Source organism: Rossellomorea sp. NPDC071047, assembly GCF_050270195.1.
Classification (GTDB): Bacteria; Bacillota; Bacilli; order Bacillales; family Bacillaceae_B; genus Rossellomorea.
Genome location: NZ_JBNNJT010000003.1, coordinates 89,585 through 320,270, shown reverse-complemented (window position 1 = coordinate 320,270; position 230,686 = coordinate 89,585). Strand labels below are relative to the sequence as shown.

At 41.9% G+C, this 230,686-nt stretch carries 207 protein-coding genes, 1 tRNA gene, 1 other RNA gene and 3 riboswitches (1 of these 212 only partly in view); of the genes, 162 read left to right on the top strand and 47 right to left on the bottom strand.

Annotated features, from left to right (window positions below; genetic code table 11):
- The 28 genes from ACQKFO_RS13520 to trxB all read left to right on the top strand — a co-directional run.
- Positions 1–506: the 3' end of a TrkH family potassium uptake protein gene (locus ACQKFO_RS13520; RefSeq protein WP_427599288.1), read on the top strand. It extends 817 nt beyond the left edge of the window; the window shows 506 of its 1,323 coding nt (coding positions 818–1,323); the start codon falls outside the window, past its left edge; the stop codon is at positions 504–506.
- An 873-nt stretch (positions 507–1,379) separates the two neighbouring features.
- The gene (gene serC, locus ACQKFO_RS13515) at positions 1,380–2,459 is read left to right on the top strand and encodes a 3-phosphoserine/phosphohydroxythreonine transaminase (protein ID WP_427599286.1); all 1,080 of its coding nucleotides are present in this window, start codon (positions 1,380–1,382) and stop codon (positions 2,457–2,459) included.
- Between the two features lie 2 nt (positions 2,460–2,461).
- On the top strand, positions 2,462–3,637 hold the full coding sequence (locus ACQKFO_RS13510) for a phosphoglycerate dehydrogenase (RefSeq protein ID WP_427599284.1): 1,176 nt from the start codon (positions 2,462–2,464) through the stop codon (positions 3,635–3,637).
- A 70-nt stretch (positions 3,638–3,707) separates the two neighbouring features.
- Positions 3,708–4,478, top strand: a complete 771-nt coding sequence (locus ACQKFO_RS13505) for an alpha/beta fold hydrolase (RefSeq protein WP_427599283.1) — start codon at positions 3,708–3,710, stop codon at positions 4,476–4,478.
- A gap of 77 nt (positions 4,479–4,555) precedes the next feature.
- A complete protein-coding gene (locus ACQKFO_RS13500; RefSeq protein WP_427599281.1) occupies positions 4,556–5,197 on the top strand; it encodes an HD domain-containing protein in 642 nt (213 codons plus the stop codon).
- Between the two features lie 72 nt (positions 5,198–5,269).
- Entirely contained in the window at positions 5,270–5,500 is a 231-nt protein-coding gene (locus ACQKFO_RS13495) for a CsbA family protein (protein ID WP_148995393.1), read from the top strand.
- 596 nt (positions 5,501–6,096) lie between these two features.
- A complete protein-coding gene (gene uvrB, locus ACQKFO_RS13490; RefSeq protein ID WP_427599279.1) occupies positions 6,097–8,079 on the top strand; it encodes an excinuclease ABC subunit UvrB in 1,983 nt (660 codons plus the stop codon).
- A 7-nt stretch (positions 8,080–8,086) separates the two neighbouring features.
- On the top strand, positions 8,087–10,960 hold the full coding sequence (uvrA, locus tag ACQKFO_RS13485) for an excinuclease ABC subunit UvrA (RefSeq protein WP_427599277.1): 2,874 nt from the start codon (positions 8,087–8,089) through the stop codon (positions 10,958–10,960).
- A gap of 212 nt (positions 10,961–11,172) precedes the next feature.
- The gene (locus ACQKFO_RS13480; protein ID WP_427599276.1) at positions 11,173–11,487 is read left to right on the top strand and encodes a DUF4870 domain-containing protein; all 315 of its coding nucleotides are present in this window, start codon (positions 11,173–11,175) and stop codon (positions 11,485–11,487) included.
- Between the two features lie 22 nt (positions 11,488–11,509).
- On the top strand, positions 11,510–12,643 hold the full coding sequence (locus tag ACQKFO_RS13475) for a DUF4097 family beta strand repeat-containing protein (protein ID WP_427599274.1): 1,134 nt from the start codon (positions 11,510–11,512) through the stop codon (positions 12,641–12,643).
- Positions 12,644–12,664: 21 nt separating this feature from the next.
- Positions 12,665–12,868: a PspC domain-containing protein gene (locus tag ACQKFO_RS13470; protein ID WP_427599272.1), complete on the top strand. Its 204-nt coding sequence runs from the start codon at positions 12,665–12,667 to the stop codon at positions 12,866–12,868.
- On the top strand, positions 12,868–13,224 hold the full coding sequence (locus ACQKFO_RS13465) for a phage holin family protein (RefSeq protein ID WP_427599270.1): 357 nt from the start codon (positions 12,868–12,870) through the stop codon (positions 13,222–13,224). The genes ACQKFO_RS13470 and ACQKFO_RS13465 overlap by 1 nt, the downstream gene beginning before the upstream one ends.
- A 104-nt stretch (positions 13,225–13,328) precedes the next feature.
- Positions 13,329–13,982 (top strand): alpha/beta hydrolase, encoded by a 654-nt coding sequence (locus ACQKFO_RS13460; RefSeq protein ID WP_427599268.1) that lies wholly within the window; start codon positions 13,329–13,331, stop codon positions 13,980–13,982.
- 144 nt (positions 13,983–14,126) lie between these two features.
- Positions 14,127–15,062, top strand: a complete 936-nt coding sequence (gene hprK / locus ACQKFO_RS13455) for an HPr(Ser) kinase/phosphatase (protein WP_427599266.1) — start codon at positions 14,127–14,129, stop codon at positions 15,060–15,062.
- 48 nt (positions 15,063–15,110) lie between these two features.
- Positions 15,111–15,947, top strand: a complete 837-nt coding sequence (gene lgt / locus ACQKFO_RS13450) for a prolipoprotein diacylglyceryl transferase (protein ID WP_427599264.1) — start codon at positions 15,111–15,113, stop codon at positions 15,945–15,947.
- Between the two features lie 19 nt (positions 15,948–15,966).
- The gene (locus ACQKFO_RS13445; RefSeq protein ID WP_427599262.1) at positions 15,967–16,932 is read left to right on the top strand and encodes a nucleoside recognition domain-containing protein; all 966 of its coding nucleotides are present in this window, start codon (positions 15,967–15,969) and stop codon (positions 16,930–16,932) included.
- Positions 16,904–17,554, top strand: coding sequence for a pyrophosphatase PpaX (gene ppaX, locus ACQKFO_RS13440; protein ID WP_427599260.1), 651 nt, complete (start codon positions 16,904–16,906; stop codon positions 17,552–17,554). The genes ACQKFO_RS13445 and ppaX overlap by 29 nt, the downstream gene beginning before the upstream one ends.
- Positions 17,551–18,090, top strand: coding sequence for an acyltransferase (locus ACQKFO_RS13435; protein WP_427599258.1), 540 nt, complete (start codon positions 17,551–17,553; stop codon positions 18,088–18,090). Before ppaX ends, ACQKFO_RS13435 begins: the two co-directional genes overlap by 4 nt.
- A gap of 219 nt (positions 18,091–18,309) precedes the next feature.
- The gene (locus ACQKFO_RS13430) at positions 18,310–19,497 is read left to right on the top strand and encodes an ATP phosphoribosyltransferase regulatory subunit (RefSeq protein WP_427599256.1); all 1,188 of its coding nucleotides are present in this window, start codon (positions 18,310–18,312) and stop codon (positions 19,495–19,497) included.
- On the top strand, positions 19,494–20,117 hold the full coding sequence (hisG, locus tag ACQKFO_RS13425) for an ATP phosphoribosyltransferase (protein ID WP_148995379.1): 624 nt from the start codon (positions 19,494–19,496) through the stop codon (positions 20,115–20,117). The genes ACQKFO_RS13430 and hisG overlap by 4 nt, the downstream gene beginning before the upstream one ends.
- Positions 20,118–20,308: 191 nt before the next feature.
- Complete coding sequence (gene hisD / locus ACQKFO_RS13420; protein ID WP_427599254.1) at positions 20,309–21,583, top strand: histidinol dehydrogenase; 1,275 nt, start codon at positions 20,309–20,311, stop codon at positions 21,581–21,583.
- 52 nt (positions 21,584–21,635) lie between these two features.
- Positions 21,636–22,223, top strand: a complete 588-nt coding sequence (gene hisB / locus ACQKFO_RS13415) for an imidazoleglycerol-phosphate dehydratase HisB (RefSeq protein WP_148970205.1) — start codon at positions 21,636–21,638, stop codon at positions 22,221–22,223.
- 3 nt (positions 22,224–22,226) lie between these two features.
- A complete protein-coding gene (gene hisH, locus ACQKFO_RS13410) occupies positions 22,227–22,862 on the top strand; it encodes an imidazole glycerol phosphate synthase subunit HisH (protein WP_427599251.1) in 636 nt (211 codons plus the stop codon).
- Complete coding sequence (gene hisA / locus ACQKFO_RS13405) at positions 22,859–23,593, top strand: 1-(5-phosphoribosyl)-5-[(5-phosphoribosylamino)methylideneamino]imidazole-4-carboxamide isomerase (RefSeq protein WP_427599249.1); 735 nt, start codon at positions 22,859–22,861, stop codon at positions 23,591–23,593. Before hisH ends, hisA begins: the two co-directional genes overlap by 4 nt.
- Positions 23,587–24,345, top strand: a complete 759-nt coding sequence (hisF, locus tag ACQKFO_RS13400; RefSeq protein WP_427599247.1) for an imidazole glycerol phosphate synthase subunit HisF — start codon at positions 23,587–23,589, stop codon at positions 24,343–24,345. Before hisA ends, hisF begins: the two co-directional genes overlap by 7 nt.
- Positions 24,342–24,971, top strand: coding sequence for a bifunctional phosphoribosyl-AMP cyclohydrolase/phosphoribosyl-ATP diphosphatase HisIE (hisIE, locus tag ACQKFO_RS13395; RefSeq protein WP_427599245.1), 630 nt, complete (start codon positions 24,342–24,344; stop codon positions 24,969–24,971). The genes hisF and hisIE overlap by 4 nt, the downstream gene beginning before the upstream one ends.
- 123 nt (positions 24,972–25,094) lie before the next feature.
- On the top strand, positions 25,095–26,606 hold the full coding sequence (locus tag ACQKFO_RS13390) for a tetratricopeptide repeat protein (RefSeq protein ID WP_427599243.1): 1,512 nt from the start codon (positions 25,095–25,097) through the stop codon (positions 26,604–26,606).
- 151 nt (positions 26,607–26,757) lie between these two features.
- Positions 26,758–27,705, top strand: coding sequence for a thioredoxin-disulfide reductase (gene trxB, locus ACQKFO_RS13385; RefSeq protein WP_427599241.1), 948 nt, complete (start codon positions 26,758–26,760; stop codon positions 27,703–27,705).
- Positions 27,706–27,757: 52 nt separating this feature from the next.
- Here the strand turns inward: trxB and ACQKFO_RS13380 are convergent, their stop codons facing one another.
- Positions 27,758–27,910: a Fur-regulated basic protein FbpA gene (locus tag ACQKFO_RS13380; protein ID WP_082386330.1), complete on the bottom strand. Its 153-nt coding sequence runs from the start codon at positions 27,908–27,910 to the stop codon at positions 27,758–27,760.
- Positions 27,911–28,092: 182 nt separating this feature from the next.
- Between ACQKFO_RS13380 and ACQKFO_RS13375 the strand changes: the two genes are divergently transcribed.
- From ACQKFO_RS13375 to ACQKFO_RS13315, 13 genes are all read left to right on the top strand, one after another.
- Positions 28,093–28,407, top strand: coding sequence for a MerR family transcriptional regulator (locus ACQKFO_RS13375; protein ID WP_427599239.1), 315 nt, complete (start codon positions 28,093–28,095; stop codon positions 28,405–28,407).
- A 489-nt stretch (positions 28,408–28,896) separates the two neighbouring features.
- Positions 28,897–29,613, top strand: a complete 717-nt coding sequence (locus tag ACQKFO_RS13370) for a GDSL-type esterase/lipase family protein (protein WP_427599237.1) — start codon at positions 28,897–28,899, stop codon at positions 29,611–29,613.
- 421 nt (positions 29,614–30,034) lie between these two features.
- On the top strand, positions 30,035–30,493 hold the full coding sequence (locus ACQKFO_RS13365; RefSeq protein WP_113970858.1) for an 8-oxo-dGTP diphosphatase: 459 nt from the start codon (positions 30,035–30,037) through the stop codon (positions 30,491–30,493).
- Between the two features lie 48 nt (positions 30,494–30,541).
- Complete coding sequence (gene rapZ, locus ACQKFO_RS13360; RefSeq protein WP_113969146.1) at positions 30,542–31,435, top strand: RNase adapter RapZ; 894 nt, start codon at positions 30,542–30,544, stop codon at positions 31,433–31,435.
- Positions 31,432–32,394, top strand: a complete 963-nt coding sequence (locus ACQKFO_RS13355; RefSeq protein ID WP_113969145.1) for a gluconeogenesis factor YvcK family protein — start codon at positions 31,432–31,434, stop codon at positions 32,392–32,394. The genes rapZ and ACQKFO_RS13355 overlap by 4 nt, the downstream gene beginning before the upstream one ends.
- A 57-nt stretch (positions 32,395–32,451) precedes the next feature.
- A complete protein-coding gene (gene whiA / locus ACQKFO_RS13350; RefSeq protein WP_148995366.1) occupies positions 32,452–33,399 on the top strand; it encodes a DNA-binding protein WhiA in 948 nt (315 codons plus the stop codon).
- A gap of 27 nt (positions 33,400–33,426) precedes the next feature.
- A complete protein-coding gene (locus ACQKFO_RS13345) occupies positions 33,427–33,684 on the top strand; it encodes an HPr family phosphocarrier protein (protein WP_427599234.1) in 258 nt (85 codons plus the stop codon).
- A 1,018-nt stretch (positions 33,685–34,702) separates the two neighbouring features.
- On the top strand, positions 34,703–36,304 hold the full coding sequence (locus ACQKFO_RS13340; RefSeq protein ID WP_427599232.1) for a diguanylate cyclase: 1,602 nt from the start codon (positions 34,703–34,705) through the stop codon (positions 36,302–36,304).
- Between the two features lie 4 nt (positions 36,305–36,308).
- Positions 36,309–37,352, top strand: a complete 1,044-nt coding sequence (locus tag ACQKFO_RS13335) for a HEAT repeat domain-containing protein (RefSeq protein WP_427599230.1) — start codon at positions 36,309–36,311, stop codon at positions 37,350–37,352.
- Positions 37,349–38,761: a glycosyltransferase family 2 protein gene (locus tag ACQKFO_RS13330; protein ID WP_427599228.1), complete on the top strand. Its 1,413-nt coding sequence runs from the start codon at positions 37,349–37,351 to the stop codon at positions 38,759–38,761. The genes ACQKFO_RS13335 and ACQKFO_RS13330 overlap by 4 nt, the downstream gene beginning before the upstream one ends.
- Positions 38,758–41,991 carry a hypothetical protein gene (locus ACQKFO_RS13325; protein WP_427599226.1) on the top strand — a complete coding sequence of 1,078 codons (3,234 nt, stop codon included), beginning with the start codon at positions 38,758–38,760 and terminating at the stop codon, positions 41,989–41,991. Before ACQKFO_RS13330 ends, ACQKFO_RS13325 begins: the two co-directional genes overlap by 4 nt.
- A 2-nt stretch (positions 41,992–41,993) precedes the next feature.
- Entirely contained in the window at positions 41,994–42,365 is a 372-nt protein-coding gene (locus tag ACQKFO_RS13320; protein ID WP_427599224.1) for a response regulator transcription factor, read from the top strand.
- Positions 42,352–45,228: an ATP-binding protein gene (locus ACQKFO_RS13315; protein WP_427599222.1), complete on the top strand. Its 2,877-nt coding sequence runs from the start codon at positions 42,352–42,354 to the stop codon at positions 45,226–45,228. The genes ACQKFO_RS13320 and ACQKFO_RS13315 overlap by 14 nt, the downstream gene beginning before the upstream one ends.
- Positions 45,229–45,363: 135 nt before the next feature.
- On the opposite strand, the gene clpP is transcribed toward ACQKFO_RS13315, so the two are convergent.
- Entirely contained in the window at positions 45,364–45,960 is a 597-nt protein-coding gene (gene clpP / locus ACQKFO_RS13310) for an ATP-dependent Clp endopeptidase proteolytic subunit ClpP (RefSeq protein ID WP_113969137.1), read from the bottom strand.
- A 601-nt stretch (positions 45,961–46,561) separates the two neighbouring features.
- Between clpP and ACQKFO_RS13305 the strand changes: the two genes are divergently transcribed.
- The 15 genes from ACQKFO_RS13305 to ssrA all read left to right on the top strand — a co-directional run bounded on the left by ACQKFO_RS13305 (position 46,562) and on the right by ssrA (position 62,032).
- A tRNA-Arg gene (locus ACQKFO_RS13305) sits at positions 46,562–46,633 on the top strand.
- A 245-nt stretch (positions 46,634–46,878) separates the two neighbouring features.
- Complete coding sequence (locus ACQKFO_RS13300) at positions 46,879–47,478, top strand: 3'-5' exonuclease (protein WP_148995360.1); 600 nt, start codon at positions 46,879–46,881, stop codon at positions 47,476–47,478.
- Between the two features lie 331 nt (positions 47,479–47,809).
- On the top strand, positions 47,810–49,150 hold the full coding sequence (gene rpoN / locus ACQKFO_RS13295) for an RNA polymerase factor sigma-54 (RefSeq protein ID WP_427599219.1): 1,341 nt from the start codon (positions 47,810–47,812) through the stop codon (positions 49,148–49,150).
- A gap of 102 nt (positions 49,151–49,252) precedes the next feature.
- Positions 49,253–49,498, top strand: coding sequence for a glutaredoxin family protein (locus ACQKFO_RS13290; RefSeq protein WP_427599217.1), 246 nt, complete (start codon positions 49,253–49,255; stop codon positions 49,496–49,498).
- A gap of 149 nt (positions 49,499–49,647) precedes the next feature.
- A complete protein-coding gene (locus ACQKFO_RS13285) occupies positions 49,648–50,667 on the top strand; it encodes a sugar-binding transcriptional regulator (protein WP_427599216.1) in 1,020 nt (339 codons plus the stop codon).
- A gap of 55 nt (positions 50,668–50,722) precedes the next feature.
- Positions 50,723–51,730, top strand: a complete 1,008-nt coding sequence (gap, locus tag ACQKFO_RS13280) for a type I glyceraldehyde-3-phosphate dehydrogenase (protein ID WP_044338275.1) — start codon at positions 50,723–50,725, stop codon at positions 51,728–51,730.
- 182 nt (positions 51,731–51,912) lie between these two features.
- Positions 51,913–53,097 carry a phosphoglycerate kinase gene (locus ACQKFO_RS13275; RefSeq protein ID WP_427599214.1) on the top strand — a complete coding sequence of 395 codons (1,185 nt, stop codon included), beginning with the start codon at positions 51,913–51,915 and terminating at the stop codon, positions 53,095–53,097.
- Positions 53,098–53,156: 59 nt separating this feature from the next.
- A complete protein-coding gene (tpiA, locus tag ACQKFO_RS13270; RefSeq protein WP_427599212.1) occupies positions 53,157–53,921 on the top strand; it encodes a triose-phosphate isomerase in 765 nt (254 codons plus the stop codon).
- A complete protein-coding gene (gene gpmI, locus ACQKFO_RS13265) occupies positions 53,914–55,449 on the top strand; it encodes a 2,3-bisphosphoglycerate-independent phosphoglycerate mutase (RefSeq protein ID WP_427599210.1) in 1,536 nt (511 codons plus the stop codon). The genes tpiA and gpmI overlap by 8 nt, the downstream gene beginning before the upstream one ends.
- A gap of 13 nt (positions 55,450–55,462) precedes the next feature.
- On the top strand, positions 55,463–56,755 hold the full coding sequence (gene eno / locus ACQKFO_RS13260) for a phosphopyruvate hydratase (RefSeq protein WP_044338271.1): 1,293 nt from the start codon (positions 55,463–55,465) through the stop codon (positions 56,753–56,755).
- 517 nt (positions 56,756–57,272) lie between these two features.
- Entirely contained in the window at positions 57,273–57,500 is a 228-nt protein-coding gene (gene secG / locus ACQKFO_RS13255; protein ID WP_044338270.1) for a preprotein translocase subunit SecG, read from the top strand.
- A gap of 326 nt (positions 57,501–57,826) precedes the next feature.
- Entirely contained in the window at positions 57,827–58,573 is a 747-nt protein-coding gene (locus ACQKFO_RS13250) for an alpha/beta hydrolase (RefSeq protein WP_427599208.1), read from the top strand.
- A gap of 27 nt (positions 58,574–58,600) precedes the next feature.
- Entirely contained in the window at positions 58,601–60,943 is a 2,343-nt protein-coding gene (rnr, locus tag ACQKFO_RS13245; protein ID WP_427599206.1) for a ribonuclease R, read from the top strand.
- 119 nt (positions 60,944–61,062) lie between these two features.
- Positions 61,063–61,533 (top strand): SsrA-binding protein SmpB, encoded by a 471-nt coding sequence (smpB, locus tag ACQKFO_RS13240; protein ID WP_044338267.1) that lies wholly within the window; start codon positions 61,063–61,065, stop codon positions 61,531–61,533.
- A gap of 158 nt (positions 61,534–61,691) precedes the next feature.
- Positions 61,692–62,032, top strand: a transfer-messenger RNA (tmRNA) gene (gene ssrA, locus ACQKFO_RS13235).
- Between the two features lie 317 nt (positions 62,033–62,349).
- Here the strand turns inward: ssrA and ACQKFO_RS13230 are convergent.
- A complete protein-coding gene (locus tag ACQKFO_RS13230; RefSeq protein WP_427599204.1) occupies positions 62,350–62,757 on the bottom strand; it encodes an LAGLIDADG family homing endonuclease in 408 nt (135 codons plus the stop codon).
- A 414-nt stretch (positions 62,758–63,171) separates the two neighbouring features.
- Here ACQKFO_RS13230 and qoxA point away from each other — a divergent pair, with 414 nt between their 5' ends.
- From qoxA to ACQKFO_RS13200, 6 genes are all read left to right on the top strand, one after another.
- Positions 63,172–64,224 carry a cytochrome aa3 quinol oxidase subunit II gene (qoxA, locus tag ACQKFO_RS13225; protein WP_427599203.1) on the top strand — a complete coding sequence of 351 codons (1,053 nt, stop codon included), beginning with the start codon at positions 63,172–63,174 and terminating at the stop codon, positions 64,222–64,224.
- A gap of 16 nt (positions 64,225–64,240) precedes the next feature.
- Positions 64,241–66,205, top strand: coding sequence for a cytochrome aa3 quinol oxidase subunit I (gene qoxB, locus ACQKFO_RS13220; RefSeq protein WP_427599201.1), 1,965 nt, complete (start codon positions 64,241–64,243; stop codon positions 66,203–66,205).
- A 2-nt stretch (positions 66,206–66,207) separates the two neighbouring features.
- The gene (gene qoxC, locus ACQKFO_RS13215) at positions 66,208–66,819 is read left to right on the top strand and encodes a cytochrome aa3 quinol oxidase subunit III (RefSeq protein WP_148970166.1); all 612 of its coding nucleotides are present in this window, start codon (positions 66,208–66,210) and stop codon (positions 66,817–66,819) included.
- Positions 66,819–67,118, top strand: a complete 300-nt coding sequence (qoxD, locus tag ACQKFO_RS13210; RefSeq protein WP_427599199.1) for a cytochrome aa3 quinol oxidase subunit IV — start codon at positions 66,819–66,821, stop codon at positions 67,116–67,118. Before qoxC ends, qoxD begins: the two co-directional genes overlap by 1 nt.
- Before the next feature lie 197 nt (positions 67,119–67,315).
- Positions 67,316–67,954 (top strand): GNAT family N-acetyltransferase, encoded by a 639-nt coding sequence (locus ACQKFO_RS13205; protein WP_427599197.1) that lies wholly within the window; start codon positions 67,316–67,318, stop codon positions 67,952–67,954.
- The gene (locus ACQKFO_RS13200; protein WP_427599523.1) at positions 67,954–68,928 is read left to right on the top strand and encodes an alpha/beta hydrolase; all 975 of its coding nucleotides are present in this window, start codon (positions 67,954–67,956) and stop codon (positions 68,926–68,928) included. Before ACQKFO_RS13205 ends, ACQKFO_RS13200 begins: the two co-directional genes overlap by 1 nt.
- A gap of 65 nt (positions 68,929–68,993) precedes the next feature.
- Here the strand turns inward: ACQKFO_RS13200 and ACQKFO_RS13195 are convergent, their stop codons facing one another.
- A complete protein-coding gene (locus ACQKFO_RS13195; protein WP_148995345.1) occupies positions 68,994–69,416 on the bottom strand; it encodes a VOC family protein in 423 nt (140 codons plus the stop codon).
- 332 nt (positions 69,417–69,748) lie between these two features.
- On the opposite strand from ACQKFO_RS13195, the gene aspA reads away from it, so the two are divergent.
- The 4 genes from aspA to ACQKFO_RS13175 all read left to right on the top strand — a co-directional run bounded on the left by aspA (position 69,749) and on the right by ACQKFO_RS13175 (position 81,834).
- Positions 69,749–71,179 (top strand): aspartate ammonia-lyase, encoded by a 1,431-nt coding sequence (aspA, locus tag ACQKFO_RS13190; protein ID WP_427599195.1) that lies wholly within the window; start codon positions 69,749–69,751, stop codon positions 71,177–71,179.
- Positions 71,180–71,521: 342 nt separating this feature from the next.
- On the top strand, positions 71,522–75,583 hold the full coding sequence (locus tag ACQKFO_RS13185; RefSeq protein ID WP_427599193.1) for a S8 family serine peptidase: 4,062 nt from the start codon (positions 71,522–71,524) through the stop codon (positions 75,581–75,583).
- Between the two features lie 199 nt (positions 75,584–75,782).
- Positions 75,783–77,042: a helix-turn-helix domain-containing protein gene (locus tag ACQKFO_RS13180; protein WP_427599192.1), complete on the top strand. Its 1,260-nt coding sequence runs from the start codon at positions 75,783–75,785 to the stop codon at positions 77,040–77,042.
- A gap of 610 nt (positions 77,043–77,652) precedes the next feature.
- The gene (locus tag ACQKFO_RS13175; RefSeq protein ID WP_427599190.1) at positions 77,653–81,834 is read left to right on the top strand and encodes a S8 family serine peptidase; all 4,182 of its coding nucleotides are present in this window, start codon (positions 77,653–77,655) and stop codon (positions 81,832–81,834) included.
- Between the two features lie 263 nt (positions 81,835–82,097).
- Here the strand turns inward: ACQKFO_RS13175 and ACQKFO_RS13170 are convergent, their stop codons facing one another.
- Positions 82,098–82,754 (bottom strand): YdeI/OmpD-associated family protein, encoded by a 657-nt coding sequence (locus ACQKFO_RS13170; RefSeq protein WP_427599188.1) that lies wholly within the window; start codon positions 82,752–82,754, stop codon positions 82,098–82,100.
- A 600-nt stretch (positions 82,755–83,354) separates the two neighbouring features.
- Between ACQKFO_RS13170 and ACQKFO_RS13165 the strand changes: the two genes are divergently transcribed.
- The 3 genes from ACQKFO_RS13165 to ACQKFO_RS13155 all read left to right on the top strand — a co-directional run bounded on the left by ACQKFO_RS13165 (position 83,355) and on the right by ACQKFO_RS13155 (position 96,091).
- Entirely contained in the window at positions 83,355–86,810 is a 3,456-nt protein-coding gene (locus tag ACQKFO_RS13165) for a S8 family serine peptidase (protein ID WP_427599186.1), read from the top strand.
- 346 nt (positions 86,811–87,156) lie between these two features.
- Positions 87,157–91,302 (top strand): S8 family serine peptidase, encoded by a 4,146-nt coding sequence (locus ACQKFO_RS13160; protein WP_427599184.1) that lies wholly within the window; start codon positions 87,157–87,159, stop codon positions 91,300–91,302.
- A 625-nt stretch (positions 91,303–91,927) separates the two neighbouring features.
- Positions 91,928–96,091, top strand: a complete 4,164-nt coding sequence (locus ACQKFO_RS13155; protein ID WP_427599182.1) for a S8 family serine peptidase — start codon at positions 91,928–91,930, stop codon at positions 96,089–96,091.
- Positions 96,092–96,155: 64 nt separating this feature from the next.
- Here the strand turns inward: ACQKFO_RS13155 and ACQKFO_RS13150 are convergent, their stop codons facing one another.
- Positions 96,156–97,382 carry a helix-turn-helix domain-containing protein gene (locus ACQKFO_RS13150; RefSeq protein WP_427599180.1) on the bottom strand — a complete coding sequence of 409 codons (1,227 nt, stop codon included), beginning with the start codon at positions 97,380–97,382 and terminating at the stop codon, positions 96,156–96,158.
- Between the two features lie 235 nt (positions 97,383–97,617).
- Here ACQKFO_RS13150 and ACQKFO_RS13145 point away from each other — a divergent pair, with 235 nt between their 5' ends.
- A complete protein-coding gene (locus ACQKFO_RS13145) occupies positions 97,618–98,874 on the top strand; it encodes a helix-turn-helix domain-containing protein (protein ID WP_427599179.1) in 1,257 nt (418 codons plus the stop codon).
- Positions 98,875–99,074: 200 nt separating this feature from the next.
- On the opposite strand, the gene ACQKFO_RS13140 is transcribed toward ACQKFO_RS13145, so the two are convergent.
- On the bottom strand, positions 99,075–103,133 hold the full coding sequence (locus ACQKFO_RS13140; RefSeq protein WP_427599177.1) for a S8 family serine peptidase: 4,059 nt from the start codon (positions 103,131–103,133) through the stop codon (positions 99,075–99,077).
- Positions 103,134–103,667: 534 nt separating this feature from the next.
- Between ACQKFO_RS13140 and ACQKFO_RS13135 the strand changes: the two genes are divergently transcribed.
- The 7 genes from ACQKFO_RS13135 (at position 103,668) to ACQKFO_RS13105 (ending at position 113,582) form a co-directional block, all read left to right on the top strand.
- A complete protein-coding gene (locus ACQKFO_RS13135) occupies positions 103,668–107,765 on the top strand; it encodes a S8 family serine peptidase (protein WP_427599176.1) in 4,098 nt (1,365 codons plus the stop codon).
- A gap of 231 nt (positions 107,766–107,996) precedes the next feature.
- Complete coding sequence (locus tag ACQKFO_RS13130) at positions 107,997–109,235, top strand: helix-turn-helix domain-containing protein (RefSeq protein WP_427599174.1); 1,239 nt, start codon at positions 107,997–107,999, stop codon at positions 109,233–109,235.
- Between the two features lie 507 nt (positions 109,236–109,742).
- The gene (locus tag ACQKFO_RS13125) at positions 109,743–110,285 is read left to right on the top strand and encodes a signal peptidase I (protein ID WP_427599172.1); all 543 of its coding nucleotides are present in this window, start codon (positions 109,743–109,745) and stop codon (positions 110,283–110,285) included.
- Between the two features lie 19 nt (positions 110,286–110,304).
- Entirely contained in the window at positions 110,305–111,018 is a 714-nt protein-coding gene (locus ACQKFO_RS13120) for a hypothetical protein (protein WP_427599170.1), read from the top strand.
- A gap of 117 nt (positions 111,019–111,135) precedes the next feature.
- Positions 111,136–111,636, top strand: coding sequence for a protease inhibitor I9 family protein (locus ACQKFO_RS13115; protein WP_427599168.1), 501 nt, complete (start codon positions 111,136–111,138; stop codon positions 111,634–111,636).
- A 416-nt stretch (positions 111,637–112,052) separates the two neighbouring features.
- Positions 112,053–113,282 carry a hypothetical protein gene (locus ACQKFO_RS13110; RefSeq protein WP_427599167.1) on the top strand — a complete coding sequence of 410 codons (1,230 nt, stop codon included), beginning with the start codon at positions 112,053–112,055 and terminating at the stop codon, positions 113,280–113,282.
- A gap of 39 nt (positions 113,283–113,321) precedes the next feature.
- On the top strand, positions 113,322–113,582 hold the full coding sequence (locus tag ACQKFO_RS13105) for a hypothetical protein (protein ID WP_427599166.1): 261 nt from the start codon (positions 113,322–113,324) through the stop codon (positions 113,580–113,582).
- Between the two features lie 448 nt (positions 113,583–114,030).
- On the opposite strand, the gene ACQKFO_RS13100 is transcribed toward ACQKFO_RS13105, so the two are convergent.
- Complete coding sequence (locus ACQKFO_RS13100) at positions 114,031–115,416, bottom strand: DUF2254 domain-containing protein (RefSeq protein WP_427599165.1); 1,386 nt, start codon at positions 115,414–115,416, stop codon at positions 114,031–114,033.
- Positions 115,417–115,675: 259 nt separating this feature from the next.
- Positions 115,676–115,785: riboswitch (SAM riboswitch) on the top strand.
- Between the two features lie 150 nt (positions 115,786–115,935).
- Here ACQKFO_RS13100 and ACQKFO_RS13095 point away from each other — a divergent pair.
- Together ACQKFO_RS13095 and ACQKFO_RS13090 are read left to right on the top strand one after the other, a co-directional pair.
- Positions 115,936–117,183, top strand: coding sequence for a homoserine dehydrogenase (locus tag ACQKFO_RS13095; protein WP_427599164.1), 1,248 nt, complete (start codon positions 115,936–115,938; stop codon positions 117,181–117,183).
- A 45-nt stretch (positions 117,184–117,228) separates the two neighbouring features.
- Entirely contained in the window at positions 117,229–118,425 is a 1,197-nt protein-coding gene (locus ACQKFO_RS13090; RefSeq protein WP_427599163.1) for an aspartate kinase, read from the top strand.
- 38 nt (positions 118,426–118,463) lie between these two features.
- Here ACQKFO_RS13090 and ACQKFO_RS13085 read toward each other — a convergent pair whose 3' ends face one another.
- Together ACQKFO_RS13085 and ACQKFO_RS13080 are read right to left on the bottom strand one after the other, a co-directional pair.
- Positions 118,464–118,958, bottom strand: coding sequence for a L,D-transpeptidase family protein (locus ACQKFO_RS13085; RefSeq protein WP_427599522.1), 495 nt, complete (start codon positions 118,956–118,958; stop codon positions 118,464–118,466).
- 126 nt (positions 118,959–119,084) lie between these two features.
- A complete protein-coding gene (locus ACQKFO_RS13080; protein WP_427599162.1) occupies positions 119,085–119,723 on the bottom strand; it encodes a spore coat protein in 639 nt (212 codons plus the stop codon).
- Between the two features lie 129 nt (positions 119,724–119,852).
- Here ACQKFO_RS13080 and ACQKFO_RS13075 point away from each other — a divergent pair, with 129 nt between their 5' ends.
- On the top strand, positions 119,853–120,482 hold the full coding sequence (locus tag ACQKFO_RS13075; RefSeq protein WP_427599161.1) for a LysE family transporter: 630 nt from the start codon (positions 119,853–119,855) through the stop codon (positions 120,480–120,482).
- Positions 120,483–120,545: 63 nt separating this feature from the next.
- The gene (locus tag ACQKFO_RS13070) at positions 120,546–121,292 is read left to right on the top strand and encodes a YqcI/YcgG family protein (RefSeq protein WP_427599160.1); all 747 of its coding nucleotides are present in this window, start codon (positions 120,546–120,548) and stop codon (positions 121,290–121,292) included.
- Between the two features lie 12 nt (positions 121,293–121,304).
- Here ACQKFO_RS13070 and ACQKFO_RS13065 read toward each other — a convergent pair whose 3' ends face one another.
- Positions 121,305–122,609 carry an amino acid permease gene (locus ACQKFO_RS13065; protein WP_427599158.1) on the bottom strand — a complete coding sequence of 435 codons (1,305 nt, stop codon included), beginning with the start codon at positions 122,607–122,609 and terminating at the stop codon, positions 121,305–121,307.
- Between the two features lie 127 nt (positions 122,610–122,736).
- Here ACQKFO_RS13065 and ACQKFO_RS13060 point away from each other — a divergent pair, with 127 nt between their 5' ends.
- The 9 genes from ACQKFO_RS13060 to ACQKFO_RS13020 all read left to right on the top strand — a co-directional run bounded on the left by ACQKFO_RS13060 (position 122,737) and on the right by ACQKFO_RS13020 (position 134,008).
- Positions 122,737–123,681, top strand: a complete 945-nt coding sequence (locus ACQKFO_RS13060) for an arginine deiminase family protein (RefSeq protein WP_427599156.1) — start codon at positions 122,737–122,739, stop codon at positions 123,679–123,681.
- Between the two features lie 373 nt (positions 123,682–124,054).
- The gene (locus ACQKFO_RS13055; RefSeq protein WP_427599155.1) at positions 124,055–125,404 is read left to right on the top strand and encodes an aspartate aminotransferase family protein; all 1,350 of its coding nucleotides are present in this window, start codon (positions 124,055–124,057) and stop codon (positions 125,402–125,404) included.
- 4 nt (positions 125,405–125,408) lie between these two features.
- Complete coding sequence (locus ACQKFO_RS13050; RefSeq protein WP_427599154.1) at positions 125,409–126,932, top strand: pyridoxal phosphate-dependent decarboxylase family protein; 1,524 nt, start codon at positions 125,409–125,411, stop codon at positions 126,930–126,932.
- On the top strand, positions 126,929–128,722 hold the full coding sequence (locus ACQKFO_RS13045) for an IucA/IucC family protein (RefSeq protein WP_427599153.1): 1,794 nt from the start codon (positions 126,929–126,931) through the stop codon (positions 128,720–128,722). The genes ACQKFO_RS13050 and ACQKFO_RS13045 overlap by 4 nt, the downstream gene beginning before the upstream one ends.
- A gap of 22 nt (positions 128,723–128,744) precedes the next feature.
- Positions 128,745–129,299 carry a GNAT family N-acetyltransferase gene (locus tag ACQKFO_RS13040; RefSeq protein WP_427599520.1) on the top strand — a complete coding sequence of 185 codons (555 nt, stop codon included), beginning with the start codon at positions 128,745–128,747 and terminating at the stop codon, positions 129,297–129,299.
- On the top strand, positions 129,274–130,620 hold the full coding sequence (locus ACQKFO_RS13035) for a lysine N(6)-hydroxylase/L-ornithine N(5)-oxygenase family protein (RefSeq protein ID WP_427599518.1): 1,347 nt from the start codon (positions 129,274–129,276) through the stop codon (positions 130,618–130,620). The genes ACQKFO_RS13040 and ACQKFO_RS13035 overlap by 26 nt, the downstream gene beginning before the upstream one ends.
- Before the next feature lie 38 nt (positions 130,621–130,658).
- Positions 130,659–132,479, top strand: a complete 1,821-nt coding sequence (locus tag ACQKFO_RS13030; protein ID WP_427599152.1) for an IucA/IucC family protein — start codon at positions 130,659–130,661, stop codon at positions 132,477–132,479.
- 10 nt (positions 132,480–132,489) lie between these two features.
- Positions 132,490–133,743, top strand: a complete 1,254-nt coding sequence (locus ACQKFO_RS13025) for an aspartate kinase (protein WP_427599516.1) — start codon at positions 132,490–132,492, stop codon at positions 133,741–133,743.
- A gap of 22 nt (positions 133,744–133,765) precedes the next feature.
- Positions 133,766–134,008, top strand: a complete 243-nt coding sequence (locus ACQKFO_RS13020; RefSeq protein ID WP_427599150.1) for a zinc-binding dehydrogenase — start codon at positions 133,766–133,768, stop codon at positions 134,006–134,008.
- A 47-nt stretch (positions 134,009–134,055) separates the two neighbouring features.
- Here the strand turns inward: ACQKFO_RS13020 and ACQKFO_RS13015 are convergent, their stop codons facing one another.
- Positions 134,056–134,811: a sugar phosphate isomerase/epimerase family protein gene (locus tag ACQKFO_RS13015; RefSeq protein ID WP_427599148.1), complete on the bottom strand. Its 756-nt coding sequence runs from the start codon at positions 134,809–134,811 to the stop codon at positions 134,056–134,058.
- Positions 134,812–134,832: 21 nt separating this feature from the next.
- Entirely contained in the window at positions 134,833–135,267 is a 435-nt protein-coding gene (locus tag ACQKFO_RS13010) for a MarR family winged helix-turn-helix transcriptional regulator (protein WP_427599146.1), read from the bottom strand.
- Between the two features lie 172 nt (positions 135,268–135,439).
- Here ACQKFO_RS13010 and ACQKFO_RS13005 point away from each other — a divergent pair, with 172 nt between their 5' ends.
- The 3 genes from ACQKFO_RS13005 (at position 135,440) to ACQKFO_RS12995 (ending at position 138,052) form a co-directional block, all read left to right on the top strand.
- A complete protein-coding gene (locus ACQKFO_RS13005; protein WP_427599145.1) occupies positions 135,440–136,639 on the top strand; it encodes an MFS transporter in 1,200 nt (399 codons plus the stop codon).
- Between the two features lie 166 nt (positions 136,640–136,805).
- The gene (locus ACQKFO_RS13000; protein WP_427599144.1) at positions 136,806–137,273 is read left to right on the top strand and encodes a flavodoxin; all 468 of its coding nucleotides are present in this window, start codon (positions 136,806–136,808) and stop codon (positions 137,271–137,273) included.
- A 17-nt stretch (positions 137,274–137,290) separates the two neighbouring features.
- Positions 137,291–138,052, top strand: a complete 762-nt coding sequence (locus ACQKFO_RS12995) for a hypothetical protein (RefSeq protein WP_427599143.1) — start codon at positions 137,291–137,293, stop codon at positions 138,050–138,052.
- Positions 138,053–138,094: 42 nt separating this feature from the next.
- Here the strand turns inward: ACQKFO_RS12995 and ACQKFO_RS12990 are convergent, their stop codons facing one another.
- Positions 138,095–138,370: a hypothetical protein gene (locus ACQKFO_RS12990; protein WP_427599141.1), complete on the bottom strand. Its 276-nt coding sequence runs from the start codon at positions 138,368–138,370 to the stop codon at positions 138,095–138,097.
- A 143-nt stretch (positions 138,371–138,513) separates the two neighbouring features.
- On the opposite strand from ACQKFO_RS12990, the gene ACQKFO_RS12985 reads away from it, so the two are divergent.
- Complete coding sequence (locus tag ACQKFO_RS12985; protein ID WP_082051198.1) at positions 138,514–138,669, top strand: DUF1540 domain-containing protein; 156 nt, start codon at positions 138,514–138,516, stop codon at positions 138,667–138,669.
- 98 nt (positions 138,670–138,767) lie between these two features.
- On the opposite strand, the gene ACQKFO_RS12980 is transcribed toward ACQKFO_RS12985, so the two are convergent.
- Positions 138,768–139,970, bottom strand: coding sequence for an MFS transporter (locus tag ACQKFO_RS12980; protein ID WP_427599139.1), 1,203 nt, complete (start codon positions 139,968–139,970; stop codon positions 138,768–138,770).
- Positions 139,971–140,257: 287 nt separating this feature from the next.
- Here ACQKFO_RS12980 and ACQKFO_RS12975 point away from each other — a divergent pair, with 287 nt between their 5' ends.
- Positions 140,258–141,268 carry a nuclease-related domain-containing protein gene (locus ACQKFO_RS12975; protein ID WP_427599137.1) on the top strand — a complete coding sequence of 337 codons (1,011 nt, stop codon included), beginning with the start codon at positions 140,258–140,260 and terminating at the stop codon, positions 141,266–141,268.
- A 7-nt stretch (positions 141,269–141,275) separates the two neighbouring features.
- On the opposite strand, the gene ACQKFO_RS12970 is transcribed toward ACQKFO_RS12975, so the two are convergent.
- Complete coding sequence (locus ACQKFO_RS12970; RefSeq protein WP_148995318.1) at positions 141,276–141,590, bottom strand: winged helix-turn-helix transcriptional regulator; 315 nt, start codon at positions 141,588–141,590, stop codon at positions 141,276–141,278.
- A gap of 151 nt (positions 141,591–141,741) precedes the next feature.
- On the opposite strand from ACQKFO_RS12970, the gene ACQKFO_RS12965 reads away from it, so the two are divergent.
- The 3 genes from ACQKFO_RS12965 to ACQKFO_RS12955 all read left to right on the top strand — a co-directional run bounded on the left by ACQKFO_RS12965 (position 141,742) and on the right by ACQKFO_RS12955 (position 144,110).
- Positions 141,742–142,143, top strand: a complete 402-nt coding sequence (locus ACQKFO_RS12965) for a DoxX family protein (RefSeq protein WP_427599135.1) — start codon at positions 141,742–141,744, stop codon at positions 142,141–142,143.
- 15 nt (positions 142,144–142,158) lie between these two features.
- A complete protein-coding gene (locus tag ACQKFO_RS12960) occupies positions 142,159–143,007 on the top strand; it encodes a VOC family protein (RefSeq protein WP_427599133.1) in 849 nt (282 codons plus the stop codon).
- Between the two features lie 125 nt (positions 143,008–143,132).
- On the top strand, positions 143,133–144,110 hold the full coding sequence (locus ACQKFO_RS12955) for an LLM class flavin-dependent oxidoreductase (RefSeq protein WP_427599131.1): 978 nt from the start codon (positions 143,133–143,135) through the stop codon (positions 144,108–144,110).
- A 119-nt stretch (positions 144,111–144,229) separates the two neighbouring features.
- Here the strand turns inward: ACQKFO_RS12955 and ACQKFO_RS12950 are convergent, their stop codons facing one another.
- From ACQKFO_RS12950 to ACQKFO_RS12940, 3 genes are all read right to left on the bottom strand, one after another.
- Positions 144,230–144,490: a spore coat protein gene (locus ACQKFO_RS12950; protein ID WP_427599129.1), complete on the bottom strand. Its 261-nt coding sequence runs from the start codon at positions 144,488–144,490 to the stop codon at positions 144,230–144,232.
- 179 nt (positions 144,491–144,669) lie between these two features.
- Positions 144,670–145,212 (bottom strand): DUF6944 family repetitive protein, encoded by a 543-nt coding sequence (locus ACQKFO_RS12945; protein ID WP_427599127.1) that lies wholly within the window; start codon positions 145,210–145,212, stop codon positions 144,670–144,672.
- A gap of 58 nt (positions 145,213–145,270) precedes the next feature.
- Positions 145,271–146,353 carry an MBL fold metallo-hydrolase gene (locus tag ACQKFO_RS12940; protein WP_427599125.1) on the bottom strand — a complete coding sequence of 361 codons (1,083 nt, stop codon included), beginning with the start codon at positions 146,351–146,353 and terminating at the stop codon, positions 145,271–145,273.
- Between the two features lie 163 nt (positions 146,354–146,516).
- Between ACQKFO_RS12940 and ACQKFO_RS12935 the strand changes: the two genes are divergently transcribed.
- Genes ACQKFO_RS12935 through ACQKFO_RS12915 form a run of 5 tightly spaced genes read left to right on the top strand, consistent with a single transcriptional unit; the run spans position 146,517 to position 150,569 of the window.
- A complete protein-coding gene (locus ACQKFO_RS12935; protein ID WP_427599124.1) occupies positions 146,517–147,035 on the top strand; it encodes a DM13 domain-containing protein in 519 nt (172 codons plus the stop codon).
- A gap of 13 nt (positions 147,036–147,048) precedes the next feature.
- Positions 147,049–147,756: a response regulator transcription factor gene (locus ACQKFO_RS12930; RefSeq protein ID WP_427599123.1), complete on the top strand. Its 708-nt coding sequence runs from the start codon at positions 147,049–147,051 to the stop codon at positions 147,754–147,756.
- Entirely contained in the window at positions 147,746–148,795 is a 1,050-nt protein-coding gene (locus ACQKFO_RS12925; RefSeq protein WP_427599121.1) for a HAMP domain-containing sensor histidine kinase, read from the top strand. Before ACQKFO_RS12930 ends, ACQKFO_RS12925 begins: the two co-directional genes overlap by 11 nt.
- Positions 148,795–149,937 carry a peptide-methionine (R)-S-oxide reductase MsrB gene (gene msrB, locus ACQKFO_RS12920; RefSeq protein ID WP_427599120.1) on the top strand — a complete coding sequence of 381 codons (1,143 nt, stop codon included), beginning with the start codon at positions 148,795–148,797 and terminating at the stop codon, positions 149,935–149,937. Before ACQKFO_RS12925 ends, msrB begins: the two co-directional genes overlap by 1 nt.
- Entirely contained in the window at positions 149,934–150,569 is a 636-nt protein-coding gene (locus ACQKFO_RS12915) for a Crp/Fnr family transcriptional regulator (protein ID WP_427599119.1), read from the top strand. Before msrB ends, ACQKFO_RS12915 begins: the two co-directional genes overlap by 4 nt.
- A 17-nt stretch (positions 150,570–150,586) precedes the next feature.
- Here the strand turns inward: ACQKFO_RS12915 and ACQKFO_RS12910 are convergent, their stop codons facing one another.
- From ACQKFO_RS12910 to ACQKFO_RS12900, 3 genes are all read right to left on the bottom strand, one after another.
- A complete protein-coding gene (locus ACQKFO_RS12910; RefSeq protein WP_427599117.1) occupies positions 150,587–151,777 on the bottom strand; it encodes an NAD(P)/FAD-dependent oxidoreductase in 1,191 nt (396 codons plus the stop codon).
- A gap of 254 nt (positions 151,778–152,031) precedes the next feature.
- On the bottom strand, positions 152,032–152,442 hold the full coding sequence (locus ACQKFO_RS12905; protein ID WP_427599514.1) for a VOC family protein: 411 nt from the start codon (positions 152,440–152,442) through the stop codon (positions 152,032–152,034).
- Between the two features lie 133 nt (positions 152,443–152,575).
- Positions 152,576–152,998, bottom strand: coding sequence for an organic hydroperoxide resistance protein (locus ACQKFO_RS12900; RefSeq protein ID WP_427599116.1), 423 nt, complete (start codon positions 152,996–152,998; stop codon positions 152,576–152,578).
- A gap of 180 nt (positions 152,999–153,178) precedes the next feature.
- On the opposite strand from ACQKFO_RS12900, the gene ACQKFO_RS12895 reads away from it, so the two are divergent.
- On the top strand, positions 153,179–153,607 hold the full coding sequence (locus tag ACQKFO_RS12895; protein WP_427599115.1) for a MarR family winged helix-turn-helix transcriptional regulator: 429 nt from the start codon (positions 153,179–153,181) through the stop codon (positions 153,605–153,607).
- Positions 153,608–153,721: 114 nt separating this feature from the next.
- On the opposite strand, the gene ACQKFO_RS12890 is transcribed toward ACQKFO_RS12895, so the two are convergent.
- Positions 153,722–154,258 carry a flavodoxin family protein gene (locus ACQKFO_RS12890; RefSeq protein ID WP_427599114.1) on the bottom strand — a complete coding sequence of 179 codons (537 nt, stop codon included), beginning with the start codon at positions 154,256–154,258 and terminating at the stop codon, positions 153,722–153,724.
- A gap of 76 nt (positions 154,259–154,334) precedes the next feature.
- Entirely contained in the window at positions 154,335–154,790 is a 456-nt protein-coding gene (locus tag ACQKFO_RS12885) for a hypothetical protein (protein WP_427599113.1), read from the bottom strand.
- Positions 154,791–154,865: 75 nt separating this feature from the next.
- Between ACQKFO_RS12885 and ACQKFO_RS12880 the strand changes: the two genes are divergently transcribed.
- From ACQKFO_RS12880 to ACQKFO_RS12865, 4 genes are all read left to right on the top strand, one after another.
- On the top strand, positions 154,866–156,332 hold the full coding sequence (locus ACQKFO_RS12880) for a DEAD/DEAH box helicase (protein ID WP_427599112.1): 1,467 nt from the start codon (positions 154,866–154,868) through the stop codon (positions 156,330–156,332).
- A gap of 157 nt (positions 156,333–156,489) precedes the next feature.
- Positions 156,490–158,070 (top strand): long-chain-fatty-acid--CoA ligase, encoded by a 1,581-nt coding sequence (locus ACQKFO_RS12875; protein WP_427599111.1) that lies wholly within the window; start codon positions 156,490–156,492, stop codon positions 158,068–158,070.
- Positions 158,071–158,249: 179 nt separating this feature from the next.
- Complete coding sequence (locus ACQKFO_RS12870) at positions 158,250–159,107, top strand: dimethylarginine dimethylaminohydrolase family protein (RefSeq protein WP_427599110.1); 858 nt, start codon at positions 158,250–158,252, stop codon at positions 159,105–159,107.
- Positions 159,108–159,282: 175 nt separating this feature from the next.
- Positions 159,283–160,662: an alkaline phosphatase gene (locus ACQKFO_RS12865; protein ID WP_427599109.1), complete on the top strand. Its 1,380-nt coding sequence runs from the start codon at positions 159,283–159,285 to the stop codon at positions 160,660–160,662.
- Positions 160,663–160,728: 66 nt separating this feature from the next.
- On the opposite strand, the gene ACQKFO_RS12860 is transcribed toward ACQKFO_RS12865, so the two are convergent.
- Positions 160,729–160,908, bottom strand: coding sequence for an H-type small acid-soluble spore protein (locus tag ACQKFO_RS12860; RefSeq protein WP_427599108.1), 180 nt, complete (start codon positions 160,906–160,908; stop codon positions 160,729–160,731).
- A 117-nt stretch (positions 160,909–161,025) separates the two neighbouring features.
- Between ACQKFO_RS12860 and ACQKFO_RS12855 the strand changes: the two genes are divergently transcribed.
- A complete protein-coding gene (locus tag ACQKFO_RS12855; protein WP_427599106.1) occupies positions 161,026–161,181 on the top strand; it encodes a hypothetical protein in 156 nt (51 codons plus the stop codon).
- Between the two features lie 45 nt (positions 161,182–161,226).
- Here ACQKFO_RS12855 and ACQKFO_RS12850 read toward each other — a convergent pair whose 3' ends face one another.
- Positions 161,227–161,367 (bottom strand): hypothetical protein, encoded by a 141-nt coding sequence (locus ACQKFO_RS12850; RefSeq protein WP_187443387.1) that lies wholly within the window; start codon positions 161,365–161,367, stop codon positions 161,227–161,229.
- 188 nt (positions 161,368–161,555) lie between these two features.
- Here ACQKFO_RS12850 and ACQKFO_RS12845 point away from each other — a divergent pair, with 188 nt between their 5' ends.
- The 4 genes from ACQKFO_RS12845 (at position 161,556) to ACQKFO_RS12830 (ending at position 166,366) form a co-directional block, all read left to right on the top strand.
- The gene (locus tag ACQKFO_RS12845) at positions 161,556–162,554 is read left to right on the top strand and encodes a permease (protein WP_427599104.1); all 999 of its coding nucleotides are present in this window, start codon (positions 161,556–161,558) and stop codon (positions 162,552–162,554) included.
- A 14-nt stretch (positions 162,555–162,568) separates the two neighbouring features.
- A complete protein-coding gene (locus ACQKFO_RS12840) occupies positions 162,569–163,471 on the top strand; it encodes a TIGR03943 family putative permease subunit (RefSeq protein ID WP_427599103.1) in 903 nt (300 codons plus the stop codon).
- 90 nt (positions 163,472–163,561) lie between these two features.
- Positions 163,562–164,743, top strand: coding sequence for a GTP-binding protein (locus ACQKFO_RS12835; protein WP_427599102.1), 1,182 nt, complete (start codon positions 163,562–163,564; stop codon positions 164,741–164,743).
- Positions 164,744–164,941: 198 nt separating this feature from the next.
- Positions 164,942–166,366 (top strand): esterase/lipase family protein, encoded by a 1,425-nt coding sequence (locus tag ACQKFO_RS12830; protein ID WP_427599100.1) that lies wholly within the window; start codon positions 164,942–164,944, stop codon positions 166,364–166,366.
- An 80-nt stretch (positions 166,367–166,446) separates the two neighbouring features.
- Here ACQKFO_RS12830 and ACQKFO_RS12825 read toward each other — a convergent pair whose 3' ends face one another.
- A complete protein-coding gene (locus tag ACQKFO_RS12825; RefSeq protein WP_427599099.1) occupies positions 166,447–166,761 on the bottom strand; it encodes a thioredoxin family protein in 315 nt (104 codons plus the stop codon).
- Between the two features lie 655 nt (positions 166,762–167,416).
- Between ACQKFO_RS12825 and ACQKFO_RS12820 the strand changes: the two genes are divergently transcribed.
- Complete coding sequence (locus ACQKFO_RS12820) at positions 167,417–168,457, top strand: oxidoreductase (RefSeq protein WP_427599512.1); 1,041 nt, start codon at positions 167,417–167,419, stop codon at positions 168,455–168,457.
- Positions 168,458–168,499: 42 nt separating this feature from the next.
- Here the strand turns inward: ACQKFO_RS12820 and ACQKFO_RS12815 are convergent, their stop codons facing one another.
- The 4 genes from ACQKFO_RS12815 to ACQKFO_RS12800 all read right to left on the bottom strand — a co-directional run bounded on the left by ACQKFO_RS12815 (position 168,500) and on the right by ACQKFO_RS12800 (position 173,371).
- Positions 168,500–169,594 carry a Ger(x)C family spore germination protein gene (locus ACQKFO_RS12815; protein WP_427599098.1) on the bottom strand — a complete coding sequence of 365 codons (1,095 nt, stop codon included), beginning with the start codon at positions 169,592–169,594 and terminating at the stop codon, positions 168,500–168,502.
- The gene (locus ACQKFO_RS12810) at positions 169,591–170,679 is read right to left on the bottom strand and encodes a GerAB/ArcD/ProY family transporter (RefSeq protein ID WP_427599097.1); all 1,089 of its coding nucleotides are present in this window, start codon (positions 170,677–170,679) and stop codon (positions 169,591–169,593) included. The genes ACQKFO_RS12815 and ACQKFO_RS12810 overlap by 4 nt, the downstream gene beginning before the upstream one ends.
- Positions 170,680–170,696: 17 nt before the next feature.
- The gene (locus tag ACQKFO_RS12805; protein WP_148995294.1) at positions 170,697–172,202 is read right to left on the bottom strand and encodes a spore germination protein; all 1,506 of its coding nucleotides are present in this window, start codon (positions 172,200–172,202) and stop codon (positions 170,697–170,699) included.
- Between the two features lie 203 nt (positions 172,203–172,405).
- Positions 172,406–173,371 carry an ABC transporter substrate-binding protein gene (locus ACQKFO_RS12800; RefSeq protein WP_427599095.1) on the bottom strand — a complete coding sequence of 322 codons (966 nt, stop codon included), beginning with the start codon at positions 173,369–173,371 and terminating at the stop codon, positions 172,406–172,408.
- 229 nt (positions 173,372–173,600) lie between these two features.
- Here ACQKFO_RS12800 and ACQKFO_RS12795 point away from each other — a divergent pair, with 229 nt between their 5' ends.
- Genes ACQKFO_RS12795 through ACQKFO_RS12775 form a run of 5 tightly spaced genes read left to right on the top strand, consistent with a single transcriptional unit; the run spans position 173,601 to position 177,527 of the window.
- Positions 173,601–174,587, top strand: a complete 987-nt coding sequence (locus ACQKFO_RS12795; protein ID WP_427599093.1) for a FecCD family ABC transporter permease — start codon at positions 173,601–173,603, stop codon at positions 174,585–174,587.
- Between the two features lie 3 nt (positions 174,588–174,590).
- Complete coding sequence (locus tag ACQKFO_RS12790) at positions 174,591–175,646, top strand: FecCD family ABC transporter permease (RefSeq protein WP_148970084.1); 1,056 nt, start codon at positions 174,591–174,593, stop codon at positions 175,644–175,646.
- Positions 175,647–175,661: 15 nt separating this feature from the next.
- The gene (locus ACQKFO_RS12785) at positions 175,662–176,480 is read left to right on the top strand and encodes an ABC transporter ATP-binding protein (protein WP_427599092.1); all 819 of its coding nucleotides are present in this window, start codon (positions 175,662–175,664) and stop codon (positions 176,478–176,480) included.
- Positions 176,477–177,235, top strand: coding sequence for a siderophore-iron reductase FhuF (gene fhuF, locus ACQKFO_RS12780; protein WP_427599091.1), 759 nt, complete (start codon positions 176,477–176,479; stop codon positions 177,233–177,235). The genes ACQKFO_RS12785 and fhuF overlap by 4 nt, the downstream gene beginning before the upstream one ends.
- 25 nt (positions 177,236–177,260) lie before the next feature.
- On the top strand, positions 177,261–177,527 hold the full coding sequence (locus ACQKFO_RS12775) for a DUF2573 family protein (RefSeq protein WP_427599510.1): 267 nt from the start codon (positions 177,261–177,263) through the stop codon (positions 177,525–177,527).
- Positions 177,528–177,819: 292 nt separating this feature from the next.
- On the opposite strand, the gene ACQKFO_RS12770 is transcribed toward ACQKFO_RS12775, so the two are convergent.
- Complete coding sequence (locus tag ACQKFO_RS12770; protein WP_427599090.1) at positions 177,820–178,176, bottom strand: spore coat protein; 357 nt, start codon at positions 178,174–178,176, stop codon at positions 177,820–177,822.
- Between the two features lie 17 nt (positions 178,177–178,193).
- Entirely contained in the window at positions 178,194–178,457 is a 264-nt protein-coding gene (locus tag ACQKFO_RS12765; RefSeq protein ID WP_113969038.1) for a hypothetical protein, read from the bottom strand.
- 316 nt (positions 178,458–178,773) lie between these two features.
- On the opposite strand from ACQKFO_RS12765, the gene ACQKFO_RS12760 reads away from it, so the two are divergent.
- The 3 genes from ACQKFO_RS12760 to ACQKFO_RS12750 all read left to right on the top strand — a co-directional run bounded on the left by ACQKFO_RS12760 (position 178,774) and on the right by ACQKFO_RS12750 (position 181,920).
- On the top strand, positions 178,774–179,691 hold the full coding sequence (locus ACQKFO_RS12760; protein ID WP_427599089.1) for a proline dehydrogenase family protein: 918 nt from the start codon (positions 178,774–178,776) through the stop codon (positions 179,689–179,691).
- Between the two features lie 85 nt (positions 179,692–179,776).
- Positions 179,777–180,292 carry a GNAT family N-acetyltransferase gene (locus tag ACQKFO_RS12755; protein ID WP_427599088.1) on the top strand — a complete coding sequence of 172 codons (516 nt, stop codon included), beginning with the start codon at positions 179,777–179,779 and terminating at the stop codon, positions 180,290–180,292.
- Positions 180,293–180,456: 164 nt separating this feature from the next.
- Positions 180,457–181,920, top strand: coding sequence for a potassium/proton antiporter (locus ACQKFO_RS12750; protein ID WP_427599087.1), 1,464 nt, complete (start codon positions 180,457–180,459; stop codon positions 181,918–181,920).
- Between the two features lie 101 nt (positions 181,921–182,021).
- On the opposite strand, the gene ACQKFO_RS12745 is transcribed toward ACQKFO_RS12750, so the two are convergent.
- From ACQKFO_RS12745 to ACQKFO_RS12735, 3 genes are all read right to left on the bottom strand, one after another.
- On the bottom strand, positions 182,022–182,648 hold the full coding sequence (locus ACQKFO_RS12745) for a YczE/YyaS/YitT family protein (RefSeq protein WP_427599085.1): 627 nt from the start codon (positions 182,646–182,648) through the stop codon (positions 182,022–182,024).
- 438 nt (positions 182,649–183,086) lie between these two features.
- Entirely contained in the window at positions 183,087–183,224 is a 138-nt protein-coding gene (locus tag ACQKFO_RS12740; RefSeq protein ID WP_427599084.1) for a YuzL family protein, read from the bottom strand.
- Positions 183,225–183,291: 67 nt separating this feature from the next.
- Entirely contained in the window at positions 183,292–184,893 is a 1,602-nt protein-coding gene (locus ACQKFO_RS12735; RefSeq protein ID WP_427599083.1) for a bifunctional metallophosphatase/5'-nucleotidase, read from the bottom strand.
- Positions 184,894–185,138: 245 nt separating this feature from the next.
- On the opposite strand from ACQKFO_RS12735, the gene ACQKFO_RS12730 reads away from it, so the two are divergent.
- From ACQKFO_RS12730 to ACQKFO_RS12585, 30 genes are all read left to right on the top strand, one after another.
- Entirely contained in the window at positions 185,139–187,523 is a 2,385-nt protein-coding gene (locus ACQKFO_RS12730; protein WP_427599082.1) for a 3-hydroxyacyl-CoA dehydrogenase NAD-binding domain-containing protein, read from the top strand.
- Positions 187,524–187,560: 37 nt separating this feature from the next.
- Positions 187,561–188,739, top strand: coding sequence for an acetyl-CoA C-acetyltransferase (locus tag ACQKFO_RS12725; RefSeq protein WP_427599080.1), 1,179 nt, complete (start codon positions 187,561–187,563; stop codon positions 188,737–188,739).
- A gap of 70 nt (positions 188,740–188,809) precedes the next feature.
- Positions 188,810–190,594: an acyl-CoA dehydrogenase family protein gene (locus tag ACQKFO_RS12720; protein WP_427599078.1), complete on the top strand. Its 1,785-nt coding sequence runs from the start codon at positions 188,810–188,812 to the stop codon at positions 190,592–190,594.
- Positions 190,595–190,738: 144 nt separating this feature from the next.
- Positions 190,739–191,518, top strand: a complete 780-nt coding sequence (locus tag ACQKFO_RS12715; RefSeq protein WP_427599076.1) for an SDR family NAD(P)-dependent oxidoreductase — start codon at positions 190,739–190,741, stop codon at positions 191,516–191,518.
- A 32-nt stretch (positions 191,519–191,550) separates the two neighbouring features.
- A complete protein-coding gene (locus ACQKFO_RS12710; RefSeq protein WP_044338179.1) occupies positions 191,551–191,853 on the top strand; it encodes an ArsR/SmtB family transcription factor in 303 nt (100 codons plus the stop codon).
- Positions 191,854–191,970: 117 nt separating this feature from the next.
- A complete protein-coding gene (locus tag ACQKFO_RS12705) occupies positions 191,971–192,327 on the top strand; it encodes an arsenate reductase family protein (protein ID WP_427599074.1) in 357 nt (118 codons plus the stop codon).
- Between the two features lie 128 nt (positions 192,328–192,455).
- The gene (gene gcvH / locus ACQKFO_RS12700; protein ID WP_427599072.1) at positions 192,456–192,839 is read left to right on the top strand and encodes a glycine cleavage system protein GcvH; all 384 of its coding nucleotides are present in this window, start codon (positions 192,456–192,458) and stop codon (positions 192,837–192,839) included.
- A 460-nt stretch (positions 192,840–193,299) separates the two neighbouring features.
- On the top strand, positions 193,300–193,536 hold the full coding sequence (locus ACQKFO_RS12695) for a YusG family protein (protein ID WP_148970067.1): 237 nt from the start codon (positions 193,300–193,302) through the stop codon (positions 193,534–193,536).
- A gap of 182 nt (positions 193,537–193,718) precedes the next feature.
- Positions 193,719–194,078, top strand: coding sequence for a toprim domain-containing protein (locus tag ACQKFO_RS12690; protein WP_148970066.1), 360 nt, complete (start codon positions 193,719–193,721; stop codon positions 194,076–194,078).
- A 5-nt stretch (positions 194,079–194,083) separates the two neighbouring features.
- Entirely contained in the window at positions 194,084–194,398 is a 315-nt protein-coding gene (locus ACQKFO_RS12685; RefSeq protein ID WP_427599508.1) for a thioredoxin family protein, read from the top strand.
- Between the two features lie 278 nt (positions 194,399–194,676).
- Positions 194,677–195,027, top strand: coding sequence for an SCP2 sterol-binding domain-containing protein (locus tag ACQKFO_RS12680; RefSeq protein ID WP_427599069.1), 351 nt, complete (start codon positions 194,677–194,679; stop codon positions 195,025–195,027).
- 112 nt (positions 195,028–195,139) lie between these two features.
- Positions 195,140–195,246, top strand: a riboswitch (SAM riboswitch).
- Between the two features lie 149 nt (positions 195,247–195,395).
- Positions 195,396–196,418 (top strand): methionine ABC transporter ATP-binding protein, encoded by a 1,023-nt coding sequence (locus tag ACQKFO_RS12675; protein WP_427599067.1) that lies wholly within the window; start codon positions 195,396–195,398, stop codon positions 196,416–196,418.
- Entirely contained in the window at positions 196,415–197,083 is a 669-nt protein-coding gene (locus tag ACQKFO_RS12670; RefSeq protein ID WP_427599065.1) for a methionine ABC transporter permease, read from the top strand. The genes ACQKFO_RS12675 and ACQKFO_RS12670 overlap by 4 nt, the downstream gene beginning before the upstream one ends.
- A 15-nt stretch (positions 197,084–197,098) precedes the next feature.
- Positions 197,099–197,920 carry a MetQ/NlpA family ABC transporter substrate-binding protein gene (locus ACQKFO_RS12665; RefSeq protein ID WP_427599063.1) on the top strand — a complete coding sequence of 274 codons (822 nt, stop codon included), beginning with the start codon at positions 197,099–197,101 and terminating at the stop codon, positions 197,918–197,920.
- A gap of 139 nt (positions 197,921–198,059) precedes the next feature.
- The gene (locus tag ACQKFO_RS12660; protein WP_427599061.1) at positions 198,060–198,425 is read left to right on the top strand and encodes a carboxymuconolactone decarboxylase family protein; all 366 of its coding nucleotides are present in this window, start codon (positions 198,060–198,062) and stop codon (positions 198,423–198,425) included.
- Positions 198,426–199,144: 719 nt separating this feature from the next.
- Positions 199,145–199,303: a hypothetical protein gene (locus ACQKFO_RS12655; protein WP_427599059.1), complete on the top strand. Its 159-nt coding sequence runs from the start codon at positions 199,145–199,147 to the stop codon at positions 199,301–199,303.
- A gap of 350 nt (positions 199,304–199,653) precedes the next feature.
- Complete coding sequence (gene sufC, locus ACQKFO_RS12650; protein WP_044338171.1) at positions 199,654–200,439, top strand: Fe-S cluster assembly ATPase SufC; 786 nt, start codon at positions 199,654–199,656, stop codon at positions 200,437–200,439.
- 17 nt (positions 200,440–200,456) lie between these two features.
- Entirely contained in the window at positions 200,457–201,767 is a 1,311-nt protein-coding gene (gene sufD / locus ACQKFO_RS12645) for a Fe-S cluster assembly protein SufD (protein WP_427599057.1), read from the top strand.
- A complete protein-coding gene (locus ACQKFO_RS12640; RefSeq protein ID WP_427599055.1) occupies positions 201,767–202,996 on the top strand; it encodes a cysteine desulfurase in 1,230 nt (409 codons plus the stop codon). Before sufD ends, ACQKFO_RS12640 begins: the two co-directional genes overlap by 1 nt.
- The gene (sufU, locus tag ACQKFO_RS12635) at positions 202,986–203,426 is read left to right on the top strand and encodes a Fe-S cluster assembly sulfur transfer protein SufU (protein WP_148970816.1); all 441 of its coding nucleotides are present in this window, start codon (positions 202,986–202,988) and stop codon (positions 203,424–203,426) included. Before ACQKFO_RS12640 ends, sufU begins: the two co-directional genes overlap by 11 nt.
- Positions 203,427–203,465: 39 nt before the next feature.
- Positions 203,466–204,863: a Fe-S cluster assembly protein SufB gene (gene sufB / locus ACQKFO_RS12630; protein WP_148970815.1), complete on the top strand. Its 1,398-nt coding sequence runs from the start codon at positions 203,466–203,468 to the stop codon at positions 204,861–204,863.
- 151 nt (positions 204,864–205,014) lie between these two features.
- Complete coding sequence (locus ACQKFO_RS12625; protein ID WP_427599053.1) at positions 205,015–205,857, top strand: DUF72 domain-containing protein; 843 nt, start codon at positions 205,015–205,017, stop codon at positions 205,855–205,857.
- Positions 205,858–205,878: 21 nt separating this feature from the next.
- The gene (locus tag ACQKFO_RS12620; RefSeq protein ID WP_427599051.1) at positions 205,879–206,703 is read left to right on the top strand and encodes a sulfite exporter TauE/SafE family protein; all 825 of its coding nucleotides are present in this window, start codon (positions 205,879–205,881) and stop codon (positions 206,701–206,703) included.
- Between the two features lie 27 nt (positions 206,704–206,730).
- Positions 206,731–208,083 carry a bifunctional metallophosphatase/5'-nucleotidase gene (locus ACQKFO_RS12615; protein WP_427599049.1) on the top strand — a complete coding sequence of 451 codons (1,353 nt, stop codon included), beginning with the start codon at positions 206,731–206,733 and terminating at the stop codon, positions 208,081–208,083.
- Positions 208,084–208,139: 56 nt separating this feature from the next.
- The gene (locus ACQKFO_RS12610) at positions 208,140–208,442 is read left to right on the top strand and encodes a YunC family protein (protein WP_397552883.1); all 303 of its coding nucleotides are present in this window, start codon (positions 208,140–208,142) and stop codon (positions 208,440–208,442) included.
- Positions 208,443–208,635: 193 nt separating this feature from the next.
- On the top strand, positions 208,636–209,748 hold the full coding sequence (locus ACQKFO_RS12605) for an HD-GYP domain-containing protein (RefSeq protein ID WP_427599047.1): 1,113 nt from the start codon (positions 208,636–208,638) through the stop codon (positions 209,746–209,748).
- Between the two features lie 59 nt (positions 209,749–209,807).
- Positions 209,808–210,572: a sporulation protein YunB gene (gene yunB, locus ACQKFO_RS12600; protein ID WP_427599045.1), complete on the top strand. Its 765-nt coding sequence runs from the start codon at positions 209,808–209,810 to the stop codon at positions 210,570–210,572.
- Between the two features lie 79 nt (positions 210,573–210,651).
- Positions 210,652–210,834: riboswitch (Lysine riboswitch) on the top strand.
- A 115-nt stretch (positions 210,835–210,949) separates the two neighbouring features.
- Positions 210,950–212,515 carry a Na+/H+ antiporter NhaC family protein gene (locus tag ACQKFO_RS12595; protein ID WP_427599043.1) on the top strand — a complete coding sequence of 522 codons (1,566 nt, stop codon included), beginning with the start codon at positions 210,950–210,952 and terminating at the stop codon, positions 212,513–212,515.
- Positions 212,516–212,822: 307 nt separating this feature from the next.
- A complete protein-coding gene (locus ACQKFO_RS12590; protein ID WP_148970788.1) occupies positions 212,823–214,349 on the top strand; it encodes a sodium-dependent transporter in 1,527 nt (508 codons plus the stop codon).
- 1 nt (position 214,350) lies between these two features.
- Entirely contained in the window at positions 214,351–214,458 is a 108-nt protein-coding gene (locus tag ACQKFO_RS12585) for a methionine/alanine import family NSS transporter small subunit (RefSeq protein WP_148970787.1), read from the top strand.
- Between the two features lie 47 nt (positions 214,459–214,505).
- Here the strand turns inward: ACQKFO_RS12585 and ACQKFO_RS12580 are convergent, their stop codons facing one another.
- Complete coding sequence (locus tag ACQKFO_RS12580; RefSeq protein ID WP_427599506.1) at positions 214,506–215,465, bottom strand: M23 family metallopeptidase; 960 nt, start codon at positions 215,463–215,465, stop codon at positions 214,506–214,508.
- A 268-nt stretch (positions 215,466–215,733) separates the two neighbouring features.
- Here ACQKFO_RS12580 and lipA point away from each other — a divergent pair, with 268 nt between their 5' ends.
- Positions 215,734–216,651 (top strand): lipoyl synthase, encoded by a 918-nt coding sequence (gene lipA, locus ACQKFO_RS12575; protein ID WP_148970786.1) that lies wholly within the window; start codon positions 215,734–215,736, stop codon positions 216,649–216,651.
- Between the two features lie 124 nt (positions 216,652–216,775).
- Here the strand turns inward: lipA and ACQKFO_RS12570 are convergent, their stop codons facing one another.
- Positions 216,776–217,495 (bottom strand): YhcN/YlaJ family sporulation lipoprotein, encoded by a 720-nt coding sequence (locus tag ACQKFO_RS12570; protein WP_427599041.1) that lies wholly within the window; start codon positions 217,493–217,495, stop codon positions 216,776–216,778.
- Positions 217,496–217,606: 111 nt separating this feature from the next.
- Here ACQKFO_RS12570 and ACQKFO_RS12565 point away from each other — a divergent pair, with 111 nt between their 5' ends.
- The gene (locus ACQKFO_RS12565; RefSeq protein ID WP_113968994.1) at positions 217,607–217,882 is read left to right on the top strand and encodes a YutD family protein; all 276 of its coding nucleotides are present in this window, start codon (positions 217,607–217,609) and stop codon (positions 217,880–217,882) included.
- Positions 217,883–217,926: 44 nt separating this feature from the next.
- Here the strand turns inward: ACQKFO_RS12565 and ACQKFO_RS12560 are convergent, their stop codons facing one another.
- Together ACQKFO_RS12560 and ACQKFO_RS12555 are read right to left on the bottom strand one after the other, a co-directional pair.
- Complete coding sequence (locus tag ACQKFO_RS12560; protein ID WP_427599040.1) at positions 217,927–218,229, bottom strand: cytosolic protein; 303 nt, start codon at positions 218,227–218,229, stop codon at positions 217,927–217,929.
- 65 nt (positions 218,230–218,294) lie between these two features.
- Complete coding sequence (locus ACQKFO_RS12555; RefSeq protein ID WP_427599038.1) at positions 218,295–218,564, bottom strand: DUF3055 domain-containing protein; 270 nt, start codon at positions 218,562–218,564, stop codon at positions 218,295–218,297.
- A gap of 134 nt (positions 218,565–218,698) precedes the next feature.
- On the opposite strand from ACQKFO_RS12555, the gene ACQKFO_RS12550 reads away from it, so the two are divergent.
- The 3 genes from ACQKFO_RS12550 to ACQKFO_RS12540 all read left to right on the top strand — a co-directional run bounded on the left by ACQKFO_RS12550 (position 218,699) and on the right by ACQKFO_RS12540 (position 220,863).
- A complete protein-coding gene (locus tag ACQKFO_RS12550) occupies positions 218,699–219,136 on the top strand; it encodes a DUF86 domain-containing protein (protein WP_427599036.1) in 438 nt (145 codons plus the stop codon).
- 126 nt (positions 219,137–219,262) lie between these two features.
- On the top strand, positions 219,263–220,027 hold the full coding sequence (locus ACQKFO_RS12545; protein WP_427599034.1) for a TIGR01457 family HAD-type hydrolase: 765 nt from the start codon (positions 219,263–219,265) through the stop codon (positions 220,025–220,027).
- Between the two features lie 584 nt (positions 220,028–220,611).
- Positions 220,612–220,863: a helix-turn-helix domain-containing protein gene (locus tag ACQKFO_RS12540; RefSeq protein WP_427599032.1), complete on the top strand. Its 252-nt coding sequence runs from the start codon at positions 220,612–220,614 to the stop codon at positions 220,861–220,863.
- On the opposite strand, the gene sda is transcribed toward ACQKFO_RS12540, so the two are convergent.
- Positions 220,860–220,982 carry a sporulation histidine kinase inhibitor Sda gene (sda, locus tag ACQKFO_RS12535; protein ID WP_113969158.1) on the bottom strand — a complete coding sequence of 41 codons (123 nt, stop codon included), beginning with the start codon at positions 220,980–220,982 and terminating at the stop codon, positions 220,860–220,862. The genes ACQKFO_RS12540 and sda overlap by 4 nt on opposite strands.
- A gap of 318 nt (positions 220,983–221,300) precedes the next feature.
- The gene (locus ACQKFO_RS12530) at positions 221,301–221,801 is read right to left on the bottom strand and encodes a phosphatidylglycerophosphatase A family protein (protein WP_113968983.1); all 501 of its coding nucleotides are present in this window, start codon (positions 221,799–221,801) and stop codon (positions 221,301–221,303) included.
- 285 nt (positions 221,802–222,086) lie between these two features.
- Here ACQKFO_RS12530 and yutH point away from each other — a divergent pair, with 285 nt between their 5' ends.
- Together yutH and ACQKFO_RS12520 are read left to right on the top strand one after the other, a co-directional pair.
- Positions 222,087–223,088: a spore coat putative kinase YutH gene (gene yutH, locus ACQKFO_RS12525; RefSeq protein ID WP_427599030.1), complete on the top strand. Its 1,002-nt coding sequence runs from the start codon at positions 222,087–222,089 to the stop codon at positions 223,086–223,088.
- 89 nt (positions 223,089–223,177) lie between these two features.
- A complete protein-coding gene (locus tag ACQKFO_RS12520) occupies positions 223,178–224,137 on the top strand; it encodes a 2-hydroxyacid dehydrogenase (protein WP_427599028.1) in 960 nt (319 codons plus the stop codon).
- Between the two features lie 50 nt (positions 224,138–224,187).
- Here the strand turns inward: ACQKFO_RS12520 and ACQKFO_RS12515 are convergent, their stop codons facing one another.
- Positions 224,188–224,424, bottom strand: coding sequence for a NifU family protein (locus ACQKFO_RS12515; protein ID WP_034763763.1), 237 nt, complete (start codon positions 224,422–224,424; stop codon positions 224,188–224,190).
- Between the two features lie 198 nt (positions 224,425–224,622).
- Here ACQKFO_RS12515 and ACQKFO_RS12510 point away from each other — a divergent pair, with 198 nt between their 5' ends.
- Entirely contained in the window at positions 224,623–224,949 is a 327-nt protein-coding gene (locus tag ACQKFO_RS12510; RefSeq protein WP_427599026.1) for a YuzD family protein, read from the top strand.
- A gap of 104 nt (positions 224,950–225,053) precedes the next feature.
- Here the strand turns inward: ACQKFO_RS12510 and ACQKFO_RS12505 are convergent, their stop codons facing one another.
- Positions 225,054–226,121, bottom strand: coding sequence for an NAD(P)/FAD-dependent oxidoreductase (locus ACQKFO_RS12505; protein ID WP_427599024.1), 1,068 nt, complete (start codon positions 226,119–226,121; stop codon positions 225,054–225,056).
- A gap of 330 nt (positions 226,122–226,451) precedes the next feature.
- Here ACQKFO_RS12505 and ACQKFO_RS12500 point away from each other — a divergent pair, with 330 nt between their 5' ends.
- On the top strand, positions 226,452–226,688 hold the full coding sequence (locus tag ACQKFO_RS12500) for a YuzB family protein (protein WP_258549604.1): 237 nt from the start codon (positions 226,452–226,454) through the stop codon (positions 226,686–226,688).
- A gap of 89 nt (positions 226,689–226,777) precedes the next feature.
- Here the strand turns inward: ACQKFO_RS12500 and ACQKFO_RS12495 are convergent, their stop codons facing one another.
- Positions 226,778–227,485, bottom strand: a complete 708-nt coding sequence (locus ACQKFO_RS12495) for a DUF2225 domain-containing protein (protein WP_427599022.1) — start codon at positions 227,483–227,485, stop codon at positions 226,778–226,780.
- Positions 227,486–227,702: 217 nt separating this feature from the next.
- Between ACQKFO_RS12495 and ACQKFO_RS12490 the strand changes: the two genes are divergently transcribed.
- Positions 227,703–228,065 carry a HesB/IscA family protein gene (locus ACQKFO_RS12490; RefSeq protein ID WP_148995260.1) on the top strand — a complete coding sequence of 121 codons (363 nt, stop codon included), beginning with the start codon at positions 227,703–227,705 and terminating at the stop codon, positions 228,063–228,065.
- A 49-nt stretch (positions 228,066–228,114) separates the two neighbouring features.
- Here ACQKFO_RS12490 and ACQKFO_RS12485 read toward each other — a convergent pair whose 3' ends face one another.
- Complete coding sequence (locus tag ACQKFO_RS12485) at positions 228,115–228,759, bottom strand: SDR family oxidoreductase (protein ID WP_427599020.1); 645 nt, start codon at positions 228,757–228,759, stop codon at positions 228,115–228,117.
- A 681-nt stretch (positions 228,760–229,440) separates the two neighbouring features.
- On the bottom strand, positions 229,441–230,439 hold the full coding sequence (locus ACQKFO_RS12480) for an NAD(P)/FAD-dependent oxidoreductase (RefSeq protein ID WP_427599018.1): 999 nt from the start codon (positions 230,437–230,439) through the stop codon (positions 229,441–229,443).
- Between the last annotated feature and the right edge of the window lie 247 nt (positions 230,440–230,686).

Sequence of the window (230,686 nt, the reverse complement as noted above, 5' to 3'; positions counted from 1 at the left end):
CTGGTTTTAACTCGCTTGATTATGGCAGCATGGAACGCTCCACGTTGCTGTTCACTATTCTTCTGATGTTCATCGGGGCCGGAAGTGCTTCAACAGGTGGAGGAATCAAGCTGACCACCTTTGTCGTGATTTCATTGAGTGTGTTTGCTTTCTTAAAGGAGAAAAGAGAGATTCGTGTTTTCCGTCGTACGATCGATCAAAACTATATTTTTAAAGCTTTGGCAGTGTCGATGATTAGTGTGCTCCTTGTTTTTACGGCTCTGTTTTTCCTTGATATGACGGAAAAGAATGCTTCTTTCCTGTCTATTCTCTTCGAAGTGGTATCAGCTTTTGGGACGGTAGGGTTGTCCATGGGGATTACAGGATCTTTGACAGCGATAGGTAAATGGATCATCATCATCGTGATGTTTGTCGGGAAACTTGGTCCCCTCACACTTGCCTTCTCCCTATCCAGACCGGACAAAGAAAAGATCCGCTATCCAAAAGAAGATATTTTAACAGGCTAATACTCAACCAACCGGCTCTCTTCATTTTGCCCATCTCGGGTAAGTGGGGGAGCCGGTTGCTTTTTTAACGATCGATTTTGCATTAGTTAGTGGATGTCTTAAAGAAGAAAGTAGTAGTTGATTTCCGCTACAGGATGCTCGCTTTCCGCGGGTCTGGCGGTGAGCCTCCTCGGCTGCGCCTCCGGGGTCTCACCTGTCCAGCTACGGGGCTTAGGGGCTCGAGGTCATAAGCCAAGTCTGCCAAAAAGGCAAACAGCGCCTTTCCGGCAGACTCGTCTTATGCTTGTTGCCCCTGGGCAAAGCCCCTATGTTTTTCGTACTGTCCAGCACTTCCCGCAGGAGTCAATCATCCTGCAGCGAGAATCAACTTTCTGAGCATGAATCCTTAATCGAAAACAATTAAAACAAGCTTTTTAGCAAATACTCTCTTTTAAGGTAAGTAGAGATTGATTGTCTTAATGAAGCAGAATTATTTTTTCTAGTTATTTTGTTTTATGGTACACCTTGAAGCTCTGTCACAAAGATCCTATTAAAGATGGTGAGGGGAACTGCGCAGACTCCTGCGGAAGTACGGGCGTGCCGAGACCCCGGAAGCGAAGCTGAGGAGGCTCGGCCGAACGTCCGCGGAAAGCGGAGCAGTTCCCCTCACCATCCAGCACACACTAATTGACAGAGCCTTGCAGAACTTATGTTAAAAACAACAATCGTTACGAAAAGAGCATTTTTTAAAAAACGACAAAGAATCGATCCATAACCGCGCATGAGCCTAAAAACGGTTCTGTTAAGCGTTTTCATCATTGGTTTTTGTTATTGACTAAACCATTGTGCGCGATTATACTGTTGAAAAATTCTGAACTTTAGGCGGTGCTGTTGTTGAAGCGTGTGTATAATTTTTCTGCTGGTCCTGCGGTGTTACCTGAGCCTGTTCTGAAAAAGGTTCAAGGCGAATTATTGAACTATCAAGAAACGGGTATGTCTGTAATGGAATTGAGTCATCGATCTGCCCCTTTCCAAAATATAATAGAAGAAGCTCAAGGTTTATTGCGTGAGCTGCTCTCGATTCCGGATGATTACCATGTCGTATTTATGCAAGGTGGAGCATCCCTGCAATTTTCCATGATTCCTCTAAATTTATTGGGTTCACATCAAGAAGCTGATTATATCCTGACAGGCAGCTGGTCGAAGAAAGCTGTCAAAGAAGCGGAGAAGGCTGGGAATGTTCGAACCTTATCACCTCAAGAGAAGTTTGAGATCCCTGCATATACACCAGAAGACTTTTCAACACAGTCAAGCTACGTACATATTACCTCCAACAATACAATTGAAGGAACGCGTTACTATAAGTGGCCAGAAACGGGAGGCATTCCACTTATAGCTGATATGTCCTCTCATATCCTTTCTGAGAAAATAGACGTTTCCTCATTTGGGATGATCTATGCAGGAGCTCAAAAAAACCTGGGACCTTCGGGTGTAACGGTGGCGATCATCCATGAAAGTCTGGTCGGTCAAGCATCGAATATGTGTCCAACGATGCTGAATTACGAAACGTATGTAAAGCATGATTCACTCTTTAACACGCCACCGACCTTCTCTATTTATGTTTTGAAGCTTGTACTGGAGTGGGTGAAGGAGAATGGCGGAGTGGAAGGGATGCAGGCTGAAAATGAGAGGAAAGCCGGTCTTTTATACACCTGTATAGATGAATCATCTTTATTCCATAACCCTGTCCCGGAAAAAAATCGTTCTTTAATGAACATTCCTTTTTCAACACGGGATGAGGAGCTGGACGCCCAATTTCTAAAAGAAGCCAAAGCAGAAGGGTTTGAATTTTTAAAAGGGCATCGTTCCGTGGGTGGAATGCGCGCAAGTTTATATAATGCCATGCCGCTTGAAGGTGTGGAAGCACTGGTCGGTTTCATGAAAAAATTTGAGTCTGAGCAAGGAGGAGTATGAAAATGATTTCAATCAATACGTACAATGCCATTAGTCAAAGCGGATTATCACTAATAGAGGATGATCTGAACTACCATCTGAATGGGAATGGGGATCCCGATGGAATTCTGGTCAGATCAAAGAACTTACATGATTATTCTTTTCCGGCTTCAGTCAAAGCCATTGCCCGGGCAGGAGCGGGAGTCAATAATATCCCGATCGATCATTGTACGGAAAAAGGAATTGTTGTCTTTAATACGCCCGGCGCCAATGCAAACGCCGTGAAAGAGCTCGTACTGGCTAATTTGATCGCTTCTTCACGTAACCTATATTCTGCAGTCGGCTGGACGAACAAGCTAAAAGGAACTGAGGAGGACGTTCCGAGTGTCGTAGAAGCAAAGAAAAAAGAATTTGTAGGAAGTGAGATTAAAGGGAAGAAGCTTGGTGTTGTAGGCTTGGGAGCGATTGGGGTCCTTGTCGCAAATGATGCCCTGGCCCTTGGGATGGATGTGGTCGCCTATGATCCATTTATATCTGTGGACGCAGCGTGGCGTTTATCCCAGGATGTGAAGCGCGCTCATCATATTGAAGAAGTATGGGCAGAGTGTGATTTTGTGACGCTGCACATTCCATTAACAGACAAAACCGCAAGCTTTGTGAGTGAAGAAGGCTTCACGAAAATGAAAAGGGGTATGACGATCTTAAACTTTTCAAGAGGTGAGTTAGTAGAAGAAGATGCTCTGGAAAAGGCACTTGAAGCAGGAATTGTCCGTAAATATGTGACGGATTTTCCTAATAAAAAGGTGTTGAACATGAAAAACGTCGTCCCTGTTCCCCATTTGGGTGCATCTACCGTAGAATCTGAAGAAAACTGCGCCATCATGGCGACAAAGCAGCTGAAAACATATCTTGAAACGGGTAATATTAAGCATGCTGTGAACCTGCCAGATGTGGAGCTACCTTATAGTGGGAAAATGCGGGTGACGGTCATGCACCAAAACATCCCGAATATGGTCAGTCAAATCGCCAATGTTCTCTCCGGGTACGCAGTCAACATCGCAGATATGATCAACCGCAGTAAACATACGTGGGCCTATACCATGATTGATTTGGATCAGAAACTCCTCGCAGAAGAACAAAATCAAGTGAAAAGCAGGATGAAAGAAATACACGGTGTTGTTTCCGTCCGCCTCATTTAAATAAAGTGACTAGAACTCCCTTAACCCGAGAACAATGTGTAGTAAAGCGGTTGAGGGAGGATTTATTTTTATGGCGATGATTAATTTTAAGGATAGAGATCTTTATTTTGACGACTTAGGAAAGGGGACTCCCCTGGTCTTGATCCACCCCCCGGGAATGGGAAGGATGACCTTCATAAAGCAGCATGTGCTTTCCAGGCATTTTCGCCTCATCATTCCGGACTTAACAGGACATGGAGACTCCTTTACCTTAGGTCAGAATATAAGTATCGCTGAGTTTGTAGAGGACATAAGGGCGATCCTCGACCATCTGAAAATTACTGAATGTGTGATGCTTGGATATTCTGCAGGGGGAATAGTAGGACAAACATTCTCCTGTACCTATGGAAATAGGGTTTCCGCCCTCATACTGGTAGGGGGATATCCGAAAGTCACGAATCCCAAGCTGAAATGGATGCACCATATGGGCATGAAAATGGTCCGTGACCATCCGGCCCGACTATCCGGGATTATTTCCAGAGCGCATTTCAAGGACAAGTTGGAGCGTGAGAAGCTCAGGGATCATATGAATAAGGCGAACCCCCATATTTGGTATCAATTCTACGAGCAATCGCTTCATTATGACGGGATAAAGGAGGTCGAGAAGCTTCCCATCCCGCTCCTCTTAATTTATGGGGAAAGGTCGGATTGGATCAATTCTCAACTTACCCTGTATAACGATTGTTATCCTAAGAAAATATATATCATTCCAGGAGCCTCGCATCAAATTCCCACACGTTATCACGATGCTCTAAATAATATACTGTTAGGAGAAATAGGAGGGTTGGAAGCCAAGGAGTAGTGGATAATCTTTGCCCTTGCTCCTTCAACTTGATACTATTTTCATAAAGTAAAGTCGATCAACGAGAGGAGAATAACATGGGAATTCATCATTATTTTAAGAGCTTATCGGATCTAGAAACACTCATTCGCTGTCCGGGGCGATTTAAGTATCATGAGCATAACGTAGCCAGCCACTCATTTAAGGTAACGAAAATAGCTCAATTTCTTGGGACTGTAGAGGAACAGAACGGAAAAAACATCGATTGGAAAGCTCTGTACGAAAAAGCGCTGAATCATGACTACGCAGAGTTATTTACAGGCGATATCAAGACCCCCGTGAAGTATGCATCGGGAGAGTTGCGTGAGCTCTTCAGCCAGGTGGAAGATCAGATGGTCAATAAATTCATCACTACAGAATTTCCCCCGCAATTTCAAGAAGTGTACAGAGAACGGTTCAAAGAGGGGAAAGACGATACCCTTGAAGGAAGGGTCTTATCTGTCGCAGACAAAATCGATCTTCTGTATGAATCCTTTGGAGAAATTCAAAAAGGGAATCCGGAACCTTTATTTATTGAAATTTATCAAGAAGCCCTATCCACGATTGTGAAATACAAAGACCTGGAGTGCGTACAATACTTCTTGGAATACATCCTGCCTGATATGCTGTCTGAAAAATTCATCCCCCATAGCGAGTTGAAGGAAAGGACCCAGAGATTAATTCAGCAGGGTGAGGAGTAGGAAAACCCTTTCCAGATAGGGGAAACTTCGGTAGAATATGTGTTATTCCCTTATCTTTAAGGAGAGTTGAACGTGTCAAAAATCATTTTAGGTTTATTTTTACCAGGATTGCTTGTCGTTCTGTTCACACGGGTTACGTATAATCATTATGTCGGATTGATCTTGACCGTAGCCCTCATTGCGGCGTCGGTTTCAAAGGGTTACACAGATTCATGGTTCCTTATTGTCGTAGACGCGGCTTCGTTGACCGTTGGATTCTGGTACAGCGACCGGATGATGAAAAAAGCGAAGAGAAGTGCATGATTTGGGTGACAGGTGTATAGAAGTATTTGAAAACAGGCTCTATCCTTTAAAAGGTGGAGCCTGTTTTTCTTATGCCATAGGGCTTGGATATACCGTTGAAAAGGTAGGAAGGGAATTCCTGTTTATAACAGATATCTTAATTGTGGATAAATAAAGAATAGTGTGAATAAGTAAAGGAATGGACATGTTATTCACAGATTGAATCCGCATTCATCAACATTGTGCACAAGAAATTTGACGAATTGTGAATAAGTTTAGGAATTTTCCACAAGAAATATCGACTTATACACATAGTTGTGCACAGGGTGTGTATAGAAATGCTCGGATTATGTCGAAAATCTCATATATGCTCAATGTTTCCTCACGTAAAATGTCGAAATTATGATTCAAGCCTCTATACTGTTCCTTTTTCAAAAGTTATCCACAATCAAGATGATGATATCTCTACAAAAATAAAAAACGAACTTTTGTTCGCTTATTGTTGGTTAATATTGTAGGAAATGTGGTAGAATGTGTATAGAAGAATGGACAGTGTTTAAGATGGGTATAAGTAGGTAAATACAAGGTAGCAGTCCTTTATTATAGGAGGTTTCACGGTGAAAGATCAATTCGAGCTCAAGTCTAAATATAAACCAGAGGGAGATCAGCCCCTGGCAATTGAAAAATTAGTTCAAGGCATTAATGAAGGGAAACGTCATCAAACCTTACTTGGAGCTACAGGGACAGGAAAGACATTCACTGTATCCAATGTGATCAAGCAGGTTGAAAAGCCGACCCTCATCATTGCTCATAATAAAACATTGGCGGGGCAGCTCTACAGTGAATTTAAAGAGTTTTTCCCTGATAACGCCGTTGAATATTTTGTCAGTTACTATGACTATTACCAGCCGGAGGCATACGTTCCTCAAACGGATACGTTCATTGAGAAGGATGCAAGCATCAATGATGAAATCGATAAACTCAGACACTCCGCCACATCTTCTTTGTTTGAGCGAAAAGATGTCATCATCATTGCCAGCGTATCCTGTATTTACGGTTTAGGTAACCCGGAGGAATACCGGGAGCTCGTTCTTTCCCTGCGTACAGGAATGGAAATCGAACGAAATCAATTGCTGCGTAAGCTTGTGGATATCCAATATGAACGAAACGACATCGATTTTCAGCGTGGAACTTTCCGTGTGCGAGGCGACGTAGTGGAAATTTTCCCGGCTTCCCGGGATGAACACTGTATGCGTGTAGAGTTTTTCGGAGATGAAATTGACCGGATTCGTGAAGTGGATGCCCTGACAGGTGAAATTATGGGGGAACGAGATCATATCGCGATTTTCCCGGCCTCCCACTTCGTAACCCGTGAAGAAAAATTACAGGTAGCCATCAAGAATATTGAAAAAGAACTTGAAGAGCAATTAGTCATCATGAAAGAAGAAAATAAACTGCTCGAGGCTCAGCGTCTGGAGCAACGGACACGTTATGATCTTGAAATGATGAGGGAGATGGGCTTTTGCTCGGGAATTGAAAACTACTCCCGTCACCTGACACTAAGGCCGTCAGGATCGACTCCGTATACTCTTCTGGACTATTTTCCAGACGATTTCTTAATTGTGGTCGACGAGTCCCATGTGACGTTACCTCAAATCAGGGGGATGTTCAATGGGGATCAGGCCCGTAAAAAGGTTCTTGTGGATCACGGCTTCCGTCTGCCTTCAGCCATGGACAATCGTCCCCTGCGCTTTGAAGAGTTTGAGAAGAAAACCCAGCAGTTACTCTATGTTTCGGCAACCCCAGGACCATATGAGTTGGAGCATAGTCCTGAGATGGTCGAGCAGATCATCCGTCCAACAGGACTGCTGGATCCGATCATCGAAGTACGTCCAATCGAAGGACAAATCGATGACCTTCTGGGTGAAATCAACGAACGTATCGAGAAAAATGAACGTGTCCTTGTGACTACCCTTACGAAGAAAATGTCTGAAGATCTCTCGGCATATTTGAAGGAAATGGGTATTAAAGTTCAATATTTGCATTCGGAAATCAAAACTTTGGAACGGATTGAAATTATTCGTGACCTTCGTTTAGGTAAATATGATGTATTGGTGGGAATCAACCTGCTCCGTGAAGGATTGGACATTCCTGAAGTATCACTCGTCACCATATTGGATGCCGATAAGGAAGGGTTCCTGCGTTCTGAACGTTCCCTCATTCAAACGATTGGCCGTGCAGCCCGTAATAGTAACGGTAAGGTCATCATGTACGCGGACAAAATTACCGACTCTATGCAAAAAGCACTGGATGAAACAGGACGTCGTCGGACGATACAGGAAGAATATAATGAAAAACACGGCGTCACCCCGACGACCATACAAAAAGAAATCCGTGATGTCATCAGGGCAACTCATGCCGCAGAAGAAGCAGGGGTCTATGAAGGAGAACAGACAAAAGTTTCGAATATGTCTAAACCGGAGCGACAAAAACTTATTGCTAGCTTGGAAGTGGAAATGAAGGAAGCAGCCAAGGCACTGGACTTTGAGCGAGCTGCACAGCTTCGTGATACCATTCTTGAGCTCAAGGCGGAAGGATGAACGAACTATGGCGCGAGATCAAATAATCGTACAAGGAGCTAGAGCTCATAATTTAAAGAATATAGATATTAAAATCCCCCGGGATAAACTGGTCGTTTTAACGGGGCTTTCAGGTTCAGGTAAGTCATCCCTTGCCTTTGATACTATTTATGCAGAAGGACAAAGACGTTATGTCGAATCCCTTTCTGCCTATGCCCGTCAATTTTTAGGTCAAATGGATAAGCCTGATGTCGATGCCATAGAAGGATTGTCCCCGGCGATTTCCATCGATCAGAAAACAACGAGTCGTAATCCACGTTCGACTGTAGGGACGGTAACCGAAATTTACGACTATCTAAGACTGTTGTTTGCAAGAGTAGGGAAACCGATTTGTCCCAATCACGGGATCGAAATCTCCTCCCAAACGATTGAACAAATGGTCGACCGTATTCTTGAATACCCGGAAAGAACTAAGCTTCAAGTTCTGGCACCAGTTGTATCAGGCCGTAAAGGAACTCATGTGAAAACCCTTGAAGAAATCAAAAAGCAAGGGTTTGTTCGAGTTCGTATCAACGGTGAAGTCCAGGATCTTGGAGAAGAAATCTCCCTGGAAAAAAATAAAAAGCACTCCATCGAAGTGATCATTGACCGGATCGTCGTGAAGGATGGTGTGGCAGCGCGTCTGTCTGACTCGCTTGAAACTGCACTTAGATTGGCAGACGGTCAGGTGATCATTGATGTAATCGGGGAAGAAGAGCTTTTATTCAGTGAGCATCACGCCTGTCCATACTGTGGTTTCTCTATCACAGAGCTTGAGCCAAGGATGTTTTCCTTCAATAGTCCATACGGTGCCTGCACAAGCTGTGACGGATTGGGAACGAAGCTTGAGGTAGATAAGGAATTGATAATCCCAAATTGGGATCGCACTTTGAACGAGCATGCGATTGCTCCGTGGGAACCGACAAGCTCCCAATACTATCCGTCCCTTCTCAAGGCTGTATGCGATCACTATGAGATTCCGATGGATATGCCTGTAAAGGACATTCCGAAACAACAAATGGATAAGGTCCTATATGGATCCGGCAAAGATGAGATTTACTTCCGTTACGAGAACGATTTCGGTCAGGTGCGTGAAAACTATCTTCGTTTCGAGGGTGTCATCCCGAATGTTGAGCGCCGTTACCGTGAAACAAGCTCTGATTATATCCGTGAACAAATGGAGAAATACATGGCGCAGCAGGATTGCCCAACTTGTAAAGGCCACCGTTTAAAAGAAGAGAGCTTAGCAGTAAAAGTAGACTCTCTTCATATAGGGGAAGTAACGGCTTTTTCGATTGAAGAAGCAGAGCAGTTTTTCCATAAGCTCGAGCTATCGGAAAAAGATATGAAGATTGCCAATCTTATTTTGAGGGAGATCCGTGAACGCCTCGGATTCCTGGTCAATGTTGGACTTGAATACCTTACATTAAGCCGGGCAGCAGGAACCCTATCTGGTGGAGAGGCTCAACGGATTCGTTTAGCGACTCAAATCGGTTCCCGTCTGACGGGGGTCCTCTACATTCTTGATGAGCCGTCCATCGGATTGCACCAGCGGGACAATGACCGCCTGATCGACACCTTAAAGAACATGAGGGAAATAGGAAACACCTTGATCGTAGTCGAGCATGATGAAGACACGATGATGGCAGCTGACTACCTCATCGATATCGGACCTGGAGCAGGTGTTCATGGGGGGGAAGTGGTGTCTGCTGGAACACCACAGGAAGTGATGGAGGACTCGAACTCATTAACGGGTCAGTACCTTTCAGGGAAGAAGTTCATCCCTCTTCCACAGGAAAGACGTAAACCTGATGGCCGGTATTTAGAGATTGTGGGTGCGAAAGAAAATAACCTGAACAATGTCAAAGTGAAGCTGCCATTGGGTATCTTTACAGCTGTGACTGGTGTATCCGGATCCGGTAAAAGTACGTTGATCAATGAAATCCTGCATAAGTCACTGGCTCAAAAGCTTCATAATGCGAAATCAAAACCTGGTGAGCATAAAGAAGTGAAAGGGATTGAAAACCTCGATAAGGTCATTGATATCGATCAATCACCGATCGGACGTACCCCAAGGTCCAACCCGGCTACTTATACCGGAGTATTCGATGATATCCGGGATGTATTTGCCACAACCAATGAAGCGAAAGTTCGAGGCTATAAAAAGGGCCGTTTCAGCTTTAATGTTAAAGGCGGGCGTTGTGAAGCATGTCGTGGAGACGGGATCATCAAGATCGAAATGCACTTCCTTCCAGATGTGTACGTCCCATGTGAAGTTTGTCACGGGAAACGATACAATAGGGAAACACTTGAAGTGAAATACAAAGATAAAAATATATCTGATGTACTTGAGATGACAGTCGAAGACGCAGTGAAATTCTTCGAAAACATTCCGAAGATCAAACGTAAGCTGCAAACCATTTTTGATGTCGGACTTGGCTACATCACATTAGGTCAGCCTGCCACTACATTATCAGGGGGAGAAGCCCAACGTGTGAAGCTTGCTTCAGAATTGCACCGTCGTTCTACCGGCCGCTCTCTCTATATTCTGGATGAGCCGACAACCGGACTTCATGTGGATGACATCGCGAGACTCTTAGTTGTTCTTCAACGCCTTGTTGAAAACGGAGATACGGTTCTCGTCATCGAACACAATCTCGATGTCATTAAAGCGGCCGATTACCTTGTTGATCTTGGTCCTGAAGGTGGGGACAAAGGTGGTACGATTGTTGCAAGCGGAACCCCAGAAAAAGTGGCTGAAGTACAAGGATCCTACACAGGAAAGTACCTAAAACCTGTACTTGAGCGCGATCGTGAACGGATGAAGAAGAAGATTAGGGAAAAAGAAGAAGTGACGAATTAATGATGAGAGAGATGCAAAGTGCATCTCTCTTTTTACAAAAAAAATATTCCCGTCATCAATCACCCAACAAAAACCACAACTCCATACCTACCTAATTTCAGCCTCAAGATGGAGTGAAGAATATATCGACTATGTGAAAATAAGATTACAAACAAATGCATTGAAACCTTTTGCTTCACGTATCGTAAATAATAGTAGAGGAGATGATGAAGATGGAGACCAATAAGGTACTATCAGCCCTGTGCTATTTCAGTATATTTTTTGCAGGCTTCCTTTTTCCGCTGATCGTTTATTTTGTATCAGATAATCCTTATGTGAAAAAGGACGCAAAAGCAGCATTTTTATCTCACTTATTACCGATCATTGCGGTTCCCCTTTTGATTGCAGGCTTGTTTTTGGATATGGGGGTTTTCGCGAGCGGTGCGGGATTGCCGATATTCACCGTCATCATGATCGGTTTAGCCATATTACTTAGTGTTGTCGTGGTCATTTGGAATGTGTATAAAGGCATTAAAGTACTTTTATAATCAACAAAGGGGATGAAAGAGTATGAATGAAGAACGTAAACGCATTTTGGATATGTTGGAAAATGGGACGATTTCGGCACAGGAAGCAGTGGCATTATTGGAAGCACTCGACCAAAAGCCAAAAACATCAAAGGAAAAGCCAAAGGAAAAAGATTTCCTTGATGAATTTGTTTCTATTTTTCAAGAGGATAAAAAGAGTGAAAAAGAACATTCAACTCATTCGGGAAATCCGAAAGATAAGCTTCTTGATTTCATGAATAGCGCGTTGAACAAAATTAAGAATTTTGATTTCGATTTTCAGTGGAATCAATCGGTGGAGCTGTCTCATGTGTATCAACAGCCCAATACGGATTTCGAGAAAATCGATGTAGATGTGGCCAATGGAAAGGTCGAACTGATTCCCTGGGATGGAGAAGAAGTCCGTGTGGAATGTGAGGCCAAGGTTTATCGTACGGAAGATCATGAAGAAGCCAGAAAGCAATTCATGGAGAATACGTCCTTTGCTGTAGACGGAGATACACTGTATTACTCGACGCAATTGAAGTGGATGAAGGTGGACTCTAAACTTTATATACCAAAACATCAATATAAAAGAATCTCGGTTCGTTTATTTAATGGAGGATTAAAGGCAGAGCATTTAGATGTTCAGGATCTTCGTGCCAAGGCTGCTAATGGAAAGATTCATATTGATCACCTGACAGCTAAGAAAGCCGAAGTGGAAACATCAAACGGTGCGATTTCAATTTTGAACGCGAAAGCCCACCATGTTGAAGCAGAATCCATTAACGGAAAGGTGCATGTTGAAGGGGATATCTCATATTCAGATGTGCAATCCCTGAACGGAAACGTGGTTTGTGCCCTGACCGGGGAGAAAGCCGACACGCTTCACGCTAAGACGGTAACAGGCAACATCGATTTATTCGTTCCTGAAAACATCAACATTTCCGGAGAGGCAAAATCAAACTTCGGTGGTTTTAAGCTTGAGCTGCAGGGTATTGATGTATTGGAAGAAAAAAATGAAGTGGTCCAAAAGTCGATTCGTTTCAGTCGTAAAACCGATTCAGACGATAAGCTTCATCTTTTTGCGGAAACAAAAGCAGGATCTGTCCTCATAAAAAAGCATGAACAGAAGAATGTTAATAAGGACAACGCATAAGATGAGAAAGAAGGAATAACGATGAGAAAACAATTAGCACGATCAAGGTCTGACAGAAAGCTCGCCGGGGTGCTTGGAGGTATGTCCCGTTATGTGGGAATCGATGCAACGATTCTTAGGGTGATTTTCATCATCCTGCTCATTCCGACGGGATTCTTCCCTCTGGCCATCGTATACGGTTTATTGGCCTTCGTGCTGCCTAATGAGGAGGAAGCCATCAAATAATGAGATGGATTATTGGAATTTTAATCAATGCAGTAATCTTTATTGCATTGGCAGGATTTTTTGAAGGGTTTGAAGTATCCGGGTTCGGAGCAGCGATAGGAGCCAGCTTTATTCTTTCTGTACTGAATGTTCTGGTGAAACCGATTTTGATTATCCTGACTCTGCCTGTGACGATCTTATCCCTGGGGCTGTTTCTCTTCGTCATAAACGCCATTACGTTACTCCTGACGGATGGACTTATGGGAAGCAGCTTTGAGTTATCAGGCTTTGGCATGGCTTTACTGGCATCCATCATTTTGTCCCTTGCCAATCTGGTGATTCAAAAAACGGTTATGGATCCGACGAAAGAAAAGTAAATAGGAAAGGACTCCGGCTTGATCGTTGAGCCGGAGTTTTTTTGTGGAAAAAAGGGGATTTCTATATTGATATAGAAATACTTGGTAATAGGGGGGGTTGAATCATGAAAGTTACATCGGATGCAATTAAGGGTTTTCGCGACATCAAAGTGCCTTACACATTATTAATGTCCCAAGGAGAAGAGGCGGAAGGTATTGCCATCCTCCTGCCAGGATTGGGATACACCGTGCAGGCACCTTTGCTTCACTATTCAACGGGAATCTACCTGAATAAAGGATATGATGTTCTCCATATTAACTATCAATATACCACGCCCGACTATGAAGGATTTTCTATAGAAGAAGTAGATGATGCTTTAAGGCACGATGTGAAGGAGGTCATTGATCAGGTTCTGCAAGAGAAGGGCTATTCACATATTCACCTGGTGGCCAAGTCATTCGGGACCATCGCATTAAGTAATGAATTAGCAAGAGAGTCTTTTCAGGATGCAAAGCTCATCTGGTTAACCCCTTTACTTAAAGACGATGAAGTTTTTCAAGCGATGCTGGGTAGTGAGCAAGAAGGTATTTGTATTATTGGGGATGCGGATCGTCACTATGAAGAAGCTCGATTCAATGAATTAAAGTCGAATCACCGCCTGTACATGCATCTAATAAAAGGGGCCAACCACAGCCTTGAACATGATTTTCAAGTCCTTGATTCCATATCTACTCATAAACAGATCTTGACGAACATCAAAGCATTTATTGAAGCGTAGCCGTGGCTGCGCTTTTATTCGTTTGTTTTACGGTTTCTTCACCAAGTAAGCTGCCTTGCGCTTTTTTCTATAATTGCTAAAATAGGTTAGAGTAAGAATCGTTTATAAATATGAAGCGAGTGTAATGTGAAGGAGGAGCTGCATGTGGCAAAGGTCCGAACAAAAGATATTGTCGAGAAGTTTAAATTAGAGCTTGTCGGTGGAGAAGAAGGATTACATAGACCGATCACAACGAGTGACATTTCCCGTCCAGGCTTGGAAATGGCCGGTTATTTCAACTATTATCCAGCAGAGCGGATACAATTATTAGGGAAAACCGAGTTATCTTTTCTGGAGCTTTTAGATGAAGCAGAACGCAAGCGCAGAATGGAAGCGCTATGTACAGATATCACGCCTGGTATTATCATTTCCAGAGACCTGGAGATCCCGCCTGAGCTGGTGGAAGCATCGGATCGTTATGATGTTCCTGTCATGCGTTCTTCGATGAAAACAACACGATTCTCTTCGAGGCTGACTAACTATCTGGAAAGTAAGCTTGCCCCAACAACGGCGATCCATGGTGTACTGGTGGATATTTATGGGGTCGGGGTGTTGATCACAGGGAAGAGTGGTGTTGGTAAAAGTGAAACCGCTCTTGAACTAGTGAAAAGAGGTCACCGCCTTGTAGCAGATGATTGTGTAGAGATACGCCAGGAAGACATGGATACGCTGATCGGCAGTTCTCCTGAACTGATTGAACATCTGTTGGAAATCCGTGGTTTGGGGATCATCAATGTCATGACGTTATTTGGTGCAGGAGCGGTCCGCAGCTATAAGCGCATTACCCTTTGCATCAATCTCGAGCTATGGGATAAAACGAAACAATACGACCGCCTTGGACTGGAAGAAGAGACGATGAAAATCATCGATACGGATATTACAAAATACACCGTACCTGTTCGTCCTGGACGAAATCTCGCGGTTATCATCGAGGTGGCTGCCATGAACTTCCGTCTGAAACGTATGGGCGTAAATGCAGCAGAGCAATTTACAAACCGATTGTCTGATGTGATTGAAGATGGAGAGAATGAAGATATCTAATCCGATAACAATCACATGCCATCTTAATGGAAAAAAAGGAGAGACAAAATGAACGAGAACATTACGCCAATCGATCCCATTGCCATTTCACTCGGTCCGATTCAAGTACATTGGTACGGTGTCATCATCGGTCTTGGGATCGCATTAGGACTCTATTTAGTCATTCGTGAGAGCAAACGACTCGGACTTCATCCCGATACATTCATTGATTTGCTCGTATGGGCGATTCCCATCGCAATCATATGTGCCCGCGCTTATTATGTCATCTTTGAGTGGGAAAATTATTATGCCGATCACCCCGGGGATATCATTAAAGTCTGGAATGGTGGAATCGCCATCCATGGTGCATTGATCGGTTCTGTCCTCACCACGATTGTTTTTGCCAAAATAAAAGGTCTGTCGTTCTGGAAGCTTGTTGATATTGCGGCACCGAGCATTATTTTAGGTCAGGCAATCGGTCGCTGGGGTAACTTTGTAAACCAGGAGGCCCATGGTGGAGAAGTGTCCCGTACGTTTCTTGAAAACCTGATGCTTCCCGATTTCATCATTAATCAAATGTACATTAATGGAGTGTACTATCACCCAACATTCCTATACGAATCTCTTTGGAGTTTTGCCGGATTGATTCTTCTGCTTGTCCTGAGAAGAAAAGCAAGCAGTCTTCGTCGTGGAGAACTGTTCTTAACATATGTGATTTGGTATTCCATCGGTCGATTCTTTGTTGAAGGATTGAGAACCGACAGTCTGATGCTGGGTTCTTTACGATTCGCCCAAGTGATTTCGATTGTTCTTATCATTGGAGCCATTGGTGTATTCCTTTACAGAAGAAAAGCGGGCCTTGCGAAGAAGGCATACGATGAAAAGACGGATAGCGTAAACGCTTAACAAAAGGAGAGTAGGGCGCATGTGGATGTCATCTTTAAAAAATGGCGGACTCACAGGTTTAAAAACAACGTGGTCCCTTGGAAAGGTCATCTTTCCGATCACGCTGATCGTGTTTTTGCTTCAATACACACCTGTCCTTCCTTGGGTCATGGAGAAGATTTCCCCGTTCATGAAACTCATCGGGCTTTCAGGTGATGCGGCCATTCCTCTTGTATTGGGCAACTTTCTTAACTTGTACGCAGGAATAGGTGGAATCCTATCCCTTGATCTAACGGTGAAAGAAGTATTCATCATTGCGGTGATGCTCTCCTTCTCTCATAATTTGTTCATTGAATCAACGGTAGCCGCAAAGGTGGGCGTGAAGATTTGGCTGATTGTCGCTGTAAGGGTAGGGCTGGCCCTGATATCGGCAGTTGTCATCAATCTCGTTTGGAACGGTGGATCTGAAATTGCCAAGTACGGAATGATGCCTCCACAACAAGCTGAGCCGAACGGGTGGGGAGAAATCATTCTCCTGGGACTTGAAAAAGCAGGATTTGGTGTCCTGCAATTAGCTCTTATCGTCATTCCTCTTATGATGATTATTCAAGTAATGAGAGACCTGAAATGGATGGATGTTTTTTCGCGCTGGATGTCCCCTGCCACACGGGCGCTTGGCATGAATGCAAATACGTCGTCCACGATGGTGGCGGGACTCGTCATAGGTCTGGCATACGGAGCAGGCGTCATGATCCAGGCGGTAAAAGAAGATGGAGTGAGCAAGAAGGATGTCACGATCGCCTTCATCTTTTTAGTCGCATGTCACGCAGTGGTGGAGGATACGTTAATCTTCATCCCATTGGGCATCCCTGTCTTGCCCCTACTCATTATCAGGCTCGTCACAGCGATTTTGTTAACGATGGCGGTTGCCTACATTTGGAACAGGGTCGATGCAAAGAAAGAAAAGGAGAGACATTATGAGCAGGATTACAACAATATTATTTGACTTAGACGGAACACTGATCAATACCAATGATTTAATCATTTCTTCCTTTTTGCATACATTGAATCATTATTATCCAGGGCAGTACGGAGAAAGGGACGTTCATCCTTTTATGGGACCACCATTGGAAGAGTCGTTTGGAGGACTGGACCCCGACCGTATGGAAGAAATGTGTGCTCACTACCGTGCTTACAATCATGAGCATCATGACGCACTAGTGACTGAGTTTGAAGGGGTGTATGAAACGGTTCAAGCCCTTTACGAAAATGGATACAAATTAGCGATTGTCTCAACGAAAGTCCGTGATGTTGTGTTAAAAGGACTGGACCTGATGAATCTTCGTCCGTTCTTTGAAGTCATCATCACCCTGGACGAAGTGGAGAATGCGAAGCCGCATCCTGAACCGATTGAGAAAGCTCTTGTGGCACTGGGGTCCTCGCCTGAAGAAGCAATCATGATCGGTGACAATCACCACGACATTTTAGCCGGGAAAAATGCAGGAGTGCTGTCGGCAGGTGTCGCGTGGAGTGCAAAGGGAAGAGAGCATCTGGCTCACTACGAACCGGACTTCATGCTGGATAATATGAAAGACTTATTACCGATTGTCGGAGTTCCGTCTGCATGAGACGAACGACCCGCTACCCTGTAGAAGGAGCAAATTCCCTCTGGCATGTTTATAAAACCGTTCCTTTCGGGAAGGTCGTCAAAAATTTCATCGTGATTCAACTGGCAAGGTACACACCCTTTTTAGGGATGAAAAATTGGCTGTACAAGACGTTTTTGAAGATGAAGATCGGTGAACACACGTCATTTGCCCTGATGGTGATGCTTGACGTGATGTTCCCGGAAAAAATATCGGTTGGTCGTAATACTGTCATCGGGTACAATACGACGATCCTCGCCCACGAATACCTGATCAAGGAATACCGATTAGGTGATGTGGAAATCGGATCGGAAGTCATGATCGGGGCCAACACCACGATATTACCGGGTGTTCAGATTGGCGACGGAGCCATCGTATCGGCAGGAACCCTCGTACATAAAGACGTCCCGAAAGGAGCGTTCGTTGGCGGAAATCCCATGCGGATCATCTATACTAAAGAGGAACTTGCCGCACGCTGGCGAGAAGATGCCATCTACGGATTGAAAAGCGAAGAATAAGGGAAAAGGCAAAGATAGATTGAGTTCTATTTTTGCCTTTTTTGTTTTTAATCAATCACAAATCTAACGGTTGACGAATAAAAAAAGAAACGCTACACTACAAATAACTTTATTTTATTAGCACATTAGCGAGTTAAAGGATTTCTGAATAATCGAGAATTAGTAGCAATCCCCAAACCGGGGAAAAATAGATGAATTAATACGCCAAAGGTGGTTCTTATGACTAAGTTATTTATGTTCGAGAAGCCATTGGGAATGAGAGATACATTCCCTGATTTATATGAAATCAAAGATCAGACGAAAAAGAATATGGAACAGGCGATGAAGCTGTGGGGTTACAAGTTCATTGAGACTCCGAGCCTTGAATATTATGAAACAGTCGGTGAGGCATCGGCGATATTAGATCAGCAGCTATTCAAGCTTCTGGATCAGCAGGGTCATACCCTTGTGTTAAGACCGGATATGACAGCGCCGATTGCCCGGATTGCCGCGTCAAAATTATTAAAGGATGAAGCACCGCTGCGACTGGCATACTCGAATTCTGTGTTCAGGGCCCAGCAGCGTGAAGGTGGGCGCCCGGCGGAATTTGAACAAGTGGGAATTGAATGTATCGGTGACGATTCAGTCAGTGCCGACGCTGAGGTGATTGCCCTGATGGTATCGGTTCTAAAGGAAGCAGGCCTGGAACATTTCAAGATTTCCATCGGCCACATCGGATTTGTGCAGGAGCTATTTACTCAAATCGTCGGTACGAAAGAACGGGCGGATACGTTAAGAAGATACTTATATGAAAAGAACTATGTTGGATATCGCCAGCATGTCAATGGCTTGGCCCTTTCATCCATTGATAAGCAGAGATTGTTCCGTTTCCTTCAATTACGGGGGTCAGAAAATGTGCTGGGTGAAGCCCATTCTCTTTTAGAAGGGGAAAAAGGACTGAATGCATTAGAACAGCTGAAAGATCTGTGGAATATTTTAAAAGATTATGAAGTGGAGCAATATGTGAAGTTCGACTTGAGCCTGGTGAGCCACATGAGTTATTATTCAGGCATTTTATTTGAAGTGTACGGAGAACATGTAGGGTTTGCGATCGGAAATGGCGGCCGCTACGACAAGCTGCTTGAAAAGTTCGGAAAGAACTCCGGTGCGACAGGCTTTGGATTGCGTCTCGATTATGTGCTTGAAGCGATGCAGATTGAGTTAACTTCGACTCTTCAGCAGTGTGTGCTGTTTAGTGATGAGCGGAGAAAAGAGGCTATCGGTCTTGCTCATGAGCTGAGGAGTGAAGGAGTCAAAGTGGTGCTGCAGAACTGGAAGGGCGTAGGAGATGTGGACGAGTTTACGAAGGGTTTCAGTAATGTGCACTTCGTTGTAGGACAGGACCCGAAAGGCGGTGAAACATCATGAGTGCGTTAACCATTGCCATGCCTAAAGGCAGGATATTTGAAGAAGCCGTGGAACTATTAAGGAAGGCAGATTACAATTTGCCACCTGAATTTGATGATTCTAGAAAGCTGATCATCGAAGTTCCCCAGGAAGATTTACGATTCATCCTGGCAAAGCCGATGGATGTCCCGACGTATGTGGAGCATGGAGTCGCTGATTTAGGGATTGCCGGGAAGGACGTTATGCTGGAAGAAGAGCGAGACGTATATGAGCTGCTTGATTTACGGATCAGTGGTTGTTACTTGGCAGTCGCAGGACTGCCGGATACAAAAATGAGTGATGTGGCACCGAAAATTGCCACAAAATATCCGAATGTTGCGTCATCCTATTTCCGGGAGCAGGGTGAGCAAGTGGAAATCATTAAACTAAACGGATCCATTGAGCTCGCTCCTTTAATCGGGCTCGCTGATCGCATCGTCGATATCGTCTCAACGGGAAGAACGCTGAAGGAAAATGGGCTGGTGGAATACGAAACCATCGTTAACATCACCTCCAGACTCATCGTCAACCCCGTCAGCTACCGGATGAAAGACGAAAAAATAGAAGACCTCGTCACCCGGCTTACACGCATCATCGGGTAAGAGGGGTAAGAGGGACGGACCTTGCCTGGAGACTGTTAATAAAGGGATTTCAACACTTATAAAGTGACTACTGAGGTGCGGATGCTTGTTCATTGAGGCAAGGTCCGTCCCTCCTAATATAGATTACATAGGGGGAATACGGCACCTGCTATCATATGCAGGTCCGTCCCTTTCGAAGGCTGGTGAATGGTTTGAAGATTATTAAGGATATGAGCGGTGCGTCGATTAGGCGTTCAGTCGACAGCGGTACGGAGGATCAGCGGAGAGCGGTTCAGGGGATAATTTCTTCTGTTCAGAAAAATGGCGACCTTGCAGTCCGTGAATATACAGAGAAATTTGATGGTGTTCATTTAGAGAATTACAAGGTTTCACAGAGTGAAATAGAGGAAGCCTTCTCTTCTCTGGATTCTGAGATGATCTCCATCATTGAAGAAGCTGCCGATAATATCCGTGACTTTCACGAGAAACAAAAAAGGTCTTCCTGGTTTACAACGAAAGAGGATGGGACCATGCTAGGCCAAAAGCTGACGCCCCTTGATTCAGTCGGCGTGTACGTGCCGGGTGGGACTGCTGCGTATCCTTCCTCTGTATTGATGAATGTGCTGCCAGCAAAAGTCGCGGGAGTCAAACGAATCACGATGGTTTCTCCGCCTGGAAAGGATGGGAAGCTTTCACCCGGCGTGCTGGTTGCAGCGAAAATTGCCGGAGTGGAAGACATCTTTAAAGTCGGCGGTGCTCAAGCGGTAGCCGCACTGGCGTATGGGACGGAATCCATCTCTCCCGTGGATAAAATAACAGGACCGGGGAACATCTATGTCGCACTGGCAAAACGCGAAGTATTCGGCGATGTGGATATTGACATGATCGCCGGCCCCAGTGAAATCGTGATTCTGGCGGATAAGAATCAGCGTGCGGATGAAATTGCCGCCGACCTTCTTTCACAGGCAGAGCATGACGTGTTTGCCTCTGCCGTACTTGTGACGAATTCTTCTGCATTGGCAGAAGAGGTATCCTCACAGGTGGAACGACAGCTGTCTTCTCTTCCGAGAGAAGACATCGCCCGTCAGTCCATCAGTGATTTCGGAGCCATCTACGTGACAAGAGATATAGAAGAAGGAATCGATGTTGTGAATCAACTCGCAGCGGAGCATTTAGAGATATTAACGGAGAAGCCGTTTGAAACGATGGCGAAGATCCGTCATGCCGGAGCAATCTTCCTTGGCCGTTACAGTTCTGAGCCTGTAGGGGATTACTTTGCAGGACCGAATCATGTACTCCCGACGAACGGGACGGCACGTTTTTCAAGTCCCTTAAATGTTGATGAATTTATGAAGAAAACAAGTGTCATTTCATATAGTGAAACAGCACTGCAGCAAAATTATCAAAAAATCGCAAAACTTGCCCGCTTGGAAGGTCTTGAAGCCCATGCAAGGGCGGTGGAGATTCGATTCGGCAAAGAAAAATAGGGAAGAGGGACGGACCTCTGCAGAGGGCCGTCCCTCCAATAAGGAGGACATCATGGTGAGAAGTGCAGAGATTGTGCGAAAGACAAATGAGACGGATATTCGCTTGAATTTTGGAATCGATGGAGAGGGGAACTCTAAAGTAGAGACTGGTGTCCCGTTCATGAGTCATATGCTGGATTTGTTCACAAAACATGGACAATTTGATTGTACGATCGAAGCGAATGGCGATATAGAAGTGGATGACCATCACACCACTGAAGATATCGGCATTTGCTTGGGACAGGCGTTACTTGCGTCACTGGGAGACAAAAAAGGGATCAAGCGTTACGGCTCAGCCATGGTTCCGATGGATGAAGCCCTTGCCCAAGTCGTGGTGGACCTGAGTAATCGTCCTCACCTCGAGTTCCGTGCAGAACTTCCAAGTCAGAAAGTAGGGACCTTCGATACGGAGCTTGTTCATGAATTCCTTTGGAAGCTTGCTCTTGAAGCACGGATGAATCTTCATGTCATCGTTCATTATGGTCATAATACCCACCATATCATTGAAGCAATCTTTAAAGCACTGGGACGTGCCCTGGATGAAGCAACCATGATCGATCCCCGGGTAAAAGGGGTTCCATCAACGAAGGGAATGTTATAATTCATGATCGGCATTGTAGACTATGGGATGGGGAATCTGTTCAGCGTCAGTAAAGCACTTGAACGCTTGAACGTTCCTTATTTTATCAGTGATCAACAAGAAGATTTACTGAACGCAGATGGTTTGATTTTACCGGGAGTGGGAGCATTTAAAGATGCTATGAACCTTCTCGAAACCACACATTTAAAAGAAACCATCCTCACTTTTGCCCAAAACGGGAAGCCACTCTTAGGCATTTGTTTAGGCATGCAGATCCTCTTTGAAGAAAGTAAGGAAAATGGATCAACAAAAGGATTGGCTCTTCTACCTGGTGAAGTGCTTCACATCCCGAAAGAGGACAGTCAAGGAAATTCATATAAGGTCCCCCACATGGGCTGGAATCTTCTGCGTTACCAAAAAAACTCCCCCCTTTTAGAAGGGTTATCTGAAGGCTATGTATACTTCGTTCACTCCTATTATGTACACGAAGGATGCAAAGACGTGATAGCGGCAAGTGCTGATTATGCAGGAGTCGAGATCCCGGCCGTCGTGAGTCGGGAAAATATATACGGAATGCAGTTTCATCCTGAAAAAAGCGGCGAGCTTGGAATGAAACTGTTAGAAAACTTTACAAAACGAGTGAAGGAGACGGTCTCATGAGTTTTACGATTTATCCAGCCATCGATATGAGGGGCGGCAAGTGCGTTCGTCTCGTTCAAGGTGATTATAATCAGGAAACGGTTTATGGAGACTCTCCGTTTGATATGGCGAAGAAATTCGCTGATGAAGGGGCCGAGTGGATTCACATGGTAGATCTAGATGGGGCAAAGGAAGGCTCACGGATCAATGATGAATTCGTGATCGCTGTTGCTGAAAAGCTGGATGCGAAGGTGCAGATTGGTGGAGGTATCCGCTCCAAAGAGGATATCGAGCACTATTTACGCCGGGGAGTCGACCGAGTCATCATCGGCAGTATCGCTGTTTCCAACACAGAATTAGTGAAGGAATGGCTGGCGGAATATGGTGATAAGATTGCCATTGGACTTGATGCAAAGGATGGTTATGTTGCCACTCATGGCTGGTTGGAAACCTCCGCCCTTAAAGCTGTCGATCTTGGAAAGGAACTGGCTGAAACCGGTGCGGAAACGTTCATTTTCACCGATATTGCCACAGACGGAATGCTATCTGGTCCCAATGTTGAAGCGGTTGTGGATCTTGCTGAACAAACCGGGAAATCAGTGATTGCGTCTGGAGGCATTAGCTCCCTTGAAGATCTGAAGACTTTAAAGCAATATGAAAACCAAGGCGTATCCGGAGCGATTTGCGGAAAATCACTTTATACAGGAAAGTTTACGGTGAGCGAGGCAATAAATGAGGTGAAAACATGTTAACGAAACGGATTGTTCCGTGTCTGGACGTGAAGGATGGCCGGGTGGTAAAAGGCATTCAATTTGTAGAACTGAGAGATGCAGGAGATCCTGTTGAACTTGCTAAAGTGTACGATGAGCAAGGTGCCGATGAGCTCGTCTTCCTGGATATTTCAGCCTCACATGAAGGACGGAAAACGATGGTGGAAGTCGTTCAGCATGTAGCTGCGGAATTGGCGATCCCTTTTACAGTCGGTGGAGGGATTAACTCAGTCGAAGATATGAAAGCCATCCTTCGCGCAGGGGCAGATAAGGTTTCTCTTAACACAGCAGCCGTCCTGCGTCCTGAGCTTGTCCGTGAAGGAGCCGATTACTTCGGATCTCAATGTATCGTAGTGGCCATCGATGCCAAGTATGATGAAAAGAGCCAAGGATTTAAAGTGTACACCCATGGAGGCAGAAAGCTGAAAGACCTGGATGCCGTTGAATGGGCGAAGGAAGTAGAATCACTCGGTGCGGGAGAAATCTTGTTAACGAGCATGGATAGCGATGGAGAAAAGCGGGGGTTCAACCTTGCCCTGACGAAGGCAGTCAGCGAAGCGGTTTCTATACCGGTAATTGCTTCAGGCGGTGCAGGAAATGCAGAGCACTTCAAAGAAATATTCACCGAAGGCAAAGCCGATGCGGCCCTTGCAGCCTCCATCTTTCATTATAAAGAAACGAGCGTAGAAGAAGTGAAGAGCTACTTAAGAGAGCAGGAGGTGCACGTACGATGACAAATGAAGATTGGATTGCAACCGTGAAGTACGATGATAAAGGATTGGTACCTGCCATCATCCAGGACGCTTCGACAAAAGAAGTTTTAACACTGGCCTATATGAATGAAACGTCTCTCAAAAAAACGGTTGAGACAGGGGAAACGTGGTTTTACTCCCGTTCACGCCAGGAGCTGTGGCATAAAGGAGAGACAAGCGGGAACACCCAAATCGTCAAATACATCACGTGGGATTGTGATAAAGACGCCCTCCTTGTCCTCGTCGAGAAAAAAGGACCAGCCTGTCATAAGGGGGAAGAAAGCTGCTTCCATGAAGGTGTATATGGTGAAGAGAAATCATCAACAGAAAATATTCTTCTCACTCTGGAGAAACTCATTAAAAATCGTGAAATCGAGCGGCCAGAGGGAGCATACACGACCTACCTCTTTGAGGAAGGTGTAGATAAAATCTTGAAAAAAGTAGGCGAAGAGGCGTCAGAAGTGATCATTGCTGCGAAAAACAGGGACAGTGAAGAACTGAAATGGGAAGTCGCCGACCTGTTCTACCATGTACTCGTCCTTTTAAGAGAACAAAAACTTCCACTCGAAGACGTGTTAGAAGTCCTTGTGGAACGTCATAATAAATAACTCCCTGAGGGACGGACCTTCGCGCACGCGTAAAGGTCCGTCCCTCAAAATATGGTAGTTTAGTACAGGGGTATTGTATGATATACTACTGTAGTTATACTATGAACGTTTCGGAGGACTTTGATGAGAAAAGGGTCAAAATTAGGTAGTGAGCAAGCGAAAGTGTTGTCTTTTGTCCCGACTGGCGAGTATTACTACAACAAAGGGATGAAGGCTTATCAACGTCGAGAGCTTAAGAAATCGTTAAAATATTTAAATAGAGCATTTCAATTAGAACCAGTAGAACCGATGATTGCCTGTCAATTATCGATTGTGTATACAGAGCTTGGTGAATACAAGCGTTCCAATGATTTATTGCATCAAATCCTGGATGATCTGGATCCCCGCATGGCAGAGTGTCATTATTTTCTGGCCAACAATTATGCCCATTTAGGCTTATTTAAAGAGGCGTACGAACAGGTTTCAGCTTATCTTGACAAAGAAGAATATGGTGAATTCGTTGAGGATGCAGAAGACTTATTAGAGCTTCTGGAGCTTGATTCAGATCTGATTGTGGACGATTTATACGAGCATGATGAGCTTATCGTCCAACAGGAGAAAGCAAGAGATCTTCTTGAGTCCGGGCATTTTCAAAAAGCCGTGGAAACTTTACAGAAGGTAATTGAAGATTATCCGGAATTCTGGTCAGCTTACAATAATTTAGCACTTGCCTACTTCTACTTAGGAGAAGTGGACCAAGCAGCTGCTACGTTGGAAGAGGTGTTGGAGAAGAATCCTGGAAACCTCCATGCCCTGTGCAATACGGCTGTTTTTTATTTCTATCAAAAGCGTCATGACGAGCTGGACGAATTGATACAGGGTCTTGAGAAGGTCCGTCCCTTACTTCATGAGCATCGTTACAAGCTGGGGGCTACGTTTGCGCTTGTTGGTCACTCGAAGCGGGCTTATGATTGGTTGAAGTCCCTTCAGAAGATTGGCTTCGAGGGCGATGGGAGCTTCTATTATTGGCTGTCGTATTCTGCTTATGAAACGGGTCATGAGGATACAGCCCGTAATGCGTGGAAAAGGGTATTGGAAATCAACCCTGAAAAAGAAGGACTCGAGCCTTGGAACGATAAAAAGCAGGATGATGGCTTCGAAAATCACGTCACATCGATTTTGAAGAAGCTTCAAAGTGAATATACGGAAGAGAAATTATTCGGTCTGTTTCTTACGTCCATCTCTGATAATCAAAGGGCTATCCTTACTCATGCTGACTTTTGTGATGTGGAGGACCTGTCCATTGTCGAAAAGGTTTATTTAGCACAAGTGTTAAACAGCAACGGAAACAGCTCGATTAAAGTGAACCAGGAGATTCAGAATATGCATCAAGTAGCTCTTCACCTTTATGGGGATCATCGACCGATCACGAGCGTGGAGTCGGGGCTCTTCCTTACTTGGTTTACGATCGCCTACAGAGGCATAAAACAACGGGAAACCTTCAAGAATGCCAAAGCTTTTGCAGCGGCAACAGAATTCGTTTGGAATAGACTGCGAAATGAAAAGGTCACGAAGAAGCAGCTATGTGATCGATTCAATTTATCTGCAAGTACGCTGACAAAATACATCTCTGTCGTTGAAAGTTACCTTCCGTGAGCATATTTTTGGACGATGCGACCCTATTTTTTATAGGATATGTGTAGGAAGTTAATACTATGGGTGGAAGGCTCAAGCACCATTGCTACCTCTAACCATAGTATTTTAATAAAGAATATGCTTACGACTGTTTCGGAAGGAGAATGTCATCATGTCTGAAGAAAAAATTTATGATGTAATCATTGCAGGTGCAGGCCCTGCAGGAATGACTGCAGCTGTTTATACGTCACGTGCAAGTCTTTCAACGCTTATGCTTGAAAGAGGAGTACCAGGCGGACAAATGGCGAATACGGAAGAAGTGGAGAACTACCCGGGCTTCGACCATATTCTGGGACCTGATCTTTCTAATAAAATGTTCGATCATGCGAAGAAATTCGGTGCGGAATACGCATACGGAGACATTAAAGAGATCGTTGACGGAGAAGAGTTTAAAATTGTCAAAACCGGTTCAAAAGAATTCAAAGCACGTGCCGTGATCATCACAACGGGTGCAGAATACAAAAAAATCGGTGTACCTGGTGAAAAAGAGCTTGGCGGACGCGGAGTTTCTTACTGTGCAGTATGTGATGGAGCATTCTTTAAAGGAAAAGACCTTGTTGTTGTAGGTGGAGGAGACTCTGCTGTAGAAGAAGGGGTTTACCTGACAAGATTCGCTAACAAAGTAACGGTCGTTCACCGTCGCGATGAGCTTCGTGCTCAAAAGATCCTGCAACAGCGTGCCTTTGATAACGAAAAAGTCGATTTTATCTGGAACCATACGGTGAAAGAAATCAACGACAAAGATGGCAAAGTGGGAAGTGTGACCCTTGTATCCACTGAAAATGGAGAGGAAACTGATTTCCAGGCTGATGGTGTCTTCATCTACATCGGAATGCTTCCACTGACGAAGCCATTTGCTAACCTCGGAATCATCAACTCTGAAGGTTATATAGAAACTAACGAACAAATGGAAACGAAGGTTCCAGGAATCTTTGCTGCCGGTGATGTCCGCGAAAAACAACTTCGCCAAATCGTTACAGCAACAGGTGACGGAAGCATCGCCGCTCAAACAGCTCAGCATTATATTGAAGAGCTGAAAGAGAAGGTCAAAAACGGTTAATCTAAAAAGCCTTACGAAAGGAGAAATCCTTTCGTAAGGCTTTTTTTATGAACTAATTCTTCTTATGCTTGTTAAATACATACACCAATTCCGACAACGTCAGCTTCTTCAATCCTTCATCACATGGCTTGTAAACACCAGCTTCTACTAACCGACGAATAAATTGCTGCCTCTGTCTTTCAACGGCTTCACGTAAAAATGGCATCCGTGTTCACTCCTTTTGGATTGTTATCCATAGTGTAGGGGGATTTTGAATATAAATCTGCTACTTTGTTAAGTTTTCTTCCAATTTAGAATTCTTTGTCAGGTTTTCTAACATATTAGTCCAAATTCCTAAGAGAGACATGTATAATCAAGGTATTCACTTCTTAGGAGGATGAGGAGAACGTGGACAATGAGCCTTCCTATAAGGATAAAAAAGTGATATCGATCGGTGTCGTCAGTGAATTGACAGGTTTGACCGAAAGGAAGATCCGCTATTACGAAGAGAAGAATCTGATCTTTCCACAGCGTTCCAATCGGGGCTATCGCAAATATTCCTTTTCCGACGTGGAACGATTAATGGACATCGCCGACCAGCGAGAAGAAGGGGTAACCACGAAAGAAATCAAACATGAACTATCCAGAAAAGAGAGAAAAGAAGCGAAACAAAAAATGATACGGGGTCAGCTCAACGCGCGGTTCGGAATTCAGAACAAGTAAGGGGGACGGACCTCTGGAATGGATGTCGTTTGTTTTGCCGGGACTTGTATGCGTAGGGTATTTGATGCTTTATATGTGGTGAAAAAAGTAAAACGGCTGGATTTTTCCTGATTTCGGCCGGATTAATCCCAAAAACGGCTGGATTATTATCGATTTCGGCTCTATTATCATCAGAAACGGCCGGATTTTTTCAACTAAACTTCTATGAATACCCTATACTGCATAGGGTTGCTGCCCATCAAGGGATATTCAGGGAGAACCATGCCACCAATCAACGCAATCCATGTTAAGTAGAATCAGATTCATACAATAGCAATCTACAACTCCTATCCAAAAAAGACTACGCCCTTCACTGCTAATATAAAAAGAGTGAAGAACGATTTGATTGTCCGATAACTTCCATAAATAAACAGGATTACAACCCTCTCAAAAGGGAATAACCATTATTATGAAAGTCATCCTAGTTTATTTCGGAAGGTCGGATCATGAATGAAAATATGGAAAATCGTTTCTCTAGTAGCGCTGTTTGCCCTTATCCCCATTGTGTATTTTAGTTTTTTTGCCGATGAGACCAAGTCATCATCCAAGAAACGGGTGATCGCCTTGGGCGATTCCCTTACCTATGGGTATGGGGATAAAAAAGAAGCGGGATATATCGGACGTTTAGAAGAGAAAGTAAATAAAAAACATACAAAGATGTCATATAATTTTCAAAACCTCGGAGTACCGGGGCAGCAATCGGATCAGCTCCTGGGACAGATTGTGAAGCCAGAGGTAGCAGAAGATTTAAGTGAAGCAGATGTGTTTATTATAAACATCGGGACCAATGATTTGATTAAAAACAATGGTGGAGATTTATTTCCTCTTCATCATGATGAGATTGTTGAGGCCAAAAAGGATTATCTAGACCACTTGGATAAAATCTTAAACATCGTTGGAACCGCCAGTAAAGAAGCCGACATTATCGTGTTAGGTTTGTACAACCCTTATCCTGATAAAGACAGTGATAAAATCGAAGCGTACGTCGACGATTGGAATAAATCCATGATGAAAGAAGCCGAAAAACACGAAAACGTAAAGTACGTTTCAACCAATCCATTGTTTAAAGGGAAGTCCAAGGAAAACTATTTCCATGATTCCCTTCACCCTAATGGTAAGGGATACGAATTAATGGCGGATCAAATTATGAAGAACTATGATTTTTAACCCCAAATTGACAGTGTTCTACAGGATTTGTTAAGTTTTGCAAATCCTGAAATTATACATTAACAATTCCGTAATACCGTTTTAAATCTGTTGTAACACTAGTGAAACAATTTTCGGGTAATATAGATAATAAGAAATTGACCCCCTTTTAAGTAATAAATCCCGTTGACGACACAGGACTCGCCTGTGTCTATTTTTTTTGTTTTTTCCTCTGTACTAGTGCGACATATATATCTGTACCTGTCCTCTTCTTGTAGAAACATGTCCCAATATCTTTCGATTTTAATCGACAACCTTCAAACAACAAGCCAAGACATTGTAGCTTGTCTACAATCATAGTATAATATAAGGAATGAGAATGACTGAAAGTGGGACTAATGTATTCATTCGATCCCTATTCATCAAGATTGAGGTGAAGGTAGTGCAACGTGTCACAAATTGTTTATATCTGGATGGAGACAAGGTGCTCCTTCTCCAAAAGCCAAGAAGGAATTGGTGGGTCGCTCCAGGTGGGAAAATGGAGTCAGGCGAATCAATCCGGGATGCTGTCATTCGTGAGTATCGTGAGGAAACGGGCATCTATTTAAAGAATCCTGATTTGAAAGGTGTCTTTACGTTCATCATTAAAGAAGGCGATCAGATTAAATCGGAGTGGATGATGTTTTCTTTCTTTGCGACCGAAGCGGATGGGGTCAACCTTCAGGAATCGGAAGAAGGTAAGATTAAATGGCATCCGATCGAGGATATTAAGGACCTACCGATGGCTGAAGGGGATTATCATATTCTGGACTACCTCTTACACGGAAAGAATACGATTTATGGAACGTTTACCTATACTCCTGATTTTAAGTTATTATCTTATCGATTAGATCCAAGTTGATCAACGAACTTTTTATATACAACATTACGTTAAAAGCGGGGGAAGAGTATGAGTACAGGTTCTACAAACGATGTTCAATTAGTAATCATAACAGGGATGTCCGGAGCCGGTAAGACGGTTGCCATTCAGAGCTTCGAGGATTTGGGATTCTTCTGTGTGGACAATCTGCCGCCGACTCTTCTGCCAAAATTTTTGGAACTGATGAAAGAGTCAGGTAATAAAATGAATAAGGTCGCCCTTGTGATGGACCTTAGGGGAAGGGAATTCTTTGATCATCTATTTAAAGCATTGGATGAATTAGCGGAAACCTCCTGGGTGACACCCCAGGTTTTATATCTTGATGCAGATGATTCTTCTCTTGTCAGACGATACAAGGAAACGCGCCGTTCTCATCCGCTCGCTCCTTCGGGTCTTCCTCTTGAAGGGATTCGTCAGGAGAGAGAGCTCCTTGAAGAACTAAAAGGACGTGCGCAGTTAATATATACAACATCAACCATGAAGCCAAGAGAGCTTCGGGAAAAGATTCTAACGGAATTCTCGGTGAACAAGAAGACGATTTTCACGGTGAATGTCGTGTCATTCGGTTTCAAGCACGGGATCCCCATCGATGCTGATTTGGTGTTTGATGTACGTTTCCTTCCAAATCCTCACTATATCGATCATATGAGACCGAAAACGGGATTGGATGAAGAGGTGTCCACCTACGTATTGAAATGGAATGAAACGAATAAATTCATCGAGAAAGTAACCGATTTATTGTCGTTCATGCTTCCTCAATACAAGCGGGAAGGAAAGAGCCAGCTTGTGGTAGCGATAGGATGCACAGGCGGGCAGCATCGATCGGTTGCATTAGCAGAGTATCTTGGCCATCATTTTGAAAATGACTATCAAACGAAAATTTCTCATCGGGATATTCAGAAGAGAAAGGGTCTAACAACATGACACATACACCCAAGGTCGTCGTGATCGGAGGAGGTACGGGTTTACCGGTCCTTCTTCGGGGATTGAAACGGCACCCTATTGATATATCGGCCATTGTCACTGTCGCTGATGACGGTGGCAGCTCAGGTCGTTTGCGTGACAGCCTGGATATTCCTCCCCCGGGAGATATACGGAATGTCCTGGCTGCTCTTTCGGAAGTGGAGCCACTGGTGGAACAAATGTTTCAGCATCGATTTGAAACAACGAATGAACTTTCCGGTCATGCTTTAGGAAACTTGATCATTGCAGCCCTTGCTTCCATTACAGGTGATTTTGTACATGCGATTCAGGAAATGAGCAGAGTATTGAATGTGAAGGGGAAGGTGCTGCCTTCAGCAAATCAAAGCGTCATCTTAAAGGCGGAGATGGAGGATGGAACGATTGTCACGGGAGAATCGACCATTCCTAAAGCCGGGAAGAAGATCAAACGTGTCTTCTTAGAGCCGGATAGCATCAAGCCACTGGGTGAAACCTTGCGGGCCATAAAGGAAGCCGACTTAATTGTGATGGGTCCGGGAAGCCTATATACTAGTATTTTACCGAATCTTCTTGTTCCGGGAATTGGCGATGCCGTATGCAGGGCAAAAGCGAAGAAAATGTATATTTGCAACATCATGACCCAGGCAGGAGAAACACTGGATTACTCAGCAAGTGACCATGTAAAGGCATTATATGACCATTTGGAAACGCCAAGTATTGATTATATCCTGGTCAACAAAAAGCAGGTACCGGATGAAGTGCAAGCCCGATATAATGAAGAACAAGCGAGTCCCGTCCACTTTGATGTGGATAAATTGAAATCCATGGGCTTAGAAGTGATAGCAGAAGAGATTCTCTCCTATGACAACCATCTTGTTCGTCATAACACGGAGAAGGTCGCTGATATCATATATTCTTATCTTAAAAAATCAACCAGCTAAACTACAAAAATTTCTTTTGTATAAGGTTGTGCAAGCGTTTGCTAGGAGGTGATGGGGATGTCGTTTGCGTCCGAAACAAAAAAAGAACTGACCAATATTGAAGTGAAAGATTGCTGCGCGAATGCAGAATTATCCGCATTGATCCGAATGAATGGCTCGTTGTCATTCTCAAATCAAATGCTCGTCGTCAATATTCAAACCGAAAACGCCGCCATTGCCAGAAGAATCTATACATTGATCAAAAAGGGGTACGACACCCCGGTAGAGCTTCTGGTACGAAAGAAGATGCGGCTGAAGAAAAACAATGTCTACATTGTACGAATCAAAGAAGATACTAAGAAGATTCTTGAGGAACTGAAAATCCTGGGTGAAAATTTCACCTTTATCCATAATATATCGGAAGACTTGATCAAAAAGAAATGCTGTAGACGTTCATATTTGAGGGGAGCGTTCCTTGCAGGTGGTTCGGTTAACAACCCGGAAACCTCATCGTATCATTTAGAAATCTTTTCTCTTTATTCTGAACACAACGATGCGTTGTCCGAGCTGATGAATTCCTTCGGGTTGAATAGTAAAACCCTTGAACGAAAAAAAGGTTTCATTACGTACTTGAAGGAAGCAGAGAAAATCACGGAGTTCCTGAATATCATCGGTGCTCACAATGCCCTGCTGCGATTTGAGGATGTACGGATTGTCAGGGATATGAGAAATTCCGTTAACCGCCTTGTGAACTGTGAGACGGCTAACCTGAATAAAACCATTGGTGCGGCCTTAAGACAGGTCGAAAACATTAAGTTTATTGAGAGGCATGTAGGCTTACAGATCTTACCCGATAAACTAAGGGAGATAGCAGAATTACGAGTGAATTATCAAGATGTCACGTTGAAAGAACTAGGGGAAATGGTGTCAGGCGGCACCATCAGTAAATCAGGGATTAATCACCGCTTACGTAAAATTGACCAGCTTGCTGAGAAACTCAGGGCGGGAGAAAAGATTCAAACCTAAATAAGGACAAAGGGGAGAGAAATGATTATGGTGGAAAAACAAGTAGAAGTGAAATTAAAGACTGGCCTTCAAGCACGGCCGGCTGCATTATTCGTACAAGAGGCGAACCGCTTCTCATCTGAAATCTTCTTAGAAAAGGATGGAAAGAAGGTCAATGCGAAAAGCATCATGGGATTGATGAGTTTAGCTATTTCCACGGGTACGTCCATTACGCTGGTAGCGGACGGAAGCGACGAAGAAGAAGCAATCGTTGCCCTCGAAGGATTCGTTCAAAAAGAAGCATAAGATCAACTTCATACAGATGAAAAGCTGATGACCAGGGAGTGGTCATCAGCTTTTTTTGGTTCTTTTTTGTCAAGAAAGGATCAGCTAATTCTTTAGAACCCTTTTCCATATATTTCACATTTAAGATGGATGTCTGCCCGCTTTTTTGTTACATTGTACTTTTCAGGATACTGTAAAGTGAAATAGCAAAAAAGACATATAATATTTCCAATCCCCACCTATTAAACCAGAGAATGCGGGAGTATAATTAAATGAGTTTGGAATAAATTCACTACATCAAACTTTTCTTAATTAAAGGCTCAGTTCGTAAACATTGTGGCTTTGTATAACTTTCCAAAAGTGAATTTCTATTTTAGAGGAGAGGTAGTGTGAAAACGTGGACCGTTCCTTTCCGCTCCAGGCACAAGATTCCCCGGGGAGGAAGTCGAGCCTCCTCGACGTTCCGTCTGTGGGTCTCGACTTTTCCTCTATCTCCCGCAGGAGTCAAGTGCCTTCCGCTGCAATCCACTCTGTGCTATTACATTCTGACTGCTATAAGTATGGATACACAAACGAAAAAAATTCTCCTATTGTAGATAAGTTGATCGTTTATTCCCAAAACAGACTATCTACAAAGGAGTAAAAGAAAATTTAATGTTAACTCATAGATCGGTGGATCATCTAACTATCTATCAAATGAAACAAACAATGCTACCATGATAAATGACCTCTTTTAAAGAAAGCAGTAGTCCGTTTTCTATAGATAGTTTTTGTCACTTTTAAGCTTTGTCACGAAATTTCCTTATAGATGGTGAGGGGAACTGCGCAGACTCCTGCGGAAGTACGGTCGTGCCGAGACCCCGGAAGCGAAGCTGAGGAGGCTCGGCCGAACGTCCGCGGAAAGCGGAGCAGTTCCCCTCACCATCTAGCACATGCTTGTTGACAGTGCTCCTAGCTGATCTTATGTTACAAAACAAAATTTTTTGCAAATAGACCCTTATTAAATATAGAAGTTTACGATAAAGGAAGACGATGCCGAATGGAAAAATACACAAAGCATTTCTTTAATAATATTCGAAAAAAAATAGAAGAATGGGAGGCAGCAGAAGCCATCCCCCATGAAGAAGTTTACCGGTTCATCCATTCCATGGCGGGCTCTGCCTCGATTCTTGGATTACATAAAATGGGGGATTGTGCCCGGGAATTGATGGATCAGTACAAAGAAAAAGAAGAGCTGTCGTGGACGATTGCAGAAGTGAAGGAAGAGCTCTTCGACATTATCCAATTCTGTTATCACTATGAGGAGGAATCCACTGAAGTATTCCCCGGCAAACAAAGTAGAACAGGGGAAGAGCCTGTCATACTTATAATCGATGATGATACATCCTTCCTCATGTACATGAAAGAAGAGTTGGAGAAAGTCGGGTGGTATGTGGTCCCGATTGCCAACCCGGAAAAGGCCATCATGTCTTATTACGACGTAAGGCCGGACTGTGCCATTATCGATATTTATATGAACGGGACAAATGGGTTTGAAGTGCTGGATTTTTTCAAGAAGAAGTTAAAGCAGCAGTTTATTCCAACGGTCATGGTGAGCGTGGACGATAGCAAGGAAGTCCGAATGAAGTGCTATCAGATGGGGGCGGATGATTTCATCCCTAAGCCTTTCGATCTGGATGAATTTATTGTCCGTGTGGAAAGACAGATGGAGCGAAAGAAGCAAATGGAAGAGCTCGTGTTGATCGATGAATTGACCCTTGTTTATAATCGCAAATATTTGAGTCAGGCGTATGCCCAGGTTCAGAGTGACTGGTCCCGTACTGGGGATTCATATTGTGTGGCCGTTCTCGATATCGATCATTTTAAAGGTGTGAACGACCGGTACGGACACCTTGTAGGGGATGGGGTGTTGAAGGAGTTCGCATCACAATTAAAGTCCAAAACCAGAATTCAGGACATCGTTTTTCGTTTTGGAGGGGAAGAATTTGTCATTCTATTCCCCAATACATCCCTTAAAGAAGCCTGCTCGTTTGTAGATGAAATACGAGAAGGGTTCAGCCGATATGTGTTTGAGGTGAATCCGTCCTTTTCCTGCACATTTTCGGCGGGGGTGGCAGAAATTTCAGATCCGATGAAACCGTTTGATACGTGGCTGAAGCTTGCAGACAATGCACTTTATGAAGCGAAAAGCAGTGGCAGGAACCTTGTGAAAATGGATAGTAAAGCAAGTGAACATACTCCCCATAAACGTATGAAAATTGCCATTGTAGATGATGATCCCATCATCCGGACGGTGATGAAGGATATTGTGTCGAAGCTGCCTTCCGAACAGCATATTCAGTACGATATCCAGACGTTTAAAGATGGAGCGGCATTTATAGGGTCGGACTGGCATAGGGAAGATCCTTGTCTTGTGATTCTGGACGGGGTCATGCCGAAGATGGATGGCCTGGAAGTACTGGAGCAGCTCCGTAAAAAGGGTGATTCAGATCGTTACAAAGTATTGATGCTTACTTCAAGGAAGAGTGAAAGGGACATCTCAAGATCACTCCAGCTTGGTGCGGATGATTATATGACGAAACCTTTTAAACTACTCGAGCTTGAGGCACGTTTAGGACAAATGCTGAAAAGGATGAGATAGATCAGTGTTCTCGCAAGAGCTTTTTTATTTTTTTATTGTGTTAGTCGGTCTACTGGTGCTGTTAGCGGGTTTGTGCCTGTACTTGTTGATAAAGAAGACAATAGATAATAAGAATCGGGCGCATATCGAGCAGTATAAAGAAGAATATCAGTTAGCACTCTTTCAATTTCTGCATGAAGGGGTCAAGAGTGAAAGTTTGAATGATCGCTCCCCCTTGCAGATCAGGGCACTAGTGGAATTACTGGCCGGTTTTTCAAAAATGTTTGCCTCTGATGACATTCAAGAACGATTACAAGGATTTGCAGAAGAGCACTTTCAATCGTTTATCCTTTCTCAACTTAGACACAGGAGATGGAGTATCAGGATGAATGCCCTCTATTGGATACAGGATTTTAAGATGAAGAGTATGGTAAAACCGTTGAGGGAGCTTCATGCTTCCAAAAATATAACCAAGGCCGAAGAAATCCAACTTTTGAAGATAGCTGCGCTCTTTGAGGAGGAAAATCTGGTTTCAAGATTAATAGATCCGAAGCATGAACTGACGGAGTTTGAATACAGTCTTTTGCTTCACGCGTTAAGGCAAGAGCAGTTCGGGCCATTGGTTCATGTTTTTGAAGAACTGCCTGAAGTGTTGAGGTTTGCCCTTATCGATTCGATCGGGGCAAGGAACAGAATGGAGCACGTACCTTTCCTTCAAAGACTATTGGAAGACGGCTCCACGGAAATAAGGGTCCGCGCTTTGAAGGCGGTGGTGGGCATGGAATTTTATCTTGATGTTGAGCGACTTTCCGTTCACCTGCGTGCAGATTCATGGCAGGAGCGGCTGATGGCCATTAAGGCATGTGAGTACATCCGTTCACAGCAATTGACTCCTTACTTAACGGACCTTATGAGTGACCCGTCCTTTTACGTTCGTTCTCAAGCGGCTCAATCACTCTTGCGCCTGGAAAACGGAGAAGATGTGTTAAGGGAAATAGCTGATCATTCAGAAGATGAATATGCCAGGGATATGGCAGAGCAGTGGTTGGAAAGGGGGGCGGTTTCATGAATGTAACAGCAGAGTGGGGAAGTATCCTGATGTCTGTTGGATGGTTTGTTCTCATTTATATGATTCTTGTCATCTCTTTTTATACGATTCTCCTCGTGATCTCCCTTTTTCAATTAAGGAAAACCTATGGACTGGATGATTGGGAGCCATACGAAGAGCTCTTACATCTCCATCAAACGAAGCCGGTTTCCATACTGGTCCCTGCTTACAATGAATCAGTCGGAATTATGGCCACGGTAAGGTCATTGCTCAGTATTGAATACCCTGAATACGAAATCATTATCATCAACGATGGTTCAACGGATGATTCCATGGAAAAGCTCGTGGAATCCTTTCAATTGGTGAAGATCAAATGGGTGATTCGAGAGCAGCTGGATACACAGCAGGTTAAGGGTGTTTACCAATCCAGGCTGTACAAGAATCTACTGGTGATCGATAAGGAGAACGGAGGCAAGGCGGATGCTTTGAATGCCGGGATCAATGTATCGAATTATCCTTATTTCTGTTCCATAGATGGAGACTCGGTACTGGAGCGGACGGCCTTTCTGAAGGTGATGAAACCGATCGTCGAGTCCGACGGTGAGGTCATTGCATCCGGGGGGAGCATTCGAATCGCCAACGGATGCGAAATCGAAAGTGGGGAAATTGTGAAGGTGGGCCTGTCCAGATCGCCTCTTGTCGTGATGCAGGTAATTGAGTACTTAAGGGCATTTCTTATGGGAAGAATCGGCTTGAGCCGGCACAATCTTCTTCTGATCGTATCAGGTGCGTTCGGGGTATTCTCGAAACGCTGGGTCGTGGACGCGGGTGGGTACTCCCACACAGTAGGGGAAGATATGGAACTCGTCGTCAGGCTCCACCGGTATGTAAAGGAACAGAAAGCAGATAAAAGAATCGTGTATGTACCGGATCCTGTGAGCTGGACGGAAGCGCCGGAATCTCTTAAATACTTGCGTCGTCAACGAAGCAGGTGGCATCGGGGATTGTTTGAAAGCCTTTGGATTCATCGCCGCCTTCTGTTCAACCCTAAGTACGGTTCGATCGGGATGGTTTCCATGCCATATTTTTTGATCATAGAATTTTTTGGCCCGGTTGTAGAATTGATGGGGTATGTGATTATGATTCTATCTCTATTTCTCGGCGGGGTTTATCTGGAATTTGCGATTCTATTATTCTTCCTTTCGATCCTGTATGGGTCGATACTCTCCATGGCCGCCGTGCTCCTGGAAGAATGGTCCGTCCGAAAGTATCCGAAAGCATCCGACATCGGGAGGCTTTTCGTCTATTCATTAACCGAGACATTATGGTACCGTCCGCTGACCGTTTTATGGCGCTGCGAAGGAATCCTTGACGTGATCCGCAAAAAAAGGGGCTGGGGAGAAATGGCCAGAAAAGGAGTGTCAAAATGACGAAGCTGAAATCCTATTTGTTTCTCTTGTTCATCATTAGCATTGTCCTCATTGTTTCTTCTCCTTTTTGGCTATGGCAGATGAAGAAAGAACAGAACCTGGATTTGCTCATCATCGATAAGACGGTTCCGGATACCACTTACCGGGAACATAAAGGGCTAATGTGGCTTTTGAATCAACAGAAATATGTGCAGTCAGGCGGGAAGCCGTATGAGCTGCAAACAGACTATATTGGATTTGTACCGAAAGACAATCAAACCTATGACATTAAAAATATCCCCTCCTCCTATGATAAATACGATGCTGTCTACATAGCAGACACGTATGGAGTGTATGAAGAGGAATTCCATCATAAGAATGTATCGGGGCAGCGCTCCTCAAAGCTATATGGAGGCTTGACCGATAGTGATATGGACGTTTTAAAAGACATGGCGATGAACGATGGGAAAACGTTGATTGCCGAGTTCAATTCCATGGCACAGCCTACCACTGAAGAAACGAGGAAGAAATTTTATTCCTTGTTCAATCTGGAGTGGTCGGGCTGGATCGGGAGATATTTTCCGAAGCTTGAAAACAGTGAAGTGCCCCAATGGGTCCGGGATAATTATGAAAACCAGTATGATGAGTCATATCATTTCACAGGTCCTGGATACGTACTCGTGGACGAAAATGATCAACTGGTCATTTTAGACAAAGAAGATATCGGGAAAAAAGGTGTGGTCTTTTCAACAACCGAGCAAGGTGAAGGCTTCATCGGTGAAGAAATCAATGTCCCATACTCGTACTGGTTTGACATCGTAGAAGCCATCAATCCTGATGAGGTGATGGCGAACTACACATTGTCTTTATCCAATAGCGGGAAAGACACACTTAAAGCATTGAATCTTCCGGTGACGTTCCCTGCCGTCATTCATGGTGAGAACCGGCAATTCGACACCTACTATTTCAGTGGGGATTATGCGGATCAGGCTGATGTGCCCAATCTCTATCAAACCGTCGGATTTTCAACTTGGAGAAAATGGACGGAATCATCCAGTCCGGATAACATGTCCCAATTTTACTGGAAGGCATACAGTCCGATGATGAAGGCGATTCTTGAGAGAATTCAAAAAGGAAAGGACAAGAATGTGGTCGAACCCATCTCAGTCATCTCGGAAAATGGTCTGAAGCTTGCAGGGAAAGTTGGATCCGACTACATTCAAGTCCATCAGGATGGAAAATGGGAAGACTTCCTTATCAAAGGGGTCAACATGGGAATCGCAAAGCCTGGTTCATTCCCAGGCGAAACAGCGATTTCGAAAGAAGAATATTTGAGATGGTTCAAACAAATCGGCGCCATGAATGCCAACTCGCTCCGGGTTTACACCATTCATCCGCCTGCCTTTTATGAAGCCTTTTACGAGTACAATCAAATGGCAGAAAAACCACTTTACTTGTTTCATGGAGTATGGGTGAATGAAGAAATATTCCTGAAGTCGGAGGACGCTTTCGCAAAGGAAAACACCGTTGAATTTTCGGAAGAAATCAAGAAAACCATCGATCTGGTTCATGGAAACGCAGAGATTCCAGAGCGAAAAGGGCATGCTTCCGGTTCGTATACGTATGACATTTCTCCTTACGTCCTTGGGTGGATATTCGGAGTGGAGTGGGACCCGGAAGTTGTGTCAGCTACAAATGAAAAGCATAATGGACTTGAAGATTTTCGCGGGGAATACATTCAAACAGAAAGCGCCAAGCCCTTTGAAATATGGCTGACCGAAAGAATGAACGAAGGGATAGCATATGAAACCGATACGTATCAATGGCAGAGACCTGTAAGCTTCACGAACTGGGTTACCACCGATCTCCTGGATCATCCGAGTGAACCCCTGGAGAAAGAAGATATGGTTTCCGTGGATCCGAACGTCATGAAAGGAACCGGGCAATTGTACACCGGACTGTTCGCTTCCTACCACATATATCCGTACTATCCGGATTTCTTGAATTATGACCCCGAGTATGTCAATTATATCGATCATCGCGGGGAAAAGAACAACTATGCCGGCTATTTGAATGACATGAAAAAAGCCCACTCCATGCCGTTGGTAGTAGCGGAATTCGGTGTCCCGGGATCCCGCGGACTCACTCACCGGAACGTCTACGGGATGGACCAGGGACATCATTCAGAGAGAGAACAGGGTGAAATTGATCGCCGGTTATTCGAGGATATCTCAGAAGAGAAAATGGCAGGCGGGATGGTGTTCGCATGGCAGGATGAGTGGTTCAAACGGACTTGGAATACGATGGACTATGACAATCCTGACAGACGACCTTTCTGGCAGAATGCCCAAACCAATGAGCAGCAGTTCGGAATGTTGAGCTTTGATCCCGGGACTGACAAAACTTCGATGATACACGTGGACGGGAGACCTGATGATTGGGCCTTTAACAGGGTAGAGCCTGCTTTTGAAAAGGATGGGCACAGCATGTTTGTAACAAGCGACGAGCGCTATGTATATGTTCGGGTTGATTCAGATACAATTTCTGAGGATAAAGAAACCTATCTTCTATTCGATACAATCAAAGGGCAGGGGCAATCGACTATCCTGGAGGAAACGGATGTCACCTCATCAGGTGTTGACTTTGTCCTTCAGATTAAAGGTAAGAAGGAAGCCCGCCTGTGGATTGACAGCTATTATGATACATTCCACTATCACTACGGGCATGATCTCAATATGATTGAAGAGGAAGCTTATGCCAAGCAGAAAAACAATGGATTCTATCATCCGATTCGATTGACATTGAATAAATCATTGGACGTCATAGGGAAAAACATTCCGTTCCAATCCTATGAAACAGGAATCCTTCAGTTCGGAACATCCAATCCGGGGGACCCGGAATATGACTCGTTAACCGATATCAGTGTCAATCCATCAGATAACCGCTACGAAATCCGAATACCATGGCAGCTGCTAAACATGAAGGATCCCAGTCTGAAAGAAGCAATGGGAGACATATGGTCGGATGAAGGATTGGATAGTACGACGACCATAGAATCCATTCATATCGGCTTATATGAAAAGGATGGAGAAAAAGAATTCACCTATCCGCAACAGGGTCAAGGCGGGTTGATGGATTCCACTCAATTTTACCCTTACTCCTGGAATCCTTGGGATCAACCGGTTTCCCATGAGCGATTAAAGCAGTCCTATTACGAAATGAAAGAAGCTTTTGAAAAAGAAGGAGAATAAAAATGGCGAGAATATTAATTGCTGAAGATGAAGAAGTGCTCCGGATGTTGATGGTGGATACACTGGAAGATGAAGGTCATGAGCTTCATGAAGCCGCCGATGGTCAAGAAGCCATCAATCAAATCATGGAGAATGACTATGACCTCATTCTTCTTGACTATATGATGCCTCTTTTCACAGGTCTGGAAGTAATTGAAAAAGTTAGAAACGCACCTGAAAAGAGTGATGTGAAAATCATGATGGTGTCGGCTAAAAGTCAGCAAACGGATAAGGATCTCGTATTGAAGTCAGGGGCCGATTACTTCATTGCAAAGCCGTACAGTCCACTAGAACTCGTTCATCGGATTGAGGAAATATTGAATGAAGAGAATTAAAGAATTATTTCAAACGAGCCTACGTAATCAATTCATAGGATTGATGAGCGGCTTTATCGTCATCTTTTTCATTAGTGCTGCCTGTTTGTTCCTGTATGATCAATCCATTACAACTGAGTACCAGGTTCAGAGGGATCAGTTAAATAAAAAAGAAGACGTGGCTGAACAATTGGATAGAGACTTTCAAAAGGCTTTCTTTGATGCGAGGGGATATCTCGCATTTGGGAGGCCGGGGTTCAAAGAAAGTATTTTTGACCAAGAGAAAAAAGTGGATGACACGTTAAAGAAGTTAAAAGGATTAGAAACAGAACCTGAAGATCAACGCTTCCTTAAAGATGTAGAGGAATTTTCAACTCTTTATTTTAAAGAAATGGTGCCAAGTGTCATCAGCGATTTCGAAAAGGGGGATAGCGAGGCTGTGAAGGAGGCATCGGCAGACGGTGCAACAGCTACAATTGAAACCTTTCAAACGCAACTCAATATGTATGCGGACTCCATTGAACAAAGTAAGCGAAATGCTTATGACGAATTGAAACGTAAAGAGTCCTTAAGTCAAACTGCATTTGTGCTCTTTGTTTTTCTCATGCTTCTTGTTCTTATGAGAATGATGAGAATGATTGCAAAACAAATCGGTCAGCCTCTAAATCAGGTGGCTTCAGCCGCTGAACAAATTGCTGAAAATGAAGTCTATCAGCAATGGTCTTTTGAAAACAAACGGAAAGATGAAATCGGTAAGATGTCCAGGGCATTCGAAAAGATGATTTATAAAATTCAGGAAAAGGAGGAGCATCTCCTTTCCCAAAATGAAGAGTTGGTCGCTCAGCAGGATGAGTTGGAATCCCAGCAATCAGAACTTGAACATTTGCTTAATATGACGAAAAGTCGTGAGTCTCAGCTGGAGCGCAGAAATGAATTCATTCATGGGATATCAAGTACCCTGAATAAACAAGAGGTTTTAGAGAGCATTGTCAAAAGCATGAGTCATGTGATGGGGGCTTCCCGGGGTATGATCGTTCTGATGGATGATCAGAAGTCCAATGCGACGTTTGGCATTTCCGAAAGTGGTGCGAGTCAGTTCTTGATGTATATCTACAATGGAATTCATCAAAGGTTGTTTGATTCGAGAGAGCCCTTCTCACTTAAACGGGAGATGAGGCCATCGGAAAAAGGATATCACGAAGAAACCCTTTATTCGTATGATTTATTCTTACCTATCCTTTCCGTCGACCACCAGGTGGAAGCCATCATGGTATTCAGTCGATTTGGAGATGATTTCAATAAGCAGGAATTAGAGGAATATTCGAGCTTAGGGAAGCAAATTTCCATCTCTTTGCAAAAAATATACCTTTTCGAAGAATCCGAAACGAATCGTCAACTGACACAGGATATCCTCAACAATATTCAGGAGGGGATACAACTCATTGATAAGGATGGCAACAACTTATTAATGAATACGAAATTATCGGCATTGATTCAAGGGAAGATAGACGAGCTTCAGCAAGCAGACTATCAAACCTGGAAGCAAGCACTGGTTGATCGGGTCGAAGATAAAGAGAAACTGGATGAGTACTATGAAACGATTGTGACAGAGAGGAAGATAGGTAAGCATCTCCTTACCTATCACCTGGTGGATAGTAAAGAAGTTTTCCAGGTTTACTCTGAAACCCTCTATCGTGGAGACGAGCAGATAGGGACAATCTTTGTACACAGGAATATCACGAAAGAATTCGAAGTCGATCAAATGAAATCAGAGTTTGTGAGTACAGTCAGCCATGAGCTTCGTACCCCTCTATCAAGTGTGCTTGGTTTTACGGAGCTGATGCTGACCAAGGAGTTGAAACCGGAAAGAACGAAGAAATATTTAACGACGATCTATCAAGAAGCAAAGCGATTGACGTCTCTCATCAATGATTTCCTGGATGTCCAGCGAATGGAGTCCGGACGTCAAACCTTTGAGAAGAAGTACGAGGATGTCGTCCCGGTCATGCAGCATGTGATTGATACCCAGAAGGTAAACGCACCTCATCATTCCTTTAATATCGCCAGGGACACGGACTGTACGATCGTTCTTGGGGATAAAGACAAATTGTCCCAGGCATTCACCAATCTGATCAGTAATGCCATCAAGTATTCCCCGGATGGAGGCACTATCACCATCCATTTCCGTGAAGGAGAGGAGTCCATTCTCATAGACATCCGTGATGAAGGGCTCGGCATACCGCAGGAGGCCATTCCAAATCTGTTCACGAAATTCTATCGGGTCGACAATTCTGACCAGAGAAGAATTGGCGGTACCGGCTTGGGCTTGACCATCGTGAAGGAGATCATCGAAACTCATGAGGGGGACATCGCTATCTCATCGGAAGAAGGAAAAGGGACTATGTTCACCATACGTTTGCCGATCGTGACCATCGAAACCTTCAAAGAGGATGAGAATTGCGGTGATGGAATGAATATCATCGTCATTGAAGACGATATCAATCTGGCATCCCTCTTGAAAGCCGAGCTGTCCGACAGCGGTTTCAAGGTGCAGCACACACCGTCAGGAACTGAAGCCCTGACAAAAATGCAAGAGGAAAAACCAGATGCCATCGTCCTCGATATTATGCTTGAAGGAAGCATGTCGGGGTGGGATGTACTAGAAAAGATGAAAGCGGATCAAGAGCTTTCCCAAGTCCCGATCATCGTATCCTCCGCTTTAGATGAGAAAGAAAAAGGACTCACACTGGGAGCCAATGATTATTTGGTGAAACCCTATCACCCCAGCAGGCTATCCAAGACAATCCTGCATCTCTTATTGAAAAAAGGGATGAACGGTGAGATTCTGATTCCGGTTTGTGAGAAAAAAGCTGAAAAAGAATAAAGGAGAGAGGCTTTCGGTGACGGAAGCCTCTTTTTTTGAGGGGGTAAATAGAAGGTTTTCTTTTATTCCAAATGAAACGAACATTCAATAGAAAAAAAGCCCCTCCCGGATTCCGGCAAGGGGCTTTCAGTATGTTTACTTATTGTTCATATCGTTACGAGTGATGATGCGATCGATCAATCCATATTCAAGCGCTCTTTCAGCTGTCATGAAGTTATCGCGATCTGTATCTTTTGAAATCACATCAAGTGGTTGACCTGTGCGATCAGCCAGGATCTGATTCAGTTTTTCACGAAGGAATAGAATACGCTTCGCTGCGATTTCGATTTCTGTAGCTTGACCTTGAGCTCCACCAAGTGGCTGGTGAATCATCACTTCAGCGTTCGGAAGGGCTAATCGCTTGCCTTTTGCACCTGCTGCAAGAAGGAACGCACCCATTGAAGCAGCCATACCGATACAAATCGTTTGTACATCAGGCTTGATGTATTGGATTGTGTCGTAGATTGCCATACCCGCCGTGATGCTTCCACCAGGAGAGTTTATGTAAATCGAAATATCCTTCTCCGGGTTTTCAGATTCAAGGAATAGAAGTTGTGCTACAATGGAGTTTGCCACATTGTCATCAATACCGCTTCCAAGCATGATTACACGGTCTTTCAATAAACGTGAATAAATGTCATAAGCACGTTCACCGCGGTTTGTTTGTTCAATTACTGTAGGAATTAAATTCATCCTCGTTCCTCCTTAGAAATCCTTTTTATTTTTCTGAATTACTTATTCACTTTGTACTGTAATCATACACCCATGGTCAATAAAGGTCAAACTAAACGCTTCCTTTATTCCCCTGTATATAAATCCTTTCTACATGATACCCATTCATTCCTTTTTTAAACGGGAGAGTGTTTGTAAAGTTTATGGTTGCAGTAGAAGTTTATTTCCTTTAAAAATAAGTGGAGCCACCTTTTGATAAGTTACGGCGTGAAAACAAAGACCGTTCCTTTCCGCTGCAGGCAATTGCTTTCCGCGGGGAGGAAGTCGATCCTCCTCGGGCGCTGCCCTGTGGGGTCTCGACTTTTCCTCTATTACCCGCAGGAGTCAATTGCCTTCCGCTTCAATCCACTCTGTGATTCTATTTTATGAATGACTAATTATAAGGGTAGACAAACAGAAGAACAGATTCTAATGCAAATCAAACTATTTACAAAGGAACTCCAATCAACTTTCACATCTTTAAGAAACAACCATTTATGAGGTTAGGGCTTAAAGAATAAAAATATTGCAAACAAGTATTTTCTAGCTTATAATATATATTCGTGACGGTTATTCATTTCATGCCCTCGTGGTGCAACGGATAGCACGTAAGATTCCGGTTCTTGAGATGGGGGTTCGATTCCCTCCGAGGGCGTACCAGTAATACTGATATGAAGGTGTTTCTACAAGTTTTTAATTTGTGGAGGCATCTTTTTTCGTTCCTGATATTAAGGGTATTTTTAGTATATTGTATAATCAATAATATACCTATTTTGAAGAAGTGCCGGATCGGTTTTGAATTAGATACATAGGAAAGTTACGAGAAGGTGTTTCGCCCTGCACCAGAATAGTTAGAGTATAGAAAAGAAGAATAATCTAAAACCGGGATGGTGGCTTGGAATGAAAGATTTTGTAGCTTTTGATTTTGAAACGGCTAATCGTGCAAGACACAGTATATGCTCAGTCGGAATGGTATTTGTAGAAAATGGAGAAATTGTTGATTCAATTTATCAATTAATCGATCCAGAAGAGAAATTTGATCATTTTAATATTAGAATACATGGAATTAAACCTCAAGATGTTAAAGGTGCGATGACGTTCGATGCTTTCTATCATTCTATCAAGGGAAAAATAGAGAATAAGTTGATGATTGCTCATAATCTTTCCTTCGATGGATACGCTTTGAGGGATAATTTAGCTCGTTATGAAATGGAGCCCGTATACAACCAATTTCTCTGCACATATCAAATGTCCAGAAAAATGGTGAAAGGTCTTCCTGCCTATCAGCTATCATCTATATGTACTTATTTTGGAATCGAATTAGATAATCACCATCATGCTGCAGATGATGCTAAAGCATGCGCTCAATTAATGCTAAAGCTAGCAGAAGAGTACAAGATTACGGACTTTGATTCTCTCTACAATAAGACTCGAATTAAACCGGGAGAAATATCCGAAGGCATCTATCGCTCTTCATTAGTAAGTAAATCTGCTAAATAACACAACTTGGGGCGCATTTTTTATAGCTTCTACCGAATATATTAAAAGTATAATGTTGAGATGGGTGGAGAATACCCACACCCTGCCAGTTGATTGTAGCGGAAGGTGCTCGACTCCTGCGGGAAACGCGTGGAAGTTGAGACCCCGCAGGGCTTTAGCCCGAGGAGGCTCAACCCACGCCCCGCGGAAAGCGAGCACCTGCAGCGGAAATCAACCACCACACGCTATGTGGAATTTATTGAAAAATATCATATACATAATACTACCAACGAATTCCCATTAACGAACCACCAATTTTATTGTAGAATAGATAAATGGGAGGTTAAGAATCATGAATTTGAAAGCAGGACTTTTTCAAAATCAACAATTAAAACTTCAAATGACGCAGCAGCTTTCTCAAGCCATCACCATCCTCCAATATTCTACGATGGAACTGAATGCTTATCTAGAAGCTAAGCAATTAGAGAATCCCCTTATACAATTAGAACCGCCTAAGCAAGACCCCCTTCATCAACGAGAACCTCATACATTTAAACGAAATGCCGGCAATCACGAAAACACGGTGGATTGGTATGAATATGTATCCGTGCCAAAGAGATCCCTTGCGGATGCATTATCTGTTCAATTAAATTTGAAATCGCTTACTTCTTCAGGGAGAAAGATACTGGATGAATTAATATTTAGCTTGGATGATAACGGTTATTTGAGAATAGACGACGAATCCTTCGTTCAAAAACATGGTCTGGAAATGTCTCAACTGGAAAACTATATTAGTAGGCTTCAGGAATTAGAACCGGCTGGAATAGGAGCCAGATCCCTGAAGGAGTGCATAGTCCTTCAGCTGCAGCGGAAAGCCAATGTTCCCCCACTGGTTACGATGATTGTAGATAACCATTTTCAAGCTTTTGCAGAAAAGAAGTGGAAGGCGATCGCCAAGGATCTTGAGGTAGAGCTAAAAGACATCCAGCTGGCAGCGGATTTCATCCAGCAGTGCAATCCGAGACCCGGATCAAAGTATTCTCAGCATATCGCTGAATACATTATTCCAGAGCTTGTCGTGAAGGTGATCGATGGTCATACCGTGGCCGTATCGTTGTATGACGGTACGACTATAAACGTCACATATAATGAAGAGTACACTGATTTTCTAAAGCATCACCCGGATAAGGAAGTCCAGTCCTATCTTCAGGAAAAGGAGCAGGATTTCCACTGGCTACTGCAAAGCTTACGTCAGCGAAAACAAACCATCCTGAAAGTGGGTAAGATGCTTGCAGAAAAGCAGAAAGCATTCTTCTTAAAAGGACCATCAGCAATCCAGCCATTGACCTTGAGACAGGTGGCAGAAGAAATCGATGTTCATGAATCGACCATCAGCCGTGCTGTGAAGGGTAAGTATATGCAAACGCCATATGGGATTTTTGAACTGAAGTACTTCTTCACCTCAGCCATCAAATCAGTCAAGCTTGAGGATTCCGAAACAGCATCTGCAACAACTGTGAAAAATGAACTCCAAAGGCTTATTGATGAAGAAGATAAGAAAAAGCCACTATCTGATCAGAAAATAGTGAACCTATTATTGGATAAAGGGTATGATGTCTCTAGAAGAACGATAGCGAAATACCGCGATCAATTAGGGATTGCTTCTTCCACGATGAGGAAGAGGTATGAATAGAGGGAGTACCAGGCATGACAATGGTTTTGTACAAGGTACAATCCAACCATCCGGTACCTGGTACAACCAAATTCTCAACCAATAAAAAAGCGAGGCTCAAAAATGAAACAAGTCCTATTTTATACACGAAACCAATGCGGACTATGCCAAGACGCAAAAATTACATTAAAGTTACTTCAGGATGAACTTGGATTCGAAATAAAAGAAATCGACATAGATGAAAGTGACGATTTGACCGAACGTTTCGGACTCATGATCCCAGTCGTGGAAATGGACGGGGGAATCCTCCAGTATGGGCAGATTGATTATTTTACGCTTAGCAAGCGTTTACATGAAAAAACCCGATAGTTTCTAGTTGAATTACGATTCATACCCTGATAAAATAAAATTTGAAAGCAGGGATGAATTTTTTTTGGAGGTAGTGGGACATAATATGTCTAGGTGGGACTTTTATAGTCCATCACATCCACGCACTTCATTTGAAGGAGCTTTTTTCTATGGAATCTTTAATTGACATACAAAAGCGATTATTACCTGACCTGCTTGAAGTTATGCAAAAAAGGCATCAAATTCTTCGTTCCATCCGGTTCATGCAGCCTGTCGGACGCAGAAGTCTTGCTCAGAACATGGGCCTGACAGAACGTGTACTGAGAAGCGAAGTGGAGTTTCTGAACAACCAAGATCTCATTGATATCAAAACCTCTGGAATGATCATGACCGAGGATGGCATTCAGCTTTTAGAAAGCCTTGAAACAATGATGAGAGAGGTTTCGGGAATCAACGTAATGGAGCGGGAATTAAAATCTTTACTTAATCTTCATGAAATTGTAATCGTTCCTGGGAATAGTGATGAGTCTCCTTGGGTAAAAGAAGAATTAGGGCGTGCGTCAGCTTCTAGTATGAAACGTCGCCTGAAAGGAAATACTATCATCGCTGTGACTGGAGGCTCGACGATGGCCGCTGTAGCAGAGATGCTTACACCGGATTTCTCTGACTCTACCTTGTTTGTTCCTGCTCGGGGTGGAATAGGAGAAGACGTTAAAAACCAGGCTAACACCATATGTGCCAAGATGGCTGAGCATACGAGAACGCGACATCGTGTTTTATATGTGCCGGATCAGGTTAGTAAAGAAGTATACAAGTCCTTCTTGAAAGAACCGATGATCAAAGAAGTATTGAATTTGATCAAATCGGCTAACATGGTTCTCCATGGGATTGGAGATGCTATCACAATGGCTGAAAGACGGAAGACCACTGATGAGGACTTTGAGAAAATCTCAGATGGTCATGCTGTCGGGGAGGCATTTGGTTACTATTTTAACGAAGCGGGTGAAGTGGTACATAAGGTGCCAACGATCGGCCTGCAATTAGAAGATTTAAGTCATATCGAAAGCGTCATTGCCGTCGCAGGCGGCAGCTCGAAGGCGAAGGCGATTCGGGCGTATATGAAGAGTGCTCCACCGAAAACCGTGCTCATCACGGATGAGGGAGCCGCAAGAGAGCTTTTAAAAGGGTAAGCCCTTTTGAAATATAAAAAAATCATCCTTAACTATCTAAAGGAGGAAATTATTCATGGCAACAAAAATTGGTATTAACGGATTTGGACGTATCGGACGTAATGTATTCCGTGCAGCACTTAAAAATAACGACGTAGAGGTAGTAGCGGTTAATGACTTAACTGATGCAAACATGCTTGCTCACCTTTTACAATATGATACAGTTCACGGAACTCTTCAAGAGAAAGTAACTGTTGACGGTGACTACCTTGTAGTTGGCGGTAAGAAAGTAAAAGTATTAGCTGAGCGCGATCCTGCTCAACTTGGTTGGGGAGATCTTGGTGTAGATATCGTTGTTGAATCTACTGGACGTTTCACAAAGCGTGCTGACGCAGCGAAACACATCGAAGCTGGTGCGAAGAAAGTTATCATCTCTGCTCCTGCATCTGATGAAGATATCACAGTGGTTATGGGTGTTAACGAAGACAAGTATGACGCGGCTAGCCACGATGTTATCTCCAATGCATCTTGTACAACAAACTGCTTAGCGCCATTCGCTAAAGTTCTTAACGATAAATTCGGAATCAAGCGTGGAATGATGACAACCATCCACTCTTACACAAACGACCAACAAATCTTAGACTTACCACATAAAGATTACCGTCGTGCACGTGCAGCTGCTGAGAACATGATTCCAACAACTACAGGTGCTGCGAAAGCTGTATCTCTTGTTCTTCCTGAGCTTAAGGGGAAACTGAACGGTGGAGCGGTTCGTGTTCCAACTCCAAATGTTTCTCTAGTAGACTTAGTTGCTGAACTTGATAAAAACGTAACAGCTGAAGATGTGAATGCTGCACTTAAAGAAGCGGCTGAAGGCGATCTTAAAGGAATCCTTGCGTACAGCGAAGAGCCTTTAGTATCAACTGATTACAACGGTAGTCCTGCTTCTTCTACAATTGATGCATTATCTACAATGGTTCTAGAAGATAACATGGTAAAAGTAATTTCTTGGTATGACAACGAGAGCGGTTACTCTAACCGTGTAGTTGACCTTGCAGGTTATATCGCTTCTAAAGGGCTTTAATCGATAAAGTTTTGTAAATTGACATCATTAGCATGGTGATTGATGGATAAATTTTGTCCCACCATCTATAATGAAGATGTGATGAAGGGGAGCGGGGAAGATTCCCCTCTCCCTTTTCTTATTGCTTTTTCTATTTTTTTGAAAAAGATGTAGAAATTGAAAACTAAAGGAGGCCTTTTACGATGAACAAAAAGTCGATTAAAGATGTCGATGTAAGAGGAAAACGCGTTTTTTGCCGTGTAGACTTCAACGTACCGATGTCTGAAGGCAAGATTACAGATGAAACTCGTATTCAAGCTGCTCTTCCTACCATTAAGTACTTAGTGGATGGCGGGGCGAAAGTCATTCTGGCTAGTCACTTAGGTCGTCCTAAAGGTGAAGTAGTGGAAGAACTGCGCTTAACGCCGGTTGCTGAAAGACTTTCCGAACTTCTTGGGAAAAATGTAGCAAAAGCAGATGAAGCTTATGGTGAAGCTGTTCAATCCAAGATCAGCGAAATGGCTGAAGGCGACGTTCTTGTACTGGAAAACGTCCGCTTCTACCCGGGAGAAACGAAGAATGATCCTGAACTTGCAAAAGAATTTGCAGCTCTTGCTGATCTTTATGTAAACGATGCATTTGGTGCTGCTCACCGTGCTCATGCTTCTACTGAAGGAATTGCCAAGCACCTTCCAGCTGTAGCAGGCATTCTAATGGAGAAAGAGCTGGACGTATTAGGAAAGGCTCTATCTAACCCTGAACGCCCATTTACAGCGATCGTTGGTGGAGCAAAAGTTAAAGATAAAATCGGTGTCATTGACAACCTATTAGATAAAGTGGACAACCTGATCATCGGCGGTGGACTTGCTTACACATTCGTTAAAGCCCAAGGCCATGAGGTAGGAAAATCCCTTCTAGAAGAAGACAAGATTGATTTAGCGAAGCAATTCATGAAAAAAGCAGAAGATAAAGGCGTCAAATTCCTTATGCCTGTTGATGTAGTCGTTGCTGATGACTTCTCAAATGATGCAAATACGAAGGAAGTGGATATCGATTCGATTCCTTCTGATTGGGAAGCACTTGATATCGGGCCTAAGACTAGAGCATTATTCCAGGATACGATCAAAAGCTCTAAGCTTGTAATCTGGAACGGACCGATGGGTGTATTCGAATTAGAAACATTTGCAAATGGAACGAAAGCCGTAGCGGAGGCGTTAGCCGATGCAACAGATACATATTCTGTTATCGGTGGCGGTGACTCTGCAGCAGCCGTTGAGAAATTCGGATATGCTGATAAAATGAGTCATATTTCTACAGGTGGTGGAGCTTCGCTTGAGTTCATGGAAGGAAAAGAACTTCCTGGAGTAGTGGCTCTTAACGAAAAATAATCGCTTTTCAAAGACCAACAATTTTTGGAACCGATTATAAAACAGAAAGGATGAGTACAATGCGTAAACCGATCATTGCAGGTAACTGGAAGATGAACAAGACTTTATCGGAAGCAAAATCTTTTACTGAAGAAGTACAAGGATTAGTTCCTGATCAAGAGGTTGTCGATTCTGTCATTTGTTCTCCAGCTCTATTTTTAGAAAGCTTAGTGAACATTTCAAAAGAATACAAGGTAGAAATTGGTGCTCAAAATATGCACTTTGAAGAAAACGGAGCATTCACAGGGGAAGTCAGCCCTGTAGCGCTTTCTGATTTAGGCGTAAAGTATGTCATCCTTGGACACTCAGAGCGTCGTGAAATGTTCAATGAAACAGACGAGTCAGTGAACAAAAAGACTCTTGCTGCTTTCAAACACGGTTTAACTCCAATCGTTTGTGTAGGGGAGACGCTTGAGCAACGCGAAAACAATGAAACAAAAGAACTTGTTGGTAACCAAGTGAAAAAAGCACTTGCCGGTCTATCAGCAGATCAAGTGAAACATACCGTCATTGCTTATGAACCTATTTGGGCAATCGGAACGGGTAAATCGTCTACAGCTGAAGATGCGAACGAAGTATGTTCTCATATCCGTCAAGTGGTTGCAGGAGAATTTTCTCAAGAAGCAGCAGACGCAGTGAGAATTCAATATGGTGGTAGTGTGAAACCTAATAACATTAAAGAATACATGGCCCAATCGGATATCGATGGTGCCCTTGTCGGTGGAGCAAGCCTTGAACCACAAAGCTTCTTGCAGCTTTTAGAAGGGGCAAGTACACATGAGTAAGTCACCAGTAGCGTTAATCATCTTAGATGGTTTTGCTTGCCGTAACACAAAAGAAGGAAACGCTGTAGCCCAAGCGAACAAGCCGAACTTTGATCGCTTGTGGAATCAGTACCCACACAATCAATTAACAGCAAGTGGCGAAGCGGTAGGACTTCCTGAAGGACAAATGGGGAACTCCGAAGTGGGTCACTTAAATATTGGTGCCGGACGTATCGTGTACCAAAGCTTGACACGTGTGAATTTAGCGATTCGTGAAGGTGAATTCGAAACGAATGCCACTTTCCTTGACGCGGTCAACCATGCAAAGGAAAAAGGCACGAATCTTCATATCTTCGGACTACTTTCGGATGGCGGTGTGCACAGCCATATCGAACATCTTTATGCCCTTCTTGGTTTAGCGGCTAAAGAAGGAATAAAAGATGTCTATGTCCATGCCTTCCTTGACGGCCGAGACGTCGGTCCTCAAACGGCGAAGAAGTATATTGAAGATGCAGAAGCGAAAATGAAAGAAATCGGCGTTGGCCAATTTGCGACGATTTCTGGTCGTTACTATTCCATGGACCGTGACAAACGTTGGGAACGAGTAGAGAAGTCTTACCGTGCCATGGTATACGGCGAAGGCCCAAGCTATCATGATCCGATGGAACTTGTGAACGATTCTTACGAAAATGGAATCTACGATGAATTCGTCATTCCATCAGTGATGACGAAAGAAAACGGAGAGCCGGTTGCGACGATTAAAGATGATGATGCTGTAATCTTTTACAACTTCCGTCCAGACCGGGCGATCCAAATTTCGAATACATTTGCGAATGCAGACTTCCGTTCATTTGAGCGCGGAGAGAAGCATCCGAAGAACCTTCACTTTGTCTGCTTAACACGATTCAGTGAAACAGTAAATGGATTTGTCGCATTCAAACCGACTAATCTTGATAATACACTTGGCGAAGTCCTTTCACAAAACGGACTGAAGCAATTGCGTATCGCCGAGACGGAAAAGTATCCTCATGTCACGTTCTTTATGAGCGGTGGTCGTGAAGATGAATTCCCGGGTGAGAAACGGATCTTGATCGATTCTCCTAAAGTGGCAACGTACGATCTTAAGCCTGAAATGAGCGCGTATGAAGTGACGGATGCCTTACTTGAAGAAATCCGTGAAGACCGTCAGGATGCAATTATCCTGAACTTCGCAAACCCGGACATGGTCGGACACTCTGGAATGCTCGAGCCAACGATCAAAGCGGTGGAAACAGTGGATGAATGTCTTGGAAAGATCATTGACCTCATCACTGAAAAAGGTGGAACAGCCATCATCACAGCAGACCACGGGAATGCAGATGAAGTTCTGACTGAAGAAGGTAAGCCTATGACGGCACACACCACGAACCCGGTCCCTGTCATCGTAACGAAAGAAGGAATCGAACTTCGTGAAGGTGGAAAGTTAGGAGATCTTGCTCCAACTATGCTAGATTTATTAAATGTTAATCAACCAGCTGAAATGACTGGAAAATCACTAATTAAAAAATAAGGAGAGATTCTAAATGCCATTTATTACAGACGTATACGCTCGTGAAGTATTGGATTCACGCGGTAACCCAACAATTGAAGTAGAAGTTTATACACAATCAGGTGCTTTCGGACGTGCACTAGTTCCATCTGGAGCTTCAACTGGTGAATACGAAGCAGTTGAACTTCGTGACGGTGAAAAAGGCCGCTACCTTGGTAAAGGGGTACAAAAAGCAGTTGATAACGTAAACAACGAAATCGCTGAAGAACTGATCGGTTATGACATCACTGAACAAGTCGCAATCGACCAGGCTATGATCGCTCTTGACGGTACAGAAAACAAAGGTAAACTGGGTGCGAATGCAATCCTTGGTGTATCTATGGCTGTAGCCCGTGCAGCTGCTGACTTCTTCGGAGTGGAATTATACCAATACCTTGGCGGATTCAACGCGAAGCAACTTCCAGTACCAATGATGAACATCGTTAACGGTGGGGAGCACGCTGACAACAACGTAGACATCCAGGAATTCATGATCATGCCTGTAGGAGCTTCTACATTTAAAGAAGGTCTGCGCATGGGTACAGAAATTTTCCACAGCCTGAAGTCAGTTCTTAAAGGTAAAGGCTACAACACGGCAGTAGGTGACGAAGGTGGATTCGCTCCAAACCTTAAGTCTAACGAAGAAGCACTTTCTACAATTATCGAAGCAATCGAAAAAGCTGGTTACAAGCCAGGAGAAGAAGTTCTTCTTGCTATGGACGTTGCAGCTTCTGAAATCTACAACAAAGAAGACGGTAAATACCATCTTTCAGGTGAAGGCGTTGTCCGTTCATCTGCAGAAATGGTTGATTGGTATGAAGAAATGTGCAACAAATATCCAATCGTTTCAATCGAAGACGGTCTTGACGAAAACGACTGGGATGGTTTCAAACTTCTAACTGAGCGTATCGGTAAGAAAGTTCAGCTAGTTGGGGATGACTTATTCGTGACAAACACGACTAAGCTTTCTCAAGGTATCGAGCAGGGTATCGGTAACTCGATCCTGATCAAAGTGAACCAAATCGGTACACTTACTGAAACATTCGATGCAATCGAAATGGCGAAGCGCGCTGGATACACAGCAGTCATCTCTCACCGTTCTGGTGAAACAGAAGACAGCACAATCGCTGACATCGCAGTAGCAACAAACGCTGGTCAAATCAAGACAGGTGCACCATCACGTACAGACCGCGTAGCGAAATACAACCAACTTCTTCGCATCGAAGATCAATTAGCTCACACAGCTCAATATCTTGGAGCGAAAACATTCTATAACGTAAATCGCTAATACAAGCAATTTGAAAAACAGCCCCGTCATTGGACGGGGCTGTTTTTTTGGATTGAATGGCAGTATTGTATCTATTATCAACACCCAAATTTGCCAAGACTTAATGGGTTTTAGCTAAAAAAGGACTTTGACAAGCTAAAGAAGAACGTTTCAATGATGATCTGCTCCATTTTAAATGATTCTTTATGGATAAGGCTGGCCTAAGGAACATATCGATGGGGTGGGACGAAGAAATCCAGCCGGTTTTGGCAAAAATCCGGCCGTTTTCGAGAAAAATCCAGCCGATATATGAAATAATCCAGCCGTTTCAGGTGAAAATCCGGCCGAAATAACCAAAAATCCAGCCGATTAACATATAATCCCAAAAATGAAACGCACATCGAATCTTAATCCACGCCGACGCACACTCTAATCCTAACCAACTCTTTCCACAATTCAAACAATATTACCTTGTCCACTGCATAATCCCTATGGTAAACTAGTAGTAATGCTATGTTCGTATCAGGAGGTGGGACTCATGCACACAATACTCGTCACTTTACTTATTATTGTATCAATCGCACTTATCGCCATTGTATTACTTCAGTCAGGTAAAAGTGCTGGACTTTCAGGGGCCATCTCTGGTGGTGCAGAACAACTTTTCGGAAAACAAAAAGCTCGTGGTATTGACTTAGTACTGCACAGAATTACAATCGTATTATCGGTATTATTCTTCGTACTAACCATTGCCATCGTAGCTATCTAATACGGACAAAAACCTGATCATTAAGGTCAGGTTTTTTTATTTATAAGGTTTCTGTTTGATTTCAAGCGAAATATTGGATTGTCTGACCAATGTTTGCTAAAAATAGAGAAGAAGAGTGGTTTAAACGATCGTTTAATAGATATAAGCCTGTGATATCAAGCTTTTCTACAACTAATCAAACGTTTGTTTAACATAAATCAAGTAAAAATCCCATTACATAAAGAAATCATTTAAACAATTGTTTAACAGGTTGTGGCCCTACAAATCAAGGTTCCAATCTTCTAATCAAACGTTTGTTTAAAATCAGATAAAAGGAGTCACTAGCTATGAAAACCGTATTACCAAAACCATTCACATTTGAAGCAGGTCCCCGGGCCGTTCTATTACTGCACGGATTCACCGGAAACTCAGCCGACGTCCGGATGCTTGGCCGTTACTTAGAAAAGAAAGGCTATTCATCCCATGCACCTCACTATAAAGGACACGGTGTACCGCCTGAAGAATTGGTTCACACAGGCCCTGAAGATTGGTGGCAGGATGTCATGGACGGATATGAGCTTTTAAAGAGTAAGGGATATGAAGAGATTGCGGTTGCCGGCCTTTCCCTTGGAGGGGTATTTTCTCTTAAATTAGGTTACACTGTACCTGTAAAGGGTATTGTCCCTATGTGTGCACCGATGTATATAAAAAGTGAAGAAGTCATGTATAAAGGGGTCGTGGATTACGCCCGTGAATTTAAGAAATTTGAAGGAAAACAAGAAGAACAAATTGAAAAAGAAATAGAAGAGTTTAAGAAAACGCCGATGAATACATTGAAGGCCCTGCAGGAATTGATTGCGGATGTGCGTGGAAATGTGGATATGATTTATTCACCGACGTTTGTGGTACAGGCAAGGCATGACCATATGATCAATACGGATTCTGCTAATATCATCTATGATAACGTTGAATCCGATGACAAAAAGATTAAGTGGTACGAAGAGTCCGGTCATGTGATTACATTAGATAAAGAAAAAGAACAGCTTCATGAAGACGTCTACGGTTTCTTAGAGAAATTAGACTGGACGGTTTGATGAATTCGATGATCAGGAGGGATTGTCATGGACGAAAATATTAAAGAGCATGTGGATAGGCTCCTTTCCTACATGAAGGAAGAAGCATACAAGCCATTAACGGTACAGGAGCTTGAAGAAGCATTCGGAATTGAAGGGTCCACGAACTTCAAGGAATTCGTAAAGGCTCTTGTCGTAATGGAAGAGAAAGGGCTGGTCGTACGGACAAGGAGCAATCGCTACGGCTTACCTGAGAAAATGAATCTGGTAAGAGGGAAAGTATCCGCTCATGCAAAAGGTTTTGCGTTTGTGATACCGGAAGAATCAGGAATGGACGATATCTTCATCCCTCCTAATGAAACGAATAACGCCATGCACGGCGATATAGTATTAGTAAGAGTGTCTACTTCTTCTTCAGGTTCCAGAAGAGAAGGAACTGTTGTGAGAATCGTAGAGCGCGGTGTCGACCAAATGGTTGGGACGTTCACAGAAAGCAAGCATTTCGGATTCGTTATCCCGGATGACAAGAAGTTTGCGAGTGATATCTTTATCCCGAAATCCGCTCAAATGGGTGCAGCGGAAGGACATAAGGTCGTCGTGAAATTAACTTCCTATCCTGAAGGGCGCAAGAGTGCAGAGGGTGAGGTCATTGAAATCCTGGGTCATAAAAATGATCCCGGAGTCGATATTCTCTCTATCATCCATAAGCACGGGATTGACGTCGAATTCCCTGAAGAAGTCATGGATCAGGCGAATAATGTGCCAAGTGAAATCGACGAATCAGAAATCCCGAATCGAAAGGACCTGCGTGACCAGACGATCGTGACGATTGATGGTGCTGACGCCAAAGATTTGGACGATGCTGTAACGGTAACGAAGCTTGCCAATGGAAACTATAAGCTTGGTGTACATATTGCCGACGTAACTTACTATGTAAAAGAAAGCTCTCCGATTGACCAGGAAGCTTTTGATAGAGGTACATCCGTCTACTTGGTAGACCGGGTCATCCCAATGATCCCGCACCGATTATCAAATGGAATCTGTTCTCTTAATCCCAAGGTGGACCGTTTGACTCTATCATGTGATATGGAGATTTCACCTGACGGGGATGTCGTGAAACACGAAATATTCCAAAGCGTCATTAAGACAACCGAACGAATGACATATTCAGATGTGAATAAGATTCTTGTGGATAAAGATGAAGAACTTCGAAAAAAATACGAGCCTTTGGTACCGATGTTCGAGGAAATGGAAGACTTGGCACAGGTTCTTCGTACGAAACGTATGAGGCGTGGGGCCATCGATTTTGATTTCAAGGAAGCGAAAGTGCTTGTCGATGATGAGGGAGAACCGACGGATGTGGTCCTGCGTGAACGTTCAGTAGCTGAAAAGTTGATCGAAGAGTTCATGTTAGTGGCCAATGAGACGGTTGCTGAGCACTTCCACTGGATGGAAGTTCCTTTCATATATCGTATCCATGAAGACCCCAAAGAAGATAAATTGCAGCGCTTCTTTGAATTTATTACGAATTTCGGCTTGATTGTAAAAGGAACAGCGAATTCGATTCATCCACGTGCTCTTCAGGAGATTGTCGAGGATGTACAAGGGCAGCCGGAAGAAATGGTTGTATCGACGATGATGCTGCGTTCCATGCAGCAAGCGAAATACGATCCTGAAAGCTTAGGTCACTTTGGACTGGCGACAGAGTTCTATACTCATTTCACATCACCGATCCGTCGTTACCCTGACTTGATTGTCCATCGCTTAATCAGGACTTACCTGATTGAAGGCAAGATTGATCAGGCAACACGGGAAAAATGGGGCGCGCAAATGGGGCATATCGCTGAGCACACGTCAAGCCGCGAACGCCGTGCAGTGGATGCAGAACGTGAGACCGATGAGCTGAAAAAAGCAGAATACATGGAAGACAAAGTGGGAGAAGAGTACGACGGTATCATCAGTTCCGTTACGAACTTCGGAATGTTTGTCGAACTGCCTAATACCATTGAAGGTCTTGTCCATGTGAGTTATATGACGGACGACTACTACCGATTTGATGAGCGTCATCTTGCCATGATCGGTGAAAGAACGGCAAACGTATTCCGGATCGGAGACGAGATCACCGTTCGTGTCGTGAGCGTCAATAAAGATGAGCGTGCCATCGACTTTGAAATCGTAGGAATGAAGAATAATCGCAAGGAGCGAGAAGACCGCGTTCGCTCGATCCGCTCTGATAAAGGAAAATCGGACCGAGGGAAATCGAATCGATCTTCAGACCGAAAAAAGGACGGAGAATGGTCAACGCGTCCACCGAAAAACAACAAGAAGAAAAAGTCGAATAAGAAACACTTTGAAAATGCGCCTAGAAGCAAACGCAAAAAGAAGAAATAAAGGTTCAGGAGCAATGGGATAACCTTTGCTCCTTTTCTTTTCCAAGTGTAACAATACAATTTTTCTCGAGAATATGAGATAATAATGAGTAAACCAACGGAAAGACTAGGGGGATTCCAATGCCAAAGGGAGAAGGCAAGCTTATTGCCCAAAATAAAAAAGCACGTCATGACTATGCCGTAGAAGAAACATATGAGGCGGGTCTTGTGCTGCAAGGAACAGAAATCAAAGCGATCCGTGGTGGTCGTGTAAACTTGAAAGATTCTTTTGCCCGTGTCCAAAATGGAGAAATTTTCGTTCATAATATGCACATCAGTCCCTATGAACAAGGAAATCGATTTAATCACGAACCTCTCCGAACACGTAAGCTCCTGCTTCACAAAAAGCAAATCAATAAGCTGATCGGTGATTCCAAAGAAGCAGGGTACTCAATCGTTCCTTTGAAACTATACATCAAAAACGGTGTGGCAAAGCTTCTGATTGGTCTTGCCCGTGGTAAGAAGAAGTATGACAAACGTGAAGATCTGAAACGAAAAGAAGCGAACCGCTCTATCCAGAGAGAACTGGCTCAGCGTCAAAAAGGTATGTGATTGTACAGATTTCCGGAATCTGGTATTTGCAATTATCTCAGGATTTGTTATACTAATAGATGTCGCGAGGTAATCTTGTGGCTGTAAGAACAATTGAATAAGTGACTTACACGCTGAACTTATTCTTTCCCGTTCTTCCCTTTTTATCATGGGGACGTTACGGATTCGACAGGGATAGTTCGAGCTTGGGTTGCGAGCCGTGGGGATCGTCCACGATAAAACGTCAAAGCCAATAATAACTGGCAAAACTAACAATAACTTAGCTTTAGCTGCGTAATAGCGCTTTAGCTGTTCCTCCCTCCATCGCCTATGTGGTAGGGTAAGGGACTCACTCTTAGTAGGCTACGCCGGAGTCCACCGTCTGAGGACAAAGGAAGAGACCAATCAGACTAGCTGCACGGACGCCCGTCGATAGGCAGAAGCTGCAGTGAACTTGCGAATATATCGACTACGCTCGTAGACGCTTAAGTGGCGATGTTTCTGGACGTGGGTTCGATTAGTTATAGTCGCCTTATGTGGCAACACATAAGTGAAAATTTGGCTTTATCGGTGAAACCTAAGTCACACACAGTGTGATAAGGCAATGCCGAGCGGTATGTGGAGCAATCCAACAGCCGTGTATCGACTTATAGACTGCCGAATCTCGGTAGTACTAGGATGCGGAATCTATATCTCTCAACAGATAAATCTATATTTCGCATAATACGCCAAAGGACCTCTACTACAGGTTCAAGATATAGTCAGTGCCATGTCGAAAGCATGGAAGTGCACGTCCCACCGTCTCCACCAAATACATATTTGGTGGTTTTTTATTTTTTATAATTTGAAAAAGTCTTCTTCAAATGTTAATTTTTTCTTTAGACATTCTGGATTGTATTTTCCATTTCTAATTGTTACTCTATCATAATGTGTAAGGATCCACTCCGCACGTTTTTTCTTTTTTTCTACTCTAAGAAAAGGAAGAACGAATTTCAATAAGTATAAAACTTGATTTTTGGTCTTAATGGTTAGTGTAAAGGAATCCAGATGACGATCGGGATGGTAGTTTTTCTTTTTAGTAATGTGACCGTTTGTTAGATTTTTAAGGTATTCTAGAAGTTCTAAGTCTGTCGAGGCAACAGTAATGCAAGGTCTCCTATGTTCCTTATCATGCATACGTGTTAATGTTATAGAGCCTTCCCCGTCGATAATCCCAGCAAGATAGGCTGCTTCCCATTCTTTCAAACCTTTCAACTCCTTTCATTAAACCTAACTCTTTCCTTTAGTTTCATTACCCATACAGTGGTTGATTTAAATACATTAGATGAAAATTTTTTATAACTAGATTTAACTAATTGAAATTTAGTTTTTTCAAAGTGATTTTGAGAATATCTGCAAAAGTATTTAAGAATAAACACCCCTTCAATTTTCACAATAATCAACCTATAAACCGCTCTCAAAATTATTCTCAAATAATTTTGAGAGTTATTTTTTTGAGTTGTGAGCATTTCTTTCCAACATTGTTACCGTTCTGTGAATAAACTTCGACGAAATTTCGAAAATCTGTTTAAAGTGCAGTGAAACAAGGGTACCTTTTAATAGAATTTGATAGTATAGGTCTACAGTGATAAATCCGACATAAAGGAAGGTGAATTCCCTATGTTTAATAAATTCAAGCCATACTTGATTGTGTTGATCAGTCTGGTTTCATTATTTTTCATCATTATATTCAGTTCGGGAAGTGAAATGATCATTCTCGATCCTAAAGGACCTGTTGGGGCCCTGCAGAAAGATCTGATCATGTTGTCAATCTACTATATGCTTGGCATTATGGTTGTCGTTCTTTCCTTCTTTACTGTTATTCTCCTAAAATATCGTAGCAGTAAAAAGGATAGTGATTACAAGCCCGAAATGCACGGGAGTACGAAATTAGAAATAATATGGACGCTTATTCCTGTATTGATTGTTATTGCCTTGTCTATCCCAAATACAAAGGCATTATATGAATTAAAGGAAGCTCCAAAAGCAACGGCTCATAAAGATCCGATTGTGATTCATGCCACTGCTGCGGATTGGAAGTGGATCTTCAGTTATCCGGAGGAAGGGATTGAGACCGTAAATTATATCAACGTTCCCGAGGATCATCCAATTTTATTCAAAGTGACGGCTGCCGATTCCATGGCTTCTTTCTGGGTGCCGCAGCTTGGCGGACAGATTTATGGGATGCCTGGAATGGTGAATGATTTATACTTACAGGCTGATGAGCCGGGTACTTATGATGGAAGAAATTCAAACTTCACTGGTGAAGGAATGACACACCAAAAGTTTGATTTTGTTGCGTTAGAAGAAGAGAAGTATAGAGAGTGGGTAAAAGATTCTCAGGAAAATGAACCTAAATTGACGGAAGAAACATATGAAAAGCTCATGTTGCCTGACACAGTTGATAAAATGACCTTTTCATCCACTCATTTAGCCTTTGTCGACCATGGAAAGAACTCTGAATATGCCATGGCCATCCGTGAGAAATATGGTGTGGAGGCTTCTTCCCACGGCGCGGATAAAGATGCAAAATCAAGTCATGGAAATCACGGTGAACATGGAGATATGGAGGATCATGATAACCATGAAGAGCATGGCGACATGAAAGATCATGAAGACCATGACGAAGAAGATCATGAAGATCATGAAAATAACGAAGGACATAAGCACTAAGAAAGGAGGACTCTAGATGTTTGATTTTATTAAAGATAATTTAATCCTCAATGATCCATTGATTCTTGGAGCCAACATTTCCATCGTTTTCACTGTAATTGGGATCGTCGCGACCCTTACGTATTTTAAAAAGTGGAAATGGCTGTGGAATGACTGGATTACGAGTGTTGATCATAAAAAAATCGGGATCATGTATATTATTGCGGCATTGATCATGCTCTTCCGCGGAGGAGTCGATGCACTATTAATGAGGGCGCAATTAACAGTGCCTAACAATGAATTTTTATCTTCACAGCACTACAATGAAATCTTTACGACTCATGGTACGATCATGATACTATTCATGGCGATGCCATTTCTATTGGGCTTAATGAACGTCGTCGTTCCCCTGCAAATCGGGGCAAGAGACGTCGCATTCCCATTTCTAAATAACTTAAGTTTCTGGTCCTTCATGTTTGGGGCGATCCTTTTCAATATGTCATTCGTATTCGGTGGATCACCGGATGCAGGATGGACGAACTACGCACCATTGGCGATTGAAGGGAGTCCAGGACCGGGAATTAACTACTACCTCCTTGGATTGCAGATTTCCGGGATTGGTACGTTATTAACGGGGATCAACTTTGTTGTTACGATCATTAAAATGCGTGCGCCAGGCATGACGCTTCTTCGTATGCCGATGTTCACGTGGACGACTTTGATCACAGCATTCATCATCGTATTTGCTTTCCCGATCTTAACGGTGACATTAGCGTTGATGACATTTGACCGATTATTTGGTACGCATTTCTTCACGCTGACGGCAGGCGGGAATCCAATGCTTTGGTCGAATTTATTCTGGTTATGGGGACACCCGGAAGTGTATATCGTTATTTTGCCTGCTTTCGGTATTTTCTCAGAAATCATTGCTACCTTTGCAAGAAAAACATTATTTGGTTATAAATCGATGATCATTTCACTTGTTGCAATCTCAGGCTTAAGCTTCGTTGTGTGGGTTCACCATTTCTTCACGATGGGCGGAAGTGCTGCGGTTAACAGTGTATTCTCGATTTCGACGATGGCGATTGCCATACCGACCGGGATCAAGATATTTAACTGGTTGGGTACCCTTTACAAGGGACGGATCGAATTTACCGTCGCCATGATGTGGTCTGTTGCGTTCATTCCAACATTCTTGATTGGTGGAGTGACAGGAGTCATGCTCGGTATGGCTGCAGCAGACTTCCAGTATCACAACAACTACTTCCTGGTTGCTCACTTCCACTACACGCTGATTGCCGGTGTGGTATTTGCCTGCTTCGCGGGACTGGTGTACTGGTATCCAAAAATGTTTGGACATAAGATGAATGAACGCATAGGGAAATGGGCTTTCTGGTTCTTCTCTATCGGATTCAATGTATGTTTCTTACCACAATTCGTCTTAGGATTTTCCGGTATGCCAAGACGTGTGTACACATACGGACCAGAAGATGGCTGGATGGCATTGAACGTCATCTCTTCTGTCGGGGCTTTCGGAATGGGTGTAGGATTCATGATCATCGTCTATAACGTTTACTATAGCTACCGTTTTGCGAAGCGGGAACTATCCGGGGACGCTTGGGATGGACGTACACTTGAATGGGCGACTAGCTCTGCGATTCCACCGCATTATAACTTCGCTCATGTTCCTGAAGTGAAGAGTGCCGATGCATTCTACTATATGAAACAGGAAAGAAAAGAATCCGGTAAGCCTGAAAAGATTGAGTACAAACCGATTCATATGCCGAGCAATGCAGGGGTACCATTCATCATGTCCGGGTTATTCTTCGTTGGAGGATTTGGCTTGGTATTTGAATTGTGGTGGATGGCAATTCTTGCTCTTATCGGTATCTTCGGCTGCATGGCATATCGTTCACTATTTTCACACAAACAGGATGCTGGTTACTATGTAAGTGTGGAAGAAATAGAAAAAACTGAAAATCCGTATAAGAGGGAGGCGTGAATATGGCACATAGTACGAATGTAGATCCAAATACGCCACTTGAATATCAATCGGAAATCGGCAAACTGAATATATTCGGATTCTGGGTTTTCCTGGGTGCGGAAGTAGCTCTATTTGCCACTATTTTCGCGACTTTCTTTGCCCTTGAAAGCGGCACGGTTGGAGGACCGCTTCCATCTGAAGTGTTTGATCTGAAGAATACAATCATCATGACGTTACTTTTATTAATCAGTAGTTTCACGTCAGGGTTATCAATAAATGAATTAAGAAGAAGAAATGTCAAAGGGATGATGGTCTGGCTGATCATCACTCTGCTCTTTGGAGCAGGGTTCCTTTACATGGAAATCACGGAATTCCTTCATCTGATTCATGAGGGAGCCGCCATGGGTACCAACGCATACTGGTCTTCATTCTATCTATTGACCGGAACGCATGGTCTCCACGTATCATTAGGTATTTTATGGATAATACTTGTGATGTTCCAGGTAAAAAGACAAGGATTAAATCCAGATACCGCTAAAAAACTATTTGTATCCAGCTTGTATTGGCACTTCTTGGACTTTGTATGGATCTTCGTGTTTACAAGCGTGTACTTACTAGGGATGGTGGGATAATGGAACACAATACAGCGAATCATAGTCGTATTCCTTGGACACAGATCATTGGTTTTGTCTTATCCATTGCATTGACATTCTTAGCCGTTTGGTTCGGACTTTACGCGGGACTGGCGTATAATCTGATGGTTGCTCTTGTATTTGTTCTTGCCTTTATCCAGGCGGCAATCCAACTGTTTATGTTCATGCACGTAACAGAAGGAGAAGGCAGATGGCAGGTAGGAAAAATGATGTCAGCTGCATTTATAGCCCTTGTAATCGTACTTGGATCGATTTGGGTATTGAGCAATATGCATTAAAGATTGATAGAAAGAGGTTGTTGAATATTATTTCGGCAGCCTCTTTTTTATGGGCTCTTTTCACAAAGTCTGGTGGTCAGAGAGTATACATAGGTCAAAAGGTTGGTTGACAAGTGTAATCTCATATTCATATAATATCAATGTATATGAAAATGATAATCATTATCACTGTAGTTGAATGAACAGGGGGATAGGCCATGGTTAAAACAGTTAATGAATCAGAATTCTTTATTATAAAAGAAGGCAAGGCAGACAACTTCTTGTTCCGTCCGGTGGATTTCGATCGGGATTTGTCCACTCTCCATGAATGGATGCATCAACCTCATATTGCCCCGTTCTGGAAGCTGAACCTGCCACTGTCAGAGTTTAAACAATGGTTAAAGCAGTCTATAGAAGCAGATCATAAAGATATCTACATAGGAACAGTTAACGGAGAACCAGTGTGTTACCTGATTGCCTACTCCATTGAAAAAGATCCAATCAAGGAATTTTATGAATATCAGAATGGAGATTTAGGCATGCACTTACTGATTGGTCCAAGAGCATATTTAAATAGAGAAGACGGACTTTCAGTGATTAGATCCATGATCATTTTTTTATTTGATCACTATAAGGAATCAAGAAGAATTATCGGAGAACCTGACATTCGCAATCGGATTGTGATACCAATATTAAAAAAATTGGGAGGGAAAGTAATAAGCAAAATCAATCTACAGAATAAGAAAGCTTCGTTGATTGTGGGAGAGAGAGATTCGGTTATTGAGAAAATGAAGGACGAGAATATACAGGTAGAGTGGCTGAAATCTATGAATTCGCAAAGGAATGAACTAGTTTGATGAAAGTGAAGGCGCCTCTTAATCCTCAAGTAAGCGAACTATTACATAATATTAGTGAAAAAATGAAAGAACTTAATCATCCCCCATTGGATATTCTGACTCCAGAGCAATCCAGAGAATACTATAAAATTGCCAGAGAATTCTTCACTACAATCTCCGTCGACGGCTTGGTTGTTGAAGATACCTTCATTCCTTCATCAGAGGGGCATGACATTCCGGTTCGAATCTATACACCAAGTGGAGAGGGTCCTTACCCTGTCCTCATTTATTCTCATGGGGGAGGCTGGGTATTTGGAGATTTGGATAGTGCAGATAACCTATGCAGGTATTTTTCTAAGCATGCCGGCATCGTCGTCGTTTCAGTCGGTTATCGCCTCGCCCCTGAACATAAATATCCTTCAGCGTTTCAGGATGTAATTGAATCCATTAAATGGACATTTAGGAATGGAGAAAGATTGAAAGGGGACATAACAAAAATCGCAGTCGGTGGTGAAAGCTCGGGAGGCAACTTGGCGGCCGCTGCTGCCATATACTTCAGGGATTATGAAGAATACAAGTTGTCCCTTCAAGTTCTCATCACCCCGGTTATGGACTATAACTTTGACTCACTTTCCTACAGAGAAAATCATACATACAATCTCACAAATGAAAAAATGAAATGGTTTTGGGGACATTATTTAAATGATCCTTCTGAAGGCTCGGATGTATATGTTTCACCTCTAAGAGTGCACTCAATGGAGGGTTTGCCAGAAACACTGCTTGTTACAGCTGAATTCGATCCTCTGAGGGAGGAAGGGATAGCTTTCGGGGATCGTCTGGAGAAGGCAGGGATTAACGTCGAACTGCTGCATTATCAAGATATGGTCCATAGTTTCATTAATATGATAGGAACGGTGGATGGAGCCAAAAATGCCCTGGATGAAATGACTGTAAAGCTTAAATGTATGCTGTACACTGTTGAAGAGAACGCATAAAAAAGGATCCATAAACTTTAGTTAAAAAAGTTTATGGAACCTTAATCATTTGCTTATTAAACTATTTACAAGTCTTCACTCTCATAGTTAAACTGCCACTGAATACCAAATTTATCAGTAACCTGACCATACAACTTACTCCAGAACGTCTCCTGAAGCTCCATATCAACCTTACCGCCTTCTTTCAATTTGTGGAAACGGGTCGTCAACTCTTCAGTATCCTTGCTTACCAGAGCAAGGGTGATATTGTTTCCTTCTACAAAAGGCATATCAGGAAACACATCTGAAAACATGACGTTGCTGCCATCGATTGTCAGTCTTGTATGTAATACCAGGTTCTTAGCTTCTTCAGGAAGGGGGTAATCAGGGTGGGGAGGTGCCTCCGCAAACGTCATGATCTGTGGTGGCTCGGTACCGAATACCTCTGCATAATACTCAACGGCTTCTCGACAATTCCCATTAAAATTAAGGTAAACATTGACTGACATGTCTATCACTCCTATTGATTATAATGACTACATTTTTAATTGTATCATCATCCTATCAATTCTAGTTATAAAAAAATGAATAATCAAAAAATTTTACAAAGAGGAAGCGAGATTTTGCTTCAGATCCTGAGACACTTCGTGGATAAAAAGGGTGTCATAAAATATGGTTAAACCACAATATTTTTCATTCAAGCGTATTTCTTAAGAAATGCGTTTTTTTTATGGAGAGTAATGAAATTATTGGGGTTTTGGCATTAATCGTTGCCTACTGTGTCAGGAATTGATAGAATCATCAATTAGAGTAACTGTAATTCGAAAATAAGGAGAAAAAAATGATAAATGTCACTAGTGGATTTAGAATCGAAAAAGATTTTCTTGGAGAAAAAGAAGTACCCGAAGATGTGTACTATGGAATTCAAACCTTACGGGCAGTGGAAAACTTTCCGGTTACGGGGTACAAAATTCATAAAGAGATGATCGATGCCTTAGCAGTCGTGAAGAAAGCGGCAGCACTGGCAAACATGGAAACCACACGTCTTTATGACGGGATAGGTCAAGCCATCGTGCAAGCTTCTGATGAAATATTGGAAGGGAAGCTCCATGAATTCTTCATCGTCGATCCCATCCAGGGAGGGGCAGGGACTTCCATCAACATGAACGCTAATGAAGTCATTGCCAATCGTGCCCTGGAGCTCATGTCCCATCGTAAAGGGGAATATGGAAAGGTAAGCCCGAACAGTCATGTGAATATGTCACAGTCAACGAATGACGTATTCCCGACAGTCATCCATATCTCCACTCTGAAATTAGTAGAGAAACTTCTTATCACCATGGAACATATGCTGAACGCCTTTAAAAAGAAAGCACAGGAGTTTGATCACGTTATTAAAATGGGACGTACCCACCTGCAGGATGCTGTCCCGATTCGCCTTGGCCAGGAATTTGAAGCCTATAGCAGGGTAGTGGAGCGTGATATTAAACGGATCGGACGAACTCGGGATCACCTCTATGAAGTAAATATGGGGGCGACTGCAGTAGGAACTGGATTGAACGCGGATCCTGTTTATATCAAGAGTGTCGTGAAGCATCTGGCTGATATCAGTGGTTTGCCACTTACCGGGGCTGAGCACCTTGTCGATGCTACGCAAAATACCGACGCATACACTGAAGTTTCGGCTGCATTGAAGGTATGTATGGTCAATATGTCCAAGATCGCCAATGACCTGCGCATGATGGCTTCAGGGCCAAGGGCCGGACTTGGTGAAATTTCACTGCCAGCGAGGCAACCTGGTTCTTCCATCATGCCCGGTAAAGTGAATCCGGTCATGCCGGAACTGATCAATCAGGTGGCCTTTCAGGTTATCGGAAATGATCATACCATTTCATTGGCTTCTGAAGCCGGACAGCTTGAACTGAACGTGATGGAGCCTGTACTCGTATTTAATCTCCTTCAATCCATCAGCATCATGAACAATGCGTTCAGAAGCTTTACGGACAATTGTCTTGTCGGGATCGAAGCGAACGAAACACGTATGAAGGAATATGTTGAAAATAGTGTGGGAATCATTACAGCTGTAAATCCTCACTTGGGGTATGAAGTCGTATCCAGAATCGCCAGGGAAGCCATTCTTAAAGGAAAATCAGTGAGAGAGCTTTGTCTGGAATATGATGTGCTGACCGAGGAAGAGCTTGATTTGATTTTGAATCCTTATGAAATGACGAATCCGGGGATAGCGGGACGAGTGTTATTTGATCGGGAATAGGTTTTAACCATAATAACGAATGAAGAGAAATTTCCCTTTATAAATAGGGGAGGTTTCTCTTTTCTTATTTTTAGAAAGCACACTTGGGAAAGTTTATTAGCGGTCTGATTCTCCTTATACTATAACCATAAGACTTTTGTAGGGTTTAATTGGTTTATACATTAATCACTATAAACTCATAAAATCCTGTATCAAAATGTTTTAACAGATATTATTTCTAAAGGTGTCCCTATCTCAGTAGGGACTATATTCCTGCCTTATTCCCCCCATACACCACCCCAAGGCCCTATGCTATATTCTAAATGTTAGAAAATTTAGATAAAAAGGGGATGCCACCATTTCATGAATCCAAAAAAGAAAATTCTTGTTTGTGCATTGGGAGCCGGAATGATTATAAGCTCAGCCAATATTCCAGGTATCAATGTATTAGCCGAAAAGCCGAATACAATTGAATCAGTATTATCCAGCCTGACTCCGCAACAACTCGAAAACTATAAACAGTTGCAGTCGGTTGAAAGAGAAGGATTGTTCTTATCACAAACCGTAGATCTGGAAAGTGATGAACCTATAAAAGTCATTGTCCAATTAGACCATCACCCGGAGAAAATAGCTAAATTAAAAGCAGAATTAGAAGGGAAAAACCTTTCTTCAACTGACGCGAAAGCAAATATAGAAAAGGATCAAAAAACATTTAAAAATGATGTAACGAACATGTTTAAAGGAAAGAGTGCTAAAGGCTACAAGCTTGGAAAAACATACACAAATGCAATGAATGGTGTTTCTATGGAACTGCCTGCCAACAAAGTAAAAGAATTGTTGAGTTTAGACGTAGTAAGGTCCGTCTGGAGCGATGTCGAATTACAAGTAGAGCCTCCTGTAGAAGATGAAAATCAAGATAATAAACTAGTGAAACCTTATATGATGGAAAGCATTCCTTATTTAGGAATCGATAAATTACATAATGAAGGATTTACGGGTAAAGGCATCAAGGTTGGGGTGCTCGATACTGGGATTGATTACAATCACCCGGATCTTGATGGAGTATATAAAGGTGGATATGACTTCGTAGACGAGGATAATGATCCAATGGAAGCGACATATGAGGATTGGAAAAAGTCAGGAAATCCAGAATTTGCAGGTAGCAATAGTTATTATACTGAACACGGGACCCATGTCGCAGGAACCATTGCCGGGGAAGGAGATAATGAGAGCGAGTATCATATAAAGGGTGTTGCACCTGAAGCTGATCTATATGCCTATCGTGTTCTTGGACCTTATGGAAGTGGATCAAGTGAAGGGGTCATTGCGGGAATCGACCGAGCCATTGAAGACGGTATGGATGTCATCAATTTGTCTCTTGGAGCCATGATCAATGACCCACTTTATCCGACTAGTGTTGCGGTTAATAATGCAGTCCTTAGCGGTGTCACTGCTGTGGTTTCCGCAGGGAATTCCGGGAGTGATAGGTTCACTTTAGGTTCTCCCGGAACAGCCGCACTGGCTCTGACCGTCGGAGCAAGTGATGTCCCAGTGGATATTCCGACGTTTAATGGACAATATGGTACTGAGAAAGTCAATCTTCAGTTGATGGCTAGAAACTATAGTGATAAATTAGAGGAATTTGAAGGACTGAGTTCAACTGTGGTTGATGTAGGTCTTGGGAAAAACACAGATTACTATGGGAAACCAAGTGTAGCTGGAAAAGTCGTTTTAATCAGCCGTGGTGAAATTGCTTTTGTCGACAAGATCAAAGTGGCTAAAGAGAAAGGAGCCAGAGCTATCCTCCTTTATAACAACAATGCGGAAGAAGGGCAAATCCCTCATTACCTGGGAGAAGGAGTCGACTTCATACCGACTTTCACACTGACGAAAGAACAAGGAGAAGCATTGAAAAATAGCCTGGAATCAGATCAGGATTTCACGTTTAGCGATTTGGGAGCCATCACGACGGAGGGTGACCGATTGGCAGATTTCAGTTCAAGGGGGCCATCTAGATCTAACTATGATATTAAGCCTGAAATCACTGCGCCAGGAGTGGGGGTCCTCTCAACAGTTCCTTCATATATAAATGATAAAGAAAACGGTAGCTATGACTATGCTTACGCCAGACTTTCCGGGACATCCATGGCATCACCACATGTTGCAGGAATCTCGGCGCTCCTCTTACAATCGAACAAGGAGTATAAGCCGGATGATATCAAGTCTATCCTGATGAACACTTCAGATCCCTTTAATGGTGATTACAGTGTGTATGAAGTGGGCGCCGGTAGAGTAGACCCCTATGAAGCGATTCATTCGGATATGAACTTCCAGGTCATAGATGAGACGACCAATCTTCAGAACGGGGAACGTATGACCATCGATGAGGTAACAGGCGGTATGAGTTTCGGGTTACAATACGTGGGTGAAAAATCACTCCGAAACCAGCGTACGATTTCAGTAGAAAATAACGGCGAAGAAAACAAAACATTTGTTGGAAAAGTAGAATTTACTAACCAGTCTCTCAATGCCAGTGAAAATGGGGTACAAGTATCCTTCAATAAGAAACTCACAGTGAAAGCCGGAAAGAAAAAGAAAACGAATGTATTCTTAAATGTCCCTAAATCAGCTGAAAAGGGGTACTATGAAGGGTATATCCATTACGTAAACGAAGCGGATGAGTCAGAGAACTATCAAATTCCATTCGGCATACGTGTTTCTGAAAAAGGCATCGAATACGTCAATGCATTAAATTTTTCCACAAAAGATAATAATCAATTCAGGCCGGTAATCCAATTCACTCCAATGGATTTCGTCCTTAAATCACCAATGGATCAACTCAGTGTTGTCCTGGTCGATGGAAAAACGAATGAAGATTTAGGGTTAGTGGGAGTCATCAATTCTAAAGGTATTCCAGAAGGACAGAGGATTATTTTGAATGATGCGTTTTCAGGAAACTATTATCCATACGAGGATCATTCCATATCCATTAATCCAACGATGGCACCTGAGGGTCATTACAAACTTAAGTTGGTGGGGGTAAATAGTGAAGGTGAGACCTTTACTTCTGAAGCCGATACGTATATCGATAATACAGCTCCTGAATTCTCAAGCTCCTTACCGACAGGTGTCTATGAATATGAGAATGTAGAAGACACGATGGCGTTTTCTATGAAACTTTATGATAAAACCATTGAGGATATGAAAGCGGCGGGTTTACAAGTCGATCAATCCAAGAACGGGATTGAATATTACTACGGATCTCCTTTTCCAACTGGTATGTTATATCCTGACGCAAATGGAAATCTTTCAGATGAAATTCAAATGAATAGTCGTTTGAGTGTCTATCCATTGGGATTCTTTGGATATGACTCAGTGGGTAACTTTAGTAAACCGGTTATAAACTTTTTTGTTCCAAAAGGTACTCCTTACGTAACAGCATCGATGAATCAGGATGAAGCAAAAGCTGGTGACCTGGTAAAGTATACTTTATCAGCAAAAAATGTGGAGAAATTAAGCGATATCCATTTCTCTACAACGTATGATACGAACCAGCTGAAATTGGTCGATGTAAAGATTCATCCGGATTTCGAAAAGTACGGACATTCCAGTTTAGAACAAGTAGTGACGAAGAAAAGCGCATCTTCAAATCAAATAGACATTGACGTATCCGTTGACGAGAATTCCGAAGTGGAGGCAACTGGTGATATTCCTGTTGTAGAAGTCACTCTTGAAGCCCAAGATACAAAATATTACAAAACAAGCTTTATTACTGGTCCAACCATTTCTGGAACATATACAAATATAAATGGAACGGATACAAACCTGCGAGGTTACTATGAAGGGGAGTATACGGAACTATTACGAAGCCATTCAGAGGTAAGGGGTAGTATCGTACCACAAGGATTCTATGGTACGGATGGTAAATTTGACTATGAGATGGATTTTTCAAATGCCCCAATCACCTTAAACGTAACAGATTCTGAAGGAAACGTGTATGATGGTGAAATTAAAAATGATAACCAATTCATAGTGAACCTTCCTGTAACGGATAAGCCATTTAACATGGCGGTAAAGATTCCAGGACACTTCCCCGTTAACACGACATTTCATGTGTATGAACAACGAGAAGACAAAATTGTCGCGACTTGGAGTAACCTTGCCCTCAGAACGCAAGATGCAGGAGATATTAATCAAGATAGCGTGATTGATATTTTAGACGCCCTTGCACTTAAAGAAAACTGGGGAACGGATAAACAAGAAGCTGATCTAAACTTTGACGGAAATGTAGATGAAAAGGACTTTGAATTAGTAGAGTTTAACTACATGGAAACAGATCCAGGGGTGAAAAATGCTCCAAAGCCAAAGGATAAATATAAAGGCCAGACATTAAAAGACATTAAAGCTGAGTTGGGAATTGAATAAATAAATGAAAAAGCTTTCTCTTATAACAGTATAAGAGAAAGCTTTTTAAAATTTCCCTACAAAAGGAAAAAATGTATATTTATTAATAAATTTATATATATTATCCTTCTCAATAAAGGGAAATACTTACCTTTAATAGCTTATAAGATACCAATATCCTATGTATAATGATAGATATATACAAGGGGGAAGTGAAACGATGTCTATCGGCAGGATCATTTACTATCATCGAAAAAAACAAAATAAGACACAAGAGCAACTTTGCAATGGGATATGTTCAACGACTCATCTAAGTAAGATTGAGAATAGTTCTAAAGAGGGGAACCTGGAAACATTAGAATTACTTTGCAAACGACTCGGTGTATCGATTGAAGAGGAAACGGCAAAAACGCTGAATTTAAAAAGGCAGCTGGCCCAATTCTATGAAGCGATCGAAAGACTTCATCGAGATCATGCCGAAAGACTATATCAAGAGTTAGAAAAGCATAGAGATTATATTCAATGTACGGAAATGGTTTACTTATATGAACTTTACATGCTTCGATATCTATTGTTCACAAATAACCCGACCGAGTATGAACACGCATCGTATGGGTTGAAAAAGAATATGAGCAAATTTTCTTCGTTTGAAAAGTACCTGTGGGAATTCTTTCAGGGAATCTATTATGGACAGAAACAGCAATATTCCAAGGCGATTACCATCTTTGATCAAATAGAGGATAAAGCCGATCTGTATAGTGAAAAAGTGACGGATTATTATTATTATAAAGCGGCCAATCATGGGCTATTGAAGCATTTTACGTTGTCTCTTCATTACTCCCACAAGGCTTTGCGAATCTTCCAGAACACAGGGAATATCTTACGGATCCTTCATGTGAAAATAGGACTTTCAGCCAACTTAATTTATATTAACGATCTTGAACGTGCAGAAGTCATGTTGCATACGGCTTTAAACGATGCAGAGATGTTAAAAGATAACGAAACAAAGATTACAGCTCTTCATAATTTCGGTTTGTTAAATAGAAAAAAAGGAAGGCTAAAAGAGTCGTTAGAGTATTTCTCACAGTCACTTAAACTGAAAAAGAAGCAAACAATCAGTTATTATGGCACATTGGTGGAATTGGTTCAAGTATTGCTGGACTTGAAAGAGAGTGAGCTAGCGATCAATCTTTTGCAGGAGAATTTAAGAGATTTTAAAGACCAGCAGTCCAGTAAATATGTAGAATTAATGGTGCTGTATTTAGATGCAATAAAGGATGACAAACGGCTTAGCGATTTTTTAATCGATCGTGGCTTGCCTATGATGAAACAATATGATCTCTACAAGGCAGCAAAATTTTCAGAGCGATTAGCGGTATATTTTAAAGAAAAAGGAGACCTGATCTCTTCCAATCAATATCTTCATTTATCCAATGAACTATTAAAAAAATTGATTTTTAATCATAATGAACCAATCTAAGAGGCTGGGACAAAAGTGTTTTAGTCTAAGTAAAACCCGAACAAATCCGCTTCTTAGTAGGCAGATTGGTTCGGGTTTATTATTTATTTTTGGTTTATTTGATTTTAGCAGTCTTCAGCGGTTGATTGGAGTGCAAGACGAAGACTCCTGCGGGAAAAGTAGCTTATGTGAGACCCCGCAGGCTTGCCGAGTTGGCTCACGGGCTACCCGCGGAAAGCGTAGTCTTGCACGGAAATCATTAGCGGTATTAAGAACCTACACTTCTATTGTTTGTCTTTATTTCGTGATTTTTTAGTTTTGTCCCAGCCTCTTTTGATTTTTTTGAACTTTAATAGGTATTAAATATCTTTCCTTGATAGTAAAATATACCTGTTTTGTGAGATGGAACTATGACTATATAGGTATAATTACTTCTTCATCAGAAACTTTCCCAACTTTACCCTCCCCTGAACTCTTACGTTACGATAATGACTTCATGAAATGAACAGGAACTTGAGAGAAGTGTCAAAATATATTAAGAATTTTCCCAATTAACAGACTCATGAAAAAAGATTACTATTTAGGTTGTAAACAAATCTGCGTCACGGATGAATAACAGAGGGGGAAGAGTATGAACAAGAAGCGTTCAGCTAAAATTTTGACGGTTGCACTGGCTGCAAGTCTATTAGGTGCATCAGGAATTCCATTTAACGTTATGGCAGAAAGTGCCCCTAGTACGTCTAGATTTACACAAATCAAAGATGTAGAAGAGACATTGATGAGTCTATCGGATGAGCAAAGAAAGGCTTTGAAACAGATCGAAGCGAAACCGGATTTTGAAATCGCTCCGAATATCAATACAGAAAGCGAAGGACTAGTTGATGTCATCGTTGAATTCAAACAGGCACCTGCTAAAGTGGAAGTGATGAAGCAGGCGGCTAAGGGACTCCGAACGACTACTAAAGCAGCCGCTGAAAAGGTAGAGAAATCTCACAGCGAATTCAAACAAACATTCCATTCTATGAAAAATAAAAAGAGTACAAGCTCTGGATTACAAGATGCGAAGATCACGAAAGAATATCGTTCCGCCATCAATGGTGTCGCGATGTCCATCCCGGGAAATGAGATTGATAGTTTGCTGGATTCCGGGGTCGTGAAACGTGTATGGAAAGATGAAGTCGTTCAGCTTGAACTTCCAGAAATGGAAGGGGAAGCTTCTGAATCTAAAATGATGGATAGTATCCCGCAAATCAATGTAGATAAACTTCATGATGAAAATATAACGGGTGAAGGAATCAAGGTCGGAGTACTTGATACAGGAATTGACTATCATCATCCTGATTTGCAGGATGCCTATAAGGGTGGTTATGATTTCATTGATAACGATAATGACCCTATGGAAACAACCTATGAAGATTGGCAGAATTCAGGTAAACCTGAGGTCAATCCTGCTTCTGGATCAGCCTACTACACGGAGCATGGTACACATGTCTCGGGAACGATTGGCGGCGAACAGAAGAATACAGTCGACTATGCGGTAAAAGGGGTTGCCCCTAATGTCGATTTATATGGCTATCGTGTTCTTGGTCCGTACGGTGCTGGAACAGCCACAAGCGTCCTTTCAGGGATTGAGCAAGCTGTCATCGATGACATGGACGTCATGAACCTATCTTTGGGTGCTTCAACGAACGATCCGCTATATCCGACTTCGGTTGCAGTTAACAATGCGATGCTCTCAGGAGTGGTGGCAGTAGTGGCAGCAGGAAACAGTGGGCCGGAAGAAGGAACACTTGGAGCTCCAGGTGCAGCAGCCCTTGGCATTACGGTTGGGGCAAGTGATTTTGACATGGATATCCCTACCTTCCAATCCATGAGTGTAAATGGTGAAACATTTGAGAATGTTTTATTATTGGGAAAGAACTTTTCCGATGATTTATCATCTCTTCAAAATCAGTCAAAACAAGTAGTTTTTGCCGGACTTGGATATGAAGCTGATTTCGAAGGGAAAGATCTAACGGGGAAAATCGCCCTGATTCAACGTGGTGAAATTGCCTTTGTGGACAAAATGAAACAAGCGAAAGAAGCAGGGGCTGAAGCTGTCATCATCTACAATAATATAGACGGTGAGATTCAGGCTTATCTGGGAGAAGGATCAGAATTTATCCCGACCTTCCGTATGACAAAAGCGGATGGAGAGCGTTTGAAAGGGTTAGGAGATAACGCATCCATTACGTTTGGTGACTTAGCGACTGTTCAAACAGAGGGGGATAACCTGGCTAGCTTCAGCTCAAGAGGACCTGTGGCTGGAAGCTATGATATTAAACCGGATGTTGTAGCACCTGGTGTAGCGATCTTCTCAACCATTCCTGAATATATCAATAGTCCGGAAGAAGGGGAAGACTATTCTTCAGCATATGCCCGCCTTCAGGGTACATCCATGGCAACGCCTCATGTAGCAGGTGTAGCGGCCTTAATGCTTCAAGAAAATCCTGATTATACTCCGTTTGATGTAAAAGCAGCCCTGATGAATACAGCAGAAGACTTAAATGGAGACGTATCCGTTTTCGAACAGGGAGCCGGACGCATAGATGCTTATAATGCAGTACATGCCGATGTATCCATCAAAGTGATGGATACAACAAAAAATCTAAATGAAAACGGTGAAGAAGTAGAGGTTGATGAAGAGACGGCTTCTATTTCTTTCGGAAGTCACTATAAGGAAGACAATGGAATTAAAGCAGACAGTAAGATGCTCGTCCAGAACGATGGTGGAGAAGACAAATCATTTAAGGTTGAAGTTGAATACCATGGTGAACGTACGGGCATCAAGGATTCAGCTGCAAATGGTATACATTTAGAAGTTCCGACGAGTGTAGCGGTTGACGCAAGGGAATCGAAAGAAATTTCACCAACAATCACGGTTCCGGAAGCTGCTGAAGAAGGGCGATATGAAGGGTATATCCACCTGACGAATGAAAGTGATGCGAGTGAAACGTACCAGGTTCCGTTTGCGATTCGAGTAACAGGAAAAGGGTTCGACTATCTTGAAACAGATAGACCAGCACTAGCAAATAATACGCCAAAGTGGCAATATTACAATCCATTTGTAACAGCAATATTCAAAATGAAAAGCCCACTGACCAAGTTAGACATTATTGTGAAAGATGGACAATCGGGTCAAGCTATTGGATTCATTGCTTCCATAGAAGATGCGAATGCAAAGCCTGACAAAAAATATTATATTCCTTATGTTTTCTCAGGGGTTGTTTATCCATTTACAAATGACAAACAAAATCCGATATCAGACCAAAGTATTGATTTGCCTGAAGGTGATTATGAATTAGAGTTCATAGGGTACGACGAAGAGGGTAAATCGTATACGACCGCCACACCTGTCATCATTGACAATACAAAACCACAAGTGACTTTTGATAAAGCTCCTGATGTGTATGAAATCAGTGAAGATATGTACACGGAAGAGTTTGGAAAGAAAGCATTCTGGATTCACGGAAATGTGCAGGATGAAACAGTGGATGTCTTGCAATCAAAAGGAATGAACTATGATCAATCATCGAACAAGTTTTTGATAGCAATTGGCTCCCGTGAGTACTTTAATTGTTGCTTCCCTTCAGCGGGTTCAGAAGGGAATACTCAGTTTGGAATCGAACCTTCTGATATTGCAGATGGCCCATTAAGATTAAGTTTAGCCGGTGCTGATATTGCAATGAATGTCAATTACCAAAGATATATCTTCATACAAGAGGGCACTGAATATGTAACATCTGATTACAACAAGAAAGAAGTTGGTTTAGACGATACAGTGACCATGACTCTGAGCTTGAATAACGTAAAAAATCTTATGTCAGGAGAGTACACGATTCAATATAAAGGGGAAATGTACTCATTTGAATCGGCAAAGCTGAATGATGAATTTAAAGCCTATGCAGAAGAAAATGGACTTCAAGCATCACTTCATGATCCTGTTGAGGGCAATCCCGGATATTACGAGACCGTAACGGTAGGCGCTACATTGAATGGAGAAGGGTACTCCGGATTGAATGGTGACATGCCTATGGTAGACGTTACGTTCAAGGTCAATAAAGATGACTGGTTTTATGGATATGACAAACTTGATGTCACAAAGTCAAGTTACACAAAGGCCGGTGAAGATGAGACTGTAACTCTCCCTTATTACAGCACTTCATCATTTGGTTTCGTATCTAAACATTCAAGAATTGAAGGGTATATTAGACCAGAAGCATTTATGAAGAAAAGTGGAAGTGGCAATCTTCTTTTACCAAATGGTGTTGCTCAAAATATCGGAGCGAAGGTATATGCCTTATCACCAGATGGTGAAAAATATGAAGGCAGCAGCATCGCTTCAAATGGGAAATACACAATCGAAGGTATTCCTGCTTCACTTAAGACATACAATGTCGTAGTGGAAATCCCAGGACATTTAAAGACCTACACGCCATTCATACCTGGTTTTGAACTGAAAGGTAAGAATTATGGGAAATTTGTTAATACAGGATCCAATATGAGTCTGGCGGGTGATGTTGATGGAGATCATATGATTGATATTAATGATGCCATCATTACAGTCTTCTCTTACGGTAAAGAAGGCGTTGGAGTGAATAAAGGCGACCTGAACCAAGATGGCAAAGTAGATGAAACGGATCTGCGTTTGATAGAGAAGAATTTCTTAGAAAAAGGTCCAGATGCTAAAAAGAATAAAATACCTAAAGAAAAACATGGCAAGGTGACTCTGGAAAAATTATTCCGTTCAATTGGCCTTGAATTGGAGAAATAAAATAGAAAAGAGGTGTCCTAAGGGCATCTCTTTTCTTGTGGGAAAATTGTGCTAAGTACATGGCTTTATCTAATGTATTAAACAGTCCAATCCAATTTTCGAACAAGTGATACATTTAAACACTTATACCTTAGAAATGGAAGAATTGGTTTCAATCTTTGACAAAGAAATTGAGGACATGAAAAAAGCAGGGTTTCGTCATCTTAAAGAAGATAGGGAAAATCGAGTGAATGACAAAGTCGACTCACTCGATTCTTTTTTCCCTACTTCTTTTTTCTACGATATAAATCCAGCGTCTTATATCCTTCAGACAAGATTTCAATCATCTGATGGGTTCTTTTGTCACGTGTGGATTGCTGTTTAGCCGAAAAGATTTGCCTCGCCCAGTCTTTTTGATAACCAGGAGTCAGGTTTTGATAAAATTTTAACTCTGCCGGATGGTCTTTTAGTAATGTTTCAACATCCTTTACATTCTCCTCATAATCTGCAACACATTGACTTGAAGCAGGCGTCTTGGCTACTTTTTTCTTTTCACGTTTCATGCCGACAACCGTAAAGACATCGTCCATACTTACCATACGCGAAAACTTTATATCACTATTTCCGATATAACCATTTTCTCCAACGTTTAATGCCGGAAACATCTCATCACGGTGAATATAGGTGTCAAATCGAGTATTCCCTTTTTTAGGATAGGCGAAAAATAAGTACCCTTTTGGAAGCAGGACTTTTTCATTCTGAAGGATCTTGTTTAAATATTCCTCCATTTCATCAATCGTTTTAACAAATATAAAGATAGCATCGTGATTCTCAGAAAGAGACGTCGGCATGCCTGTAAAGATCGTATAATCTTCAGGCTGATGAAGGACAGCCATATTTTTATATTTGGTTAATTTTAATTTGTCAATAATAGTGGTCATATGTATTCCCTCCAGGAATTTGAGTAGAGTGAAAATGAATTCATTTTTCATGAACGAGTACAAGCACCATTCTTCCCCTTTTATCTATTACTTATTATAGATTACAAATGTTCATTGTGAAGAAATAGTAGGGTTTTTTTTAGTTGGATCTTTTATCAAAAAATCAGTGACTTATTGATCATAAATTGATCCTTCATCCTATCATTTTTCAATTTCCTCAATGATTCGAGTTTTTTTCCCAATGAAAAATTATTTTTCCATTCTTTTATCACTTTTAACAGGTCAAATACAAACATTTTATGAAGCATTCAAGGATAAAGTTCCTATTATTTTATAAAACTTTCTCTTTATTTCCCCCAATAGGAAATTTTTAGTTTCAGTAGAACGAGTATAAGAGGTGCTCACTATTTCTTGATTAATAGAAAAGGGAGGAGGAAGTTAGACACAAAGGTATAGGCGACATGTATCTGTTATCCATGTCTTCTACTGATAGTTGGCGCATCCATCAAATAGCAATATTACGTGATTGGCTAGGTATTATGCTGTACTATAGCATAATCCTAATCTACTTCTAGGATTCTTCATCATGTGTAGTAAAGAATGAAAATTATACAAAAGGGTGAGAAGATGAAGGGTTCTTTGAAAAGTAGGTTATCTATTGTATTAATGTTCGTTTTACTATTAAGCAGCTTTGTAACACCCGTTGGTGCGGAATTCCATTTTTCAAAAGATGGACAATCGGCTATTCCAAAAACACAAGAAGCAGAACTTCCTATGGCTGATTTAGTTGAAGATAGTGGAAACCATCCATTATATGGACAGGATGGGACTTCTATTGATCCAAATGAAAAAGTTCGTTTAATTGTCGAAGTCGATGTAAATGAAAAGGCAAAATCCTTGCCTGAAAAGCAGGTAGAACAAGTAAAGAATACGTTTATGAAAAAAAGAGATGGTTCTTCGAAAGTGATCCATACATATCACACAGGCTTTTACGGATTTAGTATGGAAACGACGATGAAGGAAGCGGAAAAGATCAAAGTGGTAGACGGAGTAAAGGATATCCGCATCGCGAAAACGTATGAACATATGGATGTAAAGAGCAATGAACTTGTGGAAGCCATGAATGTGTGGACAAAATACAATTACAGCGGTGACGGAATGCTCGTTGCAATCGTTGACTCAGGAATCGATTATGAGCATGAGGCACTGAAACTTTCCGAAAAAGGGAAGAAAAAAGCAAAGTATAATGAAGAGAATATTCAAGCGAAACTGAATGAAACAGAAGTAAATGATGTTTGGTATACAGATAAGGTACCAACAGGCTATGACTGGGCAGATAAAGACACCAATGTCATTCCTGCAAGTAATTCCCACGGAACCCACGTAGCAGGAATTGTCGGGGCATACGAAGATTCCCAGAAAAAGGCGATGGGAGTGGCACCGGATGTACAGCTATTGGCCGAAAAAGTATTCTCTGATAGCAGAAGTGGTGCGTATGACGATGATATTGTAGCTGGAATCTATCATGCGGTGGAGTTTGGGTCTGATGTCATCAATTTAAGTCTGGGATCTGACGCAGGAAGCGTAGACCCGAATGATCCGGTACAACGTGCCATTCAATATGCAACAGAACATGGGGTGTTAGTCGTAGCTGCGGCAGGTAACGCTTCTTATAGTACAAAACAAAACTTGCTGGAAAGGTCACAATTACCTTTGGCCAAAAATCCTGATATCGGTCTTGTTGGCGACCCTGGTGTAACACCATCCGCACTGCAGGTTGCTTCATCAGAGAATGATCAGATGAGTGTAGATGCTTTCAGTTTGAATGATGGAAGTCAGCTTGGATATCAAGCACAATCCAGTTCCAAAAAGCTTAGTGATGAACTCGAAGCCAGTCAAGATTACGAATTGATTTTCGCCGGTGAAGGATTTGGCAGCCATCTGGATGGTTTGGATCTAGAAGGGAAGATCGTGGTTGCAAAACCTGCAAAATCGTATGCTATTTATTCGACTCTTCAATATGACTCAGCAAAAAAAGGGGCGGTCGGACTAATCGTCATTCCACCGGATAAATATCCATCTTATGCAAATTTAAATTTCTCAAGATACACCATTCCAGCCGTTACGACTGGACATACAGAAGGAGATCAATTAATTGAACGATTACAAAGCGGTGAGAAGATTTCAGTGCAACTGTCAGATGAAGGTGTTTGGGTACAAAACCCGACAACAGAACCGATGTCTTCATTCTCTTCTTATGGTTCACCAACGGATTTAAGCTTTAAACCAGAAATCACAGCTCCTGGAGGAAAGATCAGCTCGACAGTATTGAATAACGAATATGAAACCATGAGTGGAACTTCCATGGCAACTCCACACGTAGCAGCTGGAGCGGCTTTACTTCTTGAGAAGTATTACGAGGAGTTAGGTTTACCAAAAAATGAAGAAACGGTCTTAAAAGCGAAGAATGCATTAATGAACACGTCCCAGGTGTTAACGAATCCCGACGATGAAAATTCCTTATACTCACCAAGACGTCAAGGTTCAGGTTTGATGAAGATTGAACAAGCGATTAAATCTCCTTACCTTGTGGAACATGTAGGTGCCCCTTTGGAAAAGGCTGCATCCGTTGCGTTAAAGGAAGTGGACAGAACGTTCGATTTCACATTGGATGTAGAGCCCTTGGCAAAAAAGCTTGAAAAAGCCAATGACCAATATGAAATCGTAGTAGATCTGTTAATGGATGAGACAGAGAAGAAGACATATGGCGATGTAGAAAGAGAATATCTAACTTTACATTCGATACCGATAGAGGGAGCGGTCGTGAAAATCAACGGAAAACAGATGGGGGACAAGAAAATTCAATACAAACCACGTCGTGATGGCGAAGTGAAGATCTCTGTCACACTCCCGGAAGGGTTAAGTGAAGGTCGTTTTGTTGAAGGGTTTGTCCGCTTTGTTCCTAAAGGCAGTTCTGTAAAAGATTTAGCAACTTTAACGATGCCTTTCATGGGATATTACGGTGATTGGGATTCCCTTAATAATATTGATGTGAGTCCGGTGAATGGAGACCCATACTTAGGATATACCGTTCTTTGGAATGACGTAATGGAGTTGCCTATGGGGTATGATACTTCCAAAGGAACATTTGATCCAAATAAAATTGGATATTCTAAGAATGCGGTTGCGTCAGGTATATATCCTTCCTTCACTGCGTTTCGTAATTTGAAAGAAATGTCTCTGAAGGTAGAGGATGAGAATGGAAAAACTGTTGCCAACATCACGAATTTCGGTGAATTTACGGAAGATGGCAGCCCGTACCCATTCAGAAAGAACATTATGGGCTATGGAAATTACTCTTATAAGTTCGATGGGATGTTCTGGAGTGGGAAAGATGACGGCGGGAACCACCTTCCTGACGGGAACTATACGTATGTGTATGAGAGTACATTGAATTATGAGGGAGCAGAGCCTCAACAAACGAAGATTCCGTTTAAACTGGATTCTGTTGCGCCTGTTGTTAAAAATATCAAGATTACAGAACAAACGGATGGGAAGTATAAAATTACGTGGGGTGTCACAGAAGAAGGAACGAAACATGTCGGAAATTTCATCTGGGTAAATGGCGGTAGTCGTAAAAGCGTATACAGTGATGCAAATGAGTACATTACCGACAAAAAGCCTGAAATTGTCATGATTTCAGCCATAGATGCTCTCCAAAATGTTGGTGTTGGTTATACTGGAAATGAGGAATTGCTGAATGCAGATCCATTTATCAATTATTGGAATGTTTCACGATCCAATGTGAATGAAACGAAACCGGCTTCCATCTTAATCTTTGGCTATAAACGAATAGATTGGCATATAGAGATTTCTAATTCAGCAGGCGAAGTGATCGAGTATGCCGATATTGAAAATGAACATTCGATATATGGGTTAAAATGGTATGCTGCTGCTGAATATCCGGACGGTGACTATTATGTGACCGTGACAGGAACAGATGAAACAGGATTATCGCTGACGTCTGAGAAGAAGAAGATTACAGTTAAACACTAACTAATGAGAAGGGCCAAGAACATATGACGTTCTTGGCTTTTCTTCGTGTAAAACGACTTTAGGTTGATGAGATACTATAGCCTCTTACCTCAAGGAACAGAACCTCAAATATTGCCCATCATTGGTATTTCTACTTGCTTTGAATGTATCAACTAATTAATCCCGGTTATTCCATAAGTCATATGTCCATAGCACCTTAGGTAAACCGACATAGGGTAATCTTTATTTGCCAAACTAAAATTCCTTGTATAAAAAACTGAATTTGATGAAATTTCGCAAAAGTTACATTCTATCAAATTCAAATAGTATGAATATATCAACAGATAAGAAAGAAGGGAATTGACGGATGAAAAAGCGGATTACTAAAAATGTAACAATGTTGGCACTGAGTGCTGGTCTAGTAGGCAGCAGTTTTACACCAGCCTCTCTTACACACAATGTTCAAGCAAAGTCATCTTCAGGCATTGAACAAGTGCTGGCGAATCTTACTCCAGAGCAGCGTCAAGCGATTAAACAATTACAAACGAATGACCAAGGAGGGCTGCAGCTATCTTCTGAGGTAGATCAAAAGAGTGACGATTCCATTTCGGTCATTGTTGAATTCAAGGACAAGCCGGAAAAGACAGCGGTACTGGAAGCAGAGTTAGAAGGAAAAAAACTGTCTAAGACGGAAGCAAAAGAAAAAGTAAATGCAGCTCATGAAACCTTTCACAAGGATCTTCAAACGATTTTTAAAAATGAATTAAAACAAAAGAAATCATCATTTAAGATCAAGCAGTCCTACAAACATGCATTTAATGGTGTGTCGATGACCATCCCTGCCAACAAAGCAAAAGCACTGCTTGATTCTAAAGCTGTAAAGGCTGTTTGGAGCGATAAGGAAGTACATATTGAACCTCCTGTCACTGAACATGAATCCGGGGAGAAAGCCGAAACGCACTCGAATGTCACTTTTCCCGGCATCGAAAAGCTTCATCACGAAGGATTCACGGGAGAAGGCGTGAAAGTCGGGATTCTGGATACAGGAATTGACTACAACCATCCTGATTTAAAAGATGCCTACGAAGGCGGATATGATTTCGTGGATAACGATAATGATCCGATGGAAACAACGTATGACGATTGGGTAGAAGCAGGAAAACCATGGGCTGCACAGACATATTATACGGAGCATGGAACGCATGTGGCGGGAATTATAGCCGGACAAGGTACAAACGAATCAGATTATGCAGTAACGGGCGTAGCACCCGATGCTGAAATTTATGCATATCGTGTGTTAGGTCCTAACGGTACAGGCAGCACCGGGGCGATATTAGCCGGGATTGACCAGGGAGTGGAAGACGGTATGGATGTAATTAACATGTCCCTTGGCGCCAATTACAACGACCCATTGTATGTAACTAGTATTGCCGTTAACAATGCCGTGCTTGCTGGCGTAACCGCGGTGGTGTCAGCGGGTAACTCCGGAAACGGAATGTATACACTTGGCTCACCTGGTACTTCACCATTGGCCCTTACTGTCGGGGCAAGTGACACATCTGTCACGATTCCAACATTTAATGGAACGCTTCATGCCGATACAACTGTATCAGCGGACTTAAAGCTGATTGCCAGAGGATTCGAAGATAAAATAGAAGAATTAAAAGGTCAAAATTTGCCTATTGTTGATGGAAAAAACGGTTCATTTATTGACAAAGATGTAAACGGAAAAATTATCCTTGATACACGCGGATATATTGATCTCAGATCTATGATAAATAACGCGAAAAAAGGAGGAGCGAAGGCCCTTCTTTTATACAACGCCTACCCACTGGAAGATGTTTATTTAGGAGAAAGTTTTGACTCCATCCCTGTATTTTTTCTAAACAGTGAGCAAGGGACTGCAATGAAGCAAGCGTTAACTTCCGGTAGTGCGACGTTTTCCTTTGATGAATTGGGTGAACCGGTTGTGACCGGAGGGGACGTATTAGCTGACTTCAGCTCACGGGGTCCATCCCGCGTCTTATATGATATAAAGCCTGAAGTTACTGCACCTGGAGTGTCGGTCTTATCTACGGTACCATCCTATATGCATGGAGAAGATCAAATCGGGAATTACAAAAGTGCTTATGAACGTTTATCCGGTACATCCATGGCTTCGCCAAATGTAGCAGGGGTTGCCGCACTTTTGAAACAAGCGAATCCCGACATGACACCTGCCGAGATCAAAACAACGCTCATGAACACAGCGGATCCATTAAATGGAGAATATAGTGTATTTGAAGTAGGTGCAGGACGTGTAAATCCGTATAAAGCGATTCATGCTCAAACAAACATTCAAGTAAATGACGAGACGGAAACGAGTGATGGAGGAGCCAAGACTCTTGCAGATGAGGGAATCCATACGATTAAAGACACGACCGGTGCCTTAAGCTTTGGCGCGCATGCTCCAGATGGAAAGCATTTAAGAGAGACCCGTTCTGTCACGCTCTACAACAACAGCAAAGAAACGAAAACCTACGATGTGAAAGTCGAGTTCCAAACACTTGAGGAAAGATTCGAGGGGGATTATTCTCATGTAGCCAAGGATGCGACTGCTAACGGTGTAACGGTGGAGACAAAAGAAACATTGAAAGTGAAGGCAGGTAAGAAAAAGAAAACCGCAGTAACAATGTTAGTTCCGAAAACGGCCGAATTAGGAAACTATGAAGGCTATGTGGTGTACACGAATAAAGACAATCCGAATGAAACGTATCGAGTTCCATTTGGTATTCATACGGCAGAAGAGGGCATTGACCATATTGAGGTAAATCCTCCTGCATTTACGACCGCTGTCGAGGCTGGTTATAATGGTATCCGATGGTCAGTTGGCCTTAACTTCCAATTGAAATCTCATATGCGTTCGATGGATCTCTTCCTTATTAATCCAAAAACGAATAAAGAAATCGGTTTTCTTGGTTCATTTGACGGTATGGGTGCAGATGAAAATATTGAATATTATCTAAGGGGTGTGCTGAATGAAGGATATTACCACCCGTTAACGGGAAATCCAGATCAGCCAATCGCGTATGATAAGGAACAAACCGAGCCAGGATTGTACAAAATCAGGATGGTAGGGACAAATGATAAAGGGGAAACCTTTACGTCAGATGCACCGGTTTACTATAGCGTTACGCAGCCTACCCTCGATCTCAACGTGGACTCTGGTATAGTAGAATATAGTCCGGATCAAACAACGGTACCATTAACAGGTTCGGTTTACGATCCAGGGATTGAAGAAATGAAATCAGGCGGTATGGATGTGTCTCAAGCCAATAATAAATTTGTCTATCAGTTTGGTAGATACAGCACTGAAGTTCCATTAGACACTGACGGGAAATTTTCGACGGAGCTCACACTGATCCCAGGTGTACCAGTGCTTCCGGTGAAAATGTATGCAGAAAACTTTGCAACAGTGCAAAACTATTCTAGTTATAAACAGGTATATTATGTGAAACAAGGTACTCAGTACGGAACAGCTATTCCAGACAAAAAGAAAGTAACAGCGGGCGATACTGTGACGGTTACACTTTCGATGAACAATATGACAAACATGAAGCAAGCCGTATATTCCTTCGTAAATCCATTGAACGTCGTCACCCAAAGCATTACACCACACACGACATTGGATGGAAAAGTGGATATTAAAACAGAGAATACAGAGGTAACCATAGACGGACAGAAGAGAACAGAAACCACCATTACCGCGACATTAACCGGTGATGCCGCACAAACGGGGCAATCAGGCAAGGTTCCAATGGTAGATCTCACATACAAAGTGAAAGAGGATTCTGGCTTAGGGGATATGGGCTTAACACAATTCAATGGTACGTACACCAATACAGATGATAAGATGAATTCCGCAACGGGTATTAGTATTCCCTATCATGTGGAACGGACGTATTCCATTTTGAAATCTCATGTATTTCCGGAAGCATTTAAGAATCCTTGGGTGCTAACTGAGCCAATAAAAAACTTTGATTATGTTAAAGCTGGCGCGAAAGTGAGAGTAACAGATGAAGCGGGAAAAGAATATGCAACCGATTTTGGAAGTAGAGAGGTGAATACTGATTTCTTCTTAGCTAAACTACCACTAACGGATAAACCATTCACTTTCGAAGTAGAGGTGCCGGGACATTTCAAGGTGAAGAAAACCTTCACAGTCGGATTGGAAGAAAATGGAGAATTGAAACCATACGCGAAAGCAATCTTTCCTGAACCTGCACATGCGGGAGATGTGAACCAAGATCATGTAATTGATGTGAAAGACGCACTTTCCATTCAATCAAATTGGAACACAGACAAACGCGAAGCAGATATTAACTTCGATGGAGTAGTAGACGTAAAGGATATGCAATTTGTCATCAACAATTATTTAATGCAAAATCCTTGGATGGATAACTCTCCAGAACCTCTGAAAAAACAAAATGGACAAACATTAGAAAGTGTGCTGGAGGAATTAAATATTCAGTAAGGAAAAGAAGAGAGCAACGGCCATTGGCCGTTGCTTTTTTGATGGGAGAAAAACATCTTGCGGGAAGAATGAACGACAGTTCAAGTAGAATACTAGAAAGAAAGCATTAGTGTTTACAGTTGTAATTTTTTAAAGTGATCGAAAATGCGCCGCAGAATTATTCTTTTATTTTCAAACAAAACATAAGGTTGTATCAAAGGGGAAGGGAATTTTATAGGGGATTGTTGGTCCTTTTTCCTACTACTATCCTACCAGGAAATATGATATGTATTACTGCCTTAGAGAGTATCTTATAAATATCCTTGTTTAGTATAGGCTATCTTTTACGTTACTACCGTGCTGTTCAAGGAACAAGCCTTTTCACACGTCTACTTAAATAGGAATCATATCTTTGAAGTCTACTGAACCTTTTTAACTGCAAAATGATCTGTTGATGTAAGATCAAATGTCATCTATTGAACCTTTTATCCGAAAAGGCTTGATGTTATAGCACAATTCCCCCCATTGCTGCTACATAGTAGTTTATTTAAACTTTGAGATAGGGTACCCATTCGTTTTGGAACAATCACTTGTTAACAGGTGTAATAGTAGTGTTTAACAAATAATCACGATCAGGGGGAACGATATGAATAGAAGAAAGCTCAAACCTATATTTAAGGGGACGTTAATTGCTAGTTTGCTAGTTTCCGCAGGAGCGCCATCTGGGGCTATTGCTGAGAGTGATATTCAGAATAAACAGAAAACAATAGAGCGAACGCTGATAAATTTAACTGATCAGCAAAGGAAGGCATTGAAACAATTGGAAACATCACCAGGGTTCACCATTTCACCGGATATCAATCAAAACAGTTCTGAAATGGTAAAGGTAATCGTTGAATTTAATCAAGCTCCCCCAGAGGTTCAGGTAGCAAAAGAAGCTGTTAAAGGGAAAAGAATGTCTCTTTCTGCTGCTAAAGATAAAGCAAAACTTGAGCATGACACGTTTAAAAGAGAATGGAAAAAAACCAAAAAACTGAATAGACCGAATGAAGAAAATATGAACGATGCCAAAGTTACCAGAGAATACCATGAGTCATTCAATGGGGTAGCGATGGAAATACCAGGAAGGGCTGTGCAAGAGTTGCTCAGTACTGGAGTCGTTAAGCGTATTTGGAAGGATAATGGAATAAACCTTGACCTTCCGCAAGAGGTAAAAGAGATGAACTCGGGTATACCATCAAAGGTCGATGACAGCCTTCCTCAAATCGGTGCAGACAAGCTTCATCAAGAGAACATTACGGGGACAGGGGTTAAAGTAGGGGTCATTGATACTGGCGTTGACTATAATCATCCAGATTTAAGAGGTGCATATAAAGGCGGATATGATTTTGTCGATAATGACTCGGATCCCATGGAGACGACTCTTAAAGACTGGAAGGATTCCGGGAAGCCTGAATACAATGGTTCTAGTTATTATACATACCATGGAACTCATGTAGCCGGATCCATTGCAGGCCAAAAGGAAAACAGCTCGGCCTCTTCTGTTGAGGGGGTAGCCCCTGGAGTTGATCTCTACGCTTACCGGGTATTGGGTCCATATGGAAGTGGATCGAATGCCGCGGTCATGGCAGGAATTGAGAAGGCTGTAACAGATGGTATGGATGTGATCAACCTGTCCCTGGGTTCGGATGTCAATGACCCTCTTAATCCAACGTCTATAGCGATTAACAATGCGATGCTTTCAGGTGTTGTTGCGGTCGTTGCTTCAGGAAACGCAGGACCTGGTGAAAAAACACTGGGATCTCCAGGAGCAGCTGCCTTTGGGATAACAGTAGGAGCTAGCGATGTGTCATTAACAATCCCGACAATTAGTGCCAATGTTGGAAACCAAGAAATAGTGGATATGAAGCTGTTAGCCCGAAATTATACAGATCAATTGGAAGACCTCCAGAATATGACCCTTCCAATTGTAGATGCAGGGATAGGTACAAAAGGCGATTTTACTAATAAAGATGTGACTGGTAAGGTAGCGCTTATTGAACGTGGATCGATTACGTTCGATGAAAAAGTACAAAATGCACGAGCTGCAGGTGCAAAAGCAGCGATTGTTTATAATAACGTAGATGGTGAAATAGAAGCTTATATAGGGGAAGGTACTAATTATATTCCTGCTTTCCGCATATCCAAGGCTGCTGGTGAACAACTTAAATCACAATCAGAAATCACCTTTGAGACATTAGGCAGCATCAAGACGGAAGGTGATCACTTAGCGGAATTCAGTTCCAGAGGACCTGCTAACGGGAATGATGACATTAAACCAGATGTCACAGCACCAGGCGTAGCGATCTTCTCGACCCTACCTGAGTTTATCAATGACCCCCAAGATGGAGAAAATTATGATACGGCATTTGGCCGTCTCAGTGGTACATCAATGGCATCGCCTCACGTAGCAGGCGCAGCAGCACTCATCTTACAAGCACATCCCGAATATACACCTTTTGAGGTTAAGGAAGCATTAATGAATACGGCTGATGAAATGAATGGTGAGTATTCAGTCAATGAAGTTGGCGCAGGGAGAATTGATGTCCATGAGGCAGTCCATTCTGATATATTGATTAAGGTTCTGGACAAAACGCTGCATGAACAAGATGGAAACTTTGTCGAAATCGATGAAGAAACGGGTTCAATTGCTTTCGGAAGTCACTATATTCAGGATGGTGAACAAGTAGAAGACAGCAGAAAAGTGGTTATTCGAAACCTCAATGAAGAAGATGCAAAGGAATTTACCACTACGGTTGAATTTTTACCAGCTAAGGGAGAAATTCAAGATGCCGGCAAAAACGGCGTAGAAGTGGAGCTTCAACATTCAGTTAGGATCGAAGCGGGTAAATCTGCAGAAATTGAGCCGACAATTCTTGTTTCAGACAGTGCGGAATTCGGAAGGTATGAAGGATATATTCACCTTGTAAATCCGAAAAATGAAAAAGAGCACTACCAAATACCTTTTTCAGTCCGTGTGGCAGATAAAGGACTAGAGAAGATGGAATTGACAAGACCGATGATAACGAATGATACATCGAAGTTGCATCCGTATACGACTCCATATACCAATGTAATCGTCAAATTATCAAGTCCATTAAAGACCATTGATATGTTAGTGAAAGATGGAAAATCTGGAGAACCAGTCGGATTAATTGGAACCATTAATGCAAGTCATTTATTGACGGGCATTGACTATTTTGGGAGTCAATTTGTTAAGGGAGAGGTGTACCCATTCACCAACGATCCTTCAAACCCAATTTCTGATAAAAAGGTGAAACTGCCTGAAGGAGATTATTTGTTCGAAATGATTGGGTACGATGAGCAAGGTAAACCACACAGTAAAGACGCAATTTTCATGATTGACAATACGCCTCCGAAAGTGGAACTTGACATGGAGCCTGGTCTTTATGAAGTTAATGATTCGATGTTTACAGAAGAAGAAGGGTTAGAAGGACCTGCGGTATGGGTACATGGAAATGTATATGATTCAACTGTCGATGCCCTTAAAGAAAAAGGGGTGAACATTGATCAGTCCAGGAATGGTGTACTTTGGTATGAATACTCGTTCTATAACCATTATTTTCTTAATGTAGATGGGGAAGGGAACTTTAGATTTCCTGCATCGAAGGAAAGAATGGACCAGATGTCATATTTAGATTCCAACTTGTTTGTATTTGATAATGCGACAGCATCAGAAGGATATCCAGAAGGTATAAATAAATACATGTTCATAAGAGAAGGAACGGAATATGCTGTTCCTAGTTATGACAAAGAGAAGGTCCGTCTGGGTGACGAAATTACAATGACTTTGAATTTAAACAATGTTAAGCAGCTCGCCTCCGGTGAATTCAGCGTACCTTACTATAAAGATTTACTTGAATTTAAAAATGTAAAAGTCAATGATACATTTAAAAAATATGCCGATCAAAAAGGTGTAGAAGTAAACCTGAATGAGCCAACATTAAATGCTGGGAACGTTAAAGTAGGGGCTTCAATTCATCAGAATAACTTAACGATCGATAAAGATATTCCATTCTTGGATGTCACATTTAAAGTCATCAATGATGAGTACTATGCTCAAGAAAACATAACATTTGATACGAGTTCCTTTAAGTATAAGAAAACTTCAGATTCTAACCCAACTATTATTCGTGTAATTAATGACGAGTCATTTAGAATTCTGGCTGGCCATTCTATTGTGAATGGAAATATCCAACCTGAAGCTTTCTTAAAAGATAATGGGCAGTTGGATCATTCTGCTGACTACTCTAAACTTGGAGCGAAAGTATATGCAAAAGCTTCAGATGGTAAAACCTTTGAAGCGTCTGAGATTTTCGATACTGGATACTTTACAATCGATGACCTTCCGTTATCAGAAAATGAATATGAAATTTACGTAGACATACCAGGTCATCTCACTAGCAAGTTTACGACAAAACTAGTGAGAAACGTCGATGGAGAAATGGCAGGTGTGCGAATGTACGCAACTATGGACAAGTCCCCAGCTGGTGATGTAACAGGAGATGAGATGATTGATATCAGAGATGCGATTATCTCAGTGTTCTCATACGGGAAAGAAAATCTCGGGGTAAACAAGGGCGACCTTAATCAAGACGGCAAAGTAGATGAATCAGATCTTCGTTTGATCGAGAAAAACTTCCTGGAAAAAGGACCTGATGTCAAAGAGAATAAAAAGCCAAAGGAAAAACAAGGAAAGGTTACGTTGGAAAAGTTATTCCATTCAATTGGTCTTGAAACAAGAGAATAGTGAACAAAATAAAAATGCCAGGGGCAAACTCCTGGCATTCTTTTATGACGTTTCCATTATTTAATTAATCAGCCAATACTTTTGACGCCAGCTCAAGAGCTTTACTCTTTTCATCTTTTTTTACGTAATAATGAAAAAGTTCTTTTTCGTATTGTTTTAATAAAGATACATATCCAGACTGTTTAAAGTATGGAAGGGCGTTAGTGATAAGGTAGTTAAAATATTCAGTGTGATGATGGTTGATTAAATGGAGAAGAAGTTTGAAGCTGATCGAATATATATATTCCTTCATTTCCCGTGCAAGGGATAATCCCTCATATACCAGCTTCTCCAATTCTTTTTTCGCCATTAGGTTACCATCAAGGCAGCTCCGGATGAATCCTTCCAGGGAGGTTAAATAAAAGGAGGATTTTTTTTCCTTCAGATCCATGGATTGTTCATACAGTCGTTTAGCAGTTTCATATTCGTTTCGATTATAGAATTCATAGGCTAAGTTATGGAGCACCCGTGCTTTCTTTTCATAAGCATGACACAGATCGCAAGTATGAAGTAGAGCCTCGTATTCCTCGACTTTCAGTTGGAAATCACGACATCCATCACTTTCCCGTGTTATTAACATAATCATTTCAGCATCAATAATTTTAAGGACATTATTGTTATTGATGAAAGAACGCAATGATTTTTCTGCATAGTAATAGGCCATTACCCTTGATCCTGCCGCAAGATAGGCAGTAGCTAACGTTAAATAATATTCTTCATTCTTGTAATCTTCGATGTTAATAGATACTAAGGTCTCAAAGGCTTTTACTATATCCTTTTTAGATAAGTAATAAATGCCTGATAAATGATTCAATAAGTTACTTTCATAAGGTGGTAAATGCTTATACTTCTTTTTGATCTCTTTGAGGATTTTGTCTGCCGGTTTCAAGTCTTGATGCAGTAAGTGGTATCTTGCATTCAGCAGTTCATAAAGGATTTGATAGTCACTGATTTTTATTAATGGTTCTTTCTCCAGTTTGTTTTTAAGTGTTTCTATTTCTTTATCTCTCTGCCTTATCATTGAATCATGCCAGCATTGAAGGAGCCTCTTGATGTTTTTATACCGGATGAATTCCTCTTCTACATCAATCCCGAGCCGTTTAGAAAATAACAAGGTAATTTCTGAAGAATAATCTGTCTTCCCCTGTTCAATTTTGCTAACATGAGTATTTGAGCAGATCCCATATCCAAGCTGTTCCTGTGTCAATTTAGCTTTTTGGCGATAAAACTTAATGATTTTTCCTTTATGCATACAACATTCACTCCATAATTGAAAGGATAATAACAATAAGAAACCTCACTTGAAAGAACATCCTGTAGCGTACATCAAAGCATATACAGTACTGAACTCTTTCTATCTTTTTCCTTTGATTATAATTGAATTTGATGGGATAATATTTTTGAAAAATTCTATCAAATCTTTCCTTTCACAAATCCATCGTTACCATGAACTCCATTTGGTTACATCAAAGGAACGGGTGAATTAAATGAATGCAGCTCTCTATCAAGAAATTCAAAAGTATATGGAAAAGAAAAATTGGAATAAAACAGAACTTTCGAAGATTACAGGTATTCATATAAGCGAGATCAGTCGCATTCTTAACCACAGACAGCCCCTTTCACTTCAAAACCTGGATGCAATGACAGCTGCATTTGGCGAATCAGAAGGCACCCTTTATCCATACTATTTGGAGGAATGCTTAAATGAAGGAAAACGGGTGGACAAACGAAGAAGTGTCCAGTTCTTGTATAAGTGTGCTGCTGAAGGGTATGAGAAGTATTCCAATAAAATGGTAGATATCATGTTGGAAGAACGGTCTAAAACGATAAGAAAGAAAAATTTATTATATATATTTTCCGTTGCAGAAAAACTTTTTGAAGAAGGTAAGGGAAAGCAGGCCCTCCCTCTCTATGAAGTGTTGATCGAGAGCGAATCAGATCGATTCTCAGAAAAAGTAGCCGTAAGCTATTTCAGAAGGTTTTATATCGTAAAAGGAACAGACAAAGGGCAGCATGCTCTGTCTCAATTGTTAGACCAACTAGCCTACATGCCTGTTGACATTAGAAAGGAAGCCTATATGTGGATAATGGCAGATTACTATCGACGTGAAGATTGGAGACAGGTCCTGAATTATGCAGAAAAACTGGAAAAAATGGCGGATGAAGGGGAATATTATGGACGGGCTCTCATGTATAAGGGTTTCGCTCTTTCCAGATTAGGTGCCACTCTTGAAAAAGTGTTAAGTTTGATCGATCAATATTCACAAGTGAACAACTACTACGCAGAAACAGCTGTGGGAAACCGCTATGCAGCCTTATTGGATTTTGGAAAGTTGGACTATGCCGATGAATATCTCTCATGGTTGGAAAAAAGGGATGATGTGTATGCAGGCTTACCGCGAATTTTCGAGACATACGTTCACTTAAATCGGATAGAGGATGCAAAGACCTTGATGGAAAGGTTCAGTCATGTGATTCAAGATATGGCTGTAAGTAAGGAGCCATGGTTAAAAGAGAAACGGTATCTGGATTTTCGCTACGCATTTGCATTGTTTCAATGTAAAAGCAACCAGTATGATAGAGGGTTGAACGTATTATTGGAAGTAGCCGAATCATCAATGAGAATAGGGAATATTGAAAGGTTCAAAAAATGTTTATTGGCTTTCTGGGAATATAGAACCCATGCAACACCCCAACATGATGAGAACTATTGCCTGTTATTAAGGGAAGGAAATAGGAGATAACAATATAGGCGTTGATTACAATTGGAAGGGTTGAAACAGGTTGATCCTTAGGTAATGGGAGAAGGGATCGATAAAAAAACAACCGTACTCGTGAACATCCTGAACATGAGTACGGTTCCTTCAGAACTAGACATTTATTGAAAAATTCAACTGCTACTCACTATTTTGCAAACAACAAATTCTTCATAAACGCCTTTGATTTAGTTTGTCATTCCTAATTCCTTTTTCACTTTATCAAGTGTCATCCCTTGATCGTTTTTAACAACATCTTTTAACTCATCCAATGTATGATTACGCATAAGATAATTCGTTTCGACATAACTCCAATCTTTTTGATCGACAATGCCATCATCATTAATGTCTGACGAACGATCATCGGACTGCCATTTTTCTTTTAAATACAGGGCATCAAAGATATCAATGACATCGTCTTGATTCACGTCCCCTGCATAAGTGAAGGCAGTAGTGTTAGTTAACGTTCCTGTGAGTTGTCCATCTTCCTCTGTATTGACCATAATCTTTTCATAATAAGGGAAGTGACCAGGTATGTTTACCTTGAGAGTATATGGCTCAGGGTTAACTGGAATGTTATCGTATCGGAAGAATCCACGAGTACTAATATCAGTCGTGTATTCTGTTCCATCCGGACTAACCAGCTCAACTGAAGCGCCAACCTGTGTATAATCCCTTGAGAAATCAATGGACGTATCAGGTTTTAAGAATCCTTGTCCTACAAAGCCTCCAGTAATAATTCCAGTTTGATTCAGTAATTTCAAACCTTCAATGTATCCTTGGGCAGGTACCGTTTTACCATTGGCGTCAATGTATCTGTTGCTAGTAGAGTTAAAGCCTGCGAAATTGGTCCATTTATTATCAGTCACTTTAAAGGTGACATCTAACATAGGAATATCCCCGTTTATTTCTTGATCCTCATTCAGGGTAAGATCTATTTTTGCGTTGGAAAAGGATCCAATCGACAAATCGGTTTGTAGGTCAACGTCATAATCGGATAAAGCAGCGTTTTTCTTTATATCCAGGATTTCCATTGAATCAATATAGTAGAAAGTGAATTTCGCTTCTTTTAATTGTTTTACGTTGTTTGCAGTCATTGTAAACGTAACAATGTCTCCCGGCTTCGCAGACTTTTGATCATAGGTTCCGGTCATATAGGGAGTGCCTTCTGGAACAAAATGATAAGTCTTTCTTTCTGTCTTGTTGGTAGCAGCATCGAAGCCTTCTAATCGTGCCAAATTGTTGGTAGGTCTGACAAGGGGAATTTCCTTTTCAAATGTTCCATCTGCATTTGGACGGATCAGATTATCTGGAAACATGTTGTACAAATATTCATATGCGAAATTGTCTGTTTGACTAATATCAATTCCGGCAGCTTGAATAGCATCCACTTCTTTGTCAATCAAGGTTCCGGTTATCGGATACGTTTGTTGCCCTTCAGCGAACTCATAAACAAGTTGATCATCAATGCTTGTCTTCATTTGTGGAGTAGTATTGTCGACAAAAATGTCATCACTTTCTGTAAAGGTCTTACCGTTTTCATTTGTTGCAATGAACTTGAGCTTATAATGGCCTTGATCGGCTAATTTTTCTTTTAAATGGATAGGGTAATCCTCATCTCCAGTGAATGGGTAATAATTTCCACCATAACCGTATAGTCCATAAGGGACACCAATCTGTAGGTCGCTGCCATTGAAATACCCGACATAACCAATGTCTTCACCTGTTTCGCCATCGGCTAACACAACATCTACTTGTTCTACCTTTGAATTCAGCTGAAAGCCGAATGTGGCAACCGGAAATGAACCAACATAGCTTCCTGGATTGGTCGTTAATACTTGCTTATTTAATACTAAAAAGTCGAATCCTTCTTTCGCTACTCTGATTGAAAATGGAATTTGGTACGATTCTTCAGGATCGTTTACATTCGTATAAGTGATATATCCTTCATAAAAACCTTGATCAGCTGTTTTAGGGATCATCACAAAGGCATTGGTTTTCTTCGTTTTACCCGCTTTAACAGAAATTTTCTTATCGAACACCACTTGAACACCGTTTTGGTCGGCATTTAATGAATGGTTTGTAAATTCAACCTCACCAGTAAAGGTCTTCTTCTCATTTCCATGATTACTTACTTCAATGGTACGCTGGTCACGAATCGCTTGCCCGTCGTTGTATTGCAGGCCAAATCCGATAGAACCTGTTTTCTCATCAATCAACACTTCTCCACCGTTTGCAATGTTGGTTGTTTCATCGATAACCTGGAATTTCATAGAAGAATGGATCGCCTCATATGGGTCGACTCTACCCGCACCGACTTCAAACACGCTATAATCACCATTTAACGGATCCGCGGTGTTCATAAGAATGGTTTTGATGTCTTCTGGTTTTAGGTCTGGATTGGCTTCTAATAGTAATGCAGCCATTCCTGCTACTTGAGGGGATGCCATGGAGGTTCCGGATAATCGTTGATAGGCATATTCATAATTCTCTGATTCCTCATGGTTTACCATATAAGATGGAACCGTGGACTGAATACCAACTCCCGGTGCCGTCACTTCAGGTTTGATATCATAATTAAATTTTGATGGACCTCTTGAACTGAAATCAGCTAATTGATCTCCTTCTGTTTTAACCGTTCCTATTTTATTAAATGTAAATTCGTTAGAATTCGATAATTCTTCAAGTAAAGTTTCTCCATCACTTTTAGTCAAACCGAATGCAGGAATGAAGTCTTTGTTTTCACCTAGAAAGTATGGGATTTGCCCCTCACCTTCATTATTGTAAATAAAGATCGCTTTAGCACCATGCAGTTTTGCAAATTTGATCTTGTCATTAAATGTGATTTCTCCACGACGGACGAGAACAATTTTACCCTCCACATCTTTACCGTTATAATCCTCAGGTTTACCTAATCCCACCTCTACGATAGGGAGTGTTTGACCTTCAAAATCTTCTATTCTATCACTGTAGTGTCTCCCCAATAACTGAAGAGCGACAGATTCTTTAGAAAGTTTCCCTTCGTATGTATCGATATCGAGGGGAGTATCACTGGCACCGACTGTAAGAGCTAAAGCAGAGGAAGCGGGTGATCCTAGAGTGTAGGCCGCGTTTCCTGAATTTCCTGCGGCTACCACAGTCGTGACTCCGCTCAAAACGGCGTTGTTGACAGCGACACTCGTTGGGAAATAGGGGTCATTAATGGAAGCACCTAATGACATGTTGATGATGTCCATCCCATCTTCAACTGCCTGATCGATCCCTTTAAGCACATTTTCAGTCATTCCACTGCCGTATGGACCTAATACTCTATACGCATGAATTTCTGCGTTTGGAGCGACTCCTGTCGTCGCATAGTCACTTTTATTTGTCCCTTGACCAGCAATAATTCCAGAAACATGGGTTCCGTGTTGAGTATAGTAGGCGTTTCCGTTTGAGATTTCTGGTTTTCTTGAATTTTCCCAATCCTCATATGTTGTTTCCATTGGGTCTTCATCGTTATCGACAAAGTCATACCCGCCTTTGTAGGCCTGTTTTAAATCAGGGTGGTTGTAATCAATTCCTGTATCGATTACCCCGATTTTTAGACCTTCACCGGTTAAGCCTTCTTGATGCAGGTGGTCAACTCCTAAGTAAGGATTACTGTCGGCCATTTTAGTAGAAATATTAAGGCTTGAAACTTCTTTTGTACTTGGTGGTTCTATACTTACCGCTTCATTACCCCAAATCGTCTTTACTGCTTCTGTTTGTAAGAGCGATTCTATTTTGTTTGCCGGCAAAGTCATCGCTACGCCGTTAAAGGCCTCTGTGTAATGATATTTAATGTCATAAGACTTATCATTTTCACCTTCGAATATTTTACCGAGATCCTCTTTAAATTTCTTTTGTTCTTTTGCTATGCTATCTTTAGCTTTTGTCTTTGATAAAACTTCTCCTTTTAAGCTTGCTTGAAGCTGGGCAACTTTGACAGGCTTTTGATGAAACTCCACTATGACTGAGATATCCTCATCTGTATCTAAGTGGATGGATGGAGACAACTGTAATCCAGTCTTGTCATTCAACTCTAAATCTTTTAGCGCTTTTCTCTGTGAATCAGTCAGGTGTTTTAGAGCGTTCAAACTTGATAGGGAACTAGTGTCGATTGTCTCGCCGTTAACACTACTAGGAATGGATGCTACGGTACTAAATACCATTCCAAATGATAGACCAGCTACTGTTACTTTTTTTAACAACTTTTGCTTGTACAAATCATTCACTCCTCTTTTTTTATATATTAAGAAAAGGTAATATTTTCTTAATATATAAAATCATCACATAAATGTATTTTTGTGTGTATGGGGATAATTAAGAAAAAAATGTTGTTAAAAAATCACAAATAAACATGTAAATAGTACTATGTATATGTGTGAATGGCAGTGTTTGAGTATGTATGAATGATCTGGTTAGTCCTTTTGAAGGTTTCGATTTTCCCAAACGAATGATGTAGAGGATGAATAATTGAAGTTGAACGATACTAGCAAGAAACTAGAAAGGATTGTTGAATAGAAAAATATTCTTTTATCCCCCAACTTTTATAGGTTAAAAGTTTTGGTTCTATTGAACTATTTGTTATTTAGGTGATTTTAATTCCATCTCAAATGATTGATTTTTCAGAGTTTTACAAGGGGGAAGATACAATCATTCCTATGTTTCGTCTCCCTTTATTGACAAAATTCCCCCCAATGACTTATTCGTTATTCGACAATATAATTAACTTAAGAAAGTAAATGGGGGTTGAATTCATGAGAAACAGCAAATATCCAAAAATTGCATTAAGTGTAGGACTTCTTTTAGGGGCAGCAGCACCTTTAAGTTCTGAACCTGCAGTACATGCAGAGTCAGATTCCGACGCTATGAAGGTCCTGGCTGGTCTCTCAAAGGAGCAGCTTGAAGCTTTACAAAACCTGGAGGATAATCGTTCTATCAAGGGTCTTCAGTTATCAAGAGATATTGACTTGAAGAGTGAAGAGAACGTGACCGTTATTGTCGAATTTGATCAGCTGCCTGCAAAAGCAGAACAAATACAACAATCCCTAAAGGGTAAAGAGGTTTCTCTTGAAACGGCAAAGAAAAAGGTAGAAGAGTCCCATAAAAAGTTTAAAAAAGACTTGGATACTAAAATTGGGAAAAAGACGAAATCTGGTAAAGATCCTTATGAAATTAAATACTCTTATACGAATGCATTTAATGGAGTTGCGATTACTCTCCCAGGCAATCAAGTTGAAAGTCTAGTAGAATCGGAAGCTGTTAAAGCCGTCTATAGCGAATTAGAGGTTCAACTTACTCCTCCACCGAAAACCGATGAAGAAGAAGGATCTACTACAAAAGTGGACAGTATTCCTTTCATGAATATTGATCAGCTACATAAAGAAGGATTCACTGGTAAAGGAGTCAAGGTTGGTGTGATTGATACAGGAATCGATTATAACCACCCTGATTTAAAAGATGCCTATAAAGGCGGATACGATTTTGTAGATAAAGATGATGATCCGATGGAAGCGACGTATGATGACTGGAAAGCTTCTGGATATCCTGAGAACAATCAAGGGAACAGTTACTACACAGATCATGGTACACATGTCTCAGGAACGATTGTGGGTCAAGCTGTAAATGACTCGGATTACAAAGTGATTGGTGTCGCTCCAGATGCGGAATTGAATGTATACCGTGTATTAGGGCCATACGGATCTGGATCAACGAGTAACATTCTTGCCGGGATTGACCGTGCCGTAGCAGATGGAATGGATGTCATCAACCTATCCCTTGGAGCAGCAACGAATAACCCTTTGTATGCAACGAGCATAGCCGTTGATAATGCCGTGTTAAGTGGTGTTACAGCCGTTGTTGCCGCTGGGAACTCTGGGGATCAAGGAAATTATACGCTGGGATCTCCAGGTGCCGCTGCCCTTGCTTTGACGGTAGGAGCAAGTTCTGCACCATCTTTTGTCACGACTTATGATGGCGTGTTCTCTGTGGAAGGTAAGGAACAGGATGGAGTTCTACAGTTAATGACGAACAAATGGACGGATGAGTTCAGTAAGCTCCAAGGCCAAAGCTTTGAAATGGTTGAAGTAGGAGAAGGTGGACCTGCTGATTACAACGGGAAAGATGTCACTGGAAAAGTGGCATTCGTGGCTCGCGGCTCATATGCACTCATCGAAAAAATGGAATACGCGAAACAAAATGGGGCAAAAGCCGTCATCATTTATAATATGAATCCGGATGAAGGTCATATCCCTCATTATTTAGGCGAAAGCAATGACAATATCCCGACTTTTTCATTAACGAATCAAGAGGGCTTAGCGGTGAAAGAACTATTCAAAGATGGAACACCAACCATCACATTGGGAGAAATGGGGGAAGCGGAAATCAGCGGTGATGAGCTTGCATCCTTCAGTTCAAAAGGTCCTTCAGGAACATTGTATGATATCAAGCCAGAGGTAACGGCACCTGGGGTCAATATTCTCTCAACCGTTCCATCCTATATGCAGAATAAAGAAGATTCATCGGATTATTCACATGCCTATCAACGGTTATCAGGCACATCAATGGCGTCACCTCAAGTAGCAGGGATTGCAGCATTATTACTTCAAGCACATCCTGATTATACGCCAAGCGAAATTAAATCTGTGTTAATGAATACGGCAGATCCATTGAAAAATCAATATAGCGTATTTGAAGTTGGAGCGGGAAGAGTCGATCCAATGCAAGCCATCCATTCGGACACGATGATTTCTGTTCTGGATGAAACACCATTTATTGAAAACCAGGAAGAAATCATCATTCCGGAACAAACCGGTGGCCTAAGCTACGGTTTTATCCCGATGGGGAATGAACATATTACAAAAACGACCAATCTATCAATTACAAATAATAGTAATAATAACAACAAGTACGATATTTCAGTAGAATATAATGTGGGGGCAAAGGCTTCTGGGTCTCTGGATGCTGAGAAAAATGGTGTGAGGCTCAATGTGCCAAGCTCCATGAAAGTGAAAAAGAATAAAGAAGAACCATTCAATGCGATTCTTACCATCCCGAAAACGGCTCAAAAAGGAACATATGAAGGATACATCGTGATTCAAAATCAAAAGGATCCAGAGAACAGCTATCGTATCCCATTCGGAGTGAAAGTCGTGGAGGAAGGAATCGGCTACTTTGATGTTTATACGAAAAGTATTTCGACTAATCGCGTGAACAATCCTTATAGCAGAAAAGAAACCGATCTTGATTTCAGATTGAATTCCCCGATGGAAAGATTGGATTGGGTACTGGTTGATCCAGATACGAAAGAAGACCTGGGATGGATTACAGGTGTGAATGCAACAGGAGCTGCAATCGATGTCGATTATTTTATTGAAGAGGGGTTCTATGGATATTATTATCCATTAACAGGACATGATAAAAAGCCGATCAGCTATACAAAAGTGAGAGTGGAAGATGGCATTTATGATGTGAAGATGATCGGAACGACGAAAGATGGAAAGCAGTTTGCCAAAACATCCACCATTAGCTTAGATAACGGGGCACCGACAGTCGTTTATGATCAGACGAATGCATTGCCAACCGGTGACTTTCCGATTGTAGAGCTGGAAGAGGGTCAAGAAACAGTCACTTTATCAGGAACTTTATTGGATTCAGAAATAGAGGAAACGGCAAAGACCGATATCCCGCTCACTCAAGCAAGTAATAATATATGGTATGGGACGAATGGTCCAAGCTATCGACTACAAGTGGATGAAAATGGACAGTTTTCAAAGGAAATTAATGTAAAAACGTCATCCATCAGGGAAATGCAATATTTAGGAGCTGATTATGCTGGAAATACAGCTATTCCTAAAGTGGTCTACTATGCACCTAAAGGACTTCAATATGTTTTCGCGAAACCGGATAAAGAGTCTTACCAAATGGGTGATAAGATCACTTATACATTCTACGCTAACAATTTGGAAAAAGCCCATGACTTTTCAATGTATACCTATAACTCAAGTAAGCTTTTGGATTCTGTTGAATTCCAATTAGCGGATGGGTTACCAGAGGGAACAGAATTGAATGTGACAAAAACCGGTACAACAAGTGTCAGAAATGATATTGAGATAAAAATTCCAGATGAAGGCGTATCAGGAGACGTTGCATTATTCAAGATTGTAGCTGATACGAATGAGCAGGAGTTTTTCAATACGTATTCTCCATTGTTCAGTAGTGTAAGTACGATGAAGATTAATAACGGACCACGGATCCCGACGAAAATGGGAGCTCACCCAGTCTATCCGAAAGTATCAAAGGTTAATGCAGGGTTTATAGGCGCAGAAGGACTCCTGACAGATGCAGGTCGCTTTGATTATAGCCGGGATTACACACAAATAGGTGCCACTATACACTTAGAGGATACAAATGGAAATACTTATCCTGTCACCATACCGAAAAACGGTGTTATTTCTATCGAACAACTACCATCATCTGTACAGAAGTATACCGTCGTTACGGATGTACCGGGACACTACACAACATATACACCACTTGAAGCGGGACGTACAGAAAATGGTGTAGATATTGGTGAATACATCACTTATTATATGGCCGTTTCCAAGCCTGGAGATATCAATAAAGACAATGCCATCGATATTCACGATGCACTACTGCTTCAAGATCATTGGGGAACGGACTATCGAAATACGGATATCAACTTCGATGGTACGACAGATGAAAAAGACTTTACACTCCTTGAGAAGTATTACTTATCTGAAAATGATTTTGTATTAGATACTCCAGATCCTCAATCTGAAGTAGATGGTAATACGATTGACACGATTAAAGAGGAACTGGGAATTAATCCTTAACGGTTTCATTTCGAAACATTTTGATGAACGTAATCAACCAGAAGAAAGGGTAGTCCGTTAAGGGCTGCTCTTTTTTCGTGAATGAAAATTCATCGAGATTACACTTTACTCCTACTTTGAAAAGTCCGAATAGACAAAAAATAACACTGTTTTATTGAAGATTGAAAAGGTATGATGATAAAAAAGAGGTAATCAAAAAACAATTAGTATAATCTTTCGGGAGTGGATTCGATGAGTTTAGGACTACTTATAAAATTTTACAGAGAGAAAAATGAACTAACACAGGAAGAACTCGGAAAAGGGATTTGTTCCGTTACTCATATCAGTAAAATTGAGCGTGGCAACACCCAATATTCTCCTGAAATCACACATATGCTAAGCGAGAAACTCGGAATCGATCTGGAAAAGGAAATGCAGTCCCTTCAGAAATATGAGCGGTTGCTTGAGCAATGGCACGATAGCATGGTTTTACAACAAGTAAGTGAGATTGAACGTTTAAAAGACGAGGTAGAAAAGAATTCATTATTTCTCATCCAATCTGTTAAGAATAAGTATTTTTTATTACAATCCAGATACAACCTTTTGCAAGGGAACATCGCCCAAGCAGAAACGCTGCTGGATAAAATGAATAAACACCGTAAAGAATTAAACACGTATGAACTTCACCTGCTTCATCACCTTCTCGGAATCACAGCAGGAATAAAAGGAGACTTCAAGAAGTCACTCGAATATCTTCTTCAAATCAATGAAAAAGAATATTTAAATCACGAATTCTTCTATCAAATCGCCATCGCCTATCATAACCTCCAATTTAAAGTAAAGGCCTATTACTATAGTGAAGTCGCACTTGATTACTTCAGGAAAACGAATAATTTTAAAAAGGTCATTGATGCTGAAACAATTAAGTTGATAAACGAAGGAAGAAACGAACTTTGGGATTTCGAGGAACTCGTAGAACGGTATAATCGTTTAATCGCACAGTGTGATATTCTTAATGAAACGTCAAAAAAAGCGGCTTTATTAAGCAACTTAGCATACGAACACTCGTATGTTGAGGACAATGAAAAGGCAAAAATGTACTACAAGAAGACGTTATCTTTATTGGAGAAGAACCAAAAGTCACCTATCTATCTTAATAATCTGATTGGATACGTTTACTGCAGTTTACATATCGAAGGAAAGCAAGAAGAACAGGATCTCAAACAACTGATAGAGACAGGTACTCAATTCGCGAAGGAAATTAACGATCAAAGCAGTTTTCTATTCTTTAAAATGCTTCGCTTATTACATGAGGATAAAAAAGAGTTGTATTATCAGTTTATTGAAGAAAAAATCATTCCCATGCTTGAGGGGAGTGGAAAACATCAACAGCTGCATACGTATGAAAAAACGATGTATCAACATTATTTAGATAAGGGAAATCAAGAGAAAGCCCTTCTTTATGCAGGTAGATTGATTGAAAATTGTTAAGGTCGTGTGAGTAAAACTCTTATATGAAAAGCGGGTTGATCTAAACCAAGAGTACGGGAAAAAGTACCTTGGTTTTTTGATTTGAAGAAGTAGAAAACACTATCCATCAATCAGAAACAGGTGTGTATATATATTTTTATATAAAAAGGTCAAATAATGATGAGTTGACGGAAATATTTTTTACTATCCATCATTGCTTTTCAAAAAGATACCTCTAATCGACAATAATTGGGGGATTAAGATAGTAAAAAAAGACCGGTTATTTTATCATGTTATCTGATTTTTATTTAGAATTAAGTAACTTTTTCACGTTCAATGATAGTATAAATCAGGCATTAATACCTATGAAGCCGAAACCTTAATCATGTGGAAACCCCAATACAACAAGGTTTAAAGCTATGTCATAATAAAGGTAGAAATCAGAATCTTACTTAAATTCTGATTAGGTAAACTTCTTTTGCTAGACCAATTATTTTTATACAGCACAACCAGAATAGAGGGTGAGAAATGGAGCAGGTAGTGAAAATTGTCAAAAAAGCCATTCCAATCGTAATCTTTTTACTCATCATGATGATCATCGTTTCCATTTTCATAAGCCTGAACAGCAATAAACCGCTATCCTTTTTTGGATACAAGCCGTTAACCGTATTGTCGAATAGTATGGCTCCTACCTTTGAGGCTGGAGATGTGATCATTACCCGGGAGATGGATGCAGATGATCTTAAAGAGGGAGATATCATCTCCTATTACAACCAGGAGAATAACCTGATCACTCACCGAATCACCTCCATTGTTGGAGAAGACGGAGTAAAGCACTTCTATACTCAAGGTGATAACAACAATACGGTGGATGAAGATGTTACAACGGCAAATGAAATCGTAGGGAAGGAACTCTTTCATATTCCAAATCTCGGTTTCCTTTCTCAATATACGAAAGGACCGATGGGTTTCTTACTATTCATCATTGTGCCATTAACGGGGTATGTGTGTTTGACGGTTTATGAAAGAATCAAGCCGAAGAAAAAGGAAGAGGAGTTTACCAAATCATAATAAATAATGGGGGATTGACATGTTTAAGTTGAAGAATGCATTTTTGGGAAGCGCTTTAGTAGGAGCAATCGTAGTATCTGGAAGCTTTGGTACATATTCTTGGTTCACATCCGAGACAAATGCCACAGGAGAGATCACAAACGGTACATTGGAAATCAACAACTCACAAGACATGGAAACCAAGATCATCGAAGCTACTGGGTTTGCCCCTTCTCAATTAAAGTATGGTGAATGGTTAAAGATTGAAAACACAGGTGATATGGATGCTTATCTTAAAGCTACCTATAACCAGTCTCTAAGTGCAGATGTACCTTTAGATGCCTATAAAGTAGGCTATATCGCTTATAAGTTCTCTGAGGGACAAGAAATGACAGACGACATCCTGGAAGAATCAAGAATCTACTTAGATGAGTTATTCAATGGGACAACCAATGAAGTAAAATCTATGTCCAAAGCGATTGCTCCTGGAGTTGAAATGGTTGTCGGATTTGTAGAGGAAGAAGACGTTCAACCTGCTGCAAAAGGCATGAGCGGGAAAGCCAAGATGGTACTTGGAGATGGTTCTAAAGAGGGCGAGAAGCATGAATTCTGGCAATTAAATGATGACCAATACATTGACCTTTCTTTCGCAATCAAACTGGACGAAAAAGCTGGTAATGAATATCAAGGAGTTTCATACACATCGAATTTGAATGTAACAGCCAAGCAAATGGATGATGGAGCAAAAAACTAACGTATCCCTAAAATAGAATAACTTCGTGAAAAACGTTTGAAAAGACAATCGATAGGAGACAATCCTCATAGATTGTCTTTTTTTTTTCAACTCTTAAATAAAGGAGATTTAAAGTTAATGAAGAAGTGCTACTGGAGTGTCCCATTCCTGCTCTTTATGATGTTCATGGGAGGGTGTCAGGAGAACATAGGGGAGAATGCCTATCAAAACGAGGAAGAGGCGGTGAAAGAAACGATGAATTCGTCGGTCAAAGTTGATCCATCGATTAACCTTTCAAGTGAGAAGATTCTTTCCGTTATTATTGAGTTTAAGACAAAACCTGCACAAATCGCCGTTCTGGAAGCAGAAGCTCAAGGCGTGGATATGACCTTGGACAAAGCCAAGGAACACGTTGAACAGAGTCATCAGGCTTTCGAGCAAGAACTTCATTCCTTTTTGGATGATAATGAAGTGGAATATCGCATCAAACACAGGTATAAGACAGCCTTTAATGGGGTGTCAATAGAATTACCGGCAAATGAAATTAAGAGATTAATGGGCTCTTCTGTTATTTCAAAGATTTATCCAAACCAGAAAATTCAACTGGATCCTCCTATCCAACCTTCAGATCAAATGTAAATTAAGATAACCCTCACACCTTGAATCAGAAAGGTGTGAGGGTTATCTTTTTATCTAATAAAAAGATCCCAATCATTTTCGGAAAATAGCATAAAATTTGTGCAGGAAATCGGGAAAATAGATAAGGTCTAAAGGACTATTCCTGTTTTATTTACAAATCCATATTATTAAAAAACTATAAAAATTTGTAACAAATAGTGGCAGTATTTCATTGGGAAGCACTTAAAACAGTCAAGTGAACAATGTGGTATGAATAAAGAACTGGGTAAAAAGTTACACTTCAGGCTTTGGAAACCCTGCTGAAAACCCCAATTTTCTCATGATCACTTATTAGTATAATAGGAGTATAACGTATATTGAAATAAAGAATTGGGATGAAATGATATCGTATACTACATCACCCTGGAGGTTAAATCATGCATATTGGGACATTTATAAAGTATTATAGGATTTTTAAGGGGATGACCCAAAAGCAGGTGGGAGATGGGATCTGTACCCCTGGACATATCAGTAAGATTGAAAGCGGACACTTACAGATTACGAAAGACAAAATTGAATTGTTCAATCAAAGGTTAAATATGAACGTTGAGAAAGAGTTAAAGGCATATAAAAAATTACAATTGGATTTGGAATTGTGGCATGATGTCATGATCAAGCAGGTAAACGGAAAAATTGAATTATTGAAGGAGACCATCGAACAAAACCCATTAACCAAAATTGAAACCCTTAACGGTACCTTTAAGCTACTGAAAGCAAGGTACTTTATCATGAAAGGGGAAGTAAAAGAAGCTGCCTTCTATTTAAGTCAGTTTTCCAATAAGCGCCTGTCCTTCCATATGTTCAATTATGATTTTCAGTTATACTATCATATTAAAGGCATGTATGAGCTTGCAAAAGGGAATCCACAAACAGCCCTGAAGTATTTGGAGAAGATAGATCGGGATATTTATTCAAACCCTGAAGCCTACTATTATATGTCAGTTGGATATCATGATCTTGGGCAGCATGATAAGTCCCTGCGATTTAGTCAGCTGGCTCTAAATTATTTTAAGGAAACGTTTAATTTTACGAGATGTATAGACGCTGCTACGATTCAATTGGTAGCTGAAAGTAGAAGCGAAGAATCAAGTCTGGCCACGTTGGTAGAGAAATATGATGAGTTAATCCAACACTGTGATAATCTGCATGATCATAGGAGAAAAGCCGTTCTTCACCTGAATTTAGGGAATCTTTATCGAGATGTCTTTGAGGATAGAAAGGCAAGGGACGCATTTCAAACGGCATATGGATTATTGAAGCATGAGTCCTATAAAGAAGTGTATGTAAACAGCCTGTTTGGCTATATTGATAGTTCCATGAATATAGACGGTTCAGGAAATAATGAAAAATATGCAAGTTTAATAGAAGAGGGACAGGCATCTTTGAGAGATATGAAAAATTCTTGCATGGAAACTTTCTTTACGATGCTTGAGATAAGGGTTCAAGAGGGAGAGCAAGCATATTATCAATATATCGAGAAGGTCATCATCCCCCTATTGAAGGAAGAAGGGAAATACGCTCAGTGCAACTATTACATTCAAAAACTCTACATTCATAATCAAATGGATGGGATAGAGGCAGAAGGAAAAGAATGCGTGTTAAGCTGAACGTAATATGATCAGACATTACAGAAAAGGAGTGGTTTGATGGAAAACCCGGATCGTTTAATTTCTTCATTTGATGAGGTGACATTAAGTGATTATAAGATGCCCATCATCTGTATTTATTCCAATCCGCAAGATTATCAAGGCATGTTTGTAGCAAGGCTATTCGATGTCAATCAACCGACGCATTATATTTTAATGAGACCTACATTAGAAGCAGTCAGAAGTGAAATTCCCGAACGTTTTTCAATCGTTCCGAAAGCAAAAGAGGAAGATACGAGCATTGTCGAGACATGGATTTAATTCAAAGTAAAATGAGACTTGGACAAAAGTGTTTTAGTCTAAGTGAAACTCGAACAAATCTGCATCCTAGTATTTAGATTTGTTCGGGTTTATTATTTATTTTCGGAACATTTGATTTTAGCTGTTTCCAGCGGTTGATTGGAGTGCAAGACGAAGACTCCTGCGGGAAAAGTAGCTTATGTGAGACCCGTCCAGCTCCGGGGCTTAGAGGCACATGTCTTAAGTCAAACCCTCCAAGAAGGCAAAGAACGCCTTCGTGGACGCTTCGCCTTATGCCACCCGCCTCTGAACAAAGCCCCTCCGCTTTTCTTCCCGCAGGCTTGCCGAGGAGGCTCACGGGCTACCCGCGGAAAGCGTAGTCTTGCACGGAAATCATTAGCGGTATTAAGAACCCACACTTCTATTATTCTTCTTTATACCGTGGTTTTTTAGTTTTGCCCAGTCTCTTTTACGTATTTTCATTGGCAGAAGGATAGAATTTACTTTCGATTTTCTTATATTCCCTTAGGTTTTCAGTGAGACGTGCCAGCTTATGAACCTCTTGAAGAAGAAAGGTTTTATCTAATTCGTATATGACCTCCCTTTCAATATGATCAATGGTATTACAGGCAAATTCCCATATGTCCTTGTGTTTGGATGGCTGGATGGATTCGGCAATGAGTGCCAGTGCCCGCACAATGTCAGTAATGATTAAATGATTGTCTTTGGCATAATGTCGAATATAGCCAAACCCGCGGTACAAGTAATAATCAAATGCTTCGGACTGGAGAATAACCCGGACTCTTCCCTCCCGGTCGATCAAATAAGGAGTGAAGGATAAGTGATCCTCCACCGTCAGCATAAGGTCAGCCATCTGATCAATCGTATTAGAGGCCGTTTTTGGATCATCATTCCCGAGTGCTTTGATCGCCACTTCAGCCAGCTTGTGAATCCCCATTTGCAGGTCCTGGATTTCGGTCTCTTTATGCCCCATTTCAATGAAAGTGAGATAGAAACCATCCGAAATATCGTTGGTCTCAGGTCCCCAAATACTCATGATTTTATTGCCGGCCAATATATAATCTCCGACTTTGTAATGAAGCTGAATGATGAGGTTATCCTGCATAGCCCGTTCGATTATTCCATGGAAATCGATTAACTGAATATAGCCTGATTCCCTTGCCTGTAAGTGAATGATGTTCTCCTTCTCATTCTCCATAAGGTCGCCATTTTCTGTTGTTCGATGGGTTTCTAAATCATTTTTTAACGTCTGATTGATCATCACTTCAGATACCTGCTTCATATTGTACGTAATATTGTGCACCTGCATCCAGGTGGAAGCATGGTTAATGAAGAAGATAAATGTGACAGCAGTAAGGAATGCAAGTCCGATTGTCATGATCGGCGCAGCAACGAACAGTTCCTCCTTTGAGTCTCCGATAAAAAGAAAGAGGAGCAGTACATATACAAAACTGCCATTAAAGATACCAAGGGCATGCTGTGTTTGTTTGTCCGAAATGAAGTCCAGGAGCATCCTGGGGGAAAATTGACCACTGAACATAGTGAGTACAACAAGCAGTGAATTCAAGGTGAAAGCACTGAGCGTCAGGATAGCCCCGATGAGTGTACTGACAAGCATGCGTGTAACAGATGCATCCATACTTAAGAAATCGGATGTATACTGAGAGATGTCGGCATACAGATCTATATAGAGGGTGAGTGCTACAAGCAGTATGGAAAAACAAATATAAAAGAACGGCATATACCATATGGTCAACCGAATCTCACGCATTCTCTGTCGTTTGGACATAACCATATATTTTCTGATGGATAAGGGGAGCATTTTTTTCAACATAATTGATCTGTTTCCTTTCAATAAAGGGATATGGATTAGTTTTCCCTGCCAGAACATGTTAAAACGTCTCTTTGCAAAATAGATTTATAGGTTCTTAGACGATGCTGAATTTCAAGTAAACCGATCGGAAATATAATCGTCTATGATATTTGAAAGAATTTTTTAAAAATACTAAAAATAGTATTGACGAGGGAATAAATCCCCTTTATAATCCAATTCATACTCAAATAGCAAGTAATACCAAAACGAAACATTATATCTCTTATCAAGAGCGGCGGAGGGATAGGCCCGATGAAGCCCGGCAACCTGCAGGATCAGACTGCAAAGGTGCCAATTCCTACAGATTCGATAGGATCTGGAAGATAAGGGGAGGAGCATGCTCATTTAGCCCTCTTCTTAAAAGAAGAGGGCTTTTCTGTATACCTTTTTCTTTTCCGCTCGCATTCCTCAAGTGGATCTTCAACTGTAATGAAATATTCTTGCGTATCAAGTGGAAAATCGATAAAAGGAGGCTGAATGATGTCAGCGATTAATGTGGCACTTCTGGGGTTCGGAACAGTAGGGCAAGGGGTCTGTGAAGCAATCGATACTCATCAGGACAGATTGAAAGAAGTACTGGGTAAAGAGGTGAAGGTAAAGGCAATCCTTATTAAAGATCCCACAAAGGAGCGAAGGATTGAATCATCCATCAACGTCACAACGGATTTCCAAGAAATCCTGGATATCACGGACCTGCACGTTATCTTTGAAGCGATCGTGGGGGAAGAACCGAGCTATACGTATTTAACACAAGCCATTGAGAAGGGGATTCATATTGTCACGGCCAATAAAGCGATGTTTGCCAAATATGGTCCTGAGCTATTGGAGAAGGCGAAAAGGAAGGGAGTATCGGTCGGATTTGAAGCGACGACAGCCGGAGGGATTCCTGTGATCGGCAGTATCAGGCAGCTTCTGAAGGTGAATGAGATCAGACAAATTCAAGGGATTCTGAATGGGACGTCCAACTTCATATTATCTCAAATGAGAAAAAGAGGTCTTGCCTTTGATACAGCCTTAAAGATTTCTCAGGAGAAAGGATACGCAGAAGCCGACCCGACAAATGACATCGAAGGACATGATGCATTCTATAAATTGCTTATTTTAAGTCAAACGGCCTTTGGCAGACAGCCCGATTGGAAAAATATTCGACGAAAGGGGATTTCCCATCTGACTGCAGAATGGCTCCAGGCAGCGGAATCCTTTCGACTACGGTTTAAGCATGTAGGTTCTCTCCGGCGGGATTCCATCGATCATATCAAAGGAGAAGTAGAGCCTATCCTTGTCCATCATACCCATCCTTTTTACGGAGTGGAGGATGTGGAAAATGCCATATCCCTAAAGGGTAGTCTTGTAGGAAGGATCACCCTGCTTGGTCCAGGCGCTGGAAAATTGCCTACGGGAAGCGCCATGGTAGAGGATTTTCTGTCGTTGATAGAGAGAAAGTATACAGACTCTGCCGAAAGTACCGTGAATACGGGAGAGGTCCTTGATGAGAGCAGCCACCAGTGGGTCTTAAGAATCCGTGAAAATGATGAGTATCAAAACTGGATCCCGTCGTTCATATTAAAGGATCGTATTCAACTGGGCGATTACTTGTACGTATTTGTTGAAGGAAGGAAAGAGACACTGGAATCGCTCCTTGGGACACACGACCATATCCAAGCTGTTCCTATTTTAAAAGAAATTCCGTTGGAAAATGAAGTGAAAACTGGCGTTGGAGTTTCTTAGAAGTAATCTTTAATAAATAAGATCTGATGGAAAGTAGGGGTAGCATTGAGTATGATCGTTCAGAAGTTTGGTGGAACCTCTGTTGGTTCTACAGATCGAATCAAGCGCATGGTCTTTCATGTCATGAAAGAAAGAGAAAGAGGTCATGATGTAGTCGTAGTGGTATCAGCTATGAACAAAACCACTGATACACTTGTAAGATTGGCAGGTGAACTCACCGCAGAGGCAAGTAAGAGAGAAATGGATATGCTCTTAAGTACCGGAGAGCAGGTGACGATCTCCCTTTTGACAATGGCCCTGCAACAGAAGGGGCTGGAAGCCGTATCCCTGACAGGTAGACAGGCGGGAATTCAAACCGATGGAGTATTCGGGAATGCCAAGATTACCTCAATCGATACCGATCGGATAAAATCGGAGTTATCAAAAGGACGGATCGTCGTGGTAGCAGGATTCCAAGGGATCACTGATAAAGGAGAAGTGACTACATTAGGCAGGGGTGGTTCCGATACGACGGCAGCTGCTCTGGCAGCCGCATTAAAAGCGGATAGGTGTGATATTTATACGGATGTAGACGGGGTGTATACGTCGGATCCGCGAATCGTTCCCCGGGCAGCCAAAATTGACACCCTCTCCTATGATGAGATGCTGCGTTTTGCCACCATGGGAGCTGGTGTCCTGCATCCAAGGGCGATTAAACATGCGAGGGAACATCAGGTGCCTCTTGTGGTTTGTTCCAGTTTGAATGAGGGGCGTGGTACCGTCATTAGTGGGAGAACACAGATGAATGCTCCTATTGTGGGAGTAGCCTATCATAGTGATATCTCTGTTCTGACAATAATAGACTGTAATGGTGGGGAGTCACTGATTCTTTATGATCTCGATTCCCATCATATTGAGACAGAAATCATTAAATACGAGGAAAACCTTGTTCTTATCGTTAAAGATCAGGATTTTCATGAAGTGAAAAGAATCGTCGGACAATATAACCAGGCATACTCTCATTTAGAGGAAAGAAAGGACCTGTCTAAGGTATCCGTGATCGGTCAAATCAACTCTTCACAAGAGGTAAGAGAAAAGGTTACCAACGTTTTTCATGACTACCATATTGCAAAGGCGTCCATTTGGGAATCCCCTGTAGGATTAAGTACACTGGTTGATAGATGCGATGTAGAAAAAGCAGCAAGAGTCCTTCATATGCACTTCGGTCTGGACTATGTGGAAACAAGGAGAGCTGTTTTGTAAAAGGAAAAAGTGTATAGGAGCCTATACACTTTTTTTACTTATGGACTGATCAAAACAGGTGTACCGATTGGAACGATTCCCGCTAACTCCTCAACGTCTTTGTTATACATTCGAATACATCCTTTGGACACGGCATTTCCAATCGAGCTTGGGTCATTGGTTCCATGAATCCCGTAACTTTCTTTCGATAGACTCATCCACATCGTTCCAAAAGGTCCGCCTGGATTTGGTGCTTTGTTAATGATGATAAATTCCCCAATGGGGGTCTCAAAGAGCACTCTCCCCACTGCGATGGGATACTGCTTGATTTGAACCCCATCCTTGAACAAACGCAGCCACCGGTTGTTAACAGAAACCTGAATGCGGTAAGGGTTATTGGTTGTATCAGGAATCCCTGGTATCGTAATCGTTTGTCCTGGATAAATCACATCTGGATTGATACCGGGATTGGCATTAAGTATGGCAGGTAACGGGGTTCTGTAATCTCTTGAAATTTGACTCAGTGTTTCTCCCACTTTGACTGTGTGAATCAGCTCAAACACCTCCCCATTTCACTCTCCCTCTATCCTATGTAGGTGAGAGAAAGTCGTTCGAGAAGATGTGAAGTGAAAAAGCCTGCGCCTCTTAGAATGAAAGAGGAGACAGGCCTACATTTAACGTTATTGAGGCATGTTTTGTTGTGGAACGGTTGTATAGCTTTGGAGCATAAGGGTCATATCCTGGTCGTTTAATTGAGGGACCTGATAATAGCCGTGCTTATTTTGATAAAGGAAAATCTCATAGCTCATTTCAATGAAATTCGGGACGCTGTCAGCTACGACACGCCGTAATACAGGGTTTGTCATCTCAAGTGCCGTCATGGCAAGAAGCATGGCCAATGACTTGGTTTGTCCAAGCATATAAGCAGACAGGCCTTTATCGGAAAGGTCGTTGACCGATTGATTCGGTTTTTTAGGTGCTCCGGGCTTGATACCGTATGTGGTGGTATTGGTTTGAGTCATTTTGTATTGTTGGGTAGGAACGATGGGGTCATGCCCTGTCGAGAAGCTGCCCACAATCGTATTATACATAGTCGTGACGAATGTTGACTGGCGCTTTAGTATATCCTTCAGTTCCGGATCCTGAATGTGCTGATCATACATTTGATACTGATCGAGCATGCTGATGATCCCTGCTATGATCTCATGGGCATCAAAGAGCTCATGGCCTCCATGGTTTTTACTTTGAGTGTTCATCATACTCGGCGGTATCTGAGTTCCTGGTGGTGTCATATTTGATTGTTGTCCTTGGTTTTGCATCTTTTTTCCTCCTTGAAAATAGCATCGATGATTAGAATATCCTTATTAAGCACAATTATGTATTTCGGTTTAATACTTGGCAGCCTGTCCGAATACAATAGGAAGAAGTCAATTTGAAGGTGGTTGAAGATGAGTGTATTCATAAGCTATATCATTTTGGGATTGTCGCTTTCTGCCCCTATGGGACCGATAAATGCCGCTCAATTGGACAAGGGGATCCGCTTCGGCTTTTTCCATGCCTGGCTTGTGGGGGTGGGGGGAATGGTAGCGGATGGGATCTTTATGCTTCTGATTTATTTCGGAGTCTCTCAATTTATTGATACACCGGTCATTAAATTGTTCTTGTGGGTATTCGGGTTCTTTGTATTGACTTATACAGGGATTGAAGGCATCCTGAAATCGGGGTCCATTACTAAGCCCTCTCATCAAAATCCCCATGAAACAAAAGGAAAAGCTTTTCGCACAGGGTTCTTTATGGCCATTTCCAATCCATTAAGCATTCTGTTCTGGCTTGGTATCTATGGTTCTATATTAGCTCAGACTTCCGGTTCCTATGAAGCAGGACAGCTCTTTCTGTATAGCATGGGGATCTTTCTTGGAATCACCATTTGGGATCTTACGATGGCGGGTGTGGCGACAGGGGCCAGGAAACTGGTCAGTCCTGTTATTTTACATGTCATATCCATTATTTCGGGACTCATCTTGATAGGGTTTGGGATCTACTTTGGTGTCCAGGCATGCCGTTTATTATTCGGTTAGACAGACACCCACTATGTTTCTTCCTAATAGGATAAATGTGTACTATTAGGAGGGATCGGCTATATGTTATGGTCTAAAAGTTTGATTGATCAAATAGGGGAGGAACTTGCTCCATGGCAAAGGGCAGCCTACGGGCATTTCTCGGCCGCAATGTGTGACGAAGAAAAACCTTACCCTTGTGTACCTGGAAAACAAGGCTTTCAGACAGATACATTACGCTTCGGGTTTGCAGAAGATCCGAGAAAACAAGCAGCATCTGAGAAGCTTGCCTGCTTACTCAAGCAATATGGTGAAATCTCAAGGGATACAGGGAAGTATGCATCTCTTGTTGTCTTTTTTAATTCGGAAGAGATAGTGGCTGATAATCAATCTATCGATTCTTATCAGGAAATATTCTGGACTTTATTGAATCGGATTCATGAATTGGATGAATCACCATGGCCGGAAGATATTGCGAAGGATCCCCATGATCATACCTGGGAATTTTGTTTTGATGGGGAGCCTTACTTTGCCTTCTGTGCAACACCTGCCCATACTGTGCGGAAAAGCCGTCATTTTCCTTATTTTCTTATAGCCTTCCAGCCCAGATGGGTGTTCGATGAAATCAACTCTTCCACTGCATTTGGTCAGAAATTAAAGAAAGTGATACGGAAGCGGCTCATGGAGTATGATGAGGCAGAACCCCATCCCAGCCTTAAATGGTATGGTCAGGAAGACAACTATGAGTGGAAACAGTATTATCTGAGTGATGACGATTCATCTCTATCGAAATGTCCATTTTTAAATATGCAAAAGAAAATCAAGAGTTAAAGCGTTCAGGCTTTAACTCTTTTTTTCTTTAATCATGGTCGCAATCGCAATCAGCACAATGAATCCGATGCTTACAAAAAATCCAATGCGACTTACATGATCAAGAAGCGTGCCGCTGATTGCCAATAAAATGAGGATGAGGGCAAAGATTGTCTGGAGACGGTCCCACCAACCGTTGCTCATGAGCTTGTGAAAGGAAGCAAGAATAAACATCCACGTGTACAGAAGCATCAGTCCCGCTGCAGTAGTGATATACTCGAATAATTTGTCCGGTAGTAGCATGGCGATCATTATCGAAGCAGCGACAACAAGAGTAATGAGTCCGAAAGCTGGAAGAGGAACCTTCCATTTCCCTTTTTTGGCGAAAACCTTAGGGGCATCTCCTTCTTCTGCCAATGCCACCAGCATCGTCGTGACTGCATATAGGGAAGCGACCATGGTGGAGAACCCCGCAATAATCAGAATGGCGTTGAATACATGGGGTACCCAGGGAAGGTCATATTGTTTAAGGGCCGTTAGAAAAGGACTTTCATTCGGATTGATCCTGCCTGCAGGAACGAGCTTTAATACGAGATAAAAGGATAGTAGGTAAAGGATGGTCAAGATAAGAAGCATGATATTCCCTGACTTTGGAGCATCCTTCGGGTCTTTAAGTTCCTGAGCCATCAGTCCCATCACTTCAATTCCCCCAAACCCATAAAAGGCAAAAAGAAGTGCGAGCCATAAACCCTTTCCATCGTGTGGCAGTATTTCTGTTAATGGAGATTGAAGCGTTTGGGCAGTACCACCGGTTCCTAACCACCCGAACATGGCGGCAACAGCGATGATGACAAACATCACGATGGCTGCTACTTTCATGATTCCGAACAGATTCTCCATCTGTTCCACCTTCTGCACGCCCATCAAAATGACAAGTAATCCAATACCTGCAAATCCGGCAGTGAACATCCACAGAGGAATGGCAGGAAACCAGAATTGAGCAAAGAGAGCAAGAGCGGTTAGTTGACTCCCCATAATGAGCATTTCTGCCGACCAATAGACCCATCCGTTACTGAACCCTGCCCATGATCCGTAAGCCTGCTTTGCATAAGTACGGAAAGATCCCTTTTCCGGATGATGGGCCGTTAATTTTGCAAGGGCTTGAAACACCATCCATGTTCCAATTCCGGCCACTAAATAAGCAATCAATACAGAAGAACCCGCCCTTTGAATAGGGATGGCTGATCCCAGAAAGTAACCTGTTCCAATGATACAGCCCACCCCGATTAGTGAAAGCTGCCACCATGTAAGATTTGTTTGATTCGTACATTTACTCATCTGTTTTTCACCTGACCTTTACCCCTCATAGTTTGACGTTGAGGCTCATGAATTATGTGAAGGGAACAGAATGATTTCGCCTACGAAAGGAGAAAGTAAAGGATACTGATACTAAGGAGGCTGGCTCATGATAAAGATTCATCCGAATTGCTGGAGTGAACATGGAGAGTTAAAGACGGTGATGTTGTGTTCGCCTTCTTCATTGGACATTCCTGACCAAAGAACGGCGGATTACGTTGGGTGGGAAAAGCCTGTAAACCAGGATATTGCGAAAGAAAACCATGAAGGTATGAAGAAGGCAATGGAAGACGCAGGTATAACAGTTATTGATTATTCCCTGTATTTAAAGGGAGATAAGGCTGAACTTAATCATCAGCTCATCAATAGGGTATTTGTAAGGGACCTGGCATGTGTGTATGGAAATACTGTCATTCCGGGTGATGCGGGGATTACAATGAGGGCACCTGAATACGTACATAGTCATGAGCTGTTTCAAACATGGTTTGACGAAAAAACGTTTTCGATCAAGGAGAATAACCGATTGAAGGCATTGGAAAATGGGGATGTATTCGTTCTGAATAAAGATGCTGTCTTTATCAATACAGGCATGCGGACAAGCATTGAAAGTATCGAAGAGATCCAACAGGAGATTTTTCGGGCAGGCTTCTCGGAGATCGGGATCATCGACTTGCCGCGAACCGGGGAAACCATGCATTTGGATATGAACTGCAATGTAGCAGGATCCGACCTTCTCATAGCCAAGAGCTATATGAGGCTCTTTCCAGTACAAATCATCACAGAGAATGGTGGCCGGTACGTGATGATGGAGGAATTCATCCGACGTCAAGGCTTCGACGTTCTCTGGACGGATGATGTAAAACACACGGTTGCGGATATCAATTTTCTGAACTTGGATCCCGAGACCCTATTAGTCAGCACGAAAGCCAATAAGAAGATATTGAAAGATCATCCGAAATTACGAGGGAAGAAATTGATTGAAGTCGATGTGAATGAACTCGAGAAAGGTGGAGGAGGGATAAGGTGTATGACACTGCCATTAGAAAGAAATTGAAAATTGAAGAGCTGATTGGAACAAATAAACTGGAGATTACTTCTCCGGTTTTTTTTATGACATCAAGCATTCTCATTAAAATTAAATTAACAATACTATTATCCCTGTTATGGGGATGGGATAAAAGACCTTCATATCACTTTACGAAAAATTGTAAACACATAAATCAGTAAACCATTTTAATTTAAACCTATATATGAGAGCAACTCGATGACACTTGATAGATTAGTACCTTTCCCATACGAAATGACTAGAAACAGATGAAAATAATTGAGAATAGTTATCAACTACTATTGACATTGATAATCATTATCAATTAAGATGACGTTGGAAGCAAAAGCCAATCTATCACGAAAGGAAGATTTGATTATTTATGAATGTACAAAGTGCCATTTCAAATAGAGAATTACTGGACCAACAAGAGAGACGCGAGTCAAATGCGAGATCCTATCCGAGAAGAATCCCACTGGCAATCAGTGAAGCAGAGGGAATCTATGTCACGGACATGGAAGGGAATAAATACTTGGATTGCTTAGCGGGAGCGGGAACATTAGCGCTGGGACACAATCACCCGACGGTCATTGAGGCCATGGAGCAAGTGATCCGTGATAAACGGCCATTACATACGTTAGATATTACGACGCCTGTTAAAGAGGAGTTTGTGAATGAATTATTCTCCACGTTGCCGGAAGGATTTCGTGAGCGTGCGAAGATACAATTTTGTGGCCCTACAGGCGGCGATGCGATTGAGGCTGCGTTGAAATTAGTGAAGACGGCAACCGGGAGACAAAGTATCCTAACGTTTCAAGGCGGATACCACGGTGCCACTCACGGAACGATGTCCATCAGCGGAAACTTGGGACCTAAAAAGAACGTACAAGGACTGATTCCTGATACTCACTTCTTACCTTATCCATATACTTACCGCTGCCCATTTGGGATAGGGGGGGAGGAAAGTCATCGCATCAGCAGTCAATACATCGAGAATCTCCTTGATGATCCCGAGAGTGGAATATTACCACCAGCAGCTATGATTTTTGAAACGGTACAAGGTGAAGGTGGTTCCATCCCGGCACCGATCGAATGGATAAAGGAAATGAGAAGAATTACTAGTGAGCGGGGAATTCCACTCATCATCGATGAAGTACAGACGGGAATCGGACGCACTGGAGAACTATTTTCTTTTGAGCATGCTGGAATCGTCCCGGATGTGTTTGTTCTTTCGAAAGCAATCGGGGGGAGTCTCCCACTATCCGTTGTGATATACGACCGTGACCTGGATGCCTGGGAACCGGGGGCACATATCGGCACATTCAGAGGAAATCAAATGGCCATGGCGGCAGGGACCGCAACCTTGAAATTCATTAAGGAGAATCACTTGGTTGCTCATGCCGGGGAAATGGGAGAGAGACTTCTTCATTCCTTAAAAGAGCTTCAACAAGAATTTCCTGAGATAGGGGATGTAAGGGGCAGAGGACTGATGGTAGGTGTGGAAATGATAGATCCGGCTAAACCTCATTCAGCGAGCGGAAGTCAGCCGGCTAATCCTGAAGTCGCAAGCGGAATCCAACGTGAATGCTTCAAGCGGGGATTAATCCTTGAAGTAGGGGGAAGACATGGGGCGGTTGTCCGTTTCCTTCCACCATTGATCATTACAGAAGAGCAAGTCGATGAAGTGGTATCGATATTCAGAGAAGCATTAATCGCTTCTCTTTCGGAGTGAAATTATGAAAATGAAAACCATCAAAAGAAAATCCAGCCAGGACTCCTTCTTCCTTCATCAAGGGGAGGAGGGGATCCGTGCATTTAATGAATTGATAGACGGAGTAAGCAGGAAGCTGCAAAAGCTATATGAAGGTACCGGGAAACCTTTTATCGGGAAAATGCCCGGCGCAATAAAAGAAGAAATCAAACCGATCATGGCGATTACTCCTGAAGGGAAATCCTTTGAAGAAGTCCTGGATGAAATCGATGAACCGATTTTGAAAAACAGTCTTCATATATCCCACAAGAAGAGTATGGCCCATTTACATTGTCCCCCCCTTCTTCCAGGAGTGGCGGCGGAATTGATCATCGGAACGCTCAATCAATCTATGGATTCCTGGGATCAGAGTACGGCTGCCACCTATGTGGAAGCGGAGATGGTGAAGTGGTTAACAGAAAAGATAAAGCTACCGGCATCATCCGGCGGAGTCTTTACAAGTGGTGGAACCCAATCCAATTATATGGGACTCCTGTTGGCACGCGATACCTTCTGTCATTCGAAATGGAACCATAACGTACAACGGGATGGTTTACCCGAAGGCTTTAACCGATTAAGGATTCTTTGTTCAGAAGAGGCCCATTTCACTGTGAAGAAAGCTGCTTCCCAATTAGGGTTGGGAGAACAAGCGGTTGTGACGGTAAAGACCGATGAAAATCATCGGATGAGCGTCGGGGAAGTGAATGAAGCACTGCATATGCTTGATCAGGAGAACTTATTGCCCTTTGCCCTTGTTGCTACGTGTGGGACCACCGATTTTGGAAGTATCGACCCAATGGGGGAATTGGCAGAAATCGCCCGCGGGCATGGGCTGTGGTTCCATATCGATGCCGCATACGGCGGTGGACTGATACTCAGTCATTCTCATTCGGACAAACTGAAAGGGTTGGAGGACGCCGACTCCATTACGGTGGATTTTCACAAATTATTTTACCAGCCGATCAGCTGCGGAGCGTTCCTCGTTAAGGATGAGGTCAATTTCCGTTATTTATCTTATCATGCTGATTATTTGAATCCCATCAAAGACGATGAAGAGGGCATCTTGAACCTGGTGAATAAGTCGGTTCAAACGACGAGAAGATTCGATGCGTTAAAACTGTATCTGTCACTAAAGACAGTAGGTACCGAACTTTTTGGCGGCATGATCGATGAAACGTTAAAGCTCGCCTGGTACACAGCTTCTTATATGAAAGAATTAGAGGACATTGTGATTCAAAACCCTGAGCCGGAAATCAATACAGTCATCTTTCGCTATCAGCCGAAAAGGATGAAGGGAAAGGATCTGGATCTCAATCATTTGAACCGGACGATCCAGCAAACCCTGCTTTATAAAGGGAAAGGTGTTATTGCGAAAACAGTGATAAAGGGTCAAACCTTCTTGAAGTTGACGTTATTAAATCCAAGAACAAAGCCGGAAGATATTCATTCCCTTCTACACGAGATTGAAGAAGTCGGCACTGAATTAGTAAATGGAGGGGTCATACATTGAGAAATTCTAAGGAGATTGCTGAACATGCAACGATGCAAAGCTTTCTGAATTGCTATTTAAGGGAAACAGGGAACTACACTGAAGAGAGCCGCTACGACAATGATCCATCACTTGGGCAGTTTGAGAAAGTCATCGTCTCTCATTTGGTCCTGCAGCAGATTGAATTGATAATACCAGTGAAATATTGGTCTCTTACGGATCGTCATCTATTCGGCTTCCCCCTCTATTACCGAGTGGGGAAAAGCGAATTGAAACCACTCGACTATATTACCCTTACTACACTAGTGGTAAAAGAGTTCTTACTTGATAAGAGTCAAAGTGGTGCAGAGGACGAACTGCTTTTAAGAGTGATCTTAAGCTGTCGGAGTATAAAAAGCTATGTTGAAAGCAGGGTACAGGACAACGAGGCACTGACGGATGAAGAATTCGACTACATCGATGCTGAGCAGTCCCTTCTATTCGGACATATGCTTCATCCAACCCCGAAAAGTAAACAAGGCCTGACGGAACAAGAAGACCACTTGTATTCTCCTGAATATAAAGGGGAATTTCAGCTCCATTACTTTAGTGCGGAAAAATCGTTGGTAGAACAGGATTCAAGTGCTGACAAATCTGCAGCTTCCATCATTTTTGAAGAGTTAAAGGATGATTCTGATGTAGATCAAGAATGGTTACAGAGGCTGCTGGAAGAGGGTGGACGCGTCTTGATTCCAGTACACCCCCTTCAAGTGAAGACATTATTGGAAAAGGTGTACGTTCAAGGCCTGATGAAAGAAGAACGACTGGAATACATCGGTCCGTTAGGGAAGCGCTTCACGGCTACATCATCGTTTAGAACGGTCTATAGCAATGAATCGCGATACATGTATAAATTCTCCGTCCCTGTCAAAATCACAAACTCTCTTCGCATTAACCAAAAGAAGGAACTGGCAAGGGGAGTAGAGGTTTCGAAATTACTAGAAACGGAAGTTGGAAAAAGCTTTAACAGAGAGTTCCCACGATTTAAGGTCATCCAGGATCCTGCTTATTTAAACTTGAACCTGAATGAAGAAGTTTCCGGGTTTGAGCTTGTCATCAGGGAAAATCCTTTCTATGAAAACAGTCGCGGAACCAGCTTGATCGCAGCCCTATGCCAGGACCATGCTTATGGAGGAAAAGCCAGAATACATTCCATCATTAAAGGGATAGCAGAAAGAGAGAATAGAACTCTCGAAGAAGTGAGCCTGGATTGGTTCGATCGATACCTATCCCTGACGCTGGATCCGATGATCTGGTTGTTCCACACGTACGGGATCGCTCTGGAAGCCCATCAGCAGAACTCGGTGATCCAGCTGAGGAACGGTTACCCTGAAACCTTCTATTACAGAGATAATCAGGGATACTATTATAGCGAATCCAAAGTAGAAAAACTAAAAGAATTCCTTCCAGAATTAAATCGGGAAAGCGACACCATTTGTGCCGATGAAGTGGCAGAGGAACGATTGCGCTATTACTTCATCTTTAACCATTTATTCGGACTGATCAATGGTTTTGGAGCAAGTGGTCTCATCAATGAAGAAAAACTTATGAATCTTGTAAAGGAACGTCTGGAGTACCATGAACAGCAGTGGGGGGAAGATTCCAATCTACTGAGCAGTTTATTATATCAACCGGTCCTTCCGTGTAAAGCGAATCTATTGACCCGATTTTATGACATGGATGAACTTGTCGGTCCGATGGAAGCTCAATCGGTCTACACGATGGTGAAGAATCCCCTTACCAAAGAGGTGGAAATCCATCATGTCCTTTGACTACGAAGTGTATGATCAAGAAATCCAAAAGACGATTCAATTTAAAACGATTGATTTTGAACGGGACGCGGAACTTATTCACAAATGGATGATGGAGGAGCATGTCCATCCATTCTGGAATTTAAATATTCCCTTTGAAACGTTCCAAGACCATTTGAAAAAAGCAATGTCTGATTCACATCAAACCCTTTACGCAGGGTATCTTGACGGTGTGGCGATGAGTTACTGGGAGGTTTATTGGGTAAAAGGCGACGTGGTCGAGGAAACATATACTCCTGCTCCTTTCGATCAGGGAGTGCATCTGTTAATTGGAGAGAGGGAGTATCTTGGTAAAGGACTTTCCCTTCCGTTATTACGGGCGATGGTTTCGTATCAGTTTCAAGAAAAGAAGACGACTAAAGTCATAGCGGAGCCGGATATCCGAAATGACAAAATGATCCATGTTTTTGAGAAATGCGGTTTTAAACCGGTTAAACCGATTACTCTCCCGGACAAAACCGGACTGCTCATGTTTTGTGAAAGAAGCGAATTTGAAAAGAGGTGGCTGAATGATGGACTTTGCGAACAGATCAAATGAATTATATGACGTCATCGGGATCGGATTGGGTCCGTTTAATCTGGGGTTAGCTGCCTTATTGGATTCGGTACCCGAAGTGAAAAGCTTATTTTTGGAAAAGAAGAAAGCCTTCAATTGGCATCCGGGCATGCTGATTGACGGAACGACCTTACAAGTGCCGTTCTTTGCGGATTTAGTCAGTATGGCAGATGTAAGAAGTGATTACAGTTTTCTCCGCTACCTGGAGGCTCATAACCGCTTATACAACTTCTATTTTCTGGAGAAATTTCATATCCCGCGCAAGGAATATAACCATTACTGCCAGTGGGTGAGTGAGCAGCTCTCTACATGCCGATTCGGAATGGATGTCCAAAGTGTCGTCCCGGTTCAATTGGGAACTGGGGACAGCGTATATGAAGTCACCGTGTGGAATGATGCCCTTCAACAAACTGAGACAATGTTTACGAAACATCTCGTGCTTGGAATAGGTTCTGTTCCTTCTGTACCTGAAGCTTTTCAGGAAATGCTGGGCAAATCTATATTTCACAGTGCCGATTATTTATCCAATAAGGAGATTTGTGCAAATGCTGAATCTGTTGCCGTGATTGGATCCGGCCAAAGTGCAGCCGAAGTGTTTCTCGATGTAGCCAAAGACCAGGAGAATCAAGGGTTTTCACTGCAATGGTATACACGTTCAAAGGGATTCTTCCCGATGGAATATTCAAAACTGGGCCTTGAGTATTTTTCACCCGATTATACCCGTTTCTTTTATCAGCTTCCACAGGAAAAGAAGGATCAGCTCCTAAAGGAACAAGACCTTCTGTATAAAGGCATCAGTTCAGAGACGATCGCCGATATATATGATTATTTATATGAACGATCTGTAGGAAGCGAGGAGCCGGACATTTGCTTGCAGGCCATGACAGAGATCGTCGGAATCGAAAAAAATGAAACAGGGTTTGAACTGCATGGCTATCACCGGATCAAGGATGAACGTTTTGTAGATAAAGCAGATGTCATCATTCTTAGCACTGGCTATAAGCCTGCATTCCCGGGATTCCTTTCAAAAATGAAAGAGTGGATTGCATGGGACGAATATGACAGATACAAAGTGAAAGAAGATTATCGATTAGAAACCTATGTAGAAGGTCCGGGCGAGATCTTTGTGCAGAACGGTGAAATGCATACTCATGGAGTCGGGGCACCTGATCTTGGACTCGGTGCACACCGCAATGCGATCATCATCAATACCATTACAGGGAGAGACGTATATCCGGTTCAGAACAAAAATGTGTTTCAAACCTTTGGGACGAAAGCGGCATCCATTCCGGTTCCTCTCTGATGCAAAGAAAATATAGACTAAGTGAAAGTAGGGGTAATATGTTATTCAATGAAGAAATTCAACGTGTTTTTAAGAGTGATAGCTGGATGAAAGTAAACCAGAAATTGATAGGCAAAATGCTGTCTGAATATATGTATGAAGATATGATCCGACCTGAAATCCTCTCGGAAAAAGGGGAGGATATCGAATATTCCCTTCAGGTCTCTGGTTCCAAGCACTATCACTACATCGCCCAAAAAAGATTGTTTGATAGTTTCGACGTGAAATGGACGACGGTATATATCGTTGAAAATGGAGCAAGAAAGGAAGCCCATAGTGCAATAGAGCTATTGGTCGATCTTCAAGGTGTCATCGGGATGTCATCTGAGACGGCGGGACACTTAATCAAGGAAATGAACAGTACGTTAATAGCGGATGCCCATCTTCTTGAAAAAGAAACGAAAACATCCGACGAACTGATTCATGAAGACTATGCCACCCTCGAAGGTTATATGACAGGACACCCTTGGATTACATATAACAAAGGAAGAATCGGGTTCGGATATGATGATTACCTTTCCTTTGCTCCTGAACAACAGAAGGAGGTCAAGCTTTCCTGGATTGCTGTTCATAAGGACCTTGCATCGTTTCAATCGGTTGAAGGATTGGATTATCAGACGTTGATTGCGGGCGAACTGAGTGAGGGAGATCGTATCTTTTTTGATGAAATCGTCAAACAAAATGGAAGAAAACCATCGGAATACTACTACATGCCGGTGCACGAGTGGCAGTGGAAAAACACACTGATTCAGAATTTCCCTGAGGAGCTGGCAATGGGTCGCATTCTTCCCTTGGGAGAGGGAGAAGACCGCTACCTTCCTCAGCAGTCGATCCGCACATTTGTGAATACAACGAACAAAGATAAGCATCATGTGAAGCTTCCGATGAGTATTTTGAACACGCTGGTTTATCGGGGACTGCCATCTGAACGAACGCTGATAGCTCCTAAGGTGACAGAGTTCATTAAAGGAATGGCTGAAAAGGATCCATTTTTAAAAGATGAATGCCGGGTCATCCTGCCAGGGGAAAATGCCAGTATGAATGTAAATCACCGCTATTATACACAATTAAAGCAGGCACCTTATCAATACTTGGAGATGCTTGGAACCATATGGAGAGAAAGCGTCTATACGTATTTAGAAGACGGAGAACAAGCGATTACTCTGGCCGCCTTATTGTATGAAGATCATAACAACAAACCGTATGTTGAGAGTTTAATTGAACAATCAGGTCTGGACTCAGAAGAATGGATGAAACAATTTTTCAAAGTCGCAATGGATCCTCTTCTCCATTACCTTTACCAATACGGCACGGTATTTTCTCCCCATGGACAAAATACAATTGTCGTGTTGAAGGATGGGAAACCACACCGATTAGCCATTAAAGATTTTGTGGATGACGTCAATATTTCAGACCAGGATTTCCCTGAACTGCAAGGGCTGTCATCTGAATTTAAAGCGGTCCTTCGAACGGAGCCGCCTGAAGGGCTGACGCAGTTCATCTTCACGGGTCTCTTTATCTGTCACCTGAGATATTTGAGTAACTTGTTAAAGAACAATCAATTGATGGAAGAAGAAACCTTCTGGGGTCTTCTTGCTGACTCAATACTTAACTATCAGGAGAGATTCCCGCAACTACAAGAACGTTTCAAGTTATTTGATTTCTTTAAGCCAGAGCTGACGAAATTATGCCTGAACCGGAACCGTATGGTGGATTACGGATACTCTGATGACGATGACCGTCCTCACGCTTCTGAATTCGGGAAAGTAACAAACGCTCTAGCTGCATTTAAAATAAACCCGACTGTTGGGTCGATCTGATTAGCTTTAAATCCCAAATAGAAAGGAGGGGTATCTCCTGAGTACAATTGTTCAGAAATTCGGCGGGACCTCTGTTGGTTCCACCGAGAGAATAATACGAATGGCTGAAAGAATCATACAGGAGAAGAACAAAGGTCATGACGTCGTTGTTGTGGTTTCGGCAATGGGGAAAACGACCGATGCACTTGTCAGGCTAGTTAGTGACATTACAAGTGAACCAAGTAAGAGAGAGATGGATATGTTATTGTCAACGGGTGAACAAGTGACGATTTCCCTACTGACAATGGCTCTTCAACAACAAGGGGTGGAGGCCATTTCTTTCACAGGGTGGCAGGCCGGCATTCGAACGGATTCCATCCTTGGAAATGCTCATATTCAAGCTATTGAAACAGGTCGTATCAAGAACGAATTAAATATAGGAAGAGTAGTGGTGGTCGCAGGTTTCCAAGGAATAACGGAGGAAGGGGACATTTCGACTTTGGGAAGAGGAGGATCCGATATTACGGCCGCTGCTCTTGCGTCCGCGTTAAAGGCAGATCGGTGTGACATCTATACGGATGTCGATGGAGTATACACTTCAGATCCCAGGTTTGTTCCAAAAGCATCGAAAATCCCTTCCCTTTCCTATGAGGAAATGCAGAATCTAGCTTCCATGGGGGCAGGTGTACTACATCCAAGGGCGGTTAAACACGCGAAAAAATACGGAATTCCTCTCTATATAAAATCCAGCTTTGAAAAGGGCAGGGGGACCATGATTCATGGGAAAGCAAAACAGAATGGATCTACCCCAGTGATTGGTGTCACATTTGAAGCAGATATCGATAAATTAGAAATCTTTGATTGTAACGATATTGAGGGTTTCCAAGAAGCAATAATGTGTGAATTGGCATCACATCATATTCAGGCTGATGTTTATAAACAAAGCTGTAAAAACTCTTTATCCTTATTGATCAAGGAACAAGACCTACAAGAGGTATTATCGATCCTGGATAATGAAAAAGAGAATTGGATGTACTCCCGAATTGAACGAAAAGGAGGTCTGTCAAAGGTCTCGGTAATCGGGCAAAATATTAAATCACAGCCGGCCATAAAAATGGATATGTGCAAAATTTTATTGGAAAATGCCGTGAGAGTGAAACTAGTAGGTGAATCTGCTATTAGCGTTACGGCAGTCGTTGAGAAGAGGCAGGTCATGCTGGCGGCAGAACGGTTGCATACCGGGTTTGGATTGGATTATGAAGCCGTGATGAAGGCTTCGGTGTGAAACAAAGACACTTGCAATCACTATGTTAGGCCATGTACTATTTATATCCTATCATGAAATCGCCCTGGGAGCTGGTCATCAATCAAATGACATGGTTGCCCAAAAGGATTATGCTGTAATAGGAGACCAAATGCTTTACTTAGTAGAGGAAGGGAACTTAGACACAATGTTAACAGAAGTAGTGAGATTGGAAGAAGTTCCTGAAGCGCTGATACGTTTATCAGAACGTCATGTGAAAGGAAAGATCGTGGCCAAATTAAAATAATGGTGATGAAAAAGGAGAGTCTGTTGTGCCAGACTCTCCTTTTTCCATTATATTTTGTTCATACGTAAATAATCTAAGCTCATCCGGATGCTTTCAATAGGGGAGATCTTAGACTCATCCTGCTCGACGATCCACCAATCCACATCACTGTGTATCCCATAGTCGAGAACAGAAGTGAGTTCCACACCACCCGTTCCCAGTTCGGCAAAAAATCGTTCACCGTCCAACGTCATATCTTTCAAATGAACAAGCGGGGTTCGTCCCTGATATCGTTTCAGCCATTCCACCGGCTCTTCTCCTGCAAAGGTCAGCCAGTAAATATCGAACTCTGCTTTCACCCAATGAGGGTTCGTTTCATTCAGAATCATTTCGAGTGCCGGTTTCCCGTTCGATAAGGTCGTCAATTCGAAATCGTGATTGTGATAGCAAAGCGTGATTCCTTCGTTAAAACATTTTTCCCCCATTGAATTTAAATCATCAATCAATTGAATATAGTGCTTCTCTGTTCTCTCTTCAGGTGGAAGATACGGACAGACAATGTAGCTGCTGCCCAGCTCCAGTTGATCATGAATCACTTTGTGAACATCATTTCTTAATTCAGATAGAGGAATATGACTTGACGCGACACGAAGGTTCAGACTATCGAGTGTACCCTTAAGCTCTTTCGGGGATAATCCTCCATAGCCGGCAAGTTCCACACCTGCATATCCCAGCCCGGCTACTTTTTGAAGGGTGCCGGTAAAATCTTTTTCCGTTTCGTTACGCAATGTATACATTTGCAGGGCAATCGGTATTTGTTTCATGTCCATCCTCCTATCACTACACTATTTTCTAGTAATGTTCTCATTCATTTGAGTAAGAACACTCTTATATACTTCTAAGTTCTCTTCTGAAATCCCTCTAAGAATCGTTTCTTCATATAACCCCTCTATAAAAGGAGACAACTCATCCTTGGCAGCCATTCCTTTCTCTGATATGAAAATGAGGAACGATCTTCTATCATCAAGGTTTCTCTGTTTGTAGATCAGTTCCTTCCGTTCCAAAATGTCTAAGATCCTCGTTACGGTCGGCTGATCTTTTTCTGATTTCATCGCAAGTTCTTTTTGACTGATTCCATCCTGCTCCGCTAATCGCTTCAACACCGTCCATTGCTCGGGAGTCACATCAAATTCCTTCAGATGAAATGTAAGAAATCGAATAATATTCTTTACTGTATGGCTTGTATACAAGCCAATGGATTCATCACGGGACATCGTCATTATTTTTCACCTACTGCATTCATTTTCTACTCTTTATCATACATGAAATTCGGGATGATTTGAGAGGTTCGATAAAAGTAATTCAATATAGTTGTCACAACAACTATATTTACAAATATACATGTTATAGATATAATTAGTATAACAATTAATTAAGGAGAATGAGAATTTTATGAGTCATTCCAATCAAACATCTATATGGACACGGCCATTTTTTATGGCATTAGTGAATAATTTTTTTATCTTTTTAGTTTTCTATTCGTTGTTAACCGTCCTGCCCCTTTATGTGATCGATGAACTTCACGGAACGGAAGGGGAAGCCGGTCTCGCTACAACGATTTTTTTACTTTCGGCCATCATTGTTCGGCCTTTCTCGGGGAAAATCATTGAGCTGTTGGGAAGGAAAAAGACGCTGATTATTAGTGTCATGTTTTTCGGGATTTCATCATTCATTTACTTCTGGGTGAATGATTTTTATCTTTTAATGGGGCTTCGTTTTTTTCACGGCATTTGGTTCAGTATTGGTACAACGGTTTTAGTTGCGATTGCCGCAGACATGATCCCTCCCCACCGGAAAGGGGAAGGGCTTGGTTATTTTGCCATGTCGATGAACTTAGCCGTGGTGGTCGGACCGTTTATTTCGTTAGCACTTATTCAATGGATCCCTTATTCAGCTTTATTTATGGGTCTAGCATTTGTCATCGTCATCGGATTCCTGTGTTCATTTGGCATTCAAGTTTCGGAGGAGGACAGGGAGGAAGTGTCTGGTCGATTAACTTTTAAGGACTTGATAGAAATTAAAGCGATTCCGATTTCCCTAGTAGGATTCTTAACATCATTTGCTTACTCCGGGATCATGTCGTTTATATCCGTCTATGCGAAGTCGGTCGGTTTATTCGAATCCGTCAGCTTATTCTTTGTCGTCTTTGCAGCTGCTATGCTGTTATCGCGACCTTATACAGGTCGCTTATATGACAGGTCAGGACCAAACGCGGTCATCTATCCGTCCCTCATTATTTTTGCCATCGGTTTGATTCTTTTGAGTGCCACCCATTCCGTCTTTTTATTATTGGTTGCAGGAACGCTTATCGGACTTGGTTACGGTGCTTTGCTTCCGAGTTTTCAAACCATGTCCATTCAGGCTGCCCCTAAGAGGAGAACAGGACATGCGACGGCTACATTCTTTATTTTTTATGACCTTGGTATTGCCGTTGGATCGTTTGTATTGGGGGTCGTTTCATCCCAGTTTGGATTTTCCACTTTGTATATCATTTGCAGTGGAGTGATTCTCGTCACGATTGTGGTTTATAAAGTAGTAACCAATCGTGGGAAGCATGATGAAAATCAGAAAGCGGGCGTATTGGAAGTGTAAATGAATATTTGTAAGTTAGCATCTCTCAAGAGAGGGGTGCTTTTTATTACGTTCTAATTGAGAATAATTTTCAATTAACTGTTGACAAATAGAAGGAAAGTTTGTATGGTTTACTTATAGTGATAATGATAATTATTATCAATTAGGTGTGCGATGGAGGTTTATCATGACCAATAAAATTATAATGATCTATGCAAGCATGAGTGGAAATACAGAAGAAATGGCGACGGCCATCGAAACAGGTGTGAAGGAAGCCGGAGCTGAAATCGATGTAATTGATATAAATGACTGTCCGAATGTCCACGTCCTTGAAGAATATGCAGGGATTCTGTTAGGGGCGTATACCTGGGGGGATGGCGAACTTCCTTATGAGTTTGAGGAGTTTTACGATGACATGGACGACGTCGATTTAACGTCTAAGATTGCTGCAAGCTTCGGTTCCTGTGACTCTTTTTATCCTAAGTACGGGGCAGCGGTGGATTTATTAAATGAGAAATTGCAAGAAAGAGGAGCTCGTTTGATTCATGATGGTTTGAAAGTGGAATTAACACCAGAGGATGAAGATGAAGAGGCGTGCAAAGAATTTGGGCGCACATTTGCTAGTGAGCTCTTGTTCAGTAAACAAGAGGGCTAGAGGAAGGAGCGGCATTCGTGAACTATTCACTTTCAATCAAAACATTATCGGATATACATCTAAAAGAATTCATCAATTGTCCCCACAAGTTTTACTATCACTACATCCAGCGTGAAGAAACAAGTAAAGTCGAATGGAAAAAGGTCATGCAGTTCATTGTGAACCAAGTAGTGAAGGACTTCTTTATGCTTCCCGTCAAAATGAGGACTCCCATCAAAGCACTTGAACTCATCGAGAAGCACCTTTCCTCTATTAAAACAAACATCTTTGATTCGAAGATTGATTATTACTTAGTGGTGGCGAAAGTGACGGATTACTTAATGCAGGATTTAACACAGAACTATGGGACATTACCACCTCTTTTTATAAATGAAAAGTTTCGACAATACTTCGAAGAAATTGAAACTCATTTATCCCTCACGATCGAAGTGGCAGAATGGGAACAGGAATCGTTCACAGTCACCAAGTATCTTGTCGATACCAATCACGAAATGATTACCTTGTATTATTATTTGACGGTGGTTTTCTGTGAACGATCCTTTGGAAGACTTCCTTCGTCGATCAGAATCGTTTCCTTGTTAAATGGAGAAGAATTCGTCCATTCCCCGTCACCGACAGAAATGGAGAAAGGATTGCATTACATAGAGAAATTAAAAGATATGCTGTCTGCACCACTGTCATCCAGTACCAAACCGAATGGGGAAGTATGTTTGAGCTGCCCTTTTGTCGAGGTTTGTGCCAATAATGAAATGGACTTTCTTTTTCAAAAAAAGCATTAAACAGAAGAAGAGGACTTACCGTAGTTCGGTAAGTCCTCTTTCTCATTCTATTAAAGCGGATGCTGATTGTTTATCAAAATTTATTCGGGCAACTTTTTTCTCGTTTTTAAACAATATATAATGGGCAGTGGCAATTTTCTCTTCAACATAATCAATTGAGAAAGTCCCTGATGGATCTGTAAGACTCCCAATTGCGCGGGATAAATGATCGATCACGTGCTTTAATTGATCGGTCCTCTTCCATTCGTTATCCGTATTCATTTGATCCATGATTTCAAAAGCAAGATTTTGAACATGATACAGACGTCTCTGCTCCATACTGAAGATTCTCCCTTCATATCAAACATATCTCTTTGATTATATGGTGAAAGCTTCAGATATATGATGATTACTCTCCATGAATCAGGTATGAAACAGGGTGGAAAAGTACACTCTAAAGATAATAAGGGAGGTGTTTGAAAATGGCACAAGACGTATTATGTGAAGTAAGCAACTGCAAATACAACCGTGAAGGCAAGAAGTGTTCCGCAGACCAGATTTTCGTTGTCAGTCATAAAGGAAACAAAGCCCACAACAGTGAAGAAACAGATTGTAAAACATTCGATCCGGGTATGTAATGGAAGAGAAGGCAACCATAGGCGTGGTTGTCTTCTTTTTATATAGTATTGATAATAATTCTCATTCTTATACAAAAAAGCTCACAAAAGTGAGCTGATCAACTTGCCTGTTCCGATAATGTGGTCGTTTTGAGCTGTCGGTATCTTGAATAGAACAGTCCAGTCATCATAAGGGATAGACATCCGAATAATACAGTCATGATTTGGAGTCCTACTAGATCAAGCAGCAATCCTGTGAGAAGGAGTACAATCTGGAAAATCAGTCTGTCGAGCATATTACGGAACGAGAAGAAGCGGCCGTGAAATTCTTTCGGTATACGCGTTTGAAAAATCGTGGCAGCAGTCGGGAAGAAGCATCCCACGGCAAATCCAAACACTGTAAACGCAAGCACTGACAAGATCGGACTGGTTGCAAAATAAAGAATCATTTGCGCAATCCCGATGATGAAGCTAAAAAAGAATAATATTTTATAGGGAGACATTTTTTCACCCATTTTCTTGACGGCAAAAGCACCTGTCATAAAGGCAATCCCTTCGGCGGTATAGATCCAACCTTTAATCGCTGAGCTATCCTGAAGCTCGCTGATGTTGATGACCATTAAGTTGAACCCGCCGATAAATAGTAGTGGTATCAACGTCATCACAAGAGTCATAAATACGATCGGAAGCCCTTTTATAACAGGAAATACTTCATTGAAGCTTGCCCCTTTTGGTTTTTCACCTTGGTGAGAGGTGGTCGCCGTTTCTTCAATTGATAAGAACCACGTCATCACAAATAGTGCCAGATATGCCACTAATGAGAGAACGTATACCATCGTTAAAGATATGATCACTAATAGGACACCTGCTAAAGCAGTTCCAAGGATCCTTGAGAGCGTGGCAACATTCATGTGGACCCCATTCATTTGCAGTAAATCCTTCTCTTTGACCACCATCGGAATGGCAGCTTGCAGAGCAGGAAAATAGAAAGCCGCAGAGATTTGGATGCTCACTAAGAAAACAACCATCCATAGCACCGAGCCGGTATCAATCGCAATCAACATGAAAACAACACTTAATGCCCTGGTGAAGCCTGAGATGAGCATCACCGTCTTTTTATTTGCCTGATCCGTAATTCTGCCGGCTAAAGGTCCAACAGCAAGACCTGCAAGCAGTCCCGAAGCGAGAATCACCGATTTCAGAAAATCGGAAGGCACCTTTTCCTGCATAAACTCCAGATTACCGATGATCCCCAACCACAATCCGAGACCTGCTATAAATTCACCTATCAATAATATCCATACATTTTTATTTTTCCACATATAGGTCCGTCCCTCGCAGTCGATTTATTTCGCTTCTCTAAATATACTATGGGTGGAGGGGAATGGGAATGATTTTTTTGGTCGGGATTGTATTGCTTTGTAGATAAAAGGCAGTTCGCCGTTAAAAATGAGTTTTCGCCGTTATAATGAAAATTTCGCCGTTATATCCAGGATTTCGCCGATAAAATTGAAATTTCGCCGATAAAATCCAATTCTATAAACTCATAGCAGGAATTAATATATTTCATGGAGAATACTGTAGTATAAAACCCGATTGGAGTGATAAAATGATCGAAAAAGAACGAATCATCCCTCGAATTATCCTCATTTTGCAAGCTTTAATCCGCCGACTTCCCCTCAACCACCCAAAACTGCACATGATAACCGAGGAACTTGGTAAAAGAATGGCTGGATTCAAAGGAGAAACAGCTCTTGATTACTCACTAAGCTTTTTAGACCCTAAAAAATATTTCATTCTCCACGATCTGCGAATTCCCCATAAGGAAAGCTTCTTTCAAATGGACACTCTTCTCATCACAAGCAAATTCATTCTCATAATAGAAGTTAAATACCTTGCAGGTACTGCATATTTTGATCCTATTTTTAACCAGTTAATACAAATAAAAGACGGAAATGAACAAGCTTTACCGGATCCTACACTTCAAATCAAAAGACAGGAAAGCCAGCTTATAAGCTGGTTATCGAAGCATGGATTTCCCAATTTGCCTATTTACTCTTGCGTTGTTATGAGCAACGATCGTACAATCATAAAAACCTCTCCAGCAAACAAATCCCTTAATAAAATCGTCATCCATCGCCATTCTCTATTGGACAAAGTAAAATATATTGAGGATTCTATGAGAAAAGAGACGGCTACTCCAAAAGACGTGAAAAAATTAATCCGCACATTAAAAAGAAAACATGAAGAATCAAACCCCTCTATACTAGAGAGGTTTAACATTGAAGGGAAAGATCTATTAAAGGGGGTGATTTGTGTAGCTTGTAATCATCGTCCTTTAGTAAGAAAACATGGTACCTGGTTTTGTTTGAAATGTGATAGCAGAAATAATGACGCTCATATACAAGCCCTAAAAGATTATGAGCTGTTAATCGCTCCAACTATAAATAATTCTGAACTAAGAGAGTATTTAGTGGTTGATTCACCTTATGTTGCAAAAAGACTCCTCCAATCCCTAAACCTCCCCACAACAGGCACCAAAAAAGGAACACAATACATCTTATCATCCGATGAAGGTCCGGCCCGAAAACACAAACAAAAAAACCCGCCAACAATCTGACGAGTTTTCATTCCTTCTCAATCCACTCCTGGGACCACTTCTCTATATCTTTCATTAAAGGTTCTAAAGAATACCCTTTTTTAGTTAGTGAATATTCAATACGCACAGGTGTTTCGGGATAGACGTCCCTCTGTACGATGCCTTCTTCTTCAAGGTCCTTCAGTCGCTCTGAAAGAAGCCTGCCGCTGATGCCTATTGCGTCTTTGATGGTGCAGTTTCGTTGTGGTCCGGAAAGCAATTGATAAATGATGAGTGCTGTCCATCGTTGACTTAAGATGCCGATGGCTTTCTCGAACCTTGGACAAATTTCTGACTGATTCATTCTGTCAATGCCTCCTTCTTTGTCACTAGTATACCATATTATCACTATAATAGTAATTTAATTACTTGACAGTACATAGTTATTAAAATAATATAAGTTACATTAAGTAACTAGCTTTAATAAGATAACATAAAGAAAGGAAGAATAGACAATGCTACAGAATCACTTATTAGGAGCACTCATTTTAAGAATATTTCTAGGAATCACCTTCTTCATTCACGGATTGACTAAGTTCCAGGGGGGAATAGAAAATACGGTTGGTTTCTTTCAAAGCTTAGGGCTGCCAGGGGGTGCGGCTTATGTGGTAGCCATCATTGAACTGGTTGGAGGATTAGCCATGATCCTGGGGATAGGTACTCGTGTCGTAGCCGGATTATTTGGCTTAATCATGATAGGGGCAATCGTAAAAGTAAAATTAGCTGCAGGTTTCTTAGGGAATGGACAGATGGCCGGATACGAATTTGATTTAGCACTGCTTGCAATTTCATTATATTTTGTCGTTGCTAAGGAATCATTATTCTCATTAGATCAGAAGTTTTCACAGCAAAATTGAAACGGAGGAATAAAGATGAATTTTCATAAAGAACCACATACATTCGTTGGGGAAGTAAACATAAAAGTTGAAAACTTAGAGCGATCTCTTTCCTTTTACCAAGAGGTAATTGGATTTAAAGTACTGGAGCAGACGGAGAAAAGAGTGACGTTAACGGTAGATGGAATCCACCCATTGCTATCTCTGGAACAACCAGAAAATGTTTCACCTAAGGAGCCGAGAACGACAGGTTTGTACCATTTTGCACTGCTGTTGCCGAATAGAACAGACCTGGGGAATATATTAGAACATCTAATAAAGCTGAATATTCAACTGGGGTCTTCTGATCATCTGGTCAGTGAAGCTCTATATTTATCAGATCCTGATGGTAATGGAATCGAGATTTACAGGGACCGTCCTTCATCGGAATGGACATGGAATGGCAATCAGGTAAAGATGACCGTTGATCCCATCGATGCAAGGGGGGTATTGGCTGAGGCAAAAGGACAACCGTGGGAAGGACTTCCTGAAGGTACGGTCATGGGACATATCCATCTGCATGTTTCAGATTTGAAATCAACAGAGGAATTCTACGGGAAGGGACTTGGCTTCGATGTAGTCAGCCGGTTTGGTAGTCAGGCACTTTTCATTTCAACAGGCAGATATCATCACCATATTGGACTGAACACATGGAACGGGGTAGGAGCCCCGAGACCAGCTGAAAACAGTGTCGGTTTAAACTGGTTCACTATCCACTTCCCAACCGAAGAAAAAAGAACCGCCGTCATCCGACAGCTTGAATCCATTGGAGCACCCATCCAGGAACAAGACGGAAAAATTTTGACCGAAGACCCATCAGGCAACCGAATTTATTTAAGCTTATAAGAGAAGAGGGACGGACCTCACATTGAGGTCCGTCCCTCAGGCAAGCTTTTTTGTTTGATGTGAAATTCGTGTGATAATGATGGGGACATACTAAGTGATATCTAGATTGCAGGGGAGTGGCATCAATGAAGTTGAGTGTATTAGATCAGTCTGTGATTTCAAAGGGAGAGGATGCGCGGACCGCGTTTCAAAATACGGTGACTCTTGCTCAGCGAACCGAGGAGCTTGGTTATACCCGTTTTTGGGTCGCAGAGCATCATAATACGAACGGTCTTGCCGGCTCTGCTCCTCAAGTGTTGATTTCTCATATTGCCTCTATGACAAACTCGATTCGTGTTGGATCCGGTGGAGTGCTTCTGCCGCAATATAGCCCTTACAAAATTGCAGAGGATTTTAATGTATTGGAAACCCTATTTCCCAATCGCATCGATCTTGGGATCGGCCGGTCACCTGGTGGTTCGTATGAAACACGCCTGGCTCTGACGGACGGATTGAAGAAGAGTATGAATGAGTTTCCGAAACAGGTAGAGGCCATTAAAGAATATTTACATCACTCGGATGAGCGAGCAGTCAAGGCTTATCCAAAAGTGGCGATGCCTCCGATTCCCTGGATTTTAGGAATCACCCAAAGGGGGGCACGGTTGGCTGCTGAGCAGGGTACCGCCTTCACATATGGTCACTTTATCAATCCTGTTAACGGGAAAAGAGCTCTGGATTACTATCAATCTCATTTTCAGCCTTCCCTATCATTATCCCGACCTAAGAGCAATGTTTGTGTCTTTATCGTCTGTGCCCCCACACAAGAGGAAGCTGAAGAAATTGCCCTTACCCAGGATTTATGGCTGTTAGCCGTAGAGAAGGGAGGAGACACGAGGATCCCAACAAAGGAAGAAGCAAAAGCAAGAACACTGACACAGTTAGAAAAAGAAAAAGTGAAAGAAAATCGAAAACGAGCCATTATAGGGACTCCTCAAAAAGTGGGGGAAGAGCTTCACATGTTGAGTGAAATATATCAGACAGATGAATTTATGATTATTACCAATGTAGAAAAGTTTGAAGAAAAAGTAAGATCATACGAGCTAATTGCTGATGTTGTCCTTTAGTCTGCCAAAAATGTGCAGTGGTTCCTCCATTTTATAGGATGAAAAAGGACTCTTCTTCTAATAAAAAGAAGCCTGTGCAAGATGAATACGTGCATGGGCTCCTTTTTTGTATGATTTTATTAATAATAATAAGGGTAAGGAGGATAACCATAATAAGGTGGAGGATATCCGTATCCATATCCATACGCGAAGGGACTCAATAATGTAGCTCCAAGCAGCCCACCGGCAAGGCCGCCTAAAAACGGGTTGAATCCAAATCCAAACGGTCTTCTCCCAAACCCACCAAAGCCTGGCCTGCCAAATCCCACTCGTCCGATCGGTCGTCGTACATCATGATAATTGAAAAATGTTTCATTATTTACAGTGTGAAAGTCATTCATAACATAAACCTCCTGTCTAGGTTATAGATATTCGCCCGGATTCGAAATGGACTGGGCATTAACCCATCTGGAGAGATTTTGTGAAAATTGGCCTATGACAATTCTTTGGGTTTTAAAATGTAAAGCAGCTGCCAACCTGGTTGCTTTACACTCTCGCATATCGAGTATGTAAAACAACTTCAGGAGGAAGACTCTTTCGTTTGCACTAATGCAGATATGACTGAACCGACTGCCTGGATCCAGCTTCCCGCCACATTGATATTCCCGCTGTCTCTTTCATTTAACTCCAGGATGCCTGAGATGGCCTGTAGGGAGTTACCGATAATCTGGAGGAGATTGCCGTATATCGAATAAAGCTCTTCTAATGTATGTTCTTCATTAAATGAATCGAAGAGGGCAGCCCCTCCGCCCAGTGCCTGCAGGAGATTTCCTTTAATATTCAACTCTTGTTTTGTTATGTCATTGAACTCAATCAGTATGCCGGCTATAACAGTGACATTTCCGATCGCTTGAATTTCATTCCCTGCTTTCGTCAGGGTAAAATCATCTATTGCATCTGCCTCTAAGGCATTTCCCGTTGCCTGCAGTTCATTTCCTACGAGATTGAACGACTGTAGAGTATCATCTGGAATGCTTTTTATTGGGGTACTGCCAATAGCGGCAAGGACCGTTCCGATTGCCGCAACCCATGCTCCGAACGTGAGTTTTTGTTCATTGCTCATAGTATAATCGCCTACTTTAAAGTTCTTAGATATTGTATACAACTAGGCGATGGTTGGTTCATTCCCACCAGATTGAAGAGGGGTAGGAATCACCTTTTACTGGAAAAGTTTCTCCGATTCGCGGGGTAACAACATGGACCCCATGTTCTGTACCGTTTTTCGTCACTCGTTTAATGGGATCTGTCCATTCATGAAATGATAACGTGAAAGCACCCCAATGAATGGGGAGAAGCCACTTCCCTTTCACATCAAAATGGGCTTGTACAGTCTCTTCCGGGCACATATGTATCGGTGCCCACCTGGGATCATATTGACCACATTCCATCAGGGACAAATCGAATGGTCCATACACACTGCCGATTTCTTTAAAATGAGGGCCGTATCCACTATCACCGCTAAAGAAGAGTCTGGAAGAGTTCCCGATGATACACCATGAACACCATAAGGTAGCATTACGATCATGTAAGCTTCTGCCGGAAAAATGTCGTGCCGGGGTACAAGCCAGGGTAAGACCATTCCACTCAACCTCGTCCCACCAATCAAGCTCTACAATGTGATCAAAATGGATTCCCCATCTCTCAAGGTGACTCCCCACTCCGATGGGAACAAAGAACTTATTCACTTTGCCTCGAAGCTTTCGGATCGTTCCATAATCCAGATGATCGTAATGATCATGTGAAAAGATCACAGCATCAATATAAGGGAGTTCATCCATGTGAAAAGGAAGATCTTTGCTATACCGCTTCCCGCCCAACCAAGGAAACGGGGATGGCGCACGACCAAACATGGGATCAAGCAGTAGTCTTTTTCCATCAATCTGAATCATCGATGCTGAGTGCCCAAACCAGGTTACATTCGTAACGGAATGAGGATGTTCTATGGAAGGAAATCCGACCCTTGGAATATCGGTATCAGGTTTCCGGTTGGCATTTCTTTTCATAAGATCCCGAATCATTGTAAGAGACCCAGAAAAACTGGTATCCATAGAAGTTGGAATGGGATTTTTAAATGAGCCTCTTGAATGCTGGGGAGAGGACTGAACACGTTCGAGGGAAGGCTTCTCACCAAATGCAGGATAAAACCGGAGAACCAGGAAAGCAATCACGATCAAAGCGGTAAGCAAAAATATAGATATAAGCATGGATTCTGCTCCTTTTCATTCGATATCTATTACTATCTCAGATAAGCTTGCGACTGTCCAAAATGAAAGGAGTATCACATTTAAGAATTATTTAAGATTTTTGTTAAGAATCCATAAGGTTTGTTTATTATACTTTCGTTAACCATAACGAGGGGATGAGCAAATGAAAAAATGGATGATTGGAATAGCTGTAGTAGGAGTATTAGGAGTGGGGTGGTGGCTGATTTCTCCATTATTTTTAGATAAGGTGGTGAACGAAGCGCCTGTTTCATCGTCTTCTGGCTCAAATATGAAAGAACAAGAAGAGAATACTATGAAAGAAACCGATTCATCTTCGCCAGAGGAAATGACAAACGATACAATGAAAGTAAATCAATTAGTTGGGACCTTTCAAGGAGCAGATGAAAATCACGATGCAAAAGGAAAAGTGAGTATATCAGAAAAAAATATCCGGTTGGAAAATTTTGAAGTGACCAATGGACCGGATCTTTACGTTTACTTAGTAGAAGAAGGTCAGGAAACAAAAGATGGGATTTCACTGGGTGAATTAAAGGGGAACATAGGCAATCAAAATTATGAGATTCCAGGAGGTCATTCTGCATCATTAGGAATGGAAATTGTGATTTGGTGTAAACAATTTAATGTGGATTTCGGTCGTGCTGAGTTAGGTGAGGCAATGTAAAGGAGAGTAAACCATGGCAAACAAAGTGCTGTTAGTAGATGATGAAGAAAATATTGTGGATGTATGCTCACGGTATTTCATGAGGGAGGGGTATGAAGTGAGTACTGCCTCTAATGGATATGAGGCAATTGAACGATACAAAACGTTCCAACCTGACATCGTGATACTGGATATTATGATGCCACAAATGGATGGGTGGCAGACAGCTGAAAAGATTAGGGAAGACAGCGACACACCCATCATCATGCTGACAGCATTGGGGCAGGAGAAGGATCGGATTTATGGGTTGACGATAGGTGCGGACGACTATGTGACGAAACCATTTAGCCCCCGTGAACTGTTGCTACGGGTTAAAAATGTGTTAAGGAGAACGTGCTCAGCTCCAAAACGGGAAGAGCAAAGAGAGGTTCTTAAGTGGAAAGGTTTGCTCATTGATAGGGATAAGCGAAAAGTAGTCGTGTCTGGGATGGAAATCGAGATGACCGTGAAAGAATTTGATCTATTAACCCTGTTGGCAGAGCACCCTTCACAGGTATTCTCCAAATCGCAGCTGCTAGAAACATTATGGGGATATGAATATTTAGGTGATGCCAACACGATCAATGTTCATATTCGCAGATTAAGAGAAAAGATAGAGGTCGATCCTTCCGAGCCTCAATGGATAAAAACCGTGTGGGGAATAGGTTATAAGTTTGAGGGGCAGCAGCATCATGAAAATTAGAACCCTCCTTATTTTAGCCAACACGATTTCACTCTCGGTAATCTTAGTATTTCTCACAATCTCGTATGTTCAGATGTTTATCTCAACCAATATCATCATCCTGCTTTCCCTTATTACGCTCGGAGCGGGGATCCTATCCTTTGCCGTGAATTTGATGATTACATCGCCTTTATTAAAGTCAGTAAAGCAGATGAGCAATGAAGCAGAGCGAATGGCTAAGGGTGACTTTGATGTGAAGGTGACAGAAGCAGGACCTCAGGAAATTAGAGAGCTCGCTGCTAACTTTAATCATATGTCCACTAGAATAGAAGCAATGTTCGACGAATTAAGGGAATCAGAGAAGTTCAAGAGTGAACTGATCGCCAATGTTTCCCATGATCTTAGAACGCCTTTATCATCGATCCATTCTTTTGTTGCCGCTTTGAACGATGACATTATTGAAGATCCTGAAGCACGGAAGAGATATTACGAGACCATTTTGTCAGAAACCGAAAAACTGGGTCTATTAATTGAAGAGGTACTGGAGTTTTCACAGTTGGAAAATAGGAAACTGCCATGGAATCCGCATCCGACACCAATCGATAAACTCCTGATCGAAACCATTCAGCAGTTCGAAAGGGTTTTACAAGAGAAGCATGTTGAAGTGATTGTACAGTACGATGAAGATTTACCTCTGGTTCCTTTAATGCCTGTTCAAATCAAAAGAGTGATGACGAACTTCATACAAAATGCCCTATCCTTTTCTCCTGATCAGACGTCACTTGAAATTAAAGCAGTAAAAGATGGAGATGTGATGAACTTTTCGGTCACGGACGAAGGAAAGGGTGTTCCCCTTGAAGAACAGGCATCGATATTTCAGAGTTTTTATCGGGTAGAGAAGTCCCGTAACAAAGCAGGAGGAGGGTCTGGCCTGGGGTTGTCCATAAGCAAAGAAATTGTTGAACTTCATGGAGGTGAAATCGGAGTCGAAAGTGATGGTGAGTCGGGCAGTACCTTTTGGTTCCGATTGCCTTTAGAAATGAGTAAGGAGGAGAAATGATGAAAAAAGTGATGATTGGAATCGGCCTGATGCTGGTAGTGAGTCTGGCGGCTTTTTTCGGACCTAAACTGTATGCAAGCATGACCCAGAAGTCTTTGGGAAGTGAGCCCGTAAAGACAGCTATGGTGGATGATGAACATGCGGTTGCGACCTTTGCAGGAGGATGCTTCTGGTGCATGGAGCCTCCTTTTGAAAAATTGGATGGTGTGTATTCCGTCATTTCCGGATACACAGGTGGCGAGGAGAAGAATCCAACGTATGATGAAGTTTCCACGAAACAGACGGGTCATGTGGAAGCCGTTCAAATTGAATATAATCCTAAAGTGATAACGTATGAGCAACTATTAAAGGTTTTCTGGAGACAAATCGATCCTACAGATGATGGCGGGCAATTCGTAGACCGTGGTCCTCAATACGTGAGTGGTATCTTCTATCATAATGAAGAACAGGAGAAAGCAGCACAACAATCAAAGAAGGAATTAGCAGATTCAGGGCGTTTTGAAGAAGAAATCGTCACAGAAATCCAGCCCGCTGCCACCTTTTACAAAGCAGAAGAGTACCATCAGGATTATTATAAGAAAAATGAATTAAGCTATAAGTTTTACCGAAACAACTCTGGAAGGGATGACTTCCTTGATGAAGCGTGGGGAGAGGACCGAATCCTCAAGCTTGACACCAAGCCCCTTTATCCTTCCTACCCAGACGAAGAGTTGAAAGAAAGACTTACAGATATCCAATACAAAGTGACCCAGGAAGACGTTACAGAGAAAGCATTTGATAATGAATATTGGGACAACAAAGAAGAAGGGATCTATGTGGATATCGTTTCAGGGGAGCCTCTCTTCAGTTCAAAAGATAAATATAAAAGTGGAACCGGATGGCCGAGTTTCACGAAGCCCCTGGTAGAAGAAAATATTGTGGAAGTCGAAGATCGCACACTATTTATGGTGCGGACCGAGGTAAGGAGTAAACACGCAGACTCCCACCTGGGGCATGTGTTCGATGATGGTCCTGAGCCGACAGGTTTAAGATATTGCATGAACTCCGCAGCCCTTCGATTTGTCCCGAAAGATGATTTAGAAGAACAAGGCTATGGAGAGTTCGTTTCTCATTTTGAAAAAGTGGAGGGGGAGTCGTCATGAATGGCGCAACTTCATTTCGATCTGATTCAGCCATAAGTGATCTACCAGGAAGGACCGCAAACTATTCAAAAAAAGAAGTAATCTTTCAACCCTTTTCTCTTAGTGAAAATCTGTACAGGATTCAATCCGGGAAAATAAAACTATATAAGAATAGTGAGGGTGGACGCAAAACCATCCTCACCATACTGGGTGAGGGAGATTTCTTCAGTAATATAGCACGCTTCAGCTTAGACGACGAGGGAGTTTATGCAGAATCTATAGATGAAACAATCTTAAGGATCATCTCTCTTAAACAACTGGACAGCTTTAGTGTATCGAAACCCGCTTTTCTTTCAGAGCTCTTCTACACCTTCAATCAACATATGAAACAACGAAACAAGTTCCTCGAACGAATCATGTACGCACCGGTTAAAGAGCGAATTCTTTACCTCATGTCATTTCTTATAAAAAATTTTGGAGAAAAACAAGGGAGGTTCATGAAAATAACGGTCCCCCTTACCCACCAGGACATCGCAAGCTTCATTGGCTCCACAAGAGAAACTGTGACCAGCCTCACAAAAGAATTGATAACAGAAGGACACATCCAAAAAAAAGATAAGCACTATCTTGTGATGGGAGGGACGGACCTTTAAAGGTCCGTCCCTTATTTTCACCTGTCTAATTTCACAATGTCTGCGTCTTGGTTTGGACGGTTTAAGATGAGGTCACGGAGGATGTTAGATCCGAGCATGCTGTATACCGTACCGTTTCCACCGTAGCCTAATAAGTAATATGTTCGTTCTTTTTCAGGGTGCTTTCCTATATAAGGGAGGTTGTCCAATGATTCTCCAAAGCTTGCTCCCCATGCATAGTCCATATTGATGTCCAAGTCGGGAAATAGTTTTTGAACCTCTTTCTCAATTTGTTTTCCCCTTTTAACAATTTGTTTCTCATCCTGAGGTGCCTCGGGAGGATCTTCATCCAAGCCTCCTGCGATGATTCGATTATCCACTGTAGTGCGCATATATAAATAGGGGCGTTTCGTCTCCCAGATGAGAGCACGATCATGCCATTGGGATAAATCTTCAATGGGCTCAGTGGCAATGGCATACGATCGATTGATATCAGTGCCTATTTTCTTATCAATCGGAGGAGTTTCGTATCCGGTTGCATGAACCAAGTGAGATGCCTGAATAATACCTTCAGAAGTGTGAATGTTGACACCGTCAGCATCCTCTTCTACCAAGCCGGCTTCAAGATTTTCATAGATTGTTGTCTTTTGACCTGCCTTTAAATAGTCGATTATGCCGTTCACAAAGCGGTAAGGATTTACTTCTGCATCTCCATTGGTGATCAATGCTCCCGGTTTTGAAAAGGGCAAGCGCTGTTTGATTTCTTTCTTGGACCAATATTCTACTGGAAAGCCATGTTCTTTCAATACTTTGTATTCTTTTTTCAGCTTTGACACATGCCGGGTAGAGCTGGCATAGTAGATACTCTGCCTCCGGATGAATTCGGGAGACACTGGTAAATTCATAGCGACTCTTTCAAGGTTTTCGATTCCTTCAAGACATAGCTTATAAAAACAGACAGCTTTCTCTTCTCCAATCTGATCAATCAGATCATGGAGCATGATATCGTTGGAAAATTGCAGTAAACCAGTATTGGCAGCTGAACTTCCTGAAGCCATTCTCCGTTTTTCAATGATTGCAACGTTCAAACCCGCTTCGGTAAGTGAATAGGCACATAATGCCCCGGACATTCCCCCTCCGATAATCGCTACATCATAATGTTTATCGAAGCTTCTGTTTTTATCTTTTAATGTAGAAGGCCAATATAAGCGGCCATTATGCAAATCCATTTTGTTTCCCCCAATAAGTATCGTATTTAAATAATGTTCATATTCCATTCCCTTTAACAGTCTTGGATAAAACATATATTTTTGTACCGCAGGGTCTTAGTGGGTTCCAGCATCATATAAGTAAAGTGGGATCAATTTGAATGGGGATATTGAGATTTTTCAGTCGGAAGGTATTCAATTGAAATACATCGGTAAAAAGTGGAAAAACGGCTACTGCATGGAGTATGTATGCTGAAGATGCAGTAGCCTATGAGTTATTTTTTCGTGTAATTCAAGTCCCAATTGATGCCATAAGGATCTTTCACCTTAGCATATTTAGCGCCCCAGAACGTGTCTTGAAGTTCCATAACCACGGTTCCTTTTTCAGTTAAACGGCGATAATAAGTATCGATGTCCTCTTCACTTTCCAGCTCAAGTACAAGGGATATATTGTTACCTACCGTTGGCTGGTGACCGGGAAAGCTATCTGACATCATAAAGGAAAGCTCTCCTTTTTTAAAGTGGGCATGCATGATTTGATCGGCGATCTCCGGTGGACTTGGGTAATCAGCCTCACCAAAAGTCTGAACTGCCAATACTTCTCCTTCAAACACATCTTTGTAATAGTCTAATGCTTCTTTCGCTTCGCCACTAAAACTAAAATAAGGTGCAGCCTGATGTTTCATCATTTCTCCACTCCAGTTCGTATGAATTTTATTACATCTTTATTATAGTCCAAACAGATGAACAAAACAAGAACAAATGTTCGTGTTAGTAGAAAAAAATGGGATAGGCAGTTAACTGCCTATCCACGATTTATTATAATAATTCAGTATTTAATTCAACATCGATATTGCCACTCGTTGCTTTAGAATACGGGCAAACTCCGTGTGCCTTTTCGACTAATTGCTTCGCTTCATCTAATTCAACACCATTTACTGCTACTGTTAATACAACGCCGAGTTTGAATCCACCATCTGTATCTTTTCCAAGGGAAACTTCAGCTGCCACTTTCGATTCAATCTTTTTCTTTTCTTGACGGGCCACTAAGTTAAGAGCGCTATCGAAGCAAGCCGCATATCCAGCTGCGAACAATTGTTCAGGATTCGTTGACCCTTCTGCTCCAGAACCCCCAAGTGATTTAGGCATCGCCAATCCGACGTCCAATACTCCGTCACTGCTTGTTACTTTTCCTGCGCGTCCACCTGTTGCTGTTGCTTTTGCTGTGTATAATGCTTCCATTTCATTCACTCCTCATTTGTGTTTTTTTTGATTGTGCACAATTTAATATTACAAAATCAATACTAACGGCTTTGTTTTTAATTGTCAACAATTAAGTTGTGTGAAATTAAATTTGATAATTGATATCTTTTTTTGTATGATAATCTCAGGTTAGTTTGCTCAAGAAAGGAATTCGCATGTATGAAAGATCCATTATTATTAGAGAATCAAATATGTTTTAAGATCTATACAGCAGAGCGGGAAATTACCAAGTTATATCGAGGGCTACTTGAAGAAATCGGTGTGACTTATCCGCAATACCTTGCATTGTTAGTGCTCTGGGAAGATGGAACGGTATCTGTAAAAGAATTGGGTCGTAAATTGTTCTTAGACTCGGGAACGTTAACTCCGATGCTGAAAAGAATGGAAACGAATGGACTCGTAGAACGGCACCGATCTGTTGAAGATGAACGGAGCGTAGTGATTTCGCTTACAAAAAAAGGAGAAGCGATGAAAGAAAAAGCAGCTTGTGTTCCCACTCGATTGCTCGAGCGATTAGAGATGGATGGGGAAGAGTTGGAGAGATTGGATCAGACATTGACGACGATATTGGGAAGACTTCAGGGATAGTAGAGAGAAGGGATGACTTTGGTCATCTTTTTTTGTGGAAATTGTTAGAAACATGGTGATGGTTCCTTATCAATGTAGAATTTAAAAAAAGATGACCCCTTAAAAGGGATCATCTCATTTAAATAACGCATTCCACCGCTCAGCTTTTTCAAGTGCTGCTATGTCATTCACAATCTCTCCAGGCTTCACTCCGGCACCAATCATATAGTCTGCAAATTCCATATTGACGAATTCAAAAATATAATTGAACTGCTGTACCAGGGGCAGGCCTTTAATCTTTGCTGAGCTTCCACCGGTTATCACTACATATGCTTTTTTCTTCGTAAGCTCTTCTTTTAAGTTAAAGCGTTCATCGCGCAGGTACTGACTCCATCGGTCAAAGAAGTTTTTCATAGGGCCGCTCATTCCGTACCAATAAAGAGGTGTAGCAAATAGTAATACGTCATGCTCTTCTATTAATTGGACCAGTTTTTCGTAATCATCATCGACAGGAGAGAATCCACCTTCAGAGTGCCTTAAGTCTTCGATCGGTTCAATATGCAGGTCCGTAAGAGATACGACAGTGTGATCGGTTCCTTCTACGATTTTTTTTGCAAGGAATTCTGAGTTGCCGTTTTTTCGTGTACTTCCTAAAATGGCTAATACTTTCATTATCAACACTCCTCAGTGAATTCAAATTTACATTTTGGCCTTATTTCTAGTATTGCACATGAAAATAGACCTCTTATCAGCGTCTGCGAAACCCTTCCTCACGCAAATACAATGCAGCTTCATCGTACCCGCCAAAGCTGTCCTCAAGGTTATCGCCAGCATAAATATTCCAGCGGTCATCCTCTTCGATCAACATGAGGGAATGTCCTTCCGCATCTTTCCACATCTGTTCGACGGGAGGCACGGTTTCTTCTTCCGTAGCCAAGTGATCAATGGATGCCCGGATGATTTTCCGCAGTTCGTCACCCGAGAAATCACGGATATTCACGAGTCCTTTTTTATTGGCTTCAAAATCGGGAAGACTGCCCGTATAAACAAAACCGTTTCCGTTCGGATGAAGGTGGTACACCACAGTTGTCTTTTCATAGAGACTTTCTTCAAAGTGGAAATTTACCCGATTCAGTGAAACGTCCTTCCGTGAAAGTTCAGGGAACTCTTCGATTATGGTTAATTTATCTTCAAATGGTAACATCAAATTCCTCATTTCATTTTGCGATTTTCCCATTATAACATAGAGCCCTATTTTCTCGGAGGAGTTAAAGGTATAATGAGGTACAAAGAGGTGACCCCATTGAATGATTTTACTTCCTTAGGAATCCAACCTAAGTACGTCAATGCGTTAAAAGAACAATCTATTACAGAACCAACACCGATCCAGGTCGAAACGATCCCTGTGTTATTAAATGGGCAAGACGTGATCGGTCAGGCACAGACAGGAACTGGAAAAACAATGGCTTTTCTCCTGCCTATGCTTGCTAAAATTGACTCATCAAGAGATGAGATTCAATCTCTTATTGTGACTCCGACGAGGGAGCTCGCGATTCAGGTAACGGCTGAATTAAACCAGATTCTTTCTTCTACGGAAGATGACATAAATGTGTTAGCTGTGTACGGCGGCCAAGATGTTGAGAAGCAGATAAAGCGACTGAAGAATAAAGCGATTCATATCGTGATTGGAACACCTGGTCGTTTACTTGATCATGTTCGTCGGGAGACTGTGGACTTTTCAAACGTATCGTTCCTTGTACTGGATGAAGCGGACCAAATGCTCCATATCGGATTTTTTGATGAAGTCGAGTCGATCATTCGCGAGACGCCGTTCACCCGTCAAACCGCGCTATTCTCTGCGACGATGTCAAAGGATATCCGAAAGATCGGCAAGCGCTATATGAACAATCCGCATAATGTACAGATTCGCGAAAAAGAAAAGATTGTACAGGAAATCCAGCAGGAAATCGTGGAAACGACGGATCGCCAAAAATTAGATGCCCTTAGTCAAACAATTCATGACGTTCAGCCGTTTTTAGGCATCATTTTCTGCAGAACGAAAAGAAGGGTCAGCAAGCTGCTGGGAGATCTGAAAATGAGAGGATTCCTGGTGGACGAACTGCACGGTGACTTATCTCAAGCGAAAAGAGAAGGAGTAATGAAGAAGTTCAGAGAAGCGAAACTTCAGCTTCTTATCGCGACCGACGTGGCTGCTCGTGGTCTAGACGTTGAAGGAGTCACTCATGTGTTCAACTATGATATCCCTCAAGATGTGGAAAGCTATATTCACAGAATCGGACGTACGGGACGTGCCGGAAAAGACGGGCTTGCCATCACCTTTGTTGCACTAAAGGACAAGCAGGATCTGGAAATGATTGAAAAAGGCATAGGCCGTTCACTGCCTCGTCGTGTCGTGGAGGTCGCTCCTTCTAAGGAAACCGCCAATGTCCATAAGGGATCAGATGAAAGTGCGAAGGATAGACGTGAAAAGAATATCCAAGCGAATAAAGAGCGAAAAGCAAGGTCTCCACGGGGAGGCCGGTCTCGTAACAGTGAAGGTGGTGACTCTTCACGCAGTCGTCGATGGAGAAGGGAAGAATCATCATCCCCACGTGGAGGAGACTCAGCCAGTTCCTCAAGAGGCAGACAATCCAGACCAAGTGATTCCGGCAAACCAAGAAGTAACGCTTCCAGCGGAAAAAGAAACAACCAAGGCAAATCCTCTTCAAATAGAAGAGGCCGCTAACTCAAAAAGCATGATGACCTATGTGTCATCATCTTTTTTTTATATAATATATTGGTGAACTCTCATGAAATTTCAGAATATTCCCAATCTACCCTCAAATCTGCTAAAATAATGAATATAAATAGTCATTAACGAACAGAAGGGATGGGTTGTACATATGCATGTACCTTTAGTGTTAACGGAATTTTTAGATCGGGCAGTCGAGCAATATGGAGAAAAAGTTGCGATTATTGACGATGTGAAGCGTTTGACATATAAGCAGCTGAATGCCCGTGTGAATCAACTGTCTAGAGGACTAATGGAATTGGGGATTGAAAAAGGGGACAAGGTTGCGTATCTGGCTCCCAATACAACCGAGATGCTGGAGGGGTTCTATGGAGTCTATGGTGTAGGAGGGATCATGACGCCGCTTAATACGCGCTTAAAACCGGCGGATTATCAATTTATCCTGACTCATAGCGAAAGCAAGGCATTATTTGTGGATGAGGAACTTTATCCCCTGGTGCAGCCGATTTTGTCTAAAGTGCCGAATTTAAAGCATATTGTGATCCATGGTGAGTCCAGAGATGGATATCCCGGTTATGACGAGTGGCGCGGCTCGTTCAGCGACGAAGCTTTCAATCGAGTAGACCTGGAAGAAACCGATATCGCTTCATTATTATATACAAGTGGAACGACAGGGGATCCGAAGGGAGTGCTCCTCACACATCGTTCAAATTATCTGCATGCCTTATCTTCCATGCATCATTTGCGGGTTTCCGATCAGGACACCTTGCTTCACGTGCTGCCTATGTTCCATGTGAACGGATGGGGATCTCCTTTTTACTATACGGCCAACGGTGCTACCCAGGTGATGCTCAGAAAAGTAGACCCTGAGATGATTTTAGATAAGGTCGAGAAACATGGCGTAACAGTTATGCATATGGCGCCGACGGTTCTGAATATGCTTTTGGAAAATTATCCAGACAGGGAGCGGACTATATCACAAAATGTAAGGGTTGTCATTGCGGGCTCGGCTCCTCCTCCAGCCTTTGTCCGAAAGGTGGAAGAGGATCTGAAATGGGAGTTCATCCAGGTGTACGGAATGACAGAAATCTCTCCACTTATCACTACGTCCATCCTGAGATCTTCCGAACAGGACAGACCAAAGGAAGAAAAGTACCGGTTAAAGGCGAAAGCCGGATACAGTATGATTGGCAGCAAGGTGAAAGTAGTGGATGAGGTCGGAGACGAAGTGCCCCGTAACGGGATAGCAATCGGAGAAATCGTTACCAGAACGAATACGGTGATGGAAGGATATTATAAAAACCCTGAGGCCACCAATCAAGCCATTCGAGGTGGATGGCTCCATACAGGTGACATGGCGACCGTTGACGGGGATGGCTTCATCGAAATCGTCGACCGGATGAAAGACGTCATCATCAGCGGGGGAGAAAACATCTCTTCTATAGAAGTAGAGGGAGCTCTCTATGAACATGACAGTGTACTAGAAGCAGCGGTCGTAGCCATCCCCCATGAGCGTTGGGGTGAAGTGCCCCATGCAGTGGTTGTTATCAGGGAGGGTCACAGCTTAACGGAAAAGGAGCTTATCGAATTCAGCAGAGAAAAGCTTGCCCACTTCAAAGCTCCGAAAAGTATTGCGTTTGCAAAGGAGTTACCTAAGACCGCTTCAGGAAAAATCCAAAAGGTTGTGATCCGAAAAGAATACTGGAAGGATCATGACAGGATGGTTCATTAATGGAAGGAGGCGTGCGGATGCATGCCTTTTTCGGCTGGACAAATGCCCTTATTTCTTAATTACAGGATGCCCGTCGTGCCTGTTTAGGCTTCTTCAGCATATTTTATAAAAAGGAAGTTTTATCAGCATAATAACAGGGAAAAGCAGTTTTTAAGAGTAGATAAATGGAGGGCGTAAAGATGAGTTTAAATTCCCCGTTGGTTCCAAATCAAAAAACACATTGTGCCAATGAGTATGGAAAGTTAAAGAAAGTGGTCGTTGTTTCACCTGAAAATATGCAAATTAATGAAATCATAAATGAGACTCAGAAGCATTTCCTAAAGGAAAATATCAATATAGATAAAGCGGTTCTTCAGCATAAAAACTTTGTTGATACGTTAGAGAAAAATGGTTCAGAGGTCATTCATCTGCAACCATCACCAGAGTTTAACGAACAAGTCTTCACAAGGGACATCGGCTTCACGATCCATGATCAGTTCTTCGTTGCATCGATGAATACCGATGTCCGTCGGGGCGAAGTAAAGACGCTGAAGAATTGGTTGGAAACCAATGAAGTGCCTTATCATGAACTTCTACATTCCATTGAAGGAGGGGATGTGCTCGTTGATGAGCAGAATATTTGGATCGGAGTGAGTGGACGGACGAACCAATTGGCCATTCAATCGTTACGAAACCAGCTCCCCCAATTTACCGTTCATGAATTGCCTTTAAAAGAAGGGGTGCTTCATTTAGATTGTGTATTTACGATCATTTCAGAGGAATGGGCCCTTGTATACCCACAGGCCTTTTCTAAAGAGGATCTTGAAACAATCAAGAAACATTATAATATCATCATCGTCACGGACGACGAACAATTTCAAATGGGCCCAAATGTATTAGCAATAGGTAATGAAAAAATCATCAGTCTTACTCAAAACCAAGACTTGAATGATCGAATCAGATCGAAGGGCTTTGACGTCATTGAACTTGATTTATCCGAAATCATCAAGTCAGGCGGATCATTCCGTTGTTGTACGCTTCCTCTTATTAGAGAGTAGCTGAGGTATTATTGACTATGAGATGAATAGATTCATTAAAGGAAAACAGGTGACTTTTCACCTGTTTTTCTCTATTTACATAAGCTTTACATCCCTGTATTCCTTTTGCAAATGACTCTTCATATTTCCCCTTTATCCTAACAAATGTAGTCGAAATTACAGGAGGTAGGGAAAAATGAAGAAATCAATGAAGAAGATTCTTCCTTTAGCAGTTGTGTCTACATTAGCTCTTGGAAGTGTAATAGGAATGAATCAAGACAACAAAGAAGCACAAGCGAAGGATTCCAAGAACGGCAAAGCAAAGAACGTCATCTTCATGATCGGTGATGGAATGGGCGTTCCTTACACAACGGCTCTTCGCTATATGAACGACAATCCAGAAACAGTTGAGATGGAAAAAACGGCATTTGATCCTTACCTTGTCGGTTTACAATCCACTTATCCAGAGGATGAGAAAGAAAACGTAACAGATTCAGCAGCTGCCGCTACAGCGATGAGCGGTGGAGTCAAAACATATAACAATGCGATAGCAGTCGATAATGATAAAACCGATGTTAAAACCGTATTAGAACAGGCAAAAGAAAACGGTATGTCTACAGGAATTGTAGCGACATCAGAAATCACCCATGCGACTCCAGCCTCTTATGGAGCCCATGAAGAGCAGCGAAAAAGCGAAGATGCGATTGCGGATGACTATTATGATGAAATGATTAACGGTGAACATAAGATTGACGTCATGCTGGGCGGAGGGACGGACTTCTTCGAACGTGATGACCGAAATCTTGCCAAGCAGTTTCAAAAGGATGGATACAGCTATGTGAAATCCGCTGAAGAACTTAAAAATGACGACAACAAACAAGTTCTTGGTCTTTTCTCTGAAGTCGGAATGGACAAGATGATCGACCGTGATGAAGAACAGCCAAGCTTAGCGGATATGACGACCTCTGCACTCGACCGTTTAAAAGGTGATAAAGATGGATTCTTCCTGATGGTGGAAGGCAGTCAAATCGACTGGGCTGGTCACGATAATGATGTGGTCGGGGCTATGAGTGAAATGAGAGACTTTGAGATGGCACTTGAAGAAGTAAGGGATTTTGCTAAGGAAAATGGTGAAACACTGGTAGTTGTTACAGCAGACCATTCCACAGGAGGAATCTCGATTGGTGCAGACGGAGAATACAATTGGGATCCAGCACCGATTCAAGCTGCAAAACGCACTCCTGACTTCATGGCAGAACAAATTGTAAATGGTGCTTCAGTGGAAGAAACATTAGCTGAAAATATCGACCTTGAGCTGACGGAAGAGGAAATCGCTTCTGTGAAAAAAGCAGCAGAAGTAGGCGATCAAACCGAAATCGATAATGCCATCGAGAAAATCTTCGACAAACGTTCAGGTACTGGCTGGACAACGGATGGTCATACAGGAGATGACGTTCCTGTGTATGCCTTTGGTCCACAAAAAGAGAAATTCTCCGGCATGATCGACAACACAGATCAAGCGAAAATGATCTTTGAATTATTGAAAAATAAAGGGAAGATCAAAGATAAGAAATAAGCTTAATTTAGATTAGACCATGCTTGTCCCTCCTTTTGGGGGTGGACTGCATGGTCTTTTCTTTGATTATGCCTCTTCCAAATCTGAAACGCTTACTTCAGAACGTTCTTCTAATGGTCCCCGGAGATGAACAACGGCTGTTTTTCCGTCTTCATTTATAGAGTCAATCCATACAGAAGCATCCTTATATTTTACTTCAATGTCAGCTGAAGAAGATAAAATTTGTTTTACACGGTTAGAGTCCATCTTTCATTTCCTCCTTAGATTTTATATATCCCTAGGTTAGTTTGTCCTTTTTCATGAGAAAAATGAGCGTATATTTCGTTTGGAATCTGAAACGCTAGTAGGGAAAGGATGATGGTCATGAAGAGGCAGGATGAAAGAACATCCACTACAGAAACGAACATGGAATTAAATGAAAGATTTTATGGACGAAATGAAAAAGAGGTCGATCCAGCACCGCCCACTTATATTCAAAATAACACAGCCGCGGTGAGGATTACTGGGAACGAAGAATAAGACAATAAAAAGAACCTGCCTGATGATTCATCAGGCAGGTTCTTTTTATTTCGTCTTATTACGCTGATCTTTATTATGCTTATTCCCCTTACTATTGTCTCCACTCGTGATTTCTTTAGCAAACTCCGTCGTTCCACGCTTAGGTGAATTTTGGTTTTCACTGCCTTTGTTATTCTTTTTCGTCATATAATTCCCTCCATTCAATTCAATTCATTAGTAGTTTTTGAAGATTAACAAAAGGTTATGCACAAATAGAAATGTTAAAGAAAGATTAAAAAATAATTTAGCATAGTTTTTTGGGACAAGAATAAGTTATAATATAAAACGAAATGATTACGATTAAATTTTTAACTTAAGAAAGGAAACGTAAATGAATGAATTCTTTGAGGAGTTTTAGTCAAGAAATGACAGGGATACTGTTATTCATGTTATTTATTGTTCTTTTTTTAGCCGGAGATTGGGTGAAAGATTATTTACCGGACGAGCTTCTTACTTCTTCGATGGTGAATGTCATTACGATATTCCTGAGTATCTTGTTAGAAGCAATCCCTTTTATCTTAATTGGTGTCTTCGCATCCGCACTTATTCAAGTATTTGTTTCTGAGAGTCTATTACAAAGAATCATTCCGAAGAGGTTCCCATATCTGGCTCTCTTTCCTGCAGCTGTAGTGGGGGCGTTGCTTCCTGTTTGTGAGTGTGCGATTGTACCAGTGGCAAGAAGGCTGATAAAGAAAGGGATGCCTGCTCATCTGGCGATTGTCGTCATGGTTACGGCACCAATTTTAAATCCGATTGTTTTTGCTTCTACTTATTATGCGTTCCAAAATAATATGACGGTTGTCTGGGGCAGGATGGGGATTGCTTTAATAGCAGCCTTGATCATCGGGGCACTATTGTACAGGTTTTATGGAAAGAGAAACCCACTTATACAGAAAGAGAATGATCACGGGCATCATCACGATCACTCTTCCAATAAACTAATGCAGACGATTGTACATGCAAGTGATGAATTTTTTGACATGGGTAAATATCTTATCATCGGAGCATTCGTTGCAGCAGGATTCCAGACATATCTTGATAGAGAACTGTTAGTGGGGATAGGGACGAATGAGGTACTGGCACCGGCAGTCATGATGGGGTTTGCCTATATTATTTCATTATGTTCGGAGGCTGATGCATTCGTGGCATCGTCGTTCGGCAGTATATTTTCTGCTTCGTCCATATTGGCATTTCTAGTATATGGACCTATGATTGATTTCAAGAATACTTTATTGATGCTTGCATACTTCAATAAAAAATTTGTACTGACCTTTATTGGGATCGTGACGATTGTTGTGTATGCATGCACATTGATATTCCAATTATTTGTATAAAGGAGGCGAGAGGTATGAAACCATCCATACAATTCCATACATTCATCCGGGGAATCATCTTAATCGGATATGCCCTATTGGTATTGAAACTATTCTTAACGTTTAATCTGCAAAACTTTGTTGCACCCAAAATGCATGGTTACATGTATTTCGCACTAGGGGTTTTTATTCTCCTGGGGGCGATCCAAATCATCCGGGGTACATCTTCAGCTTCTGCAAAAGAACACCATTGTGATTGTGAAGGTCATGAACTGCCGAAAGGATTCATCAGGTCCAGCATGGTATATGCCCTGTTTATTTTTCCGATTGTGGTTGGGTTCCTGCTGCCTGATAACTTATTGGATAGTTCCGTAGCGGCTAAGAGAGGGGTGAAGGTGGGAAATAGTCTATTCTCAACTGCCCCTACAAATGAACAGAACGGGGGGAAACAAGAAGAAAGGACAGAAAACAGTGAGTCTTTTATTGAGCCTGTCCTTGGACCGTATGATGAGTTTCCAGTTGAAAAAGATTTCGACAAGCTGAAGGAAATCGTTTATAACAGTGAAAAAATAATGGTAAGAGACGAACAATATATCCAAACATTAAGTATTGTGGATGAGAATCTGGACGATTTCGTCGGAAAAGAAATTCAGCTTACAGGTTTTGTTTATAAAGATGAAGGGTTTGCAAAGGATGAAATGGTCATTTCGCGTTTTACTGTGACTTGTTGCGTAGCCGATGCCTCCGTTTATGGTTTATTGGCACAGGATTCAGAACTTAGTAAACTTGAACCCGATACATGGATTAACGTCAGTGGCGTGATCGACAAGGTGGACTTTAATGGTCAGGAAATGCCGGTACTGAAGAATCCGGTTTTTGAAGTAGTAGAGCCGCCTGCTAATCCATATGTAGAAGAGTTCTATATTAAAATTGAATAAACTGAAATAATCCTTACTTATGAGTAAGTGGGGATTTTCTTTTAAATAATAAATCGTAATCATTTCGATTAAAGAACGGGAGTTGGTAGAATGAAAGTACCAGTAACAGTATTAAGCGGTTATTTAGGATCAGGCAAGACAACGTTGTTAAATCATATTTTACATAATCGGGAAGATAAGCGAATAGCGGTTATTGTGAATGATATGAGTGAAGTGAATATCGATGCGTCCCTTGTGAAGAGTGGCGGATTTACCAGAACAGAAGAAAAATTAGTTGAGCTTCAAAATGGCTGTATTTGCTGCACCTTGAGGGAAGATTTAATAATAGAAGTCCAGCGATTGGTCGATCAGGGGAATATTGATTATATTGTGATTGAGTCTACCGGAATTTCCGAACCGATTCCTGTAGCTCAAACATTCTCTTACCTGGATGAAGAGATGGATATAGATCTTACTAGTAAAACCAGACTGGATACGATGGTGACGGTTGTGGATGCCAATCGATTCTGGCATGATTTTGCAAGCGGTGAAACTTTGCTGGATCGTAAGCAGGCAACAGACGAAGGGGATACAAGGGAAGTAGTAGATTTACTGATTGATCAAATAGAGTTTGCGAATGTGATTGTGTTAAATAAAATAGACTTAGTGGAAGAAGTGGATGTAATAGAATTAAAAGCTGTTCTTCATAAGTTGAACCCGGAAGCGAGAATCATTGAAGCTTCACATTCCAACATTTCATTAGATCAAGTACTGAATACCCGACTATTCGATTTTGAGAAAGCCAGCCAGGCAGCCGGGTGGATAAAAGAGTTGCAAGAAGAACACACTCCTGAGACTGAAGAATATGGAATTTCTTCTTTTGTCTATCGGCGAAACAAGCCGTTTCACCCTGAACGTTTCATGACATGGATGGAGGAGTGGCCGGTAGACATCGTGCGTGCAAAGGGCTTCTTTTGGCTGCCGACCCGAAACGACATGACGGGCTTATTATCCCAGGCAGGTCCTTCGATCATCATCCAGGGGGCAGGGGAATGGGTGGCTGCTTATCCTGAAGAGGAGAGAAAGGAAATCCTTGCTGAAGAAGTGGAATTAGCCGAGAAATGGGATCCTGTTCATGGGGATCGAATGAACGAAATCGTATTTATCGGTATTGGGATGAACAGGGATGAAATAGAGAAGTCGTTAGATAACTGCTTGTTGACAGATAAAGAAATGAAAGGGGATTGGACGGAATTCAAAGATCCGATTCCGGCTTTTACGGTGGAAGGCTGATAGACAAAAAGTCAGGCGCATGAACGTGTCTGGCTTTTTTTATTCGTCTTCTTTTTGACTTCGTATTAATGAAGGAAACTGAAATCTAAGGTACGAACATGGAGTTTGTAACTTTATTCCTATATTTAACATTCCTGCTGATATTTTGATCCTTCTAAACGATAATGAAGATAGGATATCTAAAAGGAGGTAAAGAAATTGCATGAGAAAATGGATGGGATTCCGAACGCGTCAGGAATACCGGGAAGGTGGTTCGTCGATGAAGTAGCCGACGGGTCTCAGGGCTATCCGATTTTATTTATTCATGGGATTCATGCCTCTTCAGACACGTGGATACTGGAAAATGATCTACAGGAATTCACACGGAAATATGGGCATCAAGCAGCTTTTATTGATTTGCATCCAGACGAAGATATGTGGAAAAATGGGCAGCTTTTAAAGGAAAAGCTTAGTGAGCTTTACGGCTATTTTAAGAGAAAGGTAGTGGTTGTGGGCCATAGTAAAGGAGGGATCGATGTCCAAACAGCATTGGTTCATTATGGTGCCGGACCATATGTAGAGAGGGTCATCACTCTTTCGTCCCCTCATCATGGATCAGAGCTTGCAGACCTTGCCTACAGTAAATGGGCCGGCTGGCTGACCGATGCATTAAAAAGTAAAAATAACGCCGTGTTTTCCTTGCAAACGGGATATATGAAATCCTTCCGTTCCCAGACGGATGAGCTTGAACGTGCAAAAGCCACTCCATTCTACACATTCGGTGGTACAGGATGGGGAGGGATGAATTCTGCATTGTATTGGGGCGGGTTATACTTAAGCAGATTTGGCCAAAGTGATGGGGCGGTGCTGGTAACTAGTTCACGTCTTCCTTATGGGATAGAGGTGGGTGTCCAAGACTGGTCTCATACGACGATAAAAGAAGGTGGGGAGATTTTCCCTTATTTGAAGGATCTCTTAACGGAACAGGTACATGAGGTATCCTATGCTACCATGAGCGGACTTGCATATGAGGGAGAAACATCGGTCCTCCACAGAGGCGGGGTATTTGCGGGCGTTGGAGTGGAGAGCTTTTCAGTGGAGGAAGAGGTGGAGAAAATCTCCGTGGACTGGATCAGCGATCAACAGGCTACGACCTATGAGCTCATTAGTCCTGACGGGCAAGTGTATAAACAGTTCATGGTTACGGAAGATGCGACAGGCTTTTTCCCTGGTGCTTATCATCATTCCATTATCATTTCAAAGCCGCTTTTAGGGGAGTGGGAAATGAGGGCATATAATAGTCAAAGTGAAAAATACATGTTAAGCATTCTATTTCATACAGGAAATAGTAAAGCGTGGAATCAGTTTGCGGGGGATGGAGAATCTTTAATGGGTCCATGGAATGCACACGACAAACCTGTAAAGAAAACATATACCATTCATCATATCCCGACGAAGAGCGGAAACAAAAACCAAACCACCCTCATTACATCTGAAGATCTATCTTCTCTGCCCCTTGCTGAATTTGAAGAAGGTGTCCATAACATCACCATCGATATAGAAGGGGAGACTCACGAGGGAAATGAATTTCAGAGAACGATTATTCAAACGGTTTATGTGGATGGAAAAGGGAATATTTATTGATCGACGAATCGGTCAGAAAACTGATGGAAAACCAAATAACAAGGTCCGTCCCTCTGCATAAACAGGGACGGACCTCTGGATTATAGTGCGCTTAGGAATTCTGTTACTTGTTCGGGTGTTTTGGCGTTGGCACTGTGCAGGTGAGCGATTTTTTCGCCGTCTTTGTAGACAAGCAGGCTTGGGATGCCCATGACGTCATACTTTTCGGCTATTTCAGGAAATTCGTCTTTATTGATGTCGTACCATTTATATTGACCGAACTCTTCCATGATCTCATCTATGAACATATCCATACGACGGCAGTCAGGACACCAGTCAGCGTGGAATTTCACGATCACCGGCTCTGCTGAACTGATTAAATCTTCAAAGGTTTCTTTGTTTTTGATTGATTGCATGCTGTTAACCTCCTTTTTTCAATAGGATCTTTTCGTAAAGATTGTTGCTTTTTAACATAAGGTCTGCTTGAGCTCTGTCAATTAGTATGTGCTGTATGGTGAGGGGAACTGCTTCGCTTTCCGCGGACGTTCGGCCGAGCCTCCTCAGCTTCGCTTCCGGGGTCTCGGCACGCCCGTACTTCCGCAGGAGTCTGCGCAGTTCCCCTCACCATCTATAAGAGATTTTGGTGACAGAGCTAAAGGGTGTTAAAAGAAAATTTAGTAGAAAACAAAGTTCTTCTATTTTTTTAAAAAATGCTCGCTACTCACCTTTAATGAGTTTGTTTGCTAAAATTTTTGTATTTACTCATTTCTTTTAAGGGTACATGCTCTGAAAGTTGATTCTCGCTGCAGGATGATCGACTCCTGCGGGAATAGCTGGACAGGTGAGACCCCGGAGGCGCTGCCGAGGAGGCTCACCGCCAGCCCCGCGGAAAGCGAGCATCCTGTAGCGGAAATCAACTACTACTTTCTTCCTTAAGATAACCACAAACTTTGCGAAAAGAGCCTTTCATTATTTTATACAAACAATCGATCAATTGTAAAACAAATCATTTTTCGCCTGAACTTGTACATGATAATATGGGAATACATTTTGAAAGAAAAAGGTGACATTATGCAACCGATTAAAGTTGGATTAGTAGGATACGGTTTTTCAGGACAAAGCTTTCATCGCCCGTTACTTTCCCGCTTGGAGGAATTTCATATCGAAGCGGTGCTTTCTTCTGATGAAGAGAAAGTGCTGATGGACATTGAGGGTGCTACTGTGGTTTCATCCCTTGACGATTTACTTCAACAAGACATTGAATTAGTTGTGATTACAACGCCAAACCATCTGCACTATTCCATGATTAAGGAGGCTTTACTAGCTGATAAACATGTCGTGGTAGAGAAGCCATTTGTGACGAATAGTGTGGAAGGGGAAGAGCTGCTGACTTTAGCGAAAGAGAGAGGCTTGCATCTTTCTGTCTTCCATAACAGACGATGGGATGCCGACTTTTTAACCATCCAAAAGTTACTCCAAGAAGATGCTTTAGGACAAATCTATACATATGAAGCCCACTTCGACCGTTTTCGCCCGACTATTAAAGATCGTTGGAAAGAAAATAAAATCGAGGGAGCGGGTGTGTTATATGATTTGGGTTCTCACCTCCTTGATCAAGCACTCACCCTGTTTGGAACACCAAAATGGGTGCTGGCAGATGTGTTCCCGCAGAGAAATCCGGAAAAAGCGGAAGACTATTTCCACATTACACTCGGGTATGACGTATTGAGAGTGCAACTGTACTCCCGTTCTATAGTCCTTGATCCCGGACCCCGCTATCAGGTTCATGGATTACAGGGTAGCTACGTGAAGCACGGAATGGATCGTCAGGAAGATGATTTGAAAGCTGGCAGAAACCCTCTTGATGAAGAGTGGGGAATGGAAGATGAAGAGTACTGGGGTACTCTGACAACTCTGTCTGGTGAAGAAGTGACCTCAGAAGTCATCCCTTCTGAAAAGGGGGATTACACTCAGTTCTATCTGGGGATATATGGGACATTAAGGGAAAACAATCCTCTACCCGTGAAACCTGAGGATGCTTTACATGTGATCAAAATCATTGAAGCATGTAAAGAAAGTGCAGAGAACAAACGTGTTATTCAACTGAAATAAAGAAGAAAGGCTCCTGATAATTGGGAGCCTTTCTTTATGATGTTATTCAACCGTACCTGCTTCTAAGATCTGAACCTTTGCGTCCACATTGAATTTTGCACGGGGATAAATGCTTTCTTTCCATTCTTTAATATCAAATCCACGTACCCCGTGCTTTTGATTTTGACCGATGCCGACCGGGTCTATGCCTAATTCCTGAAATTCCTTCAGCATGGTTAAGCATTTTTCTTCAATATCTTTTTCCATTTTTTTCTCAACTTCTCCCACTTTATCAGGTGTCAATTTTTTTCCGGTATACTCTCTGACAATTCCCCTGACCTTGATTCTCATTGTCACTTCAACAGGATCAGCTTTATGTTTGATGATAATTTTGTGCTTTGAAATCAGACTCGTTACAGAAGCCTCAACCGTTTCTTCCGCAGCTCCAGGCTTTTTCCCCATTTTGATGACATGGCTTCCTTCAGCAAGTTTATCCACTAATAATTTAAAGAAAAACATATCTTCAGAAGGAATCTTTTTGACCATTTTATCTTTATCGAAGAGGGCAACACCTGTAATCGCTATACTTTCATTAGAAAGCTGCTTCAATATAGGGAGATAGGCTGTTTGTCCTTCTTGGAAATAATTAAATAGAAATAAATGTAAATTTGTTTCCGGTAACTCTCTTCGTTGAATGTTATGTGTAATCAGGTTAGAAATATACGTTCCATTGCCCCTTAAGCCATAGTTCCCTTTAATCAGGTCACCTGCTTCTCCTTCTACTACCGTTACATATAGCCTTGCGCCAACACTGGCGTCTCTTTGGAGGGAGTCTCCAATATCGATGATTCCTTTCTTTGCCAGTTTTTCTCCTATCAACACGACATCCAAGCTTCCTCTTACAAGGGGCTGTTGCGCTCTTCTTTCTAATTTCTCCAGCACTTCCCGTGTGGATGATGCTTCCGCGGATAGCGTTCCGTTTTGGATGGATTTATCGGATAAATAAATGGGGAACAGTGCGGTCCCTCTAATTTTATTCTCACCTACATAATCATAAGCTTTTCCAGTTTCAACATATAAATCGTCGAGAATCTCCTTTTCTACGCATCCTGTGAGGAACAATGAACAAATGAGGAAGAGGATCAAGGATTTTTTCATTTTTTTTGTCTCACCTTCTTCATGATAGTCACCAGTACTAAGAGAGCAGGTATGTAAAAAAAGTTGAAATAAAAACCGATTTGTCCTGAAATCGTATTCAAGAAATTAACCTGTTTTCGGTCAGTGATAAAAGTTAAGGTACATAAACAGAGAATACAAATAATGACCAAGGCATGCCGATGTCTTAAGGGAGTCATACGCTTAATGGTCCTGCTGGCACACCAGAGAGAGATGCACACGTTTGGCAGAATGACTAAGCACCAATTAGCGATTCCGATATATTCAAAGCGTTCAACAAAGGGCATTTCAACAATCTTCCACATGGAAAGGGTGGCCCAGACGGTTTTTTCTAATTGCTTTTGACTGAAAAATGCAAACGAAATGATGGCGATCAAAGTGTATATGATGGTAGTTGTAAAAAGCGCCCAATGAGCATATTTTTGAGACTTTTTCGCATCTTTAATATAAGGATAGAGCATCAGTATGGCTTCGTATCCCAGATAAGTAAGTGACATATTTTTGGTTGAGATTAAGATATCTTTGATGGTGTGATCAAATACCGGTAAAACGTTTCGGAAATCTGCGTATTTAAATGTAAATGCAAAGGTTAAAATCAGATAACTGGGTAGTACAGTTCCAAAAAAAGCTGTACCTGCAATGGTACGGACTCCACCATTCACGATATAGAAGACAAGGATCAAGAAAAACAATGCAAACATAAACGTGCTTAATCGGGGATACATCCATACTTGCAATACCTCGATATACGTCCTCATAATCGTTATGACCAGCAAACTGAAGTAGAGGGTGAATAACAAATTAAATATATTTCCAATCCACTTTCCAAAAGCCAGAGTGTGAGCAGATACAAGGTCCCCTCCGGACTTTTCTAAAATTAAGTACATAATGAACATGAGAACATGAGTAAAGATACCTGCCAGGATGACAGAAATCCAACCATCATACCCCGCATTCATCGAAATGATTCGTTGGAACCCCAGAACACCTGCCCCGACTTGAATGGAATGTATAAGAAAGAAAACAAGGAATGGGGATATTTTTCTTCTATCTGGAATGGTTAGCATCTGATCACCTCCGACCTTTATTCATCTATATCCAGCTTTTTCTTTCCTTCAGATGGGCGGAACCGGTAAGGTTTTTTCGTTCTTAAATATTCTGGACGTCCAGCTTGTTTATTAAATGGGAACCGAATCAGAGCGTCTTTCAGGTCCTTCATTCTCGGAGGATAGAGCGGCTCCAGGAACGGTCTTCCCAGTGAGGTTAATTGTAATAAATGCCCCATAAGTAAACAGAAACAGAAGACGATTCCTAATAATCCCCATAGTTGTGCGAACAACAAGAAAGGGAATCGGAGCAAACGAATCGTATTACCCATTCGGTACACGGGAGTCGTAAAGGAAGCAAGCGCAGCAAGGGCAACTAATATGAGAAGTACATTACTTGTAATCCCCGCCTCTACGGACGCGGTCCCGATTACGATTCCTCCAACGATACCGATGGTTTGACCAACTTTGGTTGGAAGACGTGCTCCTGCCTCACGCAGTAATTCAATCGTTAATTCGAGAAATAGCGCCTCTAATATAGGAGGCAAAGGAATTTCTTGTCTCGATGTCACAAGAGTGGCCATTAAATCCTTTGGAATGAGTTCATAATGATACGTCAGGGCAGCAACGTAAATCGGTGTAATCAAAATCGAAAACCCTACTGCAAAAACCCTCACTAGACGGAGGAATGAAGCAATCGAGAAATTCAAGAAGTAATCCTCATAGGCATTAAAAAACTCGACGAGTGTTGTGGGTCCTATCAATGCGTGAGGAGATCCATCCACCATCACGGCTACTTTCCCTTCTACCAGTACAGAAGCGACACGATCGGGTCGTTCTGAATCCAATAGCTGGGGGAAGGGGGAATTACTATTATCGGCAATGAGCTGTTCAATAAATGAACTGTCCATGATTTGATCAAAATCCACGGCTCGTAAACGTTGACGCATCGTATTCACATTGGCTTCATCCACTAAACCATCAAGATAGACTAAAGCAACTCTCGTGTGAGTCAGTTTTCCGAGGTTGAATTCTTCTACTAATAGCTCTTTAATAGGAAGACGTTTTCGGAGCAGATTAAGGTTGTCACTGAGAGATTCCACAAAGGCCTCTTTCGGACCAACCACACTGAATTCCACTTCCGGTTGCGAAACCTTTCTTCCCATTTCATTCTTCGTAGCGATGAAGGCGAATTTCCGGTTAGAGGCATCCATCGTTAACAAGGTATATCCGTTAAAAAGTTTTTGTTCAATTTGAGCTTCATCCTTGGATACTTCTATATCCAGGACAGGAACTAACGTCTTTAAGTCATCAAATGAATGAAAATCTTTTGAAAGTAAGGAGGGAAGAACATCCTCCTGCAGAATCTTCCCATCAATCAGGGTGGTAATGAAATGCAGGCTGAATTTGGCCCCTGTATGAGGGTTCTGATAAAAGGCTTGTTTATAGTCAGCCGATTTTTCAGCTTCCTGCTTAAAGCTTTCATAGGTTTGTTTATTCTTCGTGTTATCGGTGTTTTTCTTATTTCTAAAGAATGGAAACATACTAATCCCTCATGTTCGATGTATGGTCTATACTGTAGTGTTTCCGAAAATAGGAGAATTATGATATTTGATGGGGGAAGTGGGAAAAAACGTTAAGAGCTGCTGAATGTAAAGGGGGAAATGTGTTAGAATTGGATCAATCCGGATCGGGAATGAAATAAAAAAGACTGGACAAGGGAGATCCCTTATCCAGTCTCATTTGGCTATTCCTGCTCCAGGAAAAACTTCTCGATATCATCAAGCATTGCATTTGCAGCCACGACTCCACCTGCTGTGTTCCAGATTGCATCACTTACTTCATATACCTTGTCTTGTTTTGCTACTTCAAGATTTTGGAATAGAGGATCGTTCAGCCACTCCTCAGCCAGCTTGTTCGCTTCTCCATCACCCGTTTCATAAGTGAAGTAGAATAACACATCTCCATCCATTGCCGGGATGCGTTCTTTTGTCACACCTTTTTCAGCAAAGTCGTCAACATCCTGGCCTTCAGGACGGGCAAACCCTAATTGATCCAGGATCACACCTGAGAATGAATCTTTATGGTAGATACGTACGTCACCTGCTAAAAAGCGGACCATAGAAACTTTCTGATTCAGCTTGTCTCCAAGCTTACCTTTAAGATCTTCAATTCGCTGGTCATACTCGGCTAAAACTTCTTGACCTTTTTCTTCTTTGTTCAGTGCTTTAGCGTATAATTCAAAGTTCTCTTTCCAGTTACCTCGTAATGTTTCAGCCATCACCGTTGGAGCGATGTCTTTCAGCTGATTGTATTGTTCCTCTTGACGCATTTTGTTCCCGATAATAAGATCCGGTTGAAGTTTTGCAATGGCTTCCATGTTTAATTCACTTTCAGTCCCGACCACTTCAACGTCTTTCATATCGTCGGCAATATGATCATACCAAGGATCACCTGTCCAGGATTGTACGGCACCAACAGGAGTCACGCCCATAGAGAGAAGAGCCTCTGTTCCTTCATTTGTAAGGATGACAACCTTCTTAGGAGTTCCTTCGATTTCAGCCGTACCCATTGCGTGTTCCACTGTGTAGGTTTCTTCTTTTTTATCATCGTTCCCTGTAGAACCTTCTTTTTCTTCTTCTTTATTACCGCAAGCTGCTAAGAATAGAAGTGAAGCGATAACGAATAAAGATAACAAACTTCTTAATTTCATATGTATGAATCCTCCTGAAATATTATATGGTTGATAATGATTATCAATTACACTTTTTATATTAGATGAGAAGGTTTTCATTGTCAATACTTAAATGATAATGATTTTCAAAATCATTGACGGTTGTTTCATTCTTCTTTAAAATAGTAATGAAAGAAAAGAACGTGAACATGAATAGATTTTCCTTTCCTTATTGGATTTCAATTAGGGATAGAAAGGTTAACACATAATGAAAACTCAAAAACAATTTCTTCTGTTTATAGGAACCATTCTTATACTCATAGCGTGTATTGGAATCAGCATTGTCTACGGGTATACGGATACGTCGTGGAGATTAGCTCTTGAAGCGTTTACCAACCCGGATGGATCGACGGAGCATATCGTGCTCCAGACAATCCGATTACCACGTGCACTTATCGCGGCGACAGTAGGGGCATCCCTTGCCATTTCAGGAGTCCTGATGCAGACTTTGACCAAGAATCCTTTGGCATCCCCCGGTATTTTCGGGATTAATGCCGGTGGTGCCTTTATGGTGGTAGTGGCGGTTACGTTATTTGGTGTAACCAACCTTCAATCCTTTACGTGGCTGGCGTTTCTGGGAGCCGGACTTGCTGCCGTCGGAGTGTATGTCATCAGCTCCGTCGGGAATAACGGCTTGACTCCCATGAAGCTGACGTTGGCAGGGGCTGCCATAACGGCGATGTTCTCTTCATTCACACAGGGTTTGCTTGTACTGAATGAAGCAGCATTAGAGCAGGTTTTGTTCTGGCTTGCAGGATCTGTTCAAGGAAGAAGCCTGGACATTTTATCCGGAGTATTTCCTTATATCGTGGCAGGATGGATCCTTGCTCTCATGTTGGCAGGAAAAATGAATATACTTGCCATGGGAGAAGATGTTGCCAAAGGATTGGGACTTAAAACAGCCTTGATTAAATTTATCGCATTACTTGTGGTTGTGCTTTTGGCAGGTGGTTCTGTAGCCATTGCTGGACCAATCGGCTTTATCGGAATTGTCATCCCCCATCTTGCGAGAAAAATCATCGGGGTGGATCATCGCTGGTTGATCCCTTACTCAGGATTGCTCGGAGCGATTTTATTATTGGCAGCTGACATTGGAGCCCGATACATCATTATGCCCCAGGAGGTGCCGGTTGGTGTTATGACAGCCATTATTGGCGCACCATTCTTCGTGTACGTTGCAAGGAAGGGGTTTTAACCGATGAATAAGTTTATTGGGAAACGCTGGCTCAAGGACCGGGTTTCTATGCTCGTTGATATATCAGCAATGAAGAAAATCATGATATTAGGCGTCATCACTTTACTCGTCCTTATTATGAGTACAGGAATTGGTGACTTGAAAATTGCACCATGGAAGGTCGTAAGCGTCTTCTTTGGAGGCGGAACAAGTTTAGAACAGCTTGTTGTTACATCATTTCGACTTCCAAGGATAATCATTGCTCTGCTCGCCGGGATGGCATTGGCCGTTGCAGGCGGGATTTTGCAAGGAATGATCCGAAATCCGTTGGCTTCCCCGGATATAATCGGGATCACCGGAGGAGCGGGTGCGGCGGTCGTCGCTTTCCTGACCCTTTTCAGTAACGATGATAATACCTTGATGGTCAGTATAAAATGGATGCCTGTTGCAGCATTTATCGGTGCAGCTGTCATTGCCTTTTTAGTCTATTTCTTGGCATGGAGAAAAGGTGTATCCCCAGTCAGGCTCGTATTGATCGGAATCGGGATATCAGCTTTGACACAAGCATTGACTACATTGCTTATGATCCTCGGCCCTATATATAGAGCGAGTCAAGCAAATATATGGATTACAGGTACCGTTAACGGATCCGACTGGCAGGATGTGTGGATTCTGCTTCCATGGAGCCTGATTTTTATAGTGTTGAGCTTTTTTATCACCCGTCAATTGAATATACAGGAACTTGGGGAAGAGATCGCTACAAGTGTTGGAGGGAACGTTCAGAGACAACGCTTTTTACTTCTCCTTATGTCAACGGCTCTAGTGGGTGGTGCGGTTGCCTTTGCAGGGGGGATCGGCTTTGTAGGTCTGATGGCTCCCCATATGGCAAGAAGAATGGTAGGATCATCTTTCGGTGCGTTACTTCCGACTGCCGCTTTTATAGGTGGTATTCTCGTGATGGTGGCAGATCTGATCGGCCGGACATTATTCCTGCCTTTGGAGGTTCCAGCCGGTGTATTTACCGCAGCGATAGGAGCACCTTATTTTATCTATCTATTATTTAAAACAAGAAATTCTTAAAGGAGTTGGCCATTAATGAGTGACATTTTACAAACGAAGGATTTAACTCTATCTTACGGGGAACGAACGATCATTGATGAACTGAATATTGATATTCCAAAAGGGGAGATTTCTGTCTTCATCGGCGGAAATGGCTGCGGTAAATCCACTCTTCTTCGTTCCATTGCCAGATTACTTAAGCCCAAACAAGGTTCGGTTATGCTGGATGGGGAAGCAATCTCTCGTTTATCAACGAAAGAAGTCGCTCGTAAAATGGCCATTCTCCCTCAATCACCAACGGCACCCGAGGGATTGACCGTCCTGCAGCTGGTCAAGCAAGGTCGGTACCCTCACCAGACATGGCTCAAGCAGTGGTCCCATAAGGATGAAGAAATTGTCCAGGACGCTCTGAAGGCAACGAAGATGGAGGAGCTGCAGCACCGAAAAGTGGATGAACTTTCAGGCGGACAGAGACAACGTGCTTGGATTGCGTTGACTTTAGCGCAAGACACAGACATCATTTTGCTGGATGAACCCACTACCTATCTCGATATGACACATCAAATTGAAATTCTTGATTTATTATTTGAACTCAACGAGAAAGAACAGCGAACCATCGTCATGGTCCTGCACGATCTTAATTTAGCCTGTCGCTATGCCCATAATATTGTCGCCATCCGTGATAAGCAGATTTATGCCCAAGGGAAGCCTGAAGATGTGATCAGCTGTGAACTCGTGAAGAATGTATTTGATATGGATTGTCAGGTGTCACGGGATCCTTTGTTTGGTACTCCGCTATGCATCCCATTTGGAAAAGGCCGCTGCATTCTGAATGCTGTGGGTGAAACGGGATGAATGCCCTCACCCAGGAACAGTGGGACACTCTAAAGAAATATCGTTTTCATAGAGAGTGGGATCCTGCTTTTACAGGGGAAGAGGCAAGCTCTTTCTTAGGGGAGAGTGATATGAAAGCCTATCTAACCGGCAGGCTTTCGGCAATTGGGACAGATGATCTTAAGGTAGCAGCGTCCTTATTCATGAAACGCTATGCTTTCATAGCGGCAATGGGATTAATGGTAATGACGTATTGGAATAAGAAGTTAAACCTCAAGCCTGAGAACCTGATCCTGGTGGATGGAGACAAGAGTGGATTGTGGATGCCACAGTTTTACTTAAAAGATGAAATCGTTACTGAATTCACTTCCACCGGGGAGAAAGAGGAATTTATACAGTCGCTCTTTCGAGATCATCTTAATGGAGTGATACAGTCGTTAAAGAAAGCGACAAAGCTGTCAAATCTTATTCTTTGGGAAAATATCGCCGTCTATGTTTTCTGGATTTTCGAAAATGATGATGTTCTTTTAAACGAAGGAATGAGAGAATTCCGCGATGAACAATTCCGCCAACTGCTGTCTGATGAAAATAGTCATTGGTTCGGACAGTATCATAAAAATCCTTTGGCACGTTACTATAGTGGAAAAGTAATTGTTGAAGCTGTAACGGAAAAGGTTCGTGTTCGTAAAACCTGTTGCTTCTCCTATAGATTGGAAAATGGGGAGCAGTATCGTTGTAAAACATGTCCGCAAACCTGTCGAGTGAAAAGGACATAGCTCAATATTCACAAGGAGGTTTAAGATAATGAAAGAATTCCAGGAACAATTTGATGCATTAGTAGAAAAATACACTGAGCTTTTAGTTGGTGATAGCGATTCGGATAAGAAAGAAATGGTCACCAAATACGTTCTGTACTCCTTCATCGCGAAAAATATGCCTGCACTCGTGAAGCATTGGAATTCTTTGTATCCTGAAGGCAAGGATGAGATGAAGCGGATCGTCGGAGAGATAAAAGAGATGAATGAAGCCCATCGCGCGGAAATGAATGGGGAAAAGAATGAAGAGTAAACGATTTTAATGTGGAAAGTGCCCTTTTTTGTTTAAGAGGGTGCTTTTTTTATTGGATTTTGTCTTAAGTGGTGAGGTAGAGGGAGATTTTAGCCGTATTTGTGGGATATATTATCGATATTGCCTCGTTTATTATCGACTTCGCCCCATTTATTATCGACTTTACAGCTTATATTATCGACTTTCAAAACTTTATTTTCAATTCGGCAAAAATGACCCATCTTATCCCGAAAGCCTCACCCCGCACGCATTTTTCAATAAAAAAAGGCAGACCAGCGTCTGCCTTCTGACATTATTGAACTTGACCGCCATACCCATAAGGAAATTGGGAAGAATACTGCTGGTGCTGCTGATAGGATTGTTGAATCTTTTGACTGTCGGCAGCCTCCAGCTTATACCAGCCTTTGCGGAACATTTCATTGTATAGCTCGCGTTGAGCATTTTGTGTTTCGTTAAAAATCGTGAGCAGATCCTGATAAAGCGCTTGATGACTTGCTTCGTTCAGGGCTGTACAGTAAGAAGCAGTCATATATTTCTCGTGAGACAGCACATCCGTAATAAAGTCTCGATCATTCATCTGTGGCGTTTCCGGTACTTGTGTTTGCGGATTTTGGATTTTTTGTTGATTCTGTTGATTCTGTTGATTCATGTATGGGGGACTCCTTTCTACATCATGTTTTGGTTTTGGTTAGTCGTATTCAAATGCGCCAGAAGTTGTTGGTAGTGACGTTGATGCATCTGTCCGCATTTATCCAACTCAGCTTTAATCTCAGTATCCTGACAGTGAGCTGCTGCAAAATGGCACTTCTTCATGGCATTAAGATTCCACGCAAGCATGTCATTTAAATATAAAGAATCCTTCGTTGTAAGCATTTGCGGTGGTTCAGTATAAGCTTGTGGCTGGCTTCCTTGTTGAGGTTGTTGTTGCATTTTCTTATTCCTCCTTTTCAATCTTTGAATACCCTTTCTTTGTATCGTCGATAGGTAATATTACCCTGTATACGACCCCTTAAGAAAGTTTTATAATCATAGGGCAAAGGTTATTTTTCCTAATGCCCAACATGATTATTCACGTATTTACAAATTCCGATAATATTCTACTAAGAAAGTATTGAAAGTATATTCAAAACCTTTAAAAGGTGATAAAATGTTGGTAGATATATTGTAGTATGAACTTTTTCTTTTTTAGCAATAAAGAAAACGGTTTCATAGTATGATATATATGTTTTTTCAGGGGGTAAGCAACATGGAGCAAGCAATGCGTAATTTCTTTTTATTCCTTTCAAAAAATAGACCGATGACGAAACTGGCTAAGAAATATGGCCTGCGTTTCGGAGCCGGCCGATTCGTTGCAGGATCTTCCATTCTGCAGGCAGTTGAGGTTATCCGTGAACTGAATAGTCAGAATCTTGTTGTAACGATCGACTATTTAGGTGAGTTTGTGGACAATGAGCGAGAAGCAAACGAAATGGCCCTGGAATGTGTAGAGGCTGTTCGTGCGATCGGGAGAGAAAACCTGAAATCTCAATTATCCCTGAAGATGACATCAATGGGGTTGGATATTTCCGAAGAGATTGTCATGAAGAACATGAGGTTGATTCTTGATGAAGCAACCAAGCAAAATGTATTTGTGACCATTGATATGGAAGACTATTCCCGCTGTGGAAAGACCATTGATATCTTCAAGCGGTTAAAGTCTGAGTATGATAATATCGGCACGGTAATACAAGCCTATTTATATAGAACAGAAAAGGATATGGATGATCTGAATGCGTATTCCCCTAACCTGCGTCTAGTAAAAGGGGCCTATAAAGAATCACATGAAGTTGCGTTTCCCGAGAAGAAGGATGTAGACGATAATTTCAAAAAAATTATTAAAACTCACCTGTTGAACGGCAATTATACGGCTATTGCCACTCACGATGATGAGATGATCGAATATACGAAGAGACTCGTGGAAGAGTACAATATTCCGCGTGATCAATTCGAGTTTCAAATGCTTTTTGGCATTCGTGTAGAGCGTCAGCATGAACTGGTCAAAGAATGCTATAAAATGCGCGTATACGTTCCATACGGTACGGATTGGTACGGATACTTCATGAGAAGACTGGCTGAAAGACCGGCAAATGTCGCCTTTGTTCTAAAAGGGGTCATGAAGAAATAATAATAGTAGATAGTATTAAGACTCTATGGATGTTCATGGAGTCTTATTTGTATATTTTTAATCATGGGAAGGAGGTTAGGGAACAATGAAAATTGTCCCGTTTCGAGTGGGAGGAAAGTATTTCAGGAAAATGATCAAGCTTTATTGCCAGCTCTTTGAGGTGGATCCTGCAGGCATGGAACAACAGTTTAAACGTCATTCTACGTACCCGCATTTTGAAGGATATCTCGTTATTGTGGGTGATGAAGTCGCGGGGTACGTATATGGATATTCCTCTGAAAAAGGGCAATATTATCACGAGCTCTTAGCTCGCCATCTACACCGGAATCGTGAATGGATGGAGAATTGCATGGAACTGGTCGAACTTGGCGTTCATCCCGATTACAGAGGAAAAGGTATTGCAAAACGACTGATGGGAATATTATTGCAGAATAGAAGAGAGGAAAGAGCACTACTTACGACCCGCAAGGATAATCAATCAGCCATTGATTTTTATCATTCTCAAGGCTGGAAAACCCTTCGTGATGGATTCTTTCCGAATGTACCACATGAATATATCATCATGGGTAAAACTTTAAGCAGAAAAGACAGGAGTCGATGATTTTCGCTCAACTTCTAAACAGTATGAGGAAGATGGAGTTCATCCTGCTCATAATTTCAGAAGTTTTGATCAGTACGGTCATGGGCAAGGCTTTTTAATTGTTACGTTATTCACAATATTATATAATAAAAGAGAATAATCTTCATGAAATAAGAGGCGATAAAATGGAAATTACCATTGATAACTTGACTTTACTGCTTGGCCTCTTGCTTTTAGTCGGTGTTGTCACCGCTAAGTTCTCCACACGGTTAGGCGTTCCCTCACTTATTTTATTTATCATCGTAGGTATGGTTTTAAATACATATTTCTTCTTCGATAATGCTCCAATGACACAATTCATCGGAACACTTGCTTTAATCATCATCCTGTTTGAAGGTGGACTTCAGACGAAATGGAGTAATGTGAAAAGTGTCTATAAACCTTCATTATCACTGGCAACCATTGGAGTCATTGTGACCACACTTTCGATAGGAGTGGCAGCAAAGTTCATCCTCGATGTAAGCTGGCTGGAAGGGATGTTATTTGGAGCTATTGTTGGTTCAACGGACGCTGCAGCTGTTTTCTCCGTTTTAGGGAACAAAAACATCAAACCGAAAATTTCTTCTACACTGGAAGCAGAATCAGGCAGTAACGACCCGATGGCCATCTTTTTGACGGTAGCTTTTTTGCAATTGATCCAATTTCCCGGATTAAATCCTGCTACCTTGATTTTAAGCTTTTTTTGGCAAATGGGTATGGGGCTGGTACTTGGACTGGTGCTGGGATGGGCATCTGTATGGATCATCAATCGGATCAACCTTGATTCATCCGGGTTGTATCCAGTTCTGTCCATTTCACTGGCTATCTTCACATACGCTTTTACGAGCATACTTGAAGCGAGCGGTCTATTAGCTGTCTATATCATGGCGATCGTAGTCGGAAATCAGGAATTGACCTACCGACATTCGATTGTCCGCTTTAATGAAGGATTTGCCTGGATGATGCAAATCGTCATGTTTATCCTGTTGGGTTTATTGGTTTTCCCTCAGCATTTGCCTAGCATTGCGTGGCAAGGAATCGTCCTATCGATTCTACTGATTGTCGTAGCGAGACCACTGGGAGTGTATTTAAGCCTTGCCCTGGCAAAGAACTTCTCGATAAAAGAAAAATTCTTCATCTCTTGGGCTGGTTTGAAGGGCGCGGTACCAATCGTATTAGCAACGTATCCAATGGTTGCCAATATCGAAAACAATGAAGTCATCTTCAACGTCGTGTTTTTCGTTGTACTTCTATCCGCTCTGATACAAGGAACGACCATCTCACCTTTAGCCAACTACCTTAAGCTTGCAGGAGAAGAAAGACCCCCTGTCGCTCATAGCATAGAACTCGTTTCAATTGGTAAGACAAACAATGAAATGCTCGAAGTTCTCATTAACGACGATGCCTATATTACAAACAAGGCGATTAAAGACATCAATCTCCCTGAGAAAACATTGATTTCAGCGGTTATCCGAAACAATGAACTGATCACTCCAATGGGAGACACCGTAATCAAAGCAAATGATACACTTTATGTGCTTGCAAATAAGAGCCAGAGAAAGCGTATCAATGAACTCTTGAATTCTAAAGGGGGATTAAGTTCCACATAAACACATCAATTGAATCCGGGCACGAGCCCGCTCAGAAGAGCCAAAATCTATCAATAATAAAAAAGCAATCTCCCACTCGGAAGATTGCTTTTTATTATTGATTAATCAGCAGAAACGGCTGCTTTACCCATTGATTTTTTCTCAAAGAGCTGTTCGAAAATCGGAAAGCTATATTGAACTACGAATCCTAATAGAAGCGTAACAATGATTGTGCCGATCCCAATATCACCCTTAAACAGGAATGCCAGTGACAGGGCAAATCCTTCACTGATGATTCGCGAATTACGAAGATTTAATCCGAAGCGCGTATGGATGGCCACCATAAGTGTATCCATCGGGCTTGCCGGGAATTTAGCCTGCAAGTAAATAGCAATCCCAAGTCCCATCGTCAAAATCCCCGATGCAAGGGTGAATACCTGGTTCATCAGCATCTCAGGAGCGTAATCATTAAAGACAACCAGTAACCAAAAATCAATCAAAAGGCCAATCACAAGAATGGACCCCGCAGCCAATACATCAGGCTTCTTCTTCAAAATAAGAGCATTAAGGCCGATCAGTACAACCCCATTTATGAAAACAGCGGTTCCAACCGTAATCCCAAACATATTCGATTCCCCAACGGCCAGGGCATCCCAGGCAGAAGCACCCAGGCCAGATTTAATAATCAAGGCAACCCCCATCGTCAAAATAAAAAGTCCAATCGTAAAAAACATAAGTCTGCGCTTCATTATATAGTCTCCTTATCTGTAAACGTTATCATTACTGTACTTTAAAAAACAGACGAGCTACCTTAGTTGATGATGATGATAAAGTAGGAGGTCTGACAACTTAAAATTTATATTCTTAGTTTACTGTAAAAGTGGGGACAAGGCAAAGTTAATTTTTGCATGGGGAGGGGAAAAGCCTGGGTATTAGTGTGTGTGGTTGGGAAGGGAGGGAAAAAGTGTTTGCGGTTGGCGAAATTTGTCGAACGGTCGATATATTGAAAATATGGTTGATAAAATGAAACAACGATCGATAAATATGGATAACGGTTGATATATCTAGATGACGGTTGATAAATATCCCAAAGTCCTTTAAATCTCCAATGAACGCCAATCACACACCACACCACGTAAAAAAAGCACCCAACCAAAAAGGTCAGGTGCTGCTTTTACTGAAAAACACTATGGTTGCTTCTTAAATTGATTGTTTTGACTGTTTCTTTTCCCGCCGCCGGCCATCTCCACGGTAGGTCCAGCGTCGCCCTTCATGCTTGCTGCACTCACTCCAGCCTTGGAAGGATTTTTCTTATGCTTAGCCATGTCGAACACCTCCATTACTAAGATTCCCTTATCCATATGGAATTATGAAAAAGAAGAGGGACGGACCTCAAAATGAGGTCCGTCCCTCTTCATCGACCACAACTTTCCAATTGTGGTTACAGGCCGCTTTTATGGTTTGATGCTTAAGGAAGTAATCAGCAATCAACTCGGTCATGTCGATTTGTATTTCTTTGATGATCTTCTTGTTTTTGAACATGGTGTATTCTCCGCCGCCTCCTGCACGATAATTGTTCATGACGACTTGGTAATGCTGTTCTTCTGCTAAGGGTACACCATTGCAGAAGAGGCAGGTAACTCGTTCTCCTATTGGAAGGCTGATATTCAGTACATAGTCAATTCCTTCCCACATATCATAATTATAATGCTGAGGTTTAGGGGTGGTAAAATCCGGGTTCACACTAAGCACCCCTTCTTGGTTTACAGCAAAATAAGATGCCGAACGCTCAAGGGCAAGACGTATGTCCCTGCCTTTCAGCTCGAGAACGGTTAAAGTATTGGGATAAATATAGTTAGACACGATGTCCCTCAATGTGACGATACTGGGCAGTCCCTGCTGTGATTCACTGAATAGTGCAGTTGCTGAAATGAAAACGTCTGTTGCCTCCATTTGGACACGCTGGATGAACTCAATGAATGGATGTTCCTTAATACGAGCCTCGAATGAATCTTCTATTTGCATATTCCCTTCAATCTTACCAATGGGCTGGTCCAGCCAAGTTTGTGTTTTCCTTTCAATATCACCGGCGATGGAAAGGACCTTTTGATCGGCCTCAATTCCATCCATTGAAATGACCTGAGACTCTTTGCTTAAAATAGACCATCCTTGCTTGTACCGTTTTAACTCAATCGTTACTTTTCCGATGCTCTCACCGTGCAGTCCAGGCTGAACGATTGAAACACCATTGATGGAGCCGGCAAGTTTTCTGTGTTGATGACCAGTCAGCAGTACATCGATTCCCTTTACTTCCTGGCAAATTTTATAGCCCTGATTTTCTCCAGTTTGTCGTTCAGTTGGTGAACCGGATTGAATATCCTTTTCAAAACCCCCATGATACGAAACAATCATCACGTCAGGTTTTTCTACTTTGTGAATGTGGGAAACCCAATTCCGGGTGGTGGTAATGGCATCTTCAAATGACAAATCGACAATGTGAGAGGGGTTTTCCCAGTTTGGAATATAATGTGTCGTTACACCAAGTACAGCGGCTTTCACCCCACTTGGGAACACTTTGATAAAGTAAGGGAGTCCGAACAATGGCTTCATGGTCCCCTTATCGAGGATGTTAGCGGACAAAAAAGGATATTCTGCTTCTTGATGAGCTTCACGTAATGGTTCCATCCCATAATTGAATTCATGATTGCCAATCACGGCTGCATCGTAATTCAATTCATGTAAAATAGAAACAAAAGGGTTTGGCAAATGACGAGCTTGTTTCATATAGTAATAAGTAAGGGGGGTGCCTTGATAGAGATCCCCGTTATCAATGACCAATACATTGCCGGTTTGGCTCCGAACTTCTCTAATATAGGTAGCGATTTTACCTAAACCAACGGTTGCTCTTTTCTTCGTTCCATATAAGTAAGGGAATATATGCCCATGAACATCACTGGTTTCTAATATCGTGATAGATGTCGTCTGATTTTTCATTCGAACCTCCGTAGCCTTGAAATTTTCAGTACCTGATTGTGTTATCAAGTTTACATTATCCGGAAAGAAGATGACACCGTAGAAACATCAAAGTTTTTGTAAAATTTATCATTTTTAGTCTTTTAAATATTGCGATATTTTAGAAAATCAGATATATTAGATGTAACAGGAACTCATTCGAGTCTTTTTTTTGAGTGAAAAATGAATGAGTATTCATTCAAAGTGTGTAAAAGGGGGAAATACCATTGGGTCGTAGAATTCAGAAAGCCGCAGTGTTAGGATCAGGAGTCATGGGTTCAGGAATTGCCGCTCATCTTGCAAATATCGGCATCCCGACAATGTTATTAGATATCGTACCAAGAGAATTAACAGACGAACATAAAGCAAAGGGACTGACAGAGGAGAGCAAGGCGTTTCGTAATCAGTTTAGTGAAAACGCTTTAAAAAAGCTTTTTAAACAAAAACCGGCACCATTGACTTCAAAGCAAAACGCCTCACTCATAACAGCAGGCAACTTCGAGGATGATCTTCAGAATATCGGGGATTGTGACTGGGTCATAGAGGTAGTCGTTGAGAATTTAGATATCAAGAAGAAAGTGTTCGAACAAGTGGAACGATACCGGAAACCGGGTAGCATCATCAGTTCAAATACATCCGGGATTTCAATCGAAGCTATGTCAGAAGGACGAAGCGATGATTTCCAGAAGAATTTCTTAGGCACGCATTTCTTCAATCCGCCTCGTTACTTAAAGCTTCTTGAAGTGATTCCAACGAAGAAGACGGATCCGGAAGTAGTCAGTTTCATGAAGACATTTGGTGAAGACATCCTTGGTAAGGGTGTCGTAATGGCGAAAGATACGCCGAACTTCATTGCAAACCGCATCGGAACGTATGGATTGCTCATCACTGTTCAAGAAATGCTGAAAGGCGGCTACTCTGTAGGAGAAGTGGATTCCATCACGGGACCAACGATCGGGAGACCTAAAAGTGCCACTTTCCGTACACTTGATGTGGTCGGACTTGATACATTCGCACATGTAGCGAAGAATGTATACGACCAAGTGGAAGGGGAAGAGCAGAAGGTATTTGAAGTACCGGCGTTCATGCAGAAGATGCTTGAAAATGGCTGGCTCGGAAGCAAGAGCGGACAGGGCTTCTTCCTGAAACAAGGAAAAGAGATCCTGGAGCTTAATCCGGAAACCATGGATTATCAGCCACGTCAAAAGCTGAAAACGGCTTCTCTTGAAATGGCGAAAAATGAAAAAGGATTAAAAAACAAAATAAAATCACTTGTGTATGCGAAAGATCAAGCAGGCACGCTCCTATGGAATATCGTGTCCCCGGTGTTGAACTATTCCGCCGAGCTGCATGGTGAAATCGCCGATGATATCGTAGGCATCGACCAGGCAATGAAATTGGGCTTCGGATGGGAAATGGGCCCATTTGAAACGTGGGATGCAATCGGAGTTGAAAAATCTGTGACCCGTATGAAGGAAGAAGGCCACATCGTTCCTGAGTGGGTGGAAACGATGCTCTCTGAAGGTCATTCCGCTTTCTATAAAGAAGAAAATGGTGAGCGTTACTTCTATCACAATGGAGACTACCAACTTGTAGAGAGAAATCCGAAGGCAATCGACTTAAAGGCGCTTAAGACGCAAGGGGAGCTGATCAAAAAGAATTCCGGAGCAAGCCTAATCGATATAGGTGATGGTATCGCGCTTCTTGAATTCCATTCTCCAAATAACGCCATTGGAATGGATATTACGCAAATGATTAATTTTGCAGTGGATGAAGTAGAGAAGAATTATAAAGGCCTCGTCATCGGAAATCAGGGCAAGAACTTCTGTGTAGGAGCAAATCTTGCCATGATTCTAATGGAAGCACAGGATGACAACGTATTTGAAATCGATATGGTCGTCAGACACTTCCAGCAGGCGATGATGAAGATCAAATATTCAACAAAACCAGTTGTAGCAGCACCATTCGGCATGACATTAGGCGGAGGTAGCGAAGTTTGCCTACCGGCTGCCCACATCCAGGCTTCAATGGAAACGTACATGGGCTTAGTGGAAGTCGGTGTCGGATTGATTCCTGGAGGCGGCGGAAACAAAGAGCTTTATATGAAGCACTTAGCGAACCTTCCAAATGGAGTGGAATTCGATCTTCAAAAAGTAGCCAATAAAGTATTCGAATCGATTGCTATGGCCAAGGTATCCACATCCGGTGATGAAGCAAGGGAAAACAACTTCTTAAATAAAGCAGATGGGGTAAGTGTAAACAATGATCATCTGTTATACGATGCCAAACAGGCTGCGCTAAGCCTGTACGAAGGTGGATACTCAGCACCGATCCGTAAGAAAGTACCCGTTGTGGGTGAAACAGGATATGCAACTCTTCTTCTTGGAGCTCAATCCATGCTCCAATCAGGATTTATTTCAGAACACGATCTGATGATCGCGAAAAAGCTTGCCTACGTCATTGCTGGCGGGAAGGTTCCATACGGCACTGAAGTAGACGAACAATACTTGTTGGATCTTGAAAGAGAAGCATTCCTGAGTCTTGTTGCACAGCCGAAATCACAGCAAAGAATGCAGCACATGCTTGTAAAAGGAAAACCATTACGCAATTAATCAGCGTCTATACCATATTAGAAAGCGGGGGAATTTCATGCGCGAAGCAGTCATTGTTGCTGGTGCAAGAACACCAGTCGGAAAATCAAGAAAAGGATCATTAGCACAGGTGCGACCAGATGATCTTGGGGCACTTGTAGTTAAAGAAACCCTCAAACGTGCAGGAAACTATGAAGGCAATATCGATGATCTGATCATCGGATGCGCGATGCCTGAAGCAGAACAAGGGTTAAACATGGCAAGAAATATTGGTGGCCTTGCGGGCCTGCCTGATTCAGTACCGGCAATCACGATTAACCGTTATTGTTCATCTGGACTGCAATCCATTGCTTATGCTGCAGAAAAAATCATGCTTGGGCACTCAGATACAGCGATTGCAGGTGGAGCTGAATCCATGAGTCTTGTTCCCATGATGGGTCACGTAGTCCGTCCCAATGCCAAGCTCGCAGAAAATGCGCCTCAATACTATATGAGTATGGGTCATACAGCCGAGCAGGTGGCAAGGAAGTTCGGTGTATCCCGAGAAGATCAAGATGCATTTGCGGTAAGAAGTCACCAAAAAGCGGCAAAAGCGATTGCTGAAGGGAAATTCGACGATGAAATCGTACCGGTTGATGTGCTTCACCGTTCAGTAAGCAATGAAAATAAGCTCGTAGAGAAATCATTCCAATTTTCAAAAGACGAAGGAGTACGTTCTGAAACAAGCTCGGAAGTTCTGGCTAAATTACGCCCTGCCTTCAATGTGAAGGGCTCTGTAACAGCAGGGAATTCTTCACAGACAAGTGACGGAGCGGCAGCGGTCATGGTAATGGATAGAGAAAAGGCTGGTTCATTAGGTCTGCAACCAATGGCCAAGTTCAGAAGCTTTGCAGTAGCCGGAGTTCCGCCTGAAATCATGGGAATCGGTCCAGTCGAAGCGATACCACGGGCATTGAAAATGGCAGGTTTGGACCTGTCGGATATCGGACTTTTTGAGCTTAACGAAGCATTCGCTTCTCAATCCATCCAAGTCATTCGTCAGCTTGGACTAGATGAAGAAAAAGTGAACGTAAACGGTGGAGCCATCGCTCTTGGTCATCCACTGGGCTGTACAGGGGCTAAGCTGACCCTTTCCCTCGTACACGAAATGAAACGCAGAAACCAGCAATTCGGTATCGTCACCATGTGCATCGGCGGCGGTATGGGTGCAGCAGGCGTCTTTGAATTAATAGGTTAATAGGAGGGACGGACCTCGAATACCGAGGCCCCCTGCTCCTTCAAAATAATAATTTTTAGGGGGATTCGAAATGGCGAATCAAACAGAAAAGCTGATCAAGGGTGGAAGTTTTTTAATTGAAGATGTAAGCTGTGAGCAAGTTTTCACACCGGAGGAATACTCCGATGAACAAAAGATGATTGCCAAAACAACCGAGGATTACGTATTAAATGAAGTGGTACCTGTCATCGATAATCTGGAAAACCATGAATTTGACCACTCTGTCCGCCTGTTAAAAGAAGCGGGGGATCTTGGACTTCTGGGTGCAGATGTTCCTGAAGAGTACGGCGGATTGGGATTGGATAAGTTAAGCTCGGCACTGATTGCTGAAAAAATGTCACGTGCAGGCGGATTCTCCATCTCTCACGGAGCACACGTTGGAATCGGGTCACTGCCAATCGTTCTGTTCGGTAATGAAGAGCAAAAGCAAAAGTACCTTCCTCCACTGGCAACTGGTGAGAAACTGGCAGCATACGCATTAACGGAACCGGGTTCAGGTTCGGATGCCCTGGGTGCTAAAACGACTGCTAAATTGAATGCAGAAGGTACTCACTACATTTTAAATGGTGAGAAACAGTGGATCACAAACTCCGCATTTGCTGATGTATTTGTTGTGTATGCAAAAATCGATGGGGAGCATTTCTCGGCATTCATCGTAGAAAAAGAGTTCCCTGGAGTTTCAACTGGTCCGGAAGAGAAGAAAATGGGTATCAAAAGCTCCTCCACTCGGACATTAATTCTGGAAGATGCTGAAATTCCAGTGGAAAACCTTCTTGGGGATAGCGGGAAAGGTCATATCATTGCCTTCAACATTTTAAACATCGGCCGTTACAAATTAGGGGTAGGTGCTGTCGGAGCGAGTAAACGTGCTTTAGAGGTAACGGTACAATACACGAATCAACGTCAGCAATTCAAAACACCAATTTCTGCTTTCAACCTGACAAAAGAAAAACTGGCAACAATGGCGTCTAAATTATACGCAGCAGAAAGCTCCGTTTACCGCACAGTAGGATTGTTCGAGGATCGTATGAGCAAGCTTACGGATGAAGAAGTGAAGAACGGAACTGAAGTGGCAAAATCGATTGCAGAATATGCGATTGAGTGTTCTCTGAATAAATTCTTCGCAACAGAAGTATTGGATTATGTTGTCGATGAAGGTGTTCAACTTCACGGAGGTTACGGCTTCATGCAGGAATACGAAATTGAAAGAATGTATCGTGACTCCCGTATCAACCGTATTTTTGAAGGAACGAATGAAATCAACCGCCTTCTTGTTCCTGGCACGTACCTGCGTAAAGCGATGAAAGGTGAGCTTCCATTACTTCAAAAAGCACAGGCCCTTCAAGAGGAATTGATGATGCTTATGCCAGAAGAAGTAGGTGACGAGCCACTTGCTCAGGAAAAATACCTTGTGAAAAACGCAAAGAAAATCGGCTTGATGCTATCTGGTTTAGCGGCTCAAAAATTCGGTAAAGCTCTTGAAAAAGAGCAGGAAATCCTTGTGAACATTGCTGATATCGTTTCAAACGCATACGCGATGGAGTCCGTTGTTCTCAGAACAGAAAAAGCGATTCAAAAAGGTGGAGTAGAGAAAGCTCAGCAAAAACTTCTTTACACCCAAATCTTCTGTCAAGAAGCATTCAACGAAATCGAACAGCATGCAAAAGAAACGCTTGTAGCAACTGAAACGGGTGACACACTGCGCATGATGCTGTCAGCACTTCGTAAATTCACCCGCCACACGCCGATCAACGTGATCGCAGTAAAACGTGCAGCATCAGAAAAGCTGGTTGAAGCCGAGAAATATATAGTATAATTTTCGCTGGGGACGGACCTTTGATCAGAGGTCCGTCCCTTTATTTTGCACTCTACTTGACATTTACTCCTCATCGAATTATTATATGTTTAAACGCTTGAACGTTTAAGTGTTTAAACATTAAAGATAAGGTGGTAATCATAGATGAATAAAACAGTTTTAATTACAGGTGCTTCAAGTGGTATAGGTTTGCACTTTAGTCATAAATTTGCAGGTTCAGGTCATGATGTGATTCTTGTAGCAAGAAGTGAGGAAAAGCTGCGTACTTTATCAAATGAAATTGAAAGTAAGTACGGAGTGAAATCATATGTCATACTATCAGACCTTTCCAAACCAGGAGCATCTGAAACGTTATATGAGGAAGTGAAAGCAAAAGGGATCCAGATAGATTTCCTGATCAATAATGCAGGATTGGGGCTGTTTGGTGAATTCGAACAAACCGTGCTCTCAAAAGAGCTGGACATGATTCAAGTGAATATCACTGCCCTTACCGAGCTAAGCAAGTATTTTGGAAAAGAAATGGTGAACCAGAAACGTGGACAAATCCTAAATGTCGCCTCAACAGCCGCATTCCAGCCGGGTCCGTTAATGGCGGTTTACTATGCTACTAAAGCGTATGTCCTTTCATTCTCAGAAGCTCTGGCTAATGAATGGGGACCACACGGAGTGAAAGTGACCGCTTTGTGCCCCGGAGCTACCCAAACGGGATTCAGCGATGCAGCTGACCTGCAGTCTTCTAAACTATTTCAGTCGGGTGTGATGAGCGTGGAAGAAGTGGTAGAAGAGGGGTATAACCAAATGATGATGAAAAATAAAACGGTTATCATCCCGGGGGTTAAGAACAGAATACTGACTCAGTCCATCCGTTTTATGCCGAGGAAATTGGTCACAAATATTGTTCGTAAAGTACAAGAACGGGTATAATTGAATGTGAATGAGTTTGAAGGGAGAAGACTATGGGTCAAAAAGCAATCGATACATTTCGTGCTTGCATTCCATTATTTCAAGCACTGAGTGATCCTTATCGTCAGGACATAATATTACTTCTTGCCGAACAAGAACCTCTTACGGTCAATCAAATAACTGAAAATCTAACATTATCGCGCCCTGCTGTTTCTCACCATCTAAAGATCCTGAGAGATCAGCAATTAGTGTCATTAGAGCAAAAGGGGACGCAGCGTTTCTATTCTCTTGAATTGGATAATGCAACCGTCCTTTTGAAGGAACTGGTTGAGACGGTTGAAAAACAATGTGAGTAATGTTTCACAAAAGAAGGATAATAATGAATATTGTCGAATGTAGAGATAGATTCGTGCAATAAAGAATGCTGGATGTAGCCTTGCTTCATCCAGATCATAATGAAAGGTGGTGGAATGATGTCATTGACTTTTTATTCTTATCCCAAGTGCGGTACATGCCGCAAAGCAAAGAAGTGGCTGGAAGATCAAAATATAGAAATGAATGAAATACATATTGTGGAAAACCCACCGTCGAAAGATGAGCTCAAAAGCCTATATGAAAAGAGTGGTTTACCTCTTAAAAAGTTCTTCAATACAAGTGGTAAAAAGTATCGAGAACTAGGCTTGAAAGATAAAGTGAACTCTGCTTCTGATGAGGAATTATTAGAAATCCTTTCCACAGACGGGATGCTGATCAAGCGTCCGATTACGACGGATGGAAACAAGGTGACAATAGGTTTCAAGGAAGAAACCTTTGAAGAAACGTGGAAGTAAAAAGAGGACTGCGATTACCAAATCATGGACAATGAAAAAGTTTCATTATTCACGCTTAGTTTTCTTGCTTTTTCAATGAAAAGTGTGTCAATATTAGGTTGTATAACTAGCATTTGGAGGGATAGAGAATGAGTACACCGAAAGAACTTCGTTATTCAGAAGAACATGAGTGGGTCAAGGTTGAAGGGGAAAATGTACGCGTAGGAATCACATCATTTGCACAATCTGAACTGGGCGATATCGTATTCGTTGAATTACCAGAGGTTGGAGATGAGATCAAAGCGGACGAACCATTCGGTAGTGTTGAATCGGTTAAAACCGTTTCCGAGCTATATGCACCTGTATCTGGTAAGGTGGTAGAAGTGAATGAAGAGCTATCGGATAGCCCTGAATTCGTAAACGAATCACCTTATGAAAAAGCATGGATGATCGTTGTTGAACCAACAGATGCTGGAGAAGTAGACAAACTTATGACAGCTGAACAGTATGACGAAATGATTAATGAAGGATAATTTCTACCATGCACCTTGAGAATTTCTCAAGGTGTTTTGTTTTTTATTTTGGGTATCATATGAGTAGACGTTTTTTTAAAAAAGCTCTTTTCGCAACGATTGTTTTCTTTTAATAAAATGCCTGGGCTCTGTCAATCAGATCTTTAAGAGGAATTCGTTTCACTCGAGAAGCTAAAATCGACACTACAAACTTTAAAAAAAGCAATTTTTAATACGTGCCAGGCATTTATATAGTCTATATTAAGAAACTCAAGCTTTGAAAGTTGATTGGAGCGTAAGGTGCTCGACTCCTGCGGGAAATAGCGGGAAAGTTGAGACCCCACAGGGCAAAGCCCGAGGAGGCTCAACTCACGCCCCGCGGAAAGCGAGCACCTGGAGCGGAAATCAACCATTACTCGCTATTTTCTAAAAACAACAAAGTTTACTAAAAGAGCCTTCAATAAAGAAAGGATGAATACGTATGGTACTTGAACCAAGGAAATTAGATGTAACCAATAGAGTGACAGGAAAACTTAAAGATGGTGAAGTAGAACTATATTTGGATAATCAGCCGATCGGCAGAATGGCTTTGCCTCTTGACGGAATCACCATGGAGCCGAACTTTGAAGCAAAAGAAAATAAAATTTATCAAAGCTACACTTCTACAGAAGGCGATCAAGCAAGATACACCGATTGTGATGAGGGTGGCTGGTGTTAGAGAGGCTCGTGATGCCAGATTCATTTACGAATCTGGCATCATTTGTATAAAATTGATGGTCTATGCAAACCACTTGCACTTTTTTTTATAAACATGAGAAAATATAAGTAGAAAGTGGACATCATCTCTTGTTATTTGAATATACTATCGTAATCTTATTTATGAAAGATAAGGTGATGATCATGATGGAACTTGACGAAAAAGTAATCATTGTCGAAGGGACGACAGACAAACGAAAAGTAAGGGATATCATTAAAGAACCGATTGAAATTATTTGTACAAACGGGACCATTAGCATTACGAAAATGGACGAACTCATTGATGCTTTATTGGAAAGGGATGTCTATATATTAGTAGATGCTGATGATGCAGGTGAAAAACTGCGTAAGCAATTTAAACGTGAGTTTCCTGAAGCTGAACATTTGTATATTGATCGAATGTACAAGGAAGTGGCCGCAGCTCCGGAGTATCACCTCGCATCCGTCCTTATTGGAGCTAATATAGACGTTCATAAAGAATTTCTAGGAAAAAGGATGATCTAGTTTTGATTGAGGTAAGTAGTACCGAAACTTTAAAACAATCGATTGAAGACCATGCGTTCGAAGCTGTTTATCTATATACACCGATGTGTGGTACCTGTCAGGTGGCAAGCAAGATGATTGACGTAGTGGAGAAGCTTCCACAATCCTTTCATTTTTTGAAGGCCAACCTGAATTACTTGCCCCAATTTGCAGAAGAGCAATCCATCGAAAGTGTACCCTGTCTACTTTTATTTAAAGATGGCGTCGAACAGGAAAGGATTTATGCCTTTCAATCCGTGCCATTTTTATATGAAACCTTAAACAAAACCGCGGATAGCTAGAGGGATAAGAGACCTTTTGGGAGAAGGTCTTTTTTATTTGTCTAAATTCACCTATTTTTCTATGAAATCCAATTATAGAACGATTTTCTTTCTACATACGAAGACATATTTCTCGGGAAATGTTGCGAATGACATCATTTTTTGACTGGTTATCATCCAAATTCTTACTGTTCGACAAATTAGATGGACCTGTTCAAAACATGTCGAGAAAGTATAAGAGGGGAAAATACCTAAAAGTGGAATTGTTATTATATAGAAGTTTCACTGGGAGGGTATTCATGCGAATAAATTTAGAGGGATTAGTAGATCAATGTCATTCAAGGTATCACTTACGACTCTTATTTCCAGATAGCCCGTTTATTCTTCAGTTTGATTGTGGGAAAAATTTGTACGGTATTTCGATTTCGAGTAAGGGATGCACAGTGTTGGATGAATTGGATAGGGATGCTCATTTCGTCATTGAAGGAATGGAGGAAACAGTGATTTCTCTACTTATGGGGGAAGAACGGTTGTCTCAACTGATTGAGGACGGATCCCTGGAAGTAAGGGGAGGATATCGTCCGCTATTATTTGTGGAGTCAGTTCTTTGGCTAACAAGATCCAGAGAAAAAGAGCCGGTTGAAGTTTAAACATCAAGTAGCAAAAAAATAATTGACACACTCTATATCCGGTGATAGAATCTCTCTTGTAGCAAATTTTCAGAGTCTTTAACTATTCCAAATAATTTAATAATATACTTTACTCTTATTTAGAGAGGTGGAGGGACGTGCCCTATGAAGCCCGGCAACCGTCAATGAAAATTGAAATGGTGCCAATTCACTCAAAGCATTTGCTTTGAAAGATGAGAGAAAGGATAGTCCTATATGATTATGCCTTTCTGCTTATCGCAGGAAGGCATTTTTTTGCTTTTAGAAAAAGGAGCATGAAACATCAGGTAAGTACAACTATAATTCTGATTAAACAGGTCGTTTTACTCCGAAAGAAGGTGGAATACAACATGATTACCATTTCAGATGTGAAGAAAATATATCAATCAAAATCGGGTCCGATCTCAGCCGTTGATGGGGTCAATATTGATATTGCCCAAGGAGAAATTTTTGGAGTGATTGGCTATAGTGGGGCAGGTAAGAGTACGCTGATCCGGATGCTTAATGGTCTTGAAGTTCCTACAGATGGAATAGTGGATGTGAATGGCCAAATCGTTTCCCAGGTAAAGGGGAAGCAGCTGAGGGAAGCAAGACAGTCAATAGGCATGATTTTTCAACACTTTAATCTCCTTTGGTCTCGTACTGTATTAGAAAATATCCAGTTTCCATTAGAAATTGCTGGAGTATCAAAGAAAGAGAGAGTCCAAAGAGCTAATGAATTATTAAAGCTTGTAGGCTTGGAAGGCAGAGGAGATGCCTATCCGTCTCAACTGAGCGGCGGACAGAAACAACGAGTGGGGATTGCAAGATCCCTTGCTAACAATCCCGATGTCCTTCTATGTGATGAAGCTACTTCCGCTTTAGATCCACAAACAACCGATTCAATCCTTGATTTATTGGTGGATATTAATAAACGCTTAGGGCTGACAATTGTCCTGATCACTCATGAAATGCATGTGATTCAGAAGATCTGTCACCGGGTTGCAGTCATGGAACAGGGAAAAGTCGTGGAACTCGGGGATGTATTGGAAGTGTTCCGAAATCCACAAGAGCAAGTGACAAAGCGTTTCGTGAGAGAAGTCTCTGAAGTAAAGGAAACGGGTGAAACCATTGATCACCTACTGACGCAATATCCTAATGGAAAAGTACTGAAATTTACTTTTGTAGGTGAATCAACTGAGCAGCCGCTCATCACCACCCTGATAAGAAAGTTTGACTTGGATGTAAACATCCTGCAAGGACAAATCTCCCAAACCCAAAAAGGTGCCTATGGAACGTTATTTGTTCACCTCGATGGGGATGAACAAACCATCAAAGATGCATTAGCGTATGCTCAAACGCAACTGGTTCAAGTGGAGGTGGTGAGAGGATGATCGAAAATTTATTTCCAAATGTAGATTGGGAGAAGATGTGGGAAGCAACCCTCGAAACCCTGTATATGACCGGTATGTCTGTATTGATTACCTTTGTACTCGGAATGATCCTTGGGATTTTGCTCTTCCTTACTTCTAAGGACAATCTATGGGATAACAAACTGACATATACGATTACAAGTGCAGTCGTAAATGTGTTCAGATCGATTCCCTTCATTATATTGATCGTGTTGTTGATTCCGTTCACCAAGTTTTTATTGGATACAATCCGTGGAGCGAATGCAGCTCTGCCGGCACTGATTATCGGAGCTGCTCCGTTTTACGCCCGTATGGTAGAAATAGCTTTAAGAGAAGTGAACAAAGGCGTTATCGAAGCCGCGAAAGCGATGGGGGCAAAGACTAGCACAATTATATGGAAAGTACTCATACCAGAATCCATGCCGGCTTTGATTTCAGGAATTACGGTGACTGCCATCGCCCTTGTCGGATACACGGCAATGGCCGGGGTCATCGGAGCTGGCGGACTTGGGAATTTAGCTTATTTAGATGGCTTTCAACGAAGCAGGGAAGACGTGACGATGGCCGCAACCATTATGATTTTACTCATTGTGTTTGCGATTCAGATACTGGGTGATTTCTTTACAAATAAATTAGATAAACGATAGAAGGAGAGAAATTAAATGAAAAAATGGGTAGCAGGAGTTATAGCAGCAACAAGTATTTTTGGGTTGGCCGCATGTGGAAGTGATTCAGGTTCTGGAAAAGATGAAAAGGAATTGGTAGTAGGAGCTTCTAATATTCCACACGCTGAAATCCTTGAAAAAGTGAAGCCTGTCTTAGAAGAAAAAGGGATCGACTTGCAAATTGAAACGTATCAGGACTATATCCTCCCTAATAAAGATCTGGATAATGGTGATATTGACGCAAACTATTTCCAAACCACGCCTTATATGGACTTGCAAATGAAAGAAAATGAATATGATTTTGTCAATGCAGGCGGAATTCATATTGAGCCGATCGGCGTTTATTCTAAGAAATACAAATCTCTAGAGGAGCTTCCTGAAGGTGCTACCATCTTAATGAGTAACTCTGTATCGGATCATGGACGTATCCTTACATTATTAGAGAAAAAAGGTCTCATCACGTTAAAGGATGGGGTGGAAAATACGCAGGCCCAACTTGAAGACATCAAGGAAAACCCTAGAAACCTTCAATTTGATTATGAGTACGAAGCAGCCCTTCTCCCACAAATGTATGAAAACGAAGAAGGGGACGCGGTCGTAATCAATTCTAACTATGCCATTGATGCAGGGTTGAAGCCCCTTGAAGATTCAATTGCCATTGAAGATAGTAACTCTCCTTATGTGAATGTGATTGCAGTTAACAAAGGTGATGAAAGTAAAGAGGAAGTAAAAGCTTTAGTGGAAGCATTGCGTTCAAAGGAAATACAGGACTTCATCAATGAAGAATGGGATGGAGCTGTAGTGCCGGTAAGTGAATAAGGTGAGCAAACCTGATTCTGTCACTGTACAGAATCAGGTTTTTTTCATTGTAAGGTCTCCCCAAATTTTTAACATAAACATTTCCTTATTGGTTCATACTATTTTCGATGAATCTATTTCAGAAATGGAGCTGAATGAAATGCAGATGGAACCAAGAAATACAACAGAAGCTGCCCTTCATGATTATAAAATGGGACTTGGGATCTTCACGGAAAAAATGCCTGAGCTGGCTGAACAGTATAATACGTTCACTGAGCACTGCTTTAGAGAAGGAGTTCTTTCTAAAAAAGAAAAGCAATTGATCGCGTTAGGAATCAGCCTCTATTCCCAGGATGAATATTGCATCATCTACCACACCAAAGGTTGCCTTGATCAAGGGTGTACAGAAGAAGAAATCCTTGAAGCAATCGGAGTAACGGCTGCATTTGGAGGCGGAGCGGTCATGAGTCAGGCCGTCACATTAATCCAGCAATCCATTCAGGATTTAAATCAGTTAAAACAATAAGTGAAGGATGAAATCGAGGGGGAGAAATTCTCCTTGATTTTTTTGTTGAATTTAGTGTTTGAACAAGGCTTTTTACTCAATTACATAAAATCTGCCTGGGCTTTGTCAATTTGTGTGTGTTGGATGGATGATGAGGGGAACTACTTTGCTTGCAGCATCAAGCGTTTGGCAAGCCTACTCAACCTATATGGAACGCATTCTTGGCATACACGTAGTTCTGCAAGAGTCTAGGCAGTTCCCTCACTATTAAGAAATTCCCTGACTACTAATGCAGTCATAAAGTAATAGCACTGAGTGGATTGTAGCGGAAGGCACTTTACTCCTGCGGGAAATAGAGGAAAGGTCGAGACCCCGCAGGGCAAAGCCCGAGGAGGCTCGACTTCCTCCCCGCGGAAAGAAAGTGCCTGGAGCGAAAAGGAACGGTCCGTGTTTTTCTGCTACCGTCTCTTCAATAGAAGTGATCACCAAGCATTAAATACTTATTCAATAAAATGAATATATATTAAAAAAGCTATTAATTGGCAGTATAATGGCGGAATTTTGTGAAAACTTAAAGGTAACCCCTTTAGGTTAGGATGTAAAGGTTGAATTTAAGAAAAAATGACCCTATATTGGTTTTGTCTTGTGAACGAGGGGGTAGTATAGTTGTAAAGTAATTAAAAACCCGAAAGGAATGATTCATTATCGACTCTCTTGAGAGTATCTCGTACACAAGTGAAATGGAAAAGGCAATGCATGGAGCCCATGGGATTGGTTATGAGGTGTACAAACGAAAGCATGATGTCAGAATGCAAGTAGAGAAAAGAAGAGAGCAGGAATATAAGGAAAGCAGAAGAATGATTGCGGCACTTGATCGTAAGGTGCATTCTAATATATAATAAGGAAGAAAAAAGGAAACCAGTGTAGACGATGCACTGGTTTTTTTATTGTTATGCAATTAGCGGCAAGCCTTAATAACCGAAGAACAAAGCGGACGGTCTCATAGGCTTTAATTTATTTCAGTGGCGGTATGTTCATCATGACAGGAAACCGGACAAGAAATCCTACATTTTTCCTTAATTTTAAGTTAACAATAGAAAAGGATTATCTTGTCAAGTTTACACTATCTGTATAGTTGAAAAAGTTGATTATAGCTTTTATTTGTTATAAGATTAGAATGAGAATAAATTGAGAATGATTAAAGAATTTAATTCTTAAATTCATTATAAAGTCACGGAGGTAAATACACATGGCAGGTTCTACTTTAACAATTAAAGATCTTCATGTTGAGATTGAAGGAAAGGAAATCCTGAAAGGGGTTAACCTTGAAATTAAAGGTGGAGAAATCCACGCAGTAATGGGACCAAATGGTACAGGTAAATCCACTTTATCTTCTGCAATCATGGGTCATCCAAAGTATGAAGTGACAAAAGGAAGCATTCACTTCGATGGTGAAGATGTACTTGAAATGGAAGTGGATGAGCGCGCTCGCGTAGGTCTATTTCTTGCAATGCAGTATCCAAGTGAAATCAACGGTGTAACGAATGCGGACTTCTTACGTTCAGCAATCAACAGCCGTCGTGAAGAAGGCGAAGAGATTTCTCTTATGAAATTCATCCGCAAAATGGATTCTGAAATGGAATACCTGGAAATGGATCCGGATATGGCACAGCGTTACTTAAACGAAGGGTTCTCTGGTGGAGAGAAGAAGCGTAATGAAATCCTTCAATTAATGATGTTACAACCTAAGATTGCCATCCTTGACGAGATTGACTCTGGTCTTGATATCGATGCCCTTAAAGTTGTATCAAAAGGAATCAATAAAATGCGCGGTGAGGATTTCGGCTGCTTGATCATCACTCACTATCAGCGTCTTCTTAATTACATCACTCCTGATCATGTTCACGTTATGATGCAAGGGCGCATTGTGAAATCAGGCGGGGAAGAATTAGCACAACGCCTTGAAGCAGAAGGATACGACTGGATTAAAGAAGAGTTAGGAATCAAAGACGAAACTGTTGGCCAAGAAGCGTAAGTGTTAGGGGGATGAAAATGACTGTAGAAACGAAACTACCAGTAGATCAGGACTATGTCAGCTCCTACTCAAAACAACTCGGAGAGCCAGAATGGTTAACAAACCTTCGTACAGATGCCTTTGATAAAGTAAAGGATCTAAGCCTTCCAGTTGCTGATAAAACGAAAATCACTAATTGGAATTTTACTCAATTCCAGAAGCATACAGTGGAAAGTGATACGTTCTCATCATTGAGTGAGCTGCCGGATGAAGCAAAAGAATTAGTTGATTTAGAAAGCAGTGACCAAAGTCTTTATATACAACGAAATAATACACCTGCTTTTCTTTCTCTTTCAAACGAATTAAAAGACAATGGTGTTATTTTTACGGATATTTTTACAGCTGTAATAGACCACAGTGAGCTTGTACAGAAGTACTTCATGACTGAAGGTGTGAAAACAGATGAGCATAAGCTTACAGCCCTTCATGCAGCATTGATGAATGGGGGAGTGTTCCTATACATTCCGAAAAATGTGGAATTGACTCAACCGATTCAAGCTGTTTACGTTCATGACAATGCTGAAGTGGCGATGTTCAACCACGTATTAGTAGTGGCTGAAGACAATAGCTCTGTAACGTATGTCGAAAACTACATTTCTACAACAAATGTTGAAGACGGTGTATATAACATCGTTACGGAAGTTTTGGCAAACAATAATGCTAAAGTGGAATACGGTGCTGTAGATAATTTAGCTGGCGGATTAACAACGTATGTTAACCGTCGTGGAATCGCACAAAGAGATGCTCGCATTGAATGGGCTCTTGGATTGATGAATGATGGAGACACCGTTTCAGAAAACGTGACGAATCTAATCGGTGATGGCTCTTATGGTGATACAAAAACCGTTGTCGTTGGACGCGGAAAGCAGAAACAAAACTTCACGACGAAGGTTGTCCACTTCGGTAAAAACTCTGAAGGATACATCCTTAAGCATGGAGTCATGAAAGACGAAGCATCTTCCATCTTCAATGGTATCGGTAAAATTGAACACGGTGCGTCTAAGTCGAATGCAGAGCAGGAATCTCGCGTATTGATGCTGAGTGAAAAAGCTCGTGGGGATGCTAATCCGATTCTTCTTATCGATGAAGATGACGTAACGGCAGGACATGCTGCGTCTGTAGGTCGAGTGGATCCTCTGCAACTATACTACCTGATGAGTCGTGGAATTCCGCAACATGAAGCGGAACGTCTGGTTATTCATGGTTTCTTGGCTCCTGTGGTAAAACAATTGCCTATTGAAGGAGTAAAGAAACAACTTGTTGAGGTTATCGAAAGGAAAGTAAACTAATGGATGTAAAAGAGATTCGTAAACAATTTCCGATTCTCGACCAGGAAGTAAATGGCCATCCACTTGTTTATCTTGACAGCGCCGCAACATCGCAAAAACCGGTTTCCGTTATCGAAGCGATGAATGACTATTATCGTGGATATAACTCTAATGTTCACCGGGGTGTTCATACTCTTGGGACGAGAGCGACAGATGGATATGAAGGTGCCCGTGAAAAGGTCCGTAATTTCATTAATGCTTCGTCCGCTCAAGAAGTGATCTTTACCCGTGGAACGACAACAGCAATCAATACAGTTGCAGCAAGCTACGGTCGTGCCAATCTGTCCGAGGGTGACGAAATTGTGATCACTCACATGGAGCATCACAGTAATATCATACCATGGCAGCAATTAGCCAAAGAAACCGGAGCCGCGTTAAAATATGTTCCCCTTCAAGAGGATGGGACAATAGCGATTGAAGATGTCAGAGCTACCGTGTCATCTCAAACGAAGATTGTATCGATCATGATGGTTTCAAACGTGCTTGGCACAATGAATCCAATCAAAGAAATCACCAGGATTGCGCATGAAAATGGAGCAGTCATGGTCGTTGACGGAGCACAGGCCGCTCCACATATGAAAGTCGACGTACAAGATCTTGACTGTGATTTTTTTGCCTTTTCAGGTCATAAAATGGTAGGTCCTACAGGTATCGGAGTACTTTACGGTAAGAAAAAACACCTGAACAAAATGGAACCGGTAGAATTCGGTGGAGAAATGATCGACTTTGTCGGGCTTCAGGAATCCACTTGGAAAGAGCTACCGTGGAAGTTTGAAGGTGGTACACCGATCATTGCAGGTGCCATTGGCCTTGGAGCGGCGATTGATTTCCTTGAAGAAGTAGGACTTCATAACATTGAAGAACATGAACATAAGCTGGCGGCTTATGCATTGGAGAAAATGAATGAAGTCGAAGGCATGAAAATTTTCGGACCAAGTGATCCCGGAAAGCGGGCCGGCCTTGTTACATTTAACATTGATGATGTTCATCCGCATGATGTGGCAACCGTACTTGATGCTGAAGGGATTGCAGTTCGCGCGGGTCATCACTGTGCGCAACCTCTTATGAAGTGGTTGAACGTATCCGCAACAGCACGTGCCAGCTTCTACCTCTATAATACGGAAGAAGATATTGATAAACTTGTTGCAGGCCTATTGAAGACAAAGGAGTTTTTCAGCGATGTCTTTTAATAATTTAGATCAGTTATATCGACAAGTCATCATGGATCATTATAAGAATCCACGAAATAAAGGTTCTTTAGAGGATGGAAGCTTTACCATCGATATGAATAACCCTACTTGTGGAGATCGCATACACCTGACTTTAAAGGTTGCAGATGGTATCGTTCAAGATGCGAAGTTCGATGGGGAAGGGTGTTCGATCTCCATGGCTTCTGCTTCAATGATGACCCAGGCGGTTAAAGGGAAAGAGATTGAGAAAGCTTTGAAGCTTTCCAAGATCTTCTCTGATATGATGCAAGGCAATGACTATGACGACGATGTGGATTTAGGAGATATTGAAGCATTACAAGGAGTCGCTAAATTTCCTGCCCGTATCAAATGTGCGACATTGGCATGGAAAGCGATGGAAAAAGGAGTGTCAGAGGAAGAGCAGGAATGATGCTCTCCTTCGGCACTACCAAAGAATGGAGGAATCAACATGGCTAAGAAAGCGCCTGAGATTGGGGATTATAAATATGGATTCAGCGACAAAGACGTCTCGATTTTCCGTTCGAAACGTGGTTTGACGCGCGAAATCGTAGAAGAAATCTCCCGCATGAAAGAAGAACCTCAATGGATGCTTGATTTCCGTTTGAAGTCACTTGAACATTTTTATAATATGTCTATGCCACAATGGGGCGGAGACATGCAGGAACTGAACTTTGATGAGATCACTTACTATGTGAAGCCTTCTGAAAAGTCAGAGCGCAGCTGGGATGAAGTACCTGAAGAAATCAAGCAAACGTTTGATAAATTAGGTATTCCGGAAGCAGAGCAAAAGTATCTTGCAGGGGTTTCTGCTCAGTATGAGTCAGAAGTTGTATACCACAACATGCAATCGGATCTTGAAGACATGGGAATTGTATTCAAAGACACAGATTCTGCTTTAAAAGAAAATGAAGAACTTTTCCGTGAGCACTGGGCAAAGGTTATTCCTCCGACGGATAACAAGTTCGCTGCCCTTAACTCAGCGGTATGGTCAGGTGGGTCTTTCATCTATGTCCCTAAAGGAATAAAGGTGGATACACCACTTCAAGCTTATTTCCGTATCAACTCAGAGAACATGGGTCAATTCGAGCGTACGCTGATCATCGTGGATGAAGGCGCAAGTGTCCACTATGTTGAGGGTTGTACAGCACCGGTTTACACAACGAATTCACTTCACTCTGCAGTCGTTGAAATCATCATCAAGAAAGATGCGTACTGCCGTTATACGACGATTCAAAACTGGGCGAACAACGTGTTCAACCTCGTTACGAAACGTGCTGTATGTGAAGCAAACGCAACGATGGAATGGGTAGATGGAAACATCGGTTCTAAATTAACGATGAAATACCCTGCGGTTATCCTTAAAGGTGAAGGCGCACGTGGTATGACACTATCCATCGCACTTGCAGGTAAAGGTCAGCACCAGGATGCCGGAGCGAAAATGATTCACCTGGCACCAAATACATCTTCTACAATCGTTTCTAAATCCATCTCCAAGCATGGTGGTAAAGTAACGTACCGTGGAATTGTACACTTTGGCCGTAAAGCGGAAGGCGCACGTTCAAACATTGAGTGTGATACGCTGATCATGGATAACCAATCAACTTCCGATACGATCCCTTACAACGAAATTCTAAACGATAACATCTCGTTAGAACACGAAGCGAAGGTATCAAAAGTTTCCGAAGAACAATTATTCTATCTTATGAGCCGTGGTATTTCAGAGGAAGAAGCAACAGAAATGATCGTAATGGGCTTCATCGAGCCATTCACGAAAGAACTTCCAATGGAATACGCAGTCGAAATGAACCGTCTGATCAAGTTCGAAATGGAAGGTTCAATCGGTTAATATATCACTCAAACTCCCTTGATGTTTCATCAGGGGAGTTTTTCTGTTTTCAATAAATCACCACTATCCATCCTCAATCAATCCAAACATAAGAATTTCCATTTCCCTTATGATAAAATGGACATGTTCATAATAAAGCAGGTGATGGAAGATGATATACATAGGAGTAACAGGCTGGGGAGATCATGATACCCTTTATGAAAATGTTTCCCAGAGAGACAAACTAAAAGAATACGGTGCACATTTTCCCATCGTAGAGGTGGACACAACTTTCTATGCTGTCCAGCCTCTTCGGAATGCTGAAAAATGGGTGAAGGAAACACCCGAGGACTTTAAGTTTATTGTTAAGGCTTATCAAGGAATGACGGGACATCAGCGGGGAGAGATCCCTTTTGAAACGAAGGAAGAGATGTTCACTGCCTTTAAGGAATCACTTGCCCCTTACGTAGAGGCAGGTAAATTAGCCATGGTTCTGCTTCAATTTCCCCCTTGGTACGATTGTAAAAAGGAGCATGTTGATTATATCCGGTACTGCCGGGAGCAGCTAAAGGGATTTCCACTGTCGTTGGAGTTTCGTAATCAAAGTTGGTTCAGACCGGAGTTCCGGGATAAGACGTTAACGTTTATGAAAAAGGAAGGATGGATCCATAGCATTTGCGATGAGCCGCAAGCAGGGGAGGGATCTGTACCAAGGGTATTGGAAACCACACATAAAGATGCCACTCTGATTCGTTTTCACGGCAGGAATCTTTACGGCTGGAATAAACCGAATGGGGAAGACTGGCGGGAGGTTCGTTATTTATATCGCTATAATCGTGCTGAACTGGAGGAATGGATTCCACATATTCATCAGTTGCACGAAACCACTGAAGATCTATATATTCTTTTCAATAATAATTCGGGTGGAGATGCCGCTGACAACGCGAAAGATCTCATTGAATTATTAGACCTTGAATATGGAGGACTTGCACCAAAGCAACTGGATTTATTTTAGCTGACAGGAGATGAAAGACAGATGGAATGGATCGTTCTTCTATCGATCGGACTTTTAGCAGGAGCGATAGGTTCCCTTGTAGGACTGGGCGGAGGAGTCATCATTGTTCCTGCCCTAATCTATTTCGGTGCATATACAAGCTTGATTGAGGGAATGAATCCTCAGACAGCAGTAGGAACATCATTGGTCATTATGATTTTCACAGGGTTATCATCCACCCTGGCTTATTTAAAGCATAAGACCGTCGATTATAAAAGCGGCCTGATCTTCTTTGCCGGAAGCGGGCCAGGTTCAATACTTGGTGCATGGGTAAACAAGGGATTGAACATGGAAAGCTTTAATTTATATTTTGGTATTTTTATGATTCTGATTGCCATTGTACTCATGATAAGAAACAAGTTAAAGCCTATTGAGAAATTCAAGGATGCATCTTTTCAACGGGAATTTACCGATCCGGGCGGAAACACCTTCCGATATGGATATCCTCCTGTATTAGGAGCGGCTATTGCCTTTGCAGTTGGATTTACATCTGGTTTATTTGGAATAGGTGGTGGATCATTAATGGTACCTGCGATGATCTTGATTTTTCTTTTTCCGCCTCATGTAGCCGTCGCCACATCCATGTTCATGATTTTCCTATCGGCATTAGTCAGCTCGGGAACGCATGTCATGTTTGGCAATGTAAAGTGGTTGTATGCACTTGCACTCATTCCAGGCGCCTGGATAGGGGCGAAGTTTGGGGCCTATTTGAATACGAAGCTTGAATCAAAAGTCTTAGTGAGTGTTTTACGGATTATATTAATATTAATTGGAATTAGATTGATTTACCAAGGTATTTCAGGATAACATACCTCCAATAGGAGTGAGCAAATAGTGAGAGAAACCATTCATATTTATCACACAAACGACCTTCACAGCCATTTTGAGCATTGGTCAAGGATTAGGGATTTTTTGAAGATGAGAAAACAATGGCATCTGGATGAAGGGGAACCAGTTTATCTATTTGATATCGGTGATCATGTAGACCGCTGGCATCCATTGAGTGAAGCGACTTTAGGAAAAGGAAACGTAGATTTCCTTAACGAAGTCGGCTTTGATGCTGTAACGATTGGGAACAATGAAGGAATTACACTGGATTATGAAGATTTAAACAGCCTGTATGAAAATGCAAATTTTCACGTGATAGTAGGCAATCTATTAGACCAGTCGTCGCAGCCTCCAAGCTGGGTCAAAACCCATCATATTTATCAAACGAGTAGTGGAATGAATATTGGCGTCATCGGATTGACAGCTTATTTCAAACCTTTTTATAAAGCCCTCGGCTGGAATATTACATCTCCGATGGATGAGCTTGAAAAATTGGTTCAAGAGCTTCACCCCCAGGTAGATATGGTGATTCTTCTTTCCCACCTGGGGATTCGGGATGATGAGTTGATTGCAGCCCGATTTCCTGACATTGATGTTATCCTTGGAGCCCATACCCATCATGTGTTGCATCAAGGAAAAGAAATTAAGGGGACGATGCTTGGCGCAGCTGGAAAATATGGTCATTATGTCGGTCATATGATGATAGAGGTTGACGCAACCAATAAAAAGATTGTCGGCAAAAAAGCACAGCTTTATGAACAGCAGGAGCTTCCCCCTGTCGAAAAGGAAGAGCAGGAAAATCTCGAGTGGTATCAAAAGGGGGAGGCTTTGTTAGGAGAAAAAGTAACCGATCTCGCCGAACCCCTGGCAGTGGATTGGTTTAATCCTTCCCCACTTCCGGATGTGTTATGTGATGCTCTAGCTGAATGGTGCGAGGCTGATTGTGCCTTTCTCAATTCAGGCTTACTCATTGATGGACTGAATGAGGGGGCAGTGACGAAACAGGATCTGCACCGTATCCTGCCCCATCCCATCAATCCATGTCTAATCGAAATGAAGGGGGCAGAGCTGAAGGAAATAATTAAACAAACATTTAATGAGGAATGGCCGCACCTTCAAGTAAAAGGATTGGGGTTCAGAGGAAAGGTGATGGGACGGTTTGTATATACGAATATTCAAGTCAATGGCCCTGAAATCTTAATCGCTGAAAAGCCGATTGATCCAGAGAAGATATACAAGCTTGCCTTACCGGATATGTTCACGTTTGGCCACTTCTTTCCAGACCTTCAAAGGCTGGAGAAAAAATACTTTATGCCTGAGTTTTTACGGGATATCCTTCAGTGGAAATTAAAGCAGTAAATGTATCACCGTTTCCATCCTCACATCATACATATGAGGGAAAGGAGCGATGACACATGATGAATGTATCTCCGATTACCATTCAGGGACATACTTTTTTAGCGATTTCTGTTGAACTGCCCAAAACCAATCTCCTCGTTGTGACGAGTGATATAGGATATATAATGTGTGGAGCACTGGACGTAGCGTTACTAAATGAGAAGTTGAAAGACAGAGGAATCATTGCAGGCAGAGCCGTCGGTGTAAAAACAATCGATCAGCTCCTGGACGCCCCTCTGGAATCCATCACCTATGAGGCAGAAAATCGCGGCATCACACCGGGCATGATCGGCCGGGATGCATTGTTGAAAATGATATGAGTATAAATTGGACCAGTTGCTTTTTAGAGAGCGCTGGTTTTTTGTTGAGTGAATATCACCCTTCGCTCTATATTCTTTCATGAATAATTAACAATATATCAGGAAATACACCTTGCAAGAACGTTTTTATCCTTTATAATGGAGATACTAGGAAATTTTGTCGAAAAATGAAAGAATTACATAGGAGAATTCTATGAGGCTTATATCAACTAGGGCTTTGAAACCGGGCATGGTTCTAGCTACAACCGTATATAATATGAGAGGTCAAGCTTTAATTCATGATAACGTTCCGATTACAGAACGCATGATTTTCAGGTTGCAGGAGCTTAGTATTCAGTATGTCTATATTGAAGACTCCCTTTCGAAGGGAATCCATGTAAAGGGAACTGTTTCGAGTAAGGTGAGACAACAAGCTGTAAACAATATAGAGATGGCGTTTAATCAACTAAGCGTATCGAAGGCGCCACCTGGTGTGCTCATGATTGAAGATAGTGCCAGGCAATTGAAGCAGGTGATTGATGTAGTCTTGTCAGAAGTGAAGGCGAATCATGATCTCCTAACCATTTTGACGGATGTTTTCACATATGACTCCTATATTTTTCATCATTCATTCAATGTGACTTTGTATACGTTATCCATAGGTCTGGAACTTAAACTGTCCACTAAACAGCTCGAGCAGTTAGGCGTGGGAGCAATTTTGCATGATATCGGTAAGATGCTTGTACCTGAGGAAATTCTCCTGAAGCCAGGAAAGCTGACAGAAGACGAATTTTGTGAAATCAAAAAGCATTCAGAACACGGCTTTGAGATTTTGCGACAGCTTCATTCTGTGTCCCTGATCATTGCTCACTGCGCGTACCAGCACCATGAGCGGCTTGATGGATCCGGTTATCCACGAGGTATCAAAGGTGAGGATATCCACCCCTTTGCAAAAATCATTGCGGTGGCCGATGTATTCGACGCCATGACGTCAAATCGTGTATACCGGAAAGCCATGCTTCCACATCAAGCGCTGGAGGTATTATATGCAGGAAGCGGTACCCTGTTTGATACAAATGTGATTGAAGCCTTCAGGTCTTCTGTGGCCATTTATCCGAATGGGATGGTCGTGGAGCTGAATGATGGCCGAAAAGGAATTGTGACCGATCAAAATAAAGGTGTAACGGATCGACCGGTGATCCGGATCATAGAAGAAGATGGACAGGAAATACAAACTCCTTATCCCATGGATTTAAGTACGGAATTAGATAAGGTGATTACCGGATTTGATCCGGATTATGAACCCCAAGCTCTTAAAATTAAATAAATTTTTTGCGTTAAACCCCTCTTACTTTGCATACAAATAGCTTGTAAGGGGGGATTTTTTTGTCAAAGTTTAAAACATACAAACCCCGAAGAGGAGGGCCGCTGCCTTTTCGTTATGTGATGATCATCACGATTCTATTCTTTATGATTTCGACTGGATTCGGATTGTGGATCATTAACAAAGGTTTGAAACCGACACTGCTTGCTTATGCTGAAACTCAAACCAGCAGGATCGGTACGTTGGTTATCAATAAAGCAATAAACAAAAAAATTGCCGATGTTCTTGATATTTCGGATATAACGGAAGAAGTGAAGAATACAGAAGGTGATATTGTTTCATTTAAATATAATACTCAGACCATCAACCGGGTTCAGGCAGAAATCACCAACTTAGTTCAGCAAAACCTGCAAGAAGCAGAGGAAGGAAATTTAGAAAACCTTGAATTTATTACCGAAGTGGAAATCGATGAAGGCAAGTCAAAAGCAGCGAAGGGCATCACTTACTCTGTCCCTCTTGGGCAAGCGACCAACAACGTGTTACTCGGTAACCTTGGTCCGAAAGTGCCGATTCGCTTTCACTCGATCGGAGATGTCCGTTCTGATATTAAAACTACTGTAGAGCAATTCGGGATAAATAATGCCGTTGTAAAAGTGTTTGTCGAGCTTGAAGTCAATGTCCAGATCATCATTCCATTTGCAACGAAAACCGAAACCATCAAGCAGGATATCCTGGTTGCCATGGGTACCGTTCACCTGGATGTACCACAGTTTTATAACAATGGTGGGGAGGGATCCAGTCCTTCTATTGAAATTCCCACAAATTAGTCAGGAAAAAAAGTTGCCAAAAGAATGATAGTTTGTTATATTAATAAAGAAAATTTTATAACACACCACATCATCAGTCCGATGGGGTAGAGGCGCAGAGTTCAAGAGTAAGCTGTTTGAGAATGACAACTGTGAGAACAGATGAAAGGGAACTTTTGCCGAAGTAATTATGCATGTCGAATGTGTATTTGCTGGGGTTATCTTGAAGAAGGATAACACTGTCATTATAGGGGGATCTCTATAATGGGGAGCTACAGATCGTGATGGAGCACTTAAATTACTTACTAAGGTAATGATAGCTTCTCTATCGTTGCCTTTTTTTATTATCCTCTATCATGCTACGATGGTTCCCCCCTATCAAATAGGAGGAGGACACTATGGAAAACACGATTTACTCACTATTACCACCCCTTTTAGCCATTCTTATGGTTATACTTACGAGACGGGTTCTACTTTCACTGGGAGTAGGAATCGTTGCGTCTGCATTTCTGTTAGCAGATTTCTCAATTACGAAAACATTCAGCTTTATGTGGGACGCCTTTAAAGGCATCTTTGTCGCAGATGGAGCTCTCAACACCTGGAATGTCTATATTATTTTCTTCTTGCTCATTCTTGGTGTCATCACTGCATTTGTGAATATTTCCGGCGGTAGCCGCGCATTCGGTGAATGGGCGATGAAACGTGTGAAAACGAGAAAAGGTGCACAACTTCTTGCAGCCGTTTTAGGTATCATAATTTTTATTGATGACTATTTTAACGCCCTTGCTGTTGGACAGGTTTCGAGACCCATTACGGATCGCCACAAAATTTCACGTGCAAAACTGGCCTATATCATTGACTCGACGTCGGCACCCATTTGTGTCGTTTCACCAATCTCAAGCTGGGGAGCGTACATCATCGGTATCATCGGTTCGATTCTTGCTACACACAGTATCACAGAGTACACAGCATTTTCAGCCTTCGTTCAAATGATTCCAATGAACCTTTATGTCTGGGCAGCTGTTCTGCTAGTAATCATGGTTGCTGCTAAAGGCCTGGATTTTGGAAAGATGAAAGAGCATGAAGTAAGAGCCCTTGAAACGGGAGCCCTTTATGATCCTGAAAAAGAGATTCCAGGAGAATTAAAAAATGATCTGCCTGTCAGTTCGAAAGGATCAGTTGGTGATCTTGTCTGGCCGATTGTAGCACTTGTTATCGGTACAATTGGAATGATGCTCTGGACTGGCTATCAAGCAGTCGGATCATTTGACATCCTGCCGATTTTTGAAAATACAGATGTAACGAAATCATTATTATATGGTGGATTATTCGGTCTCCTTGTTGCACTGATCTTCTTCATTCGTCAAGTCAACTTGAAAGGGATCGAAGGTAAAGCAGTTGGAGTAGCAGTAGTGGAAGGGATCAAATCCATGCTGCCGGCCGTTTACATCCTTATCTTCGCCTGGACGATCGTCACATTGATCGATCAATTGCAAACAGGAACGTATCTTGCGGGTCTGGTTGAACAATCAAGCTTGCCGATGCAGGCACTTCCTGTCATTTTATTCTTAGTTGCCGGAATCATGGCATTCTCGACGGGAACTTCTTGGGGATCTTTCGGGATCTTACTTCCGATCGCCGGGGAGATTGCAGCAGCAACAGATGTAAGTATCTTACTTCCTGCTATGGCTGCTGTATTAGCTGGATCTGTATTGGGGGATCACTGTTCTCCAATCTCGGATACAACCATCCTTTCCTCTACAGGGGCAGGAAGCAATCATATCGATCACGTTCTTACACAGCTTCCATATGCCTTAATCGGAGCGGTTGCTGCTTCAATTGGATATCTTGTATTAGGATTCACTGGAAGCACACTATTCGGCCTTGGGGTTGTGATCATTTTGATCGTTGCATTCGCTTTTCTGTTTGGTGAAAAAGCAAAACCGGCTGTTTCAGAGCAATAATATAATGAAAACCAGGAGCTCATCGGCTCCTGGTTTTTTATTATGCATTCGTGCTTTTTTTTAAACCCGCGACGGTATCCCAAAACCCACCTCAACCTTTCCGATCATTAATCCTTCATGTTTCGACAAAATTCTTATAGTGAAATAGTACCTGTCCCAATTTTAAAAAATCTCTATAAAAGCTTCAAAATAGCTTTGACAATTGCCATGGAACTAGCTATACTGACTTTAGATTATAAATAATCTGAAAATATAAAAATTTCAAATACCTTAAATTGGTAGTTGAAAAGAACTAGGGGGGACCAACATGGAGAAACGTGCCCAATTTGGAACACGAGCAGGATTTATTCTTGCTGCTGTCGGGTCAGCAATCGGTTTGGGAAACATTTGGCGTTTTCCGGCAGTAGCGTATGAAAATGGTGGAGGAGCATTCTTTATTCCTTATTTATTCGCTCTTCTTACAGCGGGAATTCCATTATTAGTGCTTGAATTTACGTTAGGTCATAAGTACCGTGGGTCGGCACCACTATCTTATTTCCGTCTTAATAGGAAATTTGAGTGGCTTGGCTGGTGGCAAGTATTAATCGCATTTGTCATATCTACCTATTATGCCGTCATCATCGCATGGGCGATGTCGTACAGTGTTTTTTCTTTCAATTTAGGTTGGGGGAAGGATACAGAGTCATTCTTATTCAACGACTATTTGAAGCTTACGGTTGATCCAGGTCAGACAGGAAGTATCGTTCCCGGAGTATTCATTCCACTTGTATTGGTATGGGTGATTACATTAGGGATTCTTTTCAAAGGTGTAAAGAAGGGAATCGAAGTAGCGAATAAGATCTTTATTCCGGCACTAGTTATTTTATTCTTAATCATTGTTGTTCGCGCTTTAACATTGCCTGGAGCATTGGATGGGTTAGATGCTTTCTTCAAACCGGATTTCAGCAAAATAGCTGACCCTGGTGTGTGGGTAGCGGCATACGGACAAATTTTCTTCAGTTTATCCATCGCATTTGCGATTATGATTACGTATTCCAGTTACCTTCCGAAGAAATCGGATATTACAAATAATGCATTCATCACAGGTTTCAGTAACTCAGGGTTTGAATTACTTGCAGGTATCGGGGTATTTGCTGCTTTAGGTTTCATGGCTCAATCTCAAGGTGTAGGGGTGCAGGAAGTAGTAAGCGGTGGAGTTGGATTGGCGTTTGTGGTATTCCCGCAAATCATTAACGAATTCCCGGCACTTAACGGATTATTCGGATTCCTGTTCTTTGCTTCCCTGGTGTTAGCCGGGCTGTCATCACTCATCTCGATTACGGAGACTTATGTAGCAGGGGTTTCTGAGAAGTTCGGAATTTCCCGTACGAAAGCGGTTCTATTCGGCGGAGGACTTTCTGCGGTCATCTCAATCTTATTTGCCACTCAGGGCGGGTTACTCTTCCTGGACGCTGCAGATTACTTTATCAACCAGTTTGGTGTAGCATTCGTGGGGTTAGTTGAAGTAGTAGTGATTGCCTGGTTCCTGCGCAAGTTAGGTACATTCCAATCTCACGCTAATGGAATCTCTGATATTCAGCTTGGTGCCTGGTGGAAAGTATGCTTGGGTGTCATCACACCAATCGTTCTTGGATGGATGATGTTCGGATTATTCAAAATGAATTTATTAAGAGAATTTGAAACTGAAACTGGAAACTATGGAGGTTACTCAGATGCCTTCATCCTTTACAGCGGATGGTTTGTTGCAGGATTCGCAATTCTTGCAGGTGTAGCCTTCTCATTCAAACGCTGGCATGCCAAAACTGAAGCTGAAAGCTATAAGGAGGTAAGCTAACATGACTGGTAGCGCAATTGCAATGATGGTTGTAGGGATGGTCATCATCTGGGGTGGATTAGCAGCTAGTATCATGAACGCGGTTTCCAAATCCAAAAAACAGATGTAAAGAGTGAAAAGATGAAGCAGACGATGGGTTAACCATTGTCTGCTTTTTTAACGTTTTTTGCTTTTGATTCTGTCTTGACGTTCCCACATACGTAAGTGAGGGTAAGGGTCAAATGACCATTCCGTCAAACCATTATCCTTGTACATTCCGTAATGCAGATGGGGAGGGAATTTCCCTGATGTCCCTGGGGGTCCGTATCCAGAGCTCCCGACACCGCCAATAACCATTCCCGGTTCCACCACTTGACCTATATGAAGATCTTTAGAGAAACCGCTAAGGTGGGCAAAGTAATGATACGTATTATTAATGTCACGTATCCCGATTCGCCAGCCTCCATACCGGTTCCATCCTTTCATCTCGATGATTCCATACGATGTCGCTCTTACAGGTACACCATAATCAGCAAAGAGGTCCGTCCCTTCGTGAATACGTCTTCCTCCCCAGCCACGGGCGTCACCCCAAGTGTTTCGGTAACTGTAGTTGAATCTGAGGGGAAGTGGGAAGGCTTTCTGGTTTAAATGGATGGTCCCGTATTGTTTATAGATTTTTGCATTTCCCATGATGATACTGACTGTTTTATCACGTTTGTAATAGTCCCACAGAGCAAGCTTGAAATTATCCCGGTCAATACCGTATCGTAATATAAAATCTGTCAAAGCAGCCAGTATATCTTCATCACTCTTCAGGCTGGCTTTTCCATCGAAGTCTCCATCCCGGCCCATCCCGTTGAAAAGTGCTATCGTTTCAGGGTTGTCATCTTCCCGGTCAGGATTAAGAGGGCCGACCCATTTTTCCGGCTCCATATAGATCGATATAAGTGAAGAAGGCTTTTCCCTATCTTTGCGGGCAAACCGTAAACTGCGTTCGTACTGATCGACAGCAGCAAGATAGTACCAGGGAATATGAGTCAGAGCCGCGCTTTTTTGAAATAACTCCATCCTTTTCGTGTGAATCTGTTCGTCTGTCAGCTTTTCTGCAGCAACGGTTTGACAAGGGCTTATCAACATGCAAAAAGCCACAAATGCTAAGACCAATCGTTTGTACAAAATAATCCCTCCATTTTTAGGGGCCTACTACTAGTTTGTATCGTTCATCGGGATTCATAATCATCAATAAATGGTAATAGGGTATCACATGCTTGTTTTCACTTTTTTAGTATGATAAAGTGACAAAAGAAGTATATTGATGATGGCTTTTTTTACATAAGATGAACGATTTAGAAAGCGTTTCACTCTTTGCCTAAGTCAGAATTATTTAGGATTGGAGATGAGGGGTATGAGTAAGAAAGATGAACACATTCGTAAACCGGATTGGCTTAAAATTAAGCTGAATACGAATGATAACTATATGGGCTTGAAGAAAATGATGCGTGAAAACAACCTTCACACGGTATGTGAAGAGGCTCGTTGTCCTAATATTCATGAATGTTGGGGAACTAGAAGAACAGCTACCTTCATGATTCTTGGAGATATTTGTACAAGAGCATGCCGTTTCTGCGCAGTAAAAACAGGCCTTCCAACTGAATTAGATCTGAAAGAACCAGAACGCGTTGCAGATTCTGTTCAATTAATGAACCTGAAGCACGTAGTTATTACAGCTGTTGCTCGTGATGACCTGAAAGATGGTGGATCGCAAGTTTTTGCTGAAACGGTTCGTGCCATTCGTCGTAAGAGCCCGTTCACTTCCATTGAAGTATTACCTTCCGATATGGGTGGAGTTTTCGATAATATCAAGACATTGATGGACGCAAAGCCAGACATCATGAACTACAATGTCGAAACCGTTCGTCGCCTGACACCAAGAGTTCGTGCCCGCGCTACCTACGACCGCACATTGGAATTCCTCCGTCGTGCAAAAGAATTAAATCCGGAAATCCCAACAAAATCAAGTATCATGGTTGGTCTTGGGGAAACGAAGGAAGAAATTCTTGAAACTATGGATGATCTGCGTGCAAATCATGTTGATATTGTGACATTAGGTCAATACCTGCAACCATCTAAGAAACACTTGAAGGTACAGAAATATTATCACCCTGATGAGTTTGCTGAACTACGTGAAGCAGCGATGGAAAAAGGCTTCAGTCACTGTGAAGCAGGACCACTCGTTCGTTCTTCCTACCATGCAGATGAGCAAGTTAATGCAGCTGCTAAAGCAAGACAAGCAGCCGGTGAGCAAGAAGTTCAAAAGGCATAATTTTTTCATATATAAAAGGACTGACTTGAAGGAGAAGATCTCTAACAGTCAGTCCTTTTTGTAGCAAAGAGTATGACATGAGACGCAAATCCTGCAAGGGATGATGCCTGTCTCTACTGTCTGATTAATCGACCATGTTATCTGTGTTATCTTTACGCTTTTGGCGGTCTTTGTTGATTTTGTGTACATCGTCGTCCTGCATTTCGTATTTCTCAGATGTCATTTCACCATTTGGATTTTCACCTGCGTCTACATTTCTTCCTTGAGGAGAATCCTGCAGCATAAGGTTGATTGTATCATCAATGGCTGTGTTAGCGTTACGGCTATCGCTATCCATTTTTGCCAGGTTTTCTACATTGCGCATCAGGCTCTTGTCATCGGTCACATAAACATGGTACCAACGGGGAATAACTGACATGGCTGTTTTCTTTACTTGGTCGGCTACTTCAAAGCGGCCATCTTTATCCTTTTTGTCCGTCACGTATGAAATCAGCACTTCTTCATCAGTGACAAGAGTGGAACAATCCTTGACGTCCGGAAGAGAAACACTCATTTTGCTGATTGTGTCGGCTACTTGTTCTCGATTGATGCTGTACATATCATTTGTGGAAATGGTTTGACCACCAGTAGGACTTTTCTGTTGGCGAACATAGCCGAAGTCCTCACCGCGGTGAGCTCCTTTTTTCGTCCAGCTATTTTCGTTGTACAGGTCCTCCCGGTCATTCACGTTAATGGTATTTCCATTGTCGTGAAACATTTCTTCATTGGCTGTGTCGATTCCATCACAAGCTGTTCCGATTAGCGCAATACTTAGTACAGTTGTACCCAGAATGAATTTATTCAACTTAAACACCCCCTATTTGTTAGGGTGACCATCTCTTATGACAATTTTTCATAGTAATTAATGGACAATCCGTTATAATTTAAGATAAGGAAATGAAAGTGGGTGGACGAGATGATTTGTGTGCAGAATACATGCTACGAAATCGTTGAGGAATTTAGAGACGGATTCAACGAGGAAGCATTTAAGGAAAGATATAGCGACATCTTAAGTAAATACGACTTTATCCTTGGGGATTGGGGATATGGCCAGCTCCGCTTAAAAGGATTCTTTGATGACCATAATCAAAAAGCCTCTTTTGACACAAAGGTGAGTACACATAAGGATTACTTGTATGAATACTGTAATTTTGGCTGCGCTTATTTTCTTGTGAAAAAAGTCAATAAATAATGGTGAAGAAGGAACAAACCGTCCAGTTTGTTCCTTTTGTTATTTTACTTATTTTCAGTATATGGAGGTTCTTCATTCACATCGGGATCTGCATGCACAGGGTGTGACCCAGGCTCCTGACGTGGGATGTCCTGATGAAGTGATTTATTTTCATAGTTGAAAGCACTGTAATATCGCTGCCCTTCTTTCCATGGTGTGCTTTTGTTCTCAACGGGAGTATTTTTTCCTCGCGGAGATCCGTATGGCCCTTCAGGAAGTGTTTCTGGAACGATAAAATTGCGATATGTTTCAACATTAGAGAAGTCACTATATACTTCCTCTTCTTTATCTCTTGGTTCTTTACTCATTTTATCTCCCACCTTTCATACATGTAGTATGTGAGAGTGGGGTGGACTTCATTCTTTCTAGTGCGCTACATAATGATTTCTCCTAAGAAGTCCCTCAATTCATCGGCTTCTTCCTCCGTTAGCTTGAATACACTTTCTACATATCCAGGTTCATCAAGATCATCCCTGCCGACAATCGCAAATCGACTGCCTTGAAGGTCTAATACTAAAGATTTCCCGTAATAGCGATCTGTTTGGGTAATCGCTAAGTCGTACCGCTGATTTTCACCCATAAAACTCACAAAGCGTGTTTTTGTCTGTTCTGTATCATCGTATAAATAAAATCGTTCACTCATGACGATGTCCTCCTCTTTTTTTGCTTATCTCATCATAACAAACTGAGCTGAGAAATGCAGGATGTACCTGTATGACAGTGAGGGAAATATGTTAAGATAATATGGAGGATATCGTTCATAGAGAGGGGTCCACCATGTATTTCGTAGATAGGGAAAAGATAGAGGAAATATTATTGTATATGAATGATCAGTTAAAGACTGTTAGTGAACATGATCAATGGGACGGAACATTGGAAAAATTAGCTTTGGAACGAATGGCCCATACGATTATTGAATCTATACTCGATGTAGGAAACAGTATGATCGACGGTTTCATTATGAGGGATCCGGGAAGCTATGAGGATATCATTGATATTCTTCTGGATGAAAAGGTCATTGGAGACAAGATGAGTGAAGATCTTAAGCGACTTGTTGCAGAGCGTAAGGTTCTTGTTCAAGAGTATACAGCCATTCATCATGAGCAATTACATACGATTTTAAACGAGGTATTCCACTCATTAGAGAAATTTCCACAACAGGTTCAGAGCTACCTTGAAAATGAATTGGGACCTGTGTCTGCATTTAAAAATTAATCAGCAATTGACAGCGCTTTCTGAATAGGGGGCGCTTTGTTTTATTTATGGAATGCATTTTACCGAAAATAGCACAGGCTCTTCAGGTATTTGGACATACTATACACAAGCATACGGAGGTACACAATGAAAGAATATAAAGGTTACTTAATTGATTTAGATGGCACAATGTATAAAGGAAAAGAGAAAATCGAAGAAGCAGGGGATTTTGTTAAACGATTACAACAAAAGGGATTACCTTATCTGTTTGTGACCAATAATTCTTCGAGAAGACCTGAACAGGTTGCTGAAAAATTGCAGTCCTTTGATATCCCTGCCACGAAGGAACAGGTATTTACTACCTCCATGGCGACAGCTCAGTATATGGCGAAGAAAAAGCCAAATGGGACGGCATATGTCATCGGGGAAGAAGGAATCCGTTCGGCGCTGGAAGAGAATGGCATCACCCTTCAGGATGAGAAACCTGATTTCGTGGTAGTGGGAATAGATCGTGATATTAATTATGAGAAACTATCCCTCGCTTGTTTAGGTGTGAGAAATGGAGCTACTTTTATTTCAACCAATGGAGATATCGCGATTCCGACTGAAAGAGGGCTGCTTCCAGGGAACGGTTCCCTTACGTCAGTTGTAACAGTCTCCACACAAACTGAACCGGTCTTTATCGGGAAGCCTGAATCGATCATTATGGAGCAGGCGCTATCTGTATTAGGGGTGCCTAAGGAAGATACGTTAATGGTTGGGGATAATTACGATACAGATATATTAGCCGGGATAAACGCCGGACTTGATACACTGCTTGTCCATACAGGTGTAACAACCAAAGAAGCTTTGAGTTCGAAGCATATTCAGCCAACCTATACAATTGAAACGTTGGATGAATGGGATATATGATAATAAAAAAGTGGGGGCTGAATTTATAGCCCCCACTTCCTTTAAACCCTTCTGAGTACTCAAATAGAAAAAAATTCTTGAATTAGTAACATATTCATAATAGACAACCTTTGTTCGTATAAGTAAAATAGAACTAGTGTTAAAAGAAGTAATCAAAATACTATTTATACTCCGGGACCTATGTAACGGTCCTATTTAAGACTATCTATGCCTCTATAGATAGTGGGTGAGTATAATAATAGCAGGAACGATAATTATACTCCTAAAGTATTATGTGGTTTTTCCTCTAACTAATTTTTCCATCACACATATTTGAGTACTCAGAAGGACTAGAAAGACAGGATTTGAAAAAACAATAAGAATATAAAGATTTTTCTTAAAAAATATTACGAAATGAAGTGTAAAGGTATCTAACTAGGGTAAACATCTAAGGTAGTAGGGGACTATTAGCATTGATACCTTTTCAATTTCTAACTATTCTTTACGAATGCAAACAACTTTAAGAATGAAAGTCACTGTTTCTTAATTGATTTTCGAAACATTCCACGTCATTTCTAAAGAATTTTTAAAAGGGTAGTGAGGTAATGAGTATTACAGTTACAGGACTTGTCGGAAAGAAAATAAGGCACCATAGAAGAGCAAAAGAAATCACCATACAAGAATTAAGTCAAAAATGTGGATTAACGGTTAATTATATTTCGTTGATTGAAAAGGGAGAGGCGAACCCGTCCCTGAATAAACTATTTGCCATCGTATGTGCCCTGGAAGTTCATTGGGAAGACATTATGCCGACTTGTGAAGAGCACGATGACATCTACAATCAAACGTTTCTTTAATGAACTAATTTTCTCTTTTTAATTTCTTGTTCGATCAGAATGATGAATTCATTACTGAGTTTTAACTGTTTTGCTTTCTTGTAGGCATCAATAAGGGCTTGGTCACTTAGGAGCCGGATAGGATTTCACCTCAATTATTCTTCGTATGTAGTATGTGAAATTCTCTCGAATCTCATAAAAGTGATAGCCTTTATTTGGTGTTTATTCGTTCAGAAGCCTTGTTACAACTATATTGATGTTAATTACAACTATAGTTGTAATTATATAAAACTATTCATCGATGTGCAATAATAAAGTTAGTTAAATGGATCTATTTATATGTAGTATGTAATCTTTTAGGAATACAGTATGATTAATTTTGTTAGCGTATTTATCACTTCTTCTACCACTTAAAAATCAGACGACCGATGTCGTCTGATTTGGATACATATTCAACCTCATTCTGCGCATTTCGCCCTGTGTGCCAAACGACTGGAAGCAGCCGCTGCAATAGCTCCGACGATATCATCCAGAAAGGTATGACACATACCGGATGATTTATCATTTAGCCTCTCCAGAATTCCAGGTTTTTGCTTGTCGATATATCCGTAGTTTGTAAATCCGATCGATCCATATACATTCACAATCGAAAAGGCCAGGATTTCATCCACGCCGTACAGTCCTTCATCTACTTCAATAATCGCTTGAAGCGGTTCTTCAAGCATCTTTTTCTCAGCCAATATATCAAGTTGAATACCTGTCAGAATTGCATTCTGTACTTCCCGCTTCGTTAACACACGTTCAACGTTATAGACACATTCCTTTAGTTCAAGATCAGGATGATATTTTTGTTGAAGGTACATGACCAATTGAGCGATATCTTCAATCTCCACTCCTCTTTCATGCAGCCATTTGCGTGCCGTTTTCTCTAATAAATCCATTGATTCTTTATCCTTCATCCTATTCACCTTTTCTTTGAAAGATTATAAAACCCCTATTTCGATTAGACGAAGCCTTGTTTTACACATATGATTCCTATTTAAAAAATAGACATAATAATAGCTTCTATTCTCATTCTTGCCCATCTCCAGTTTCAGATATTCATAAATGTCTTTAAAGGTTATATTCATATAATGTTAGCCCTTCAAAATGAAGGGAAATGACAATATGAAAAAGAATTTCTTTGACACAGATCACCCTGCGAAAAAGAAAAAAGACGGTTACTTTAGATAGGAGAGATCAACATGTCTCAAGAAATATTAATCAATCATTTTGGATTGCATCCAGAGAGGGCATTCTTTGATGGAATGATGAATCGATATTTGGTTGGGGGGTTAGTATATAGTATTGTCGGCGTAACGAATATGGAACAAGAAACCTTAGTGGAACTTTACAAATTGGCAGAGCACCTTAAAAGTCAAGGGGATCGCCACGTTTCGACCTTTGTCCCTAACAACGAAGGAAGATTTCTTGTTGTAGAAAAAGATAAAGACTTTGTGGTTCTGCGAAATGAAAGCATCCAATCCCCCCCGGATAAAAAGCTGGGAAGAAAGTTAAGCAAATTCCATTTCAGGGGACGGACCTTTGAAGAAAAGGTGGAGAAAATAAATCGTATGGGCCAGTGGAAGAGCCTGTGGGAAAAGCGGCTGGCCCAGTTAGAGAAAGCGTACTATCAGGTTATCCAGGATCAGCCGGCTGATGAGTTTGAACGTCGTTTTGTTGAGAGCTATCCTTATTACAGTGCCTTGTCAGAAAACGCCATTCAGTACCTGGTGGATACGGAGCTTGATGAGGACCCGAAGCAAGAGGATGCTGGGACGATTTGCCATGAACGTTTTCTTCAATCTACATGGGGGACTGAGGTGTGCATCCATTTTCCGTTCCAGTGGGTGTTCGATCACTGCAGCCGGGACATAGCGGAGTGGGTGAGAGAAAGGTATTTCATGAAAAGCCAAACGTTTCATCCTGAGCTTCAGGAATTTATGAGAGAGTATGAATCCATCACCCCACTTTCACCATTCTCATGGAGGCTGTTGTATTCACGACTGCTGTTTCCCCTTCATTATTTCGAATGCATCGAGGAATATTATATTTCAGAATCTGAGCAGAAGAAGAAGGTAGTGGAAGAGAAGCTGGAGAACTATCTGAAAAATTCTAATCAATATGAGGCATTTTTATCTGACTTTTATCATATGTCCGAAGTCCCGGTTAAAAAATGGGGAATTCCCCTTGTTGCATGGCTTTAAACTATCAATGTCTTCACAGACCATAACCCCTGCATACTTACACTTTTATGCTAAACTGGAGGAAAGTGAAGTGAAGGTAGGGGATACATATGAAGCCATCCATATACATTACGAGAAAATTGCCAGAATCAGTAATAACACCATTGCAGAGCGAATTTGAAGTCGAGATGTGGGAACATGGGGATGTCCCGGTGCCAAGGGATATTCTTCTCCGTAAAGCAGAGAGTGCTACTGCTCTTCTTACTATGCTGTCGGACCGGATAGACCAGGAGCTATTACAGAAATCTCCTTCTTTGAAGGTCGTGGCCAATCTTGCGGTGGGCTATGACAATATTGACCTTGAAGCGGCAAAAGACTTGGGCGTAACCATTTGCAACACGCCGGATGTCCTGACGGAAACTACTGCCGACTTAACATTTGCTCTGTTAATGGCGACGGCAAGACGAATTGTTGAAGCGGATCGCTATATTAAAGAAGGAAAGTGGAAAAGCTGGTCACCCCTTCTCCTTGCAGGCATGGATATTCATCACAAAACCATTGGCATCGTCGGAATGGGAAGCATCGGCGAAGCGGTGGCAAGAAGAGCCAAGGGGTTCAATATGAATGTTCTTTATCATAATCGTTCCAGGAAGCATGAAGCGGAAAGAGCCCTTGGAGTACAATATTCAACATTTGAAGACCTTTTAATCCAGTCGGATTTCGTTGTTGTGCTTGCTCCACTTAACGCGGGAACAAAAGGCATGTTCCAGGAAGAACAATTCACCATGATGAAAAAAACAGGGATTTTCATCAATGCAGCCCGTGGTGCGATTGTAAATGAAGAGGCTTTAGAAAAAGCATTGAAGAGTGGGGACATTGCAGGTGCTGGATTGGATGTATTCGAAGCAGAGCCGATTGATGCCGGTCATCCGCTTCTTGCATTGGATCAAGTTGTCGCCATCCCACATATCGGCAGTTCCACGAAAGAAACGCGTTATGAAATGATGGCCTTATGCGTGGAGAACATTCAGGCAGTGTTAAAAGGGAATCAACCGAAGACGGAAGTATAATAAAAAAAGCCTAAATCCGATTAAGGATTTAGGCTTTAACGTGAATCGAATTAGAATACTTGCTCTACTTCAACGATACCTGGAACTTCTTCCACTAAAGCGCGTTCGATTCCTGCTTTTAGTGTGATTGTTGAACTTGGGCAGCTTCCACAAGCACCTAGAAGGCGTAATTTAACGATTCCGTCTTCAACGTCCACTAGTTCACAGTCTCCACCATCGCGAAGTAGGAACGGACGTAATTTATCTAATACTTCCTGAACTGGTGCAATCATTTCGTTTTCAGCCATAATTATCTACTCCTTTCCTTACTCTCTATTATAATGACATATTCACAAAAAATCTATCAACCTGCAAACTATTGGGAATTTCTTTTTAAGAAAAAGTCTAAAAACAGTTTCCAGTACAGAAATTCACATATTATCGTTCCAACCCTGCTGCTTTTTTTGTAAAATAAACATGAGAGGGAAAACAAAGGGGAGAGAGAAATGGAACGTAAGCCGGTTGAACTTTACGTATATGGGGCAGAGATACTTTGTCCAAGCTGCGTGAATTTACCATCATCGAAAGAAACGTACGAATGGCTTGAGGCTGCTGTAAGTCGGAAGTACCCAAACCAGCCCTTCGTGATAAAATATGTAGATATTCATAATCCTCCTGAAGATGAATTCGTTAAGCAATTTGCTTTAAAAGTGATCGAAGAGGATATGTTTTATCCGATTGTCCTGTTAGAAGGGAATATTATCGGAGAAGGAAATCCCCGGTTAAAAACGATTTATTCCGAACTTGAGAAATATGGGTATAAAGCGGTTTGATTGATTGGGTTAGAAAGGCTCTTCTTATGGGGAGAGTCTTTTTTATTGAAAATTATTACGCTGTATCTAAAAAAAGAACCGCCCGATCGCGGTTCTTTTTTACATCATCCATTATGATACTTATACATCCACAACACACCGGATTTCAACAATCGAGCGACACGGCCTGTGATGGAGCGCTCGTTTACCAGGCCGAAACCATGTTTCTTTCCGAGTGAACCGAGAATTCCTTTTAGTTTGATCTTAGGTAATTCTGCAGGGAGTTCTTCGTTTTTCCAACGTTTAAGTAAAATTGTCACGATTTGTTCTGCTTGTCCCTCAGCCAGCTGGGCACTTGGAGCTTGAGGAAGGCTTGCGCAGTCACCAACCACGTACACATTTTCATCCTGAGGCAGGTTATGATACTTTGTTAGAATTACGCGACCGCTTGCATCCTTTTCAACATCCATATCACGGACGACCTTGCTCGGCTGAATCCCCGCTGTCCAAACGATGGCATCGCAGAAGATTTGTTCTTCATGATTATGAAGTGTATTTGGCTCCACTCTTGTTATATTCGAGTTATTGACTATGTCTACGTCATTCTCGTCGAACCAACTGTGAACATAAGAGCTTAGACGTTCAGGGAAAGCGTTAAGAATACGCGGACCGCGATCGAATAGCTTTATCTTCAAATCAGAACGGCTCTCACGAAGCTCACTCGCAAGCTCAATCCCGCTTAAACCGGCTCCAACGATTCCTACGATCGAACCAGCTGGAAGATTACATAAGGTTTGGTATGTCTTACGGGATTTTTCAATTGTTTGAATGGAGTAAGTATGTTCATCTGCACCAGGTACATTATGATATTTATCCTCACAACCGAGTCCTATCACCAGGTCGTCATAAGGAACTGGATCTTGATCTTTCATATTAACGAGTTTGTTTTCCATGTCCACTCCGGAAATATCTCCATACACATAGGATAAACGGGCATGTTCCGGGAATGATACGCGTACATGTTGATCTGAAATCGTACCAGCGGCTAGCGCATAGTATTCCGTCTTAAGGCAGTGGTAAGGATTTCGATCAATCAGGGTGATCGATACATCTTCAGGTAATTGGTTGGGTAATAAGCGAAGAAGGACGCGCATGTTCCCATATCCTCCGCCAAGCAGCACTAATTGTTTCATGAAAAATTTCCCCTTTTTTGCACTCTACATTATGAATGAAATAGTGTGTTTGTATGTGATGTATATCCCATAAGTAGTATGGGACGGGATTGAAAGGACATTCACGCCGAAACGGGTCCTGAAAAAGTAAGCATTTTCAATATGAAGCATAATTCGCACAATTATCATATTAGTAAACCTATTAACATTAAAAGTATATCGAAATAGCGGCGTTTTCACAACAGAAATAAGCGAAAATGTTCACAATCTGTTATACCATTACATGGAATCAAATGATTGACGATAATGATAAAAAAAGATAGCATAACTAAGAGTAGTGAGGTGATAGAATTGAAACCAATTATAGAATTTTGTATAAGCAATCTTGCTAGTGGTGCGCAAAAAGCGCTTGAAATATTGGAGAGAGACCCAAACCTTGATGTCATTGAGTATGGATGCCTGGGTTACTGCGGAAAATGCGCCCAATCCTTTTATGCTCTTGTCAATGGTGAAGTCGTAACAGGGGATACACCTGAAGAACTGGTGGATCATATCTATCAATTTCTTGAAGATAATCCGATGTTCTAAAGAAAAGCTGGTCTTGTGACTGGCTTATTTTTTTGACTTTCAAACCTGTATATGTGTTCTGGAATGTAAAAAAAACCAGCGAGTGACCACTAGTTTTCTTTTACAAAGACTTTTTCTTTATAACGATCCCGTATTTCGTACCAGCTCTCTCTGGCCATTTCAACAATCTTCGGTTCGGCGGAGAGATGCTGTTTACTAATGACTTTAGATAAATAAGCGACAGATTCATCGATTTTATCCTGTCTTCTCAATAATTCCGCGATGATATACAGGAGTTTAGTTTCCGACATCAAAGAACCTGATACGCCGTCTGTCAAATAGGCATCAATGTATTCATGTGTAGCAAGGTTAATGAATCGTCTTTCCTGTTCTTTTTCGCCTGTCTTTCGATAAAGCCAGGCTGTTCGGAGATATAACCCTGCTATGGTCTCCTTTTTCTCCTTTTTAATAAGGGCACAGTAGGCGGCCAATTTATATGTATTAATCCCATCTTCATATGATCTCAGTTTTCCATAATCCTGTGGCTGCCAGTGCTGGCTGATTTTCTTTTCCAGATCTGCTTTGAGAACAGGAGGTATGTATGCTGTGAAATCATCTGTATATGAAAATCCACACTTTGGACAAACAGAAACATTATAGAGTAAAGGGTTCACATCATTTGAGTCATACAGGGGACAAAAGTCACTGTCGTATCCTGCTACCTTCACAAAACGGGATCTGATCCTTGTCGTACTATACGAGTGTTTACACGAAAGACACTGTGTTTTTTTATCATAAAAGGGAGTCACTACCGTCATGGATACCACCTCGTAACCGGGACTATTTTCCTTCATTATACCTTGGTGGAAGGATAAAGGACCAGTGTTTTTTAATGAATGTAAGTAAAAAGTCATTGTATACTGATATGAATAAAAAGTTTCCTTCCAACCATTCACCAAAGCCCCTTTGGTTGAGTAGTAAAATAGAAAGGAGTATACTAAGAAGTAAGAAATGAAAAGGTTGGGGGTGTAATGAATGAGTGAAGTAGTCATTCTGACAGAAGCCGCGGCCCTTCAGATTAAAGATATGATGAAGGAACATGAGGAAACAGATGCCATGTTGCGAGTAGCGGTTAAAGGGGGAGGCTGTAGCGGCCTTTCTTATGGAATGGGATTTGAACATGAGCTTCAAGATGGAGATACAACACTGGAACAGCATGGAATCAAGCTTGTTGTAGCCAAAAATGATGCTGCTATTTTGAACGGTACTAAAATAGATTACAAGCAGTCCATGATGGGCGGCGGATTTACGATCGATAATCCGAACGCCATCGCATCATGCGGATGCGGATCATCGTTCGTGACGGCGACGAATAAAGGTACGCCGGAGAATTGCTGATAACTAAGAGGACGGACCTCGATTTTGGAGGTCCGTCCCTTTTTCATGATTAATGGATATTTTTTAGCGCTTCTTCAACAGGTGTGTCACCGCTCAGGATTTCGAATACTTTGTGGTTTGTTTCTTCGATGGTCAAGGAGTCGACGAGTACTTTTGCGACATCTTCACGTGATATGTCTCTGCTTTTGTCTGCAATGGAAGTAGAAGCTTCAATCCTTCCTGTCCCTTCATCGAATGATAGGGCGCCTGGTCGGACGATTGTGTAATTTAGACCGCTTTCCTTCAAATAGGCATCCGCTGCTCCTTTCGCTTTTAAGTAAAACTGAAGTGCATCCGGACCGCTTGAAGGGTTATCTGCACCCATTGAGCTGAGCATCACAAAGCGCTCAATTCCCATCTTCTTCGCATAATCCACTGCTTTCTTTGCACCTTGCTGATCGATTGTAAGGGTCTTATCGTCTCCTGTTGAACCACCACTGCCGGCAGCAAAAATAACGGCATTTACATTTTCAAGTGCGTAGGAGAAGTCCTGCTCGAGATCTGCGACAATCGGTCTTGCCCCTAAATCTTCCATATCCTTTGCCTGTTCTGTCTTTCGAATCATGGCTCTCACGAAATGCTGACTGCTGCTTGAAAGTTCTTTCACTATGTGTCGGCCGGTATGACCGTTTGCTCCAATAACTAGTACATTCATGCATCCATCATCCTTTATCTAAGTTTTTTATCATATTATTGGTCTACCCATTCACTGCTAAAATAAACAATTTGATGGGTAGGTGTAAAAAGTAGCAATGTTTGTACACAGTATTTCTGCGATTGGATATTCTGTTTCATAAGATCGGGAATAATTTTGTTGTTTTCATTTGTGGTGTTCTTCCGTATCTCTGCTGTTGATTACATTCAAATAAAAGGCTCTTTTCGTAAAGTTTGTTGCTATTGTAGAGGAGAAAGCAATAGTTGATTTCCGCTACAGGATGCTCGCTTTCCGCGGGGCTGGCGGTGAGCCTCCTCGGCTCCGCCTCCGGGGTCTCACCTGTCCAGCTATTCCCGCAGGAGTCGATCATCCTGCAGCGAGAATCAACTTTCTGAGCATGAATCCTTAATGGCAAACAATTAAAACAAGAATTTTAGCTAACAATCTTATTTAAGGTAAGTAGAGATTGATTTTCCTTTTAAGGAAGAAGATTTCTTTTCTAGTTACATTGTTTTATTGCACACCTTGAAACTCTGTCATGGAAATACCCCTCACCATCCAGCATAAACTGGTTGATAGAGCCCAGGCAAATTCTATGTTAGAAAACAACAATCTTTGCGAAAAGAGTCAATTAAAAAGAGGCTCAGGTATAAATATCCTGAACCTCTCTTATAGTGGTCTTTAGTCTGTGAACATGGATGTACTGTGCATCGGCTGGACTCTTGCTTTCGGATCCATATAGGCTTTGGCATTATTGACCGCTGTCGGTGCTTCGCCAAATCCGCTGGCAATGAGTTTGACTTTGCCATCATAGGTGCTTATGTCACCAGCTGCATAAATGCCGGGTATATTCGTTTCCATTCTCGAGTTAACGACGATTGAATTCTTTTCGATTTCCAGTCCCCAATCCTTGATCGGCCCAAGAGACGAAACAAAGCCAAAGTTAACGATCAGTTCATCGAGATCGAGAATTTCTTTCTCATCACCTTTTGTTTCTTCTAAAATCAGCTGATTGATTTTGTTCTCATCGACAACGAGCTCTGAAGGAACATACGGAGTTTTCAGCTCCACGGTTGAGTTGTGCAAATTCTCCACACTATGTTCATGGGCTCTGAATTTATCTCTTCTGTGAACGAGGTAGACTTTTTCTGCGATCGGCTCAAGCATAAGGGCCCAGTCAACGGCAGAATCACCACCACCACAAATGACAACTTTCTTGCCTCTGAAATGTTCCAAGTTATCAACAAAGTAATGAAGATTTTTACCTTCGAATTCTGACGCATGCTCAAGTTCCAGGCGTCGGGGCTGGAAGGCACCGTTCCCTGCTGTAATGATGATCGTTCTGGAGAAATGAATTTCTTTATCGGTTGTGAGCTTAAACATGCCATCAGCCTGTTTTTCTACACCTTCCACAGCTTGCTCAAGACAGATCGTCGTTTCAAACTTTGCCATCTGCTCTTTTAAGTTATTTACAAGATCCTGGGCTTTCACCTTGGGAAAACCTGCAACATCATATATGTATTTCTCAGGATATAAAGTAGCCAGCTGGCCCCCGAGTTGTGGTAAACTTTCAATAATCTTAACTGATGCTTTTCTCATGCCGCCATAGAACGCCGTAAACAAACCTGTAGGACCGCCGCCTATGATCGTAATATCATACACTTTTTGATCTTCCTTCAACTAGATCCCTCCAACAATTAAGATGTACTTCACTTTAATTTATTCTATCACAGAGCAATCGATTCTTCACAGTAATTGAAATTATAATTGGGAATAATCAGTCTTTTCGGTGAGTGGTTATCATACTTTTGGGGGAGAAGGATTTCGGTGATGTCCAGCTCCGGCGGCTAGAGGCTCGAGGTCATAAGTCAAACCAGCCAAAAAGGCAAAGAACGCCTTTCCGGCTGGTTCGCCTTATGCTTGTCGC

Bases quoted from the DNA above. Each gene is read 5' to 3' on its own strand.
- ACQKFO_RS13180 (WP_427599192.1), top strand. From the start codon at position 75,783: ATGTCTATCGGCAGGATCATTTACTATCATCGAAAAAAACAAAATAAG.
- ACQKFO_RS12855 (WP_427599106.1), top strand. From the start codon at position 161,026: ATGAAGAGGCAGGATGAAAGAACATCCACTACAGAAACGAACATGGAA.
- ACQKFO_RS13500 (WP_427599281.1), top strand. From the start codon at position 4,556: ATGGGAATTCATCATTATTTTAAGAGCTTATCGGATCTAGAAACACTC.
- ACQKFO_RS13200 (WP_427599523.1), top strand. From the start codon at position 67,954: ATGAAAGTGAAGGCGCCTCTTAATCCTCAAGTAAGCGAACTATTACAT.
- ACQKFO_RS13275 (WP_427599214.1), top strand. From the start codon at position 51,913: ATGAACAAAAAGTCGATTAAAGATGTCGATGTAAGAGGAAAACGCGTT.
- ACQKFO_RS13130 (WP_427599174.1), top strand. From the start codon at position 107,997: ATGAGTTTAGGACTACTTATAAAATTTTACAGAGAGAAAAATGAACTA.
- ACQKFO_RS12915 (WP_427599119.1), top strand. From the start codon at position 149,934: ATGAATGGCGCAACTTCATTTCGATCTGATTCAGCCATAAGTGATCTA.
- clpP (WP_113969137.1), bottom strand. From the start codon at position 45,960: ATGAATTTAATTCCTACAGTAATTGAACAAACAAACCGCGGTGAACGT.
- ACQKFO_RS13075 (WP_427599161.1), top strand. From the start codon at position 119,853: ATGAGTGTATTCATAAGCTATATCATTTTGGGATTGTCGCTTTCTGCC.
- hisA (WP_427599249.1), top strand. From the start codon at position 22,859: ATGAGTTTTACGATTTATCCAGCCATCGATATGAGGGGCGGCAAGTGC.
- ACQKFO_RS12755 (WP_427599088.1), top strand. From the start codon at position 179,777: ATGAAAATTGTCCCGTTTCGAGTGGGAGGAAAGTATTTCAGGAAAATG.
- ACQKFO_RS12695 (WP_148970067.1), top strand. From the start codon at position 193,300: ATGGTACTTGAACCAAGGAAATTAGATGTAACCAATAGAGTGACAGGA.
- ACQKFO_RS13325 (WP_427599226.1), top strand. From the start codon at position 38,758: ATGACGAAGCTGAAATCCTATTTGTTTCTCTTGTTCATCATTAGCATT.
- ACQKFO_RS12675 (WP_427599067.1), top strand. From the start codon at position 195,396: ATGATTACCATTTCAGATGTGAAGAAAATATATCAATCAAAATCGGGT.
- ACQKFO_RS13165 (WP_427599186.1), top strand. From the start codon at position 83,355: ATGAAAATTATACAAAAGGGTGAGAAGATGAAGGGTTCTTTGAAAAGT.
- ACQKFO_RS12560 (WP_427599040.1), bottom strand. From the start codon at position 218,229: ATGAGTAAAGAACCAAGAGATAAAGAAGAGGAAGTATATAGTGACTTC.
- ACQKFO_RS12785 (WP_427599092.1), top strand. From the start codon at position 175,662: ATGAGTGACATTTTACAAACGAAGGATTTAACTCTATCTTACGGGGAA.
- ACQKFO_RS12760 (WP_427599089.1), top strand. From the start codon at position 178,774: ATGGAGCAAGCAATGCGTAATTTCTTTTTATTCCTTTCAAAAAATAGA.
- ACQKFO_RS12790 (WP_148970084.1), top strand. From the start codon at position 174,591: ATGAATAAGTTTATTGGGAAACGCTGGCTCAAGGACCGGGTTTCTATG.
- ACQKFO_RS13105 (WP_427599166.1), top strand. From the start codon at position 113,322: ATGGAAAACCCGGATCGTTTAATTTCTTCATTTGATGAGGTGACATTA.
- ACQKFO_RS12605 (WP_427599047.1), top strand. From the start codon at position 208,636: ATGAGGCTTATATCAACTAGGGCTTTGAAACCGGGCATGGTTCTAGCT.
- ACQKFO_RS13030 (WP_427599152.1), top strand. From the start codon at position 130,659: ATGTTATTCAATGAAGAAATTCAACGTGTTTTTAAGAGTGATAGCTGG.
- rnr (WP_427599206.1), top strand. From the start codon at position 58,601: ATGGACGAAAATATTAAAGAGCATGTGGATAGGCTCCTTTCCTACATG.
- uvrA (WP_427599277.1), top strand. From the start codon at position 8,087: ATGGCGCGAGATCAAATAATCGTACAAGGAGCTAGAGCTCATAATTTA.
- ACQKFO_RS12955 (WP_427599131.1), top strand. From the start codon at position 143,133: ATGAAGTTGAGTGTATTAGATCAGTCTGTGATTTCAAAGGGAGAGGAT.
- ACQKFO_RS12795 (WP_427599093.1), top strand. From the start codon at position 173,601: ATGAAAACTCAAAAACAATTTCTTCTGTTTATAGGAACCATTCTTATA.
- ACQKFO_RS12550 (WP_427599036.1), top strand. From the start codon at position 218,699: ATGTATTTCGTAGATAGGGAAAAGATAGAGGAAATATTATTGTATATG.
- ACQKFO_RS12540 (WP_427599032.1), top strand. From the start codon at position 220,612: ATGAGTATTACAGTTACAGGACTTGTCGGAAAGAAAATAAGGCACCAT.
- ACQKFO_RS13320 (WP_427599224.1), top strand. From the start codon at position 41,994: ATGGCGAGAATATTAATTGCTGAAGATGAAGAAGTGCTCCGGATGTTG.
- gpmI (WP_427599210.1), top strand. From the start codon at position 53,914: ATGAGTAAGTCACCAGTAGCGTTAATCATCTTAGATGGTTTTGCTTGC.
- lgt (WP_427599264.1), top strand. From the start codon at position 15,111: ATGAACGAGAACATTACGCCAATCGATCCCATTGCCATTTCACTCGGT.
- ACQKFO_RS13035 (WP_427599518.1), top strand. From the start codon at position 129,274: ATGGACTTTGCGAACAGATCAAATGAATTATATGACGTCATCGGGATC.
- ACQKFO_RS12610 (WP_397552883.1), top strand. From the start codon at position 208,140: ATGATGAATGTATCTCCGATTACCATTCAGGGACATACTTTTTTAGCG.
- ACQKFO_RS12965 (WP_427599135.1), top strand. From the start codon at position 141,742: ATGCTACAGAATCACTTATTAGGAGCACTCATTTTAAGAATATTTCTA.
- ACQKFO_RS13185 (WP_427599193.1), top strand. From the start codon at position 71,522: ATGAATCCAAAAAAGAAAATTCTTGTTTGTGCATTGGGAGCCGGAATG.
- ACQKFO_RS13510 (WP_427599284.1), top strand. From the start codon at position 2,462: ATGATTTCAATCAATACGTACAATGCCATTAGTCAAAGCGGATTATCA.
- ACQKFO_RS13480 (WP_427599276.1), top strand. From the start codon at position 11,173: ATGGAGACCAATAAGGTACTATCAGCCCTGTGCTATTTCAGTATATTT.
- ACQKFO_RS13145 (WP_427599179.1), top strand. From the start codon at position 97,618: ATGAATGCAGCTCTCTATCAAGAAATTCAAAAGTATATGGAAAAGAAA.
- ACQKFO_RS12930 (WP_427599123.1), top strand. From the start codon at position 147,049: ATGGCAAACAAAGTGCTGTTAGTAGATGATGAAGAAAATATTGTGGAT.
- ACQKFO_RS12530 (WP_113968983.1), bottom strand. From the start codon at position 221,801: ATGAAGGATAAAGAATCAATGGATTTATTAGAGAAAACGGCACGCAAA.
- ACQKFO_RS12805 (WP_148995294.1), bottom strand. From the start codon at position 172,202: ATGTTTCCATTCTTTAGAAATAAGAAAAACACCGATAACACGAAGAAT.
- sufD (WP_427599057.1), top strand. From the start codon at position 200,457: ATGACTGTAGAAACGAAACTACCAGTAGATCAGGACTATGTCAGCTCC.
- ACQKFO_RS13120 (WP_427599170.1), top strand. From the start codon at position 110,305: ATGTTTAAGTTGAAGAATGCATTTTTGGGAAGCGCTTTAGTAGGAGCA.
- ACQKFO_RS12820 (WP_427599512.1), top strand. From the start codon at position 167,417: ATGCAACCGATTAAAGTTGGATTAGTAGGATACGGTTTTTCAGGACAA.
- ACQKFO_RS12520 (WP_427599028.1), top strand. From the start codon at position 223,178: ATGAAGCCATCCATATACATTACGAGAAAATTGCCAGAATCAGTAATA.
- ACQKFO_RS12720 (WP_427599078.1), top strand. From the start codon at position 188,810: ATGGCGAATCAAACAGAAAAGCTGATCAAGGGTGGAAGTTTTTTAATT.
- qoxA (WP_427599203.1), top strand. From the start codon at position 63,172: ATGTTTAATAAATTCAAGCCATACTTGATTGTGTTGATCAGTCTGGTT.
- ACQKFO_RS12735 (WP_427599083.1), bottom strand. From the start codon at position 184,893: ATGAAAAATCAGACGACATCTATCACGATATTAGAAACCAGTGATGTT.
- msrB (WP_427599120.1), top strand. From the start codon at position 148,795: ATGAAAAAAGTGATGATTGGAATCGGCCTGATGCTGGTAGTGAGTCTG.
- ACQKFO_RS13155 (WP_427599182.1), top strand. From the start codon at position 91,928: ATGAATAGAAGAAAGCTCAAACCTATATTTAAGGGGACGTTAATTGCT.
- ACQKFO_RS12565 (WP_113968994.1), top strand. From the start codon at position 217,607: ATGATTTGTGTGCAGAATACATGCTACGAAATCGTTGAGGAATTTAGA.
- ACQKFO_RS12960 (WP_427599133.1), top strand. From the start codon at position 142,159: ATGAATTTTCATAAAGAACCACATACATTCGTTGGGGAAGTAAACATA.
- ACQKFO_RS12555 (WP_427599038.1), bottom strand. From the start codon at position 218,564: ATGAGTGAACGATTTTATTTATACGATGATACAGAACAGACAAAAACA.
- gap (WP_044338275.1), top strand. From the start codon at position 50,723: ATGGCAACAAAAATTGGTATTAACGGATTTGGACGTATCGGACGTAAT.
- sufU (WP_148970816.1), top strand. From the start codon at position 202,986: ATGTCTTTTAATAATTTAGATCAGTTATATCGACAAGTCATCATGGAT.
- ACQKFO_RS13290 (WP_427599217.1), top strand. From the start codon at position 49,253: ATGAAACAAGTCCTATTTTATACACGAAACCAATGCGGACTATGCCAA.
- ACQKFO_RS13135 (WP_427599176.1), top strand. From the start codon at position 103,668: ATGAGAAACAGCAAATATCCAAAAATTGCATTAAGTGTAGGACTTCTT.
- ACQKFO_RS12750 (WP_427599087.1), top strand. From the start codon at position 180,457: ATGGAAATTACCATTGATAACTTGACTTTACTGCTTGGCCTCTTGCTT.
- ACQKFO_RS12985 (WP_082051198.1), top strand. From the start codon at position 138,514: ATGGCACAAGACGTATTATGTGAAGTAAGCAACTGCAAATACAACCGT.
- ACQKFO_RS13060 (WP_427599156.1), top strand. From the start codon at position 122,737: ATGATAAAGATTCATCCGAATTGCTGGAGTGAACATGGAGAGTTAAAG.
- yutH (WP_427599030.1), top strand. From the start codon at position 222,087: ATGTCTCAAGAAATATTAATCAATCATTTTGGATTGCATCCAGAGAGG.
- ACQKFO_RS13070 (WP_427599160.1), top strand. From the start codon at position 120,546: ATGTTATGGTCTAAAAGTTTGATTGATCAAATAGGGGAGGAACTTGCT.
- hisG (WP_148995379.1), top strand. From the start codon at position 19,494: ATGAGTGCGTTAACCATTGCCATGCCTAAAGGCAGGATATTTGAAGAA.
- ACQKFO_RS13100 (WP_427599165.1), bottom strand. From the start codon at position 115,416: ATGTTGAAAAAAATGCTCCCCTTATCCATCAGAAAATATATGGTTATG.
- ACQKFO_RS12970 (WP_148995318.1), bottom strand. From the start codon at position 141,590: ATGAATCAGTCAGAAATTTGTCCAAGGTTCGAGAAAGCCATCGGCATC.
- ACQKFO_RS12975 (WP_427599137.1), top strand. From the start codon at position 140,258: ATGATCGAAAAAGAACGAATCATCCCTCGAATTATCCTCATTTTGCAA.
- ACQKFO_RS13465 (WP_427599270.1), top strand. From the start codon at position 12,868: ATGAGATGGATTATTGGAATTTTAATCAATGCAGTAATCTTTATTGCA.
- secG (WP_044338270.1), top strand. From the start codon at position 57,273: ATGCACACAATACTCGTCACTTTACTTATTATTGTATCAATCGCACTT.
- ACQKFO_RS13205 (WP_427599197.1), top strand. From the start codon at position 67,316: ATGGTTAAAACAGTTAATGAATCAGAATTCTTTATTATAAAAGAAGGC.
- ACQKFO_RS12950 (WP_427599129.1), bottom strand. From the start codon at position 144,490: ATGAATGACTTTCACACTGTAAATAATGAAACATTTTTCAATTATCAT.
- ACQKFO_RS12860 (WP_427599108.1), bottom strand. From the start codon at position 160,908: ATGGACTCTAACCGTGTAAAACAAATTTTATCTTCTTCAGCTGACATT.
- ACQKFO_RS12595 (WP_427599043.1), top strand. From the start codon at position 210,950: ATGGAAAACACGATTTACTCACTATTACCACCCCTTTTAGCCATTCTT.
- sufC (WP_044338171.1), top strand. From the start codon at position 199,654: ATGGCAGGTTCTACTTTAACAATTAAAGATCTTCATGTTGAGATTGAA.
- ACQKFO_RS12810 (WP_427599097.1), bottom strand. From the start codon at position 170,679: ATGCTAACCATTCCAGATAGAAGAAAAATATCCCCATTCCTTGTTTTC.
- ACQKFO_RS13505 (WP_427599283.1), top strand. From the start codon at position 3,708: ATGGCGATGATTAATTTTAAGGATAGAGATCTTTATTTTGACGACTTA.
- ACQKFO_RS13125 (WP_427599172.1), top strand. From the start codon at position 109,743: ATGGAGCAGGTAGTGAAAATTGTCAAAAAAGCCATTCCAATCGTAATC.
- ACQKFO_RS13050 (WP_427599154.1), top strand. From the start codon at position 125,409: ATGAAAATGAAAACCATCAAAAGAAAATCCAGCCAGGACTCCTTCTTC.
- ACQKFO_RS13080 (WP_427599162.1), bottom strand. From the start codon at position 119,723: ATGCAAAACCAAGGACAACAATCAAATATGACACCACCAGGAACTCAG.
- ACQKFO_RS13445 (WP_427599262.1), top strand. From the start codon at position 15,967: ATGTGGATGTCATCTTTAAAAAATGGCGGACTCACAGGTTTAAAAACA.
- ACQKFO_RS13330 (WP_427599228.1), top strand. From the start codon at position 37,349: ATGAATGTAACAGCAGAGTGGGGAAGTATCCTGATGTCTGTTGGATGG.
- ACQKFO_RS13110 (WP_427599167.1), top strand. From the start codon at position 112,053: ATGCATATTGGGACATTTATAAAGTATTATAGGATTTTTAAGGGGATG.
- sufB (WP_148970815.1), top strand. From the start codon at position 203,466: ATGGCTAAGAAAGCGCCTGAGATTGGGGATTATAAATATGGATTCAGC.
- lipA (WP_148970786.1), top strand. From the start codon at position 215,734: ATGAGTAAGAAAGATGAACACATTCGTAAACCGGATTGGCTTAAAATT.
- ACQKFO_RS13435 (WP_427599258.1), top strand. From the start codon at position 17,551: ATGAGACGAACGACCCGCTACCCTGTAGAAGGAGCAAATTCCCTCTGG.
- ACQKFO_RS12705 (WP_427599074.1), top strand. From the start codon at position 191,971: ATGTCATTGACTTTTTATTCTTATCCCAAGTGCGGTACATGCCGCAAA.
- trxB (WP_427599241.1), top strand. From the start codon at position 26,758: ATGTCTGAAGAAAAAATTTATGATGTAATCATTGCAGGTGCAGGCCCT.
- ACQKFO_RS12585 (WP_148970787.1), top strand. From the start codon at position 214,351: ATGACTGGTAGCGCAATTGCAATGATGGTTGTAGGGATGGTCATCATC.
- eno (WP_044338271.1), top strand. From the start codon at position 55,463: ATGCCATTTATTACAGACGTATACGCTCGTGAAGTATTGGATTCACGC.
- ACQKFO_RS12590 (WP_148970788.1), top strand. From the start codon at position 212,823: ATGGAGAAACGTGCCCAATTTGGAACACGAGCAGGATTTATTCTTGCT.
- ACQKFO_RS13005 (WP_427599145.1), top strand. From the start codon at position 135,440: ATGAGTCATTCCAATCAAACATCTATATGGACACGGCCATTTTTTATG.
- ACQKFO_RS12680 (WP_427599069.1), top strand. From the start codon at position 194,677: ATGCGAATAAATTTAGAGGGATTAGTAGATCAATGTCATTCAAGGTAT.
- ACQKFO_RS12640 (WP_427599055.1), top strand. From the start codon at position 201,767: ATGGATGTAAAAGAGATTCGTAAACAATTTCCGATTCTCGACCAGGAA.
- ACQKFO_RS12815 (WP_427599098.1), bottom strand. From the start codon at position 169,594: ATGAAAAAATCCTTGATCCTCTTCCTCATTTGTTCATTGTTCCTCACA.
- ACQKFO_RS12725 (WP_427599080.1), top strand. From the start codon at position 187,561: ATGCGCGAAGCAGTCATTGTTGCTGGTGCAAGAACACCAGTCGGAAAA.
- ACQKFO_RS12715 (WP_427599076.1), top strand. From the start codon at position 190,739: ATGAATAAAACAGTTTTAATTACAGGTGCTTCAAGTGGTATAGGTTTG.
- ACQKFO_RS12505 (WP_427599024.1), bottom strand. From the start codon at position 226,121: ATGAAACAATTAGTGCTGCTTGGCGGAGGATATGGGAACATGCGCGTC.
- ACQKFO_RS12825 (WP_427599099.1), bottom strand. From the start codon at position 166,761: ATGCAATCAATCAAAAACAAAGAAACCTTTGAAGATTTAATCAGTTCA.
- ACQKFO_RS13340 (WP_427599232.1), top strand. From the start codon at position 34,703: ATGGAAAAATACACAAAGCATTTCTTTAATAATATTCGAAAAAAAATA.
- ACQKFO_RS13010 (WP_427599146.1), bottom strand. From the start codon at position 135,267: ATGACGATGTCCCGTGATGAATCCATTGGCTTGTATACAAGCCATACA.
- smpB (WP_044338267.1), top strand. From the start codon at position 61,063: ATGCCAAAGGGAGAAGGCAAGCTTATTGCCCAAAATAAAAAAGCACGT.
- ACQKFO_RS12545 (WP_427599034.1), top strand. From the start codon at position 219,263: ATGAAAGAATATAAAGGTTACTTAATTGATTTAGATGGCACAATGTAT.
- ACQKFO_RS13430 (WP_427599256.1), top strand. From the start codon at position 18,310: ATGACTAAGTTATTTATGTTCGAGAAGCCATTGGGAATGAGAGATACA.
- ACQKFO_RS13460 (WP_427599268.1), top strand. From the start codon at position 13,329: ATGAAAGTTACATCGGATGCAATTAAGGGTTTTCGCGACATCAAAGTG.
- qoxC (WP_148970166.1), top strand. From the start codon at position 66,208: ATGGCACATAGTACGAATGTAGATCCAAATACGCCACTTGAATATCAA.
- ACQKFO_RS12875 (WP_427599111.1), top strand. From the start codon at position 156,490: ATGCATGTACCTTTAGTGTTAACGGAATTTTTAGATCGGGCAGTCGAG.
- aspA (WP_427599195.1), top strand. From the start codon at position 69,749: ATGATAAATGTCACTAGTGGATTTAGAATCGAAAAAGATTTTCTTGGA.
- ACQKFO_RS13345 (WP_427599234.1), top strand. From the start codon at position 33,427: ATGGTGGAAAAACAAGTAGAAGTGAAATTAAAGACTGGCCTTCAAGCA.
- ACQKFO_RS12835 (WP_427599102.1), top strand. From the start codon at position 163,562: ATGAAAGTACCAGTAACAGTATTAAGCGGTTATTTAGGATCAGGCAAG.
- ACQKFO_RS12490 (WP_148995260.1), top strand. From the start codon at position 227,703: ATGAGTGAAGTAGTCATTCTGACAGAAGCCGCGGCCCTTCAGATTAAA.
- ACQKFO_RS12900 (WP_427599116.1), bottom strand. From the start codon at position 152,998: ATGGAAGCATTATACACAGCAAAAGCAACAGCAACAGGTGGACGCGCA.
- ACQKFO_RS12740 (WP_427599084.1), bottom strand. From the start codon at position 183,224: ATGGCTAAGCATAAGAAAAATCCTTCCAAGGCTGGAGTGAGTGCAGCA.
- ACQKFO_RS13285 (WP_427599216.1), top strand. From the start codon at position 49,648: ATGGAATCTTTAATTGACATACAAAAGCGATTATTACCTGACCTGCTT.
- ACQKFO_RS13355 (WP_113969145.1), top strand. From the start codon at position 31,432: ATGACACATACACCCAAGGTCGTCGTGATCGGAGGAGGTACGGGTTTA.
- fhuF (WP_427599091.1), top strand. From the start codon at position 176,477: ATGAATGCCCTCACCCAGGAACAGTGGGACACTCTAAAGAAATATCGT.
- ACQKFO_RS12840 (WP_427599103.1), top strand. From the start codon at position 162,569: ATGAAACCATCCATACAATTCCATACATTCATCCGGGGAATCATCTTA.
- ACQKFO_RS12690 (WP_148970066.1), top strand. From the start codon at position 193,719: ATGATGGAACTTGACGAAAAAGTAATCATTGTCGAAGGGACGACAGAC.
- ACQKFO_RS12885 (WP_427599113.1), bottom strand. From the start codon at position 154,790: ATGTTACCATTTGAAGATAAATTAACCATAATCGAAGAGTTCCCTGAA.
- ACQKFO_RS12935 (WP_427599124.1), top strand. From the start codon at position 146,517: ATGAAAAAATGGATGATTGGAATAGCTGTAGTAGGAGTATTAGGAGTG.
- gcvH (WP_427599072.1), top strand. From the start codon at position 192,456: ATGAGTACACCGAAAGAACTTCGTTATTCAGAAGAACATGAGTGGGTC.
- ACQKFO_RS13175 (WP_427599190.1), top strand. From the start codon at position 77,653: ATGAACAAGAAGCGTTCAGCTAAAATTTTGACGGTTGCACTGGCTGCA.
- ACQKFO_RS12890 (WP_427599114.1), bottom strand. From the start codon at position 154,258: ATGAAAGTATTAGCCATTTTAGGAAGTACACGAAAAAACGGCAACTCA.
- hisB (WP_148970205.1), top strand. From the start codon at position 21,636: ATGGTGAGAAGTGCAGAGATTGTGCGAAAGACAAATGAGACGGATATT.
- ACQKFO_RS12880 (WP_427599112.1), top strand. From the start codon at position 154,866: ATGAGGTACAAAGAGGTGACCCCATTGAATGATTTTACTTCCTTAGGA.
- ACQKFO_RS13160 (WP_427599184.1), top strand. From the start codon at position 87,157: ATGAAAAAGCGGATTACTAAAAATGTAACAATGTTGGCACTGAGTGCT.
- ACQKFO_RS13300 (WP_148995360.1), top strand. From the start codon at position 46,879: ATGAAAGATTTTGTAGCTTTTGATTTTGAAACGGCTAATCGTGCAAGA.
- hisF (WP_427599247.1), top strand. From the start codon at position 23,587: ATGTTAACGAAACGGATTGTTCCGTGTCTGGACGTGAAGGATGGCCGG.
- ACQKFO_RS12670 (WP_427599065.1), top strand. From the start codon at position 196,415: ATGATCGAAAATTTATTTCCAAATGTAGATTGGGAGAAGATGTGGGAA.
- ACQKFO_RS12980 (WP_427599139.1), bottom strand. From the start codon at position 139,970: ATGTGGAAAAATAAAAATGTATGGATATTATTGATAGGTGAATTTATA.
- qoxB (WP_427599201.1), top strand. From the start codon at position 64,241: ATGTTTGATTTTATTAAAGATAATTTAATCCTCAATGATCCATTGATT.
- ACQKFO_RS13065 (WP_427599158.1), bottom strand. From the start codon at position 122,609: ATGAGTAAATGTACGAATCAAACAAATCTTACATGGTGGCAGCTTTCA.
- ACQKFO_RS12665 (WP_427599063.1), top strand. From the start codon at position 197,099: ATGAAAAAATGGGTAGCAGGAGTTATAGCAGCAACAAGTATTTTTGGG.
- rpoN (WP_427599219.1), top strand. From the start codon at position 47,810: ATGAATTTGAAAGCAGGACTTTTTCAAAATCAACAATTAAAACTTCAA.
- ACQKFO_RS12895 (WP_427599115.1), top strand. From the start codon at position 153,179: ATGAAAGATCCATTATTATTAGAGAATCAAATATGTTTTAAGATCTAT.
- ACQKFO_RS12710 (WP_044338179.1), top strand. From the start codon at position 191,551: ATGGGTCAAAAAGCAATCGATACATTTCGTGCTTGCATTCCATTATTT.
- ACQKFO_RS13020 (WP_427599150.1), top strand. From the start codon at position 133,766: ATGTTAGGCCATGTACTATTTATATCCTATCATGAAATCGCCCTGGGA.
- ACQKFO_RS13475 (WP_427599274.1), top strand. From the start codon at position 11,510: ATGAATGAAGAACGTAAACGCATTTTGGATATGTTGGAAAATGGGACG.
- hisIE (WP_427599245.1), top strand. From the start codon at position 24,342: ATGACAAATGAAGATTGGATTGCAACCGTGAAGTACGATGATAAAGGA.
- ACQKFO_RS12655 (WP_427599059.1), top strand. From the start codon at position 199,145: ATGGAAAAGGCAATGCATGGAGCCCATGGGATTGGTTATGAGGTGTAC.
- tpiA (WP_427599212.1), top strand. From the start codon at position 53,157: ATGCGTAAACCGATCATTGCAGGTAACTGGAAGATGAACAAGACTTTA.
- ACQKFO_RS12515 (WP_034763763.1), bottom strand. From the start codon at position 224,424: ATGGCTGAAAACGAAATGATTGCACCAGTTCAGGAAGTATTAGATAAA.
- ACQKFO_RS13015 (WP_427599148.1), bottom strand. From the start codon at position 134,811: ATGAAACAAATACCGATTGCCCTGCAAATGTATACATTGCGTAACGAA.
- ACQKFO_RS12850 (WP_187443387.1), bottom strand. From the start codon at position 161,367: ATGACGAAAAAGAATAACAAAGGCAGTGAAAACCAAAATTCACCTAAG.
- qoxD (WP_427599199.1), top strand. From the start codon at position 66,819: ATGGAACACAATACAGCGAATCATAGTCGTATTCCTTGGACACAGATC.
- ACQKFO_RS13390 (WP_427599243.1), top strand. From the start codon at position 25,095: ATGAGAAAAGGGTCAAAATTAGGTAGTGAGCAAGCGAAAGTGTTGTCT.
- ACQKFO_RS13250 (WP_427599208.1), top strand. From the start codon at position 57,827: ATGAAAACCGTATTACCAAAACCATTCACATTTGAAGCAGGTCCCCGG.
- ACQKFO_RS12945 (WP_427599127.1), bottom strand. From the start codon at position 145,212: ATGAGCAATGAACAAAAACTCACGTTCGGAGCATGGGTTGCGGCAATC.
- ACQKFO_RS12660 (WP_427599061.1), top strand. From the start codon at position 198,060: ATGCAGATGGAACCAAGAAATACAACAGAAGCTGCCCTTCATGATTAT.
- ACQKFO_RS12620 (WP_427599051.1), top strand. From the start codon at position 205,879: ATGGAATGGATCGTTCTTCTATCGATCGGACTTTTAGCAGGAGCGATA.
- ACQKFO_RS12925 (WP_427599121.1), top strand. From the start codon at position 147,746: ATGAAAATTAGAACCCTCCTTATTTTAGCCAACACGATTTCACTCTCG.
- ppaX (WP_427599260.1), top strand. From the start codon at position 16,904: ATGAGCAGGATTACAACAATATTATTTGACTTAGACGGAACACTGATC.
- ACQKFO_RS13380 (WP_082386330.1), bottom strand. From the start codon at position 27,910: ATGCCATTTTTACGTGAAGCCGTTGAAAGACAGAGGCAGCAATTTATT.
- ACQKFO_RS12800 (WP_427599095.1), bottom strand. From the start codon at position 173,371: ATGAAATTAAGAAGTTTGTTATCTTTATTCGTTATCGCTTCACTTCTA.
- ACQKFO_RS12845 (WP_427599104.1), top strand. From the start codon at position 161,556: ATGAATTCTTTGAGGAGTTTTAGTCAAGAAATGACAGGGATACTGTTA.
- rapZ (WP_113969146.1), top strand. From the start codon at position 30,542: ATGAGTACAGGTTCTACAAACGATGTTCAATTAGTAATCATAACAGGG.
- ACQKFO_RS13170 (WP_427599188.1), bottom strand. From the start codon at position 82,754: ATGACCACTATTATTGACAAATTAAAATTAACCAAATATAAAAATATG.
- ACQKFO_RS12870 (WP_427599110.1), top strand. From the start codon at position 158,250: ATGAGTTTAAATTCCCCGTTGGTTCCAAATCAAAAAACACATTGTGCC.
- ACQKFO_RS12625 (WP_427599053.1), top strand. From the start codon at position 205,015: ATGATATACATAGGAGTAACAGGCTGGGGAGATCATGATACCCTTTAT.
- ACQKFO_RS13195 (WP_148995345.1), bottom strand. From the start codon at position 69,416: ATGTCAGTCAATGTTTACCTTAATTTTAATGGGAATTGTCGAGAAGCC.
- ACQKFO_RS13150 (WP_427599180.1), bottom strand. From the start codon at position 97,382: ATGCATAAAGGAAAAATCATTAAGTTTTATCGCCAAAAAGCTAAATTG.
- whiA (WP_148995366.1), top strand. From the start codon at position 32,452: ATGTCGTTTGCGTCCGAAACAAAAAAAGAACTGACCAATATTGAAGTG.
- ACQKFO_RS12905 (WP_427599514.1), bottom strand. From the start codon at position 152,442: ATGAAACATCAGGCTGCACCTTATTTTAGTTTTAGTGGCGAAGCGAAA.
- ACQKFO_RS13115 (WP_427599168.1), top strand. From the start codon at position 111,136: ATGAAGAAGTGCTACTGGAGTGTCCCATTCCTGCTCTTTATGATGTTC.
- ACQKFO_RS13055 (WP_427599155.1), top strand. From the start codon at position 124,055: ATGAATGTACAAAGTGCCATTTCAAATAGAGAATTACTGGACCAACAA.
- ACQKFO_RS12910 (WP_427599117.1), bottom strand. From the start codon at position 151,777: ATGGATTTGCATAATGGCCGCTTATATTGGCCTTCTACATTAAAAGAT.
- ACQKFO_RS12495 (WP_427599022.1), bottom strand. From the start codon at position 227,485: ATGACGGTAGTGACTCCCTTTTATGATAAAAAAACACAGTGTCTTTCG.
- ACQKFO_RS12765 (WP_113969038.1), bottom strand. From the start codon at position 178,457: ATGCAACAACAACCTCAACAAGGAAGCCAGCCACAAGCTTATACTGAA.
- ACQKFO_RS12770 (WP_427599090.1), bottom strand. From the start codon at position 178,176: ATGAATCAACAGAATCAACAGAATCAACAAAAAATCCAAAATCCGCAA.
- ACQKFO_RS12865 (WP_427599109.1), top strand. From the start codon at position 159,283: ATGAAGAAATCAATGAAGAAGATTCTTCCTTTAGCAGTTGTGTCTACA.
- ACQKFO_RS13470 (WP_427599272.1), top strand. From the start codon at position 12,665: ATGAGAAAACAATTAGCACGATCAAGGTCTGACAGAAAGCTCGCCGGG.
- ACQKFO_RS12510 (WP_427599026.1), top strand. From the start codon at position 224,623: ATGGAACGTAAGCCGGTTGAACTTTACGTATATGGGGCAGAGATACTT.
- ACQKFO_RS12990 (WP_427599141.1), bottom strand. From the start codon at position 138,370: ATGGAGCAGAGACGTCTGTATCATGTTCAAAATCTTGCTTTTGAAATC.
- ACQKFO_RS12745 (WP_427599085.1), bottom strand. From the start codon at position 182,648: ATGAAGCGCAGACTTATGTTTTTTACGATTGGACTTTTTATTTTGACG.
- ACQKFO_RS12580 (WP_427599506.1), bottom strand. From the start codon at position 215,465: ATGTTGATAAGCCCTTGTCAAACCGTTGCTGCAGAAAAGCTGACAGAC.
- hisH (WP_427599251.1), top strand. From the start codon at position 22,227: ATGATCGGCATTGTAGACTATGGGATGGGGAATCTGTTCAGCGTCAGT.
- ACQKFO_RS12485 (WP_427599020.1), bottom strand. From the start codon at position 228,759: ATGAATGTACTAGTTATTGGAGCAAACGGTCATACCGGCCGACACATA.
- ACQKFO_RS13000 (WP_427599144.1), top strand. From the start codon at position 136,806: ATGACCAATAAAATTATAATGATCTATGCAAGCATGAGTGGAAATACA.
- ACQKFO_RS12940 (WP_427599125.1), bottom strand. From the start codon at position 146,353: ATGCTTATATCTATATTTTTGCTTACCGCTTTGATCGTGATTGCTTTC.
- ACQKFO_RS13095 (WP_427599164.1), top strand. From the start codon at position 115,936: ATGTCAGCGATTAATGTGGCACTTCTGGGGTTCGGAACAGTAGGGCAA.
- ACQKFO_RS13370 (WP_427599237.1), top strand. From the start codon at position 28,897: ATGAAAATATGGAAAATCGTTTCTCTAGTAGCGCTGTTTGCCCTTATC.
- ACQKFO_RS13315 (WP_427599222.1), top strand. From the start codon at position 42,352: ATGAAGAGAATTAAAGAATTATTTCAAACGAGCCTACGTAATCAATTC.